General features: G+C 35.4%; 191 protein-coding genes (1 of these 191 cut by a window edge). 120 read left to right on the top strand and 71 right to left on the bottom strand.

Going from position 1 to position 230686, the window contains the following annotated elements; translation table 11 throughout:
- On the top strand, positions 1-1839 hold the 3' portion of the coding sequence (priA, locus tag ACHRV3_RS12975) for a primosomal protein N' (protein ID WP_395434970.1). 612 nt of this gene lie to the left of the window's left edge; the window shows 1839 of its 2451 coding nt (coding positions 613-2451); its start codon lies off the left edge, out of view; the stop codon is at positions 1837-1839.
- Positions 1840-1841: 2 nt separating this feature from the next.
- Here the strand turns inward: priA and ACHRV3_RS12970 are convergent, their stop codons facing one another.
- A complete protein-coding gene (locus ACHRV3_RS12970; RefSeq protein ID WP_026729423.1) occupies positions 1842-2540 on the bottom strand; it encodes a LytTR family DNA-binding domain-containing protein in 699 nt (232 codons plus the stop codon).
- Between the two features lie 177 nt (positions 2541-2717).
- Here ACHRV3_RS12970 and rpsF point away from each other — a divergent pair, with 177 nt between their 5' ends.
- The 10 genes from rpsF to ACHRV3_RS12920 all read left to right on the top strand — a co-directional run bounded on the left by rpsF (position 2718) and on the right by ACHRV3_RS12920 (position 28895).
- Complete coding sequence (gene rpsF / locus ACHRV3_RS12965) at positions 2718-3059, top strand: 30S ribosomal protein S6 (RefSeq protein ID WP_047775818.1); 342 nt, start codon at positions 2718-2720, stop codon at positions 3057-3059.
- A gap of 5 nt (positions 3060-3064) precedes the next feature.
- A complete protein-coding gene (rpsR, locus tag ACHRV3_RS12960) occupies positions 3065-3361 on the top strand; it encodes a 30S ribosomal protein S18 (RefSeq protein ID WP_002987043.1) in 297 nt (98 codons plus the stop codon).
- Between the two features lie 67 nt (positions 3362-3428).
- Positions 3429-3869, top strand: coding sequence for a 50S ribosomal protein L9 (gene rplI, locus ACHRV3_RS12955; protein ID WP_047775815.1), 441 nt, complete (start codon positions 3429-3431; stop codon positions 3867-3869).
- A gap of 99 nt (positions 3870-3968) precedes the next feature.
- Positions 3969-7166 (top strand): TonB-dependent receptor, encoded by a 3198-nt coding sequence (locus tag ACHRV3_RS12950; protein ID WP_047775813.1) that lies wholly within the window; start codon positions 3969-3971, stop codon positions 7164-7166.
- A 109-nt stretch (positions 7167-7275) separates the two neighbouring features.
- The gene (locus ACHRV3_RS12945) at positions 7276-7749 is read left to right on the top strand and encodes a DUF6495 family protein (RefSeq protein WP_047775811.1); all 474 of its coding nucleotides are present in this window, start codon (positions 7276-7278) and stop codon (positions 7747-7749) included.
- Between the two features lie 1264 nt (positions 7750-9013).
- On the top strand, positions 9014-23047 hold the full coding sequence (locus ACHRV3_RS12940) for a gliding motility-associated C-terminal domain-containing protein (protein ID WP_395434969.1): 14034 nt from the start codon (positions 9014-9016) through the stop codon (positions 23045-23047).
- Positions 23048-23090: 43 nt separating this feature from the next.
- Positions 23091-24023 (top strand): type IX secretion system membrane protein PorP/SprF, encoded by a 933-nt coding sequence (locus tag ACHRV3_RS12935; RefSeq protein WP_047779272.1) that lies wholly within the window; start codon positions 23091-23093, stop codon positions 24021-24023.
- Positions 24024-24034: 11 nt separating this feature from the next.
- Complete coding sequence (locus ACHRV3_RS12930; RefSeq protein ID WP_395434968.1) at positions 24035-25969, top strand: OmpA family protein; 1935 nt, start codon at positions 24035-24037, stop codon at positions 25967-25969.
- A 246-nt stretch (positions 25970-26215) separates the two neighbouring features.
- Positions 26216-28222 carry an NAD-dependent DNA ligase LigA gene (ligA, locus tag ACHRV3_RS12925; RefSeq protein WP_395434967.1) on the top strand — a complete coding sequence of 669 codons (2007 nt, stop codon included), beginning with the start codon at positions 26216-26218 and terminating at the stop codon, positions 28220-28222.
- Positions 28209-28895 carry a lysoplasmalogenase family protein gene (locus ACHRV3_RS12920; RefSeq protein WP_047779274.1) on the top strand — a complete coding sequence of 229 codons (687 nt, stop codon included), beginning with the start codon at positions 28209-28211 and terminating at the stop codon, positions 28893-28895. The genes ligA and ACHRV3_RS12920 overlap by 14 nt, the downstream gene beginning before the upstream one ends.
- Positions 28896-28926: 31 nt before the next feature.
- On the opposite strand, the gene ACHRV3_RS12915 is transcribed toward ACHRV3_RS12920, so the two are convergent.
- Genes ACHRV3_RS12915 through ACHRV3_RS12905 form a run of 3 tightly spaced genes read right to left on the bottom strand, consistent with a single transcriptional unit; the run spans position 28927 to position 31612 of the window.
- A complete protein-coding gene (locus tag ACHRV3_RS12915) occupies positions 28927-29835 on the bottom strand; it encodes a hypothetical protein (RefSeq protein ID WP_395434966.1) in 909 nt (302 codons plus the stop codon).
- 39 nt (positions 29836-29874) lie between these two features.
- Entirely contained in the window at positions 29875-30786 is a 912-nt protein-coding gene (locus ACHRV3_RS12910) for a bifunctional UDP-sugar hydrolase/5'-nucleotidase (RefSeq protein WP_047779276.1), read from the bottom strand.
- A gap of 49 nt (positions 30787-30835) precedes the next feature.
- On the bottom strand, positions 30836-31612 hold the full coding sequence (locus tag ACHRV3_RS12905; protein WP_395434965.1) for a 5'-nucleotidase C-terminal domain-containing protein: 777 nt from the start codon (positions 31610-31612) through the stop codon (positions 30836-30838).
- A gap of 47 nt (positions 31613-31659) precedes the next feature.
- On the opposite strand from ACHRV3_RS12905, the gene ACHRV3_RS12900 reads away from it, so the two are divergent.
- The 13 genes from ACHRV3_RS12900 to ACHRV3_RS12840 all read left to right on the top strand — a co-directional run bounded on the left by ACHRV3_RS12900 (position 31660) and on the right by ACHRV3_RS12840 (position 44298).
- The gene (locus ACHRV3_RS12900; RefSeq protein WP_395434964.1) at positions 31660-32172 is read left to right on the top strand and encodes a DUF6913 domain-containing protein; all 513 of its coding nucleotides are present in this window, start codon (positions 31660-31662) and stop codon (positions 32170-32172) included.
- A gap of 15 nt (positions 32173-32187) precedes the next feature.
- Positions 32188-33081, top strand: coding sequence for a 4-hydroxy-tetrahydrodipicolinate synthase (gene dapA / locus ACHRV3_RS12895; protein WP_047779279.1), 894 nt, complete (start codon positions 32188-32190; stop codon positions 33079-33081).
- A 125-nt stretch (positions 33082-33206) separates the two neighbouring features.
- On the top strand, positions 33207-34001 hold the full coding sequence (locus ACHRV3_RS12890) for an outer membrane protein assembly factor BamD (protein ID WP_047779280.1): 795 nt from the start codon (positions 33207-33209) through the stop codon (positions 33999-34001).
- Between the two features lie 9 nt (positions 34002-34010).
- Positions 34011-34328, top strand: a complete 318-nt coding sequence (locus ACHRV3_RS12885; RefSeq protein WP_047779281.1) for a DNA-directed RNA polymerase subunit omega — start codon at positions 34011-34013, stop codon at positions 34326-34328.
- A gap of 7 nt (positions 34329-34335) precedes the next feature.
- A complete protein-coding gene (gene coaBC, locus ACHRV3_RS12880) occupies positions 34336-35544 on the top strand; it encodes a bifunctional phosphopantothenoylcysteine decarboxylase/phosphopantothenate--cysteine ligase CoaBC (protein WP_395434963.1) in 1209 nt (402 codons plus the stop codon).
- 81 nt (positions 35545-35625) lie between these two features.
- Positions 35626-36513, top strand: coding sequence for a DUF4835 family protein (locus ACHRV3_RS12875; RefSeq protein WP_395426097.1), 888 nt, complete (start codon positions 35626-35628; stop codon positions 36511-36513).
- Positions 36514-36571: 58 nt separating this feature from the next.
- The gene (recN, locus tag ACHRV3_RS12870; RefSeq protein ID WP_395434962.1) at positions 36572-38224 is read left to right on the top strand and encodes a DNA repair protein RecN; all 1653 of its coding nucleotides are present in this window, start codon (positions 36572-36574) and stop codon (positions 38222-38224) included.
- A gap of 41 nt (positions 38225-38265) precedes the next feature.
- Positions 38266-38964: a hypothetical protein gene (locus ACHRV3_RS12865; RefSeq protein ID WP_395434961.1), complete on the top strand. Its 699-nt coding sequence runs from the start codon at positions 38266-38268 to the stop codon at positions 38962-38964.
- 61 nt (positions 38965-39025) lie between these two features.
- Entirely contained in the window at positions 39026-40216 is a 1191-nt protein-coding gene (gene fabV, locus ACHRV3_RS12860) for an enoyl-ACP reductase FabV (protein ID WP_395434960.1), read from the top strand.
- A 122-nt stretch (positions 40217-40338) separates the two neighbouring features.
- Positions 40339-41337, top strand: a complete 999-nt coding sequence (locus tag ACHRV3_RS12855; RefSeq protein WP_230001707.1) for a glycosyltransferase family 2 protein — start codon at positions 40339-40341, stop codon at positions 41335-41337.
- Between the two features lies 1 nt (position 41338).
- On the top strand, positions 41339-41935 hold the full coding sequence (gene coaE, locus ACHRV3_RS12850) for a dephospho-CoA kinase (protein ID WP_395434959.1): 597 nt from the start codon (positions 41339-41341) through the stop codon (positions 41933-41935).
- 59 nt (positions 41936-41994) lie between these two features.
- The gene (locus ACHRV3_RS12845; protein ID WP_047779289.1) at positions 41995-43578 is read left to right on the top strand and encodes a sensor histidine kinase KdpD; all 1584 of its coding nucleotides are present in this window, start codon (positions 41995-41997) and stop codon (positions 43576-43578) included.
- Positions 43579-43581: 3 nt separating this feature from the next.
- Positions 43582-44298, top strand: a complete 717-nt coding sequence (locus ACHRV3_RS12840; RefSeq protein ID WP_047779290.1) for a response regulator transcription factor — start codon at positions 43582-43584, stop codon at positions 44296-44298.
- A gap of 419 nt (positions 44299-44717) precedes the next feature.
- Here the strand turns inward: ACHRV3_RS12840 and ACHRV3_RS12835 are convergent, their stop codons facing one another.
- The 8 genes from ACHRV3_RS12835 to ACHRV3_RS12800 form a co-directional block, all read right to left on the bottom strand.
- Entirely contained in the window at positions 44718-45458 is a 741-nt protein-coding gene (locus ACHRV3_RS12835; protein WP_395434958.1) for an acyl-[acyl-carrier-protein] thioesterase, read from the bottom strand.
- A 23-nt stretch (positions 45459-45481) separates the two neighbouring features.
- Positions 45482-46399 carry a tRNA (adenosine(37)-N6)-dimethylallyltransferase MiaA gene (miaA, locus tag ACHRV3_RS12830; RefSeq protein WP_395434957.1) on the bottom strand — a complete coding sequence of 306 codons (918 nt, stop codon included), beginning with the start codon at positions 46397-46399 and terminating at the stop codon, positions 45482-45484.
- A 137-nt stretch (positions 46400-46536) separates the two neighbouring features.
- Entirely contained in the window at positions 46537-47376 is an 840-nt protein-coding gene (locus tag ACHRV3_RS12825) for an ion transporter (RefSeq protein WP_395434956.1), read from the bottom strand.
- 30 nt (positions 47377-47406) lie between these two features.
- Positions 47407-48768 (bottom strand): exonuclease domain-containing protein, encoded by a 1362-nt coding sequence (locus ACHRV3_RS12820; RefSeq protein WP_047776329.1) that lies wholly within the window; start codon positions 48766-48768, stop codon positions 47407-47409.
- Between the two features lie 43 nt (positions 48769-48811).
- On the bottom strand, positions 48812-49492 hold the full coding sequence (locus tag ACHRV3_RS12815) for a YggS family pyridoxal phosphate-dependent enzyme (RefSeq protein ID WP_395434955.1): 681 nt from the start codon (positions 49490-49492) through the stop codon (positions 48812-48814).
- Positions 49493-49523: 31 nt separating this feature from the next.
- Positions 49524-50411 carry a 3-hydroxyacyl-CoA dehydrogenase family protein gene (locus ACHRV3_RS12810; protein ID WP_395434954.1) on the bottom strand — a complete coding sequence of 296 codons (888 nt, stop codon included), beginning with the start codon at positions 50409-50411 and terminating at the stop codon, positions 49524-49526.
- Positions 50412-50504: 93 nt separating this feature from the next.
- Positions 50505-51470, bottom strand: a complete 966-nt coding sequence (locus ACHRV3_RS12805) for a Gfo/Idh/MocA family protein (RefSeq protein ID WP_047776338.1) — start codon at positions 51468-51470, stop codon at positions 50505-50507.
- Between the two features lie 143 nt (positions 51471-51613).
- Complete coding sequence (locus tag ACHRV3_RS12800) at positions 51614-52051, bottom strand: RDD family protein (protein WP_395434953.1); 438 nt, start codon at positions 52049-52051, stop codon at positions 51614-51616.
- 171 nt (positions 52052-52222) lie between these two features.
- Here ACHRV3_RS12800 and ACHRV3_RS12795 point away from each other — a divergent pair, with 171 nt between their 5' ends.
- Entirely contained in the window at positions 52223-52864 is a 642-nt protein-coding gene (locus tag ACHRV3_RS12795; RefSeq protein ID WP_047776342.1) for a protein-L-isoaspartate(D-aspartate) O-methyltransferase, read from the top strand.
- A gap of 25 nt (positions 52865-52889) precedes the next feature.
- On the opposite strand, the gene ACHRV3_RS12790 is transcribed toward ACHRV3_RS12795, so the two are convergent.
- The 3 genes from ACHRV3_RS12790 to smpB form a co-directional block, all read right to left on the bottom strand.
- Complete coding sequence (locus ACHRV3_RS12790) at positions 52890-53897, bottom strand: Fic family protein (RefSeq protein ID WP_395434952.1); 1008 nt, start codon at positions 53895-53897, stop codon at positions 52890-52892.
- Between the two features lie 100 nt (positions 53898-53997).
- Positions 53998-54636 (bottom strand): hypothetical protein, encoded by a 639-nt coding sequence (locus ACHRV3_RS12785; RefSeq protein WP_047776345.1) that lies wholly within the window; start codon positions 54634-54636, stop codon positions 53998-54000.
- A gap of 78 nt (positions 54637-54714) precedes the next feature.
- A complete protein-coding gene (smpB, locus tag ACHRV3_RS12780) occupies positions 54715-55170 on the bottom strand; it encodes an SsrA-binding protein SmpB (protein ID WP_047776350.1) in 456 nt (151 codons plus the stop codon).
- Between the two features lie 762 nt (positions 55171-55932).
- Between smpB and ACHRV3_RS12775 the strand changes: the two genes are divergently transcribed.
- Complete coding sequence (locus ACHRV3_RS12775) at positions 55933-56163, top strand: VF530 family DNA-binding protein (protein ID WP_395434951.1); 231 nt, start codon at positions 55933-55935, stop codon at positions 56161-56163.
- On the opposite strand, the gene ACHRV3_RS12770 is transcribed toward ACHRV3_RS12775, so the two are convergent.
- From ACHRV3_RS12770 to ACHRV3_RS12760, 3 genes are all read right to left on the bottom strand, one after another.
- Positions 56160-56717 carry a DUF3575 domain-containing protein gene (locus ACHRV3_RS12770; RefSeq protein ID WP_395434950.1) on the bottom strand — a complete coding sequence of 186 codons (558 nt, stop codon included), beginning with the start codon at positions 56715-56717 and terminating at the stop codon, positions 56160-56162. The genes ACHRV3_RS12775 and ACHRV3_RS12770 overlap by 4 nt on opposite strands.
- Before the next feature lie 134 nt (positions 56718-56851).
- Positions 56852-57400, bottom strand: a complete 549-nt coding sequence (locus ACHRV3_RS12765) for a GNAT family N-acetyltransferase (RefSeq protein WP_047776354.1) — start codon at positions 57398-57400, stop codon at positions 56852-56854.
- 10 nt (positions 57401-57410) lie between these two features.
- Positions 57411-58262 carry an aldose 1-epimerase family protein gene (locus ACHRV3_RS12760; RefSeq protein WP_395434949.1) on the bottom strand — a complete coding sequence of 284 codons (852 nt, stop codon included), beginning with the start codon at positions 58260-58262 and terminating at the stop codon, positions 57411-57413.
- Between the two features lie 185 nt (positions 58263-58447).
- Between ACHRV3_RS12760 and ACHRV3_RS12755 the strand changes: the two genes are divergently transcribed.
- From ACHRV3_RS12755 to ACHRV3_RS12680, 16 genes are all read left to right on the top strand, one after another.
- Positions 58448-60718, top strand: a complete 2271-nt coding sequence (locus ACHRV3_RS12755) for a M1 family metallopeptidase (RefSeq protein WP_395434948.1) — start codon at positions 58448-58450, stop codon at positions 60716-60718.
- A gap of 467 nt (positions 60719-61185) precedes the next feature.
- Positions 61186-61803 carry a GNAT family N-acetyltransferase gene (locus tag ACHRV3_RS12750; protein ID WP_047776360.1) on the top strand — a complete coding sequence of 206 codons (618 nt, stop codon included), beginning with the start codon at positions 61186-61188 and terminating at the stop codon, positions 61801-61803.
- A 4-nt stretch (positions 61804-61807) separates the two neighbouring features.
- Positions 61808-63001 (top strand): argininosuccinate synthase, encoded by a 1194-nt coding sequence (locus ACHRV3_RS12745; RefSeq protein ID WP_047776362.1) that lies wholly within the window; start codon positions 61808-61810, stop codon positions 62999-63001.
- Positions 62994-63971 (top strand): N-acetyl-gamma-glutamyl-phosphate reductase, encoded by a 978-nt coding sequence (gene argC, locus ACHRV3_RS12740; RefSeq protein WP_395434947.1) that lies wholly within the window; start codon positions 62994-62996, stop codon positions 63969-63971. The genes ACHRV3_RS12745 and argC overlap by 8 nt, the downstream gene beginning before the upstream one ends.
- A gap of 89 nt (positions 63972-64060) precedes the next feature.
- Positions 64061-65200: an aspartate aminotransferase family protein gene (locus ACHRV3_RS12735; RefSeq protein ID WP_395434946.1), complete on the top strand. Its 1140-nt coding sequence runs from the start codon at positions 64061-64063 to the stop codon at positions 65198-65200.
- Between the two features lie 92 nt (positions 65201-65292).
- Complete coding sequence (locus ACHRV3_RS12730) at positions 65293-66489, top strand: glutamate-5-semialdehyde dehydrogenase (protein WP_395434945.1); 1197 nt, start codon at positions 65293-65295, stop codon at positions 66487-66489.
- Between the two features lie 168 nt (positions 66490-66657).
- Complete coding sequence (proB, locus tag ACHRV3_RS12725; RefSeq protein WP_047776369.1) at positions 66658-67419, top strand: glutamate 5-kinase; 762 nt, start codon at positions 66658-66660, stop codon at positions 67417-67419.
- 149 nt (positions 67420-67568) lie between these two features.
- Positions 67569-67958: a GxxExxY protein gene (locus tag ACHRV3_RS12720; RefSeq protein WP_395434944.1), complete on the top strand. Its 390-nt coding sequence runs from the start codon at positions 67569-67571 to the stop codon at positions 67956-67958.
- Positions 67959-68043: 85 nt separating this feature from the next.
- Positions 68044-68991, top strand: a complete 948-nt coding sequence (locus tag ACHRV3_RS12715; protein WP_395434943.1) for an N-acetylornithine carbamoyltransferase — start codon at positions 68044-68046, stop codon at positions 68989-68991.
- A gap of 80 nt (positions 68992-69071) precedes the next feature.
- Positions 69072-69848 carry an acetylglutamate kinase gene (gene argB, locus ACHRV3_RS12710; RefSeq protein WP_395434942.1) on the top strand — a complete coding sequence of 259 codons (777 nt, stop codon included), beginning with the start codon at positions 69072-69074 and terminating at the stop codon, positions 69846-69848.
- 84 nt (positions 69849-69932) lie between these two features.
- Positions 69933-71003: a M20 family metallo-hydrolase gene (locus ACHRV3_RS12705; protein ID WP_047776378.1), complete on the top strand. Its 1071-nt coding sequence runs from the start codon at positions 69933-69935 to the stop codon at positions 71001-71003.
- 128 nt (positions 71004-71131) lie between these two features.
- Positions 71132-72130, top strand: coding sequence for a virulence RhuM family protein (locus tag ACHRV3_RS12700; RefSeq protein WP_395434941.1), 999 nt, complete (start codon positions 71132-71134; stop codon positions 72128-72130).
- Between the two features lie 60 nt (positions 72131-72190).
- Positions 72191-73471: an argininosuccinate lyase gene (gene argH, locus ACHRV3_RS12695; protein ID WP_395434940.1), complete on the top strand. Its 1281-nt coding sequence runs from the start codon at positions 72191-72193 to the stop codon at positions 73469-73471.
- A gap of 440 nt (positions 73472-73911) precedes the next feature.
- Positions 73912-74481, top strand: coding sequence for a hypothetical protein (locus ACHRV3_RS12690; RefSeq protein ID WP_395434939.1), 570 nt, complete (start codon positions 73912-73914; stop codon positions 74479-74481).
- A 131-nt stretch (positions 74482-74612) separates the two neighbouring features.
- Positions 74613-75608 (top strand): DUF2157 domain-containing protein, encoded by a 996-nt coding sequence (locus tag ACHRV3_RS12685; RefSeq protein WP_395434938.1) that lies wholly within the window; start codon positions 74613-74615, stop codon positions 75606-75608.
- Positions 75605-76774, top strand: coding sequence for a hypothetical protein (locus ACHRV3_RS12680; protein WP_395434937.1), 1170 nt, complete (start codon positions 75605-75607; stop codon positions 76772-76774). Before ACHRV3_RS12685 ends, ACHRV3_RS12680 begins: the two co-directional genes overlap by 4 nt.
- Positions 76775-77054: 280 nt before the next feature.
- Here ACHRV3_RS12680 and ytxJ read toward each other — a convergent pair whose 3' ends face one another.
- On the bottom strand, positions 77055-77444 hold the full coding sequence (gene ytxJ, locus ACHRV3_RS12675) for a bacillithiol system redox-active protein YtxJ (protein WP_047776578.1): 390 nt from the start codon (positions 77442-77444) through the stop codon (positions 77055-77057).
- Positions 77445-77599: 155 nt separating this feature from the next.
- Between ytxJ and clpB the strand changes: the two genes are divergently transcribed.
- From clpB to ACHRV3_RS12655, 4 genes are all read left to right on the top strand, one after another.
- Positions 77600-80203: an ATP-dependent chaperone ClpB gene (clpB, locus tag ACHRV3_RS12670; protein ID WP_395434936.1), complete on the top strand. Its 2604-nt coding sequence runs from the start codon at positions 77600-77602 to the stop codon at positions 80201-80203.
- A gap of 412 nt (positions 80204-80615) precedes the next feature.
- Positions 80616-81491 carry a DUF808 domain-containing protein gene (locus ACHRV3_RS12665; RefSeq protein WP_047776389.1) on the top strand — a complete coding sequence of 292 codons (876 nt, stop codon included), beginning with the start codon at positions 80616-80618 and terminating at the stop codon, positions 81489-81491.
- 193 nt (positions 81492-81684) lie between these two features.
- The gene (locus ACHRV3_RS12660; RefSeq protein ID WP_395426124.1) at positions 81685-82110 is read left to right on the top strand and encodes a hypothetical protein; all 426 of its coding nucleotides are present in this window, start codon (positions 81685-81687) and stop codon (positions 82108-82110) included.
- 699 nt (positions 82111-82809) lie between these two features.
- A complete protein-coding gene (locus ACHRV3_RS12655; RefSeq protein WP_230001732.1) occupies positions 82810-83697 on the top strand; it encodes a carbon-nitrogen hydrolase in 888 nt (295 codons plus the stop codon).
- 72 nt (positions 83698-83769) lie between these two features.
- Here the strand turns inward: ACHRV3_RS12655 and ACHRV3_RS12650 are convergent, their stop codons facing one another.
- Positions 83770-85293 (bottom strand): choice-of-anchor I family protein, encoded by a 1524-nt coding sequence (locus ACHRV3_RS12650; protein ID WP_395434935.1) that lies wholly within the window; start codon positions 85291-85293, stop codon positions 83770-83772.
- A 186-nt stretch (positions 85294-85479) separates the two neighbouring features.
- Here ACHRV3_RS12650 and ACHRV3_RS12645 point away from each other — a divergent pair, with 186 nt between their 5' ends.
- The 4 genes from ACHRV3_RS12645 to ACHRV3_RS12630 all read left to right on the top strand — a co-directional run bounded on the left by ACHRV3_RS12645 (position 85480) and on the right by ACHRV3_RS12630 (position 89574).
- Positions 85480-86520 carry an agmatine/peptidylarginine deiminase gene (locus ACHRV3_RS12645; RefSeq protein ID WP_395434934.1) on the top strand — a complete coding sequence of 347 codons (1041 nt, stop codon included), beginning with the start codon at positions 85480-85482 and terminating at the stop codon, positions 86518-86520.
- A gap of 285 nt (positions 86521-86805) precedes the next feature.
- Positions 86806-87501, top strand: a complete 696-nt coding sequence (locus ACHRV3_RS12640) for a hypothetical protein (RefSeq protein ID WP_395434933.1) — start codon at positions 86806-86808, stop codon at positions 87499-87501.
- A gap of 31 nt (positions 87502-87532) precedes the next feature.
- Positions 87533-88360, top strand: coding sequence for a GyrI-like domain-containing protein (locus tag ACHRV3_RS12635; protein WP_395434932.1), 828 nt, complete (start codon positions 87533-87535; stop codon positions 88358-88360).
- 56 nt (positions 88361-88416) lie between these two features.
- A complete protein-coding gene (locus ACHRV3_RS12630; protein ID WP_230001737.1) occupies positions 88417-89574 on the top strand; it encodes an agmatine/peptidylarginine deiminase in 1158 nt (385 codons plus the stop codon).
- A gap of 628 nt (positions 89575-90202) precedes the next feature.
- On the opposite strand, the gene fahA is transcribed toward ACHRV3_RS12630, so the two are convergent.
- A complete protein-coding gene (gene fahA / locus ACHRV3_RS12625) occupies positions 90203-91486 on the bottom strand; it encodes a fumarylacetoacetase (RefSeq protein ID WP_047776404.1) in 1284 nt (427 codons plus the stop codon).
- A 108-nt stretch (positions 91487-91594) separates the two neighbouring features.
- Here fahA and glyA point away from each other — a divergent pair, with 108 nt between their 5' ends.
- The 5 genes from glyA (at position 91595) to ACHRV3_RS12600 (ending at position 95984) form a co-directional block, all read left to right on the top strand.
- Entirely contained in the window at positions 91595-92869 is a 1275-nt protein-coding gene (glyA, locus tag ACHRV3_RS12620; protein WP_047776584.1) for a serine hydroxymethyltransferase, read from the top strand.
- A 183-nt stretch (positions 92870-93052) separates the two neighbouring features.
- Positions 93053-93646: a tRNA-(ms[2]io[6]A)-hydroxylase gene (locus ACHRV3_RS12615; RefSeq protein ID WP_007810758.1), complete on the top strand. Its 594-nt coding sequence runs from the start codon at positions 93053-93055 to the stop codon at positions 93644-93646.
- A gap of 177 nt (positions 93647-93823) precedes the next feature.
- Entirely contained in the window at positions 93824-94864 is a 1041-nt protein-coding gene (locus tag ACHRV3_RS12610) for a GMP reductase (protein WP_395426132.1), read from the top strand.
- Between the two features lie 22 nt (positions 94865-94886).
- The gene (locus tag ACHRV3_RS12605) at positions 94887-95384 is read left to right on the top strand and encodes a GNAT family N-acetyltransferase (RefSeq protein ID WP_395434931.1); all 498 of its coding nucleotides are present in this window, start codon (positions 94887-94889) and stop codon (positions 95382-95384) included.
- A 78-nt stretch (positions 95385-95462) separates the two neighbouring features.
- Positions 95463-95984 carry a hypothetical protein gene (locus tag ACHRV3_RS12600; RefSeq protein WP_395434930.1) on the top strand — a complete coding sequence of 174 codons (522 nt, stop codon included), beginning with the start codon at positions 95463-95465 and terminating at the stop codon, positions 95982-95984.
- A gap of 606 nt (positions 95985-96590) precedes the next feature.
- Here ACHRV3_RS12600 and ACHRV3_RS12595 read toward each other — a convergent pair.
- The gene (locus ACHRV3_RS12595) at positions 96591-97316 is read right to left on the bottom strand and encodes a DUF6090 family protein (RefSeq protein ID WP_395426133.1); all 726 of its coding nucleotides are present in this window, start codon (positions 97314-97316) and stop codon (positions 96591-96593) included.
- A 132-nt stretch (positions 97317-97448) separates the two neighbouring features.
- Entirely contained in the window at positions 97449-98027 is a 579-nt protein-coding gene (locus ACHRV3_RS12590) for a pentapeptide repeat-containing protein (RefSeq protein WP_395434929.1), read from the bottom strand.
- Between the two features lie 231 nt (positions 98028-98258).
- Between ACHRV3_RS12590 and ACHRV3_RS12585 the strand changes: the two genes are divergently transcribed.
- The 5 genes from ACHRV3_RS12585 (at position 98259) to ACHRV3_RS12565 (ending at position 103563) form a co-directional block, all read left to right on the top strand.
- Positions 98259-99488, top strand: coding sequence for a BamA/TamA family outer membrane protein (locus tag ACHRV3_RS12585; RefSeq protein WP_395434928.1), 1230 nt, complete (start codon positions 98259-98261; stop codon positions 99486-99488).
- Positions 99489-99686: 198 nt separating this feature from the next.
- Entirely contained in the window at positions 99687-100361 is a 675-nt protein-coding gene (locus tag ACHRV3_RS12580) for a response regulator transcription factor (protein WP_395434927.1), read from the top strand.
- Between the two features lies 1 nt (position 100362).
- Complete coding sequence (locus tag ACHRV3_RS12575) at positions 100363-101766, top strand: HAMP domain-containing sensor histidine kinase (protein ID WP_047776587.1); 1404 nt, start codon at positions 100363-100365, stop codon at positions 101764-101766.
- Positions 101767-101844: 78 nt separating this feature from the next.
- Positions 101845-102567, top strand: coding sequence for a hypothetical protein (locus ACHRV3_RS12570; RefSeq protein ID WP_230001743.1), 723 nt, complete (start codon positions 101845-101847; stop codon positions 102565-102567).
- A gap of 48 nt (positions 102568-102615) precedes the next feature.
- Complete coding sequence (locus tag ACHRV3_RS12565) at positions 102616-103563, top strand: bestrophin family protein (RefSeq protein WP_395434926.1); 948 nt, start codon at positions 102616-102618, stop codon at positions 103561-103563.
- A 665-nt stretch (positions 103564-104228) separates the two neighbouring features.
- On the opposite strand, the gene ACHRV3_RS12560 is transcribed toward ACHRV3_RS12565, so the two are convergent.
- Entirely contained in the window at positions 104229-105647 is a 1419-nt protein-coding gene (locus tag ACHRV3_RS12560; protein WP_395434925.1) for a PLP-dependent aminotransferase family protein, read from the bottom strand.
- A 102-nt stretch (positions 105648-105749) separates the two neighbouring features.
- Between ACHRV3_RS12560 and ACHRV3_RS12555 the strand changes: the two genes are divergently transcribed.
- The 6 genes from ACHRV3_RS12555 to ACHRV3_RS12530 all read left to right on the top strand — a co-directional run bounded on the left by ACHRV3_RS12555 (position 105750) and on the right by ACHRV3_RS12530 (position 116369).
- Complete coding sequence (locus ACHRV3_RS12555) at positions 105750-106664, top strand: EamA family transporter (protein ID WP_395434924.1); 915 nt, start codon at positions 105750-105752, stop codon at positions 106662-106664.
- Between the two features lie 299 nt (positions 106665-106963).
- A complete protein-coding gene (locus ACHRV3_RS12550) occupies positions 106964-109228 on the top strand; it encodes an acyl-CoA dehydrogenase (protein WP_395434923.1) in 2265 nt (754 codons plus the stop codon).
- Positions 109229-109875: 647 nt separating this feature from the next.
- Positions 109876-111519, top strand: coding sequence for a DUF6377 domain-containing protein (locus ACHRV3_RS12545; protein ID WP_395434922.1), 1644 nt, complete (start codon positions 109876-109878; stop codon positions 111517-111519).
- Between the two features lie 404 nt (positions 111520-111923).
- The gene (locus ACHRV3_RS12540; RefSeq protein ID WP_395434921.1) at positions 111924-114140 is read left to right on the top strand and encodes a glycoside hydrolase family 3 C-terminal domain-containing protein; all 2217 of its coding nucleotides are present in this window, start codon (positions 111924-111926) and stop codon (positions 114138-114140) included.
- A gap of 138 nt (positions 114141-114278) precedes the next feature.
- Positions 114279-114935: a DUF1349 domain-containing protein gene (locus ACHRV3_RS12535; RefSeq protein WP_395434920.1), complete on the top strand. Its 657-nt coding sequence runs from the start codon at positions 114279-114281 to the stop codon at positions 114933-114935.
- Between the two features lie 291 nt (positions 114936-115226).
- Positions 115227-116369, top strand: coding sequence for an acyltransferase family protein (locus ACHRV3_RS12530; RefSeq protein WP_395434919.1), 1143 nt, complete (start codon positions 115227-115229; stop codon positions 116367-116369).
- A gap of 539 nt (positions 116370-116908) precedes the next feature.
- On the opposite strand, the gene ACHRV3_RS12525 is transcribed toward ACHRV3_RS12530, so the two are convergent.
- On the bottom strand, positions 116909-118015 hold the full coding sequence (locus ACHRV3_RS12525; protein ID WP_395434918.1) for an NADH:flavin oxidoreductase: 1107 nt from the start codon (positions 118013-118015) through the stop codon (positions 116909-116911).
- 6 nt (positions 118016-118021) lie between these two features.
- Positions 118022-118321, bottom strand: a complete 300-nt coding sequence (locus ACHRV3_RS12520; protein ID WP_047776431.1) for a helix-turn-helix transcriptional regulator — start codon at positions 118319-118321, stop codon at positions 118022-118024.
- 472 nt (positions 118322-118793) lie between these two features.
- Between ACHRV3_RS12520 and ACHRV3_RS12515 the strand changes: the two genes are divergently transcribed.
- Positions 118794-119288: a TlpA family protein disulfide reductase gene (locus tag ACHRV3_RS12515; RefSeq protein ID WP_395434917.1), complete on the top strand. Its 495-nt coding sequence runs from the start codon at positions 118794-118796 to the stop codon at positions 119286-119288.
- Positions 119289-119372: 84 nt separating this feature from the next.
- Here ACHRV3_RS12515 and ACHRV3_RS12510 read toward each other — a convergent pair whose 3' ends face one another.
- Positions 119373-119750 (bottom strand): hypothetical protein, encoded by a 378-nt coding sequence (locus ACHRV3_RS12510; RefSeq protein ID WP_047776433.1) that lies wholly within the window; start codon positions 119748-119750, stop codon positions 119373-119375.
- Positions 119751-120113: 363 nt separating this feature from the next.
- Here ACHRV3_RS12510 and ACHRV3_RS12505 point away from each other — a divergent pair, with 363 nt between their 5' ends.
- The gene (locus ACHRV3_RS12505; protein WP_395434916.1) at positions 120114-120986 is read left to right on the top strand and encodes a helix-turn-helix domain-containing protein; all 873 of its coding nucleotides are present in this window, start codon (positions 120114-120116) and stop codon (positions 120984-120986) included.
- Positions 120987-121230: 244 nt separating this feature from the next.
- Entirely contained in the window at positions 121231-121632 is a 402-nt protein-coding gene (locus tag ACHRV3_RS12500; RefSeq protein WP_395426149.1) for a cupin domain-containing protein, read from the top strand.
- Between the two features lie 302 nt (positions 121633-121934).
- Here the strand turns inward: ACHRV3_RS12500 and ACHRV3_RS12495 are convergent, their stop codons facing one another.
- The 15 genes from ACHRV3_RS12495 to ACHRV3_RS12425 form a co-directional block, all read right to left on the bottom strand.
- Complete coding sequence (locus ACHRV3_RS12495) at positions 121935-122522, bottom strand: DUF4142 domain-containing protein (protein WP_395434915.1); 588 nt, start codon at positions 122520-122522, stop codon at positions 121935-121937.
- Between the two features lie 311 nt (positions 122523-122833).
- Entirely contained in the window at positions 122834-123598 is a 765-nt protein-coding gene (locus tag ACHRV3_RS12490) for a porin family protein (RefSeq protein WP_395434914.1), read from the bottom strand.
- Between the two features lie 10 nt (positions 123599-123608).
- Positions 123609-124730 carry a hypothetical protein gene (locus ACHRV3_RS12485; protein ID WP_395434913.1) on the bottom strand — a complete coding sequence of 374 codons (1122 nt, stop codon included), beginning with the start codon at positions 124728-124730 and terminating at the stop codon, positions 123609-123611.
- Between the two features lie 302 nt (positions 124731-125032).
- Complete coding sequence (locus ACHRV3_RS12480; RefSeq protein ID WP_047776442.1) at positions 125033-125242, bottom strand: hypothetical protein; 210 nt, start codon at positions 125240-125242, stop codon at positions 125033-125035.
- A 24-nt stretch (positions 125243-125266) separates the two neighbouring features.
- On the bottom strand, positions 125267-125668 hold the full coding sequence (locus tag ACHRV3_RS12475; RefSeq protein WP_395434911.1) for a hypothetical protein: 402 nt from the start codon (positions 125666-125668) through the stop codon (positions 125267-125269).
- Positions 125669-125682: 14 nt separating this feature from the next.
- Positions 125683-126741, bottom strand: coding sequence for a type I restriction endonuclease (locus ACHRV3_RS12470; RefSeq protein WP_395434910.1), 1059 nt, complete (start codon positions 126739-126741; stop codon positions 125683-125685).
- A gap of 195 nt (positions 126742-126936) precedes the next feature.
- On the bottom strand, positions 126937-127836 hold the full coding sequence (locus ACHRV3_RS12465; protein WP_395434909.1) for a hypothetical protein: 900 nt from the start codon (positions 127834-127836) through the stop codon (positions 126937-126939).
- Positions 127837-127840: 4 nt separating this feature from the next.
- Positions 127841-129109 carry an ABC transporter permease gene (locus ACHRV3_RS12460; RefSeq protein ID WP_395434908.1) on the bottom strand — a complete coding sequence of 423 codons (1269 nt, stop codon included), beginning with the start codon at positions 129107-129109 and terminating at the stop codon, positions 127841-127843.
- A 3-nt stretch (positions 129110-129112) separates the two neighbouring features.
- On the bottom strand, positions 129113-129508 hold the full coding sequence (locus ACHRV3_RS12455; protein WP_230001764.1) for a hypothetical protein: 396 nt from the start codon (positions 129506-129508) through the stop codon (positions 129113-129115).
- 12 nt (positions 129509-129520) lie between these two features.
- Positions 129521-129850 carry an excalibur calcium-binding domain-containing protein gene (locus tag ACHRV3_RS12450; RefSeq protein WP_117610309.1) on the bottom strand — a complete coding sequence of 110 codons (330 nt, stop codon included), beginning with the start codon at positions 129848-129850 and terminating at the stop codon, positions 129521-129523.
- A 2-nt stretch (positions 129851-129852) separates the two neighbouring features.
- Positions 129853-130083, bottom strand: a complete 231-nt coding sequence (locus ACHRV3_RS12445) for a DUF4236 domain-containing protein (protein ID WP_395434907.1) — start codon at positions 130081-130083, stop codon at positions 129853-129855.
- A 6-nt stretch (positions 130084-130089) separates the two neighbouring features.
- Positions 130090-130296: a hypothetical protein gene (locus ACHRV3_RS12440; RefSeq protein WP_395434905.1), complete on the bottom strand. Its 207-nt coding sequence runs from the start codon at positions 130294-130296 to the stop codon at positions 130090-130092.
- Positions 130297-130461: 165 nt separating this feature from the next.
- A complete protein-coding gene (locus tag ACHRV3_RS12435) occupies positions 130462-131127 on the bottom strand; it encodes a response regulator (RefSeq protein ID WP_230001766.1) in 666 nt (221 codons plus the stop codon).
- 7 nt (positions 131128-131134) lie between these two features.
- Positions 131135-132835, bottom strand: coding sequence for an ATP-binding protein (locus tag ACHRV3_RS12430; protein WP_395434904.1), 1701 nt, complete (start codon positions 132833-132835; stop codon positions 131135-131137).
- 55 nt (positions 132836-132890) lie between these two features.
- Positions 132891-133079, bottom strand: coding sequence for a hypothetical protein (locus ACHRV3_RS12425; protein ID WP_395434903.1), 189 nt, complete (start codon positions 133077-133079; stop codon positions 132891-132893).
- Between the two features lie 312 nt (positions 133080-133391).
- Here ACHRV3_RS12425 and ACHRV3_RS12420 point away from each other — a divergent pair, with 312 nt between their 5' ends.
- Positions 133392-134339: a hypothetical protein gene (locus tag ACHRV3_RS12420; RefSeq protein WP_395434902.1), complete on the top strand. Its 948-nt coding sequence runs from the start codon at positions 133392-133394 to the stop codon at positions 134337-134339.
- 80 nt (positions 134340-134419) lie between these two features.
- On the opposite strand, the gene ACHRV3_RS12415 is transcribed toward ACHRV3_RS12420, so the two are convergent.
- Positions 134420-134689, bottom strand: a complete 270-nt coding sequence (locus tag ACHRV3_RS12415; protein ID WP_047776456.1) for a hypothetical protein — start codon at positions 134687-134689, stop codon at positions 134420-134422.
- Between the two features lie 138 nt (positions 134690-134827).
- Complete coding sequence (locus tag ACHRV3_RS12410) at positions 134828-135022, bottom strand: hypothetical protein (RefSeq protein WP_230001771.1); 195 nt, start codon at positions 135020-135022, stop codon at positions 134828-134830.
- Positions 135023-135509: 487 nt separating this feature from the next.
- Here ACHRV3_RS12410 and ACHRV3_RS12405 point away from each other — a divergent pair, with 487 nt between their 5' ends.
- Complete coding sequence (locus ACHRV3_RS12405; protein WP_395434901.1) at positions 135510-136346, top strand: sulfite exporter TauE/SafE family protein; 837 nt, start codon at positions 135510-135512, stop codon at positions 136344-136346.
- A 4-nt stretch (positions 136347-136350) separates the two neighbouring features.
- Entirely contained in the window at positions 136351-136740 is a 390-nt protein-coding gene (locus ACHRV3_RS12400; protein ID WP_047776596.1) for a DUF1634 domain-containing protein, read from the top strand.
- A 215-nt stretch (positions 136741-136955) separates the two neighbouring features.
- Here ACHRV3_RS12400 and ACHRV3_RS12395 read toward each other — a convergent pair whose 3' ends face one another.
- Together ACHRV3_RS12395 and ACHRV3_RS12390 are read right to left on the bottom strand one after the other, a co-directional pair.
- A complete protein-coding gene (locus tag ACHRV3_RS12395; RefSeq protein WP_395434900.1) occupies positions 136956-138236 on the bottom strand; it encodes an acetyl-CoA C-acetyltransferase in 1281 nt (426 codons plus the stop codon).
- A 107-nt stretch (positions 138237-138343) separates the two neighbouring features.
- Positions 138344-138709: a helix-turn-helix domain-containing protein gene (locus ACHRV3_RS12390; RefSeq protein ID WP_305070177.1), complete on the bottom strand. Its 366-nt coding sequence runs from the start codon at positions 138707-138709 to the stop codon at positions 138344-138346.
- A gap of 81 nt (positions 138710-138790) precedes the next feature.
- Between ACHRV3_RS12390 and ACHRV3_RS12385 the strand changes: the two genes are divergently transcribed.
- On the top strand, positions 138791-139669 hold the full coding sequence (locus ACHRV3_RS12385) for an NAD(P)H-binding protein (RefSeq protein ID WP_395434899.1): 879 nt from the start codon (positions 138791-138793) through the stop codon (positions 139667-139669).
- 75 nt (positions 139670-139744) lie between these two features.
- Here the strand turns inward: ACHRV3_RS12385 and ACHRV3_RS12380 are convergent, their stop codons facing one another.
- The 4 genes from ACHRV3_RS12380 to ACHRV3_RS12365 form a co-directional block, all read right to left on the bottom strand.
- A complete protein-coding gene (locus ACHRV3_RS12380; protein WP_395434898.1) occupies positions 139745-142093 on the bottom strand; it encodes a mechanosensitive ion channel domain-containing protein in 2349 nt (782 codons plus the stop codon).
- 317 nt (positions 142094-142410) lie between these two features.
- Positions 142411-142824 (bottom strand): DUF5367 family protein, encoded by a 414-nt coding sequence (locus ACHRV3_RS12375; protein ID WP_395434897.1) that lies wholly within the window; start codon positions 142822-142824, stop codon positions 142411-142413.
- Positions 142817-143653 (bottom strand): NmrA family transcriptional regulator, encoded by an 837-nt coding sequence (locus ACHRV3_RS12370; RefSeq protein WP_395434896.1) that lies wholly within the window; start codon positions 143651-143653, stop codon positions 142817-142819. Before ACHRV3_RS12370 ends, ACHRV3_RS12375 begins: the two co-directional genes overlap by 8 nt.
- A 71-nt stretch (positions 143654-143724) precedes the next feature.
- Complete coding sequence (locus ACHRV3_RS12365; RefSeq protein ID WP_395434895.1) at positions 143725-144603, bottom strand: helix-turn-helix domain-containing protein; 879 nt, start codon at positions 144601-144603, stop codon at positions 143725-143727.
- Positions 144604-145254: 651 nt separating this feature from the next.
- Between ACHRV3_RS12365 and ACHRV3_RS12360 the strand changes: the two genes are divergently transcribed.
- On the top strand, positions 145255-145494 hold the full coding sequence (locus tag ACHRV3_RS12360; RefSeq protein WP_047776469.1) for a hypothetical protein: 240 nt from the start codon (positions 145255-145257) through the stop codon (positions 145492-145494).
- A gap of 82 nt (positions 145495-145576) precedes the next feature.
- Here ACHRV3_RS12360 and ACHRV3_RS12355 read toward each other — a convergent pair whose 3' ends face one another.
- Entirely contained in the window at positions 145577-146299 is a 723-nt protein-coding gene (locus ACHRV3_RS12355; RefSeq protein ID WP_395434893.1) for an AAA family ATPase, read from the bottom strand.
- Positions 146300-146954: 655 nt separating this feature from the next.
- Between ACHRV3_RS12355 and ACHRV3_RS12350 the strand changes: the two genes are divergently transcribed.
- Positions 146955-147434 carry a TlpA family protein disulfide reductase gene (locus ACHRV3_RS12350; protein WP_395434892.1) on the top strand — a complete coding sequence of 160 codons (480 nt, stop codon included), beginning with the start codon at positions 146955-146957 and terminating at the stop codon, positions 147432-147434.
- Positions 147435-147437: 3 nt separating this feature from the next.
- Positions 147438-148046 carry a thioredoxin family protein gene (locus ACHRV3_RS12345; RefSeq protein WP_047776475.1) on the top strand — a complete coding sequence of 203 codons (609 nt, stop codon included), beginning with the start codon at positions 147438-147440 and terminating at the stop codon, positions 148044-148046.
- Positions 148047-148144: 98 nt separating this feature from the next.
- On the opposite strand, the gene ACHRV3_RS12340 is transcribed toward ACHRV3_RS12345, so the two are convergent.
- A complete protein-coding gene (locus ACHRV3_RS12340) occupies positions 148145-148387 on the bottom strand; it encodes a hypothetical protein (RefSeq protein WP_395434891.1) in 243 nt (80 codons plus the stop codon).
- A gap of 345 nt (positions 148388-148732) precedes the next feature.
- On the opposite strand from ACHRV3_RS12340, the gene ACHRV3_RS12335 reads away from it, so the two are divergent.
- Positions 148733-149077 carry a hypothetical protein gene (locus tag ACHRV3_RS12335; RefSeq protein ID WP_047776477.1) on the top strand — a complete coding sequence of 115 codons (345 nt, stop codon included), beginning with the start codon at positions 148733-148735 and terminating at the stop codon, positions 149075-149077.
- Positions 149078-149125: 48 nt separating this feature from the next.
- On the opposite strand, the gene ACHRV3_RS12330 is transcribed toward ACHRV3_RS12335, so the two are convergent.
- The 3 genes from ACHRV3_RS12330 to ACHRV3_RS12320 all read right to left on the bottom strand — a co-directional run bounded on the left by ACHRV3_RS12330 (position 149126) and on the right by ACHRV3_RS12320 (position 151342).
- Positions 149126-150373 (bottom strand): RNA polymerase sigma factor, encoded by a 1248-nt coding sequence (locus tag ACHRV3_RS12330; RefSeq protein WP_395434890.1) that lies wholly within the window; start codon positions 150371-150373, stop codon positions 149126-149128.
- Positions 150374-150437: 64 nt separating this feature from the next.
- A complete protein-coding gene (locus ACHRV3_RS12325) occupies positions 150438-150776 on the bottom strand; it encodes a YciI family protein (protein ID WP_047776481.1) in 339 nt (112 codons plus the stop codon).
- A 113-nt stretch (positions 150777-150889) separates the two neighbouring features.
- Positions 150890-151342 carry a carboxymuconolactone decarboxylase family protein gene (locus ACHRV3_RS12320; protein ID WP_230001783.1) on the bottom strand — a complete coding sequence of 151 codons (453 nt, stop codon included), beginning with the start codon at positions 151340-151342 and terminating at the stop codon, positions 150890-150892.
- A 360-nt stretch (positions 151343-151702) separates the two neighbouring features.
- On the opposite strand from ACHRV3_RS12320, the gene ACHRV3_RS12315 reads away from it, so the two are divergent.
- Together ACHRV3_RS12315 and ACHRV3_RS12310 are read left to right on the top strand one after the other, a co-directional pair.
- Positions 151703-152137, top strand: a complete 435-nt coding sequence (locus ACHRV3_RS12315) for a PepSY-like domain-containing protein (RefSeq protein WP_230001784.1) — start codon at positions 151703-151705, stop codon at positions 152135-152137.
- A gap of 451 nt (positions 152138-152588) precedes the next feature.
- On the top strand, positions 152589-154049 hold the full coding sequence (locus tag ACHRV3_RS12310; RefSeq protein WP_395434889.1) for a glycosyltransferase: 1461 nt from the start codon (positions 152589-152591) through the stop codon (positions 154047-154049).
- Between the two features lie 362 nt (positions 154050-154411).
- On the opposite strand, the gene ACHRV3_RS12305 is transcribed toward ACHRV3_RS12310, so the two are convergent.
- Positions 154412-156502, bottom strand: coding sequence for a M43 family zinc metalloprotease (locus tag ACHRV3_RS12305; protein ID WP_395434888.1), 2091 nt, complete (start codon positions 156500-156502; stop codon positions 154412-154414).
- A gap of 618 nt (positions 156503-157120) precedes the next feature.
- Between ACHRV3_RS12305 and ACHRV3_RS12300 the strand changes: the two genes are divergently transcribed.
- From ACHRV3_RS12300 to ACHRV3_RS12275, 6 genes are all read left to right on the top strand, one after another.
- Positions 157121-159505 (top strand): TonB-dependent receptor, encoded by a 2385-nt coding sequence (locus ACHRV3_RS12300; RefSeq protein WP_395434887.1) that lies wholly within the window; start codon positions 157121-157123, stop codon positions 159503-159505.
- Positions 159506-159530: 25 nt separating this feature from the next.
- Positions 159531-160862 carry a hypothetical protein gene (locus ACHRV3_RS12295; RefSeq protein ID WP_395434886.1) on the top strand — a complete coding sequence of 444 codons (1332 nt, stop codon included), beginning with the start codon at positions 159531-159533 and terminating at the stop codon, positions 160860-160862.
- A gap of 135 nt (positions 160863-160997) precedes the next feature.
- On the top strand, positions 160998-162479 hold the full coding sequence (locus ACHRV3_RS12290) for an ankyrin repeat domain-containing protein (protein WP_395434885.1): 1482 nt from the start codon (positions 160998-161000) through the stop codon (positions 162477-162479).
- A 13-nt stretch (positions 162480-162492) separates the two neighbouring features.
- Entirely contained in the window at positions 162493-162972 is a 480-nt protein-coding gene (locus ACHRV3_RS12285) for a DUF2271 domain-containing protein (RefSeq protein ID WP_047776494.1), read from the top strand.
- Between the two features lie 5 nt (positions 162973-162977).
- Positions 162978-165179 carry a PepSY domain-containing protein gene (locus tag ACHRV3_RS12280; protein ID WP_395434884.1) on the top strand — a complete coding sequence of 734 codons (2202 nt, stop codon included), beginning with the start codon at positions 162978-162980 and terminating at the stop codon, positions 165177-165179.
- 253 nt (positions 165180-165432) lie between these two features.
- On the top strand, positions 165433-166419 hold the full coding sequence (locus ACHRV3_RS12275; RefSeq protein WP_395434883.1) for an FAD:protein FMN transferase: 987 nt from the start codon (positions 165433-165435) through the stop codon (positions 166417-166419).
- 435 nt (positions 166420-166854) lie between these two features.
- Here the strand turns inward: ACHRV3_RS12275 and ACHRV3_RS12270 are convergent, their stop codons facing one another.
- From ACHRV3_RS12270 to ACHRV3_RS12250, 5 genes are all read right to left on the bottom strand, one after another.
- A complete protein-coding gene (locus tag ACHRV3_RS12270; RefSeq protein ID WP_395434881.1) occupies positions 166855-167328 on the bottom strand; it encodes a hypothetical protein in 474 nt (157 codons plus the stop codon).
- A gap of 321 nt (positions 167329-167649) precedes the next feature.
- The gene (locus ACHRV3_RS12265; RefSeq protein ID WP_395434880.1) at positions 167650-168108 is read right to left on the bottom strand and encodes a hypothetical protein; all 459 of its coding nucleotides are present in this window, start codon (positions 168106-168108) and stop codon (positions 167650-167652) included.
- A gap of 125 nt (positions 168109-168233) precedes the next feature.
- The gene (locus ACHRV3_RS12260; RefSeq protein WP_230001800.1) at positions 168234-168695 is read right to left on the bottom strand and encodes a hypothetical protein; all 462 of its coding nucleotides are present in this window, start codon (positions 168693-168695) and stop codon (positions 168234-168236) included.
- Positions 168696-168928: 233 nt separating this feature from the next.
- A complete protein-coding gene (locus tag ACHRV3_RS12255; RefSeq protein ID WP_395434879.1) occupies positions 168929-169387 on the bottom strand; it encodes a hypothetical protein in 459 nt (152 codons plus the stop codon).
- A gap of 188 nt (positions 169388-169575) precedes the next feature.
- Positions 169576-170607 (bottom strand): LacI family DNA-binding transcriptional regulator, encoded by a 1032-nt coding sequence (locus ACHRV3_RS12250; RefSeq protein WP_395434878.1) that lies wholly within the window; start codon positions 170605-170607, stop codon positions 169576-169578.
- A 481-nt stretch (positions 170608-171088) separates the two neighbouring features.
- On the opposite strand from ACHRV3_RS12250, the gene ACHRV3_RS12245 reads away from it, so the two are divergent.
- The 5 genes from ACHRV3_RS12245 (at position 171089) to ACHRV3_RS12225 (ending at position 178406) form a co-directional block, all read left to right on the top strand.
- On the top strand, positions 171089-173728 hold the full coding sequence (locus tag ACHRV3_RS12245) for a TonB-dependent receptor (protein ID WP_395434877.1): 2640 nt from the start codon (positions 171089-171091) through the stop codon (positions 173726-173728).
- A 423-nt stretch (positions 173729-174151) separates the two neighbouring features.
- Positions 174152-175372: an MFS transporter gene (locus ACHRV3_RS12240; RefSeq protein WP_395434876.1), complete on the top strand. Its 1221-nt coding sequence runs from the start codon at positions 174152-174154 to the stop codon at positions 175370-175372.
- Positions 175362-177227, top strand: a complete 1866-nt coding sequence (locus ACHRV3_RS12235; RefSeq protein ID WP_395434875.1) for a trehalase family glycosidase — start codon at positions 175362-175364, stop codon at positions 177225-177227. The genes ACHRV3_RS12240 and ACHRV3_RS12235 overlap by 11 nt, the downstream gene beginning before the upstream one ends.
- Before the next feature lie 219 nt (positions 177228-177446).
- Positions 177447-178007, top strand: a complete 561-nt coding sequence (locus ACHRV3_RS12230; RefSeq protein ID WP_395434874.1) for a Crp/Fnr family transcriptional regulator — start codon at positions 177447-177449, stop codon at positions 178005-178007.
- Between the two features lie 69 nt (positions 178008-178076).
- Positions 178077-178406 (top strand): multidrug efflux SMR transporter, encoded by a 330-nt coding sequence (locus ACHRV3_RS12225; RefSeq protein WP_047776512.1) that lies wholly within the window; start codon positions 178077-178079, stop codon positions 178404-178406.
- 80 nt (positions 178407-178486) lie between these two features.
- Here the strand turns inward: ACHRV3_RS12225 and ACHRV3_RS12220 are convergent, their stop codons facing one another.
- Together ACHRV3_RS12220 and ACHRV3_RS12215 are read right to left on the bottom strand one after the other, a co-directional pair.
- Positions 178487-179512 (bottom strand): hypothetical protein, encoded by a 1026-nt coding sequence (locus ACHRV3_RS12220; protein WP_395434873.1) that lies wholly within the window; start codon positions 179510-179512, stop codon positions 178487-178489.
- A complete protein-coding gene (locus ACHRV3_RS12215) occupies positions 179503-180735 on the bottom strand; it encodes a hypothetical protein (protein WP_395434872.1) in 1233 nt (410 codons plus the stop codon). The genes ACHRV3_RS12220 and ACHRV3_RS12215 overlap by 10 nt, the downstream gene beginning before the upstream one ends.
- 348 nt (positions 180736-181083) lie before the next feature.
- Between ACHRV3_RS12215 and ACHRV3_RS12210 the strand changes: the two genes are divergently transcribed.
- The 11 genes from ACHRV3_RS12210 (at position 181084) to ACHRV3_RS12160 (ending at position 199292) form a co-directional block, all read left to right on the top strand.
- Complete coding sequence (locus ACHRV3_RS12210; protein ID WP_395434871.1) at positions 181084-181680, top strand: TetR/AcrR family transcriptional regulator; 597 nt, start codon at positions 181084-181086, stop codon at positions 181678-181680.
- Positions 181681-181686: 6 nt separating this feature from the next.
- A complete protein-coding gene (locus ACHRV3_RS12205) occupies positions 181687-181914 on the top strand; it encodes a hypothetical protein (protein WP_395434870.1) in 228 nt (75 codons plus the stop codon).
- A 21-nt stretch (positions 181915-181935) separates the two neighbouring features.
- Positions 181936-183174 (top strand): MFS transporter, encoded by a 1239-nt coding sequence (locus ACHRV3_RS12200; protein ID WP_395434869.1) that lies wholly within the window; start codon positions 181936-181938, stop codon positions 183172-183174.
- Positions 183175-183651: 477 nt separating this feature from the next.
- The gene (locus ACHRV3_RS12195; protein ID WP_047776518.1) at positions 183652-184662 is read left to right on the top strand and encodes a LacI family DNA-binding transcriptional regulator; all 1011 of its coding nucleotides are present in this window, start codon (positions 183652-183654) and stop codon (positions 184660-184662) included.
- Positions 184663-184967: 305 nt separating this feature from the next.
- Entirely contained in the window at positions 184968-188057 is a 3090-nt protein-coding gene (locus ACHRV3_RS12190; protein WP_395434868.1) for a SusC/RagA family TonB-linked outer membrane protein, read from the top strand.
- A 16-nt stretch (positions 188058-188073) separates the two neighbouring features.
- Entirely contained in the window at positions 188074-189588 is a 1515-nt protein-coding gene (locus ACHRV3_RS12185; RefSeq protein WP_230001811.1) for a SusD/RagB family nutrient-binding outer membrane lipoprotein, read from the top strand.
- Between the two features lie 461 nt (positions 189589-190049).
- Positions 190050-192041, top strand: coding sequence for a glycosyl hydrolase 2 galactose-binding domain-containing protein (locus tag ACHRV3_RS12180; RefSeq protein ID WP_395434867.1), 1992 nt, complete (start codon positions 190050-190052; stop codon positions 192039-192041).
- Between the two features lie 94 nt (positions 192042-192135).
- Entirely contained in the window at positions 192136-194406 is a 2271-nt protein-coding gene (locus ACHRV3_RS12175; RefSeq protein ID WP_395434866.1) for a GH92 family glycosyl hydrolase, read from the top strand.
- 196 nt (positions 194407-194602) lie between these two features.
- Entirely contained in the window at positions 194603-196888 is a 2286-nt protein-coding gene (locus tag ACHRV3_RS12170; RefSeq protein ID WP_395434865.1) for a GH92 family glycosyl hydrolase, read from the top strand.
- A 5-nt stretch (positions 196889-196893) separates the two neighbouring features.
- Positions 196894-198357, top strand: a complete 1464-nt coding sequence (locus ACHRV3_RS12165) for a glycoside hydrolase family 125 protein (protein WP_395434863.1) — start codon at positions 196894-196896, stop codon at positions 198355-198357.
- A gap of 23 nt (positions 198358-198380) precedes the next feature.
- Complete coding sequence (locus tag ACHRV3_RS12160) at positions 198381-199292, top strand: ROK family protein (protein ID WP_395434862.1); 912 nt, start codon at positions 198381-198383, stop codon at positions 199290-199292.
- Between the two features lie 543 nt (positions 199293-199835).
- Here ACHRV3_RS12160 and ACHRV3_RS12155 read toward each other — a convergent pair.
- Complete coding sequence (locus ACHRV3_RS12155) at positions 199836-200738, bottom strand: DUF6268 family outer membrane beta-barrel protein (protein WP_047776528.1); 903 nt, start codon at positions 200736-200738, stop codon at positions 199836-199838.
- Between the two features lie 144 nt (positions 200739-200882).
- Between ACHRV3_RS12155 and ACHRV3_RS12150 the strand changes: the two genes are divergently transcribed.
- From ACHRV3_RS12150 to ACHRV3_RS12135, 4 genes are all read left to right on the top strand, one after another.
- Positions 200883-201911 carry a sensor histidine kinase gene (locus tag ACHRV3_RS12150; RefSeq protein ID WP_395434861.1) on the top strand — a complete coding sequence of 343 codons (1029 nt, stop codon included), beginning with the start codon at positions 200883-200885 and terminating at the stop codon, positions 201909-201911.
- Positions 201908-202597 (top strand): LytR/AlgR family response regulator transcription factor, encoded by a 690-nt coding sequence (locus ACHRV3_RS12145; protein WP_395434860.1) that lies wholly within the window; start codon positions 201908-201910, stop codon positions 202595-202597. Before ACHRV3_RS12150 ends, ACHRV3_RS12145 begins: the two co-directional genes overlap by 4 nt.
- Before the next feature lie 231 nt (positions 202598-202828).
- Positions 202829-203656, top strand: a complete 828-nt coding sequence (locus ACHRV3_RS12140) for a polysaccharide deacetylase family protein (RefSeq protein ID WP_395434859.1) — start codon at positions 202829-202831, stop codon at positions 203654-203656.
- Positions 203657-203744: 88 nt separating this feature from the next.
- On the top strand, positions 203745-204068 hold the full coding sequence (locus ACHRV3_RS12135; protein WP_395426199.1) for a hypothetical protein: 324 nt from the start codon (positions 203745-203747) through the stop codon (positions 204066-204068).
- Positions 204069-204445: 377 nt separating this feature from the next.
- Here ACHRV3_RS12135 and ACHRV3_RS12130 read toward each other — a convergent pair whose 3' ends face one another.
- The gene (locus tag ACHRV3_RS12130) at positions 204446-205291 is read right to left on the bottom strand and encodes an AraC family transcriptional regulator (RefSeq protein ID WP_047776535.1); all 846 of its coding nucleotides are present in this window, start codon (positions 205289-205291) and stop codon (positions 204446-204448) included.
- A 180-nt stretch (positions 205292-205471) separates the two neighbouring features.
- Between ACHRV3_RS12130 and ACHRV3_RS12125 the strand changes: the two genes are divergently transcribed.
- From ACHRV3_RS12125 to ACHRV3_RS12100, 6 genes are all read left to right on the top strand, one after another.
- A complete protein-coding gene (locus ACHRV3_RS12125; RefSeq protein WP_047776536.1) occupies positions 205472-206386 on the top strand; it encodes a dihydrodipicolinate synthase family protein in 915 nt (304 codons plus the stop codon).
- A 268-nt stretch (positions 206387-206654) separates the two neighbouring features.
- Positions 206655-208241 carry an aldehyde dehydrogenase (NADP(+)) gene (locus ACHRV3_RS12120; protein ID WP_395434858.1) on the top strand — a complete coding sequence of 529 codons (1587 nt, stop codon included), beginning with the start codon at positions 206655-206657 and terminating at the stop codon, positions 208239-208241.
- Positions 208242-208425: 184 nt separating this feature from the next.
- Positions 208426-209436, top strand: a complete 1011-nt coding sequence (locus tag ACHRV3_RS12115) for a 4-hydroxyproline epimerase (protein ID WP_395434857.1) — start codon at positions 208426-208428, stop codon at positions 209434-209436.
- A 73-nt stretch (positions 209437-209509) separates the two neighbouring features.
- Positions 209510-210745, top strand: a complete 1236-nt coding sequence (locus tag ACHRV3_RS12110; protein ID WP_395434855.1) for an NAD(P)/FAD-dependent oxidoreductase — start codon at positions 209510-209512, stop codon at positions 210743-210745.
- Positions 210746-210748: 3 nt separating this feature from the next.
- Positions 210749-212047 (top strand): aminopeptidase P N-terminal domain-containing protein, encoded by a 1299-nt coding sequence (locus ACHRV3_RS12105; RefSeq protein WP_395434854.1) that lies wholly within the window; start codon positions 210749-210751, stop codon positions 212045-212047.
- 4 nt (positions 212048-212051) lie between these two features.
- On the top strand, positions 212052-214211 hold the full coding sequence (locus ACHRV3_RS12100) for a DPP IV N-terminal domain-containing protein (RefSeq protein ID WP_395434853.1): 2160 nt from the start codon (positions 212052-212054) through the stop codon (positions 214209-214211).
- A gap of 732 nt (positions 214212-214943) precedes the next feature.
- On the opposite strand, the gene dnaN is transcribed toward ACHRV3_RS12100, so the two are convergent.
- From dnaN to ACHRV3_RS12075, 5 genes are all read right to left on the bottom strand, one after another.
- On the bottom strand, positions 214944-216062 hold the full coding sequence (gene dnaN, locus ACHRV3_RS12095; RefSeq protein ID WP_047776545.1) for a DNA polymerase III subunit beta: 1119 nt from the start codon (positions 216060-216062) through the stop codon (positions 214944-214946).
- 107 nt (positions 216063-216169) lie between these two features.
- Positions 216170-217855 (bottom strand): gliding motility-associated ABC transporter substrate-binding protein GldG, encoded by a 1686-nt coding sequence (gldG, locus tag ACHRV3_RS12090; protein ID WP_047776547.1) that lies wholly within the window; start codon positions 217853-217855, stop codon positions 216170-216172.
- Positions 217855-218580, bottom strand: a complete 726-nt coding sequence (gene gldF / locus ACHRV3_RS12085) for a gliding motility-associated ABC transporter permease subunit GldF (protein ID WP_047776548.1) — start codon at positions 218578-218580, stop codon at positions 217855-217857. Before gldF ends, gldG begins: the two co-directional genes overlap by 1 nt.
- Positions 218581-218705: 125 nt before the next feature.
- Entirely contained in the window at positions 218706-219002 is a 297-nt protein-coding gene (locus ACHRV3_RS12080; RefSeq protein WP_230001827.1) for a putative quinol monooxygenase, read from the bottom strand.
- Between the two features lie 310 nt (positions 219003-219312).
- Complete coding sequence (locus ACHRV3_RS12075) at positions 219313-220140, bottom strand: S-adenosyl-l-methionine hydroxide adenosyltransferase family protein (RefSeq protein ID WP_230005163.1); 828 nt, start codon at positions 220138-220140, stop codon at positions 219313-219315.
- 337 nt (positions 220141-220477) lie between these two features.
- On the opposite strand from ACHRV3_RS12075, the gene ACHRV3_RS12070 reads away from it, so the two are divergent.
- From ACHRV3_RS12070 to ACHRV3_RS12035, 8 genes are all read left to right on the top strand, one after another.
- Positions 220478-221428 carry a PhoH family protein gene (locus ACHRV3_RS12070; RefSeq protein ID WP_047776553.1) on the top strand — a complete coding sequence of 317 codons (951 nt, stop codon included), beginning with the start codon at positions 220478-220480 and terminating at the stop codon, positions 221426-221428.
- A 145-nt stretch (positions 221429-221573) separates the two neighbouring features.
- The gene (locus ACHRV3_RS12065) at positions 221574-222065 is read left to right on the top strand and encodes a hypothetical protein (protein ID WP_395434852.1); all 492 of its coding nucleotides are present in this window, start codon (positions 221574-221576) and stop codon (positions 222063-222065) included.
- A gap of 3 nt (positions 222066-222068) precedes the next feature.
- Positions 222069-222440, top strand: coding sequence for a DUF1801 domain-containing protein (locus ACHRV3_RS12060; RefSeq protein ID WP_395434851.1), 372 nt, complete (start codon positions 222069-222071; stop codon positions 222438-222440).
- A gap of 132 nt (positions 222441-222572) precedes the next feature.
- Entirely contained in the window at positions 222573-223406 is an 834-nt protein-coding gene (locus ACHRV3_RS12055) for a Cof-type HAD-IIB family hydrolase (RefSeq protein ID WP_395434850.1), read from the top strand.
- Between the two features lie 118 nt (positions 223407-223524).
- Positions 223525-224112: a hypothetical protein gene (locus tag ACHRV3_RS12050; protein ID WP_047776557.1), complete on the top strand. Its 588-nt coding sequence runs from the start codon at positions 223525-223527 to the stop codon at positions 224110-224112.
- Between the two features lie 452 nt (positions 224113-224564).
- Positions 224565-226913, top strand: a complete 2349-nt coding sequence (locus ACHRV3_RS12045; RefSeq protein ID WP_395434849.1) for a prolyl oligopeptidase family serine peptidase — start codon at positions 224565-224567, stop codon at positions 226911-226913.
- Between the two features lie 384 nt (positions 226914-227297).
- Positions 227298-228254: a phosphoribosylaminoimidazolesuccinocarboxamide synthase gene (locus ACHRV3_RS12040; RefSeq protein WP_047776560.1), complete on the top strand. Its 957-nt coding sequence runs from the start codon at positions 227298-227300 to the stop codon at positions 228252-228254.
- 232 nt (positions 228255-228486) lie between these two features.
- On the top strand, positions 228487-228864 hold the full coding sequence (locus tag ACHRV3_RS12035) for an ankyrin repeat domain-containing protein (RefSeq protein WP_047776562.1): 378 nt from the start codon (positions 228487-228489) through the stop codon (positions 228862-228864).
- A gap of 169 nt (positions 228865-229033) precedes the next feature.
- Here ACHRV3_RS12035 and ACHRV3_RS12030 read toward each other — a convergent pair whose 3' ends face one another.
- Positions 229034-229573 (bottom strand): SRPBCC family protein, encoded by a 540-nt coding sequence (locus tag ACHRV3_RS12030; protein ID WP_395434847.1) that lies wholly within the window; start codon positions 229571-229573, stop codon positions 229034-229036.
- 523 nt (positions 229574-230096) lie between these two features.
- On the opposite strand from ACHRV3_RS12030, the gene ACHRV3_RS12025 reads away from it, so the two are divergent.
- Positions 230097-230480, top strand: a complete 384-nt coding sequence (locus tag ACHRV3_RS12025; protein WP_047776564.1) for an ankyrin repeat domain-containing protein — start codon at positions 230097-230099, stop codon at positions 230478-230480.
- Positions 230481-230686 lie beyond the last annotated feature (206 nt).

The raw sequence follows: 230686 nt of genomic DNA, 5'->3' as shown, positions 1-230686 counted from the left end.
GAAGTGTTGAAGAGTGCAAATAAACAAAAAGAAGTAGTACTGGCTTATTTCCAGTTAACCGCATCAGAAAAGAAGCCGGTTACCGTAAAAAAAATGATTGAAGTTTCACAGTCTACATCGGCGATGGTGAAAACACTCATTGAAAAAGAGATTTTTGAAGAATATTTTCTACAACAAGATCGTGTTACGTATCAGGGAAAAGCTTCAGAGAGTCAATTGCAGTTGAGTGAAGTTCAAAACAAGGCATTTACTGAGATTAAAGAAATTTTTGCCGAGAAAGACGTTTGTCTGCTTCATGGTGTGACATCCAGCGGTAAAACTGAAATTTATATAAAATTAATTGAAGAGTATTTAGAACTCGGGAAACAGGTTTTGTATTTGTTACCTGAAATTGCGCTTACAACACAATTGGTTTCGCGGTTGAGATTTCATTTTGGCGATAAAATTGCTGTTTTTCATTCAAAATACAGTAATAATGAAAGGGTAGAAGTCTGGAAGCAAACATTAGAAAATGCAGCTAAAGCACAGATTGTGATAGGAGCAAGGTCGGCTTTGTTTCTGCCGTTTGTCAATTTAGGTTTTCTAATTGTAGACGAAGAACATGAGCAGACATTCAAACAAACAGACCCTGCGCCACGATATCATGCCAGAGATTCGGCTGTAGTGCTGGCTAATTTTCATAAAGCCAAAGTGTTGTTGGGATCGGCAACACCAAGTATAGAAACCTATTTTAATACACAAGCCCAAAAATACGGTTTGGTATCCCTTACGGAGCGTTACAATAATGTTCGAATGCCGGATATTGTTTTGGTTGACTTGAAAGACAAGCATTTCAGAAAAAGAATGACAGGGCATTTTAGTGATGTGCTGCTCGAAGAAATATCCGAAGCATTAATGTTGGGGGAACAGGTGATTTTGTTTCAGAACAGACGTGGTTATTCACCCGTAATAGAATGTCTTACTTGTGGGCATGTTCCGCATTGCCAGCAGTGCGATGTAAGTCTGACGTATCATAAACATAAAAACCAGTTGCGCTGTCATTATTGTGGTTATGCAATTGCTAAACCTACACATTGTCATAGTTGTTCGAGTATTGATTTGACTACAAAAGGTTTTGGTACCGAACAAATTGAACAAGAATTAGGATCTCTTTTTCCGAAAGCTAAAACCGGAAGAATGGACCAGGATACCACCCGTGGTAAATTTGGTTTTGAAAAAATTATTGACTCTTTCAAGAATCGGGAAATTGATATTTTGGTAGGAACTCAAATGCTGGCCAAAGGTTTGGATTTTGATAATGTGAGTCTGGTTGGGATTATGAATGCGGATAATATGTTGCATCATCCGGATTTCAGAGCTTTCGAGCGCAGTTTTCAAATGATGACGCAGGTTGCCGGAAGAGCCGGAAGAGCCGAAAAACAAGGGAAAGTGGTGATTCAAACCTATAATCCAAATCACAATACCATTCAACAGGTAACGACTAATAATTATATAGGTATGTATAAGGAACAATTATACGATCGTCAGATCTATAAATATCCGCCTTACTTTAGAATTATTAAGCTGACTTTGAAGCATCGCGATTTTGATAAATTAAAGGAAGGTTCAATGTGGTTGTATCAGGTGTTGAGTCAAAACCTCAATATGCCTGTGCTGGGTCCTGAAGAACCTGCAATAAACAGAATAAGGAACGAATACATCAGAACGATCTTAATTAAAATTCCGCAAAATCTGCCTTTGGGAAGTACAAAAAAAACTATTCAGAAAATGCTGAATAGTTTTGAAGCGGTTGGACAATACCGACCTATTAAGGTGGTAATAAACGTCGATTTTTATTAAAATTAAGACGAAGTAGAAAGAGCTTTCACTAAGTCTTCTTTTTTGTTTCTGCTTAAAGGTATTTTTGTGATTCCTATTTCTGCAAATTTGCTGTTAAATCGTTCTACTTTATCGATATTGATGATGTAGGACTTGTGTACACGAATAAACTTGTCTTTTGATAAATCATTTTCAAAAGATTTCATTGTAGAAAGAACCAAATTGCTGTCGTCTTCGGTTACTACTCTTACGTAGTCTCCAAAAGCTTCAATCCATTTGATTTTCGCAGTAAAAATTTTAAGTTTCTTAAGATTACTTTTGATGAAAATATGTTCACCTTCTTCTTCTTTTACTTCTTTTTTAAGCAGATGCATGTCAATGGCTCTTTTTACGGAGGCATTAAAACGGTCTACGGCAATAGGTTTTTGAAGATAATCGGTAGCATCATAATCAAAAGCTTTCAAAGCATATTCAGCTTTGGAAGTAATGAATATAATCTGCGGCTTGGACTTTAGTCCGTCAAGGAAGTCAAAACCGTTAATAACAGGCATTTCAATATCAAGGAATATTAAATCTATATTATTTAAAGAGATACAACTTTTGGCTTCAATCGCATTCGAGAAGTCACCGATTAAATGCAAACCTGGGTGATTATTGACTAGTTTGGCGATAATGGTTCTTTGTATAGAACTATCATCTACAACAACACAGTTTAGTTTCATAACATTCAAATTTAGAATAAATTCAGGATAGCAGTAGTAAATATATTATTATTTTAGTAAAAAAACTAAATTTAGATTTTATTTTTTGCTTTACAACGAATAAACGTAAAAAAGTGTTGGATATATAAATAAAATGTCTACTTTTGCACCCAATTTTAACAAATAAATATTGTATTTATGAATCATTATGAAACTGTTTTCATTTTAAATCCCGTTTTATCTGAGGTTCAGGTGAAGGAAACAGTAACGAAATTTGAAGAATTTCTTACTAGTAGAGGAGCTGAAATGGTATCTAAAGAGGATTGGGGTCTTAAAAAAATGGCTTACGAAATCCAAAACAAAAAAAGTGGTTTTTATCACTTATTTGAGTACAAAGTAGCTGGAGAAGTCCTAATTGCTTTTGAAACTGAATTTAGACGTGATGAGAGAATTATGCGTTTCTTAACTGTAAGTTTAGATAAACATGCGATCTCTTGGGCTGAAAGAAGAAGAACTAAATTAAAATCTACTAAAGCTTAATTATTATGTCTACAATAGAGCAATCTGCAAAAGGAAAAAAAGACGGAGATATCAGATATTTAACGCCTTTAAACATTGAAACTAACAAAACTAAAAAGTACTGTCGTTTCAAAAAATCAGGAATCAAATACATCGATTATAAAGATGCTGATTTCTTATTGAAATTCGTTAACGAACAAGGAAAAATTCTTCCTCGTCGTTTAACTGGAACTTCTTTAAAATACCAAAGAAAAGTGTCTGTAGCTGTGAAAAGAGCACGTCACTTAGCTTTAATGCCATACGTGGCCGATTTATTAAAATAATTTAAAAACTCAGTTGTTGGTTTCCCGTTAAAACGGAACCTAACTTCTAAAATATAAGGACAACAACATGGAACTTATTTTAAAACAAGACGTACAAAACTTAGGTTTTAAAGATGATGTAGTATCAGTAAAACCAGGTTACGGACGTAACTTTTTAATTCCTCAGGGATTCGGTATTTTAGCTACTCCTTCTGCAAAGAAAGTATTAGCTGAAAACCTAAAACAAAGAGCTCACAAAGAAGCTAAAGTTGTTGCTGATGCAAGAGCGTTAGCTGAAACTTTAAAAGCTCTAGAGATTAAACTTACTGCTAAAGCTGGTGGAGAGAAACTTTTTGGTTCTATCACAAACATCGATATTGCTGACGCATTAGCTAAATCTGGTAACGCTATTGATAGAAAATTCATCACTAGTGGTATCGTAAAACGTACAGGAAAATATGCAGCTAGCATCCGTTTACACAGAGATGTTATTGTTGAATTAGCGTACGAAATTATTGCAGAGAAATAACAGACCGTTAACTTTTTGTTAATAAAATATAAGAATCACTCCTCGGAGTGATTTTTTTTTGGTTAATTTTGAGATTATAACTCACACAAAACCAAGAAAATGAAAAAATTATTTGCACTATTGTTATGTGTTTTCAGCCTTACTGTTGGTTTAGGGCAGACTACAACATCGAGTATCAAGGGTATTGTAAAAAGTTCAACCAACGAACTGTTGCCCGGAGCTACGATCCTGGCGATTCATACTCCGACGGGTTCAAAGTACTCTTCTTTGTCTAATGAAGATGGAAGATTTAATATTTTGAACATGAGAATTGGCGGCCCCTATAAGATTATTGTCACTTTTGTTGGTTATCAGAATCAAGAGTACAATGATGTTTATCTTGATTTAGGGAAAGTTTTTAATTTAGATGTTCTTTTGGCCAGCGAAAGCCAAGCTTTGGAAGAAGTTAAAGTAGTGTCTAAAAATAAAGTTTTTCAAAGTGGAAGAACAGGCGCTGAAACCACAATTGGCAGAAGAGAGTTAACCGCCTTGCCTACCATTTCGAGATCAGCAGAAGACTTTACTCGATTGGAACCAACTGCCAGCGGAGGATCCTTTGGAGGTAGAAACGATCAGTATAACAATTACTCTTTAAACGGAGCGATTTTTAATAATCCTTTTGGACTTGACGCCGCAACTCCGGGTGGGCAAACCAATGCTCAGCCTATTTCATTAGATGCAATCGATCAGATTCAGGTGGCGACTGCTCCTTACGATGTTACCTTATCCGGTTTTACAGGGGCTTCTGTAAATGCTGTTACCAAATCCGGAAGTAATGAGTATCATGGTACTGCTTATGTATTTTATAGAAATCAGGATTTAACGGGAAGTAAAATAAAAGGAGAAAAAATATTTGTACCCTCTTTAGAACAAACTCAGGCCGGGTTTAGTTTAGGTGCTCCGATTATTAAGGATAAATTATTCATTTTCGGGAATTTCGAAATTGATAAAAGAAACGATTTAGGCTCTAACTTTATCGCTAACAATAATGATGGAGTTACCGGAATCAATGAATCCAGAGTTTTAGAGTCCGATTTAATTGCAGTATCAAATGCGCTGATGAATTTAAAAGACGCCAATGGTAATAATTTTAATTACAATCCGGGTGCTTATCAGGGATTTATTCATGAATCAAATTCAACAAAAGGAATTATCAAGTTGGATTGGAATATTACGGATAATCATAAACTGGCGCTTATTTACAATTTTCTTGATGCTTCAAAAGATAAACCGGCACACCCAACTGCTTTAGGATTCAGAGGTCCAAATGCTTCTATTCTTCAATTTCAGAATGCAGGTTATCAGATCAACAATAAGCTGAGCTCTTTTTTATTGGAACTAAATTCAAAATTCAGTGAATCTGTTTCTAATAAACTTCAGGCAGGATATACTTATTTTAACGACTTTAGAGATCCGTTTTCATCTCCTGCTCCGGTTATTAATATCCAGGACGGATCGGGATCAAATTATATTATAGCAGGTCATGAACCTTTTTCTATCAACAATACACTTAAACAAAGAGTAATTCAGATTACAGATAACCTGACCTATATTAATGGAAGTCATGTGTTTACTTTTGGGACTTCTTTTGAGAAATTCAACTTCGAGAATTCTTTCAATTTAGCCGGTTATGATAATTTTGGAAATCCAAATGGGTATGCAGGGACTTTCTTTACGCCTTATTTTACAACGCAGGCTTTTTTGGATGATGCAGCTAAACCCTATGCGACAAGTATCATAGCTCAGAACATGCAATATGCAATAGATACGTATAATTCTAAAGGGAATTTTAAAGCCGGTGAAGATCATGGTTGGAAATTAGCAGAATTAAACGTTGGACAATGGGCTTTTTATGCACAGGATGATTGGAGTATCACGGATAATTTTAAATTGTCAATAGGATTAAGAGCTGATAAACCTTTGTATTTTAATACCGCAGATCTGATTCAGAAATATATAGATACGGATAATGGCGGAGCAGGAAGAGATTATAGTATTAAATATTATGACCCGTCAAACGGACAAGTGACGCCGTTAATTTCTACCAATTTGCCTAGTGATAAAATTTTGTGGTCGCCAAGACTTGGTTTTAACTGGGATGTAAGTGGTAATGCAACATCACAGCTTCGTGGAGGATCGGGGATTTTTACAGGTAGAATTCCTTTTGTTTGGCTAGGGAATCAGGTAAGTGGTGCTGATGATAGCTTTTTGCAGATTATGGATCCGGATTATAAATGGCCGCAAGTTTGGAGAACCAGTGTAGGTTATGATCATAAATTTGAAGGGAATTATATTTTAACTCTTGATATGTCTTATAACAAAGATATTAATGGTGTTCACGTACAAAACTGGGGTTTAAAAGATCCGACCGGAACTTTAGGTGGTGTTGACAGCAGACTAATTTATACAGCAGCTGATAAGGGAACAAACAATGCCTACGTAATGGGAAATTCCAATAAAGGATTTGCGTTTAATAGTTCGATTAAACTTCAGAAAACTTTTGAGAATGGATTTTATGCCAGTGTAGCATACAATTATTTAGTATCTAAAGATGTGAACTCTATTGAAGCAGAGATTACGGGAGATGCATTTGCTTTTAATCCTGCATTAGGAAATGTAAATAAGGATGTGCTTTCTAATTCTAAATATGGAGATAACAACCGTTTTATTGGTGTAGCATCAAAAAAATGGAAATACGGACGCGATAAATGGGCTACGACAGTTTCTACTTTCTTTGAATATGCCAGAGGGGGACGTTTTAGTTATACCTATGGAGGAGACATTAATAACGACGGATCGGGAGTGAATGATTTGATTTATATCCCAACGACTGCTGAAATAGGACTAATGACATTTACGGGAGGAGCTGCACAAGGAGCTGCTTTTGATAAATTTATTGAGCAGGATGATTATTTAAGAGACAGGAGAGGAGAATATGCAGAACGTTACGGCGCAATTTCTCCGTGGAGAGGGAAATGGGATATGAAAATTTTACAAGATTTTAATTTCAAAGTCTCATCTGCCTCAGAAAAAAAGAATACCATCCAGTTTAGTATTGATATTTTGAATGTTGGAAATTTGCTTAATTCGGATTGGGGAGTTGTTCAGGTGCCTACAAGTGTTCAGCCTATCGGTGTTTCTGTTGTTGGAAATACGCCAACTTATACCTTTACCAATACACAAACAAAAACATTTAGCTACGATGCCAGTCTGAACTCCAGATGGCAAATGCAATTTGGTGTTAGATATATTTTCTAATCGAATAAAGATATTGTAAATTTGCCCCCTCAATTGAGGGGGCTTTTTTTGTTTAAAAATTTAGACGTTTATAAAGCTATTTAGAGGGGTTTAATTTGAAAAAATAATAATGAAATACGCAAGATTAACAAAAGAGCAATTTGACGAGCTACACGCAGAATTTTCAAACTTTTTGGCCACGCAAACTATTGATAAAGCAGAGTGGGATTCTATTAAAGAAAACAAACCTGAAGTTGCAGAACAGGAGTTGGATGTTTTTTCAGATTTAATCTGGGAAGGTGTTTTATCCAGAGCTGAATTCTTGGAGCATTTTTCCCGAAACCATATCTTTTTGTTTCAATGTTTCGAAACGCATGTGCAATCAATAGTTTTAAAAGCATTGGTTCCTGAAACTGATTTTCTGACCAAAGAGGGTTTACAATGGTTGAGTGACAATATGTTTACGGATAATATTGAAATGAAAGTTGGAAAAAAGGTGTTTACAGAAGACAGAAATGCTTCTATTTTTGAATTGATTCAGCAAGGTGCTTTTTTAAGTGACGGGCAATTATTTAAACAAATCAATACGATTATAGAATCATAACCATTTAGAAAGTACTGAAAGTATAGAGGAGGTAAACGATTGATGTTAAATTGTTTACCTTTTTTTGGTTTTTTAACTTTTGTTTAAACTTTTTTTCTTTTTTTACCCCGTATTTCTACCTGCTTTTTTGTGAAATATGCAATACAACCTGTTTTTAGAGCTAAATTGTAAGTTTTACTTTTCAAATTTGCACTTTAGCTGTTATTCTGATCAATCGTCGAGTTTTATTTGTAATACTTTACTTTCTTTTTGTGTTTTAGTAAAACTATTTTTATTTTTTTTAACGTTAAACGAAGTCGCTTTTGGTATAAAAACTATTGATTTATATGCCATTTAGAGCATTTCTTTGTTCATTAGTATGAATTTAGTATAGTATACTCAAAAAAACATACTTGTTTTATATTTTCCTTTTTTATAATTTTAAGTAGTGAAAGTTAAACAAAATGCTTTTTTGTACTTTTTCAAAAATACCTATTAAATAGTAAGTAATCTGATTACTTCATTAAAGAAGAGACAGGTTACAATTTTATGTTTTTTTTGCAGGATTTTAAATTTGAAGATTTTAGTAATAACTTAAATTAATCTGCTTATGGAATTGACATTTACTTTCTTTATCGAGTTTACATTTGGTGTTTTTATTATTCTAGCTTTACTCTTTATTTACAGAATTAAAAGTAAGACGTCTTCGATTCTTAATTTTGATTGGATTGTAAACTTTTTCCAAAGATTTTCCCGTTACGTCAATTTTGTATTTTCAAACCCCAGTCAGCGGTTTGTTAATTAGCAGTTTTATGCTAATGATATTTCTTTAATTAAGAAATAGTATTTATTAAAATTAATGTATTCAATTTTTTAGAGTCAACTCTAAATAAAGAAGTTTATAGAAGGCCTAATCATCTTTCTATAGTGATTGAAACATACCAAATATTTTAAAGAATTCCCCAATTCTTCACAAGCTTATAATTTTCATCGCTGAAAATTAATACTACAACAAATCACTTCATAGGGAAGATTGATCCAGGTCAGTATTCCAAAAAATTTTGAGTCCGTTTTTTATTCACATTGAATAAGAAATGCTCGGCAGCATATTTAATTTAACCAAATTACAATATTATTTTTTTTAAGAAATAGATTTTAAGTCCTTAATTTTTAAGGCTTTAGGTTTTGTTTTAATCAATTGATTATTAGTGCTTTTTTGAATTGCCTAAGTATACGTACTTATCGCAAGAGGTATTTTATTGTCCATTTTCTAATCTTCCAAATTATGAAAAAAAATTTTACTTTTTATGATCTCCATTTTATGAAGAGATTGTTAGGACTATTATTTTTATTGTTTTTATGCAATAAAACATTTGCGCAAACATTCTGTAGACCAGTATCACAAACGAATGGTATTTCTGGTATATGTGTTGGCTCAAGTATAACTAATCCTACGGCGGCTTTCGACAATGATCCCGGTTTGACCACCTTTACGACTATGAATACGGTCGTCGGGGTTTTGTGTTCGGTCCAGGAAACAATGGTCTTGAACCAAACAGCTAAAGCTGGTGATGAAATTGTCTTTTACATTGGTAACGGCAGTGGCTTACTTAGTTTAGGATTGTTATCTACGGGTACCATTCAGGCTAAGTTAAATGGCACTAATGCAGGACCAAGTGTTGCAATGGATAGTCCTTTGCTTAATTTAAGTTTGCTTCCGGGTAATACAACCGGAATATTAAAGTTTAAGCTGACAAGTGATGCCAATCAGGTTCAAATTCAGCTGGGAGGTGTTTTAAGTGCCTTAGTCAATTTAAGAATTTATGATGTTCGTTTAGAGTTTGCAGACCCAACAGTGACAGGCGGTTTAAGCCAGACTGTTTGTTCTGGAAATTCTATTACATTAACGGCAGCTCCTTCAGTGGGAACTACTTTGGCATGGTACGATTCGGCAACTTCTACAACGGCTTTAATAGGAGGGAACTCTTTTTCAAGTCCAGCTTTAACGGCCAATACAACCTATTATATTGGAGTTACAAGGGCAGCAGGTTGCGAAAGTAATGAGAGGATACCGGTTGTTGTAAATGTCTCGAATCCTGTTGCACCGGTAATTAGTACAACCGGAACTGCAATTTGTTCGAGTGGCAGTACACAGCAAACCACCTTATCGGTCATAAATCCAATTTTAGGAACTACTTATAATTGGTATACTGCAGCAAGTGCTGGAACACTTTTAGCTTCAGGAAGCAGCTATAGCCCAACCGTTTCGGTGGGCACTACTAGTTTTTATGTAGAAGCAGTTATAGGCTCTTGTTTAAGTTCAACCCGAACTCAAGTTGATGTGGTGTCAACAGCAGTCCCTGCGCTTCCTACAGTTTTAACACAAAGTGTAACAATACAATCAGGACAAAACGCAATATTAAGCGCAACAAGTTCAGAACCGGGAGTAACTATAAATTGGTATGATGTAGCCACCGGAGGAACCGTTCTGGCTAGTAATTCTCCAACTTTTACTACTCCGGTACTAACAGCCACTAAAACGTATTACGCAGAGGCACAAAGTGCTACAGGTAGTTGTGTGAGCAGTACCAGAGTACCTGTGCTAGTAACCGTTATAAGTACGCCAGCGGGAAGTTGTCTGCAGGCAAATAGTCAGGTCACTACTTTAAATGGACTTTGTTTATTATGTACTTCAACAAATCCTAACAATTCGGTAGATGGTAGTGCTACAACAGCAGCACAGCTAACGGTTCCTGTTGGTTTAGTAAACGGATGGGTTCAACAAACGCTTCAATTTAATAATCCGGGTAAAACAGGAGATATTGTAGATGTTGATTTAGAATTACCTTCTGGTCTTCTTGATTTGTCTTTATTGAATTATATTAGTTTGGCTACTTATAATGGAGCGACTTTTAATAACGATAGAGTTTCAATTAATAATATAGTAAGTATACAATTATTAGGAGGAAATAAATTTAGAGCCAGTGTAACTGCAGGAGCCAATTTTGACCGTGTCGAAGTTCGATTAGGTGGTTTGGCTACTCTTTTAACCAGTGTGAATATTTATCAGGCTGCTTACCGATATAAAGTACCTACTGTTACCGGAAATACAACAATTTGTAGTGGACAAACCACAACATTAACGGCAGGTCTTGCTGTTGGTGAAACAATTGCTTGGTTTGATGCTTTAACAGGAGGAAATTTATTAGCCAGTACAGCATCCTATACTACTCCGGCTTTGACTTCGGCGGTAACTAATTATATACAGATCACCAGAAATGGTTGTGTAAATAGTGAGCGCTCGCCGGTGCAAGTATTGATTGATAATCCGCTGGCACCAATAGTGGCTGCTGTTCCTGCAAGTATTTGTAGCGGACAGACTTCAACTATAACCATTCAATCTCCAGTGCTTGGTACAATTTATAAATGGTATGATGCGGCGGCGGCTGGAACTTTGTTGTTTACGGGAACTTCTTTCGTAACACCAAATTTAACAGCAAACACCAGTTATTATATAGAAGCGGGAATTAACAGTTGTATAAGCGCTTTAAGAACGCAAGTCGACGTTACTGTTAATCCGTTACCGGCTGCTCCAATTGCGGCATCGTCTAATGTGATCATTCAGTCCGGACAAAGTGTTAGTTTGCAGGTATCAAGTCCTGAACCGAATGTTGAATTTGATTGGTATGACGCAGCTGTTGGCGGGACATTATTAGCTACTGCCACAAGTACTTATGTAACACCAGTGCTAACAGCAAATACAACTTATTATGTTACAGCGAGAGGTCTTCTTTCCAGCTGTATAAGTAGTGTAAGAACACCTATTAATGTTGTAGTAAGTGCTTCAATTAGTTCTTGTCTGCAAGCCAATTCGGAGGTTGTTACTAAAGGAGGAACGACAATATGTTTATTATGTAGCTCAAATAATGATGGAAATGCTGCCGATGGGGATGTAACAACAGCTTCAACACTTAACATTCCTTTGGGATTATTAGGAGATCATATTGAGCAAACATTGACGTTCACTACTTCTGGTCAATCAGGTGATATTATAGATGTTGAATTGGGAATTCCTACCGGACTTCTTGATATCAGTCTTCTTTCCAATATCACTTTACAAAGTTTTAATTCAGGTGTTCCTAATAGTGATCAGATTTCTATTAGTTCACTTGTGGATATCCAACTATTAGGAGGAAATCGTTTTAAAGCTAGTTTTACAGCTGGTGGTGCCTTTACCAGTGTTCGAGTTCAATTAAACGGACTTGCTACTGTTCTGACCAGTCTGAATATTTATGATGCATCATTTAGATATAAAAATGCAACTGTTACAGGAGCTTCTTCACCTATATGCAGTGGACAAACGGCCACTTTGAACGCCAGTACAACTGCAATAGGAGAAACATTTAAATGGTTTGACTCCGCAACCGGAGGTATAGAGCTTTCTGCTTTGGCAAGTTATACTACACCTTCTTTAACAGCGTCAACAACGTATTATCTAGAAGCAACCCGTGGTGGTTGTATCAATACCGTTCGTGAACCAATTACGGTGACCGTATCTCCATTTGCAACAGCTGCAAATATTACAATTGCAAGTCCTGTTGAAGCTTCTTGTGCCGGAGTAGTTACACTTTCTCCGACATCAGCTTTGGTCGGAGCACAATTTAAATATTACGGAGATCAGGCTAAGACTATTCCAATCTTAGACGCGGGTACCGGTGGATCAGGTGAGACTTATGCAATAAATCCAACTACCTATGCTTTGACGGTTAGTGGTTTAACAGCTGGAGCGTCGCCTTACTCTTATTTTATTTCCGTTGTGAATGCAACCAATTGCGAAAATGAAGCAGGAAATTTAAAAGAGGTAACCGTTACCTATCCAACAACGACAGGTTTAACTTTAATAGCAGTTCCACTACAAGGATGTGGAAGCGTTAATTTGAAAGATGCAATAGTTGGTTTCGATACTTCAGGAAATACAACTTATACTTTTTATGATCCGTCAAATGCGATTATAACTGCAGACGCTGCAGCAAGTGTAAGCACAAGCGGTGTTTACTCTATTCAAGCGCAGGGCAATGGAATTACCTGTCCTTCGTCTAAACAAACGGTAACCGTAACGATCAATGCCTTACCAACTTTGGTGGTAACGCCTTCGATATCTGTGAATACTGGAAGCAATGTAGCTTTAAACGCAGTATCTGATGGAACATTGGCATGGTTTGATCCACAAGGGAATGCTTTAGTAGGACCAGCCTTTGAAACTGGTGTATTAAACACGCCTGGAATTTATACTTATACAGTAGTAGCAAGTAATGCGAATTGTACAAGAACCGGAACTGTTTCTATTAATGTTATTGACCTGAATAGTTGTCAATCATTAACAGAACGAGTTTATGCTACTACACAAACCTTTGGGTTTAATATAACGGGAGGAGTTTCAAATCCGGGTAATGCCGTTGACGGAAGTACTCGAACGTACTCTACCATTACAACTGGAATTGGACTTTTAGGAGTTGGGACTACCTGGCAAGATTTGAAATGGCCGGCTAATATTGTAAAAGGAACTCCGGTAACGGTTAAGTTGGGAACTGAATTAAGTCTTTTGGCCTTAGGACAAAACCTATCTGTGATCGGAACTAAAAATGGAGTAAACATAGGAACTTTTCAAACGGTTTCAGGATCATTGTTGAACCTATTGTCAGGAGACAGTGCTTTCGAGTTTACTTTTGTTCCAAGTGATGGTACCGGACCACAAGATTATGATGGAATAAAAATTCAAATGGCATCACTTGTAAGTGTCGCACAAAGCACAAAAGTATATGATGCTTATTATACAAGATCAGTTTCTACTGTAGCATGTACTCCTGGAGATATTCAGGATATTTATTATGGAGCAGTAGATTTAGGAGTAGGAGCTTTGACTGCTACAGTGGGTGTTAGCGATGCATGGAATGTAGCAGATAACGATATCAGTACTTTTGCTACTATGTACAGCGGTGTTGGGGCACTTGCTGCGGCTGATTTAACTGTAGCATTTAAAACTCCCTCAATAGTAAGTGATACTTTAAGAATAGTAATCTCAAAACCGGGAACTATTTTAGCAATTAATTTACTTACCGGATTTACTATTCAACGTTATTTAGGTGATGTTGCGGTTGGAACTCCGATAGACAATACAAGCACCTTGTTAAGTTTGAAATTGTTAGCAGGTGATTCAATGGCTATCGTTTTAGTGAATTCGCAACCTGAACCTTATGACAGAGTTAGAATTCGTTTTGGTGGTGTTGCGGGAGTACTGGATAATTTAAGAGTTCATACCGTTGACCGAGTAGCCAATACGAAAGTAGTAGGGGGTGACATAAATAATAAGGTCACGGTCTGTCCGGGAACGGCGGTCACGCTCCAGATACCCGAAGTAGCTTGTTCAACTTATAAATGGTATGACGCACCAACAGGAGGTAATGTTGTGGCAACCGGTATTTCTTATACTATTCCGACTACCTTGGCGGCAGGAATTTATAAATATTATATACAACCGGTAAGATACAACTGTGAAGCTTTTACAAGAGGAGAAGTAACCGTTGAGGTTAGAGCTTCAAGCCCGGTAAATGCTTTAACAAATATTACTTTAAACGGAGGAGCAGTTACTTCTATTTGTTCTCCATCTGGAACCGTAACTTTAGCAACTGGCTTAAGTGGTACTCCGGTACTAACAAATCCGATATATTATTGGTATAGTTTTGATGGAACAACAAGTCAGTTAATTGCGGGAGAAACAACTGCTCAATTAATTGTAAACGGTTTAACACCGGGAACCTATACTTATTATGTAGGGGTTAGTTCAGATGAATTATGCGAAACCGCAGCGATAGACAGAAAACAGATTACATTTACAATACTGCCTCCTTCTATCAAGACCGATATTCTGGTTGATGGTACATCTATATGTCATAACGTACCGGCATCCTTGACACCAACCGCACCTACTTTAACAAATGCAGTATTTACGTGGTATTTGGATGCGAATAAAACGCAGCCTATAACAAATGGAGCTGTTATTGGAGGAGTTACTTATGCAATAAGCGGCACAGGTGTTTTAACAGCAACTGGCTTAACAAAAGCCTTGAGCCCAATTATATATTATGTGGCCGTTTCCAGTGATGGAACCTGCGAAAATATTGCCGGTACACTTCAGGAAGCGACAATAGTTATAATTGATCCTAATACACCAACTACAACTGATACTACTCAGGATTTCTGTTTGATAAATGCTCCAACTTTTGCGAGTATTCAGGTAAATGAAAGTAATGTAGTTTGGTATAATGTAGCAACGGGAGGAACTGCTTTTGCACCAACAGCGGCATTGACGAGCGGAGTTTATTATGGTGCTGTTTTAGACCTTTTAAACAGTTGTGAGAGTTCTGTTCGTTTGCAGGTAACTATCAGTGTAACCGATCCGGGCACACCAACAACTACAGATACCACACAAGATTTCTGTTTGGTAAATGCACCAACCTTTGCAAGTATTCAAACGAATCAAGCTAATGTCGTTTGGTACAGCGTTGCAACAGGAGGAGTAGCGATTGCACCAACAACAGCTTTAACGAGCGGTACTTATTATGCTGCCTTGTTAGACGCTACAACAGGTTGTCAAAGTAATGTGAGATTATTAGTTACGATCAGTGTAACCGATCCGGGTACGCCAACTACAACGGATACTACACAAGATTTCTGTTTGGTAAATGCGCCAACCTTTGCGAGTATACAAACCAATCAGCCTAATGTGGTTTGGTACAGCGTTGCAACTGGAGGAACTGCTATAGCACCAACAACAGCTTTAACTAGTGGTACCTATTATGCTGCTTTGTTAGACGCTACAACAGGTTGTCAAAGTAATGTGAGATTATTAGTTACGATCAGTGTAACCGATCCGGGTACACCAACTACAACCGATACTACACAAGATTTCTGTTTGGTAAATGCGCCAACGTTCGCCAGTATTCAAACGAATCAGGCTAATGTAGTTTGGTACAGTGTTGTAACAGGAGGAACAGCTATTGCGCCTACAACGGCTTTAACCACTGGTGTTTATTACGCTGCTTTGTTAGACGCTACCACAGGTTGTCAAAGCAACGAAAGATTGCGAGTTACTATTAGCGTAACCGATCCGGGCACACCAACTACAACAGATACTACACAAGATTTTTGTTTAGTTAATGCACCAACGTTTGCGAGCATTCAAACGAATCAGCCTAATATAGTTTGGTATAGTGTAGTAACAGGTGGAACTGCCATAGCACCAACAACAGCTTTAACCAGCGGTGTTTATTATGCTGCCTTGTTAGACGCTACCACAGGTTGCCAAAGCAACGAAAGATTGCGAGTTACTATTAGTGTAACCGATCCTGGTACACCGACTACTACAGATACTACACAAGATTTCTGTTTGGTAAATGCACCGACCTTTGCAAGTATACAAACCAATCAGCCTAATGTCGTTTGGTATAGTGTAGCAACTGGAGGAGTAGCGATTGCACCAACAACAGCTTTAACGAGTGGTACCTATTATGCTGCTTTGCTAGACGCTACAACAGGTTGTCAAAGTAATGTGAGATTATTAGTTACGATCAGTGTAACCGATCCGGGTACACCAACCACTACAGATACTACACAAGATTTTTGTTTAATAAATGCGCCAACGTTTGCAAGTATACAAACGAATCAGGCTAATGTCGTTTGGTACAGTGTTGTAACAGGCGGAACAGCCATTGCACCAACAACAGCTTTAACCAGTGGGGTTTATTATGCTGCTTTGTTGGATGCTACCACAGGTTGTCAAAGCAACGAAAGATTGCGAGTTACTATTAGCGTAACCGATCCGGGTACACCAACTACAACAGATACTACACAAGATTTCTGTTTGGTAAATGCGCCAACCTTTGCGAGTATACAAACGAATCAGCCTAATGTCGTTTGGTATAGTGTAGTAACAGGTGGAACTGCCATAGCACCAACAACAGCTTTAACCAGTGGTGTTTATTATGCCGCTTTGTTAGATGCTACCACAGGTTGCCAAAGTAACGAAAGATTGCGAGTTACTATTAGTGTAACCGATCCGGGCACACCGACTACTACAGATACTACACAAGATTTCTGTTTGGTAAATGCACCAACCTTTGCAAGTATACAAACCAATCAGCCTAATGTAGTTTGGTACAGTGTTGTAACAGGAGGAACCGCTATTGCACCAACAACAGCTTTAACCAGTGGTGTTTATTACGCTGCTTTGTTAGACGCAACAACAGGTTGTCAAAGTAACGAAAGATTGAGAGTTACTATTAGTGTAACCGATCCGGGAACACCAACTACAACCGATACAACACAGGATTTCTGTTTGGTAAACGCACCAACATTTGCGAGCATACAAACCAATCAGGCCAATGTGGTCTGGTACAGTGTGGCAACAGGCGGAACAGCAATAGCTCCGACTACAGCTTTAACCAGCGGTACTTATTATGCTGCTTTGTTAGACGCTACAACAGGATGTCAAAGTGCTGTGAGATTACAAGTTGCCATTAGTGTAACCGATCCGGGCACTCCGACATTAGTAACTGCAGGAACTCAAAACTTCTGTTTAGTTAATGCACCAACGTTTGCAAGCATTCAAACCACTCAGGCTAATGTGGTTTGGTATAGTGTTGCAACGGGTGGTATAGCTATAGCTCCGGCTACAGCCTTAACGAGTGGTACTTATTATGCTGCTTTATTAGATGCTACAACGGGTTGTCAAAGTGCTGTGAGATTACAAGTTACCATTAGCGTAACTGATCCGGGTACACCGACTACTACAGATACAACACAAGATTTCTGTTTGGCAAATGCACCAACGTTTGCGAGTATACAAACGAATCAGGCTAATGTCGTTTGGTATAGTGTTGTAACAGGTGGAACCGCTATTGCACCAACAACAGCTTTAACTAGCGGAGTTTATTATGCTGCTTTGTTAGACGCTACCACAGGTTGTCAAAGTAACGAAAGATTGCGAGTTACTATAGGTGTAACCGATCCGGGCACACCAACTACAACAGATGTCACACAAGATTTCTGTTTGGTAAATGCACCAACATTCGCAAGTATTCAGGTAAACGAGCCAAATGTGGTTTGGTACAATGCGACAAGTGGAGGAACTGCTTTTGCTCCAACAGCGGCATTGACCAGTGGAATTTTCTATGGAGGTATTGTAGATCCGGTTACAGGTTGTCAAAGTGCTGTAAGATTACAGGTTACCATCAGTGTAACTGATCCTGGCACACCGACGACTACAGATACTACACAAGATTTCTGTTTGGTAAATGCACCAACATTCGCAAGTATTCAAACGAATCAGGCTAATGTTATCTGGTATAGCGTTGCAACAGGAGGAACAGCCATTGCGCCAACAACAGCTTTAACAAGCGGCGTTTACTACGCAGCTTTACTAAATGCTACTACAGGATGTCAAAGTGCTGTGAGATTACAAGTTACTATTAGTGTAACCGATCCGGGCACACCAACATTAGTAACTGCAGGAACTCAAAACTTCTGTTTGATAAATGCGCCAACATTTGCAAGCATTCAAACCACTCAGGCTAATGTCGTTTGGTACAGCGTTGCAACAGGCGGAACAGCCATTGCTCCGGCAACAGCTTTAACGAGCGGTACTTATTATGCTGCTTTGTTAGATGCTACAACAGGTTGTCAAAGTGCCGTGAGATTACAAGTAACTATAAGTGTAACCGATCCGGGTACACCGACTACAACAGATACTACACAAGATTTCTGTTTGATAAATGCACCAACTTTTGCCAGTATTCAAACGAATGAGACTAATGTCGTTTGGTACAGTGTTGCAACAGGAGGAACAGCCATTGCACCAACTACAGCTTTAACAAGCGGAGTTTATTATGCAGCTTTGTTAGACGCTACAACAGGTTGTCAAAGTAAAGTAAGGTTGCAGGTTATCATTAGTGTAACAAATCCGGGCACACCAACTACAACAGATACCACACAAGATTTCTGTTTGGTAAATGCACCTACATTTGCGAATATTCAAACGAATCAGGCTAATGTAGTGTGGTACAGTGTTGCAACAGGAGGAACTGCCATTGCACCAACAACAGCTTTAACCAGCGGTACTTATTATGCTGCTCTGCTAAATGCGATAACAGGTTGTCAAAGTACCGTAAGATTACAAGTTGCTATTAGTGTAACTGATCCGGGTACACCAACAACAACAGATGCAACACAAGACTTCTGTTTGGTAAATGCGCCAACTTTTGCCAGCATTCAAACGAATGAAACGAATGTCATTTGGTACAGTGTGGCAACGGGAGGTACAGCTATCGCTCCGGCAACAGCTTTAACAAGCGGTACTTATTACGCTGCTTTGTTAGATGCAACTACAGGTTGTCAAAGCGCCGTGAGATTACAAGTTGCTATTAGTGTAACTGATCCGGGCACACCGACATTAGTAACTGCAGGAACTCAAAACTTCTGTTTGATAAATGCACCAACGTTTGCAAGCATTCAAACCACTCAGACTAATGTCGTTTGGTACAGTGCTGCAACAGGCGGAACAGCAATTGCTCCGACAACAGCTCTAACAAGTGGTGTTTATTATGCTGCTTTATTAGATGCCACAACGGGTTGTCAAAGTGCGGTGAGATTACAAGTTACGATCAGCGTGACCGATCCGGGCACACCGACATTAGTAAATGCGGGCACTCAAAACTTCTGTTTGATAAATGCACCAACATTTGCGAGTATTCAAACCACTCAGGCTAATGTAGTTTGGTACAGTGTTGCAACAGGTGGAACAGCAATAGCTCCTGCAACAGCTTTAACCAGCGGTGTTTATTATGCTGCTTTGGTAAATACTACTACAGGTTGTCAAAGTGCGGTGAGATTGCAAGTTACTATTAGTGTAACCGATCCGGGCACACCGACAACGACAGATACAACACAAGATTTCTGTTTGATAAATGCGCCAACTTTTGCGAGTATTCAAACGAATCAGGCTAATGTAGTTTGGTATAGTACTGCAACTGGAGGAACAGCGATTGCTCCGGCAACAGCTTTAACGAGCGGTACTTATTACGCTGCTTTGTTAGATGCAACTACTGGTTGTCAAAGTGCGGTAAGATTACAAGTTACCATTAGTGTAACCGATCCGGGCACACCGACATTAGTAAATGCGGGCACTCAAAACTTCTGTTTAGTAAATGCACCGACATTTGCGAGTATTCAAACCACTCAGACTAATGTCGTTTGGTACAGTACCGCAACAGGAGGAACAGCAATTGCTCCAACTACAGCTTTAACGAGTGGTGTTTATTACGCTGCTTTGGTAAATACTACTACAGGTTGTCAAAGTGGGGTGAGATTACAAGTTACTATTAGTGTAACTGATCCGGGCACACCGACATTAGTAAATGCAGGAACTCAAAACTTCTGTTTGGTAAATGCACCAACGTTTGCGAGTATTCAGACTACTCAGGCTAATGTGGTTTGGTACAATGCTGCAACAGGAGGTACAGCTATCGCTCCGGCAACAGCTTTAACCAGCGGTGTTTATTATGCTGCTTTGGTAAATACTACTACAGGTTGTCAAAGTGCAGTGAGATTGCAAGTTACCATTAGTGTAACCGATCCGGGCACACCAACAACGACAGACGCAACACAAGACTTCTGTTTGATAAATGCGCCAACTTTTGCGAGTATTCAAACGAATCAGACTAATGTAGTTTGGTATAGTACTGCAACTGGTGGAACAGCGATTGCTCCGGCAACAGCTTTAACCAGCGGTACTTATTATGCTGCTTTATTAGACGCAACAACAGGATGTCAAAGTGCGGTGAGATTGCAAGTTACGATCAGTGTAACCGATCCGGGTACACCATCACTAGTAAATGCAGGAACTCAAAACTTCTGTTTGATAAATGCACCAACGTTTGCAAGTATTCAAACAAATCAGGCTAATGTAGTTTGGTATAGTACTGCAACTGGTGGAACAGCGATTGCTCCGGCAACAGCTTTAACCAGCGGTGTTTATTATGCTGCTTTGGTAAATACTACTACAGGATGTCAAAGTGCTGTGAGATTACAAGTTACTATTAGTGTAACCGATCCGGGTACACCGACACTAGTAACAGCAGGAACTCAAAACTTCTGTCTGATAAATGCACCAACGTTTGCGAGTATTCAAACCACTCAGACTAATGTCGTTTGGTACAGTACTGCAACAGGTGGAACAGCGATTGCTTTGGCAACAGCTTTAACCAGTGGTGTTTATTATGCTACTTTGTTAGATGCAACAACAGGTTGTCAAAGTGCGGTAAGATTACAGGTTACCATCAGCGTAACCGATCCGGGCACGCCAACATTGGTAACTGCAGGAGTTCAGAACTTCTGTTTGTTAAGTTTACCGACATTTGCGAGTATCAAAACCAATCAGGCTAATGTAGTTTGGTATAGTACTGCTGTTGGTGGAACAGTAATTCCGCTAACAACACTCTTGACGACAGGTACTTACTATGGAGCTATTCTGGATCCGGTAACGGGTTGTGCAAGTGCTAACAGATTACAAGTTCAAGTTACTGTTGGAGCTCCGAATAACCCGACCACACCAAACTCTCAACAGGTATTTTGTTCTACAGCTGCCGCTACAGTGGCAAACATAGTAGTCAATGAAACAAATGTTGCTTGGTTCTATACCGCTTCGGGTGGTACACCAATTCCAGCAAATACGCTCTTAACAACACAATCGTATTATGGAGCTATTTATGATGCCACAAACGGCTGCGAAAGCTTAGTGAGATTACAGGTTAGAGTTACAGTAGCACAACCAAGTCCTAAGCCAACTACAAGCTCAGTTACTCAAAATTTCTGTATTGTTGATGCTCCGACTGTTGCCAGTATTCAGGTAAATGAACCGAATGTGGTTTGGTATAGCACTCCTGCTGGTGGAACTATAATTCCATCGACAACAGCTTTGACCAGCGGTTCTTATTACGGTGCTGTTTTAAGTGCTGTTAATTGTGAAAACCCGGATAGATTAGAAGTGATCGTAGATGTAAATTCACAAGGAATTATTACAACTTCAAAACCAGTACAAACGTTCTGTTTATCTGCAAATCCAACGATAGAAGATATCGAGGTTAATGAAACAGGCGCTATCTGGTATACTTCAGCTACTGGAGGAACTGTATTACCGGCAGGAACACTTCTTGTTGCAGGAACTTACTATGCTACAGCACAGGATAATATGACTAATGGCTGTAATAATGCTGTACGATTAGCAGTTGTAGTTAATTTCTCTAATGATGATTTGGTTCTGATCACAGCTAGTGACGATACACCATGTGTTTTTGACGGGGTAACCTACTCAATTGCCAATGGAAAATCAAATTACGTATGGTCTATTACTAATGGAACGATTCTTTCAGGTGGAGGAGCATCAGACGGCTCAGTAACAGTTTCTTGGTCCGATATCGGTCCTGGTAAAGTTGAGGTTGCCTATTTAAATACCTGTAATGATAATACTTATAAATCATTAGATGTAATAGTAGCTACCTGCTCAGACTTAACCATATCGAATGTGGTTAGTAATCCTACAGCAAATTTTGGAGATACTGTAATGTTCACTATTGTAATAGGAAACGTAGGAATGGGGAATTTTATTAATGTAGAGATTAATAATTTTTTACCGGCCGGCTATCGTTTTATCGGAGCATTTGTGACTTCAGGTGTATATACGGCTTCTACCGGAATGTGGAGTATACCGACTTTAAATTCAGGTCAGAACGTAAAACTGGAAATCACAGCTGAGGTATTACCACCTTTAAGTGTTAACACTAATAAAATGGGTAGTTCTCCACAAGGCAAAATGGCAGCAGCAATACCTGCGGATTATTATTTAGATGTCGCAAAAATTGTGGTTTCAATGCCTCTGGATGTTAATTTACTCAATAACACCGCTACAGCAACAATTACTCCGACCTGTTTAACAGTGTACAACGAGTTTACGCCAAATAGCGATGGACTAAATGATTTTTTCAGAATTGATTGTATCCAAACCTATCCGGACAATGAACTAAAAGTCTTCAATAGATATGGTGCATTAGTATACAGTAAAAGAAATTATGAAAATACTTGGGATGGAACTGCGAACGTTTCCGGAGTTGTGAATAGAGGAGATATGTTACCAACAGGTACTTATTTCTATGTGATAGACACTGGAGACGGAACGATTAAAAAAGGCTGGTTATCTATAATGAGATAAGCTTCTATTAATCATCTAATTAATTAACTAAATAAGTATCGTTATGAAACTATATATAAAATTATTAGAAACGTATTTCATTCTAATATGTTCTTTTATTACATTTTGTGCCAGCGCACAACAGGATCCACAGTACACGCAATACATGTACAACACTATGGCGATAAATCCGGCTTATGCCGGATCTACCGGAACTTTAGAAGCAACACTTTTACATCGTTCTCAATGGGTTGGAATTTCCGGTGCTCCGGAAACACAATCGTTTTCTGCTCACACACCACTCCGAAATGAGAAAATTGGTCTGGGACTAAGTGTCGTAAACGACAAAATTGGTCCTTCAAGCGAATTGTATCTGGATGGAAACTTCTCTTATTCATTGCCACTTGGTTATGAAAAAAGATTAGCATTTGGTTTAAAAGCAGGTTTTAGAATGTTGGATATAGATTGGTCTAAAGGGAGATTTTATGATGAGAATGATGTTTTGCTAAATCAAAACATTAGTAACCAGATGAAACTGGCAGTTGGAGCGGGAATTTATTATTACACCGACAAATGGTATGTTGGGTTTTCAGTTCCAAGCTTCATTCAGAATGATTATTATGATGATGTACAAGAATCAATAGATTATGATCGCTTGCATTATTATTTAATGGGAGGATATGTATTTGACTTAAGTCCAAATTTAAAATTTAAACCGGCATTTTTAGTAAAAGCAGTAAATGGAGCTCCACTTACTGCTGATGTGTCGGCGAATTTTATGATTGCGGAAAAATTTGTAATTGGAGGTGCCTACAGAACGGATGATTCCGTTAGTATCTTGGCAGGTTTTCAAATAACAAAAAGTTTTTACCTCGGATATGCTTTCGATTATACGGTCAGCCAGTTAAATAAGTACAACGATGGTACACATGAATTCATTCTGCGTTACCAGTTTACTAAAAATCAAAGTAAAATCAAATCCCCAAGATTCTTCTAAATATGAGGCTTATGAAAAAATTGTATATCCTAGGTTTATTCGTGAGTTTTACGGTTAGTTTTGCTCAAACGAATTTAAAGAAAGCGGACGCATTGTTTAAAAACTTTTCCTATTTAGATGCTTCAAAAGCCTATGAGGAGTGTTTACAAAACATAAAAAGTCCTTCAGCACAAACGTTAAAGAATGCTGCTGATTCGTATTACTTCAATTCCGATTCAAGGAATGCACTCAAATGGTACAGGAAGTTATACGAAGTGCAAGGCAATAATTTAACAGATATCTATTACCTGCGTTACATTCAATCTATGAAAGCAGTTATGGATTATGACGAGGCAGATAGGGTCACAAAAGAATATTTAAATAAAAAAGGAGATCAAAAAGAGATCAATCGCTATGTCGCTCAGAAAACCCAAATGGATAGTTTAGCTAAAACGAAATCTCTTTATCAAATTAGAAATTTAGATATTAACACCAGTAAATCTGATTTTGGAGCTACCTATTTTGTAGATAAAATTGTATTCTCTTCTGCCCGAGACACAACAAAATTCGGAGATAAGTTATACACCTGGAACAATCAGCCTTTCCTGAATTTGTATTTGGCCGACAGAAATCCTGCCGATGGTAGTTTGTTTAACGAAACAGTGTTTCTGGCAAACGTAATGACTAAATACCATGAGGCGACAGCTACCTTTGACAGTAGCGGGAAAACCATTTACTATTCGACAAATATTGTAAAGAAAAACAAACTGGTTGTAGATGAAAACAAAATCAACAATTTTCAAATTGTCGAAGGAAAAATAGTAGATAATAAACTCGAAAATCCGCAAAAAGTGTTTTTTGACAGTGAAGAGTATTCCGTTGGACACCCTTCTTTAAGTGATGACGGACAGTTGCTCTTCTTTGCGTCAGACATGCCGAACGGATTTGGTGAAACAGATTTGTATTATGTGAAAATTGCAGCCGACGGAACCATGAGTTCTCCTGTGAATTTAGGACCAAAAATCAATACAATTGGGAATGAAGTTTTTCCTTTTTTCAGAAACGGAGTCCTTTATTTTTCTTCAGACGGGCATTATGGTTGGGGAGATTTAGATATTTATGAAAGCAAAATGTTGTCTGATGGAAGTTTTACGACACCCCGAAATTTAGGAGCGCCAATAAACAGTAACAAAGATGATTTTTCTTTTATAATTGATAAGGCCGGCGAATTGGGCTATATTTCTTCCAATAGAGACGGCGGTAAAGGAGACGACGATATTTACGCTTTTGAAAAAGGAAAACCAATTTGCAATCAATCGATATCCGGTATGGCAGTCGACAGAAAAACCAAATTGCCACTGGAAGACGTTGTAATTATGGCTTACAATTCCTATAGCGAAGTTCTGGGCGAAACAAAAACCAACTATGAGGGCAAATATGCAATAGAAGTTCCTTGTGGGAAAGTGATTAAAATGATTGCGGCAAAGATGAACTACAGTAGTGATGAAAAAACAGTAGAAACTACCAAGGTAAACGGAGGCGAAATCAAAGATGTCAATTTTGAACTTAGTAATTACGATGACTTAGTGGTAAAGAAAAAAGGAGTTGAAAAAGTGGACGTAAAACCAATTTATTTTGATTATGATAAGTACGATATTACACCTCTGGCTATCGAAGAGCTAACTAAGGTTGTTTTTATCATGCAAAAATTTCCAAACATCCGAATCAAGATAGAATCTCATACCGATTCTCGCGGAAAGGATGCTTATAATATGGTGCTTTCAGATAAAAGAGCCAAATCAACCCGTGATTATATTGTTTCTCAAGGGATTGATGCTTCCAGAATAGAAAGTGCGATAGGGTATGGGGAAAGCAGACTAATTAACAGATGTAAAAATGGGGTAAAATGTTCAGAAGCAGAGCATTTATTAAACAGACGTTCTGACTTTATCATTATCCAGAAATAGTTTTGTATTCCGGCTCTGGTGGTTTGATCAGAAGCTTAAAAGTGCAACACGAAGATACCATTGGAAGTTGGTTTTTATTAATTCTTTTTTTAAGAATGATGGACATGAAGGAAATCAGGTTGTATGAATTTACAACCTGATTTTTGGTTTTTTAAAACTTTCATTTTTTGATGTTTTTCAATAAAAATAATCCTAATTTTGAGGTACAGTTAAACAACATTCCAATCTGTATCATTTTAGTATTTTATGAGTATTCAAGAGACCATTCAAACGTTACGAAACGAACTTAATCAGCACAATTACAATTATTATGTACTTGATAATGCTACAATTTCGGATTATGAATTTGACATCAAATTAAAAGAGCTTCAGGACTTAGAAAATAAGAATCCGGAGTTTTTTGACGAAAATTCACCAACGCAGCGAGTAGGAGGTACGGTTACCAAGAATTTTAAAACAATTGCACATCAATACCGAATGTATTCTCTGGACAATTCCTACTCCAAAGACGATTTGGAAGATTGGCAAAACCGAATCCAGAAAGTACTGGGCAATGTTGATTTGCAATATACCTGCGAACTAAAGTACGATGGTGCTTCGATAAGCATTACGTACGAAAACGGAAAACTGACTCAGGCTTTAACACGTGGTGATGGTTTTCAGGGAGATGATGTAACGAACAATATTAAAACCATAAAATCAATTCCGTTACAGCTAAAAGGAAATTACCCGGATCGATTTGATATCCGCGGAGAAATTATACTTCCTTATGCCGGTTTTGAAAAAATGAACCAGGAATTAATCGAAATAGGTGAAACACCTTATTCCAACCCGAGAAATACAGCTTCGGGAAGCTTAAAATTGCAGGACAGTGCTGAGGTCGCCAAACGTCCGTTAGAATGCCTATTGTATTTTGTAACCGGTAATAATCTGCCTTTTTCCTCTCAGTATGATGGATTGGAATCAGCCCGAAAATGGGGCTTTAAAGTACCAAATGAAGCCAAATTAGTTCATAATCTGCAAGAAGTTTTTGATTTTATTGATTATTGGGACGTTCATCGTCACGAACTGCCTTATGAAACAGATGGTGTAGTAATAAAAGTAAACAGTATTCAGCATCAGGAAGAATTAGGTTATACAGCAAAATCACCACGCTGGGCTATTGCCTATAAATTCAAATCAGAACAAGTTTCAACGAAATTAAATTCAATCTCCTATCAGGTAGGGCGTACAGGAGCAATTACACCCGTGGCAAACTTAGAACCTGTTCAATTGGCAGGAACCGTTGTAAAAAGAGCTTCTTTGCATAATGCAGATCAGATTGAGAAATTAGATATTAGAATTAACGATACCGTTTTTGTTGAAAAAGGGGGTGAAATTATTCCTAAAATCATTGCTGTAGATTTAGAAAAACGTCCTGAAAACTCAGCAATTACACACTATATAACACACTGTCCGGAGTGTCAGACCGAGTTGGTCAGAAACGAAGGAGAAGCCAATCACTATTGCCCTAATTTTTATGGATGTCCGCCGCAGATTATCGGACGTATTCAGCATTATATTTCAAGAAAAGCGATGGATATTGAAGGTCTTGGAGGTGAAACGGTTGCTTTGCTTTTTAATAACGGATTGGTACATAATTATGCCGATTTGTATGAATTGACCGTAGCGCAAATTTTGCCTTTGGAAAGAATGGCACAAAAATCGGCTGAAAATCTGGTAAATGGAGTTCAAAAATCAAAAGAGATTCCGTTCGAGAGTGTCTTGTTTGCTTTAGGAATTCGTTTTGTTGGAGAGACAGTAGCAAAAAAACTAGCCAAACATTACAAGAATATTGATGCATTAGCCCAAGCTTCTTTAATGGATTTGATTTTGGTGGATGAAATTGGCGAAAGAATTGCAAAAAGTGTTATTGAGTTTTTTGAGAATGAGGAAAACCAAAGTATAATTGATCGTTTGAAAAATAAAGGCGTTCAATTTGAAATTGTCGAAAAAGTAAATCCGAATGCTACTGATAAATTCGCAGGAAAAACATTTGTAGTATCAGGTGTTTTTACTCAATTTTCGCGCGATGAATTAAAGAAAGCGATCGAGGATAACGGAGGAAAAGTAGGAAGTTCGATCTCTGCCAAAACAGATTTTGTGGTGGCAGGAGATAATATGGGACCAGCCAAATTAGAAAAAGCGAATAAGTTAAATATTCCAATATTGTCCGAAGAAGATTTTATAAACAAATTAAATGAAAGCGAATAAACCGTCTTTGATTTTGTTTTTTCTTGCCTTACTCTTTACGATCATTTTTGATTGTATGGAACAGGATTTCTTGGTAATCTATACGAAATCAATCGTTCTGCCGGCTATTTTTATTTATTTTCTGATTAGTAGTGATTTTAGAATCGGTAAGATAGAAAGTTTAATTTTTCTATTCTGTTTTATAGGCCAGGTCTTCGAAATCATGGCGATTGAAGCTTCTGAAATTGGCGGCGTACTGAGCTTTTTGATTGTTTATATCTTGCTTTTAATGATTTTTGTACGGGAACACGAAAAATTGAAACTAACCAGAAAAGATGTTTTGCCAATCGGTATAATTGTTATATTTCTGGTTTATCTGTTGGTTTCTATACTAAACCTACAGTTTTATAACATGAAGAAGTTTATTATTCTGTATACTATTTATGGCGTTGTTTTGGGGTTTGTGAGCTATTTTTCGTTTGCAAGTTATATCACAAAAGGAACCCATATCGCCTTGCTAATGTCATTAATGACGATTAGTTTTATGTTCTCCGATGTGTTTTACGTATTCAATCAAAGTTTTTCGCATTCCATTGTTTTAGTGATAATCCGGGATGCCACGCAAATTATGGCGTACTACTTTATGGTAGAATATTTTCTGGAAAAGATTAAAATTCAAAAGAAAATCAGATAAACTTTTTAGGTAGACAAAATTTCGTTTAACTTTAGATCACAGGATTTTCAGATACTTTACCGGTAATTAAATCAATTGTGTTGTGGGTGTAAAGCAACACCTTATTTTCGAAAAAATCACTTGAGAACCCTCCACGAAATTGATACGCTTCAATTTGGTTTACAATTTCTCCATTGGTAGCATCCACCACATATTCTGCTCCCCAACTATTGGATTCAGTAGAAGAAGCGTAAACGGCTAAAAGTTGTCCATTTTCTGTTTGAAATATATCAGAAGAGTTTATTCTTCCTCCATCTTTTCCTAAGTAGTTAAAATCTTTGTACCACTTTATTTTGTAATCGCGATCAAAGCAGTACAAAACGTTTGTTTCGGTGATCAGATAAATAAAAGTGAAATCGACCGAAAATTTTATTCGGCTTATCATTGCTTTGGTACCAAATTTAATCGATTCAGTCTTACCGGTAGCAAAATCGAATAAATAACAAGTATCTTTAGTATTCTCACAAGGCGCAAGAAAAGTATCATTTTCAGGATCTAGATCTCCTTTATAGGTTCTTATTTGTTTGGGTAATTCGGCGGTAATTTGCTGGAGTGACAAATCATAACAAAAGGGTTTCTTTTTGCTTGCGACGATTATAATTTTATTTCCTTTAGCATTAAACTCAACGTCATAAATACAATAATTGTCGGTATTTAGTAATACAGTTTCATTTTCATGATCTGTAATTACTAAATCCGTTCTGTAAGCTCTGGTGTTTGACGAAGTTCTGGTAATGGCAATCCTTTTTCCGTCAATTGAGATGTTTTGGGGCTCCCATTCCGGAAAATCAGCTAAGTATTTTTTTTCCTGAGTATTAAAATCAAATAAAAAAAGTCCTTTTGTATTATTTGGTTTTCTATTTCCAAACAATCCAATTTTAGAATGCCTGTTTACGATCATGTCTTAGTCTTTGTATTTTAGGAATCAAATAAAAGGTAATTACACAATAATAGACCTTCCTTGATTGCTGTGTGCTTTGTCTTTGTCAAAGTAGAAATCAATTCGGCCTAAGTTAATTCCGTAGCAACCAACTTGATTTACCAATACTTCTGTTCCGATTTTGTTTTTTACAACAGTCGGTTTGTCCAGAAAAGTATGCGTATGTCCGCCAATAATTAAATCAATATCCTGAGTTAATTGCGCCAGCTTTAAATCGCAGATTCTTGAGGGATCATTTTTATATTCGTAACCCAAATGAGAAAGGCAGATGACTAAATCACATTTCTCTTCTTTTTTTAATAATTGGGTCATGTCCTGAGCAATTTCAACAGGATTGTTGTAGATGGTCTCTTGGTACATTTGTTTGTCAACTAAGCCGGCAAGCTCAATTCCAACACCAAAAACGCCTACTTTAATTCCGTTTTTGTGAAAAATTTTATACGGTTTTATAAGCCCGTTCATTACGGTGTTTTTAAAATCGTAATTAGAACAAATAAAATCAAAACTGGCATGAGGCATTTGAGCATGTAAACCATCAAGTCCGTTGTCGAAATCATGATTTCCGATCGTTGAAGCATCGTATTTCATCATACTCATGAGCTTAAATTCAAGTTCACCTCCATAATAGTTAAAATACGGGGTTCCTTGAAAAATATCGCCGGCATCCAATAAAAGCACATTTGGATTTTCTTTGCGAATGGTTTCTATAAGAGCCGCTCTGCGAGATACACCACCTTTATTTGCATTACGCGGATCATCAGCCGGAAAAGGGTCGATGTGACTGTGCACATCGTTGGTGTGTAAAACAGTTAAGTGTTTAATATCGTTGGATTCAAAACTGCTTAATGATAAACCTAAGCTTAATAAAGCAGTACTGGCAGCCGTTTTTTCGATAAATTCTCTTCTTTTCATTGGTATATTTTTTAGCTGGACGCTGAGTGTAATTGTAATTTAAATGGAGTTATTCTTCTGTTATTCTAATGTCTTTCGCCACCGGAATCGTGTCTACTTCCTTAAAGTAATCAATCAGTACATTTCGAAGTTTGTAATTCAAATCAAATTTCTGAGTAGTTTTTAAGAAAAAGTTCATGTTATCTCCGCCATTTGCAAGGTAATCATTGGTAGCAACATAATACGTTTTGTTGGTATCAAGCGGTTTTCCCTGAACAAGTATGTTTTTTGGTGTATTGTCTTTAGAGATTGTAAAAGTCATTCCTGCCAAAGGATGCGGTTTTTTCTCCTTAATAATATAAGAGGTCATTGCTACGAGTTGTTCTCCTTTTAGAGCCAGAACCACCAGATTGTTTTCAAAAGGCATAATTTCAAAAGCTGTTCTTTTGGTAACATTCCCTTTTGGTAATATAGCACGGATTCCACCATGATTTAAAAAACACAAATCGATATCTTTTTTCTCACGAGCATTAAAAACGGTATTCCCTCTTTTTAAGCAGACATCAGCAATTAGATTACCAATGCTGGTTTGCCATTTTCCGGTACTTTTTTCCAGTGTTTCAGGGCAATAAGCTAAAATGCTGTCCAAATCTTTATTGATATTATTGCGATAGGGAGTAATAAAAGTTTCGATTTCCGGAGTTTGTGGAGCTTTCTCGGTTATAGGAAGTTGTTTCCCTTCTATCTTCGTTAAATTGTAGTTCTTGCTACAAGAAGTTATAAAAAAAAGTGTTAAGAATATAACAAAAAGTTTTAAAAACCCGTTATACTTTTTTAGTTTTACCATCTTAAATGCGACTTAAATAATTAATTTTGTAATCTCGTAAATGTACTATGTTTTTAAATTACATAAAGGAATTTTTTATAAAAAAATCGTTAAAAAATAACTTGCGTAGCGTAAAAAATGAAGTCTTTACAAGTGCTATACAAACAATTGGTTTACTGGTTGATGAGACTAAGTTTAAGCATTCAAAAGAGCTGATAAAAGAGCTTGTCTTGAATGGAATCAACCCCGATAACATAAAAATTGTAGTGTATAGAGATAAATTTAAGGAGAAAAAAACGTACTCAAGACCCACATTTGGTAGAAAACACATCAATTGGAAAGGGGAGATTGAAACAGATTTTTTAACTGAATTTATCGAGACAGAATTTGATCTTTTGATTAGTTATTACGACATCGAGAAAACGATTTTGATGTTGATAACGGCGAAGTCAAAAGCAAAATTTAAAGTTGGTTTTACATCCGTCGATAAAGAATTAAACCGATGGATGATAGATACCACCCTGGAAAATTATAAACTTTTCGTTTTCGAATTGTTTAGGTATTTAAAGAACATTAAATAAATTATAAAGTAGAATATGCAATCATTAATAGGAACCGGTGTTGCTCTGGTAACTCCATTTAAAAAAGACTTTTCAATTGATTTTGAAGCATTACAACGAATCGTAAATTTTTCGATCGATGGAGGAGTTGAGTATCTTGTTGTTATGGGGACTACAGCAGAAAATGCTACCTTGACGCAAGCAGAAAAAGAATTGGTTATAGATGCAGTTGTAGAATATAATAAAGGAAGATTGCCTCTTGTACTGGGTGTTGGAGGTAATAATACCATGCAACTGGTTGAGGAATTAAAGACCAGAGATTTTTCTGCATTTGAAGCTATTCTTTCTGTTTCTCCTTATTATAATAAACCGACACAAGAAGGTATTTACCAGCATTTTAAAGCAATAGCCGAAGCTTCTCCTATACCTGTGATATTGTATAATGTACCGGGAAGAACGTCAAGTAATATGTTGCCGGCAACAGTAGTGCGTCTGGCAAATGATTTTGAAAATATAGTAGCCATAAAAGAAGCAGCAGGAGATGTAGTGCAAGCCATGCAGCTGATAAAAAATGCACCGAAAGATTTTCTTGTAATTTCAGGAGATGATATGATTGCTTTGCCAATCGTTTTGGCCGGTGGAGCAGGAGTAATTTCTGTAATTGGGCAAGGTTTTCCAAAAGAATTTTCAGAAATGATCCGTTTAGGATTGAATAAAAAAGTAAATGAAGCTTTTAAGACGCAGTACTTTTTATCCGATTGTATTGATATGATTTTCGAACAGGGAAATCCTGCCGGAATCAAACAAGTATTCAAAGCCCTTGGTATTGCTGAGAACACAGTGCGTTTGCCATTGGTAACGGTAGACGATGAACTGGCAAACAGGTTGAATGAATTTGTTAAAAAAAGCATTAAAGTAGAGCAGGATTAACGGTATTTTATTATACCAAAAAAATATTTTGTAGTAGCTAAATTAATAACTAAATTTGCCACCGGAACTTCGGTGTGATTTTGCTTTGGCACAATTGTCTGAGTAATCATAATAAAAGTAATAAAATGAAAAAAATAGTATCTCTATTAATTGTTGTTGCCCTTTTTTGTTCTTGTAGTGATTACCAAAAAGCATTAAAAAATGAAGATGTTGCAGCAAAGTTTGAAGTAGCAACAAAAATGTATGATGCTGGCAAATATTCAAAGGCAATTCGTCTTTTTGAACAATTGGCACCTACGTATAGAGGTAAACCTCAGGCTGAAAAACTGTTTTACATGTTTTCTCAGTCGTATTATAAGACCAAACAATATTATTTGGCAGGTTACCAGTTTGAAAGTTTTGTTTCGGGTTACCCACGAAGCGAGAAAGTGCAGGAAGCTGCTTTTCTTGGGGCTTACAGTTATTCAAAATTATCACCTGTTTACAGTTTAGATCAGACTGATACAGCAAAAGGATTAGAGAAATTACAAGCTTTTATTGATAATTACCCGAATTCAGAATACATTGGTCAGGCAAATGATGCAGTGAAAGTTTTAAATGGAAAACTAGAGAAAAAAGCATACGAAAATGCCAAAGGATATAATTTGATTTCAGATTATAAATCAGCTTTAATCGCTTTTGATAATTTTATTGCTGATTTTCCGGGAACACCTTTTAAAGAAGATGCATTGTTCTATAAATATGATTCTGCATACAAATTGGCAATAAACAGTATTCCGGCAAAAATGCAGGAACGTTTAAATGTGGCAAAGGTGGCGTATGGTAACTTAATTAAGTTTAAGAGCGATACCAAATACAAAGTGAAGGCTGAAGAAATGAATGCCAGAGTTGAAACAGATTTACAAAAATTTACTAAATAAAATAAAGTCATGGATTTAAAAAAGACGAATGCTCCTGTAAATACAATAACTTACAATAAAACAGTTATTGAAGAGCCAACAGGAAATGTGTATGAGGCAATTACCATTATGGCTAAAAGAGCAAATCAGATTAATTCTGAAATCAAAAAAGAATTAACTGAGAAGTTAGAAGAGTTTGCTACTTACAATGACAGTCTTGAGGAAGTTTTTGAAAATAAAGAGCAAATTGAAGTATCTAAATTTTACGAAAAATTACCTAAACCACACGCTTTAGCTGTTCAAGAATGGTTAGACGGTAAAACATACCACAGAGGTACAAACAAATAATAGTATAATGTCAGTTTTAAACGGAAAGAAAATTTTACTGGGAGTTTCCGGTGGAATTGCAGCGTATAAAACAGCATCATTAGTACGACTTTTTATAAAAGCAGGTGCACATGTCCAAGTGATAATGACACCTGCTTCTAAGGATTTTGTAACACCACTTACGTTATCTACACTATCCAAAAATCCTGTACATTCCAATTTTTTTAATCAGGATGATGAAGATGCTGTTTGGAACAATCATGTCGAATTAGCACTTTGGGCTGATTTAATGCTTATTGCTCCGGCAACCGCCAATACATTATCTAAAATGACAACCGGTAACTGTGACAATCTTTTGATTGCGGCTTATTTATCGGCTAAATGCCCTGTTTACTTTGCTCCGGCAATGGATTTGGACATGTACAAACACCCTTCTACAATTGCGAGTTTTACCGCTTTAAAGCAATTTGGGAATACTATGATTCCTGCAGAAAACGGAGAATTGGCCAGTGGTCTTTCCGGTGAAGGAAGAATGGCTGAACCTGAGAACATAATCGCATTTCTTGAAGCTGATTTAGAGAGCAAATTGCCTTTAAAAGGAAAAAAAATACTAATTACTGCAGGACCAACATACGAAGCAATAGATCCTGTGCGTTTTATAGGAAATCATTCTTCAGGAAAAATGGGGTTTGATATTGCAAATGCAGCGGCAGATTTAGGAGCTAGTGTTGTTTTAGTTTCGGGACCAACCCATTTTAAAGCAAAAAACACTTCGATCAAAGTTGTAAGTGTCGTATCAGCACAAGAAATGTACGATGCTTGTCATCTATATTTTGACGATGTTGATGTGGCTGTTGCAGCAGCAGCAGTTGCCGATTACAAGCCAAAAGTAGTAGCCTCACAGAAAATAAAAAAAGCAGCGGATGAATTTTCGATTGAACTCGAGAAAACAAAAGATATTTTATTATCACTTGGCAATACTAAGAAAAATCAATATTTGATTGGATTTGCATTAGAAACTGAAAATGAAATTGAGAATGCTAAGTTGAAAATTCAGAAAAAAAACTTAGATTTGATTGTTTTAAATTCCTTACAAGACGAAGGTGCCGGTTTTAAGAAAGAAACCAATAAAATTACTTTTATTGATAGAAATTTTAAAATTGAGCCGATGGAATTAAAATCAAAAGAATTAGTGGCTGCTGATATTTTGAATAAAGTGATTTCACATTTTTCATAAACAGCACTATTGATTTTAAATCGAAAACGGAATTAAAAATTAGCGCTAGTCTATTTCGCTAAAAGCAAATATTATGTTCGTATGTGTAAAAAAATAGTTACTATTCTGGTATTTTTGATTTTTGGCTTTTCGCAGGCGCAGCAGTTAAATTGTACTGTAACTATAAATACGGAAAGACTTGCAACTCCAAATCAACAGGTTTTCAAAACGCTTGAGACCGCTTTGTCTGAATTCGTAAATAAAACCGATTGGGCCGGATCTGTTTTGAAACAAAACGAACGCATCAATTGTTCGATGTATATTACGCTGTCATCGTATAATTCCAATCAGTATTCAGGAACAATTCAAATTCAGGCTTCAAGAATGGTCTATAATTCGACTTATTCCTCTCCGATTTTTAATTATAACGATAAAGATTTTAGTTTCAGTTATACTGAATACGAGCCTTTATTATTTAATCCGACTAATTTTGAATCTAATTTAGTTTCTTTAGTTTCCTTTTACAGTTTTATGATTTTAGGAATAGATGCCGATACGTTTCAGATGGGTGCAGGAAGTTCTTATCTGGAAACAGCTCAGAATATAGCAAACGTTGCGCAACAAGGCGGTTATAAAGGATGGAGTCAGTCAGACGGTGTGCAAAACCGTTATTTTTTGATAAATGACATGCTTTCTCCTACTTACAGTGATTTAAGACAAACTTGGGCTTTATACCACTCAGGTCTGGATACTATGAACCAGGATTTAAAAGCAGCAAAAGAGAAGATAAAGTCTTCTATACTGCTTATTGCAAAAGTAAATTCGGTTAAACCGAACGCTTTTTTAACCCGGATATTTTTTGATGCCAAATCAGATGAGATTGTTTCAATCTTTTCGGGCGGTCCCAGTATTCCTATCACCGATTTAACGGATGTTTTAAGCAGGGTTTCGCCATTGAATGCTACGAAATGGTCGCAAATAAAATTTTAATTGCCCGCTGTTATTTTAGTTCCCTCATTACTATTTTTTATACTTATCAATTTTTCCTATGATTACTTCACTGTCAATTAAAAACTATGCTCTGATTGAAAAACTCGCTATTGATTTTTCAAAAGGATTTTCGATAATTACAGGAGAAACGGGTGCCGGAAAATCGATTATTCTGGGAGCAATAGGTTTGGTTCTTGGAAAAAGAGCCGATTTAACTTCACTAAAAAATAAAGAAGAGAAATGTGTTATCGAAGCACAATTTGAAATCTCAAAATACAATCTGAAAGAGTTTTTTGAAGCAAATGATCTCGATTATGAAGAAGAAACAATTATTAGACGTGAAATTCTGCCTTCAGGAAAATCGCGTGCTTTTATTAATGACAGTCCGGTAAATCTTCAGGAATTACAGGATTTGAGTTTGTTTTTGATTGATATTCATTCGCAACAGCAAACTCAGGAGCTTTCTGATGAAAGTGTTCAGTTTAAAATAATTGACGCAATTGCCAATAATACAGAGGTAATAGGTTCCTATCAAAAACTGCTCAAGACTTATAAATCTGATAAGTCAAAACTAAATGCGTTGCTGAAAAAGCAAAGTGATTCAGGGAAAGAGCAGGAGTACAATACTTTTTTATTGAATGAATTGGTTTCGGCTAAATTAAAATCAGGGGAACAGGAAGAACTGGAAGCTGAGTTTGAAAAACTGAATAACGTTGAAATTATAAAAGAATCAATCGATAAATCGTTGTCGATTTCTAATGAAGAACAATTTGGAGTTTTTCATAATCTGAACGAAATCAAAACTTCTTTGCAAAAAATAGCTCTTTTTTCTGCGGAATATCAGAGTTTGTTTGAAAGAATTACTAGTGTTGCAATTGAATTTGACGATGTTTCGAGAGAATTGCAAAATGCTTCTGAAAAATTAATAAATGACCCTGAGAAGTTAGAACTAACCAATCAGAAATTGCAATTGATTTACAATCTTCAAAAGAAACATCAGGTCACTACCGTTGACGAATTACTTCAGATTCAGGCTAATTTGGAAAGTGCGGTTATTGAATTAGGGAATATCGAGGAAGAAATTGCGGTTTTATCACAGTCACTAGAGCAGAAAACATTGGAATTAGATGCTTTCTCAGTGATAATTCACCAAAATAGGGAGAATGCCATTCCGGTTTTATCGAATCAGTTAATTACGATTCTTGAAACTTTAGGAATGCCAAATGTTCGTTTTAATATGGAACTTTTGCCTTCTGAAACCTATTTTCAAAACGGAAAAGACGAATTGCAATTTTTGTTCTCTGCCAATAAAGGTACCGATTTCGGATTGCTTAAAAAAGTAGCTTCGGGAGGGGAAATGTCCCGTATTATGTTAGCTGTTAAAGCGATTTTAGCAAAGTATTCTAAATTACCTACTTTAATTTTTGATGAAATCGACACCGGAGTTTCGGGAGAAATTGCCATCAGAATGGGGGAGATTATGAAAGAAATGAGTGCTACAATGCAGATATTTGCCATTACCCATTTGCCACAGATTGCGGCAAAAGGAGATTCTCATTTCAAAGTCTTCAAATCTACGGTTGATGAAGATACACAGTCAGAATTAAAGTTACTCTCTCAGGAAGAAAGAGTTACGGAAATTGCTCAGATGCTTTCGGGCGCCAACATTTCAGATTCGGCGTTAAATCATGCAAAAGAATTATTAAATTAAATATTTAATTTATATTTGCTCAACAAATTTATATATAATCGATGTTAAAAAAAATAACTTTTTTTTTCTTTTTTATTATCCAACTCAATGCTCAGGATGGTAATCAGAATGTTGTAAGTTCTGAATTAAATACGAGTGGAACTTCTTACTTGGTAAAAGATTATCCGCAAGGTGTTTATCCTACATTCGATGATCTTCTTCAAAAGAAGGGGATAAATATGGGGGACGCTATAGAAAGAAGACCTATTGTTGGTTATCAAAAAAATTCTCTTGCTAAAGATGTTGTTGCTGATCAGGTTTACTTTTATTTTAAAAGAGACAGTGTTAGAGTAAGTAATTATGCTGCAATATCTTATAACGGTAGTTTGTATATTCAACAAAGATTAATTAAAAAGCTTGCCTCTAAAAAAGATAAGAATCAAGAAGGTAATGATTTGAATTCTTATCATAGAGTTATAAGTGATGGTAAGTTCTGGTATTTTGAAGGACCTTATGCAAACATGTGGTCTAAAGCCTTTGCGTATGGAACAGGAGGAGCGGTTGGAATGGTTGTTGGTTCTAATTTGAACAAATTGAAAGGAATTGTATTTAACGTTGAAAAAAAAGAGTTTAATTTCATAAGAGATTGTGAAGGTTTGAATCTTCTTATTGAAGAATATAAAGGATCCAAGATAGAGTGTAGTGATAAAGAGGTGGGTATTTTGGTTGTCCGTGAGAATATCGATAAAATTATTAAGTAATACTGTATTCAATAGTATTTCGGTATAAAAAGAATAAAGCTAAAATTGAAATAAAAAAAATATGATTATAGAGCCTAGAATGAGAGGATTTATTTGTTTGACATCACACCCAAAAGGATGCGAGCAAAATGTTAAGAATCAAATAGAATATATCAAATCAAAAGGACCAATTGCCGGAGCTAAAAAAGTATTGGTTATTGGTGCGTCAACAGGTTTTGGATTAGCTTCCAGAATTACAAGTGCTTTCGGATCTGATGCGGCTACAATTGGAGTGTTTTTTGAAAAACCACCAGTTGAAGGAAAAACAGCTTCTCCGGGCTGGTACAATTCTGCGGCTTTTGAAACTGAAGCACATAAAGCAGGTTTATATGCAAAAAGTATCAACGGTGATGCTTTTTCAAATGAAATTAAAAGACAAACTTTAGATTTGATAAAAGCTGATTTAGGACAAGTAGATCTTGTAATTTACAGTTTGGCTTCGCCAGTACGTTTGCACCCTGTAACAGGAGTTTTGCACCGTTCAGTTTTAAAGCCAATCGGACAAACATTCACAAACAAAACAGTTGATTTTCATACCGGAAATGTAACAGAAGTTTCGATTGCACCGGCTAATGACGATGATATCGAAAATACCGTTGCTGTAATGGGAGGTGAAGACTGGACCATGTGGATGGATGCTTTAAAAGAAGAAAATTTATTAGCTGAAGGAGCTACAACAGTTGCTTATTCATATATCGGGCCATCATTAACAGAGGCGGTTTATCGTAAAGGAACGATAGGTCGTGCAAAAGATCATTTAGAAGCTACAGCATTTTCGATCACTGAAAGTTTGAAATCAGTAGGAGGGAAAGCGTATGTATCTGTAAATAAAGCTTTGGTTACTCAGGCAAGTTCTGCAATTCCGGTTATTCCATTGTATATTTCTTTGTTGTATAAAATCATGAAAGAAGAAGGAATTCACGAAGGTTGTATCGAGCAAATTCAACGTTTGTTTCAGGATAGATTGTATTCCGGATCAGCAGTTCCAACAGATGATAAAGGAAGAATCAGAATCGACGATTGGGAAATGCGTGAAGATGTTCAGGCAAAAGTGGCTAAACTTTGGTTAGAGGCAACTACAGAATCTTTACCTGGAATTGGAGATTTAGCAGGATACAAAAATGACTTCTTAAATTTATTTGGATTTGAATTTGCAGGAGTTGACTACAAAGCAGATGCAAATGAAGTTGTAAATATTGAAAGTATTAAATAAGTACCGCTTATGATATATAAAACCATCAACCAAAAGTTGATGGTTTTTTTGTGAATATACCATATCTTTGTTGAAATTTTTAAGCTTAAAACAGTTACTACTCTAATACCCCCTATTCCATTATGATTTTTTCTTTAATTATACCCGTGTATAATCGACCAGACGAAGTTGATGAACTTTTAGAAAGTTTATCTAAATCTGATTATAATGAAGCTTTTGAAATTGTTCTTGTTGAAGATGGTTCTTCAATACCATGTAAAGAGGTGGTGATGACGTATCAGGGAAAACTTAATATTTCCTATTATTTCAAAGAGAATTCAGGACCGGGAGATTCAAGGAACTTTGGGATGCAAAAGGCGAGAGGAGATTACTTTATCATTTTTGATTCTGATTGTATTATTCCGCCTCACTATCTGACTGAAGTTCGAAAAGAACTTAATGCTAATTATGTAGACTGTTTTGGAGGACCTGATAAGGCCCTGGATAGCTTTTCTGATATTCAGAAGGCGATCAACTTTGCGATGACTTCTTTTCTTACTACAGGAGGTATTCGTGGGGGATCTGAGAAAATCACCAAATTTCAGCCAAGAAGTTTTAATATGGGAATTTCGAAGAAAGCTTTTGAAGTTTCAAACGGTTTTGGAAATATTCATCCCGGAGAAGATCCGGATCTATCGATTCGTTTATGGAATTTAGGTTTTGAAACCAGATTGTTTCCTGATGCATTTGTGTATCACAAACGTAGAATAGACTGGGAAAAGTTCTCGATTCAAGTACATAAGTTTGGAATCGCAAGACCTATTTTGAACAGTTGGTATCCGGAGCACAATAAAATTACTTTTTTCTTTCCGACAGCTTTTATAATCGGCTTGTTAGTAGCTTTTTTATTGTTAATTTTCAATATTGACCTTTTCTTACAAATATATTTTGTATATTTCGTTATTATTTTTCTTACTGCCAGCATTCAGAATAAAAGCATTAAAATAGGGTATTTGTCAGTAATAGCAGTTTGGAAACAGTTCTACGGTTATGGAACCGGGTTCTTGAAATCATTTGTTAAGATTATTCTATTAAAGAAAAAACCGCAAGAGGCGTTTCCTCGTATGTTTTTTAAATTGTAGTATGACAAAAGTTATTGGTTTAACAGGCGGCATTGGAAGTGGTAAAACTACAATCGCGAACTATTTTAAGGAGTTGGGGGTTCCGGTTTATATCGCAGATGACGGAGCCAGAAAAATAATGCAGTCAGAAGTCATTCTAGAACAGATAAAAACGATTTTCGGAAATGCTGTTTTCGAGAATAATGTTTTAAGCAGACCCAAACTGGCTGAGATCGTATTTAAAGATAAGGAGAAGTTAGACCAGTTAAATGCAATTGTACATCCTGCCGTTAAAGCGGATTTCGAGGCATGGTTATTGCAACATGAAAAGTACGAATATATAATTTACGAAGCCGCAATTTTATTTGAAAGCGGTCGTTATAAAGAATGTGATTTTATAATAACAGTTACTGCCCCGGAAGAAATAAGAATTAAACGGGTTTTAGAACGTGACAATACCACAAGAGAGCATGTTTTAAGCCGCATGAAAATGCAATGGAATGATGAAAAACGCATTTCTGGAAGCAATTTTGTAATTAATAACGAGAATCTTAAAAAAGCTAGAGAAGAAGTTGTTAAAATTCTTAAAATTTTAAATATAAAACAAAATCAGTCTTAAATGTTAATATTTGGTTAATGTATTATTTAGTATATTGTTAAAATATTAATTTTGTTTCGATGAATAAATTATTTTTTAGAATACTTGTTTTACTGATGAGCTTGTCCTTAATTGGGATAATTCTGGTTCAAGTATATTGGTTTAACTCTTCGTTTAAGAACAATGACGAACAGTTTAAGTATCATGTTACTCAGGTAATTGGAAATGTTGCAGACAAGCTTGAGCAGCAGGAAGAGTACAGTTTTTATGACAAATACAACAGAATAAAAGACAGTACCGGTAAAACTCCGAAAAAAGAAGATTTGCTTCAGGTTTATTACGTTCAAAGAAATACAAAAACAAATAAGACCATTATTTATTCTAACACGCTGACCTCTGAGGATTATGATATAAATGGTTCGCTTTTTAATAAAAAATTCAGCAGCGAGCGATTTAAAAATTTCAGTGCAAAACGCGTTACAGAAGTTTACAATAATAATGGTATTGACAATAATTCGTTGAATCAAACCGTTATACCGGATCTTAAAATAGAGAAATCAGGTAGTTTAGACATTTTAAATAAAGTACAACAACAAATTCAGTACAAAGATATTGCTTCTTTAACCCCAATAGAAGGAAGAATTACCGGAGATAAGCTTCAAAAACTATTAAAAAAGGAATTGGAAGAATATGGTGTTAAAACCAAATTTGAATATGGTGTTTTAAATAGTGGCCTGGCAACAAAAGTGAAATCGGAAGGTTTTCATTATGACAAAGACGCAAGTTATCATGTACCTATATATACGGACAATGAAGGAAACAGTAAATATGAATTGTTTATCACCTTCCCGCATAAAAAGAAGTTTTTATTATCTGAGTTATTAAGTATTACGATACTATCAATAATTTTTACATTAATTATAATAGTTGCCTATACAAGTGCGTTAAATCAATTAATACGACAAAAGCATATTTCTGAAATCAAAACCGATTTTATAAATAATATGACGCATGAGTTTAAAACTCCGATTGCAACAATAAATTTAGCGCTTGACGCCATTCGGAATCCGAAAATTATTGAAGATAAAGAAAAGGTTTTCCGATATCTTCAGATGATTAGAGATGAAAACAAGAGGATGCACGCACAAGTAGAGAATGTTCTTAGAATCTCTAAATTAGAAAAAAGAGAATTGGATATTTCAAAAGAGCCAACTGCCGTTCACGATATTATTGATGATGCAATTGAGCACGTAAATTTAATTTTAGAAGACAGACAAGGAACTGTTGTGAAGCATTTGAATGCTGCAAGAACAACCTGTCTGATCAATGAAGTTCATTTTACAAACGTTTTGGTAAATATTTTAGAAAACGCAATAAAATATTCGCCAGATATACCTGAAATTGAAATTTTTACAGAAAATGTCAAAGACATGATCCTGATAAAAGTAAAAGATAATGGTTTAGGTATGAGTAAGATAGCTCAGAAAAGAGTTTTTGAGAAATTTTACAGAGAACATACCGGAGACTTACATAATGTAAAAGGACATGGTTTAGGTCTTGCTTATGTAAAAAGAATAGTAGAGGATCACAATGGTCAAGTATATGTTGAAAGCGAAAAAGGAAAAGGTAGCACCTTTATAATAAAAATACCATTAATAAATTAAAATATGGAAAATAATAACAAAAGAATACTTTTAGTAGAAGATGACCTTAATTTTGGGGCAGTTCTTAAAGATTATCTAATGTTAAATGACTTTGAAGTTACTTTAGCTAAAAACGGTATGGAAGGTTTCGAAAAATTCAAGAAAGATGTATATGATTTATGTATTCTTGATGTAATGATGCCGTATAAAGATGGTTATACCTTAGCAAAAGAAATTAGAGAGAAAAACAGCGAAGTGCCAATTATCTTCTTAACAGCAAAATCTATGAAAGAGGATGTGTTAAAAGGATACAAAGCAGGTGCTGATGATTACTTAAATAAACCTTTTGATTCAGAAGTTTTATTGATGAAAATCAAAGCCATTATCCAGAGAAAATCTGCGGATACAAAAGCAGAACAAGTGCAATTTGAGTTTAATATTGGTAAATTCCACTTAAACTCTAAACTTAGATTCTTAACTTTTGAAAATGATGAAGCAATTAAATTATCTCCAAAAGAGAACGAATTGCTTAAGATGCTTATTCTTCATGAAAATGATTTGATGCCAAGAGAATTAGCGTTAACTAAAATCTGGAGAGACGATAACTATTTTACTTCAAGAAGTATGGATGTTTATATCGCTAAACTTAGAAAATATCTAAAAGCAGATGAAGATGTTGAGATCTTAAACATTCACGGAGAAGGTTTCAGATTAGTTGTTAAAAGTAAAATCGCTGAATAAGTAGATTCACCTTATCGAAAATAAATTGAAGCTCTGAGAAATCAGAGCTTTTTTTATGATGTATCGGTAAAACCTTTGGAGAGATCTGGGATTTGGCACAAGTTAGAGAAAGAACTTTTGATCTGTTCGGCGCTGGCGAGGGCGTTCCGCGCGAGGACTTAAGTCAATTAAATCAGCAAACGCTACTACTGTTCCCGTTTTGTGTTCTTTCAACGAAGGTGAGGTCTTCGTTTACTAAGCTCGTATTTATGGAGTTTCTTGCGGAGATTTCTCCTTCGTCGAAAGGACAAATGGGGCGTGTTATTTTAAATTAAGTGGGTTTTCGTAAACCCACTTTCTTGAAATCTGCGGCAAAAAAAACGCACACAGATTAAATAGATTAAAAGAATTTGATTTCAGATTCGTGATTTAGTTGTATTTTATTTCCAGTTAACTTGTAAGGCAAAACAGATTTTATCTTTTTTGGTAATGCTAAAAGTGGAATCGATTTCCGTTTCACTTTCATGAATAACAACAGCATCATTTAGCGATAACTCTTTCATGAAATTCATTTCAAAACTGGCGATTTCCTGCTTTAAAATTTTGTTTGGATCAACGTGGTCTAAACACCATTCCAAGTATTTTACATTGTTGGCGTGATTTACAATATCTAAATCCGATAAGTAAACGGTTTTTTCAAATACGGATTCTTTTTCCGGATTGACATTTATTTTAGAGAAACCTTCTACAGTTGCTCTATTTTCAGGGAACAATTCAAAATGTTGGTAGGGTAAAGCTAAGGCTTCGGGACGACGGGCTTTGGTGTTAAATACCGCCCAGAATGTCTCACTTCCAACAATCTTTTTTCCGTTAACATACATTTCCAGTGCACGAACAGAACGTGAATTCTCAAGACTGTTTATCCATGTTTTTACCGTAACGGTATCCTGCCATTTTGGTAAAGCGGTTACTTCAACACGCATTCGGCTTAATACCCAGGCTTGATCAAATTCCTGCATATCAGCAAAACTAATGCCTCCAACTTCTGAGTGTGCAGCAGCGGTTAGTTGCAGAAGGTTGCACAAATCAGTATATTTTAAATAACCGTTTGGGGTACATTGTGTAAAATTAATTTCCCATTCTTTGCTTAAAACGGAAGTGAAATTTGGAGATATAGGCATTTTTTAATTTTAGATTTATGACTTTAGATTTTAGATTGAATGTACTTGATGATTTCGCTTTTTGGAGTAGCATAATCAAACCATTTCGTACTTTCATTTCGTTTGAACCAGGTCAATTGACGTTTGGAAAAACGACGCGTGTTTTTCTTGATTTCTTCAATCGCAAAGGCAAGCGTGAATTCTTTGTCAAAATAACTAAATAATTCTCTGTAACCGACCGTTTGAAGCGCATTTAACGCTTTATTAGGATAAAGTCTTTCGGCTTCTGTAAGTAAACCTTCCTGTATCATTATATTGACACGTTGATTGATACGATCGTAAATAACAGTTCTGTGGGCTTCTAAACCAATTAAGATCGGAGTGAAGTTTCGGTTGCCTTTTTTCTGATTCAGGAAAGAAGAATAGGGTTTTCCGGTTCCTAGGCAAACCTCTGTAAAACGCATCATTCGCTGTGGGTTTTGTAGTGTTTGCGGGTTTTCGAGGTTTATTTTTTGATAATAATCAGGGTCTAACTTTTTTAGCTGTTCTTGAAGGTAGTTAATTCCGAGTTTTTCATAATTTGAATTTACTTCGGATCTGATTTCGGGATCAATTTCCGGAAATTCATCAAAACCTTTTAAAACGGCATCGACATATAAACCTGAACCACCAATTAAAATGGCGAAATCATTTTCCTGAAACAACTGCTCCAGTTTAATCAATGCTTCTTTTTCGTAATCGCCAACTGTGTAATTTTCGAAAATAGATTTATTTTGAATGAAATGATGTGTTGCAGCTTGTAGTTCTTCTTCGTTCGGTACCGCAGTACCAATAGTCATTTCTTTAAAAAACTGACGACTGTCGCAAGATAGAATCTCACATTTGAAATGTTGCGCCAAAGCAATGCTTAAGGCAGTTTTTCCTATAGCAGTTGGTCCGACGATGGTAATTAAATATTTCATATTTTTTGGCCCGGTGAAGAATCAAAATCCGGAGTTATAATTTATTTAGTATAAAAGAACAGCAGTTGAGATCTTCTTTTTCTTCGGCAAAGATACTAATAGAGTCGTTAACTGTTGTGTTGGGATAGTGGTATTGATTAAGTCTTTTGTAATTCGGTTCCACATTCATGACAATATTTTGCGCTGTCAAAGTGTACTTGTGCATTGCATTTTTTACAAGTGTTTTTTGTACTGACAGCGTTGCCTCTCAGGCTGCTTTTTGCAAATTCAGCAGTAACAATTCCTGTGGGAACAGCAATAATTCCGTAACCCATAATCATAACCAGAGACGCTAAAAACTGTCCTAAAGGTGTTGCCGGTGATATGTCGCCATATCCAACCGTAGTCAAAGTTACTATTGCCCAATAGATGCCAACAGGGATACTTGTAAAGCCGCTTTCACGTCCTTCTACGACATACATTAAAGCACCGATAATTACAGCGCTAATGATGACAAAATAGATAAAAACAAGGATTTTTTCTTTACTCGCCTGCAAAGCTTCTTTTAACTGAAAAGACTGATGTGAAATTTGGGGTATATGCAGAATTTTGAATAATCTGAGAAATCTCAATATTCTTACGATCGTCAGTATATTGGTAGCAGGAAAAAAAATCGACATATACATGGGTAAAATAGCGAGTAAGTCGATTATGCCATAAAAACTAAAAACATATCGCAATGGTTTTTGAATGGCTATGATGCGTAAAATGTATTCAATGGAAAAGAACACGGTAATAATCCATTCGCAGATAAGCAGTTGTGAGTGGTATTTATTATTGATTCCTTCTACGGTATCCAACATAACCAAAATAACACTTAGAAGAATCAAACCGAGCAGTACCAGATCAAACATGCGTCCCCAAAAGGTGTTTGTTCCGTAGAGAATGATTTTTGTTTGCTCTCTAAAAACCTCGTATTTTGATTTAGGTGTTGTCATTTCTACGAAGATACGTAAAGTTTGTAAGTATTAGAAATATAGGATTTTTAACGTCTTGCTTCTACGAATGTCGTTTTGAATTATATTCTTTACATCACGGTTATTTTGCATCGGAATAAGAATATTCTTCAGGATTTCGATGTTTGTAATTTGATAATTCAGATCATAATAGGCATATCCCTTGTAAATTCCGTTTTCGATCAGGACAGCGCTTCGTTCGTTTACGTTTCGGCCTTTGTCAATCAAGATCATGCTTTTGTTTTCGAAGCTGTTTTCAGATATGAACTGTTGCACCCTGGCATTGTATACTTCGGGAGTTACTTCACCAAGACAAGCGCCATCGCATTCTTTTATTTTGTATTGAAAACACTCTTTTTTACTTTGATACAATCCGGTCAGTTTCTGACATAAATGGTATTTTGTCGTAAATCTGAAAAGAGCATTTTTACCTTCTTGCAAAGAGGCAAAGGAGGTGATTTCTTTTTTGCGGCCGTCCGCTTTTTCAAGTCTGAGATTGATATAACCGTTTGCATCTTTTTCGGCATATAAAGCGTACTGAAAAAGCGTTTTTCGTTGTGAGCGGTTGTATCTTGGTCGGTTTATTTTTATTTCTTCGCTTTCTTTTAAAAGTGCGATTAATTCACTTCCGGTCTCGTCGTAAGTTATGGTAAAAGCTTCCGCTTGTATTTTTTTACTTTTGGTCGTAATTCCGGTAAAATGCTGGTTGATTCGTTTTTTTATGTTTTGACTTTTGCCAATATAAATCAGGGTACCACTTTCGTTATGAATGTAATACACACCGGTTTTGCTTGGCATTTGTCTTAGAAGATCCAATAATTTTGGCGCAATTCCTTTTTCGACTTCGAGTTTTATGAAATCTTTGACAATTGTTTTTTCTAAATCTTTTTCCAAGAGCATTTTGAACAACTTTACAGTTGCCATGGCATCTCCGCTGGCACGATGTCTGTCTGCCATTGGTATTCCAAGTGCCCGAACTAACTTTCCTAGACTATAAGAAGTTTGTTCCGGTATTAGTTTTTTGGAAAGCTCAACGGTACAAAGTGTTCTGGCTTCGAAATCATATCCTAAGCGACGGAATTCTGTTCGCAGTATTCGGTAATCAAAAGAAGCGTTGTGGGCTACAATGATGCAGTCCGAAGTGATTTCGATGATTCTTTTGGCAATTTCAAAAAATTTGGGAGCTGAACGCAGCATAGCATTGTTAATTCCGGTTAATTTAACCACAAAAGGCTGAATCGGAATTTCAGGATTAACGAGGCTAATGAATTGGTCAATTACCTCATGGCCATCAAATTTATAAATGGCGATTTCGGTAATTCCTTCTTCGTTAAACTGGCCTCCAGTTGTTTCTATGTCTAGTATTGCGTACAAATTTTAGTTTTCAGTGTCAGTATTCAGTTTTCAAATCGGGTTATTAACGCCCTCCAAAAATGCTGCTGCCAATACGGACCATTGTACTGCCGCATTCGATAGCAAGTTGGTAATCGCCCGACATTCCCATTGAAATGGTTGAAATGGAGGTAGAGATGCACTGCTGTGCATCTCTACTATGTGCACCTCTGCGTAACGAATCAAAAATATATTTTAAATATATAAATTCTTTTCTTATTTGGTTTTGATTTTCTGTAAAAGTTGCCATTCCCATTAATCCAAGAATTCTAATGTGCTGCATCTCTTTGAATTCGGTTGAAGAGAGGAGTGCATTTAATTCGTTTTCATCAAGACCAAATTTGGTTTCTTCTTCGGCAATATGCATTTGTAACAGGCAATCAATGACTCTGTTGTTCTTTGCTGCCTGTTTGTTGATTTCCTGTAATAGTTTTAAGCTGTCAACTCCATGAATTAAACTCACAAACGGCGCCATAAATTTAACTTTATTCGTCTGCACATGTCCGATCATATGCCATTGGATGTCTTTTGGCATTTGTTCCCATTTGTCTGCCATTTCCTGGATTTTGTTTTCTCCAAAAATGCGCTGACCGGCTTCGTAAGCTTCCATTAAGTCTGAAACGGGCTTAGTTTTAGAAACGGCAACCAGTGTTACGTTTTCCGGCAATGTAGCTTTTATCGAATTTAAGTTTGATGCTATTGACATTTATTAGTTTAATTTTTTAGAAAGTTGAATTTTACAAAAATTGCTTCGAAATTTTCTCTGCTTTTTTACTTTCACTATAATCATAAAAACCTTCACCGGATTTCACACCCAATTTTCCGGCACGTACCATATTTACTAATAGCGGACAAGGAGCGTATTTTGGATTTTTGAAACCTTCGTACATTACGTTTAAAATGGCAAGACAAACATCAAGGCCAATAAAATCAGCTAGTTGAAGAGGTCCCATTGGGTGTCCCATTCCTAATTTCATTACCGTGTCAATTTCATAAACTCCTGCAACTTTGTTGTATAAGGTTTCGATGGCTTCGTTTAACATGGGCATTAAAATTCTATTTGCTACAAAACCCGGATAATCGTTTACTTCAACAGGCGTTTTACCTAATTTCTCAGATAAATCCATGATGGTTTTTGTTACTTCATCGCTGGTGTTGTATCCGCGAATGATTTCTACCAACTTCATGATAGGCACCGGATTCATAAAGTGCATTCCGATAACACGTTCCGGGTGCGATACCACAGCTCCGATTTGTGTAATTGAAATAGACGAAGTATTGGTGGCTAAGATGGTGTTGTGTGAACAGACTTCATTTAATTGTTTGAAAATATTCAATTTTAATTCAACATTTTCGGTAGCAGCTTCCACTACTAAATCAACGCCGACAACACCGTCTTTGATGTCTGTATAGGTAATAATATTGGTAATCGTTTTGGCAACCTCTTCAGGAGTAATAGTCCCTTTTGCTTGCATTCTATCAAGATTGGCAGCAATAGTTGCCATTCCTTTGTCTAATGATTTTTCTGAAACATCAATTAGTTTTACAACAAAACCACTTTGTGCAAAAGTATGAGCAATTCCGTTGCCCATTGTTCCTGCACCAATTACAGCTATAGTTTTCATTTAATTTCGTATTTAAATTTTAAAAAGTTAAGGTTTAAAGCGGCCTTTTTTCCAACTTTAAACCTTAAATGATTAGGTTAGTTATATTTTGTACTATTTGTCAAAGCATTCAATAATCTGATAGGCTACACGTAATGCATCGGTAGCTTGTTCCAGTGTTACTACGGGCGTGGTATCTGTACTGATCGCATTGGCGAAAGATTCCAGTTCGTCTAAAATGGCGTTGTTTTGCTCGACATCTGGATTTGTGAAATAAATTTGCTTTTTTACACCTTCGGCATTTTGCAGAATCATATCAAAATCCCCCGGAACTTCTGGAGCGTCTTTCATGCGGACTACTTCACATTTTTTCTCCAAGAAATCAACAGAAATGTAGGCATCTCTTTGAAAAAAACGTGTTTTACGCATGTTTTTCATCGAAATTCGGCTTGCTGTTAAGTTGGCAACACAGCCATTTTCAAATTCAATTCGCGCATTGGCAATATCCGGAGTTTCACTAATTACAGAAACGCCACTTGCATTGATGTTTTTTACTTTTGAATTTACAACGCTTAAAATAGCATCAATATCGTGAATCATCAAATCCAGAACCACCGGAACATCTGTACCACGCGGATTAAATTCGGCTAAACGATGTGTTTCTATAAACATCGGATTTTCGATCATATTTTTGGTTGCAATAAACGCCGGATTAAAGCGCTCCACATGACCTACTTGCCCTTTTACATTGTATTCTTTTGCTAAAGCGATAATTTCTTCCGCTTCTTCAACTGTATTGGCAATAGGTTTTTCTATAAAGATATGTTTTCCTGATTTGATAGCAACTTTGGCACATTTGTAATGCGATAATGTCGGTGTTACAATATCGATTACATCAACAGCATGGATTAATTTTGCAATAGTACTGAAGTTAGTGTAGCCAAATTCTTTTGAAATTCGTTCGGCATTCTCTTGATTTTCGTCGTAAAATCCAACTAATTCGTACTTGTCAGATTGTTGTAATAAACGTAAATGTATTTTACCCAGATGACCAGCACCTAAAACTCCCACTTTTAACATGATAATGTATTTTAAACAAAAATATAATTTATTTCGTTAAAAGTAAAAGTTAATGTATTAAAGATTTAGCGATTTATTCATTAAATGTACATTTTAGTTTTTTCTATACTTTTATAAGTTTTAAACGGTTAACAGTAAGGTCTTTAGTGTTCGCTAAAGAAATAGATTACTAAAACGAGTAAGAAGGCAGTTCCTAAAAATTGTAAGTAACGTTTTTCTACTTTAGGATTTCTTTTTTTATTGAGGACACGGGTGGCTGAATAGGTATCATGCAGATTTTTCCTGACTAAAAAAGAAAGACTTTCAAGGGGAATTAATTGATATAAACTTCGTTTTATAAGCATCGGGAAAGTAGGGGTGTTTCCTTCGTTGTCAGTTACATAACAATCGGTTAAGAATTTTTCCGGTGTAGCTTTGAAGATGGATTCAAAAATAAAGTAGTAAATGAATTTAATACCATAGGCATAGATCAGAAAGCTCGATACATCTCCAAAGGTTGCTCTTAACGTTCTGAGAAAAAATGTTAAGGAGCTGTTTTTTCGGCTTGGTAAAGCGTGCTGTAGGCTATATAAAGGAACCAATTATACCTAATACAGACAAAAACAAAGAAAGAGCGAGTATAATTTTTTTCATAAAATATTAGTATTCATAAGGATTAGGTCTTTAATCAAAAATAGAGATTAATTGGTTGAAAAGTAGTTGATAATTGATGATTTGTTTTCTTATTTTTGCCAAAAATAAACAGACCCATTTTGAAAGACACTGCCAAACATCAAGGACTTCGTAATCAGTTAGTAAGCACTTTAGAACAGAAAGGAATAACCGATAAAGCAGTTTTGGAAGCGATTAAAAAAATTCCAAGACACCTTTTTCTTAATTCCAGTTTTGAAGATTATGCTTATCAGGACAAAGCATTTCCTATAGGGGCAGGGCAAACTATTTCACAGCCCTATACTGTTGCTTTTCAATCACAGTTATTAGAAGTTAAAAAGGAACATAAAATTCTGGAAATCGGTACAGGATCAGGATATCAAACCGCTGTTTTGTGTATGTTGGGAGCCAAAGTTTTTAGTGTAGAAAGACAAAATGAGTTGTTTAAAACGACTTCAAATTTATTTCCAAAATTGAACATTCGCCCTAAACATTTATCTTTTGGAGATGGTTATAAAGGATTGCCAAATTTTGCTCCGTTTGATAGCATTATTGTAACGGCGGGTGCTCCGTTTATTCCACAACCACTTATGGCACAGTTAAAAATAGGAGGAAGACTGGTTATTCCTCTTGGAGAAGATGTTCAGATTATGACTTTATTGATTCGTAAAAATGAAACACAATTTGAAAAACATGAGTTTGGAGAATTTAGATTTGTACCTTTATTAGAAGATAAAAATTAAAAGAGAAGCCCGTTTAAGCGGGCTTTTATTTTGAAACCAATTCAATAGCGCGAACGAGGTTTTCTTTTTCAATTCGGAGGATATAATTAGTGAAAATTGAAGTGTCTTTTGTCTGTTGACTTTGCTCTAAAACGGACACATATTCAGCAATGCTTTCTTCATTACTATCAGTACCGGCATAAACGTAATTGTGCTGCAATAAGATCCAATTAAGTGTTAAACTGGCCATTTGCAGGTTTCCGTGTTCAAAAGGACTGATGCTTGCTATTTTTAAATGCGTTTCGGCAGCCAGAACTAGTGGATGCAGCGTGTTTTTATGAGTATCAAGCCAATTAAAAAGTAAATTTATTTCACGTGCCGTAATTGCATCGTTTTTATATTTTCCGGAATTTTCGGGTTTGATTCCTTTGAAGAGTAGGCTGTGTATTGCAAGAAATTCTTTTTCGTTTAAAGGTGTTTTTTTCTGAATCAAAGCTTTAATGTAGGATATGGTTTCCTGTAAATTAATGGCTTCAAGTTGTTCCTGCATGCTTTTACCCGCAATTGTCAATCCTTCGTTAATGATAGACTTTGTTTCTTCTAATGTTAGTGAGTTTCCGTTAAAACGAATGCTTTTAAAAATAAAATCTAACTCCAGGGCCCTCGAAATTTGTCGTGTTTCGAAAGGATTAAAGGATTGAATTTGATTTTTCAGGATTTCAATTTCATCTAAAGAGACTTGAAGGGAAGATAAAATAAAAGAGTTAATTTCTTTCCTGTTGTTCTGAATTTCCTGCTCGGCAAGTAATAAAGCTTTGAGGGCGAATTCTTCGTTCTCAATTTCGTAAAGTATTTTTTCTTTTAACCACGCCACCATTATGGTTTCGTAATCAATCTCCAGTAGTTGGGATAGTTTAGAAACCTGTTCTTTGGTTGGTCTTCGTGTTCCACTTTCAAATTTGCATATCAAAGCCTGATCAATGCTTAGAATTTGAGCTACTTCACGTGTTTTTAGTCCTTTTTGTTCTCGGGCATTTTTAAGAAGTGTTTTCATTAGCAAGGTTGGTAAGTGTCTTGACAAATTTAGTCATTCGTTTAAAAGCAAAAAAGGCAATATCAGAAATATTGCCTTTTTAAGTATTGTTTTGTGTCTTTTATTTTGGAGGCAGAGAGCCGTCTTTTCTCATTTCTTTTACAGCAGCCTGCATGATTGCGTCTACAGTTTGTCCTAAGTCGGTAACATATTCCGATTTTGTAGTTCCGGTCCAGATCAGTTTGTTGTCTTTTAGGGAGAAAATATTGGTTTCAACCATATAAGAAGTAGTTTCCTGATAGTAACCCGGATCGTAGAAATTTGGAGAGTACATGCCGTACCAATTTCCAAAACCATACCCGTACATGCCGGTGTACATACCGTCAAAACCTCCGTAATACATTCCGGTATAAGTTCCCGGAACATAACTGGTTTCTTTTTCTTTGCTTACTAAACGCATTGTTATAACACCATCAAAATTTTCGTCTTGTAAAATTTTTAGTTGCTGTTCTTTGGTTAAATGTAAGTTGGTACCATTCATGTATTGGTACGAAGTTTTAAAGACGGGATTGCTGGCTGCAATTCTGTTTTCTGTAGTTCTTCTCGAAGCCTCATCTTTTACTAAAGCAACAACCAGAACTTTTTTAAAGTGCTCCTGAGCAACGGTAATTTTTGGGTCTCTCCAGCTGCTCACAATTACAGTATTACTGCTGCAACTTGCAAGAAATAAAATAACTAATAAAGATAAGTATTTTCTCATATTTTATAATTAAAGTTAGTGTTATCGTAAATCTAAGTATAAAATATTAAAAAACAATTCTTTATGAAGAAGTTATTTTTAGTTGTAAGCTTTTTTGATTCGGTCCAGATCGCGTTTCGTGTCTTGTTCTTTAAGAGACTCTCGCTTGTCGTAGTTTTTCTTTCCTTTACAAAGACCGATTTGTAGTTTGGCAAGTCCTTTTTCGTTAGTGAATAATTTTAAAGGAACAATCGTCAGACCTTTTGCCTGTACATTTTTATGAAGTGTTTTTAACTCTTTTTTATTTAAAAGTAATTTTCTCTCGCTTCTTGATTTATGATTGAATTGATTTCCAAACGTATATTCTTCAATGTAAGTATTAATCGCAAAAAGCTCTATACCACTGAATTCGCAAAAACTTTCGGTAATATTGGCCTTTCCTAAACGAATAGATTTGATCTCAGTGCCCGATAAAACAATTCCGGCAGTGTAAGTGTCGATTATTTCGTAATCAAACCGAGCTCTTTTATTAAGTATATTGACTGATTTTAACATAGGTTGCAAATGTAAATAAAAATGAAATACTTTAATAAAATTAAAGATAATTAATGTGTTTTTTTGATTGGTGATTTTGGTGTTTTTTAAAGAGAAATTCTGTTATAAGCTTAAATTCTGGAAAAAAAGCAACATTGTCTGGTATTGTGCTTATTGGTTCGACAATGAAAGCCGATCGGGTGTAAGAGTTGGGGATTAAGTAAAGGTGTATTTAAACCATATAAGTGATGTAAGTTCATTTTAGGGTTGCTTTGCGCTACTTGCCGAAATAAGGATCAAGTTCAAAAAGTTGTGGGGAAATAAAAACTTAGCTAAGTCTCTGTTTAAATTTTTATAGAAAGAATTTTAAATCCGTTTAAATCTGGTCTTCGTGATAACGAATCTGTTTAATCTGTGTATGAAATTAGGTGGTAACATCTTTATATTATGCAGAAATGGACGCGGATTATGCGGATTTGTAATGGCAAAAACGCTGATAAAAACGGATTTTTTATATTGAAAAGCAATATGGATCGATTAAGGGGGAGTGTTTCTATTTTTTGCATTTTTTTCTAATCCCTAACTTTTGCAGCTGATTCATGAAAGCTTATGTATCGAATCTGGTATTAAAAAAATGGCTTGCAGAATCAGAGACAGATTTTCGGGAAACTAAAATAAAAGTAAAAACCGTTACAAAACATATTGTAACGGTTTTTAATTATTTATTTTTGTCGAAATAATCGAATATTGATTATTGAGAAAATTATTCTTTAAAACTACCAAATGCAAAATCAATCTAAAGATCCTTTACACGGAATTACACTTAAAGCAATAGTCGAAAAATTGGTTGACTATTACGGTTTTGATACTTTAGGAGAGTTGATTCCCATTAAAAGTTTTACTTCCAATCCCAGTATAAAATCTAGCCTTAGTTTTTTGAGAAAAACAGATTGGGCTCGAAAAAAGGTAGAAGAGTTGTATGTTAAATCACTCTCTAAATTTCCTGAGAATTAATTTAGTTTATAAGAAAGCATAACACCTCCGCGATACGGAAGCCATTCTCCACTTTTGTTCCAGTTAGGAGCTTTTTCGTATCTGCCAGGTGTTCCGTCGTTGTAATAGCCGCGATAAAATCCTTGGTGCCAGCCAGCTCCGGCAAAGACATCCAGCAAGAATTTGTCGTTTATTTTGATATTGTATCCTACGGTAACCCCCATGCGATAGCCAAATCCTTTTTCGTATTTATTGGTATCCCAATAATTCCATTTTTGAATTTCGTACATATCCGGTCCGATATGGCCACCTACATAGAAACCATTGTATTTTTCTTTAAAATGATAACGAACTTCCGGTGTTAAAGTTACAAATTTCATCGGATGGTTTCCGTTGAAAGATTCCCAAAAAGAAGCCATCACATCGACACTAAAGGTGACTTTTTCGCCTATGCTGGTCTCTATTCCAACATTTGGAACCCCAATAAGTGCTGTTGCACCGTTAAATTTTAGATAAGTCTGACTTTGTAATTGTACAGAAAAGAAAAGAACAAAGAGAATTAAAATGTTTTTCATAAAATAGTTTTTCGCGGTATAAATAAGCTCCAATTACTTATTTTGAATGCAAATATAACGCAACATTACGCCTGGTGTTGTGTGAAAAATACTTTTAACAAGTTTTATTTTGTATTATAAAACGGGATAAAAATTTAATTATCTAGTAGTGAGTAGATTACTTTGTCTAAAAAACGACCATCATAAAACTCGGCTTCTTTTAAATGAGCCTCTTTAACAAAACCACATTTGTGCAATACTTTTTCTGAAGCAAAATTTTCAGGATCAATAATCGCTTCAATAGAATGTAGCTTTAAATCATCAAAACCATATCTAATGAGTCTGTTTACTGCTTCGGGAATAATCCCTTTTCCATGATATTCCGGAGCCAGCATATAACCGATTTCAGCACGGTAATTCTCAGGTTGTAATCTGTAGTAACCAATAATGCCAAGCAATTTTGAACTATCTTTTAAGGTAATCCCCCAGTTTATGCCAACATTTGTTACAATTTTGTCTTCCATCATAGCGATATGTTCAAGCGCATCTTCGGTATCTTTTACCAGTGGTCTTGGAATAAACTTCATTGTTTCGGGATTCGATCGTAGTTCAAAAACTTCGTTCGCATCATCATTATTGATTCTTCTTAAAAGCAAACGTTCCGTTTCTATGACCGGGAACGGTGTAAAATTAAATTCTAACATAGTGTTATTGTTATAATATTTGAATACTAAATTTCGACTGGAATGTTTGGTGGGCATCTAAGATTAAAATGCCTTCTTTTTCGAATAGGTCTCCCGAGTTTTCTATGGTGTCAGAGTAACCAAACCAAGGTTCAATGCAAATAAACGGAGCTTTTTCTTTTGTCCAGATGCCTAAACTGGGGAAATCTTTGAAATTGACTTTGATATAAGGTTTAGAATTTTCAAGAATGGTCAGAGAATTAGATTCGAGGGTTTTAAAAACCAAAGCATCGTTTTCGAATAGTTTGTAACTTAAAGGAGCTAAATTAGAAACAGTTTCCAATGTTTTGGTTGTATTCGAAATCAAATCATTTTCAAGTAAATTGTATTTTAAAGCCTCTTCTTTTTCAAATTCAAAAGAATACGTTTCAAAATCATTCGGTAATGCAATGGCCGGATGTGCGCCTATTGAAAAAGGAATTCGGGTGTCTCCGGTATTAATTACTTTATAGGATAGCGTTAGTTCTTTTTCTTGTAGGGTATAAATAAGTTGTAATTCGAAATTAAAAGGAAACTTTTGCAACGTTTCTGCATTTGAACTTAATGAAAAAGTAGCACTGTCTTCTGTGTGATCAACTAACTGAAATTCCATATCACGAGCAAAACCATGTCTCGGTAAGTGATATTCTTTTCCATCAATCGTGTAAGTGTTGTTCTTTAAAGTTCCTACAATAGGAAAAAGAACCGGTGAGTGCTTGCCCCAAAACGAAGGATTACCTTCCCAGATATATTCTTTATTTTGATGGTCTTGGATAGAGAATAATTCAGCTCCGGCATGTTTGATAGAAGCTTTTAAGTAGGAATTTGAGATTGTTGTAGTCAAAATCTAAGAATTGAAATAAGTTAGTTTTAATAGAATGTAAATATATTTTATAAATTTTATTTTTTCGGATTATAGACTTAAAATATTTTTTTGCTAAAATTTTGCTAAAAATGAATTATAGCCTTATTTTTTCTCTTTAAATAGCTTTTTTTTTCATTAATTTGCTAGATAAACAGCTAAAAAATATGAAAAAGCATTCCTCAAAAGCCTTGTTAACCGCGGCTTTGTTTGTTGGGATTTCTTCTGCTTGGGCGCAAACAACGCCACCTGCAACGGCAGCAAATCCAGTTAATAATTATAACTACCATGATGCGTTTGCACCGCATTTCTACACTAAAAATGGTACACCAACCCGCTCTGCAAGTGGTCAGCCAGGGGTTGAATACTGGCAAAACAGGGCAGATTATCAGTTAACGGTAAAATTAAACGGAACAACAAATGAACTTGTTGGGACAGATGAAATTACATATACGAATAATAGTCCGGATAAATTGTCATTTGTTTGGTTGAACCTGGATCAGAATTTATTCAACGAAAGTTCAAGAGGAAATGCCGTAGTGCCTTTAACAGGAAGCCGTAATGGTGCTCAGGGACAGGTTTTTGATGGTGGAAATAAAATTAAATCAGTAAAAATTATTTCAGGAGGAAAGAATAAAACGGAAACGGTTGCAAAATATATTGTAACAGACACCAGAATGCAAATTTTTCTTCCGGAAGCTTTGGCTTCAAAGGGAGGTTCTATAAAGATTAAAATTGACTTCTCGTTTATTGCTCCTTTTGAAGGATCTGACAGAATGGGGGTTTTAGAAACTAAAAACGGTAAAATTTTTACCATCGCGCAATGGTACCCACGTATGTGCGTATATGATGACGTAAGAGGTTGGAATACGGCGCCTTATTTAGGAGCTTCAGAGTTTTATTTAGAGTATGGTAATTTTGATGTGAAAATTACAGCTCCTGCCAACCATTATGTTGTTGGTTCGGGTGAGTTGTTAAATGGTGCTGAAGTACTTCCTGCAGCACAATTTAAACGTTATAAAGAGGCATCTCAAAGTGATAAAACGGTTATGATTCGTTCAGCAGAAGAAGTGGCTGCAACAGCAAACACAAATGCAACAGGAGAAAAAACGTGGCATTATCAAATCAAAAATTCACGTGATTTTTCATGGGCATCTTCAGCGGCTTTTATCTTAGACGGTGCAAAAATAAACTTGCCAAGTGGTAAAAAATCATTGGCACTATCTGCTTATCCGGTTGAAAGTAACGGTAATGATGCTTGGGGACGTTCTACTGAATACGTAAAAGCATCGATAGAAAATTATTCTAAAAGATGGTTTGAATATCCTTATCCGGCAGCAACAAATGTTGCAGGAAATGAGGGTGGAATGGAATATCCCGGAATTGTTTTCTGCGGATGGAAATCTAAAGGAGATGATTTATGGGGAGTTACAGATCACGAATTCGGACACATTTGGTTTCCTATGATTGTAGGTTCTAATGAGCGTTTATTTGCCTGGATGGATGAAGGTTTTAATACTTTTATAAACTCGGTTAGTTCTTTTGATTTTAATAACGGAGAATACAAGCAAAAAGCGATTGACATGCACGAAGGTGCAGAAGATTTAACCAGTCCTGATTTAGAAACTATTATGAGTTCTCCTGACAATATGAAGGAGGGTAATATTGGTACACTATGTTACTTTAAACCAGCTGCAGGTCTGTCAATTTTGAGAGAGCAAGTTTTAGGTGAAGAGCGTTTTGACAAAGCATTGCGTACTTATGTAGAGCGTTGGGCTTTTAAACACCCGACTCCGGATGACTTTTTCAGAACAATTGAAAATGTTGCGGGTGAAGATTTAAGTTGGTTCTGGAGAAGCTGGTTCGTAAATAACTGGCGTTTTGACCAAGGTATCAACAGTATTAAATATGTGAAAAACGATCCTGCAAAAGGAGTGATTATTTCAGTAGAGAATTTTGATAAAATGCCAATGCCAATTGTTTTAGATGTGAAAACAAAAAGCGGAAAAGTAACAAGAGTTAAATTGCCGGTTGAAATTTGGCAACGTAATAAGGATTGGTCATTCAAGCACAATTCTACTGAAGAAATTGAAAGCATTACATTAGATCCGGATCACGTTTTTCCTGATCATACAGAAAGTAATAATGTTTGGACAGCCGGAAAAGGTGTAATAGAGAAAGACATTGTGTTAGACGGATATTTAGGTACTTATACCACTAAAAATGCTCCGTTAACAATTGATTTTACAGAGAAAAACGGTACTTTAAGCGCTGAAATTACAAACTTTCCTAAGTTTTCTGTTAAAGCTGTAGCCGATGAAAAAGATACATTTGAATCAAAAAGAGCAGGATTAAAATTCAAATTTAACGAAGCTAAAACCGGATTAGATATGACTGTTTTAGGAAATGGACAAGTAATACCGTTTACTAAAAAATAGAATAGAAAACAGTAAAATGTTTATTACCCGATAGTTATTAAATGCTATCGGGTTTTTTTATGTCCAAAAATAACAAAGCATTAAAAAAATGTTAGAATTTAAATTTTTTGTTTTGTGAATAAAAAAATAGTGTACTTTTGCATCGATGAATAAAATAAGTTTAAATACAACTTCTTTGTCACGGACAAACTCACCTAGTACTTCTCCCGAAGTGCGGACACTATCTGTATAGTAGCCACTGAGTTTTTCGTCGCGTATTTATTTCTATTCATTTTTCATTTTGAAATCACATACTTTGTCCATTGGACAAACCTATCCTAAAAGCACCTATTGTTTAAAATTGCCTCATAATCAACTTTTTGATTTAGAAGGGGTTATCTTTATTTTGCTTACTTTTATTGGATTGATTTCTGGATTTCAAACTAAACAATACGTTTTAATTTTTAACTCTAACTTCAATTATTGAAATGAAGATCTCTATTGTTGTAACTCAGGAAGAACATTTTAAGTATGCGCAGGAAATTTGCGATACGATAGAATCATCAGCCTTGCTAAGAGGTACAGGGATTGCTAAAAGAACTCCTGAGTACATTCAGAAAAAAATGTCAAATGCAGATGCAATGATTGCTCTGGCGGATGGAAAGTTTGCAGGTTTTTGTTATATCGAAAGCTGGCAACACGGGAAATTCGTGGCACATTCCGGTTTAATTGTGCACCCCGATTACAGAAGTTTAGGTTTAGCCAAAAAGATAAAATCAAAGGTTTTTGATTACTCACTGGAAAGATACCCGGATGCTAAAATTTTCGGTATTACCACAGGATTGGCTGTAATGAAAATCAACTCAGATTTGGGTTATAAACCGGTTCCTTTCTCGGAACTTACAACAGATCCAAGTTTTTGGGCGGGTTGTAAAACCTGTACGAATTACGAAATTTTACAAAGTAAAGAAAACAAAATGTGTCTTTGTACCGGTATGTTGTACGATCCAAAAGAGAAACAAAAAACACCACCAAGACACCCTTTTAACGAAAAAGTTCTTAATAGACTGAGAACCATTAAACAAGCCTTATTTTTAAAAAAGTAACATTATGAAAAAAGTTGTATTAGCTTATAGCGGAGGATTAGATACCTCGTATTGTTTAAAATATTTAAAAAACGAAAAAGGATACGAAGTTCATACCGTGCTTGTAGATACAGGAGGATTTGATGCAGAAGAATTGTCAGCTATTGAAAAAAGAGCCTACGAATTAGGAAGTGCACAACACGCCAACCTAACCATTGTAGATAAATATTATGATAAAGCTATAAAATATTTGATTTTTGGAAACGTATTAAAAAACAATACCTATCCATTATCAGTGAGTGCAGAGCGTGTTTTTCAGGCTATTGAAGCTATAAAATATGCTAAAAAAGTAGGAGCAAGTGCTATTGCACATGGAAGTACGGGTGCAGGAAATGATCAAATTCGTTTTGATTTGATTTTCCAAACCATTGCTCCGGAAATTGAAATTATAACTCCAATTAGAGATTTAAAACTTTCGAGACAAGAAGAAGTGGATTATTTATCCAAAAATGGCGTTCATTATTCTTGGGAAAAAGCGCAATATTCGATCAATAAAGGACTTTGGGGAACAAGTGTTGGAGGAAAAGAAACACTAACTTCAAGTCAGCCATTGCCTGGTGATGCTTATCCTTCGCAATTGCAAAAAGAAGGCGAAGAAAAAGTAACGTTACATTTTGAACAAGGCGAATTAGTTGCGGTTAATGGTAAGACAGACAAACCGTCAAATAATATTGTTGCGCTGGAAAAACTGGCAAATGCCTATGCCATCGGAAGAGACATTCACGTAGGTGATACCATTATCGGAATTAAAGGAAGAGTTGGTTTTGAAGCAGCAGCACCGTTAATTATTATCAAAGCACATCATTTATTAGAGAAACATACGCTGGGGAAATGGCAGCAATATTGGAAAGAGCAATTAGGAAACTGGTACGGAATGTTGTTTCATGAAGGTCAATTTCTGGATCCTGTGATGAGAAATATCGAAACTTTTTTGCAAGACACCCAAAAGACGGTCAACGGAGTAGTAACCGTTTCTTTAAAACCGTATCATTTTTCGCTTGACGGAATTGAATCTGAAAATGATTTAATGAACACCGGTTTTGGCCAGTATGGCGAAATGAATAATGCTTGGACGTCTGATGATGCAAAAGGATTTATTAAGATTTTAGGAAACGCTCAAAACATATTTTCATCTGTAAACCATTTAGATCATGATTAATGTTGGAATAATTGGTGGTTCGGGCTACACAGCCGGCGAACTCATTAGAATAGCAATGTATCACCCCAATGTAAACTTAGATTTTGTTTACAGTACAACCAATGCTGGGAAACCGCTTTCTGTGGCACACCACGATTTGATGGGCGATATCGAAATGAATTTTACAGATCAAATTAATCCGGATGTAAACGTTGTTTTTTTATGCCTTGGACACGGGAAATCTATTTCGTTTCTAAAAGAAAATAAATTCGCAAGTCACACTAAAATCATTGATTTAGGAAATGATTTTAGATTAACCAAAGAGGCTGATTTTGAAGGAAAACAATTCGTGTACGGATTGCCTGAATTGAATAAAGCAGCCATTAAAAAAGCAAATTATATTGCAAATCCGGGTTGTTTTGCAACTGCTATTCAGTTAGCCTTATTGCCTTTAGCGAAAAATAAACTATTAAAAGAAGACGTTCATATTAATGCCACAACCGGAAGCACTGGTGCCGGAGTTGGATTAGCAGATACTTCGCATTTTAGTTGGAGAAACAATAATATGTCGCATTATAAAGCTTTTGAACACCAGCATTTGGGAGAAATCAATCAAAGTGTGACGCAATTGCAGTCTGATTTTTCAGATGAGTTGATTTTTGTTCCGAACAGAGGGGATTTTACAAGAGGAATTTTTGCTACTCTATATACAAGTTCACAAGAAAGTTTAGAAGATTTGGTTGCTAAATATGAAGATTTCTATAAAAATGAGCCATTTGTAACGGTTACAACAACCAATATCAATATGAAACAGGTAGTACAAACCAATAAATGCATCATTAGTATATTGAAAAAAGGAAATCGGGTTTTAATTACCTCTATTATTGATAACTTAACCAAAGGTGCTTCCGGACAAGCGATTCAAAACATGAATTTGATGTTTGGACTAGAGGAAACCACCGGTTTACATTTGAAACCAAGCGGATTTTAGAAAAAATTTGTTTCAGGTTTTAAGTTTCAAGTTTCACGTCCAGCACGTAACTTGAAACCTGAAACCTGAAACGTTAAACAAAAAAAGAGATGAACTTATTTAACGTTTACCCCCTATATAATATTACTCCTGTAAAAGCAATAGATTGTACCATTACAGATGAAAACGGGATAGAATACTTAGATTTATATAGTGGTCATGGTGTGATTTCTATTGGACACACACAACCTGATTATGTTGCTAAATTGAAAAATCAATTGGATCACTTGGGGTTTTACTCCAATGCCATTCAGAATCCTTTGCAAGTTGAACTGGCTCAAAAACTCGGAAAACTTTCAGGATTAGAAGATTATGAGTTATTTTTATGCAGTTCGGGAGCCGAGGCGAATGAAAATGCTTTGAAATTAGCTTCGTTCCACAATGGAAAATCCAGAGTTGTAGCTTTTCATAATTCATTTCATGGAAGAACCTCTGCAGCCGTTGCGGTTACTGACAATAAAAAAATTGTAGCGCCAATAAATGCGCAGCAGGAAGTTACTTTTCTTCCTTTAAATCAAATTGAATTAGTAGAAGCAGAACTTCAAAAAGGAGATGTTTCGAGTGTAATTATCGAAGGAATTCAAGGGGTTGGAGGTTTAGACGAAGGAACAACAGCCTTTTTTCAAGCCTTAGAAAAAGCGTGTAAAAAACACGATGTTGTTTTGATTTTAGACGAAGTACAATCCGGATATGGAAGAAGTGGAAAGTTTTTTGCTTTTCAACATCACGGAATTAATGCCGATATTATTTCAGTAGCAAAAGGAATGGGGAATGGTTTTCCGGTTGGAGCTATTTTAATTTCGCCAAAATTTGAAGCAAGTTTTGGTCTGTTAGGAACTACTTTCGGGGGAAGTCACTTGTCTTGTGCGGCTGGAATTGCCGTTTTGGATGTAATTGAAAAATTGGATTTACAGAAGAATGTAAACGAAGTTTCGGCTTATTTTTCAGAACAAATCAAACAAGTTCCGGGTATCAAACAAATAAAAGGAAAAGGATTAATGCTTGGAATTGAATTTGATTTTGACGTTGCCGCCTTAAGAAAGAAATTAATTATCGAAAAACATATTTTTACCGGAAGTGCAAACAATAAGAATTTGTTGAGAATTCTTCCTCCGTTAACCGTTAAAAGAGCAGATATAGATACTTTTATTGTAGCTTTAAAAGAAAGTTTAGAAGAACTTAAAAATTAATTTTTTTAAATATATAAAACAAATCTGACGGGTTTCCAAAACCCGTCAGGTTAAAATAAGTCCCTATTAACGAACGAACCAACTATAAAATTATGAACCATCAATTAGCAATCGAAAAGCGGAATTTGGTTTTACTGTCAATGGCAAAGCTTGTTGAACAGGAAAGAAACCGGCTTATTCTAACCAATCAGGCTGATTTACTGGCGTATGACGGATCCGATCTTGCCATGGAAGAGCGTCTGAAAGTAGATGATAAAAAGATTGATGAAATGATTTTATCGTTGAACCAATTAGCCGCACAAGAGGATCCGGTTGGAGTAGAACGATTTCATTTTGAGCATGAAAACGGAATCAAGGTGATTAATAAAACGGCAGCTTTTGGTACGATATTAATTATTTACGAATCTCGTCCGGACGTAACTATTGAAGCGGGTGGAATCGCTTTCAAATCCGGAAATAAAATTTTATTAAAAGGCGGAAAAGAAGCATTGCAGTCTAATTTGAAAATTGTGAGCTTATGGCATCAGGCTTTAGAGGAAAATCAAGTTTCGAAAGATTGGGTAGAATATTTGAATTTTAATAGAACTGAAACACAAGCTTTTTTAGAAAAACCGACACAGAAAGTAGATTTAATTGTCCCTCGTGGTGGAGAAAAGTTAATTGAGTTTGTAAAAGCACATGCGACTTGCCCTGTAATTGTAAGCGGACGTGGTAACAACTTCGTTTACGTTCACAAAGAAGCGGATACCGATATGGCGCTGAAGGTAATTATGAATGCGAAAACGTCTAAAATTTCGGCTTGTAATGCGCTCGATAAGGTACTGATAGATTCCAGATTGCCGAATTTTGAAGGTTTTGTTGCTTTGTTAATCGAGGATTTGATAGAATCTAATGTGGAAATTATTGCAGATAAAACGTTAGCTACGTTTAAAAATACAACCCTTCTAAAAGAGGAGAATATTTGGCACGAAGAGTTTTTAGATTATAAAATTGTACTCGGAACGATCGATTCAGAAGACCATGCCATCGAAAAAATAAATAAATATTGTGGAGGACATTCCGCTTCAATTATCACGAGAAATGCTGCTGTCGCTCAGGAATTCATGGAGAATGTAGATGCAGCAGCCGTTTATCAAAATGCCTCAACTCGTTTTACAGACGGTGGACAGCTTGGTTTAGGTGGGGAATTAGCCATAAGCACAGATAAATTGCACCAAAGAGGACCAATTGGCTTACAGCATCTTGTGACCAATAAATGGTATATTTATGGTGAAGGACAGGTTAGGTAATTTTAGATTTTAGATTGTTGATTTTGAATTGCCGACGTTAGAATTGGAATTTGGAATTTAAAAATTTGGAATTTTATTTTAAAATTTTGTGCCCTTTATGATTAAAAGATTTTTGATTTTTCAAAACTCAGCATCTTAGCAACTCAGCATCTTAGAGACTTTAAAAAAATGAAGAAAAAAAGAATTTTATTGAAAATTGGAAGCAATACGCTGACAAAAGAAACCAATCATATTTCGAGAGGAAAAATTGAAGATATCGGAATGCAGATTGCGGCTTTAAACAAAGAGTATGAGTTTGTAATTGTAAGCTCCGGAGCTATTGCAGCAGCGAAACAGTTTGTAAAACTCGAAAGTAAAGGCAAAGAAATTATTGTAAAACAAGCTTTGGCTTCGATTGGACAGCCTCATTTGATGCGGATTTTTCATGAGAATTTCAGCGATTTGGGTTTGTTGACTTCGCAATGTCTGCTTTCGTATTCTGATTTTGAGAAGGAACAGTCCAAAGTCAATATTGTCAATACAATAAATGTGTTAGTCGAGAACAATTATATTCCGATTATCAATGAGAATGATACTGTTGCGACAGACGAGATTCAGTTTGGAGATAATGATAAACTGGCTGCTTTGACAGCAGTACTTCTAAATGTTGATATTCTGATTATTGCAACCAATACAAGCGGAATTTACACGAAGGATTCTATTCATAATGAAATTCCGGAAACAATAAAATTAGTAGAAGATTTAAAGCTTTTAGAAAAAGAAATTGGAGAATCAAAGTCCTCACATGGAACGGGAGGGATGCAATCTAAAATTGAAGCAGCCGGAATTGCAAAGGCGGCCAATATCGAAACCTGGATCATTAACGGATTAGAAGATAATTTTATTTTGAAAGCCTTAAAAAATGAAATTCCGTTTACTAAGATAGTGTAGAATTTGGGACGCTGATGAAACGGATTCGCTATTGCGAAGACGCGGAATGAAAGCGGATTTTTTTGTCTCTATGTTTTTTAGAAAGTTTATAAGATTTAAATTTTTCGAAATGAATAATATGTAGTATATTTCATTCAAATAATTGGATTATGAAATTATTGCATCACGCATTAACAGATTGCATTATTAAAACTTTTTATGAGGTTTATAATGAATTTGGTTATGGTTTTTTAGAGAAGGTTTATCAAAATTCTTTGTATTTAGAATTGAAAAGTAAAGGTTTTAAAGTTGAAGCTCAAAAGAAGATTAATGTCTATTATAAAGGAATTAAAGTAGGTGAATATTATGCAGATTTAATAGTGGAAGATTTAATAATATTAGAATTAAAAACGGCCGATTGTATAGTAAAAGATTTTGAAAATCAAATTCTAAACTATTTACGGGGTACAGATTGTGAAATAGGTTTACTTTTAAATTTTGGACGGAAACCAGAATTTAAACGGAAGATTTTCGAAAATAGTAGAAAAGTAAAAATTTGAAAAATCAGTTTTTATCCGCGTTTTCACGATAGTGAATCCGTAAAATCAGCGTCAAAAATTCAGGTATCATAAAAAAACAAAAATTATGAATTATATTTCAATTCAAGATAGTAGCTCATTATCAAAATGGGTAAGAAGTGCTTTAAAAATTAAAAAAAGCCCGCTTAAAAATCAAAGCTTAGGGAAGAATAAAACGTTAGGAATGTTATTCTTTAATCCGAGTTTAAGAACGCGTTTGAGCACCCAAAAAGCAGCTTTAAATTTGGGAATGAATGTGATGGTAATGAACTTTACCAACGAAGGCTGGACTTTAGAATTTGAAGATGGAGCCGTAATGAATTCAGGTGCTTCAGAACATATCAAAGAAGCAGCAGAAGTTGTTTCTCAATATTGTGATATTATTGCGATTCGTGCTTTTGCTGGATTAGAGAGCAAAGAAAAAGACTATTCGGAAACCGTTATTTCAGGTTTTATAAAACATGCAACGGTGCCAATAGTAAATATGGAAAGTGCCGTTCGTCATCCCTTGCAATCTTTGGCAGATGCGATTACGATGGAAGAGTACAAAACCGAGCATAAACCTAAAGTAGTACTATCCTGGGCACCACACCCTAAAGCTTTACCACAAGCAGTTGCCAATTCATTTGTAGAAATGATGCAATTGCAAAAGGAAATGGATTTTGTAATTACACATCCGGAAGGTTATGAATTAAGCCCCGAAATTACAAAAGACTGCAAAATAGAATACGACCAAAATAAGGCTTTAGAGAATGCTGATTTTGTCTACGTAAAAAACTGGAGTAATTTTAACGACTACGGAAAAGTGACCAACATAGATCCATCCTGGACTGTTACAACTGAAAAAATGGCATTGACCAACAACGGAAAATTCATGCATTGTCTTCCGGTACGTCGTAATGTAATTGTAAGCGATGAAGTTATAGATAGTGAAAATTCAATCGTAATTCAACAAGCTAATAACAGAACGTACGCAGCACAGTTGGTGTTACAGAAGATTTTGAAGAAATTGTAATTTTAAAGTTGCTAAGGTTCTAAGTGTCTAAGATACTAAGAGCTTAGTGACTCAGAACCTTAGCTCCTTAGAAACTAAAAATGAAAAAAGTTACCGTAATAAAAATAGGTGGAAACATAATTGATAACCCAACCGAGTTAGAACAATTTTTGACTGATTTTTCTAAAATTGAAGGATACAAGGTAGTTGTTCACGGAGGTGGAAAATCAGCTACAAAAATGGCACAAAGTATCGGTTTAGTCCCTCAAATGATTGAAGGGCGTCGCATCACTGATGCTCCGATGCTCGATGTTGCAGTGATGATTTATGCCGGACAGATTAATAAATATATTGTAGCACAATTACAGGCAAAAGACAACAATGCAATCGGTTTTTCAGGCGCTGACGGAAATTTAATTCAGTCCGAAAAACGAAATCATCCAACAATTGATTATGGTTTTGTGGGCGATGTGAAACAGGTAAATACAACATTGTTGGCTACACTATTGCAAAGTGGAATCGTACCGGTTTTTTGTGCTATTACGCACGATAAAAAGGGTCAATTACTAAATACAAATGCCGATACAATTGCAAGTGAATTAGCTATTGCCTTAGCTGAAGTTTTCGATGTAACACTTACGTATTGTTTCGAAAAACAAGGAGTATTGTCAGATTCTGAAGATGATACGTCTGTAATTACAGAAATAAATGAAGCTTTATATGCAAAGCTAAAAGCAGAAGAAGTAATCCATTCGGGAATGATTCCTAAATTGGATAATTGTTTTAATAGTTTATCAAGAGGTGTTCAAAAAATTAAAATTGGACATCACAGTATGTTGCAGAGCCCGGATGTTCTGCACACCATGATTATATTGTAAAGAAAAAGTTGCGAAGTTTCTTAGAAACTAAGATTTTTGCATCTTATAACTTCAGAACCATAGTACCTCAGTACCTAAACAAAAATGAAAAATATAGAAACGCTGACCCAAGAAGCCATTGTTTTATTGAAAAACCTGATTGAAACCCCTTCCTTTTCAAGTGAAGAAGATCAAACCGCTCTTTTAATTGAAAATTGGTTCAATCAAAATGAAATCCCTTTTAAGAGAGAAAACAACAATGTGTGGGCTTTCAATAAAAATTTTGATAAAAATAAACCGACACTTTTATTAAACTCTCATCACGATACCGTAAAACCAAATCAAGCGTATACCAACGATCCGTTTAAAGCGATTGAAAAAGACGGTAAATTATTCGGATTAGGAAGCAATGATGCCGGAGGTTGTCTGGTTTCTTTACTGGCGACTTTTGTGCATTTTTATGCTGTCGAAAATTTATCACACAATATTGTAATTGTCGCTTCTGCAGAAGAAGAGAGTAGCGGTAAAAATGGCTTAAACAGTGTTTTAAAACATTTGCCGGAATTGGACTGTGCGATTGTTGGTGAACCTACTTTAATGCAGTTGGCCGTTGCTGAAAAAGGCTTATTGGTTCTGGATGTTAAAGTAAAAGGTACCGCAAGTCACGCTGCACATCAGAATGATGATAATGCGATCTATAAATCAATTCCGGTAATGGAGTGGTTTAAAAACTATAAATTCGACAAGATATCTGAGGTTTTAGGTCCTGTAAAGATGACTGTAACTCAGATTAGTGCCGGAAAACAGCATAATGTGGTGCCATCAGAATGTGATTTGGTGGTAGATATTCGTGTAACCGACTGTTATTCGAATACCGAAATCCTTGATGTTGTTAAAGCAAATGTAAACGCTGAAGTTACACCAAGATCCATGCATTTAAACGCTTCGTCTATTCCGGTAACACATGGTTTAGTTCAGGCAGGAATTGCTTTAGGAAGAACGACCTACGGTTCGCCAACCCTTTCAGACCAGTCGGTTTTAAGTTGTCAATCTTTAAAATTAGGTCCTGGCGAAACCCTGCGGTCACATTCAGCCGATGAATTTATTTTTATCAATGAAATTGTAGAAGGAGTCGATTTGTATATTAAAATACTAAGTGATTTTTTTAGATTGTAAAAATACTAAGTAAGACAAGAGACTATCCTGAACAAAATCGGAAGATAATTTTGATCTAGTTTAGAAAAATAACGTGGAGACATTGAGTGTTTTATCATCAAGGAACTTTTAGTAAATAAAGAATAATTATGCAAAAGCCTATTTTATTATATCAAACAGCAGACACCAATATAAATGTTGAAGTGACTTATATTGATGAAAGTTTTTGGTTGACGCAAAAAGCTATTGCTGAATTGTTTGATGTGGAAAAAGCCGCCATTAGTAAGCATTTAAAAAATCTTTTTGAATCAAATGAAATTGATAAAAATTCAACTGTTTCCATTTTGGAAACAGTTCAAAAGGAAGGTAATCGAAATGTAAAAAGAAACTTGGAATTCTACAATCTAGACGCTATAATTGCTGTCGGTTACCGTGTCAATTCAAAACAAGCAACTCAGTTCCGAATTTGGGCAACCAAAACTTTAAAAGAGTTTATTATAAAAGGTTTTGTATTGAATGATGAAATGTTGAAAAACGGTTCATCATTTGGTAAAGACTATTTTGAAGAGTTACTTGGGAAAATAAGAGAAATAAGATCTTCCGAAAGAAGATTTTATCAAAAGATAACAGACATTTATGCGCTTTCTGCTGATTATGAAAAAGGTGCATCAGAAACCAGAGCTTTTTTCGCATCCGTACAGAATAAATTGCATTGGGCAATCTCAGGAAAAACAGCTGCTGAGATTATTTATACAGAAGCAGATGCAGCAAAATTGCATATGGGGTTGTCTACGTGGAAAGATGCCCCCGATGGGAAAATTCAAAAAGCAGATGTTGTAATTGCTAAAAATTATTTAAGTGAAAATCACATTCAGGAATTGAACAGAATAGTGTCGGCTTATTTAGATTTAGCAGAAAATAACGCTAAAAGGCAATTAGTAATGAAAATGGAAGATTGGAGTACTTTTTTAAATAATTTTCTTCAGCTTTCTAATTATCCGATTTTGTTAGACAATGGTAAAATCTCGTTATTGGAAGCAAAAATAAAAGCAGAATCTGAGTTTGATAAATTTAGAATAATTCAGGATCGGGATTATATTTCTGATTTTGACAGAGAAGTTTTAAAAATCAAGAAGTCAAATAAGTAAGCAAACATAAGCCTAACAGGTTTTTAAAACCGGTTAGGTTTTCTTAAAAATATATAGTCTATGAAACTTTGGGAAAAAGGAATACCGACCGACAAACAAATTGAGCAATTTACGGTTGGAAATGATAGAGAATTAGATTTGGTTCTTGCCAAATATGATGCGTTAGGTTCTATCGCGCATGCCAAAATGCTTGGACAAATCGGATTGTTAACTTCAGAAGAAACAACTTCTTTGATGGATGCCTTAAATGAAATTATAGCTGATATCGCAAAAGGGAACTTCGTGATTGAAGATAGTTTTGAAGACGTTCACTCTAAAATTGAATACCTGCTAACCGTAAAATTAGGCGATGCAGGAAAAAAAATTCACACCGCACGTTCTCGTAACGATCAGGTTTTGGTTGATGTGCATTTGTATTTAAAGGACGAAGTAAAAGCCTTAAAAGAGCAGGTAAAAACACTTTTCGACTTGTTGATGGAATCTGCAGAAAAACATCAAAATGTATTACTGCCCGGTTATACACACTTGCAAATTGCAATGCCTTCTTCTTTTGGAATGTGGTTTTCCGCCTACGCGGAAAGCTTGATCGACGATATAACGATGTTGAATGCTGCCGGAAAAATTGTTGATCAAAACCCATTAGGCTCTGCGGCAGGTTACGGAAGTTCATTTCCAATTAACCGAACCTTTACAACACAGGAATTGGGTTTTGAAACGTTAAAATTCAATGCCGTTGCAGCACAAATGAGCCGTGGAAAAGCAGAGAAAACAGTAGCTTTTGCAATGAGCAGTGTAGCGGCAACATTATCGAAGTTTGCGATGGATGTTTGTTTGTACATGAGTCAGAATTTTGACTTTATTGGTCTGCCGTCCCATCTTACAACAGGCTCGAGTATTATGCCGCACAAGAAAAATCCAGATGTATTTGAATTAATAAGAGGGAAATGCAATAAAATTCAAGCGTTGCCTTATGAAATTACTTTGATCACAAACAATCTTCCGAGCGGTTATCATAGAGATTTGCAATTACTAAAAGAAGGTTTGTTTCCTGCACTTCAAAACTTAAAAGCCTGTCTGGATATCGCGATTTTCTCTATAAAAGATATTACCGTAAAAGACCATATTTTAGAAGATAAAAAATACGATTATTTGTTTACGGTTGATACTTTAAACGAAATGGTTGTAGCCGGAATGCCTTTCAGAGATGCTTACAAAGCTGTTGCAGAACAATTGGAGGCCGGAACCTACAAATTTCCAAAAGAAACCAAACATACACACGAAGGAAGTATCAATAATTTGTGCTTAGACGCGATAAAAGCGAAAATGAAAGCCGCTTATTAAGGTCCCGGTTTGATACTGTTCAGAAAATAGGAAAGGCTATTGATTTATTTCGATAGCCTTTTTTTTATTGGTTTTTGTCCAGATTAATAAAATAATGGAAGATGAATTAATTAAATACTGATGTAGAAGAACAGGTTTTACAGGATAAATATAGATTTAGATTTTGCGATTTTGAATTGAATCACGTTGTGTAAACATCTTACGAAAATGAGATATAGTGTTAGAATTTAAAATTGCTATTATTACAAATAAATCTATCATTTCTATAGAGGAAATGTTAATAATTTATTTTTTATGTTTTATAAATGTAAAATACTCGTTTTCTATTAGTTGAGTTGATGGTTGAAAAAGTCAAAAAGATTTTGTTAAAATAACTTTATAATTGGGGTGCTTTACCTGTATATTCGTGCAAAATTTTAAAAATTATTACAATGTTAAACATGACCAAAAAGATTGCTTTTGTACTATTATTTATTTCCGGAGCTGTTTTCACCGGATGCTCAAGTGACGAGAAAGAAAACGAAAATTTAGTTGTTGATACTGCTACATTAAAAACGTTTAAGGATGTAACTTTTTCTTTAGATGCTGAAGAAGGTTTTGATGCAGGACGTTTCTTTTCAACTGAAACAGGGAAATCATACAAAAAAGCACAGATTGATGCGGCTACGTTACCGAAAATTGATATTGCTTTTTACGGAGGAAGTTTTTCTTTAAATTTCTTTACAACTCCTAACGATGCAGAATATGGTATTGCTAAAGGAACTACTACTGATTTTATTAATGATGTAAAAGATCAATTCACAATTGATAAATTTAATAAATTAGAAAAAGGAGAAGACTTAAATGGTTTAACTATTACTAATGATGGTAATTCATTTCCAGATAGTAAATTGCCTCTTGTTGTTTTATTTAAAAATGCAGCAGGTAAAAAAGGAGTTATCTATGTGAAATCAGTTCACAGAGTTGGTTCTAACCCTAGAATTGTTGCGGATATTAAAATCCAAAAATAATTTAGTGTAAAAACTAAATTGAAGAAAAGCGCTATGGTTTCATAGCGCTTTTTTTGTAAAACCTTTTCTCTGCGACAGAAAGTTCGTCATAAATACATACATTTGGTAATCAGTTATTTTAAATTATACGTATGACGCAATTAGAAGAACAAGCAACTCAGCAACTTTTCGAGAAAAACTTTATTACGGAAGAACAACACAACCAGATAAAAGAGTACCGTAGTTTGGGTATTTTTTCGTTGCATGCTGAATTAAAAGTATTTTTATATATATCAGTTTTGCTTTTTACATCCGGAATCGGAATCCTGATTTATAAAAATATTGATACTATTGGCCATATTGCGATTTTGACACTATTGTTGATTGCCATTGGTGTTTGTTTCTATTTTTGTTTTAAAAATTCAAAAGGATTCCAAAAATCCGAAACAAGTTTTGAAAACCCTGTTTTGGAATATTTGGTGCTCGCAGCCAATATACTGACGTGTATTTTTATTGGTTATTTGCAATTTCAATATAAACCTTTCGGTACCTATTATGGTTTGGCGACCCTGGTTCCCACAATTGTGAGTTTCTTTTGTGCTTATTATTTTGATAATAGAAGTGTTCTGACTATTGCCATTACAGGTTTGGCAGCTTATGTAGGGTTTTCTGTAACGCCGCAGGATTTGCTTACAAGCGATTTTTATTCCCACCAAGGATTAAGTTATTCTGCCATAGTATTAGGAGGTTTATTGATTTTATGGACGATTTATAGCTCCAGAATTCAATTAAAAACACATTTTAATTTGATCTATCTAACTTTTGCTTTGCATATGATTAGTATCGCTTTAATCAGTAATCTATTGGATGTTTTTGATTGGATTTGGTTCGTATTTGCCTTTGTACTTGGCGCATCTTGTTTTTATTTTTATAAAGTAAGTCATGAGGTTAAAGCGATTTCATTGTTTGTTTTTACGATTATCTATGCTTATATCGGAATCAATATAGTACTGTTCCGTTTTTTAGAACATATTGATTTTTCGGAGATTTGGGAAATATTTGTTTTAGCTATCCCTGCCTATTTCATTGGATCAATAGTTTTGTTCATTAAATTAATTAAAAACTTCAATAAAGAAATTGCGCTATGATTGTACTGGACAAAAATAAATTAGACAATTCGGCTTTAACGGAAGAGGCAGAGGCATTAAAAAATGCAGGTTTTATTGGTAAAGAACAGCTCAATTTTATAGAAAAAGAACTTCCTGTACTCAATAGTCACAAAAATATTCTGGTGCGCATTGGTTTCTTTTTATTGGGATCCTTTTTATATGCGTCGTTATGCGGAGCAGTTTCGCTTTTTGGACTTTCAGGTATAGACAGCTATTGGAAAGTTCTTCCGTTTGTTTTTGCTGCAATAGGTTTTGTAGGATCGGAACTTTTAGCCAAACAAGGCTATCATAATCACGGACTCGATGATGCCTTTATTTTAGGAACTCTTTTAAATACAGGTTTCGCAATTGGGGTTTTAAGTGAAGGTGAAAATGTACTATCGATTATGATTGCTGTTACAGTAGTTTCATTTATACTGTATTTACGTTATTTACATCTATTGTCGGCATTGGTTTTTTACTTCGCATTAACAGTAACATTGGGATATGCAATATTTGAATTTCTGGAATTCGGACAGGCTATTTTACCCTTTTTTATGCTATTGTATGGTGTAGGAACATATTATTTTTGCAGAAAATTGCTTAAAGATTTAAGCGAACCCTTTTATTACTCAGGACTTGTTTTAATAAAGAGTATCAGTTTGATTCTTTTTTATCTTTCCGGAAATTATATGGTGGTAAGGGAGCTATCTGGAATGCTCTCAGGAATTTATTATGATGTAAGCCCCGAAATACCGTTAGCATTTTTCTTTTGGATTTTTACATTCGCTGTTCCTGTTCTTTATTTGTTTTTCGCTTTAAAGAATAAAGACAGAATTATGCTTTGGATCAGTTTTATCGCCATTGCTTTTTCTTTTTACAGCTTTCGATTTTATCACTCGGTTTTGCCAGTAGAGGTGGCGCTGACACTTGGCGGATTGCTTTTATTCGCAATAGCATTTTTCTCCATAAAGAAACTAAAAACTAAAGAAACAGGATTGACTTTTAAACCCGACAGGATTTCCAATTCAAACGATTTTTTAAATGCAGAAGCCTTGATTATTGCTTCAACATTCGGAATGAAACCGGAAGTAAAACCAGCTGATTCTCCAATGGAGTTTGGAGGAGGTGGCTTTAGTGGCGGGGGATCTGAAGGGAGTTTTTGATTTGGGTGCAATGTTTTTTGTGAAACATGAAACATGAAACATGAAACGTGAAACATGAAACATGAAACATGAAATGTTTTCCAATAGATGATATAAAAAACAAAACCCTGAATTAGAGAAATTCAGGGTTTTGTTTTTGTCATTTCGAAGAATGAGAAATCACACTAGAAATTCACGCACAGTTTGCGGAATATTGGGTGTGATTTCTCATTCTTCGAAATGACAATCCATAAGGTCTTTTTCGTGTTTTACGTTTCACAAAAAGCATTTCACAAGAAAATTACACTTTCGTTTTCAAAGCCTCAGCATCAATATCGCTGTGAGAAACATTGTAAACCGCTTTTCCGTTTTTAATCAATAGCAATTGAGGAGATTCATGGTGTACATTAAATTTGTTGGCAATTTCATTAGATACATCACGATGTTCGATTAAATCCAGGAAAAAGGCATCAACCGTTTCGTTTAAATCGTATTCTTTTTCAAATTGTTTTAAAGCCATTCTACTAATACTGCATCTCGTACTGTGCTTAAAAATTACGATAGGCTTAACATTTGAAATGTTAGCAATATCATCCAACTGTGTTAAATTTGTAAGAGGAATCCAGTTTATATTGCTTTTTTGTGAATCCGAATGGTCAGAATTTCCGAAGATAGAATTTAAAAAACCCATGTTTTGACTGTTTTTATGACTTTTTGACATTTAATTCAAGTAAAACCTTGATTTTTAATGACTTTTTGTCGGTGTTTTTATTGTGGAATATAATTTGAATATTGAATTGCAAAGTTACTTATTACAAATATAAATCAATCATAAATCATACAAATATGAACATAAATAAGTTTACGACTAAATCTCAGGAAGCCATTCAGTTGTCGCAGCAGCTGGCTCAAAGATATGGTCAACAACAAATAGAAAACGAACACATCTTTAAGGCTATTTTTGAAGTAGATGAAAATGTGGCGCCTTTTATATTGAAAAAACTCAATGTAAATGTGCCTTTGTTTTTACAAATTTTAGATTCAAAATTACAAAGTTTTCCAAAAGTTTCGGGAGGCGATATTATGCTTTCGCGAGACGCAAACAAAGCATTGAATGAAGCAGAAATTATTGCACAAAAAATGGACGATGAATATGTTTCAATCGAGCATTTAATTTTGGCAATTTTTGATTCAAAAAGCAAAGTAGCACAGATTTTAAAAGATCAAGGTGTTACCGGAAAAGCTTTGAAAGCTACAATAGCGGAGCTTAGAAAAGGAGAACGAGTAACTTCGGCCTCTGCTGAAGAGACCTATAATTCATTAAATAAATACGCTAAAAACCTGAATGAGTTAGCGCGTACCGGAAAATTGGATCCTGTTATCGGTCGTGACGAAGAAATCCGACGTGTGTTACAGATTTTAACCCGCAGAACTAAAAATAACCCTATGTTGGTGGGAGAGCCGGGCGTTGGTAAAACAGCTATTGCCGAAGGCTTGGCGCATCGAATTGTGGATGGTGATGTGCCTGAAAATCTAAAAGATAAAGTTGTTTTCTCTTTAGATATGGGAGCATTGATTGCCGGAGCCAAGTACAAAGGAGAATTTGAGGAAAGACTAAAATCGGTAGTAAAAGAAGTGACAGCCGCAGAAGGTGATATCGTTTTATTTATCGATGAAATTCACACACTTGTAGGTGCAGGTGGAGGTGAAGGGGCTATGGATGCGGCTAATATCTTAAAACCGGCTTTGGCCCGTGGAGAGTTAAGAGCGATCGGAGCCACAACTTTAGATGAATATCAGAAATATTTTGAAAAAGACAAAGCATTGGAACGTCGCTTCCAAAAGATTTTAATTGACGAGCCGGATACAGAAAGTGCTATTTCGATTTTGCGTGGAATTAAAGAAAAATACGAAACGCATCATAAAGTTCAGATTAAAGATGAAGCTATTATTGCAGCGGTAGAACTATCACAACGTTATATCACAAATCGATTTTTACCGGACAAAGCCATTGATTTAATGGATGAGGCTGCGTCGAAGTTACGTATGGAAATCAATTCAAAGCCAGAAGAATTAGATGTTTTGGATCGCAAAATCATGCAACTGGAAATTGAAATCGAAGCCATTAAGCGTGAAAAAGAAGAAAGTAAGCTAAAAATTTTAGGAATGGATCTGGCCAACCTAAAAGAAGAGCGAAATGAAATCTATACCAAATGGAAGTCTGAAAAAGATGTCGTTGACGGTGTTCAGGCTGTGAAATTAGAAATAGAAGATTTTAAACATGAAGCGGAACGTGCAGAACGTGAAGGGGATTATGGAAAAGTAGCTGAAATTCGTTACGGAAAAATCAAAGAAGCCCAGGAACGTCTGGATGTTTTATTGAAACAATTACAAGAATACCAATCCGGTAATTCCTTAATAAAAGAAGAGGTTACCCGTGAAGATATTGCTGAAGTTGTAGCAAAATGGACAGGTATTCCGGTGATGAAAATGCTTCAGACAGAAAGAGAAAAACTGTTGCATTTGGAGGATGAATTGCACAAACGCGTTGTAGGTCAGGAAGAAGCGATTGAAGCGGTAAGTGATGCTGTTCGCAGAAGCCGTGCCAGATTGCAGGATATGAAAAAACCGGTTGGTACATTTTTGTTCTTAGGGACAACGGGTGTTGGTAAGACGGAGTTGGCAAAAGCTTTGGCAGAATACCTTTTTGATGATGAAAATGCCATGACCCGTATTGATATGAGTGAATATCAGGAACGTCATAGCGTGAGTCGATTGGTTGGTGCGCCTCCAGGTTATGTTGGTTACGATGAAGGGGGACAATTAACAGAAGCTGTTCGTAGAAAACCTTATTCTGTAATTTTACTGGATGAGATCGAAAAAGCCCATCCGGATACGTTTAATATTTTATTACAGGTTTTAGATGAAGGCCGTTTGACGGATAATAAAGGTCGTCTGGCTGATTTTAAAAATACAATTATCATCATGACCTCCAATATGGGAAGTCAGATTATTCAGGAGAAATTTGATAATTTGAAAGGGGGCATTGAAGCTGCAACTGAAGCTGCAAAAGTGGAAGTTTTGGCTTTATTGAAACAAACCGTTCGTCCTGAATTTATAAATCGTATTGATGAAATCGTGTTGTTTACGCCTTTAACTATCGAAAATATTTCGAGAATTGTAAGCTTGCAACTTAAGAGTGTTACCAAAATGCTGGCGTTACAAGGTATCACTATGGATGCTACGCCGGAAGCGATTGCTTATCTGTCAGACAAAGGGTATGATACACAATTTGGAGCAAGACCGGTAAAACGAGTTATTCAGAGAGAAGTGTTAAATCAATTGTCGAAAGAAATTCTGGCAAACAATATAACAACCGATAGTATCATTTTGATTGATGCTTTCGATGGAAAATTAGTTTTTAGAAACCAAACACATAAAGTCGATTAATTCTTTTAGTTAATTATTAATTGGGAAGACACCAGTCGCAAGACTGGTGTTTTTTTTGTTTAAATAAATTGGAGAAACCGTAAATAATGAAACTTTATTGTAGGGTAGTATAACAGAATGTATTGTTTAATTTCTGAAATTTACTAAGAACATAAAACAATAAGATCATGAACAATATATTCAGAGGGTTAATTGCGGGTTATGGAGCTAAAAAATTAGGATGCGGGTGTTTTAGCACGGTATTTATTTTCATCATTCTATGGTTGCTTTTGGGACAGTGCAGTTAATTTTTTAGCAAAAGATTCGATAAAAAAGTAGTAGATTCGCAGAGGTAAAAAAATAAATAACGTAGCTTATATGAGGTTTTGTAAACCAATGAATTACGTAATTCTTAAAATAAATAAATTAATAAATGGCATCAGGTTTTTTCGTACTATTAGATGATATCGCAGCAATCATGGATGATGTTGCAGTAATGAGCAAGGTTGCAGCAAAAAAAACAGCAGGTATTTTAGGGGATGATTTAGCAGTTAATGCTGAAAAAGCTTCAGGGTTTGCCTCTTCAAGAGAACTTCCTGTTTTATGGGCAATCAGTAAAGGATCACTACTTAATAAAATTATTATTCTGCCAATTGCATTCTTGTTGAGTGCTTTTTTTCCTATTGCCATTATTGTGATTTTAGTACTGGGAGGACTTTTCCTGGCGTACGAAGGTGCTGAGAAAATATACGAGTTCTTTTTTCCTCACCAACACGCTTCGGAAGGAATCACAGAAGAAACCTTTACAGAAGAGGAAATTTTAGCACTTGAAAAAGACAAAATAAAGTCCGCTATTGTAACCGATTTTATTCTTTCGGTAGAGATTGTAATCATTGCATTGGGAACTGTAATTGGTCAGCCGATTTCATCTCAGATTGCAGTAGTTTCAATAATTGCATTGATTGCTACTATCGGTGTTTATGGTATCGTTGCTATAATTGTCAGAATGGATGAAGTAGGTTTTAAAATGATCCAACACAGTAAAAAAGAAAAAAGTATATTAAAAACGATCGGTAATTTATTGGTTCAGGCACTTCCAAAAGTGATTAAGGCTTTAACTGTGATCGGAACAATTGCTTTGATTCTGGTAGCTGGAGGTTTGTTTGTTCACAATATTGAGTTTTTCCATCATTTACTACCTCAATTTCCTTCGATTTTGAAAGAGTTTATCGTAGGACTTGTCGTTGGATTTATAGTTTTAGCGATTGTGAATCTTCTGAAAAAACTTTTTGGAAAGAAAGCGCATTAATTGAAACATTGTATTTTTTCAAATAAATAGAACATCAGTTGCAAAGCTGGTGTTTTTTTTATGTTTTTATTTTGAGGTTAATCCCTTTGTTTATAGGTGTTTGGTGTTTTGTTTTAATATTTTAACATTTAATCTAAGCAACCTTATTATTTATTCGCCCTCTTCATATTAAAATAACAAATAAATATTTTATATGAAAAATTTTAGATTTAAATCAGGTTTAGTAGCTTTGTTCTTGTTAATTGGATTGTCTTCATGTAGTAGTGATGATGATAAGAAAGAAGCAACACCAGATCCGGTAGTTGTTGTAACTAAAAATGCTTTTGCAACTAAATTGGAAGGTCCGGCAACTGGAAAAGTGAATGCAGAACTTAGCTATGACGTAACATTTATGCCAGAGACTGCTTGTGGAGAATTTAATAAATTTACAGAAGCTACAATTGGTACCGACAAAGGGTTACAGGTTGAAGTAAAATATGCATCTCCTGTGTGTGTACAAATAGTTCCGGATGCTAAGAAGGCAGTGTATAAATTTAAATCTGCTGCAAAAGGAACTTTTAAAATTAAATTCAAAAAATCAGAAACTGAATTTATTGTACATGAAGTGGTAATTGATTAATGCGCTTTTGGTAATTAGTAAAAATAGCTTGCCCTTAAATTTCATTCATTTAAACATCAATCTTAGGATTGGTGTTTTTTTTTGTTTTAGAAGTAATGAAGTACGAAAAAGAGAATCAAATCCAAAAGTTGTAGAATAGTAGAAAATTAGATGTAAAAATTTAGTCTGTTAAAAAAAATATACGCCACGTTTGTCCTTTCGACGAAGGAGAAATCTCCGCAAGAAACTCCGTAAAAATGAGCTCAGCAAACAAAGATTTCTATTTCGTCGAAATTTTAATTTTACAGATCAATTTCAATCAGATGAAATTCAGCCTGAATTTAGGAGGATTATAGTTCGTGACTATAAGATTCTCTATAAAGAAGAGGAGGGGATTGTTTATATTGTCAAAATTTTTTCAACAAAACAAAATCCAAGTAAACAATTGTAAAAGGAGTTTCTATGGGCGTACTGTGTGGACACAAGTATAAAAATAACACGAATTTTACAAATTTGCTCAAATTTTAATAAGATAACCTAGGTTTGTGAAATTAATTTCGCAAACAAATTCGTGGCAATTCGTGAAATTCGTGTTCAAGTTTATTATATAGTTGTGTCCAAACGGTAGTCCTATGAGCTCTTTTTTTATAGTAGTTACTAATTGAGATCTGTTTGCCATTCCTTCAAAAATTACTATTTTTGCACTCTAAATTTTATGTCATGCCGAAAAGAAAATATAAAATAGCCGTTATTCAGTTAAACCTGAACGATGTTGCCGAGAATAATCTTAAAAAATGCATCAGCTGGGTAAAAGACGCAGCTACTAAAGGTGCTGAAGTTATATTACTGCCTGAATTATATAGCAGTCATTATTTTTGCCAAAGCGAAGATGTTGATAATTTTGCATTAGCAGAACCGCTTTATAGTACTTCATTTATTGCTTTTAGCGCATTAGCGAAAGAGTTGGGAGTTGTTATTATTGTTCCTTTCTTCGAAAAAAGAATGGCTGGAATCTATCATAACAGTGCTTATATTATTGATACTGATGGGACAGAAGCTGGTTTGTATCGTAAAATGCACATTCCGGATGATCCTCATTTTTATGAGAAATTCTATTTTACTCCGGGAGATTTAGGTTTTCAGGCTATTCAAACTAAAAAAGGAAAAGTTGGAACACTAATTTGTTGGGATCAATGGTATCCGGAAGCAGCTCGTATTACAGCTTTGAAAGGGGCAGAAGTATTGTTTTACCCAACAGCAATCGGTTGGCATCCAAAAGAAAAAGAGCAATACGGAGAGAATCAATATGGGGCGTGGATGAACGTAATGAAAGGTCATGCTGTTGCAAACGGCGTTTTCGTTGCTGCCGCAAACAGAATTGGTTTAGAACAATATATCGATGGTACTGACGGAATCCAATTTTGGGGAGCTTCTTTTATAGCGGGACCTCAGGGAGAAATTTTGGCACAGGCATCACACGATCAGGAAGAAATTCTAATTGCCGAAGTTGATTTGGATTTACAGGAAAATGTACGTCAGAACTGGCCATTTTTCAGAGACAGAAGAATTGATGCTTTTGGAGATATTACAAAAAGAGCAATTGATTAATTCAATCTTTTAGATAAAAAGAAGCCGTTTCAAATACTTGAAACGGCTTTCTTTTTTATTGAATTATTGTGTTTACTTCAAACTTGGCTGGAAAATTTTAATAGTTCCATCACCTTCGCTGCTTACTACAACTAAACTTCTTTTTGTTGGACTTTTTGACGCCGGAATAAAAAGAATTCCTTCAGGAGCATCACCCGTTTTTACAGTCTGCAAATATTGTGGTGAAGCAGGATTGGTTACATCATAAGTCATAAAAGCATCTGATCTTTCCAAACCTACAAACAGTATGTTTTGAGTACCTATTTTGGCCACTACTACAGCTTCCGGTTCTGAACCTTTATCATCGCTACGTTTGTCATCATAAGTACCTACTTCGTTGGTTTTTTTGTCCACATCATTTTTACTGTCGTAAACAATTTTTCCGGTATTTCCGTTCCAGATCGAGAAAGAACGCGCACCAAAACTAATCATTTCGTCCAGATCACCATCGCCGTCCGTATCGCCCATGTCAGCTACCAGATTTAATCTTCCCAGATTGGTTTCCAGTTTTAAAGTAGCAGCATCAGGAAAAACGGTTGCGTCCAGTTTCATGTCTTTCATTCTTTTGATATCGCTATACGCTGTATATTCTCTGGCATCACCTTCATTAGCAGTAACAAAATAAGGTACATTGTTTGAAGAGAAATGGCTAATAGCATCCGGCATAAACATTCCCTTTACTTTCCAAGGGTTAAAAGCAATTTTATCATCTTTATCACTTACGTCAATTGCATTTTCGGCTGTATTGTAATTTTTCAAACCTAAAGGATAAATAGCAGTAATGGTTTTAGAGACTAAATCCACTTTTGCAACACCGTTGTTTTCTTGAAGCGTTACCCAAGCCGTTTTAGAATCATCAGAAATGGTTACATATTCAGGTTCGATATCTTGTGCAAAAGATTTAGCGAAGGTTGAAATTCTGAAACCGTCTTTTTTCAAGGCTGCGGCCTGACTGCTAAACGAACTGAAATCTAAAGTAGTAACCGCATAATTGTTTGTTACTTCGATAATCGAAATCGTTCCGTTTGGATCTTGAGAATAATCTGTATTGGGTTCCCCTTCATTAGCAGTCATTATATATTTTCCATCTGGAGAAAACGTAATCATATCCGGTAAAGCACCAACGGTAATTTGTTTAATCAGGCTGTAGTCGGCTGTATTAAAGATAACCACTTTTCCATTTCCTTGTTTGTTGATTGTAGATTCTAAAGCAACAGCTAATTTTCCGTCAAAAACAGCAACACTGTTGGAGGCACCTTGATAAGGAGTTAAGTCAATTTTGCCAATTTTGGTTGGTTTTGTAGGGTCTGATATGTCAATTACATCGATTTGATTCGTTCCGCTATTGTTAACTGTAAAAAGTCTTTTTGTTTTTTCATCATAAGCCGAAATTTCTGCTGCACCTTCACCACCTATAGTAATGCTTCCGATTTCTTTGAAGGTTCCGGGATCTTCGTTTACAACAGCTTCGGGTTTTTCATTGTTTGAGTTTTCGTCATTATTACAGCTTGCCATTAGAAACAAAGCGGTTAATAAAGAGATACTTAGTTTTTTCATTGTGTTTGTTTTTAGTTTTTTCAAATGTAAATAGCAGAAGCTGGCTTTGTATTAAGGCTGTATTATTTAATCTTTAACTTAATTTTAGGAATTGTTTTGGACTGATTTTGATTTGATTTTCACTCAGTTGTTTTATAATCCTTATGAATCATTATCTTTGTACTCTTTCAAATTTAGAAATGCTTTATGTCAACAAATAATAGAAGATTCCCAGCAGAATGGGAAAAACAACAGGGAATTGTATTGTGTTTTCCGCATAATGGCAATGACTGGCCAGGGAAATACGAAGCCATTCAATGGGCTTTTGTAGAATTTATAAAAAAAGTAGCCACTTTTGAAACTGTTTTTTTGGTTGTAGCCGATGAAAAGTTAAAAGAGAAAGTAGCCGGAATGTTAGAAGACGCAAGAGTAAATATGGGTAATATTTCTTTTATCATTCATAAAACCAACAGAAGCTGGATGCGCGATTCAGGGCCGATTATTGTAAAAAATGGTTCAAAAAGAGAAGCGCTGAATTTTAATTTTAATGGTTGGGCAAAATATAAAAACCATCAGTTAGATAAACATGTTCCTTCTAAAATAGCTGATTTTATTGAGGTGCCGGTAACGCAGGTCGTTTATAAAGGTAAACCGGTAATTGTAGAGGGTGGTGCTATTGATGTAAATGGAAGAGGAACTTTATTGACTTCTGAGGAATGTCTGATGCACCAGTCAATTCAGGTTAGAAATCCCGGATTTACAAAAGAAGATTACGAAGCTGTTTTTAAAGAATACCTGGGTGTTACCAACGTAATCTGGCTAGGAGACGGAATAGAAGGGGATGATACGCACGGACACATTGATGATTTATGTCGATTTGTAAATGAAGATACAATTGTTACTATTGTTGAAACCGACAAAACCGATTCTAATTACAAGGCTTTGCAGGATAATTTAAAACGTTTGCAAAATGCGAAGTTAGAAAACGGAAAATCTCCAGTAATTGTAGCTTTGCCAATGCCAAAACGTGTTGATTTTGGGGATTTAAGATTACCGGCGAGTTATGCTAATTTCTTGATTTTGAATAATTGTGTCCTGGTTCCAACTTTTAATGACAGTAACGATCGTGTGGCTTTGAATATTCTATCGGAGTGTTTCCCTGATCGTGAAGTGATCGGAATTAGCTGTATCGATTTTATTTGGGGATTTGGAACGTTGCACTGTCTAAGTCAGCAGATTCCGGCTTAAATAAGTCTTTTAAAATAGAGTGCCGTAAGTTGGCATTTGATAAAAAGTATCCGTACACAGCTGTACGGATATTTTTTTTGCTTTTATTTATTCAAATGGATAAGTAATTACCAGGTATGATGTAGTTTGATTTGTAAAACATTGAGGTTTAGTGTTGTATTGATTTGTAAAAAATGTTTTTGGTAGTAGATTTGTTTTAACTTTGAAGTTAAATTCTAAAGACAATTATTGCATTGCTATTGTTTTTAGAACAAAAAAAAGTCCCTAATCTAAATATACTTAAAGATGAAAAAAATAGTATTTTTCTTTTTTGCTCTTATTTCTTGTGGCGTTTTTTCGCAGCAACACGATCATGGTGCGCAAGACGAGCCTTCAACACACGGCATGGCTATCTTTGGAAGAAATAAAATTTATGCGTACCATTTACCAATGTTTCGATCTCCGCATGATTATCAGATTGTTCTGGAATTGGTTTTTGATGAAAGAACTAGACAGCAATTTATAAGGGATCAACAGCAATATCCTGAACATGCTACTTACACAATTGAACCGGAAAAGTTTATTCTACCGGACATGATTGCAAATCCCCGTCCGTTTAAAGCAAGTATTTACAGAGGGCATTTTGAACGCGGAGGCATTAAAATTGCCGAATCGGTTGCGGTAAGAATTCAGGAGGTTATTTATTTTAAGAAGTTGAGTCCAAATACGATTAAGCCAAAAACTACAGATTTTATTTTGTTTGGTAATAATAGGGAGCAGTTTGCCGTTCATAGTATTGCGAAAGCTCCGGATTTCGATCAAATTCTGCAAATAAAAACAGGAGAACGGTTAGATACGTATAAAATTTTCACCTTTGATGAAACGGTTAATGCACCCATTGGTGTTAGCGGAAACACGATTGAAGTTAATTTTGATGGTAGAAAACTTAAAGTTGATTTGTTAAGGCAGCTTTATTTGGAGTTTGAGGATTTAAAAAACTGATAATGTTTATTTACAGCTCACATTAAAATCGATGAAAATAGAGAATATACAAAAGGTACTTACTTTTTTAGAAGACAATTATCATCGGCAAATCGAACCGGAAGAATTAGAAGCAGTTTCGAATTATTCTTATAGAAACATACAGCGTATTTTTAGTGCGATACTATTGGAAACAATAGGTAATTTTTGTACCCGGTTAAAGCTGGAAAACGCTTATAAACAGTTGATTTATACCAATAATGCCATTGTAGCTATTGCGTATGATGTTGGGTATAGCAACAATCAGTCTTTTGCGAAAGCATTTAAAAATAAATTTGAAATTACGCCTTTGCAAGCCCGCCAAAACAGGAAACCTCTTTTTGAGGAATATATAAAAGGGAAAGAAAATGACCTTTCGTTTATTGATTTTAAATACGAGTACAAAGAGAAAATACAAGTTTATTCTAAAACACTTATCAGTAATAATTACAATAATGTAGCGATAAATGAGCTGTGGGATGCGATTATTGAAGAGAATAAAACGATCCCACCTTACAATTGTTTTGGCGTGATTGTGGACCAGCCTATAATTTCAGATAAAGAGAAATCAAGGTATGAGGCCTGTATCGGCGCCTGTGTTAATCCGAAATTATATCTTTCGAAGGCTATTTTTGGAGGCTGGTATGCGAAGTATATTCATCTTGGTGATTTTGATAAAATTGAAGAAACCTACCGAAAAATATATTACCGATGGCTTTATGAGAGTGACTATGAATTAGGAACTTCTCCTATTATAGAACAATACATTGATGATGAAAAATCGCCAGATCAACTAACAACAGTAATATACGTTCCCGTAATACGAAAGTTGTCAAAATAAGACAATCTTGATACTCAGACATATTCTAGTTTTGCCTATCTAAAAAAATATACATCATGATTAAATTTCAATTCTTAATTTTATTTACTTCGATGGCTGCTCCAATTTTTAATTCTTGTGCCGGCGACGAAGGTACTGCAGAGGTAATCGGTAAACCTGATCCTACACAAATAGTGTATAAAATGCCGGAAGAATCAGAACCACATGAAGGGACGTGGTTACAATGGCCACATCAATACCAACACGGTGTTACCTACAGAAACGAACTGGACGAAACTTGGGTAGCAATGACAAAAGCGCTGCAATCTACCGAAAAAGTGCATATCATTGCTTACAATACCGCTGAACAAACGAGAATTACTAATTTATTAAAAGCAGCAAATGTTTCTTTAACTAATGTTGATTTTAAAATTCATCGCACAGACGATGTTTGGGTTAGAGATAACGGACCAATTTACGTACGTGACGCTCAGGGAAAACTAGTGATCGAAGACTGGGGATTTAATGGTTGGGGAGGCAAATACGATTCAGCGAATTGTGATGCAATACCAAGCGCGATCGGAGCTGACACCGGAGTAACCGTATTGAACTTAAATAATGTAATGGTAAACGAAGGTGGTTCGGTAGAATTAGACGGTCATGGAGTATTAATGGCAACTAAAAGTTCTATAATCAGTCAAAAAGCTAGAAATTCGGTTAGAAATAAAGGAATGAGCCAAGCTCAGGCGGAATCAAATTTCACAAAATACCTTGGAGCTACAAAATTCATTTGGCTTGAAGGAGGTTTTAGCGAAGAGGATGTTACAGATATGCATATCGATGGTATCATGAAATTTGCAGCTGGTAACAAAATGATCACAATGAGTAATTCTGACTTATCAGGTTGGGGACTTATAGATTCGGATATTGCGATTTTAAATGCAGCTTCAAACACCAAAAACGAAGTTTATACGAAAGTAATCTTGCCACTTACGCAGAAAAATGTAGTAACAAAAACTGGGAAAGCCCTTGGTTACAAAGGGAATTACATTAATTTCTATATTGCAAATGGTAAAGTTTTGGTTCCAAATTACAACGATCCAAATGATAGTGTTGCAAATAAAATTATTGCAGGTCTTTATCCGGGAAGAGAAGTTGTCGGTATAGATGTTAGAAACTTATATGCAAATGGCGGAATGGTACATTGTGTTACCCAACAGCAACCTAAACAATAGCATTATTAAATTTTAAAATGTAAAAAACTTGTTAGTGAAGACTAGCAAGTTTTTTTATGTCTTCAAATTAATATAATTCACTTTGCAGTGTGGTTGATTTCTCGCAAAGTAGCAAAGACGCAAAGTTTTTAAGGTTTTTTCACGCAGATTTTGCAGATTTTTATTCCTTGCTTTCCGCGAAAATCCGCTAAATCCGCAAAATCTGCGTGCTATTTTATTTAAGTATATCCAGAAGACTAACAAGTTTTTTTTATCGTCAAATTAATATAATTCATTTCGCAGCGTGATTGATTTCTCGCAAAGTCGCAGAATCGCAAAGTTTTAAGATTTTTTTTCACGCAGATTTCACAGATTTTTGATCATTGCTTTCCGCGAAAACCCGTTAAATCCGCAAAATCTGCGTGCTATTTTATTTAAGTATATCCAGTCCTTTCAACAAAACACAAATTAGCTTCGATTAAACCTTACTTACACGTTTTTCCCTATTTTGTAGGGTATAGAGCTTAACGTAATAAAGTAAAAACTTTGCGTCTTTGCGACTTTGCGAGAGAAACAACGTAAACAAAAAAAAACTTGTTAGTGAAGACTAACAAGTTTTTTTATATTATTTATGCAATTCATCTGCTCTTCATTGTCTCACAAAAGGAGGTAATAATTGGCTGGCAACTTCACCAAAACCAATACGAACTTCATTAGTCTCGCAGAAACCTCTGATGATTACAGTATCATTATCTTCGATAAATTTACGTTCGCTTCCGTCCTTTAATTTTAATGGATTTTTTCCTCCCCAGGTTAGTTCTAACATCGAACCAAAACTGTCCGGTGTTGGTCCTGAGATAGTTCCTGAACCCATCATATCGCCAGAATTTACACGACATCCATTAGAAGTATGGTGTGCTAATTGCTGACACATTGACCAGTATAAATATTTGAAATTTGATTTAGAAACAACCGTTTCTTCCTGATCTAAAGGCTGAATGGAAACTTCTAAATGAATATCAAAAGCTTTTTTTCCTTTGGTTTGTAAATAAGGAAGCGGAGCCGGATCTTGTTTTGGACCTTTTGTTCTAAAAGGTTCTAAAGCATCCATAGTTACAATCCAAGGCGATATAGAAGTCGCGAAGTTTTTTGCAAGGAAAGGCCCAAGTGGCACATATTCCCATTTCTGAATATCACGTGCACTCCAGTCGTTTAGTAAAACCATTCCGAAAATATAATCTTCGGCTTCGTAAGTTGGGATATTTTCGCCCATTACGTTTACGTCTGTGGTAATAAAAGCAGTTTCCAATTCAAAATCAACTAATCGGGAAGCACCAAAAACGGGTGTTTTTTCTCCATTAGGTAATGTTTGTCCCATTGGTCTGTGAACCGGAATTCCAGACGGAACAATCGTAGAACTTCTTCCATGATAGCCTACCGGAATGTGTAACCAGTTTGGTAACAAAGCATTTTCGGGATCACGGAACATTTTCCCTACGTTTGTAGCGTGTTCTTTACTAGAGTAAAAATCTGTATAATCACCAATTAAAACCGGTAATTGCATTTCAACATCGTCGATCTTGAAAATAACGATATCACGATCTTTTGTCGAATCTCTAAGTTGTGGGTTGGTTGCATCAAAAATATCTGCGATGCGGTTGCGGACCAGGCGCCATGTTTTTTTTCCGTCAGAAATAAAATCATTAAGCGTGTCCTGCATAAACATATCATCAGTTAAATCTATTCCGGAGAAATAGTTTAATTGTTGTAAAGCTCCTAGATCTATAGCGTAATCGCCAATTCTGGTTCCTACTGTAACGACATTTTCTTTGGTAAGAAATACACCGAAAGGAATATTCTGAATAGGGAAGTCGCTATTTTCAGGCACTTCTAACCATGATTTTCTTTTGGTATCGTTGGCGGTTATCGGCATGTGAATGTTAATTATTTGTTGAAAAATTACTTGTCAAATATATCATAATCTAACTGTATGACAAACGTTTTTTTGTATTTTTGCATCAAATTAACGAAAAACGAAAAAATGCAACGCGACGAACAAATTTTTGACCTTATACTAGAGGAACAGGACAGACAAATTCATGGATTAGAACTTATTGCTTCAGAGAACTTTGTAAGTGATGAAGTAATTGAAGCAGCCGGGTCTGTTTTAACGAATAAATACGCTGAGGGATACCCTGGCAAAAGATACTACGGAGGATGCGAAGTAGTAGACGTAATCGAGCAAATCGCTATTGACAGAGCCAAAGAATTATTTGGTGCTGAATATGCAAACGTACAACCTCACTCAGGTTCTCAGGCAAATACAGCAGTTTACCATGCTTGTTTGAATCCCGGAGACAAGATTTTAGGTTTCGATTTGTCACACGGTGGTCACTTGACTCACGGTTCACCGGTAAACTTTTCAGGACGTTTATACCGTCCGGTTTTTTATGGTGTAGATGCTGAAACAGGTCGTTTAGATTACGATAAAATTCAGGAAATTGCTACTAAAGAACAACCAAAATTAATCATTGCAGGAGCTTCGGCTTACTCTCGTGATATGGATTTTGCACGTTTCAGACAAATCGCAGATAGTGTAGGAGCAATCTTATTTGCTGATATTTCTCACCCTGCAGGTCTTATTGCAAAAGGATTATTAAACGATCCAATTCCACATTGTCATATTGTTTCTACAACAACACATAAAACATTACGCGGACCTCGTGGAGGTTTGATCTTAATGGGGAAAGATTTTGAAAACCCACAAGGTTTAAAAACTCCAAAAGGAGAAATCAGAATGATGTCTTCTTTAATAGATTTAGCTGTTTTCCCAGGAAATCAAGGTGGTCCATTAATGCATATTATTGCTGCTAAAGCTGTTGCTTTTGGTGAAGCTTTAAAAGATGAATTCTTTACTTACGCTATGCAATTGCAAAAAAATGCAAACGCTATGGCGGATGCTTTTGTGAAAAGAGGGTATAACATTATTTCTGGAGGAACTGACAACCATATGATGTTAATTGACTTAAGAAACAAAAACATTTCAGGAAAAGAAGCTGAAAACGCATTAGTAAAAGCAGAAATTACAGTAAATAAAAACATGGTTCCTTTTGATGACAAATCACCATTTGTAACTTCAGGAATTCGTGTTGGAACAGCTGCAATCACAACTCGTGGTTTAGTTGAAGCAGATATGGAAACTATCGTAGCTTTAATTGACAGAGTACTTGTAGACCACACTAATGAAGCTGTGATCGAAGAAGTAGCAAATGAAGTAAATGAAATGATGAGCGAAAGACCGATTTTCGTTTACTAAGAAATAAGTTTCAAGTTTAAAATTTCAAGTTTAAAGTTTTGTGTTGGTTTAAAACAGCACAAAGCTTTAAACTTTTTTTAGTTTTTATTTCAATTAAAACAGTAAACAAAGAAACCTGAAACAAAAGAAAACCTGAAACAAAAGAAAACCTGAAACAAAAAAAACCTGAAACAAAAAAAATATATGGGTGTATTAAGATTACAACTGCCAACCGACCCTAGATGGGTTAATATAGTAGAGAAAAACATCGAGGAAATCCTGACAGATCACGCTTGGTGCGAACAAAAAGCGGCTACAAATGCCATAACGATTATCACTAATAATTCTGAGCATCAGGATTTAGTGAAAGATTTATTGGCTTTAGCGAAAGAAGAAATCGATCACTTTGAGCAGGTGCATAATATCATCATCAAAAGAGGTCTTAAATTAGGACGTGAGCGCAAAGACGATTATGTAAATGAATTGTATTTGTACATGAAGAAAAGCGGTGATGGCAGCAGAGTTTCCGGTTTAGTGGAAAGATTATTGTTTTCAGCAATGATTGAAGCCAGAAGTTGCGAGCGTTTTAAAGTTTTATCTGAAAACATTCAAGACGAAGAGCTGGCTGTTTTTTACAGAGAATTAATGGAAAGTGAAGCCGGTCATTACACAACATTCATCACCTATGCCCGAAAATACGGAGTAGGAATCGATGTTGAAAAACGTTGGAGAGAATGGTTGGCCTACGAAGAGTCAATTATCTCAAATTACGGAAAAGGAGAGACTATTCACGGGTAGTTTTTTTTAGTTTTCAGTCTCAGTCTCAGTTTACAGTCTCAGTTTGTAGTTACAGTTTGCCGTTCCAATTTTCCGTTCCAACAAAAATCTAAAATCTAAAATCTAAAATCTAAAATCTAAAATCTAAAATCTAAAATCTAAAATCCTTACATTTGAGAGTAACAGAAATTTAGCACCATGAGAATAGAAACTGATTTAAAATTGGGGTTTAAAGATGTGATGATCAGACCCAAAAGATCAACGTTAAAGAGCAGATCGGAAGTCTCTTTAGAACGAAATTTTAAATTTTTACACAGTAGCAGTACTTGGACAGGAATTCCGATTATGGCTGCCAATATGGATACGGTCGGAACTTTTGAAATGGCTGAGGTTTTGGCTAAAGAAAAAATGTTTACGGCGATTCATAAACATTATTCGCTTCAGGAATGGACTGATTTTTTAGAGAAAGTTACGCCCGATTTTTACAATTATATCGCTATAAGTACGGGAACGGGAAAAGAAGATTCTTTAAAAATCAGAGAGATTATAACGGCCAATCCACTGTTGCGGTTTATTTGTATTGATGTTGCCAACGGGTATTCGGAACACTTTGTTCAGTTTTTAAAACAAACCCGAAAGGAATATCCTGATAAAGTTATTATCGCCGGTAATGTGGTAACCGGTGAGATGGTGGAAGAACTGTTATTAGCCGGCGCAGATATTGTAAAAGTAGGCATAGGGGCAGGATCCGTTTGTACAACGCGTGTAAAAACCGGTGTTGGGTATCCGCAACTTTCGGCTATTATAGAATGTGCTGATGCTGCTCATGGTTTAGGCGGGCACATTATTAGCGATGGAGGCTGTAAAATACCGGGAGATGTTGCCAAAGCTTTTGGCGCAGGTTCCGATTTTGTAATGTTAGGCGGTATGCTTGCCGGACATACAGAGAGTGGTGGAGAGCTTATCGAAATTAATGGTAAGGAATTCAGACAATTTTACGGAATGAGTTCGAAGACCGCCATGGATAAATACGTAGGCGGTGTTGCTGAATACAGAGCAAGTGAAGGAAAAACAGTTCAGGTTCCTTTTAAAGGAAAAGTTATAAATACAATTTTAGATATTTTAGGAGGAATACGAAGCACTTGTACTTATGTAGGCGCTTCAAGATTAAAAGAGCTTACCAAACGAACTACTTTTATTAGGGTAAGCGAACAGGAAAATCAAGTTTTTACGAATTAATTAAAAGCAGTATACTTAAATTATGATTACAATTTCAGAAGCAGGCAGAAATGATATTAAAATAATTCAGGATATAACCTATAAAACATGGCCTATAACTTATGGTGAAATTTTGACTGAAGAACAACTAAAATATATGCTGGATTTGTTTTACTCGGACGAAGCTTTAATCGCTCAGTTGGATAAAAAAGAACAGTTGTTTTATTTGATTTCTGACGAAAATTCGGTTTTAGGATTTATCGGAATTGAGCACAATTATAAAAAAGAAGCTATTACAAAAATTCACAAAATATATCTTTTGCCGGAAACACAGGGTAAAGGAATTGGAAAATCAGTAATGAAAAGTATTGGAAATTTTGCTTTAGAGCATAATTCCGCTTCATTGTATTTAAATGTAAACCGATTTAATAAAGCTTTACATTTTTATGAGAAAACAGGTTTTAAAATTATCGATGAAGTTAATATCGAAATTGGAAACGGTTATTTAATGGAGGATTATGTGATGGAGAAACGATTGTAAATCGAAATCAAAGCAATGTGAGATAATCTTTTAATGGTTTGAATTTTGAGTTTAACTTTCTGTCAAAGTATTCATTTAATGACAGATCTAATTTTAGGAATCACTATCAGTATCGTTGCAGGCGTAATTTCATCTTACCTGTTTTTAATGTATTTTTTAAAAAGAAAAAGAGTAAAGATTGAAATATCACCTCATGTAAGTAAGGTAACATTTGAGGGAGAAGTAAATTATTTTTTCAAATTTGTCAATAAAACAAACTCAGAAATATTTGATATTAGAATTGAACCAACATTTTATAAACAAGTAGGAGGTGTTGGCGGGATGAATATTCAAGGAAAAGATATCGTTTTAAAGGATAATTTCATCTCCTATATTCCCTGTAAAAAGAAATCTGATACAAATAGTTTACATGCCATGCGAGTCAGAACCAGTGAAGATATCGAATCAAATTGGAGTGATACGTCTTCTTATATTAGACTTACTGTAATTGCTAAACATTCACTGTCAGGTTTTACAAATATTTTTGTTCAGGACTTCTATTGTAAAGATGTTATTACAACGAAAAGGTTTAAATCGGGAGATGATTTAGGGGTTGCTTAATTATTTAACACTAATTGTTTGTCTACAAGGTAATTATTGCGTAAAATTGTATATCCAATTAACTTAAAAATTGTATGTCATGAAAAGAGATGTTATAGTAGGGTAATCCTAAAGAAAATATAGAAATCACGAGCCAGTTTATACTGGCTTTTTTTTATGGTAATAACTCAAAGTAAGAGATCAAGTCCAAAAGCTGCGGAGAAGTAAAAATCTCGCAAAATCGCAAAATCGCAAAATCGCAAAGTTTTAATAAAAAAATTAGAAAAAAAACTTTGAGACTCCATGATATTTCGAGAAGCCCAAAGTGAGAAAGTGAAAAATAGAAAAGTAAAGCTTAAAAATAAGAAGAAGAAACTTTGCGGCTTTGCGAGATCGTCAAAGCGAGAAGTTGGGAAATTTAAAAAGCTGTGATCAAAAAGTATAAAATTTGCTAATTCTAACAAGAGGAAAGTTCTAAAAATTACCCTATAACTTTTGGATTTGATTCAAAATAAGATTGTCTTTAAGTAATAAATTATTGACCATAGCGACCGCTTTAAAAACAAAACAGGATCTAATCACTTGTTTGTTAACGTTGATTAGATCCTGTTTAATTAAGGAAAAAATCTATTCTTTTAGATCGTATTCTTTATCAATCTGTTTAACGATTGTTTCTCCTAAAAGAATTAAATTATTGTATCGCTCATAAATTTGATCCCACGGAACAAGATTTTTTGTTAACTGTTTACCCTTAGGAGTATTAAGTAGTTTCCAATTGTCGGCAGTGTTTTCCGGATTGGTTAAATTATCCTCTAAATAAGATTGTAATTTTTTTTGTCGCGCTAGCCATCCTGATTCAGAAGAATTAACTTCAGAGAGGTTTTTCTGATAGAATCTCAGAATGTTTAGGGAAAGAGAATCATTTTCGATATTTCCGATTCTGCCCGATGACACAAAACCGTTAAACCTGTAAATGTTAGGTCTTAAATAGGCATTTAAATTGATAAATGATAATTCTTTTTTAAATTGATTTTCGTCGTAAGATTTATTTTGATCTAATTGGTTAAGGTGCTGGTATATTTGACCAAATTCCTGATACTGTTTGATTAAAGATTTAGTACTATTAATATCATTTTGGATATCTGATTTAAGTCCAATCAGGAATTTTTTAACGTCTTGCTGGTCGTGTTGGTGTTCGCTCCATCCGTGTAGCCAGATCGATAGCGAAACGGCAAAAACAATGATAAAAATCTCTAAACTAATTTCTTTTATTTTTTCTGCAAGATTGTGCTTCTTGTTTGTTACAATTCGATGTACTTTTTTAGTGTGTTTAATGATTTCCTGGTCTGCCATTTTTTGTATTAGTTAGTTACGTTTTTACAAAAATATAGTAATTGACTAAAATATCTTAAAATATTTGAGTTTTATCGGTTAAAATTTAAATAATTAGGATGAAATAGAGCGTAATAAGTTTGAAGTTAATATCTAACTTACAATAACGTCATGTTTAAATAATAAGCCTTTTACTTCATTCAAAGAAAAAACTGCCTTTTTGAGTTTTGTTTTGGATGGATCAATGGTATAATTGAAACTGGTTTTAAAATCGGCCTTGTTGGCGATGGCTTTGTCAAACTCAGAGCGGTAGAGATCACAATGATCAAAAAGAACACTTGTCAGATCTGTAGCCATAAAATCTACGGCGATTAGACTGCAATTGTTGAAGGTTGTTCCTTTTATTTTTAAGGTATAAAATTTAGAGAAATCTAAAATGCAATTGTAAAAATGAACCTCGAAAATCAATTTGTCGCACATCGCAAAATTGACTTCTTTTATTTCACAATGATTGAAAGTAACTGTCCGGAATGCCACATAATTGATTTTTGTGTTCGTAAAAATACAATCATTAAAAACACAATCAATAAAGGTAACGGCTAGAAAAGTACAGGCAGAAAAATTACAATTCGAAAAAACACAGCATTCAAAATCCTTAAAATTAAGATCCTCTTTACCATAAACGATGGTATTGTATTCTTTATCAAGGAAATATTCAGATTCTTTTTTCAATGTTTTTCAATCGTTGTTTCAGAGCGAAAAGATACTAATTTAAGCAAGATGCCGTGTATTTTTGGACTGATTTTTTATCACAATGGCTTTTTGAAACCAATTTTATTATTAAGAATAGTTGTGTAAAATATTGAAAATAAGGGTTATATTTACAAGAGAGTTTGTTATTATCCAAAAACACTGAACTTAGAAATGGTAAAGTTTTTAAAAAATAATTATTCTAAATGTTTAATGACAATCTTAGTACTATTGTTTTTTCTTCCATTTACGCTTCATGCTCAAAATGATTCCGACAATCCGGAATTATGCTCACCTAAAACCGTATTTGAACTTTTTAAGAAGAAAGATTCTCTTTTGGTTCTAAAGCCCATAAAAAACAGTTTTTTTCTGGTAATCCCTGTTATCGGAGCGCAGCCTGCCACGGGTTTTGTTTTTGGTGGAGTGGCACAATATACTTTTAAAGGAAAAGAGGCCACAGACAAATACTCTATAGCTAATTTGGGAGTAACCTATACCACCAAAAAACAATGGCTTATAAATGTCAAGAACAATATTTTACTAAAAAACAATAAGATATTTTTGAGTGGCGATTATCGAATGTATATTTTTTCGCAGCCCAATTATGGTCTCGGAACCAATATTATTCCGCATCACAGCAGGCGAGATAATTTCAGTATCGATTCTATTGCACAACCTATGGATTATAATTATTTTAAATTCCATCAAACCGCATCCTGGGAGGTAAAAAAGAATTTTTATGTGGGCGGCGGGATCAATATCGATTGGTATTCGTCTATAAAAGACGAAGATCTAGATGTGGCGAATCAGGTTTTTACCTACCATTATAACTACAGTCAGAAATACGGATTTAATGATCTCGAGTATTATTTAACCGGAATGAGCCTTAATCTGGTCTACGATTCCCGGGACAATCAGGTTAATACAGCTCGCGGCTGGTTTGCCAATATCAACTATAGATTTAATCCGGTATTCTTCAAAAATCAGCGATACAGCAATGTTCTTTATACCGAATACAGACATTTTATTCCTCTTTCCAGTAAAAATGAGCGTTATATTCTGGCATTTTGGACGTATGGACAATTTGTAACAAGAGGAAAAGTACCGTATCTAAATCTGCCTGCTATTGGCTGGGATCAGCGAAGCAGGAGTGGAGAGGGGTATACACAGGGATTGTTCAGAGGTAGTAATTTAGTCTATCTTTCAGCAGAATTCAGATTTCCGATAAGTTGCAATCAAATGTTTAGCGGAACGGTGTTTACCAATTTTACTACTGCCAGTAATTCAGAAACCAATACACCTCTTTTTAGTTATGTTCAGCCCGCAATTGGCGCTGGTTTGCGTATTTTAATAGATAAAAAAACACGTACCAATTTAGTTGTGGATTATGCGGTTGGAAATAATTCAAATGCGTTTTATCTCAATGCCGGTGAGACTTTTTAAGAGTTTGTTTTTCTAATGATTTAAGGCATATTGCTATTTCTGTTTTGCGGTACAATGCTGCCGGAACAAGAATTAGAAAAGAGGTTGTTTCGCTACATTTGGGAGACAGCCTCTTTTTTATTCCTCATATTTTCTTGTTGATGTACTACTTTTATAAAATTCAATGCTTATTTTTGTTCGATATACTACTTTCTAAAGATGAAATTACTAATAGTCGAAGATGAACCAAACCTTTTATCCATTTTACGAAAAGGATTTGCTGAGAACAATAATGAAGTAAGTGTAGCACTCGATGGCAAAACTGCCTTAGAGATGCTTCATAATTATACTTTTGATGTAGTTGTATTAGATGTAATGTTGCCGGATATTAACGGAATTGAGATCTGCAGAAGATTGCGAGCCAGTAAAAATTTCGTACCTATTCTGCTTCTTACGGCACTTGGAACTTCTGAGAATATTGTAACCGGTCTTAATGCCGGAGCTGATGATTATCTGGTAAAACCTTTTAAGTTTGGTGAACTTGATGCAAGAGTAAATGCTTTAAACAGAAGAGCCAATCAGGAAACAGATAAAATAGATACCATTACTATTAGTGATTTAGAAATAAACGGACGAGCCAAAACAGTAAAAAGAGATGGTGAGCCTATCCTTTTGACAGCCAAAGAATTTAAATTATTGTACTATTTGGCAAAAAATACAGGCAGAATTGTATCCCGCGATCAAATTTTAGACAATGTATGGGACATTAATTTTGATATGAACACCAATGTTGTGGATGTTTATATCAATTATTTAAGAAAAAAAATAGATAAACCTTTTGCAACCAAACTGATTCATACCATGAAAGGTTTAGGTTATGTCATACAGCCTTAAAATGGATATAAGAAAAAAAATTACGGTTACCTATGTGGCTCTTTCTTCTTTTAGTACGTTGCTATTATGTATCGTTGTTTTTGTTTTATTTCGTGAAAACAACCGCTATCATTTTTTAAAACGACTGGAAGACAGAGCTAAAATTGTAGCGTCAATTCATTTTCAGAAAGATCCTGAAAAAATAAAATACTACAGTAATCTTAAAAAAAATGGACTGGAAGAACTTATCGAAGAAGAAGAGTTTGTCCTTAAAATAAACAGCGCCAATAGTTTTGATTACAATACCAATCTTAATTTGCCCAATAACTTTTATACCAATATATTAAAAACGGGAAAAGACTATTTTGAAATTAATAGCAAGTATTATTTAGGACAGGTTTTCACAGAACACAACCAAAAGTATATTGTAATTGTCGGCGCAAGAGACAGAAAAGGAAGAACAACTGCCATTTATATTGTCAAAATTATGCTTTTTGGTGGTATTGGTTTTATATTTCTGGCTTTCTTTTTAGGACGGTTTCTGGCAAAACGTGTTATAAATCCGGTAGCAAGAATTACCAAAGAAGTAAACCGAATAAGTGCTTCTAATCTGCACAACCGATTGCCCGAAGTAAAAAACTCGGATGAAATTTCAGATCTGACGGAGACTTTTAATGATATGCTGGATCGTTTGGAAACCTCGTTTGAAATACAGGCCAACTTTATTAATAATGCCTCTCATGAGTTAAAAACACCCATTACCACGATCATCGCAGAGTCTGAGATCATGCTTCTTAAGGAAAGAGAAGTATCCGAATACATTCAGTCTTTAGAAAATATTTACAGTCAGGCATCAAGATTAGGAAATCTGACGGAGAGTTTGCTAAAGTTAACTCAAACTGGTTATGACGGAAAAAAACAAGTTCTGGACATTGCCCGAATTGATGAATTATTGATGGATGTAAAATCGGATTTGGATAAAATTTATCCGGATAACCGTGTAAGTATCAAGCTTAATTTTGCGCCTAAAGATTCTAATTTATTGTTGATTCCTTGCAATAAGCCACTTTTGGAGCTGGCGATCAATAATATTATTACCAACGGTGTAAAATATTCAGACAATAATGAGGTCTTTGTATCGCTTTCCGCGAATAAGGAATGGATTAAAATTGCGATAAATGATATCGGAATCGGAATCCCTCCCGAGGATATTCCGCATTTGTATGAACCTTTCTTCAGAGGTAAAATCGCCGCTAAATATATAGGATATGGCTTGGGGCTTCCTTTAGCTTCTAAGATTATCCGAATGCATGATGGTGAAATACAAGTACAATCAGAGCAGGACAAAGGTACCATTGTGACAATCGTCTTTAGGAAAGATAATAATAAAAAAGCCAATATTAAAAAATCTAATATTGAATCTTAGAGAAATCTAATTTTATATTAAGACCCTTCTAATTCTCAGGCAGTTATTTTGTACGTATAAAACTAAACAATTATACTTATGAAAAATTTCCTTATACCCACTACATTAAAAGAAGATACCATAAGCGCTGTTAAATCGGCTGTTAATCAGGCAAAGAACACGAGTTGTGAGATTGTTTTAATGATGGTTGCAGATGCTCCCGACTCTTTTTCTTCGTCGCATTTCTTGCGTGAGATGAGAACTGGTCTTACTTTAAGCCAGGAAGAAGTTCTGGAAACCTGCCGCTATATTGTAGAGCATACTGCTAATTGCAAAATAAAAATACACAACCAATTCGGACTTTCGTCACCAATATTTAAAGGTATTATTGATGCTTTTGATGTGAAGTTGGTTATCCTGACTCCTTCTTACAAGCAGGAAACAAAGCGTATTCACCAATACTCCGTAAAATTAGCCGGAAATCAAAGATGCCCTATACTGCATTTAGGTACAGAAGCAATCAAAGAAGACTTCAATAAAGCACTTTATATCGAAAACAGCAATGTTAACATGCACGTAAAAGATGTTCAGCAGTTTTTGAGTCAAAATTTCTCTTATGAAATTGTAAGCCAAACGGCGAATTTTGATGACAACCTAGAGCAATTTGAACCTTATTTGTCTGAAGCGATTTCAAAATACGGTATTGATTTACTGGTTGAAACCCGTAAAGGCGAGAAAATCAAATTCAAAAAGACCAAAAAAGAGACGGTGAATGATAAATTGGGACTTCCGGTATTATCACTTTACGAAGAATTGGCTTAAAACTTAAATGTTTAAAAAATACAAGTTTAAACTTTAAAGCGAAAAAATATGCTGTTAAAAAAGAAAATCCCAATGAAGTACGTTCTTGGGAAAATAAAAGTAGAATTGGCTCTATTGATGGCTTATACGATATTGTTTGAGATTTTTCATCACTATTTTATTAATGTTTCCGTAGATATTCCGATTGCGATACCAACAATGATTGGTACGATTATATCTTTGTTATTGGCTTTCAAGTCCAATCAGGCGTATGACAGATGGTGGGAAGCCAGAATTATCTGGGGATCTATCGTAAACGAATCCAGAACGCTGATCAGACAATTGTTGACATTCTATAAAGACCCTGATTTTTCTGTTGAAGCAAACGAATTCAAAGAGAATTTCACTAAAAGACAAATTGCATGGTGTTTTAGTTTGGGACAGGCTTTACGAAATAAAGACGCTATAAAACCGATTAAGGACCTTTTAAGTGAGGAAGAGTTGCGTTTTGTAAAGAATCATCAGAACATTCCAAATGCGATCTTGTTATTGCATGCGAGAGATTTGAGAATTGCCAGAAAAAATAAACGTTTCAACACCTATCAACAAGTTGAAATTGATAATACATTAACGAGATTGTGTGATGCAATGGGGAAATGTGAGCGTATTAAAAATACGATTTTCCCAACGACCTACAGTATGTATATCAGAATGACATTGTGTTTGTTTATTATCTTATTGCCTTTTGGATTGATCAGCTTATTAAGTTGGTTTGCAATTCCTTTGATTACAATCATTGGAGGTACTTTTTTCTTAATTGAAAAAATGGCGATTCATTTGCAGGACCCGTTTGAAAACAGGCCTACAGATACGCCGGTTACCGCTATTGCAAATACAATCGAAAAGAATCTAATGCAAATGTTAGATGAGTATCAAAGTGAATTTGATATCATCAAAGAATTTGATCTTAAACCCGAGCCTAGAAAAGCGGAAAACGACGCTTATTTCGTTTTATAATTAATTTTTTGGTCCTTTAATTGTTATTGTTAGCCAGGCAGCGTGTTTATTGTTCACACTGCCTGGTATTTTTTTTGTTTAAAAAGCGACGAAGCTACAAAGGGTAAAAAAAGCTTTGTGATTACTTTAGCTTCTAAAAATTTTTTTGCCGTGAATTCCACCAACTGGCGCGAATTTTTTTTGCCACTGATTAATATGATTCACACAGATTATCTGGTCATTTTAATTTTTTTGCCACGAATTTCACTAATTGGCGCGAATTTTTTTTGCCATTGATTAAAATGATTCACACAGATTATGGATCAACACGAAAACCTTTGGAGTAGCAAAAATTAAGCTTATATATTCGTTAGCCTAAAAAGGAAAAGTAGATGTGAGAATTTAGTTTATCTAACACACACACACACACACACGGTTTGTCCTTTCGACGAAGGAGAAATCTCCGCAAGAAACTCCGTAAAAACAAGCTCAGCAAATGCAGATTTATTTGGTTTATTCGTTTTCGTTCGAGTCACCTTCGTAAAAAAAGACAAAGTGAGTTAATTAGTGCAATTCGTGTTTATTTTTTTTTACATCACAGTTTATGAATCATTTTAATCCTTTAATCTGTGGCTTTTTTTTTGCTCACAGACCATTAAAGAATTTTCAATACGGGGGATGTTTGGTTATAAATCAACCAGTTTGCCCAAAGTTTGTATAGATTGTCTCAACTCGTTGGTCCAAGGCAAGCCAAAACTCAAACGCATACAATTTGAAAATTGATCCTGAAAAGAGAAGATTCTTCCGGGAGAAATACTAATCTGATGTTTCATTGCTAAATGATAAAGATCAGCCGTATCTATTCTTTTATCAAGTTCAACCCAAAGGAAAAAACCACCTTGTGGCTGACTCACTTTTGTCCCCGTTGGAAAAGATTCTAAGACCGTATTAATATAATTGTTACAATTCTGATTTAATATCTTGCGAATCTTGCGAAGATGGTTTTCATATCTTCCGTTTTTCAGAAAATCCCCCACAACCTCATGTGTGATGGTAGGAGAGGAGATGGTATGATAGAGTTTAGAGCGCAGGACTTCTTTTTTAAATTTCCCCGGTAATACCCAACCCACACGATATCCGGGAGCCAATGTCTTGGAAACAGAACTGCAGCAAAGTACAATTCCACTTTCATCGTAAGTTTTACAATTTGTTGGACGACCGGAACCAAAATACAAATCCCCGTGGATATCATCTTCAATAAGTGGAATGTTATAAAACTCCATTAAGCGAACGACTTCTTTTTTGTGTTCATTTGGCATCATACTTCCTGACGGATTACTGAAATTACTCATCAGTACACAGGCTTTTATTTTTTTGGTTGCAATGGCTTTTTTTACGGCATCTAATTCAATTCCTGTGGTAATATTGGTCGGTAGTTCCATCACGTATAACCCCAAAGATTTGGCCAATTGTAAAACACCAAAATAAACAGGACTTTCTGTGATTATAGTATCTCCGGGTTTGGTTAAAGACATTAGGCAATGTGATATGGCATTGACACAACCGGGAGTGGTTATAATATCATCTTCGGTCGGAGATCCTCCCCAAGTGAATGCCCAACGCGCGATTTCTTTTCTTAGGTTTAGATTTCCCTGTAGTTCTTCATAACTGGTTCCACTATTGGGTAAAGACCGCATGGCTTGAATCATGCCTTTGTTCAGTTTGGCAATAGGAAGAAGTTCATTTGATGGAAAACCTAATGAAAACATCGTAACTCCTTTTGCTTTCATATCATTATAAACCAAATCGATTAAATCTTCACGTTCTACATTTTTTACGCTTAAAATAGGAGAACTGGCTGAAGGCTCAGGAACCGTTCGGGCAGAAATATTACTTACATAATAACCCGATTGCGGCCTTGATTCGATCAAAGAGCGACTTTCAACTTCATAGTAGGCCTTGCTCACCGTACTCATGCTGTAGCCCGTTTCTGAGCATACTTCACGAATAGAAGGTAATTTGTCTCCAACACTCAAAACGCCCGATTTTATTTGCTTTTCAATTCGATCAGCAAACTGTAGATATAAGTAATTTGAATTTTTCATAAAAGAAACTGTTATGGTGCAATTTACAAAAACTGTATCTGTATTGCTGTATTATTTTTAAGAAATTTGCTTCATCAGAAATCAAGCAAAAAAGAAGATTCCGTGAAAACAACAAAATATTACTTAGCAGCCATTACAGCTTATACGATTTGGGGATTTTTTAGCTTAGCGCTAAAGCCAATTCATGACTATCCTTCTTTAGATATTTTATTCAATCGCGTTTTTAGTTGTAGCATTCTAATGTTATTGATTGTCTTTATTTTTAAAAGAAAAAGAGTAAAAGAGACGATAGAAATTTTTAAAGCATTATCAAAAGCAGAAAAAAGAAAGACTATTTTGTTAAACTTCGGCGGTAGTACTTTTCTAATGGCCAACTGGTTTACGTTTATCTATGTAATGAATCATGTTAGTGTAAAAGCAACTTCGCTGGCGTATTTGGTGTGTCCGATTCTAACCACGTTGTTGGCTTATTTTCTTTTGCATGAAAAACTTTCTAAAATACAATGGATTTCTGTTGGACTAAGCGTTTCAGGCTGTTTGTTATTGTCTTATGCCGACATAATGGATATGTTTTTTAGTATTATAATTGGTTTGACCTATGCGGGTTATTTAGTAAGCCAACGAGTAAATAAAGGTTTTGATAAATTTATTACACTTACATTTCACATTACTTTTGCAGCAATTGTTTTACTGCCTTTTTATCCGTTTTACAGTGGACCGGTTCCAACAGAGTTTAAATTTTATTTGTGTATAGAGACAATAGCAGTTCTGTTTACTATTTTTCCGTTATTCTTAAATCTGTATGCGCTTTCCGGGATTAATTCCTCTACAGTTGGAATGCTTTTAAATATCAATCCAATGATTGCTTTTGGTTTGGCAAATTTTGTGTACCACGAAAAAATAAGCAGTTTACAGATTGGTGCGTACGGGATTATTTTTATGGCAGTATTGGTATTTAATTCGCATCACCTTTTTGCAATGAGACAAAAATGGATTCTTACATCGAAAAACACATAAGAAACAGTAGTTCAATAAAATTACCAGAATCTTAACAGGATTTATAAACAGGAATGAGTATTTTTCATTTCTGTTTTTTTGTTTACGGACAATTCAAAATCAGAAAAAATTATGCCACGAATTTACACAAATTAAGGATTGAAATTTTTTGTCACGAAATAATGCCACAGATTAAAGGATTAAAATGATTTAGTGCTGCACCATCAACAAATAATTCTGTAATTCGCGGCAAAAAAAATCAGTGCAAATCCTTTGAATCTGTGGCAAAAAAATAAATACACTAACTGATTTAAGATGTTATGAAAAATACCAAGCTCCAAGCCTTTATACCGTTATTTTATCTAGTATGGTCCGATGATCTTTTGACCCAAAAAGAGTTTGCCACTTTAAAAGAATTTATCGTTGCAAAAACAGGAATTTCGCCCGAAGACCAAGAGTATCTTTTGTCTAAAATTGATATTTCAAATCCGCCTTCGCGAAATGAATTGGAACAATGGAAATCAGATATAGCGAAAACCATTCAAAACAAACCTGCAATTAAAACTATTTTTGAACTTGCCGGAGCGCTTTCAGAAAAGGATTCTGCGATCTATGTAGCAGAGGCTGATTTTTTAAAATTAGAAAATGATCTTGGAATTTTAGGAGAAGAAGTAATTCAGAACTTTAAAACCAGAACAGGTTCTTTTACCGCCAGTTCTCAAACCACTTCTAATTTTGATATCCAAAAAATAACAACACTTCTGGATGGTAAAGAAGCGGCAATCATTAAAAAGGTAAAATCGATTATTTCAAAACCCGAATTTGCTTATGAAACTTCAACTGATATCAATGTATATCGCGAAACCGTGTACAATTGGTGTAAAATTTTAGCCGGCGAAAATCTCGGAAACATGGCCTATCCAAAACAATATGGAGGAGGAGAAAACATAGCCGACTATTTTGCCATAATGGAAACACTCAGTTATCACGATTTGAGTCTCGTAATTAAGTTTGGAGTCCAATTTGGACTTTGGGGGATGAGTGTTCAGTCGTTGGGAACAGAGAAACATTACGAAAAATATTTAAAAGATATCGGTTCCTTAAAGCTTCCGGGCTGTTTTGCCATGACCGAAACACATCACGGTTCCAATGTAAAAGGACTTGAAACTACGGCAACTTACCAGCATAACAATCAAACTTTTATCATTCATACGCCAAACAAAAATGCTCAAAAAGAATATATTGGTAACGCTGCAGTTCACGGTCAAATGGCAACCGTTTTCGCTAAACTGATTATTGACGATCATGATTATGGTGTAAATGCTTTTATAGTTCCTTTACGCGACACAAACGGAAATACCTTAAAAGGAGTTACCATCGGAGATTGCGGGCACAAAATGGGACTGAATGGTGTCGATAACGGAACAATTAGTTTTGATCAGGTTGAAATTCCAAAAGAAAATATGCTCGATCGTTTTGCCTCTGTAAATGACAAAGGCGAATTTGAAAGTCCTATTCCAAGTGATAATAGACGTTTTTTTACGATGTTGGGAACTTTGGTCGGAGGACGAATTGGTATTCCACGTTCGGCTTTGGCTGCTGCTAAATCGGGGCTTACGATCGCAATTCGGTATAGCGATCAACGCCGACAATTTGGTCCGGAAGGCGGTTCTGAAGTGCCGATTCTGAATTACCGTATGCACCAACGCAGATTATTGCCTCATTTAGCCAAAACATACGCCGTACATTTTGCTTTGCAATACCTGACCAGTCGTTTTCTGAACCGAACCGAATCGGAAATGCAGGAAATAGAAGCTTTGGCTGCGGGAATGAAGTCCTATTCGACTTGGAGCACCAGAGATATTTTGCAGGAATGCCGCGAAGCTTGCGGTGGAAAAGGTTATTTATCTGAAAACAGAATCAACGCCTTAAAAAACGATACCGAAATTTACACCACTTTTGAAGGAGATAACACGGTCTTAATGCAATTGGTAGCTAAAAACCGTTTGTCTGAATTCAGAAAGGCATTTGGCGAAATGGGTTCTTTAGGAATCATCAATTATGTGTATGAAAATGCAAAATCGGCCATTGCCGAGAAAAATCCGATCGCAACGCGTAAAACAGATGAGGAGCATTTACTGGATGGAGCCTTTCATTTGCTGGCCTTTCAGCACAGAGAAAAAACAATTCTGGCATCGGCAGCAAAAAGGATCAAAAAACTGGTAGAAGAAGGCTTAGAAGCTTATGATGCTTTTAATGTCGTACAACATCAAATGATAGATGTAGCGCAAGCCTATTTGGAACGAGTAGTTTTAGAGCAATTTCAAACAGCGATTCAAACGGTAGAAGATGAAAATTCTAAGGCTATCCTGATAAAACTAAATCAATTGTATGCACTTTCGCAAATTGAAAAAAATAAAGCCTGGTATCTTGAAGACGGTTATATGGAAGCAGTAAAAACGAAAGCAATCCGTAAAATGGTCAATCAGCTTTGTTGGGATATTCGTCCCGATGCTGTTGCTCTGGTAAATGCTTTTGATATTCCCGAGAGCTGTCTGGCTGCGCCAATTGCAGTAAAAAAGTAATTAACTAGCAGTACATTTTGATGCTATTTTTTTGAATTTCCAATAGATGTTTTTTGAATAGCCGTTGGTCTAACCAACGAATTAAAAAAAAAGCTAATGATTTGAATTTTAGTCCAATATCAGAAAGTTAAGAATTGTCAAAAAAAGCCTCACGCAGATTTTAGCGGATTGAAATTAAAAAAATCCGCAAAATCCGCAAAATCTGCGTGAAAAAATCTCTTAACTTAATAACATTGAGCTTTAGCCAAAACGCTAGACTTACGTTTTTTTGGCTAAAGCCTATCAACCCAAAGATGCACGACCGTTGGTTAAAACCAACGGCAATTCAAATCCGGATAGGCTATTTATAATGCAGAAGATTAATTTTTGCAAGATTAAAAAGGTATTGATTCGGGCTCAAACCTAATGTCATTAAGTTAAGAATTGTCAAAAAAAGCCTCACGCAGATTTTAGCGGATTGAAATAAAAAAAATCCGCAGAATCCGCAAAATCTGCGTGAAAAAATCTCATAGGTCAAATTACAAATGGAATGTAGTGAAAAACAGATTCCAATATAACGGTTTTCTTTAGGTTTGTCACTCTTTTAATTTATCCTTTTATACTATCACTTTACTTATATTTGTAATTCTGTTTTATCTTTTATTAGTTTGAAAAAATATTTTCTGTTTGTTTTCACCCTTCTCATTTGTTTTCCGGTTTACTCATCGGATAGTACAGCTACTATTTTGAATAAACTGAATGATGCTCTGAAAAAGAAGCAGTATTACGTTAAACTTAAGGAAGAACGAATTCTGAACTTCAAAAAAATTAAGTCAGCTGATTTAACTAAAGAACAGGAGTACAATTATAATAAAGCCTTGTATGCAGAGTACCAGAAATTCAATTCAGATTCGGCTATTTTTTATGTGAAAAAGAACCTGCGAATAGCGGCTGAACTTCAAAATAAAGAACTTTCCGATTTGGCCAACCTGCAATTGGTATCGCTCTATTCCTCTTCCGGAAAATACCGTGAATCGGAAGGAATTTTAAAAAGTATCGACAAAATAAAATTGTCGGTGACGTTGCTTCCGACTTATTACATTGCATATCGCGAGTTTTTTGAACATTATGCAGCCAACAGTTACAACAAAAAATACATAGAACAAATACAGCAGTACCGGGACTCTTTGCTGACTGTTTTAGATCCCAACTCCTTAAATTATAAGATTAACAAAATTCAACAGGAGATTTACCAAAAAAAATATGCTGTTGCCCAAAAGAAATTAGTTGATCTATTGCAACATCAAAAAGAAGATAATCCTCAGTATGCTATGATTGCGTATCTTCTGGGGAGTATTTATGAAGGGACACATCAATTAGAATTAAGAAAAAAATACTACGCTCTTTCGGCTACCTCAGACATAAAAAATGCAAATAAAGACAATGCGTCCCTTCAGGAATTGGCATTGGTTTTTTATGAGGCAGGTGATGTAGATATGGCGTACAAACTGACGCAATCAGCTATTGAAGATGCCTTGTATTGCAATGTCCAGTTTCGTACCCTTTTGATGTCAGAAGTATATTCGATAATCAATACAGTTTATTTGGAAAAAGAAGCCAAGAGAAAAACAGAATTGCAACTTTATCTTTTATGTATCAGTTTACTCTCGGTATTTTTGATTGTCGCGGTGATTTACGTGTACAAACAAATGAAAAAAGTATCCAAGATCCGTGGAGAACTTTATGAAAGCGGTCAGAAATTAGCCGAATTAAACAAAGATATTACCGAAACCAACAATCAGTTGCAGGAACGTAATGCACAATTATCAGAATCAAATCATATTAAAGAAGAATATATTGCGCACTTTTTTAGTCTTTGTTCTACTTACATCAACAAATTAGAGAATTATCGAATCATCTTGAATAAAAAAGCTACGGCCAAACAATTTGATGAGATCTACAAAATGCTAAAATCAACTACATTGGTTGATACAGAATTGGAGGAGTTATACAAAAATTTCGATAGTATTTTCTTAAACCTCTATCCAACCTTCGTAAAAGATTTTAATGAACTGCTTATTAAAGAGGAGCAGATCGTTTTAAAACAAGGAGAATTACTAAATACAGAACTTAGAATTTTTGCCTTAATCCGTCTTGGGATTACCGACAGTGTAAAAATTGCTGCTTTCCTGCGTTACTCTTTAAGTACGATTTATAATTACCGCACCAGAGCCCGAAATAAAGCCGCTGTTTCGCGAAATGATTTCGAAGAAATGGTCATGAAAATCGGTTTAATTTCCTTGAAAGCCTAAGGATTTATTTTAAAAGCACTACTTTTTTTTGGTTTATTAATTTGTTAACTTGTTGTCTGTTAATGTTTTAATTTTTTAAATCGCTACTTTTTTTCGTTTAGAAATGTAACGTGTACTATAACGTTTTAGCTTTACAATAGTATTAAAAGACACTTTTTAAAAGAATGCGTTGGGTGTAATGGTGTCGCATACTATCTTATCACATAGAAAGATAAATTTAGAATTGACCATCTAAGACGCTTCAAGAAAATCACAATTTTTCCAAACAGCCTTATGCGATTTATTCGGAATGAAATGTCTTTTTTAAGCTTAGTAAGTCTATGCCTTGATGTGTTAAAACAACAATAACCGGCAGACCAAATGAGCCTCCTGACCAAAGTAAATGCTTTAATAAATTAATAATTATGTTTAAAAACGTTAAGACAATTGTTGTTTTAGTTTTATGGAGTTCGTTAGGACTTCAAGCGCAAAATAAAGGTCCGGTTTATCTGGATGATAAGAAGCCAATTCAGGAACGCGTAGAAGATGCGCTTCTGCGAATGACTACCGACGAGAAAATTGCCATGATTCATGCACAGTCTAAGTTTAGTTCGCCCGGCGTTCCTCGTTTGGGAATTCCTGAAAACTGGATGACAGACGGACCACACGGAATCCGCACAGAGGTTTTATGGGACGAGTGGGATCAGGCCGGCTGGACAAATGATTCCTGTATTGCTTTTCCTGCACTTACCGCTCTCTCAGCTACCTGGAATAAGGAATTAGCAGCATTATACGGGAAATCAATAGGAGAAGAAGCCCGTTTCCGCAATAAAAATGTATTGTTAGGACCGGGTGTAAACATCTACAGAACGCCATTAAACGGTCGTAACTTCGAATACATGGGAGAAGATCCTTTTTTGACTTCAAAAATGGTAGTTCCTTATATCAAAGGAGTTCAGTCTAATGGAGTTGCTGCTTGTGTCAAACATTTCGCCCTAAACAATCAGGAGACCAACCGTAATGCGGTAAACGTAATTGTCGATGATCGTGCTTTATATGAAATTTATTTGCCCGCTTTTAAAGCTGCCGTTCAAGAGGGCGATGCCTGGGCAATAATGGGCTCTTACAATAAATACAAAGGACAACATTGCTGTCATAATGAGTTTTTATTGAATGATATTCTTCGTGGTGAATGGGGTTTCAAAGGCGTTGTAATTTCCGATTGGGGAGGAGTTCATGATACCAAACAAGCCATTCACAATGGTTTGGATATGGAGTTTGGCTCCTGGACAAACGGACTTTCGTGGGGAACGAGTAATGCTTACGACAACTATTATTTAGGAAAACCCTATTCGAACATGATTAAAAATGGTAAAGTAGGAACTAAAGAACTGGACGATAAAGTCCGTCGTATTTTACGTTTATCTTTCTTAACTACTATGAATAAAGAAAGACCTTTCGGCTCTTTCGGAACAAAAGAACATGCAGATGCCGGATTAAAAATTGCCGAAGAAGGAATTGTATTACTTCAAAACAAAAATAATGTTTTGCCAATCGATCTTTCTAAAACCAAAAAAATTGTGGTAATCGGAGAAAATGCGATCAAAATGATGACCGTTGGCGGGGGAAGTTCTTCGCTTAAAGCGAAATACGAAGTTTTACCTTTAGACGGTTTGAAGAAAAGAGTAGGTACACAAGCCGAAATTGTATACGCCCGTGGTTATGTGGGAGACCCAACCAGTAAGTACAACGGCGTAGTTGCAAAAGTTAGCTTAGAGGACAAACGTTCCCAGGAAGAGTTGACTGCCGAAGCTTTGAAGGTGGCAAAAGACGCCGATATTGTATTGTTTTTTGGAGGTTTGAACAAAAGTGATCATCAGGATGCAGAAGGACATGATCGAACAGAGCTAGGACTTCCGTACCATCAGGATCAATTGATTTCTGAATTGCTTAAAGTGAATAAAAAAATCGTTTTTATAAATATTTCAGGTAATGCTGTAGCGATGCCGTGGGTAAAAGAAGTTCCCGGAATTGTTCAGGGATGGTTTTTAGGTACCGAGGCCGGAAATGCTTTGGCAGCTGTTTTAGTAGGAGATGTAAATCCTTCGGGAAAACTGACTTTTACTTTTCCTGTAAAATTATCGGATAACGGTGCTCATGCTTTAGGAGAATTTCCGGGTGGCGATGAGGTAACCTATAAAGAAAGCATTTTTGTCGGATACCGTTGGGCAGACAAGCAAAAAGCAAAACCCTTATTTGCTTTCGGACATGGTTTAAGCTACACTACTTTTGAATATGGGAAAGTTACAGCCGACAAAAAACAAATGACAGCCGGAGATCAGATCACGTTTTCTGTAAAAGTAAAAAATACAGGTAGCAGAGAAGGATCTGAAGTCGTTCAGCTGTATATCAGTGATTTGAAATCGTCTTTGCCTCGTCCGATTAAGGAATTGAAAGGTTTCGAGAAAATTTCGCTTAAAGCGGGAGAAGAGAAAACAGTAACGTTTACAGTAGATAAAACGGCTTTAAGTTTTTTTGATGATAAAAAACACGACTGGGTGGCTGAACCTGGAGCTTTCGAAGCTATAATTGGAGCTTCGGCAGTGGATATAAAATCTAAAGTGAGTTTCTCGCTTCAATAATTTCTATTAATTTCTAAACTTTGGTTGGTTTGTAAAGCTGCAATGGTAAAAAGTTGCAGCTTTTTTTTAATCGACTACTTATGGAATGTGAAATAGGAGAGGTTTTATTTAAAATAATAATAATTTAAAAAGTATAGCATGAAACGAATAGTATTACTGACAGGAGTTTTTCTTGTGTTGCAAAATCTTTCTGCGCAAAGTCTTAACAAAATGCAATGGTTTAATGAACCCGAAAAATGGGAAATTAAGAATAATGCTTTGCTAATGAATGTTACGGCCAATAGTGATTACTGGCGTATTTCGCATTACGGATTTACGGTAGACGATGCCCCGTTTTATTATGCGAATTATGGTGGGGAATTTGAGGCAAAAGTAAAACTTACCGGAGATTATAAAGCCCGTTTTGACCAAATGGGATTAATGATTCGCGTTGATGAAAAAAACTACATCAAAACCGGAGTTGAATTTGTGGATGGAAAATTTAATATCAGCACCGTTGTAACGCATGATAAAAGCGATTGGAGTGTTACAACTTTAGACAAAGCACCACCCTTTGTTTGGATAAAAGTAGTACGTCGTTTAGACGCGATTGAAGTGTTTTTCTCTTACGATGATAAAACCTATACCATGACCCGAAATGCACCGCTACAGGACAATACACCCGTGATGGTAGGTTTGATGGCAGCATCTCCTGACGGAAAAGGTTTTGAAGCTAAATTTGAAAATTTTACGGTAAAACAGCTGCCGGATCAGCGCAGGACGGAATGGCTTAACAGACAAAATTCTAATAAATAAGAGGTTAAAATTCAAATTCCAAATTCCAAATTCCAAATCCAAAACCCAAAATCCAAATTCAAATTCAAATTCCAAATTTCAAAACCTAAATTTCAAATGGGTTTTGTTTTACTTTTTGGATGTGGAATCTTAACGCGAAACTCTGTTTAGCTCTGATTGTTTAAATTATTGAGATGTTTTTTGGGTTGCAAAACAATGTCTTGATGTGTTAAAAAGATAAAATCGCTCTACTTGAAATTTTTAGTATTTTAGATTAAACCAAAACTAACCTTTTAACCACCAAAATATTTTATGAGTTCAGATTCATCAGTTATCAAACCTAAAAAGCATTACGAGATTCTTGACGGATTGCGCGGTGTTGCGGCAATTTTAGTAGTTGCTTTTCACATTTTTGAAACTTTCTCAGGCGGGAATCGTTTTATACAAATGATCAATCACGGTTATCTGGCTGTGGATTTCTTTTTTCTTTTATCAGGATTTGTCGTTGCTTATGCGTACGACGATCGCTGGGAAAAGATGACCCAATGGGAGTTTTACAAACGACGTTTAATTCGTTTGCAACCTATGGTCATTATGGGAATGATCATTGGAGCCGCATTGTATTATTTTCAGGCTTCAGACGTTTTATTTCCGCAAATTGCAACTATGCCGGTTTGGAAACTGATTCTCGTGATGTTTGTTGGATTTACTTTAATTCCGTTGACACCATCAGCAGAGATTAGAGGTTGGGGCGAAATGCATCCACTCAACGGACCGGCCTGGTCTTTGTTTTTTGAATATATTGCCAATATACTCTACGCGGTACTCTTTCGCAGATTTTCAAATAAAGTGATGACCCTATTTGTTGTGATATTTGCCGGAATGTTTATCAATTATACTGTTTTTGGACCAAAAGGGGATGTGATTGGTGGCTGGTCTTTAAACCTGGAGCAAATGAATATTGGTTTTACCCGCTTATTGTATCCGTTTTTTGCCGGAGTTTTACTTTCCCGTTTAGGAAAATTAATTCACATAAAAGGAGCATTCTGGATCTGTAGTTTGTTGATCACGATAGTATTAGCCATCCCAAGAATTGGAGACGAAAATACTTTATGGATGAATGGGATCTATGAATCCGTTTGTGTTATTTTATTATTTCCTTTAATTGTCTCCATTGGAGCCGGAGGAGAATTAAAAAATCCGTTTTCATTGAAAATCTGTAAACTTTTGGGAGCTATTTCATACCCGATTTACATTACACATTATCCGCTTATTTATTGGTATACAGCTTGGGTTGTAGATAATAAAGTTGCTTTAAAAGACGGTTATATGTTGGGAATCGGAGTTTTGATTGCCAGTATCGTATTGGCTTATGCCTGTTTGAAACTATATGACGAACCGGTTAGGAATTGGTTGCAGAAGAAATTTCAAAAAAGGAGTGTGCCTGTTTTATAAAAGATAAAAATTTCATTTGTTAGTTACAGATAAGTAAAAGGATATAATCTAAGTTTTACCCATTTCCTGCAAGGTCTTTTTTGACCTTGTAGGTATAATTAGAGTTATTAAATTATTAAAAACCTACAAGGTCAAAAAAGACCTTGCAGGAGTATATAAGATGTTGTAATTAACTGTAAAAGAGATGTGTTTTTTAGATAGTAGAAAGAAAAATTATTCTAAAATTAAATTGTCATAGAGAAGGTAGTAAGCTACAACTAAACCTTGCTACCCTTGTACAAATCCTTGAAGACCTTGTCTTTACTTTGTGATTAAATAAAGTAAAAGTTCGCAAAAATTTTCTTTTACACGCAGATTTAGCAGATTAGGCTGATCTATTTACCTCTTAAAAAATCTGTTCAATCTGCTAAATCTGCGTGAAAAAAAATAGGTATAAAATTAAAAAGGAGTCATACTGCAATAATTAAACTTTGCGCTCGTTGCGTAAACCCTTTGCGTTCGTTGCGGTTAAAATTGCCGCCATAAATCCGGAAAATAAATTACTCCAAAACCAATTCCCCTAAAGCTTCTTTACTAAATCCTTTCAATTGATCTGTTTTTCCTGCTTTGATTTTCGCCACCCAATTCGGGTCAGACAAAAGAGGTCTTCCAACCGCAACCAAATCAAAATCGCCTCTATCGAAACGTCTGTTTAATTCTTCCAATGAAGTGGGTTGAGAACTTTCGCCGGCAAAAGCACCAAAGAAATCGCTCGAAAGTCCAACAGAACCTACCGTAATGGTTGGTTTACCTGTAATTTTCTTAGCCCAACCCGCAAAGTTCAAATCAGAATTTTCAAACTCAGGTTCCCAGAAGCGGCGTTGTGAACAGTGTAAGATATCTACACCGGCATCCACAAGAGGAGTAAGCCAGGCTTCCATTTCTTGTGGATTTTTAGCCAGTTTATAATTGTAATCAGAAGGTTTAAATTGAGAAAATCTCATTATAACTGCGAAATCTTCTCCAACTTGCTTTCTGATTTCTTTAATTACTTCTATAGCAAAACGGTTGCGTTCCGGCAATGTTTTTCCGCCATAAGCATCCGTACGCAAATTGGTTTCGGCTCTAAAGAATTGATCGATTAAATAACCGTGAGCGCCGTGAATTTCGATAGTATCAAAACCTAATCTTTTGGCATCTGCAGCGGCTTTTCCAAAAGCGATGATCGTATCCTCAATATCTTTTTCAGACATTGCATTTCCGTTACTAAAATCAGGTCGGTTTAATCCGGATGGCCCTTCAAAAGGAGTAGGAGGAACCCATCCCGAATGGTGGTTGTCCATAATTCCCATATGCCAGATTTGTGGCCCCATTTGTCCTCCGGCTGCATGAACTTCATCGATAACCTTTTTCCATCCTTGCAGCGCTGCATCTCCGTGAAAACGAGGTACATTGGCATCATTTGAGGAAGAAGCTCTGTTGATTACAGTTCCTTCAGACAATATTAATCCAACTTCGCCTTCCGCTCTTTTTTGGTAGTAGGAAGCTACGTCGTTAGTCGGGATTCCGTTAGGCGAAAAAGAGCGCGTCATTGGCGCCATTACGATTCTATTTTTAAGACTTAAAGTTTTTAAGTGAAAGGGAGTAAATAAACTATTTGTACTCATAGTAATTTATAAATTAGATTTAATTATTTTACTGAGTGCTTCAAAGGCACCTTCGTTGCGTTTGTAGTATGTCCATTGTCCAACGCGTTTGGATTCGATAAAACCGGCACGTTGCAAAATCGACAAATATTCAGAAACTGTTGATTGTGTCAGGCCTGCCTTGGCTTGTATCTGCCCAACACAAACGCCATGTTCAAATCCTGCAGTGATTTGGCCCGGGAAGTTTATTTCAGGTTCTTTTAACCATTCCAGCATTTGTAATCTGGATTTATTAGACAATGCCTTGAATATTTCGATATGTTCCATGTGGCAAAGATATCGACTTTTCCCGATATATCTGTTTAACGAAAAATATTTAGCATAACTTTAAGATGGAGCAGGGGGATATCAGAAGCTTAAAATTTGAAGGAAGTTTTGAAATATTTCAGGAAGTCATTATATTTGTTTTGATTTAGGTCTTTTATTGCTATTCCCGGAAAGCCGCCGGAATACAGGTTTTTTTGACTTACTTTGATGTGAATTTATCACGCAGATTTAGCAGATTTATTTGGATTATTTTGACAATAGAATAAGAGAACAGATAGATAAGTGAGCGTTCCAATTATAAAGTTTAGTTTAAATGAACTTGCATAACTTATAGGGTTAAAAATTTCACACCGAGAAATGCAAAATAGCTAATTCTTTTACTAAGCCAATTAGCTTAGAATGCGAAAGATTTTGAATTAAAAATGATACAAAAGAAGATAGTCCCAAATTTATCTGATAAACACAATTACCTATGAAAAAAAGCTACTTTATTTTAGCCTTCGTATTCTTTGCTCTAATCCATGTCAATGCACAAGTTGTTGGAACTGATGTAGGAGATATTGCACCCGAAATAGACCTTCCGGACACCAAAGGAACGACAATTGCGCTTTCGTCTTTAAGAGGCGGATTGGTTTTAGTTGACTTTTGGGCAACCTGGTGTGGACCATGTCTAAAAGAACAACCGGAATTACTAAAGCTTTATAATACGTATCCGGATAAACTTTCTATTTATGGTGTTTCTTTAGACAATAAAAAAGCGAATTGGGTGGCAATGGTTGCGAAATTAAAACAACCTTGGTCTCAGGTTAGCGACATAAGGTACTGGAGCTCTCCTGTTGTGGGGGATTATATGATTCAAGCTTTGCCATTTAATGTTTTACTTGATAAAAACGGAGTCGTATTAGCGAAGAACATTCACGGAAATGCATTGAATGAAATGGTCAAAAGCCTGGTAACAACACAATAAGTGGTGAAAATTCCAAATCTCAAATTCCAAATTCCAATTTTAACGTATAAGATTGGAATTTGGAATTTGAGATTTGGAATTTAATTAATCGTTCGGCGTTTTTTTAACCCCTCCAAAATTGGTTTTCAGCATTTCTCTGATCTGAAACTGTGTTTTACTTCGGGTACTGTTTTTCCATTCCTGAAAATCAAGAATATGAATCTGGCTGGCATACGGGTTGGTAACGAAAGCAAGCCTTGAAATCGAGTACTTATAGGATTTTAATTCATTAGACACATGGCGGTCGGGTACAATGATAAGTATGGTTTCCCATTGGAGGAAATCTTTAGGGATATCTTCTCTTTCATTTAGACCAAGCGACTCAAAAAAAGCAACTATTTTTTCATCATTCAGCGTATTAATCTTCTGATCGATGCTTTTCAGGGTGCTATGAAACGTGTCTACATCTTTTATAACACTCATAATTCATACAATTTATCTATTTGTAAGTAAAATTAAGTTAATTGAATAAGATTTGACAAATAAGAGCAGATAGAATGATTCTAAATTTTTTAAAGCCCAACAATTGTAGATGTAACTTGAAGAATACTAGTGATTTAAGGGGGTTAAATCCCAATTCTCAAATTCCAAATTCCAAATTCCAAATCAAAAAAACAAATCCCAAAATCTACAATCTACAATCTAAAATCAACAATCTAAAATCAACAATCTAAAATCTGCAATCTAAAATCTGCAATCTACAATCTGCAATCTACAATCTAAAATCTAAAATCTTTTCACCTTTCCAAGAAGCAAATATCTGTTTGAATTTCATAACTTTGACGCATGAAGGAAACCCTTATTTCTGAACCTGTTGATTTTGCTGCTTCCGACTTGAAACTGAAGGGGTTTAAAGTGTATGAGGTAGGGAGTGATTGTAGTACTATACCCATTTACAATCGAAGAGATTTTTATAAGATCTGTATTACTACCGGTCAGAATATCATACAATACGCCGACAGAGGGATTGAAACCGACGGAACTATTTTGTTTTTCGGGAATCCGCATATTCCTTATTCTTGGGAAGTATTGTCACCTTCTTATCATGGTTTTGCCTGTGTTTTTACAGAGGAGTTTCTAAAGGTAAACGATCGTTCTGAAAGTCTTCATGAATGTCCGTTGTTTAAAATCAGCGGAACTCCGATTTTTTATTTATCGGCTGAACAAAAGGTATTTGTAACGTCTCTTTTTCAGAAAATGATTGAAGAACAGGATACGGATTATGTTTTTAAAGACGACTTAATCCGAAATTATATCAATCTGATTATTCATGAATCCATGAAAATGCAGCCTTCGGAAAATTTTTATAAGCATAAAAATGCCTCTTCCAGAATAACGGCCTTATTTTTAGAGCTTTTAGAAAGGCAATTTCCGATTGAGACTAAAAACCAGCCACTTATCTTAAAGACACCACAAGATTATGCGCAAAATTTGGCTGTTCACGTAAATCATTTAAATCGTTCGGTAAAGGAAATCACGGGAAAACCTACCACAGCCCATATTACAGAACGAATTATCAGTGAGGCAAAAGCATTACTGCAACACACCGATTGGAGTATTGCAGATATCGGATATTCGTTAGGATTTGAATACCCGAGTTACTTCAATAATTATTTTAAAAGACTTACAGGAACGATTCCGAAATCACTTAGGGGGTAAATTGTTTGATATTCTTAATTTTTTGTTTGATTTTTATTATTCGGGAGTGACTTTACTAAAGTAAATTTGTGTTCGATTAATCGTAATACTCATTTACAAGTCTTTAGTGGTCGGTTAAAGCGCAGTTTTCAATAACGGATTGCTTTTTAATAATAACACCACGGATAAATCGGGACTGAAGAGTGACAGACCAACATCCAATAGTTTTTGAATACTTTAAAAGAAACCCTTTAATACCTAATTTATGTCAACAAAATATAGTACCGTCACGGAAGAAGGAAAAGTTTCCAATATTTATATGACTGGTGATGTTTCTTATAAAAAACAAACCAGCGCTATTCACCCAAGAAATACAATGATAAAAGATGTTGCTTTTGAACCGGGTTCAAGATCCAACTGGCATATCAATTCAAGTTTGCAGTTGTTTATAGCTACAGCCGGAGTTGGTTATTATCAGGAAAGGGGTAAAGGAATACAAACGATTCAGAAAGGTCAGGTCATTACTGTATTGCCGGGGGTAGAGCATTGGTACGGAGCAACACCGAATAGCCGATATTCTCATATCACAATTATCACAGAAATTGATAAAGGCAAAGGAGTCTGGTTAGCAAGTGTAACCGATGAAGAATACAATAGTTTTGAATAAAGTTTCTAAGGCACTAAGTTTCTAAGAAAAACAAACGTTAAACTTAGAAACTTAGCATCTTAGTACCTTAGAAACTTACCTTATTTTTTATCTAAACCTTGTTTAAGCATTTTGGCATGCTCCAAATGTACCGTTAAACCGGCAATACTTTTAGAAGCCCAAAGTTTTGAGTCTGGTTAGCAAGTGTAACCGACGAAGAATACAATAGTTTTGAACAAAGTTTCTAAGGCACTAAGTTTCTAAGAAAAAACAGCAAACGTTAAACTTAGAAACTTAGCATCTCAGTACCTTAGAAACTCATCTTATTTTTTATCTAAACCTTGTTTAAGCATTTTGGCATGCTCCAAATGTACCGTTAAACCGGCAATACTTTTAGAAGCCCAAAGTTTTATGTCTTGATCTTTTGCACTCTCAGAGGCTTTTCGTAGTTCATTAATTGCTTTTTCATGACCATCGATCATCATATCTGCGAATTTTTTATCAAAATCAACACCAGATTTTTCGTTTAATTTATTGTATGCTTCCTGACCCTCTTCGGTTAAAGAAGTTGGGATAGTGAAGTTTTTGGTTTTCGCCAAAGCACTTACTTCAGAAGCAGATTTGGTATGTTGGTCAACAAGCATTTTTCCCAGTTTTTTTACTTCTGTATTGGTGCTTTTGGTTTGAGCCAGTTTTCCGATTTCAATTTCAGCCAAATTTACCTCCGTAATATCTACTAAAAATTCAGAGTCATCTTGTTTGTCTTCAATGGAGTCAAATTTGGCTTCATTTGTATCTTCAGCGGCCTCTTTAGGGTCTTCTTGTTTTGGTTCGTTTTTGCAGGAATTTAGAAATATCAGGATTAATCCTGCGCCAAAAATTACTTTTACTGCCAGTGCTAACTTTTTCATAATGGTATGTTTTAAATGTTATAGTGTAAAACTATTCAGAATCTTAAAAAATATCTTACAGCATTTATAGATAATGTTACAGGATTTCTCTTTTTAGTAGTTTTATGGATCAATCGTATAAAAGCAAGAGTTATGCTTTCAATGTTAATTATGAAAAAAGAGGGGTGAAATGTTTAATCGATTAATTTTGGCCTTTCAATATAAAAATCCGTTTTTGCCAGCGTTTTTGCTATTGTAAATCCGCATAATCCGCGTCCAATGCTACATGATATTTATAGATGGATGGTTGGCCTGAATTTAATTTGGAAAGATTAAGGTTTTACTTCTTCCGGAAGCGGAATTTTGTTTAATTCTTCCTCTTTTTGAGCTCTTTTTTGAGCCGCTTTTCCTTTCCCGATAGGTATTCCGACTGTTACATAAAGCGATCTGTTGTATGAATTTGGGTTGATATCATTTTTCATAACCGGAACCAATCCGTAGTAATATTGAACGGTTAGGTTTAAACCATTTCCAACCTTCATATGATAACCGGTGCCAATAGCGATGCCGGCGTCAATGACATGAATCTGGTCGCGGATGTTTTTTTTGTAGACAACATCCTCTTTGTCGTATTCCTGATGGAATTTATCAAAGGCTTTTGCTAATAAACCCAACTGTGGTCCGGCTTTGAAATAGATGCCGTTTTTAAGTTGGTACTTGATTAAAATAGGAACATTAAAATACCGAATTTCCCGATCAACACTTCCATTAGCAAAAGTTTTATCCAGGTTTTCATCGTTTAAGGAATAGACCGGCAATCCGTGTGCGCCCATGGGAGATTTTACAATTACTCCAGTGTTGATCATCCAGGCCGGATTTTTTTTGGATCGGATATCAAAATAAAAGCCTAGATTAAAACCAGGCTCTGTTCCTGAAGTATCTAGGTTAGAGATTGTCGAAAAATTGACACCTCCTTCTAAACCGAACTCCAGAAAAGGGGAGTTGAGTTTGTCTCCAAAGATCAGAGAGATTAAAACCTGAGAATGTACCGGAGCCATACTAAATAATAAAACGAGTAGTACTAATCCTTTTTTCATACAGTTGAAGTTAAAGTCCAAAACGATATTGCAGACCGCATAAAACCTGGGTGCGGCTGCCTAAAAAGCCAGTCTCTAATCGGAGCATAAAGTGTTTATTATATTGAAATTGAGTTCCAACAATAAAGTTCCACATATCTTTTGGGGCTTTCTGAAGCGAGTATTGCACAGTTGAAGAACCAGCGGTACTTAAAGCGCCGTCCAGGGTTGTCAAAATGTTTCCGGCAGATTCTAAGGCTCTGTTTGCGGTATTGTGTTTGGCAATATTGGCCGGATTTTTTTGTTGCGCAGGCGTTAATGCCCCCCACCAATTATCTACTTTTGTTTGATTTTCGGACACTTTTGCCAAACCGTTATCTACTTTTTCCTGAGCACCTTCCAGAGGGATTACATCAGATAAAGCTAGGTTTCCGTTGGTATCACCGGAAATATGTACTCTAAATCCACCAACCCATACCGCAATGTTTTGATCTTCTTTGTGAAATTTGAAAGTTTTACCCAACCGCGGTCCAAAAATATAGGAGAAGGCAGGTTTATCTAAAGCACTAATATCGGTCCAGGCCATATTCATATCAAGAGCCAGCCAGCCACCACCAATTCCTATTGTGGGAGTCATACCGATTCCAAATGTAGTGGCGTTAAAATGCTGTTGGGTTTTAAAACTGACAACTTCAGACCAGTTATTATCGGCATCTGGAATCCAGACACCGGCATTTATTTTGGTCGCGGTATTGGCTTTCCCAAAGATACCATATACATTCAGAAAGGGAAGCAGCCATATATCTGGTCGAATCGTAACAGAACTGGCCACAACAGAAGATTTATCAAAACGTATAATCTCGTCCAGATTGTATAAGGGACCATTATTAAATCCCACTTCTAAGCTATTGATGATAATATCAGATTCCTGCCAGAAATAATTTACGGAAAGCCCCGCAGAATAAGGTAGTTTATATCCTTTTTGGGCTACTTTTTCTCCCCATATAGGTAGGGCGTAAGGGTATTTTTCGACTTTGAGACTGTCTTTAAGTTCCTGGTTTTTTTCTCCAACAATTTTATCAGTATATACCTGTCCGAAAATTTGAATGCTAAAGAATAATAAAAAAGCGGATAGTAGTGTATTGCATTTCATTGGCTTAGTGTTTTTAAAATTAATTAATCAAACTGCGTAAAATAAATAGGTACTAATATTCTTTGTGGTTCTTTTTTAGAATTGTGGTAGTATAAATGGATTATTTTAAAGGATTGAATGGGGCTAATATGTTAATTAGTGTTAAAGTTAAATAATTTTTCTTACCAATTTTATATTATTTTCAATAAGATGAGTTTTTATAATAGGAATAATGTGTTGAAAATGAATAGAATGTGGGTTTAAAGCAAAAAAGACAAAAGAGAAAGCTTCTTTTGTCCTTATGGGGTAATAACGTTGAAAAATTAATCTTCCCAACCGCAAAGTGTTAATCCGTAGCCCTGAGCTTTAGAAACAGGTACTTTTGTAATTTCATGCCGACAGGCGGTTAATCCACGGCAATTTTCGGTGTAATGGTATTTTTTTGCTCCTACAGGCCCACAGATATATACTTTGGTTTCCAGCGGACGAAAAGAAGCAAAAATGACAAAGAGCAGGATAATGGCATGTTTCATTTGATGAGATTTGGGGTTAGGGTTTTAATCGACTATTAATAGGTATTCATTTTTTTGATTGTCAGTTGCTTTTAGTTTTCCACGGGAAATCCACTCTGTTTTAATTTCAATATCTGCGATGGTATCAAAAAGGAGTATTCCGGCTCCGTATTTTCCTTGAACATTAATATTCCCATGTACGGAATCTCCTTTCGAATTTACCCCATTTACATCATAGTTATACTCGTAATGAGTCGGCGTACCCGTTCGGTATTTGTACTGATGTCTGGTATTTACCTGATAGGTTTTTGCTTCTTCGGGCGTAATAGTTTTTCGATCATCGGCTGTAACGACTTCTTGGTAGAAGGAATTTATTTTTTGTGGGGGAGTGGCTTTTTTGCAACTGACTAGTGTTGATAGCAATACTAAGAGTATATTTTTAATCATAGTTATACCTGAATTTAAGCCAGTTCGTAACTCTCAATAGTTTCTAACAGTTCTTTTTCAAATAAATATACATCATCTATAGTTTGTATGGGTTGACGAATTTCGCTTTTATTGTCATTAAAAAGACTGATGTATTTTTTACCTCCGTTAAGATGCAATCTGCAAATCGGTTTACGGTTATTATCATCAAGCAGTACTCCAAAATAGGATTGCGTATCACGATAGACAATGCGGTTTGTGGGAAGTTTTCGTCTCAATATGGCCACAACAATTCTGTAACCTTCCAGTTCTTCCTCGCTGGTAATAATTTTGGTATCTTCGGGAATGACAATCTCTTCGGATTCTTCTTTTTGCTTTTGGTTTTCTTTATTAATTGCTGCGTTTAGACGGTCGTTTATCTTTTCGCTGATAAATTGATTAAAACCTTTTTGAACAAGATCTTTAAATTCATCCACTACTTTTTCGGTTAATCTTCCGGCATATACTTTATTAGCAAATAGTTTTACAAATTCATTGGAAGGGTTTTGTAATTCATTGTCGATTTGTTTTTTGATTTCGGTGGTGTATTTAAGTAAACTGGCATTGTTTACGATTTTATTCACATCAAAATTGGACTTGTGAAATTTAATGATCTCGTTTATTACATTTTCTTTTAAACTTGTGATATCAAATTCCAGAAATGGTTTTTCATCCATTTTATTTTTTTCATCCAAATCGGTAAAAAACTGATAGGTAATTCCATTCGTTAAAAGGGCAAATCGTGTTTTAGTAACATGAAAATAACGGAATAACTGAGAATTATGAATCGTTAGTTTTTCTTTCCAGCTCTTGCATTCGATGATAAGAATGGGAGCACCATCCTGAAAAATCGCATAATCTACTTTTTCTCCCTTTTTCAAGCCCAGATCGGCAGTAAATTCAGGAACAACTTCTGTCGGATTAAAAGTGTCATAACCCAATATGTTTATAAAAGGTAAAACAAAAGCATGTTTGGTTGACTCTTCTGTTTCAATTTTATCTTTTAGCAGTATAATTTTATCTGCCAATGCTTTAAGTTGAATGTTAATTTCCATAATTGTGTAGTTTAGTAATACTTTGATTGTTTATTCAAATGTAAACCCAATAAAAATCAGTAGTTTATGGAAAACCGTAAACTGAAATTTTTTATGTTTTTATCTGAAGGGAAGTGTTATAAAACAAAAAGAGGATCGATAAAATCCTCTTTGCGAAACGAATTAATAATTTTCTTTTAGTTGGAAGTAAAAAGATTACTGCTTTTCAAGTATGAAATCTTTGATGATTTTTTCCATGTTAGATGGTAAATCGGCATTTTTAATTTCAAAACGTTTTACTTTCATTTCAGTAAACCATTTGGTCCAATAGGCTTTTATGACTTTTTCTTCGTAAGGATTCGCGCGACTGGGATTAATTCCTAAAACCAAAACTTCCAAATTTGACAGGTCATCATTGGCTTTGATAAAACCAAAATCGCCATTTTGTACTTTTTCCTCCCAGTCTTTTGTGTTCAGACTATTTTTTTTGATTAGTTCCGGTGTAATAAAAGAAGTTCGATTGCCTTCTTTCATTTTAGTACTTTCATAATACATATAACCATCGGTTAATATCACCAGTATATTACGGTCTCCATTTTCAATACACTGATCTTTCACTTTGGAATCAAAAAAACTCCATATATCCGAGCCAATAAAATTGTTGTCTTTTATGGCCGAATTATAAATTTTTGAGGTTTGTAAAGCGTAATTTGAGTTTATTGAATTCAATAACTCCTTTGAAGCATTATTTTTATCAATCGTAATTCTCAACTTTTGAGAAATTGAATTAATGCCCGGATCTTGAGGCTCGGGATTAAAAAACAATTGCATTTTGTCCTTAATCTGTCTTATTCTTTTGGATTTTAAATGTTGGGTAAAAGCTTCTGAAACCCATTTTATATATCCCAAATCTCTTTGATAGTATTCCATTGTTGGATTTGGATTCTTCTGAAGACTAATTCTGTCAGACAAGTCCAAAAGTATACTAATGTTATAATTTTCTGCGACTGTGTTTTTAGATAGTATTTCTTCATGAGTTGTATCAGAATCCTGTTTGCACGAAAATGCAGAAACCAATACTAGTAACAGGACGAATGTTTTTATAAGGTTGTTCATAGAATTAGTTTTTAGAATAGACCAAATGTTGAAAGTCAGGATCTACTAGGTTTAATTTACTAAGATGTTCTTCGGAATGAAGTTCACAGTTTTCCAGCAGTTCTGTTTTTTCTTTATGAGCCAAAGCGATTTCGGTATTTATTGCTTGAAACCACCCTTCTTTGTACTGATGATGGTAGTGCAGGTATTCTTTGACAGGGAATACAAATCCATCGATTTTAGACTGTAGTTCTGAGATTTTCCCGGTTATGGCAATTAGTTGTTGTTTGAAATCATTTGTTTTATTGATGTAGTCTGTTTTTAGTTTTTCTAAATCAATAAGTTTTTCCTTTTTACCTCTTACGAAAGCTCTGATTTTATCGATGTTTTCAAACTCCTTCATGACAAAATCAAAAACAAGTCCCCAGATAATGTACACTACAAATCCGGCGAATATGATCATCCAGAATTCGGCTTCTCCCAATGCAATATTTAGATTGTAAGGAGCAGAATCGGTTGTTTTATTAAATTCGTAAATCTTTTTCTCGATTTGGTAAGCCAATAAGGCATCAAATAAAAAGGTGGTAAGGAATAAAGCAATCATCCTGAAGGTATTTTTAATGCCTTTTCCTTTTTGTACCATATGAATTACATAACCTAACCCCATAAAAACAAATGGGATGGTAACAACCAAAACGCCTTCTAACCAGCTTGCTTTAAAGGAATTGGTCAAGGCATCGGCATCAAAAATGGCGGCAGTTAAACTATCATTTGAAAATTCTTTAAAAAAGGCAGAATAAGAAGCAGAAATGTAAAAAACCAGTACATAAAGTGTAATAGGCATGAGCAAAAATAATCCGATGTAAAACTGGGCTTTCAAGCCCTTTCCATCCTCAATACCGTATTTATCAGGATTGCGTTTTACTTCGATAATTTCATTTTTTATTTGATCAACAGTAGCATCGATATCTAATTCTTTTTTTTCATAAATGCCAATTGCCGCCTCGCATTTTTTAAGTTCCGTTCTGTTTTTCTCCTGTTCTTCGCGATAAGGCTGTTTTAGTTTATCCTGTTCGAGTTTTTGTTTCCGGCATTGATCTTCAAAACTCATATAAAGATTTTGTAAACATGCTTTTAGAACGATTGGTTTGCCAGTCGCTTTTATAGATGCTGCAAACCCGCTTTGATAATACGTAATTCTGATTTGTTCTCTGTCTTCTTCGTTTTCATCAATAGTTTCGACTGAAGAATCTTCCGTTTTTTTTATGCTGAACAGTTGGGTAAGTGATTTCATGATCTAAGTGTTTAATTGACTAATGATTTCTTCTTTTTGAATGTTTTTCTGAACGCAATCAATAAGGTAACTAGAGAGTTCCTCAATGTTTTCGTCCAGAAAATGAAATTTCCTGCAATACTTTTTCAGCATATTTAGTTCGTCATCGGTAACTTTTCCGTCAGCCCATATGATTCGTGCAAGATCATATAAGTACTCTATGCGTGTGTTTAGTGCCTCCGGTATAATTAGTTCGGAATTTATCGGGTTCAGGAAAAGTTTATCTAATTCCTCTCGTGGAATTCCTCGTTCATCAGCAAAATGATATAGCATTTGAAGTTCTAATACGTCAAATTGATCATCGGATAATGCCATTTGATACAATCTCAAAAAATGGCTTTTTAGTTCTAGTGTCATCATGTTTTGTACTGTTTATTTAGATAAGTTTTCGCAGGCAATTCCGTCTCCGTCCGCATCGAGATTCTTGTAACAGCTTTTATTACTATTAAAAGTTGCTTGTGCTTGTGCCTGAGTTGTAAAATCACCACAAGTTTTAGTTGGACAGTTGTTTTTTGCTGTTGTATCTGTTTTTTCTGATGAGGACGAATCTGAACATGCCATTGGCAATCCTAATAGCAATAGTGCTAAAAATAATATCAGACATCCGTTATTTTTATTCGAAAAAGATTTGGATCTGTTATTAGTATAATGTCCTTGAACATAAGTTCCATCTTTTTTAAAATATGCTTTTCTATATCCCATAGTTATAAATGTTTTAGTGTGTAAATTAAAAGTGTTGTAAATCCTGTAAAAGCAATAAGTACCATACAACCGCTATTTTGATATCTTAGCCCAGGTATTCCCGTCTTAACCGAATAGCTATTCTTGCTAAACGTCCCAATTTTTGTTCTTAAACTTGGAGAAATACCGGATTGACTTAGGTTTATGCCGAGCCCACCTCCGAGTTTTATTCTCTTTTGAAATCGAAATCCCATGGCAGTTTAATTGGTATGACAATCAGGACAGCAGGTTTTGCAGCCATTGGATTGAGGATAGGTTTTCTTTGCTTCGATAATGGCAGGTTTACAGGAAGCATATTCACCTAAGTATTTTCTATTGGCAGAAATTGGTAAATGGCTGCAATCGCTTGTATGGACTTCATGATCTTTACTTTCTTGTGCATTTTTGTTTACGTAATAAATTTTCATAATTTTTCAGGTTTAATTAATAGTTTGATTTTTTAATTATTCAAATGTAAACCCAATAGAAACCAGTATTTTATGGAAAACCGTAAACCATAAGAATTTAAAATCGAACCATAAAAAAAGCCCCCGAAGGAGCTTGATAAATGATGGTGCGGACTATTAAAAGACTTAAATAATCCCCATATCTTTGGCAATAGAAACCAGATGAATCGTATTATTAGCCTTAAAAAAGTCCTTTAGTTTTGAGATTCTTTTTTCGATGGTGCTTTTGCTGTTTGGCTTTATCCCCAATTCTTTAAAAGTTTCAGTAAAATCATCTTGTGGGGTTCCCAAAGACAAATGTTTTATGATTAACACATCAAAATCATCTATTTCGTAATTGTTATTTTCCTTAATTGCAGAAGCAATATCCGGCGAAATGTACTGTTGGTTGGACAGCACTAAATGAATTGCTTTCTTTAACTCTTCAATGCTATTTCTGCCTTTTAATACAAAACCATCGATTCCGGATTTATCAAAAAGTGATTTTATGCGATAGCCTTTGTCTTCGACAGAGTAGGCAATGATCTTAATGTGAGGTTGTAAATTGCGAACCTCCTGTATGAGTTCATCACCATTGGCAATTTTTACTTCGCGATGATCGGTTTTGAAAGACAAATCGCTAATTAGTAAATCATAAGGTTCGTTGTCCTGAACCGCTTTTCGTACTTTTAGAAAAGCATCATCACAATATTTAGCATGTTGATAATTGATAATGCCTAAATCATCAAGGGCTTGCTCTATTCCTAAATTGATGCTATCCAAATCCTCAGCAATTATTACTTTTTTAAACATATAAAGTTTATTTTGGCGTTGATATTTTAACTCTGAATCCATTGTCAGGTTCAGTGTCAAAAATAATAGTTCCTTTTATAGTCATAATACGGTTTTCCATATTCTGCAAACCATTTTTGATGATTTTTTCTTTTGTGCATCCTTTTCCCTTATCCACATAATCAATAAGCAGTGCTTTTGCGGTACTGTCAAATTTTACCATTACCACAGGGGCCTGACTGTGTTTTTTCATATTGACCATCAATTCCTGTAAAACGCGATAAATAGTAACTTTTTTAATTTCGTCAACCGCTTCCCAGTTTATTTTTTCGATATTGTTTACGATGACGTTTGTGGTACTGCTGTTATAAGTAGAGAGCATCTCTTTTAAGGTTACCGAATAATTTGCACCTGTGTCGATATCATTATTTTCTCTCGAAATCCCTCTCACACGGGCATAAATATCGTCTAATTTTTGAAGTAGATTTTCTTTGGTGTTTGCTGTAGCTAAAGGTTGTGTTTCTGCAAAAGTGATGGCATGAAAGACATCATTCGCTAATTCGTCATGGATTTTTTTCGAAATTCGTTTCTCTGTATCATAAGAAGTCTGAATTTTTTCTATTCTGTGTTTGTTCAGATAGTACCTTCTGTATACGATCACAAGTGGTATGAGAAGAGCAAAAATGATCAGGAGTACAAATTTTTGATATTCTGCTTTTTGTAAGGACACTAAATCCTCTGCTTTTTCTAAACGAAGTTTCTGGTTTTCGTCTTTTTCTTTTTTGGAATCGTATTTGATTTTGGCAAACTTATTTTTAAAGTTGTTTCGGATCTTGATGATACTATCGTTTAATGTAATATACTTTTGAGCATATTTTGTATCGGAGTCATTTGTTATTAGTAAGGATAAAGCTTTGAGACGCTCATCAATACTATTAAATTTTGTCGCTATCGCATAAGCACTTTGGGCATATTGATTAGATTTTTGACGATCAGTTTCAGCAAAATATTCCGCTAAATGAAGGTAACTTTCAATACTCCCATAAGAATCATCGATTTGTTTTCGGAGTTCCAGACTTTTATTCATTAGTTGAAGCCCTTTGTCATTGACTCCTTTTTTAAAATAGGCGTATCCCAGATTGTCAAGAACTCTGGCTTTTCCTTTTATAAATTTAGAATCTTCCAGGACTTTTGTGTCTAAGATGGATTCCAGTACAGTTATTGCGCGGTCGTATTTTTTCTGTTTAATGTAAACAACTGCAATATTGTTTAACGGGGCTTGCTGTATTACTTTTCCCGAAGCATTTTTTAAAGCTTCCTTATAATAATAAACAGCATCATCGTATAAAGAAAGTTCCTTATCAGCAATTCCGAAATAATTATTAATTGAAGCCGAATAATTATAGTCTTTTCTAATAAACGGTAAAGCCTCTGTCAATGTCTCTTTACTACCATAATAATCGCCGTTTATTTGTTGAATAGACGCCATCATAACAAGATTATAAGTAATATTAGAGCTGTCTTTTATGGACTCAAAAAGTATTTTTGATTTATTGAAGTAGTAAAATGCACTATTGAATTTTTTGTTATCAAGGTAATTCAGTGCTTTTTCCCGCAAAGAATGAGCTTCTTTTTTACGAGAGTCCGGTTGTATTGAAACGGTTGTTTTTTCTTTACAGGAAAGGAAAAGTATAAAAATAAATAAACAAAAAAACGGGGATCGTAGCATGAAAGTTACTTTCCCCGAATTTAGTAATTAATAGTAAACGAACTACTTTAACTTATTATTTTTTTGGTGGCTTGATTGGAATCGGCTCATCTCCGGGACCTTCATCAGTTGCTTGTGTTTCATATTTCAGACTTTCTTTTTTTAGATCTGTTTTTTTGTCGGCTGTTTCATAGTCGTCAGCTGTGCAAGAAAATAATGTAGTAGTCAATAGTGCAAATGTTCCCAAGTATATTAATTTTTTCATGATATTAAATTTTAAAAAATGACATGGGTATGGCCGTCCGGATTCTGTCCGGATCTTGTTAAAGCAATACCAATTGAGGTTGGGAAGTGGAGTGCGTAGAACAGTATGATTTTATTTATACTTCCCGGATAAAGTCCGTCTTACGGTTTTCCGCACTCTTTAATTGAACTAGTTTTGTACATTTGTTTTTGACCTGCAGATCAAATCGATAACTAATCTGAGGACAAAGGAATGGCAGTTTTACTTTTGAATTTATAGAAGATTCTTATATTTCCGATCATTCCAGTTTTTCTAATAATTCCGCAGAAACTTATGAGCAACATTACTATTGAAGATTATAAAAGAGCAATTAGAGCTAAGTATAAAATTGCTACTGCAGAGGATGTGTCCGGTATTTTGTCTAATCCAAAACCAGCTGAGATTAGAAATTTTTATTTTCGAATTTTTGAAAAAGGTGTGGGGAAAATTGATACGGAAATTATGGAAATATTTTTCGAAACCAGGGAAAGTTTTCCATTGAAAAGAGCCATTGAAAACTGTAACACTGGAAAGTTAAAGCCTATTATCTCTTTCTTGCAAGGTGGAAATACAGAGAATGGACCTAGAATAGAAATGGCAGCTATTTTAGTTGATTTTAAACCGCGTCCTTTCAGAAATTTTGAAGATAATAAAGGGATAAGTGAAGAAAATAAAACAATTGAAGATCTGAATGGATCAGAGCAATTTATTTTAGAAGTAGAAAAAGCGGAAGAAGTAGAAAAAGCGGAAGAAGCTGAAGATCAAAATGGAAAGCAAGTTTTATCCAAAGATAATTCAGTTAATACTGTACCATCTGGAAAAAGTATTAGAGAACGATTTAACAACAAAGTAAAATTGACGATAGCAGGAATTTTAATAGTTTTCTGTTTAGGGTTTTTAATAAGTTATTATTTATATCCTAAGAAGCAGTGCATGCAATGGACAGGAGATCATTATGAAAAAGTAGATTGCGTTCAGGAAGTAAAAAGTTTAGTAGGGTTTAATAGTATCAAATCTTTTGAAGAGCAGCAGTTTGAGCTAAAGAAAATTGAAGTTTGCGATACAACAACGTATCTTAAGAATGGCCAGCCGATTATCTGGTACGGAAAAATTAATAGTAAAGTTGATTTCTTTAATATAGACGGGTGGAACCCCATAAATGGTAAACAATTAAGACCAGTAACAGATCATATATTTAATAAATACAAAGAAGATTGTCAGTCCAAAAACAGAAAAAAATAGTTTGATGGACTTTGGTGAAACAAGGGCATAAAAAAAGCACTTCTTATTACGGAAGTGCTTTCTTTATTGGGGATGGCGGATTAATAATAATTTCCGGTAATGTCGGTACTCTTATTAAAATTCTCTGATTTTTTTTCCTTGATTTTTTTATAACAAGCAGATGTCAGCATTGGTATAGCCAGACCTGCAATAAAAGCCCCTGCTTTGTCATGTCCGGTTTTCTTTAAAGCTGCACCAACTAAAAGCGAACCTACTCCGGCACAAATCAATTGTTTGACAGAGATTTTCGATGTGTTATCTTCTAATAAAGGGGTATTTCCTGCTAGTAATGGATTAATGAAATTTGCCATATTCTGTTTTGTTTTTTTAATTAGACATTTTTAAAATCTGAAAATCAATTCAGATTCGGTTTTAAGCTATAAACCTGTAATTATAAAGGGGTATAGCTTTTTTATTAGTTCTTTTTAGTAAATCTTCTTTTTAGGATATTAATCTCTTGTGCGATCCGTATCCTTTTTTTGCCCGGATTCTTTCTCTTTGTCTTTAGAAAAATTTGGATGATCATTTATAAATTCTTCTACAGTCTGAGTATTACCATTATTTAGCTTCGATTTATGAAGATTTTCTACGGTGTCTTTTTCCGGACAATGATCGTTGTCAGGATCATAATTCTTTTCTACCATAACGCTTTTGATTTAAAAATTAACCTCAATAGGTTGTATGTATCAAAATTAAGGCCATAAACCGTTTTTACTTTATAGAATTTAGATTTCTAATTACATAATTTTCAGCGAAAAACGGTTACTGTTTTGGATATAACAGCTAAACCGGAAATTAGCGTAATACAATGACTGTAATAAGATGTTTTTGAAAAGGAATTGATAAAACGTAGACCCTTCTTTAGAGCAGCTGTAGTTGGATTGTTTTAAAACAGGATACAAATAATGCAATTTGAGATTTACGGTTATGACCTAAAAATACTCAGTGGTGTGTAAAAAGTAAACCATTTTTAAGGAATAGAATTTTTAAGGTCTTTTTAAGTTTAGTGTTAATTTATTGGTACTTAATGTTTTATGGTCTTAAAAGTGGTTTCTGTCTGTTTGTCATAAAATATAATATTCCAATAGCAGAATTGTATTTGTAAATTAGCTGTCAAATAAATAAATCCAAATGACAGTACTTACATTTACCCTGATTATGATTCTGGGTGCATTTTTAGCTGGTTTTATAGGTTCTTTATCGGGATTAGGCGGTGGGATCATTATCATACCCCTTTTGACGATTGTTCTTGGAGTCGATATTCATTATGCCATCGGTGCTGCTTTGGTTTCTGTAATTGCCACTTCATCGGGTTCGGCTGCTGCTTATGTAAAAGAAGGGATCACCAACATGCGTTTAGGGATTTTTCTTGAAATCGCAACCACAATCGGAGCGGTTTGTGGAGCATTACTCTCTACAATTGCGCCAACTTCTTTTATTGCAGTCTTATTTGGACTGACCTTAATTTTCTCTGCCATAAATTCATTAAGAAAAAAGACAGAACATATTGTTTTGGAATCAAGTCCATTAGCCAAAAAGTTAAAATTAGAAGGAAGCTATCCTACGCACAATGGAGAGTTGGTGACTTACGGAACAAAAAATGTATTGGGAGGATTCAGCATGATGGGAATCGCCGGAATGATGTCAGGGCTATTAGGAATTGGTTCAGGCGCCTTTAAAGTAATTGCAATGGACAATATCATGAGGGTTCCATTTAAAGTATCTACCACAACTAGCAATTTTATGATGGGCGTAACCGCAATGGCAAGTTCTGTTATTTACATTCAAAAAGGATATATCGAACCTGGAATCTGTATGCCAGTTGTTATAGGAGTACTGTTCGGAGCCATGGCGGGAGCTAAAATTCTGGTGAAAACAGATCCTAAAAAACTACGTATCTTTTTTGCTTGTCTTATTTTTGTACTGGCCTTAAACATGATCTACAGTGGACTTAATGGAAAAATCTAAGACTATGACACAGGAAAAATTTGGAGAAAAAGATTTTCAGACTATTATAGGTAATTTATTGCGTTATGGGGTTTGGACTTCGTTATCCGTAGCATTTATTGGAGGTATTGTATATCTGTTGCATCACGGCAACGAGCTTGAAGACTATTCTGTTTTTAAAGAAAATGACCGAAATATTTTCGAAGTAATTACCGCAGTATACCAAGGTGTAATTCAGGGAAGGGGAGAATCGATAATATTTCTGGGGATTGTATTGCTTTTCCTGACGCCGGTATTCAGGGTGTTATTGTCATTGTTTTCATTCTTTTTAGAGAAAGATTATTTATATGTTGTCATTACCACAATCGTTATTGGAATAATTGTACTGAGTATTTCATTTGGTTTCTCGCATTAAAGAGCTTCAGAGTTGCTGAGGTACTAAGGTAATGAGATAATGAGGTAATGAGATAATGAGATAATGAGGTAATGAGGTAATGAGGTAATGAGGCGTCAATAGCCTCCAGCTTCAGCTGGAGGTATAAAAGAAGGATATAAAAGGCTTTAGCCAAATCTCAGTACCTTAGTACCTTAGTACCTCAGAACCTTTTCAACTTTGAGCTAGAGCTAGAACTACTTCTCTAAAATCATTGTAATTCCTTGTCCGCCTGCGGCACAAATAGAAATGAACCCTCTTCCGGAGCCTTTTTCGTTTAGTAATTTGGTCATTACACCAATTATTCTTCCTCCCGTAGCTGCAAACGGGTGAGCGGCGGCCAGACTGCTTCCTTTTACATTAAGTTTGCTTCGGTCTATGGCACCTAGATGTTTTTTAAGACCAATTTCCTTGCTAAGTTCGGGGCTCTCCCAAATTTTGAGTGTGGCTAAAACCTGAGCAGCAAAAGCTTCGTGAATTTCATAATAATCAAAATCCTGCAAAGAAAGATTGGCTTTCTCCAACATTCGCGATGCAGCAAATAAAGGGGCTAACAATAAATTTTGTTGGTTTTTGACATATTCAATAGCAGCTACTTCTGCGTGGGTGATGTAAGCCAAAATCGGTAAGCCGTGTTCTTTTGCCCATTCTTCACTGGCCAAGAGTATACTCGAAGCACCATCAGTAAGCGGAGTAGAGTTACCTGCCGTAAGTGTTCCATTGATTTTATCAAAAGCAGGAGCTAATTTGGAGAGTTTTTCCAGTGTGCTGTCTTTTCTTAAATTATTGTCTCTGTCAAGTCCGTTAAAAGGACTAATCATATCAGCAAAAAAGCCTTCGTCATAAGCTTTTGCCATATTCAGATGACTTTGTAAGGCCAGTTTGTCCTGATCTTCTCTTGTGATTTGGTAATATTTAGCCGTAATTTCTGTGTGTCCACCCATAGAAAGTCCGGTTTGTGATTCTTCGTTTTTTGGTACTAAAGGCGTCAGATCCTTTGGTCGGATTTTCAGAAACAACTTGATTTTTTCCCCTAATGATTTTGCTTTTCTTGCCTGGAGCAATATTTTTCTGAGCTTTTCGCTCACCGCAATTGGCATGTCGCTGATCGAATCGACACCACAAGCAATTCCGGATTCTATTTGTCCAAGGGCAATTTTGTTGGCGATGTAGATGGCGCTTTCAATTCCTGTATCGCAAGCTTGTTGCAAATCACAGGCAGGTGTTGCAGGATCAAGAGCAGTCTTCATCACACACTCTCGTATTAGATTATTATCTGCTGTATGTTTGATTACAGCACCACCAACCACTTCTCCAAGCAATTGACCTTGCAGTTTGTATTTCTCGATAAGACCATCAAGTGTAGCCGTCATCATTTGTAAATTACTTACATCCGAATAGAAAGTATTGGCCCTGGCAAACGGAATTCTGTTATATCCAACAATGGCTACTTTTCTAATTTTATCCTGATTTTCCATAGTGATTGTATTAAGTTCTTATTGGGTAATAAAAGTACGACGATCTTGTTGTAAATCATAGGTAAGGTTTTGCAATTTAGTATTGAGATTTTTTTCAACGAATCTTATTACTTTTTATAAACCCCATCCTTTTCTTTAAAAGCCCATTCTGCCATGGCATGAATTACAGGAATCAAACCATTTCCGGCATTGCTTAATTTATAGGTTACAAACGGAGGTACAACCGGTTTGGCTTCTCTGATTACCAAACCATCGGCTTCCAGTTGTTTCAGGTGCTGAATAAGCATCTTTTCGGTTATGGCCGGGATGGCTCTTTTTAATTCGCTGTAGCGCTTATTACTGGTTGATAAATGGTAAAGGATTATGGGTTTCCAGTATCCGCCAATTTTTTCCATTACATAAGTCACAGGACAGGTGTCTAATGCGTATTGTTTGTTTTCCTGTATTGTTGAGGCTTCTTTGATTGCTGTCATGATACATACTTTAGGGTAAGTACTTGTATAAAAGTAAGTACAAATATACCTTTGTTTTTATAAATTTAAAACAAATTAAAGATGAAAATTATACTTTCAGGTTCTTTAGGAAACATAGGAAAGCCATTGGCAAACAAACTGGTAGCTGCCGGACATGATGTAACGGTTATCAGCAGTAATGCCGATAAAAAAGAAGCAATTGAAAAAATAGGGGCAAAAGCGGCTATTGGTTCGGTTAGTGATGCTACTTTTTTGGCTGATACTTTTATCGGAGCGGACGCTATTTTTGCAATGACACCACCCAATTTAGGAGGGAAAAATGTGATTTCTAATACCGTTGAGGCCGGAGAAGCTTTCGCGAAAGCAATACAAACCGCAAATATTAAGCGTGTAGTAATGCTTAGCAGTATCGGTGCAGATTTAGCAGGTGGAACAGGGCCAATTGCAGGACTTCATCATATAGAGGCAGTTTACAATAAATTAGAAAGTGCAGCAGTTACTTTTCTGCGTGCCGGATTTTTCTATACCAATTTGTACAATGATGTCCCGATGATTAAAGGTGCCGGAATTATGGGCGCTAATTATCCTGTTGGTATTAAAATGCCGTTAGTACATCCCGAAGACATTGCAACCGCAGTGGCGGAAGAGTTGTTAAAAGAAGTTACAGGTAAAAATATCCGTTATATCATTAGCGATGTACGAACTCCAGGTGAAATCGCAAAAGCAATAGGATTAGCCATTGACAAAACCGATTTACCTTGGGTTGAGTTTACGGATAAACAATCTTTGCAGGGGATGATACAGGCGGGATTGCCCGAAGAAATTGCCGGTTTGTATACCGAAATGGGTTCAGGTTTGCGAAGCGGTAAAATTACAGAAGATTTTATAAAAGGAAATTTCTCTGTGGATGGAAAAATCAAATTGGAGGATTTTGCAAAAGAATTTGCTGAGAAATTTTAAGTCCAATAGAATATAAATTAAAAGCCGTCAAATGGATACTTGACGGCTTTTGGTTTTTTTGAATCAGAACTGATTTTAGGCTGAAAAAGTCAGACCTTTTGCTTTAAAGTTACTAAACAATACCTGACGGGCATTGCTGACAGTTTCCTCGGTTTTGTAAATGCTGCACCAGAATTTAATCTGGATTTTAAATTTCCCTTCAGAAATGGCGGTGTAATAAATTTGCGAAGGTTTTGTGTCGTTAACCAAAGGAATCGTTTGCAGGGATTCGTTTATGATGCTATTAATGGCTTCTGGTGAACTATCTCCTGTAATTTCAATAGAAACCTCGACCAACTTAAAATTGTCCGTGTACGTCCAGTTGGTGATGTTTTGAGACAATAAGTTTCCGTTTGGAATAATGATCTCGGCTCCATTTGAGGCATTAATTTTTGTGGTACGCAATCCCATAGATTTTACGCGGCCTGATTCAGAGCTGATATCAACTACATCTCCAATCTGTATCGGTTTATCGAAGATCAGAATAATACCCGAAACGAAGTTACTAACGATGTTTTGCAATCCAAGTCCGACTCCTACACCTAAAGCACCTAAAAGAATGCTTAACTTGTCTAAAGGCATTCCTGAAGCTGCTACCGCCAGTAGATATCCCACAATTAAAACAACAAGTCGGGTGATCAGTAATCTGGAATGTTGCCTTTTGTTGATGTTTTCTTCGTTTTCATCATCAATCTCTCCAAAAAAGTAAGCGACGTATTTTTGCAGCAAATGTGCAACCCAGATAATGATAAAAAACAATAAAATGTTGCCTAAGGTAAAGGTAATGCTACCAATGGCATTAGGATGACTAAGCAGCGATCCGAACGAAGCCCGAAGTGATTCCCAGATATTCAAATTAGAAGCAATCACAACCAACCACATATAACTGATAATTATAATAAAGGGCTTTTTTAAAGTATCTGATAAACTTTCGTGATCGAAAATCTTCTCAATTCCACGCTTAACCCTGGTCGTGTAGATTTGTAGAATAATAACTTCTAAGATTATTTTCAAAAGAACACTTAGTGCGATAATTTGAGTAAGGGAAATAAAAGCCGTTAAACTTAGCATATTTGAAAGCGAAACACGTCCGAAAATATTGTAAAGTATCGATAAACCATTAAATCCAACAAAAAGAATACTGGCCCATTTAAAGAACCCTTTAATGTACAATTCGTCTTTCACACTTTTGATCTGAACCAGTCCATAGCGTATTCCACATAGGTTTATGATAATAAAGCAACAACGTTGCAATAACCCGACGCTGATAAATAAATCGAGGAAACAGAGGGCAAAAAACAGTCCCAAAAGAAAGGTCCAGTTTCTCATCGCATTTGTAGACCACTTATTTTTAAAGAGGATCGTAAGAATTCCGAGCAGAATAAGCTGAAGTATTTCAATAAATAAAGCCGGAGCATACAGATTGCTCACCACGGCAATGTTAAGGCCTATTACGGCTATAGGAATCAGAATGCCTCTGTTGAGGTATTTAAAATTAAAAAGAGACAAGTTCTCGGCATGACCGTTGCTTTTCAGGTATTTTATATTGCGAGAGATGTACCAACCCAATAAACCTATGAAAAAAGCTAAGGTAAATAAGCCACCGGCACAATAACCCAGATAGTAGATTGCGACATGTTCTTCGACAATTATTTTTGATTTGATGGTCTGGGCTACTTTCTTTTTGGGTACAGAATCGGTTACATTCCATAAAAAAGGATATTCTTTTTTAAGGATACTGATTCCGGTTTTTTCAAGTTTGCTTTCTACGGCGATAAGCGCATTAGAAACGGCAATTTTTCTTTGTACCGTCAGCCTTTTGTATTTGTTTAATACGCCTTGGTTTTTAGTCATCAGACTGTCGGTATTCTTGTATTTTTTTCTAAGATTGGCAAATTCATTCTTAAAATTTTTACGACGGATCGTATCTTTTAAAAGCCCTATTAATGTTTTGTCTTTACGCAATTCGATAAATCGGTCTTTGATTTTTTCAAGATTTTTATTGCGCAAGTTGATGGCGTCATTCTGTTCGTCCAATTGTTGTTGGATTTCTTTTAAAACAACCCGATACATTTGTTGGTTGCGTACATTTGGATTGGCGTCTTTGAGACTTTCTAAAATTAAATCCAGTTTGCTTTGGGTTCCTTTAATCTCTCCAAAAAGGTGATGACTGGCTCCGTCAAAATCGGCATCGTTGTATGCTGTTTCCATCACCGTGCTGGCTTTTTCAATTGCCATTAGATAATCGCTGTCGGTTGCGGTTTCTTCAAATAATTTAGAACGGCCTTCTGTTTTTTTAGCCGGAGTTTGCGAGTAGGTAAGTGTGGTAAAAAACAACAACGTCAATAAACTCAGAAAACGCGTAAAACTTCTTTTTTGCATCATAAAATTTGGGAATGAATTAAGGGCTCAAATTTAATTTTTTTTGAGGAACTTTCGTTAAAATCAGTTGCGATTTAAGAGAAAGTTTTGGTTAGAAAATTAAAATTTAAACGCCATAGCGGTTTTGAAATAAAAAGAGGCTTTTTTAGAGGTGTAAGACTTGCTTTTTTACTGAAATTATATTTTGTAGGAATTGAGTTAATTATATTGTAATTCAGTTTATTATGTTTCTTTATTTGAATTAATTGTTTGTACTTTTATACAGAAAACTCCAATTGTGATAAATTGGAGTTTTTGCCATTTTGTCATTAAATTTTGTGTTAAAAAGAGTGTTTTTTAGCTTTAATTTTTACCTTCCAATAACCATAAACGGTTATCGAATTTATGCAAGCCAATAGCCAAAGAATCGGACTTGTGAAAAAACTTTGATAGGTTCTTCCGTTTGGAATTTCGACCAAAGGAACCGTAATTAAAACATCCAATGATAATGCTGTGACGGACATAATTAAACCAAGAGTTAAACCGTGTATTTTTGAACTGTTTTTATAGTGAAAAGAAGCTCCGATTATAGCATATAAAACAATCAGCATCATTACTATTAGGGCTTGCAGGTTAAAGTAATCTTTCACTATCGGAATTAGGCCTAAAAGTGAAAAGGACAGACTAACACAAATCCACACAAAAATACCGGGCAGCAGAATTTTTGAATAAGCCATCATCGTGATTTTAGACATTTACAGCATTCCAAATTCCGGTTTTTGCGATCTCTTTTGCATAAGCACTGAAATCGGTGGCTTTGCGGTTCAGTACTTTTTCGATGTCGTTGGTGATGCTTGAATTTCTGCCGTCCAATACGTGTTCAAAAAGGTAGTTGATCAGCCAGATGTGGTCTTCCGGAACTTGATATTCCCGTAGTTGCTGCGTGTATTCTTCCAGAGTTAAAGATTGAAATTGAATGTCTCGGTCTGTTGCTTTGGCAATTTCTTTAACGGCTTCGGGGAAGGTTAACAATCTTGGTCCGGTAAGTTCATAGGTTTGACTGTTGTGTTTGTTATTTAAAAGACATGCTGTAACGACATCGGCAATATCATCAGCGTCGGTAAAAGGTTCGAGAGCCTCTGCTCGGGGTAAGGCGACAAAACCGGCTAAAATGGGCTCTAAAAAGAAGCTTTCGCTAAAGTTTTGATTGAACCAGCTCGCTCTTATAATAGTCCAGTTTTTTGCAGTAGATTGTACTATTTCTTCGCATACCTGTGCTTCTTTTTCGCCTCTTCCGGATAAGAGAACCATTTTTTCAACGCCAAATTTATTCGCAAGACGTGTAAATTCGGTGATAATTTCCGGAGCGGAGGGAACAGCCAGATCGGGTTGAAAAGTGATGTAAACCGAATGAACCCCTTCAACAACTGCTGGCCAGGTTTCAGGATTCTCCCAATCAAAAGGATGCTCCGCAGTACGCGATCCTATGATGATTTCTATATCGTTTAGGTGTTGTAAACGTTCTACAACTCTTCGTCCGGTTTTTCCGTTAGCACCAAGTACTAAAATTTTCTTTTTGCTCATATCAATATTTTTTAAGTGAATACTGATACAAAGGTGCCCGGTTTAAGGCTAAATCATTTGTTGCAAAAGAATTATAATTTGTTTGAAAAGTACTTTTGCTTTACATCATTCGGGCGGGTTGCAAATTTTTTATAAAAGGCATTCGAGAAAGAACTGATGCTTTCGTAACCCACTTCCCAAGCGGCTTCCTGAACCGTTTTGTCCTTGTTTTGTAACAGCTCATAAGCTTTGTTTAGTCGTTCTTCCTGAACAAATTTGAATACCGGAATGCCGAATATTTCCTTAAAGTTCTTTTTTAACTTGTTACTGTTAAGTCCAACCATTTTAGATAGTTGTGTTATAGAAGGAGGTTGAGAGTAATTGTGTGTAACGATTTCTTTTGCCTGAAAAATTTTGTCTTTGTCCTTATCCGAAAAGGCTTGTTTTTGATCACTTGCTAATAGTCCGAAAAAGTGCGCTAATAGTTCGTTGATCTGACTTTTCAGGAATAACAATCGGGTATTGTCGGTATAATTGGTATTGAAAATTTTCTGAACGGCCAGTTGCATGTCCAAGGTCATATAAAAAGACGGGCCTTTTACAAAATGCTCCTGAGGGTTGAGCAATTGAGGCAGGTATTTTTCAAAAACTTCTTTTTCTGCTTGTGGTAAAGAGGGCAGATTTTTTAGTTTAGTAAAGATGCTGATCGACTGTAAAGGTTTATCGGGTTCAATTTTATGCGCAAATTCTACTTTCTGATTTCCAAAAAAGCAAATGGCCAAACCCGTGGTGTTGGTTAAGTATTTCGTTTGATTGTTGTGTTTTATTTCCAGTTCAACATTGCCTGAACCATAAAAGGCAAATCCTACAGCGTCACCATCAATTTCACATTTCTGAACAAATGTTTTTGTTGCGTTGGATTGTTCAATCAAAACAATAAAGTCGTTTAATTCGATGATATCTGTTGTCATTGGTTTTTGCTTTAGAATTGGTTGGGGCAGGATGTCTTTTTCTGTTTTTTAATGAGTCAGTGTTATGAAATTTTGTTACGTCAAGATAGAAAAAGTTTTAGAATAAAGTGAATCAAGTTCAAAAGTTGTAGAATTTCTCTTTTGTTAGAAGTAGCAGATCTTATACTTTTTTTGCCATCGATTTTCAAAGGGGCATTTTCCAAATTTTCGCGTTGAGGGTCTCGCAAAGACACAAAGACGCCAAATTTTTCTTCTTATTTTTTAAGCTTTACTATTTTGTTTTCTAATTTCTCATTTTAGTTTTCTCGAAATGATAAGGGCTTTAAAGGTTTTTTTACTTCTTTATTAAAACTTTGCGATTTTGCGACTTTGCGAGATTTTACTTCCTCACAACTCTTAGAATTGATTCAATAAAAGCTCAAAATTAGTTCAAAGAGAAAGACTTTTTTAATTTTTATGTGTTTCAAAACCGTATTATCTAGGATGTTCATGTTTCATTTTATAGAATGAAACCTCTTTGCAAGTTATTGTTTAATACTTCTTGTTAATTTAGTAGGTATCAAAACAATAGTAACAATTGATTATTAAAAAGCGATTTCATTAAACAGCTGCTTATTTTTTTAATTTATTGTTTTATTTAAAAAGAGAAATATGTCCCTTCCCAACGAATTGTACAATACAAAATTTGCTGAATACATTGAATCGCTTAAGATTTTGTATTTGGTAGATGATAAATTTAAAACAATCTGTGATGAGTATTCGAAGAGCAGAATCAAAACAGAGAAGTACAGAAAGAAATTTGAAAAGGATTTTCGCAACCAGTTGGAGTTTGAAAACTTATCAAAAGAACTGGAAGAAGAGATATTGATTTATCTGATCCGGAAGGAATAAATAGCCCCTTGGACGCATTTTTTTAACACATAGACTCAGAGATAACAAAGTCTAAAACAGGGCTGGGTTTAGCTTAATGGTTCTAAACCCTGTCTTTTTTGTGAGCAAGCTCTAATGCTGCAATAATTTGCTTTTTCATCAGCGTATGAATGTAGTCTTTGGCCTCAGCATAAGAAATCTGATATTTTCGTGGAATATCCCGGAATTGAACGGGGAAAGTTTCTAAGATCGTATCGTAATAACGATCAAGTTCGTTTTCGTGAGGCATTTCAAATTTCAATTGCAACTGAAATCTTCTCAATAAAGCAGTGTCAATACTGTGGTAATGATTGGTGGCACAAATCAGTAAACTGTCTGCAGGAAAGTAATCAATTAACTGAATGATGGTATTTACGAGACGTCTCATTTCTCCGACGTCTTTGTCTTCGCTATCGCGACTTTTCCCGATTTGATCAAATTCGTCCAAAAACAGCACTGCTTTTTCGCGAATCGCCTTGTCAAATAAGGCTTTTACATTTTTGGATGTCTCGCCAATACGGGCATTTATTAGAGTACTAAGATTTAAAATAACAATGTTTTTTCCCAAAGCCGTCGCAATTGCTTTTGCAGTCGTGGTTTTACCGCAGCCCGAATGACCGTAAAGCAGTATTTTATGATCCACTTTAAGATTGTATTTTTTTAATTCCTCCAGATAGTGATGCTCTTTGATCGTCTGCGCTAAGGCAGCTTTATTCTCGGGGCTAAAAAAGAGATCTTTCAACGCAATTTTTTCAGTATCATTTACGATAAGCTCGGACAAATTCATTTGCAGTTTTTATTTGGTGCAAAAATAAAGCTTATTCTGTAATATAACAGCTTAAAATTTACTTGAGGTATATTTTGATGTCAAGATCGTAATAAGGCTTCTGTTGGGCTTAAAACACGGCATTTAAGAGTGATTAAGTAGTAGGGGTGATCTGTCGGGTGCGATTTTTTAACACATAGAGACATAGCTAACAAAGCCCAAAAAAAGACGTTTCACTTAACATAAATCACATAAGACTATGTGAAAAAAATTGTAATTTTCTTAAAACTCTGGAAAAAGAATAACTCTAAATCTATGTTTCTATGTGTTAAAAAAAAATATGATCAACGGGTTATTTCAAGATTATAATAAGGCTTCTGGCGGGCTCAAAATATTGCGTTTAGGAGTGATTTAGGTAGTGGGGATGATCTGTTGGGTGCGATTTTTTAACACATAGAGACATAGCTAACAAAGCCGCAAAAAAGACGTTTCACTTAAAATAAATTACATTAAGACTATGTGAAAAAAATGTAATTTTCTTAAAAACTCTGGGAAAAGAACAACTCTAAATCTATGTTTCTATGTGTTAAAAATTATGCTCAACAGGTTAGATATAATATTTATATTTGTTACAGAGAATCCAAATAGTATAAAAGAAACCCAATTAGGTATTTAGATGAAGAAAATAAGCATTTTTATAATTTTCGCTTTTTTACTGACGTATTCAGCAACGTTTTACGGTCAGCAAGTCAAACTCATTACGGTTGATCAGCTTCAGGAAAGAATCAAAAAAGGAAATGACAGTACCTATGTGGTGAATTTCTGGGCGACCTGGTGTGCACCCTGTATTAAAGAATTGCCGCATTTTGAAAAACTAAGTCAGGAGTATCAATCAGAAAAACTGGTTGTATTGTTGATTAGTGTGGATTTTAAATCGAAATTGAGTTCGGCAGTCATTCCTTTTGTAAAAAGAAAAAAGATGAAAAATGAGGTTTTTCTTCTCAACGAAAGCAATCCACAGGAATATATCGATCGTATAGAACCATCGTGGTCGGGGAGTATTCCGGCAACACTATTTATTAAGAAGGAGAAACGAAAATTCACTGAAAGTGAACTTACCTACGAACAATTATTAACCGAGTATAAAAAACTATAAATCATGAAAAAGTACATCACTATTATGTTGTTTTTGACTGCCTTTCTTTCTCAGGCGCAAAGCAAAACTTTAAAGGCCGGAGAGACGGCACCGGATTTTAAACTTAAAAATGTAGATAATAAAGACGTTTCTTTTGAAAGTTTTCCAAAAGCAAAAGGCTTTATTGTGGTTTTTACCTGCAATACCTGTCCGTACGCCAAAGCATATGAACAACGAATAATTGACCTGGACAAAAAATTTAAACCCGAAGGATATCCTGTAATTGCCATTAATCCAAATGATCCGGAAGCATCAAAAGCTGATACGTTTGATAAAATGCAGGATTTGGCTAAAGATAAAAAATACGCTTTCCCTTATTTATTTGATAAAGGACAGTTGGTAACCGATCAATATGGTGCCAAACATACACCACATCTTTTTGTAGTGTCTAAAAGCGCAAAGGGGACTTTCGTAGAATATACCGGTGCGATTGACAATGACCCTGAAGGGGACAAAGCAGAAAAAACAAAGTATGTCGAAGACGTAATTTCGGCCTTACAAAAGAATCAAAAGCCAACTATAACAGAAACGAAAGAAATTGGTTGTACCGTGAAAAGAAAAGCGAAAGCATAATTTGACTAATGCCTTTAAAATACCTTAAAAACGCCTCAATTTTTGAGGCGTTTTTTTATTTCACATTTTGTGTTTTTGGTCAGATCTTAAACACCCCCCTAGGAGTTGGTCTCTATAATGTTTTTTACGATACTGATGAAAGTGTCCGTATTTTCGATTTCCTGTTTGATGTAAGAGTCAAAATCCAATAAGTTGAACCGCTCTATCATATCCTTTTTAGTATATTTTATTATTGATTCGAGACTTCGGGTATCTGTTTCGTGCAGTCGGTTTAATTGACGCTGTTTGCTTTCCAGATATTTTAAAGATTCTTTTAATGTTTGAATGTTTATTTTTTCCACCTGTTACCTTGTTTAATGGCGAATAATCAGGAATGAGGTAAAGTTCAATAGCTCCAAAAAACGTATTATTCATTTGAATTCACCTCATTCAAGAGTATCCTTTCTTACAAATACGCTCAAATAGGTAATTTGGTTTTAGTAGAATTCTATTTTTTTTTCGAATAGGGTTCAAGTCCAAAAGTTTTGTGGAAGTAAAAATCTTGCCAATTCGCAAAACCGAAAAGTATTTTTCAAATATAAGATGAAAACACTCAAATATCGATTTAAATCTATTTTACTGAGGGTTTGGTTGTTATTTTAATCGCGTGTAGTTTTTATGGAGTACAAAAAATAAGGACAGTATATATGGAAGTATTTGAAATCATTTCGTTTGCACCATCAGAAGGCCCGATTGGGACAATAATTAGATTGGTGTCTTCCGATAATAAGAATGTTGAACCGGAGTCTTTAGTGTTGGAAGGTGTTGAGTTTGCCTGTAGTAACAATAGAAGATTAAATTCTGCTTTTACTACTTCCGGTGTAGTAAATGAATCCTATACTCATTTTTCAGTTAAAGTTCCCCCTGATGTTTCTGAGGGAGAATCGTATGTCATCATTTTCAGGTTTAAGAAAAAATCAGAATATGGAAGTAAAGTTTATTTTATTACCTATCCTTTTAACGATCTTTTCGTTGTTAAAGAAAAAGATTAAGGTATTCGTGCGATGCAATTTAATATTTTAGGAATAAGCATCGGGCCATTAGGGATTGTTTTTTAAGTTCAATTTCTCGATATTTTTACTAATAACGTTTTGATCCGCTGTCGTTCTGGCTAACTCCAAAGCTGTTTCAAATTGTTTTAAGGCTTTTTTTGTGTCAAAATCCGCATATAGATTTCCAAGCAAAGAATAATAAAAATGATTGTCGGTCAAATTGAGTTTCTCGGCTTCTGCAATGGCTTCTTTTTTGCTTTTTACTTTTGATAAAGCATAGGTTCTGTTAAGTGCGACAATAGGAGAATATTCTAAAATAATCAGATTGTTGTATAATTCCAGAATATGTTGCCATTTTTCGGTGGTATCTTCTTTAATTGTATGCCAATAGGCAATTCCGGCTTCAAGATGGTATTTTGAAAGGGTATTCCCGGTAGAAGATTGGCTCAGAAAATACATTCCGCGCTCTATTAATTCCTGATTCCAAAGCGATTGATCCTGATCGATGTATAAGATAATTTCTCCGCTTTCAGTTGTTCTGGCCTTAAATCGGGAAGAATGGAAACACATTAGAGCCATTAAAGCATTCGTTTCCGGTAAATTAGTGTTTTTGTTACTAATTAATAAATAGGTAAGACGCATGGCTTCGGCACACAGATCTTCGCGTAACATCGTATTTTGTGAAGTAGAGTAGTAGCCTTCGGAGTAAAGAAGGTAAATGGTTTTCAAAACGGTACTTATTCGTTCCTTTATTTCCGAAATACTTGGGTTTTGAATTTTAATATCTTCTTCTTTAAGCTTTTCTTTGGCGCGGTTGATTCTTTTGTAAATGACTTCTTTATTGGAAAGGAAAGCATCAGAGATTTCATTGATTCCAAAACCACACAGTAGATTTAGTGCCAGTGCAATCTGTGCTTCGTTGGAATTACAAGGATTGCAAACTGTAAAAATCATTGCCAATTGACTGTCGGCAATATTCTGATCCGATAAATCAATGTCGACTTCGGGATTGTTTAGCGGGGTGTTGTATTTTATTTCAGCGGCTACTTTAGTTTCAAAAAGGGTATTTCTCTTCAAGTAGTTCTTGGTTTTGTTTTTGGCAACGGTATAGAGCCAGGCAGCCGGGTTTTCAGGTGTTCCTTTTATAGCCCAGGTTTCTGAAGCAGACAAAAAGGTATCACTCACGATATCTTCGGCAATTTCGATATGATGAATACCAAACAGGTTACAAAGAACAGAAACAATTTTTTGATATTCGGTTCTGAATAAATGAGGTATAAGTTCTTTGTTCTCCATAGTGTAAAGTAAAAATGCCCAAGTAAAGATACAAAGGCATTTTTAATAGTTGTCATTTGAAAGTTTAAACGCCCATACGAATTTCAACGTTTCCACCGAAATTTAAAACCGGACATCCCTGTGCGATTTCGGCTGCTTCCTCATAATCTTTGGCTTTGATTATAATTAACCCTCCAATTGATTCTTTGATTTCTACAAAGGGACCATCGGTGATTCCTTTATTAGAAGAAACCAATTTACCTTGTCCGTCCCAACGTTGTAAGGGTCTTGCTAATTTGTCTTGTGCTGCAAGGCTGCCAAACCAGTTTTGCCATTGTTGTAAATGTTGTTGCAATTCTTCGGGTGAAGGCTGTGTCTCTTTGGTTATAAAATCTCTTCTGAAAATCAATAAAAATTCATTCATTTTTGTACGTTTTATAAGTTGTCAATTTGCGTTTGTAAAATAGTTTGGGCTACACACTGCTTTTATTCCAATGATGAAAATAGTGTTTTGCGGGATTAAAAAATCCAATTTAATTATCCAAATTGCCCTACTCTGTAAGTTCCCGGGGTATTAGCAAAAGCAATATTAATGCGGTTCCAGGTATTTATTGTCGTGATGGCAAGTGTAAGATCTATTAATTCTTCTTCCGTAAATTCCTCTTGTGCAATATTGTAAATTTCATCGGGAACATCACAGGCATTTACGGCTTCTGCGTAGGCAAGAGCAATTCTTTCACGTTTTGTAAAGTAAGGAGTTTCTTTCCAGGCGCTTAATCCAAATAAACGTTGTGTAGTTTCGCCATTGGCCAATGCTTCTTTGGAGTGCATGTCTAAACAATAAGCACAATTGTTAATTTGAGATATTCTAAAATCGATTAATTCCATAAGAGATCTATCGAGGCTTGATTTTTTCAAATAACCGGTAATTGCAAATAAAGTTCCGATTGCTTTTTGACCTTTTTCAAATACGTTAATTCTAGTTTCCATGTAGTGTGATTTTTAAATGTTTATACTCTAATAACAATTGAACTTTCAAAATTGGACAAAAAAAATAAAAAAAATGTAAAAAAAATGAACGTGAGCGTAAAAGTGAATGTTTACGGGACTTACGAACTGAAATAAAAAGAATTATTTGCTGTGTATTTTTATTTGAAAGTATTCAGGAAGGCGAAATCGTGTTGGAAATGGAGTTAGTAATGAGCTGTAAATACATTTAGAAAAGTAAAAAATACAAGATTAGCATTTTTAAAGAAGCATTTTATAAGTGATAAAGGTTTCTTAAATTGATTTGGAAACATTTTTGCTTGTAGTAAATTAGTAAGGCAATAACCTTAAAACAGTTGAATCATGAAAATAAAAATCATTTTTGCCACAGTATTGCTGGGTTTTGCAATATCGGCTAACGCGCAAAAGAGAATCAAAATTACCGAGCTTCCCGAAGCATCACAAGATTTTCTAAAAAAACATTTTAGTTATACCACTGTTGAAGTAGTCAAAAAAGACGCGGAACACGGTGAAAAAGGATATGAAGTCATACTGAAAGACGGAACCGAAGTAGAGTTCTGGAAAGACGGTTCCTATCGAGAGGTTGACGGAGGTAAGAAGCCAATTCCGACTGCATTTATTCCGGCAGCTGTTAAAGACTATGTCGCAAAAAACTATCCGAACGAAAAAATAACCCACATTGATTACGGTCACAAAGACCTCGATGTAGATTTAACGAACAAAATTGATCTTGAATTTACTAAAGAGGGCAAACTTCTAAAAGGAAAAAAAGAGTAAATTAAACCGTGGAGTGTGATTCAGGGAAATTGAATTTTTTTCAGATGGTTTGATGGGACTTGTTTGTTGTGAAAGGTGGAACATGAAACATGAAACATGAAGCATGAAAAGAGGAGTAGGTAAATACTATTCCTCTTTTTTTTGCGTTAGTACAGGAGCATTTTAAAATTCATTTTGAAGTACTTTTCAAAATTGATAGAATTGACGGTTGCAACACTTCAAAGCAATTGTATTTACTCGTAATCTTAGCTTCCGGATACACAAAACCTGTATAAACATTGTACAAGTGTATAAACTTTATACACACTAAATCGTATTGAATTATCGTAAATCCCTCAGAATCCATTTTATAGGATAATGGCACATGCATTGCTAAATGTGTTACTGTGAATTCCTGTTTTCGGGAAAATTTATTTAAAAGCCATAGGATAGAAATCAATAGAAGTACAATATGAAGAGTGAAACAATTATTTCAGAACAATTTTATACTACAAGCGACAATACAAACAATAACGAACATTCTGTAAGCAGTTCCATTTTTCGTTTTAAGAGTAAAACAGCAACCAAGAACAGTGAAGAAAAGGCAAGTCCATTAGGTTTAATAGTCCTTGCAAGTACTTTTATACTGATGTTAACGGGCGCTTTTATGGTGCACCAATTTCAAACCGATTTTGATCAGTTTCAAATTGACCGAATAAATTCCAGTTGGGGATTTCCTTTTTTAATTTTAGCGATTGCTTTATTTGTCTTTCAAAGCGGTGTTTTTGCTTATAATTTATTTCTTTACCTGCGCTACAAACCAATCGAGTCCGTTTCGGATGATTTATTGCCAACCTGTACCGTTATCGTTCCTGCGTATAATGAGGGAAAATTGGTTTGGGATACTTTATTAAGTTTGGCTGATAGCGATTTTCCGGAGCAAAAACTACAAATACTTGCTATTGATGATGGGAGTAAAGATGATACCTGGTACTGGATGCAACAAGCAAAAATAAAGTTAGGAGATCGTTTGACTATTTTTCAGCAACCTGAAAATGCCGGAAAACGACATGCACTTCACCGTGGATTTGAACTTGGTACGGGAGAAATTTTTGTAACCGTAGATAGCGATTCGATTGTAAAAAAGGATACTTTGAGAAATTTAGTGAGTCCTTTTATAGTTGACGAAAAATGTGGTGCAGTTGCCGGGAATGTTCTTGTTTTGAACAATAAAAAAGCATTGCTTCCTAAAATGTTAAACGTAAGTTTTGTAATGAGTTTTGAATTTATGCGTTCTGCTGAAAGTAGTCTGGGATCGGTGCTTTGTACTCCGGGTGCAGCAGCGGCATACCGCAGAGATGCTGTTTTGGAATGTCTTCCGGAATGGATCAATCAAACCTTTATGGGGCAACCTTCTGATATTGGAGAAGATCGTGCAATGACCAATATGATTCTAAAACAAGGACTTCATGTCTTGTTTCAGCGAAATGCTTTAGTGTTAACAAATGTACCGGAAGAATATACCGGTTTATATAAAATGTTTATCAGATGGAGCAGAAGTAATGTGCGTGAGAATCTTATGATGGCACAATATGTTTTTAAAGATTTTAGAAAAGGATCTAAGTTTGGTACAAGACTTTTATTTGTGAACCAATCTTTGCAAATCATTTTAGCATATCCGTTTCTGATTTTTATGCTGTTTTTTATACTGACACATCCATTGTTATTTTTAAGCTCGACTTTGTTGAGTATCTTGATAGTGTCTACTTTTCCGGTTTTATTTTACGCCAAAAGATACAATTTTGCTGATTCACTATGGGCATATTCCTATAGTATATTCTACACCTTTAGTTTGTTCTGGATAACGCCTTATGCAATTGTTACAGCAAATAAAAGAGGATGGTTAACCCGTGGACTGTCGGATAAAAATTAAAAGTGAAAATTGAAGAGTAAAAAGTGAAAATTGTAATTTTGAATTGATTGAGATTAATTTGTTTGAAAAGCTCCTGTTCGACTGAACAGGAGCTTTCTTGTTTTATAACTTATTTAAATGATAAACCTCTAAAAAGCTAAATTCTAATTAATTCAAGTTGCCGGCTAATTGTTTTTTTCAATCTGAATAGCCTCGAGCTTTAGCTCAATGTCATTAAGTTAAGAGCTTTTTCACGCATATTTTGCAGATTTTGCGGATTTTTTTTATTACATCCTGCTAAAATCTGCAGAATCTGCGTGAGACTTTTTTAGACAATCTTATAACTTGTTTCATTTTAGTTATAAGAGAACTGGTAACTTGAATTAATTAATGACCTTTTTAGAATAAACAGTACCATTTGTATCTTTTAGTTTAATAATATACATCTGGTGATTGTTTAATACGGGTAAATCATAGTGGGCTGAATTGATTTTATCGAAATGAAATAAAACTTTACCGGTAATATCGTAAACATAGATTTCCTGTAATAGTATCTTATTGGCTTCAACCCTGAAAGAACCGTTGTTTTTATAGATAACATAAGATGGTAGCTCGCTTTCGAAATTTTCAACACCCAATGTTCCACTTTTGATTATTATACCATAGTCTTCAACATCAAAAACATTTGATGAACTTGGATAACAGCCGGAGTCTGATATAGCTGCATCAGAGTAAGGATCTAAATCAGCAGAAGAAGATCTGTAAACGATACGCATCGTTAAAATTTTATTACTTACAACTTGATTAGGAATTACAATATTGTGCGATAAAACAGTACGTAGCGTTTGGGTTTGGTCTCTCATTTGTTTACCGGCAAAGATGACTTCACTTTTATTAAAAGCCCCGTCATTATTATAGTCAATCCAAGCTTTAACATAACTATTACGACTTGTTATAGTAGAGATAGAGGCTTGTAATTGGTAACTTTTAGAGGTTTGAACTTCGGTAATTTTTGAACATTTAAAATCAGAGTATTGTTCATTTAGACTTACAGGAGTTGTGTTTTGTATGGTGTTAAATTCTACTTTACTTAATGCGGCTCCAAAGTTCCCGCTTTGGTACGTTCCAAATTTACAAGACGGAGCAGTTCCGGTCTCGCCTATAGTAATAAGCTTTGATTTTGTTTTTGTAACAGTTCCTGCTGAAGTGGTAATGGCTAATGTTACATCATAAGTTCCGCCTTGTGTCAAAGCAAAACTTGGATTCTGCACCGTAGAGTTTAATGTTGTAGTGCCATTTGTAACAGTCCAAAGAAAACTAATACCCGGATATTGGCTGTTTGGTAAAAGGCTGTTAGGGATACACGTTGAGGCATCTCTTAGTGTAACGCTATTATTAGAAGGGCAGATTATAGTTTTATCTGCAACAAAATCAACTTCTGCTTGTTGTACCGGTACTAAAGATAAATTTCCGTTTTGAGCCAATAAACCTTTTCGGGTTGTTTCTAATGTAGCGATCATTCTGTCGATTTGGTCTTGTGTAAACATGAATTTACAAGAGTTCGGAGAATACGACATTATATTATTCATAAAGTATTTATTACTTTTTAGCGATAATCCAGTTCTCGAATCAACATAATTTAGAGCACATGCATTAATGTCTTCGTCTTTGTTTTTATCACAATCCTGATTTGTTTCGAGATGTGGCGGGGTGTCTTCACAAAGATCCCCTGAAGCAGGGGCTAATGACGGACATGTAGTATCGGAACTTCCCTCAAAAGTATGACGTAGGCCTAATCCATGTCCTATTTCGTGTGCAATTGTTTTGTTATTGAGATCATAGGCAAGCGTTGCGTTAATAAAAGCCCCGTCTGTGCTTGTTCCGGGATAATAAGCATAACCGTTAACTCCTGGAACTTTTGCTAAATAAACATTGTAATATTTTTTTGGATCCCACTGCATGGCCGCTCTAATTTGGGAATCAGGTACTCCGGTCTTATCATTTATTCCGCCGCTAACGTAAGTAGCGTTGTTTGAATAATCATATCTTTCAATACCGTTAGTACAATTTCCTTTTGGATCACGTACTGCCAAAACAAATTCGATTTTAGAATCTAAACCATAACGCTTATCAAAATTCACATCACCATTTAAATAGCGATAGTATAGATTTAATCTTTTTACATAGTTTAGGACCACCTCTTCAGATAAATTTAATCCTGTTCCTAAAGCTTCACCTGTATGTATAATATGTATCACAATTGGAATTTGATAAAGAACAGTCGCGTTGTTTTTTGAGGTTTTTGAAAACTCGTCGCGTTCTTTTATCTTTTGCTGTAATTGCATTTCCTGCATTTTAAGAACAGCAGGGTCAATTTTATTTAATTCAATCTTAAAGCCGCATTTGTTATCAATATCCTGCGCCAGAATTTTTAAAGAAAACAGTAAAAAGAGAATAAAGTAGTTTTTTTTCATAATAAAAGTGGGGTTAGTCGAATAGAGAATTATTTGGAAAAATAAGTCAAGTATTCATTAAAGTCAGCAAAAATGTAAAATATTTTGATATAAAGCATCATAAATAAGTAATAATTCTTATAATACTAAGATAGTTGTCAAAAAAAAGCATAACAGAAGTTATGCTTAAAACTAATAAAAAACTAAAAATTCATGAAACCTCTTTCTTTGTATTGGCACAAATATAAGATGAGCAGTTTGAAAGAGTTTGTACTGATTCATATATGATTTATATGAGTTTATATTTGTAAATAATATTTATATTAACGTTACTAAAAGTATGAATATTCTTGTTTTTATTTAAGAGGTAATTCTAAGATTATTGGATATATGAACATAAGTTGTCTTTAAGATTTCGTAATTCTCGATGCGCATAATTATTAAGCATGAGATAAATAGTGCTACGCGCTCCCTTTCTGAGTATTTGTTTTGAAGGGTAAATTGAATGAATGTAACGACTCTTTTACCTTTAAGATTAGAATCTCTAATGTAATTCTAATGATTTTCTAATCTGCTTATTTAGATTAAGTAAAAATAGATTGCTAGTTTTGCCTTCCTATTTTAAGAAATTCAAAAAAAATGCGTTTACTATTGCTCATGTTCTTGCTGGTTAATTTTTCGGCCTGGTCTCAAAACGGAAATGTTGGTGGAAAAGTTACTTTTAATGACAAGGAACATGCTTTTGGTGCAACAGTAATGGTCATGGGGACTCAAAAATACGTGGTGGTAGATAATGAGGGCCGATTTGAAATTAAGGGACTTCCTTATGGAGCCTATACTTTAGAGGTTTCTTCTGCGGAAGCTCAAACAAAAACAATGAATATCGTTTTAGACCGTCCATCTTTGACGGTTGCCATAACAATAGAAAAGAAAGGACCACAAGGTTTAAAAGAGGTTGTTGTTCAAAAAACATCGGTTAAAAAAGAGATTATCAACAAAGGGTTTTCTGTAAACGTAATTGAGACGGAAGAAGCAGCCAAAAGAAATCTTCAAACAAACGATTTATTAGACCGATCCGTAGGGGTTAGAATTCGACAAAACGGGGGACTGGGCTCCAGAGTGGATTACAACCTAAATGGAATGTCAGGAAATGCAGTACGCGTATTTATTGACGGAATTTCGATTTCTACTTACGGCCCATCCTTCAGTTTAAATAGTATTCCACCGGCGCTAATAGAGCGTATCGAAGTGTACAAAGGTGTTATTCCCGCACACCTGGCTGATGATGCATTAGGTGGAGCCATCAACGTTATTCTTAAAAACGGAGCTAAAAATACTTTAAACGCCTCTGTTTCCTATGGTTCATTCAATACTTTTCAAGCCAATCTAAATGCAAGTTATCGTGCTAAGTCCGGTTTTACGGTAAAAGCATCGGGATTTTCAAATTACTCCGACAACGATTATGAAGTATGGGGAAGATTTGTGTACAACATAAAGCCCAATGGAGAACAGATTCCGACCAGAGTCAAACGTTTTGAAAGTATGTACCGCTCTTATGGCGGACGAGTTGAGGCCGGTTTTACAAAAGTTAATTGGGCCGATGCTTTTCTGATCGGTTACAATGGTTCAGCAGATTACAATCAAATCCAACACGGACAATATATGACAAAACCGTATAAAGGTCGTTTTACAGAATCTGAGGCTCATGTGTTAAGTCTAAATTATGCCAAAAAAGACTTTTTGATAAAAGGGCTTGAATTTACAATGAATGCGGTTTACAGCCAAAGAAATGATATCGTAAATGATACCGTGAAATGGGTTTATAATTGGGACGGAAAGAAGTCGGTTAATCTAGATGGAAACCCATTTTTATCAAATACTGGAGCGCAACAAGGCCCGGCAACACTGCTTACGATAAAAAATAATATTCTCAATACAAGAGCCGGATTAAATTACAGTCTGAACGAAAATCATAAAATAATACTTGGTAGCATGTTTTATAATTTGGATCGAAGTGATTTAGATATAATGAAGCCTGAATTGCAAAGAACCTTTGAGCCTAGAAACGATTATCAAAAAAGCATCACTTCGTTGGGTTATGAAATGAGTGCTTTTGACAATCGTTTGAAAACAAATATTTTCGGTAAATTCTATGAGCAAAAATTTGCACACAGAAACTGGAGTGTGGTACAAAATGTTATAACGGAAAAGGTAATCAAAAACACCACCTCGGTTTATGGTTATGGATTCGCAGGATCTTATTACGTGACACCAAAAGTGATGGTTTCGGCCTCTGCAGAGAAAGCATACCGATTACCGGCTGATGATGAGATATTTGGAAGACCTGGATCTAATATTTTAGCGAACCTTGATTTAAGACCGGAGCTGAGTAATAACCTGAATGTAGGGTTGAGATTCGGACCTTATAAATACAATGAACATAAAATTTCTTGGGGTGGATCTTATTTCTGGAGAAATTCTGAAGATAAAATTGTTCAAAGAATTAGCGAAAAATTAAATGAAGCAATCGAGGCATCGCCTTTTGTAAATATAGGAAGAGCACAGTCAGTAGGTTTTGAAGCCTCAGCAGAGTATGTTTACGATAACAGATTGTTTGTATCGCTGAACATGTCAAAATTTAACTCCCTATTTAAAATGAAGTACGATAGTAATGGTACTGTCCTGGAGCGATACAATCAACAGTTGCCAAACGAGCCCTTTTTTACAGTGAATGGAAGTGTTCAATACAATTTTAAAGATTTTATACAACATAAATCAGAACTAAATCTGTATTACAATTGTGGTTATGTAGCTCCATTTTACACTGGATGGCTTGAAATAGATTATGCGCCGGCACAGTTTCCACAAGATTTAGGAGCTAGTTACACCTTACCTAATAAGAACTTTGTAATAAGTTTTGATGCCAGAAACATTTTTGACGAACAGATATACGACAATTTCGGTGCCCAAAAACCAGGAAGAGCCTTTTATGTGAAGTTGAACTATACAATCAGTAAATTTTAATAATTAAATTTTTAATACAATAGATATGAAAAAGAGTACCTTTAAATTACTTGCATGTGGTTTGGTTCTAACCACATTTGGACTAGTAACTAGCTGCAGTAGTGACGATAAAAAAGAAGAGGTTGTTGTTGCTCCACCAGCAGCAGATAGTCGTTGGATTACCCTTGCTGGAGCTTTAATGCAAACATTACCAGGTGATGGTGATGGTGGGACCAGAGTATTTTCGATAAGTAAAGAAAATGCAAAAGATCCAGGTTTCTCTGTTAATGTTTTTGACGATGGTGCTCCTGTACAATCAAATAGAACAGCACGTTTACAATCGTCTGTAGATGGTAATACACTTTTTAATATTACCTATACAGGAGCAAATGGAGGTGAATTTATGACTTATGCCGTAGGTGGGGGAAAAAACTTTTTGCAATCAGGAAACACGGTAAACATTTCGCAATATGCGGGAACAGCACCAAGATGGAACAAACTTTTTGACGGAGATAAAACAGGTGTAGCGGTAAATATAACAGCTCCGGTTGTGGTTACTAATGAAGACAAGACTTATAAGCACACCAGAGGTAGTGCTACCGTATTGTCTTTAGATTTAAAGGGGATTGCAATCTCTGCAGCTAAACAATACCAAATTCCATTGTCTGATGCAGAGGAAGTTTTAGGACATCATATTTTTCGTTTAGATGCTCCAACACTTAACAAAGCAGGAGATAAATTGATCATCGGTACCTGGATGCGTAAGACAAATCCGGCTACAGCGCAAAACGAAACTACATTTGAACGTTTAGGCTCTAAATCTGTAGTAGTAGATTATCCTTCATTAACAAACCCTCAGATTATTACTTCTACAGTAGCTTTTGGAGACACAAGTGGTTTTAGAAGTTTTAACAGCTTTCTTGCTACTGACGGAAACATTTATCAGGCAACTCAGAGAGATTTAATTAAAGGTTCTTATATCTTAAAAATCAATCAAAACAATCAATACGATAACACTTATGACTTTAGTTTAGATACTGCTTTAGGAGTAAAAGGATCTTATGTGGAAGCTTGGAGATATGTTGGTAATGCTATTGCGTATGCAGTATACAGAGTTGGAGCTAGCAAGCAAAGTTTTGTGGCCAGAATTGATCTTACTGCAAAAACAGCTAAGTTAGTAGAAGGTATTGCATATGATGCTGATTTAAGTTTTGAGCAGTATCAAGGTTTCGTAGTAGATAAGAATGAACTTTTTATTGCAGTTACTCCTGTTGGTAAAGATGGTAATATCTATATTATTGACGGTAAAACCGGAGCCGTTACAAAAGGTGCTAAATTAATCAATAAAGCTGGAAATCGCTATATTGGAGTGTTCTAGGATTTTTGTTGAAAAATTAGAACAGATTCATTAATTCTTATTTTGAAATATTCTAAATAAGAACTAACTTTCCGCCTCGAAATCACGGGGCGGATTGTTTCGTTTCATACACTACCATTTGTTATTATTTAAATTATGAAAAAAATACTTTTTACTGCCATAATCGCAGCGACATTGCAGGTTAACGCTCAGGAAAATAAACTTTTAGATGCAAATTTCTGGAAAGCTGCTCCAAATTTAGCGACTTTGAAAGCTGAAATAGAAAAAGGAAATAATCCTGCAGAATTAAATGCAAATGCTTTCGATCCGGTTGTTTTGGCCATTAATAATAGTGCACCTCTTGAGGATATAAAATATTTGTTAGAGCTCCCAGGTAATGCAACTAATAAAATGACACACGATAATCGTATTTATTTGCATTGGGCGGCTTACAAAGGAAACACAGAACTGGTACAACATCTTATTGCCAAAGGTTCTGACATTAATCTGGAAGACAGCCATGGCACGACACCAATTGCATTTGCTGCTTCGGCAGGGGTAAATAATCCAACGACATATGATGCTTTTTTTAAGGCAGGAATTGATCCTAAGAAAAAATACAGTGAAGGAGCAACCCTTTTATTACTTGCGATTCCCGGCGATAAAGATTTAACCATTACAGATTATTTAGTATCAAAAGGGCTGTCTCTTAAAGAGGTTGATGGTCATGGAAATACTGCTTTTGACTATGCAGCAAGATCAGGGAATATTGATTTATTGAAAAAATTAGCTGCCAAAGGAGTAAAATATACAGATAATGCTTTAGTAACAGCAGCTCAAGGAATGAGAAGAAGTGCAAATTCTATCGAGGTGTTTAAATACTTGGTAGATGATTTAAAGTTAAAACCAACTGCAACTGCTTCAAATGGGCAAACAGTACTTCATATCATTGCTTATAAAGAAAAGCAAGCTGAGATTGTAAAATATTTTATAGACAAAGGAGTAGACGTCAACAAAGCCGATAAAGAAGGAAATACAGCTTTAATTATTGCAGCAGCAGGAAAAGATGTTGAGCTAATACAAACATTGTTGCCAAAAGTAAAAAACATCAATGCAGTAAATACTAAAGGAGAGTCTGCATTAACTGCTGCCGTAAAAGGAAGTTCTACAGAAGTGATCTCGTTGCTTTTAAGCAAAGGAGCTGACATCAATGTTAAGGACACTGCAGGAAACAATTTGGCATTCTATCTGATTGAATCTTACAAAGGTTCAAGAGGCGGAGCACAAAAAGACGATTTTGACGATAAATTGAATTTATTAAAGAGTAAAGGAATTAACTTTGCAGCGCAACAAAAAGACGGAAGCACCCTGTATTATACTGCTGCAGCCAAAAACAATATCGCTTTGTTGAAAAAACTGGACGGATTAAACATTGATGTCAATGCTAAAAACAAAGAAGGTTTAACAGCATTACACAAAGCAGCAATGATTGCAAAAGACGATAGTGTTTTGAAGTATTTGTTGTCGATCGGGGCTAAAAAAGAGATTAAGACTGAATTTGACGAAACAGCTTATAATCTGGCACAAGAGAATGAATTGTTAACAAAGAATAATATAGCAATTGACTTTTTAAAATAGTAAATAAATATAAATGAAATCAGTATCTAAAATCTGCCTGATGGCAGTACTTGTATCCCTATTTTCTTTTCAGGCTTCGGCACAAACCACCAAATACAAATGTCTTTTGCAAATGTCAAACTATGTAGGTGAAGGAGCTTATGTAGCTGTATCGCTTATTAATGCTAAAGGAGAATATGAAAAAACCCTGTATGTAATGGGTGATGATAAAAAATGGTATACAAGTTTAAAAGAATGGCATAAATTCAGTTCTAAAAAGGCAGATGTAAGCGCAAAAACAGGTGCTTCTGTTACCGGAGGAGACCGCAGTGTGACGATGTTTGAAATCGAAACCGCTAAAATAGACAAAGGGTATAAAATACGTTTTGAATCAGCAGTTGAAGATCAAAAATATCACGTGACTGACGCAGAAATACCTTTAACAACAGCTGGTATTACTGAAAAAGTGGAAGGTAAAGGCTACATTAGATATGTAAAACTTAGCAATATATAAGGCATATGACATTATCCGTTTGGAGATATGCTCATTTAACTTTGGCGGTATTTTCTTCACTCTTTCTTGTTTTGGCATCGCTTACCGGAGTGGTACTTGCTGTCGACGCAATGGGGGAGAAAATACCACCTTATCGTGTAGCTAATTTTGAGAATTTGTCTGTAGCGGAGGTTCTTCCTGAGTTGACTAAAAATTATCTGGAAGTTAGTGAAATCAGCGTAGATCACAATCAATTTACAACATTAAAAGGTCTTGATGAAGACGGCAACGATGTTGATGCATACATTAATCCTGTTACCGGCAAAGTGGTAGGGAAAAACCAAAAGAAAAGCGATTTTATACAATGGGTTACTTCACTTCACCGTTCTCTTTTTTTACATGAAGCCGGAAGACTTTTTGTGGGCGTTAATTCTTTTTTACTTTTTCTGATTGCTATTTCGGGTTCCGTATTAGTGGTACAGAGACAAAAAGGAGTACGACGTTTTTTCTCTAAAATTATTAAAGACAGTTTTGTACAATATTACCATGTTATCTTAGGAAGACTGATGTTAATTCCTATTTTGATCATGGCACTTTCGGGTACGTATCTTTCGATGCAAAGATTTAAACTTTTCCCTGAAAACAAAAACGATCAGAAAGAAGTACAAGTTGAAAATAAGGCTCTTAAACTGCAGAGCATTGCCGATTTTGAAATTTTCAAAAAGACTAAACTTTCTGAAGTTCAAAAAATAGAATTTCCTTTTGATACAGAAGATCCCGAAGAAGTTTATGTACTGAAATTAACAGACCGTGAAATACAGGTAAACCAGTCTACAGGGCAAATTAGTAGTGAAGTACACTATCCAACTACAGTTTTGCTCGAAAACTTGAGCCTTGATCTGCATACCGGAAGAGCAAGTGCCATTTGGGCAATCATTTTGGCAATAGCAGCACTAAACATCTTATTTTTTATTTATTCCGGATTTGCAATGACTTTACGTCGCAGGGAAACCCGAATTAAAAACAAACACAAAGCAAAAGACAGTCAATTTATTTTACTGGCAGGCTCAGAAAACGGAAGTACATTACGTTTTGCCAACGCGGTTCATATGCAATTAATGACCAATGGTTTCTCTTCTTATTTGGGAGGTTTAAATGAATATGCTCTCTTTTCAAAAGCAGAACATATTATTATTTTTACTTCTACACACGGATTAGGCGATGCACCATCAAATGGGACCAAATTTTTGTCCTTGATTGAACAATACCCGCAAGAACAAAAAGTTAATGTTTCTGTAATCGGATTTGGTTCAAAATCATATCCTGATTTCTGCGGTTTTGCTAGAAAAACAGATGAAATTTTGAGCGCTCAAACCTGGAGCAATCGCTTTTTGGATTTGCATACGATAGATGATAAATCCCCCGTACAATTTGCGGACTGGGTTAAAAAATGGAATGCAAAATCTGAAATTGCTTTAGCTACAACGCCGGCAACGTATGCTCAAAAGCCAAAAGGAGTAGAAAAAATGATTGTGTTGGAAAAAACGACAATTTCAGAAACCGATCATACCTTTATGTTGACCTTGCGTGCCGGAATGAGAACAAAGTTCACTTCAGGAGATTTGCTCGCTGTTTACCCTGCAGGAGATGGCAGAGATCGTTTGTATTCGATTGGAAAAAGTAATGGCAATATAAGTCTCGTGGTAAAATTACATCCACATGGACTAGGATCAGGATATTTGTACAATCTTCAGCCGGGTTCCGTTATGAAAGCTCGCGTGATGAAAAACGAAGCCTTCCATTTTCCAAAGAAAGCTACTGCTGTGGCTATGATTTCAAACGGAACCGGAATTGCCCCATTTCTGGGAATGATAGAACAAAATAAGAGCAAGGTAGCCTGTCATTTGTATACAGGTTTTAGGAATGAAACTGAAACCGTTACCAAACACAAACAATTTGCAGAAAACCAGATTGAGAAGCAACATTTAAAAGATTTTCATATTGCATTTTCACGCGAACAAAATCAATGTTATGTGATGGATTTAATACAAAAAGAGGCTGAGTTCTTTGCTACTTTATTGCAACAAGGTGGAGTTGTTATGATCTGCGGTTCACTGGTAATGCAACAAGATGTTGAAAAAGTACTGGACGGCATTTGCATAGAGAAAAACGGAAATAATCTCGCCTATTATAAAGCAAATAAGCAGGTGCTGGCAGATTGTTATTAACCGGAACTCGTTTAATATTTAAATTATTGTTTGTTAGTATTTAATATCCGTTGGGTGCAATTAATTGTAACACATAGAGACATAATTAACAAAGCTTAGAAAGACGCTTTACTTTAAATAAATCGCATGACACTATGTGAAAAAGTGTGATTTTCTTAAAATTTCTCGAATTATAATTTCCAAATCTATGTTTCTATGTGTTAAAAAAAATCAGTAACTTAATAATTCAACTCAGGTTATAAGGTTATAAAATATGATAATGAAATTTAAAAATACAATTCTAATTTTCTTGTTTCTGTACAGTTTCTGCTGTACAGGACAAGAGGTAATGCGAAAAAGAACCACCTTATTAATGGGAAGTCGTTTTGATATTACCATCGTAGCGCAGGATTCTTTGACCGTCGAAACCCGAATAAACGAAACCATCGCAGAAATTACACGCATAGAAAATCTTATCTCAGATTGGAAATCAGATTCTCAAGTTTCCGAAGTCAATCAAAATGCCGGTATTCGTGCTGTAAAAGTAGACAAGGAAGTGTTTGATCTTACCAAACGTGCCATCGCAATTTCAAAAATGACAAACGGTGCTTTTGACATTAGTTTTGCCGCAATGGAAAAGGTGTGGAAATTTGACGGTTCAATGACCGAAATCCCAACTCCTGAACAAATTAAAAAGTCGGTAGAGAAGGTGGGGTATAAAAACATAGTTTTGGACAGTATTCAATCGACTATTTTCCTCCAATTGCCCGGAATGAAAATCGGTTTTGGATCAATTGGAAAAGGATACGCAGCCGACAAAGCCCGAGAAGTTATGGAAGCCAAAGGCATAAAAGCCGGAATTGTAAACGCATCCGGTGATTTGACAACATGGGGAAAACAACCCAACAGAAAAGCATGGACGATTGGGATTACAAACCCTTTTGATACCGAGAAGTTTGTTAAAATAGTTCCGTTAAAAAGAGAAGCCGTTACCACATCCGGCGACTATGAAAAGTTTGTAGAATTAAACGGTAAACGTTATTCACACATTATAAATCCGATTACAGGTTATCCCGCGACCGGATTGGTAAGTGTTACTGTTTTCGGTCCCAGTGCAGAAATGGCAAATGGATTTAGTACTTCCTTAATTGTTCTAGGAAAAGAAGCAGGTCTTCAATTAATCAATCAGTACCCGGAGTATAGTTGTATGATGATTACAGACAAAGGGAAGATTTTTAAATCAAAGAAGTTTAGGCGTTAAAAGGCTTTTGAGCTGAGAGAACAATGCTGGTTTATCAATATAATAAGCTAGTTTTGTCATTGTGGTACAAGAAATCAGGCATAATACTCACGTCCAGTTTGTCCATTCTGAGGAACGAAGAATCTTCGTTCGCTGAATTGATACTGTTGAACTTCACTTTACGGATTATCTGATGAAGATTCTTCGTTCCTCAGAATGACAAAATTGCGGAAAATAGAAACGGAGTTTCTTGTGTGATTTCTCGTACCTCGAAATGAACAATAAAAGAGACAACAAAATAGGTAGGCTTTCATAATAAATTTAGAGACAGTCGATTTTGTTTTTATATGTTTTGTTTGCTCATTGTTGAAGGTTCGAAGTCGGAGATATTCGTCAGCACTTCTATGTTTTAAGGAAGACTTTGGAAATTAGAAGACTTTGACTTGCATAATAGTTTTATTCTTTTGTAATATCTATAATTGAATTAATTTTATATATTTTTCCGTTTTTTATTAAGTTAATTTGAAGTTGTATATCCTTTTTAACAATTTTTTGGGGTGATACAGGGTTCGAATCAACTATAAATGAAACATTATAACTATTTTGAGTCTTTAAATTTTTAATTATTCTCATTGTATTTAATGACTTCGTATCGACCTCCCAATCATTTGTAAATAAGTCATGACCATCTTCATACCATTGTTTGTATTCTAGAATCACTTTTTTAGTGCAATATTTTTTTTGAAGTAAGCTTAATTCTACTAATTGCTCTTTTTTAAAAGGAAAATAACTTTTACTTATTATTTTGGTATAGCTTGAATAGAACTCTTTTAATGTGTTTGAAATTTGTTGGTCTTTAGTAATCTCTTGGGCATCACATCTATTTGAAACATGGAAACTAATTAAGATTAATAATAAATATTTTTTCACGAGATTTTTTTAAAATTTGTATAATAATTTAATGATTGGTTATCTCTTTTGTATTCGATAAATTTTGAAAAAAGGTTTATTCTTTTTATAATCCCAGCTCTCCTAAAAGTCCAGTACACGCTGGACAAATATGTCTCTGACTTTGCGTTTTTTACAAATATATCTTATAATCATTAATCTTTCCAAAATCTTTGATTTTAGATGGCTTTTCATGAGGAACTCTTAGAGGAGCGAAGAGGGGGCGAAGTCGGAGACGTTCGCACGGCATTACGTTTTTTAACGAACACTTGACAGAACTTGGGTGCAGATCATTAAATTTCTTTAATTCTCCAAAACTATTGTCTCCGTTTTTTCTTCATACGAATTCAACATTGTGTGAAAGGTTTCCTCATTTACTAGCATAATTTCGTCCCAACCAAAACAAAATCCAAACAGAAATTCATGATTTGCATTTAGAAATTTTGAACCAAAATGGTATGTTGATTGCGAATAATTATAAATAGCTGTTATCTTTTGATTGTCATTTATTTTGCTTATTTCTACTAAAGAAATTTGCGAGTTTTGAAGGTCATAATCACCTAATAGAATAACTTTTTCTAAGGAGGATAATGGATAAACTTTTATGTCGTAATCCATTACGATCTGAACAAGTGAATCATCGTCCAATGTTAATACTAATGTATCAGAAAGAACATAGACAGTATCGTTTTCATTGATAGAGATAGCGTGGATGCTATTTATTTTTTTATTTAGAAGAAAATCTAAGTTGTAGTTTTTCATGAAATTTTACTAATTAGTTGAGGAGATGGAACTGTAGTCCGGTTTTTATTAGATTTCTTTTACTGCTCGCAAATAGTTTACGGTACTACTCTCTATTGGAACTCTGTGCAGAACAGAATAGGTTATCAAAATTCTGTAATTATCTTCCCCGCTATCAGTTTAATATAAAAAGATGTTTGATACCCAAGGTTTGAATAAATTTTATTTCTTTCTTCTTCTTTTTCAATAGACATATTATAATTTTTTAAAATGTAAAACAACTCATTGTTTTCTTTTAAGTAAAACAAAATATAACCAACTTTAGGAGCATATAAACGAATAATATAAATAATTGATTCTTTATTGGCTGATTCCGATAATTTAGAAATTAAATTTTCATAACCCGGTACGGACACACTGCCTGTAATTGATTTTGTCTCTAATCTTTCTTCATAAAATGTAATCAAATTGGAAATATTATTATTACCTATATATGTAATTATTATTTCACTATTTTCAAGATGATTAATACACTCGTCAGAGTAGATAACTTTTTCATTAAACCTGAATGAATTTAAAAAACGAAGTACTATTTTTTTTTCGTCCATTGTGTTAATTAGTGTTTTTTTTAAATTCAGGATAAGGAAAATTTTGATCTTGAATCGCCTTGTTCTCCTTCATTTTTAGTTTTTTAAAAAGATAAGGTTATCTTATTTATTGTTGTGTATTGAAGAATTAGTAAAAGAAGGAGAGAATTTTGAGAGATTTATGTTTTTACAAGAACTTTCTTTTTTGAAACTTGGGCAATTGACCTTTTAGCGCGATTCTTTCGGTAAATAATTTAGCAACCACCTTTCCCCTTAATTTTATATTTTTTGGTGAAATTTTGTTTAGTTGATATTTCTAATGTTCCCTTGTAAAGTGCTGCTTCATTAGCCGAATTGTATTCTTCAATATTTAGAATTAATTTATAATCGTTGTTAAAATAAACCTCTCGATAGGACGAATTAGATAATTGTTTCGTATTTATCGTGTCTTTATTTAAGTATATTTCTCTCCCCTTTATTTTAATTATGGTAATGTCAGAACCATTAGACAATAAAATATTTTTTTGGGGTGAGAGGATAGAATCATAGTTAAAAGTATATAAACACCCATCTAATGTATCTGGAATAGATTTAAAAAAATCTAATTTCATTTCTTTTTTTACTCTTATTTCTGAATTGATTTTGTTTTTTGAATCTTCATTTTTACAGGAAAGTACAAAAAAGAATACTAAACTTAAGAATATTTTTTTCATGTTTTTTAAAGTCTCTAGCTTTTATGTTTTGGCCGCTTTATTTTGAGAATATAGATTGCAAATCTACTTCAATATTGTATTAGTATATTCGTTCGATCGGGATTGTTTTATGTTGGTGTGAAAATCTTTTCAATTACAATTTTGTAAATGTTGCGTAAATCTTCGCGTCCCTTGCGGTTAAGAAAAAATTACAAAGTTCTCTGCGTAGACTCCCTTTCAATAATGTAAGTAGGCAATACAACTGTCTGATGCACTACCGGAAGATGTTCTTTGAGTTGTGTGATTTCATCAATTAATATTGCGGCGGCACGATAACCAATATCATAGCCGGGTTGGTCGATAGTAGTTAGTTTAGGCGAAATTACCGTACTCATGAACCAATTGCTGAATCCAAAAACAGCGACTTGCTCTGGGGTTTTTATTTTGTTGTCGTTGAAATATTTAATAATTCCAATAGCAACCAAATCTGTGATGGCAAAAACGGCATCTACATCATCGTGGTCTTCTATTAATTTTTTGGCATTCTCATAACCGTCTTCAAAATCTGTATTGTGATCGCAAACGTAGACCAAAGAAGGATCGTATACTATATTGTGATCTTCCAGCGCCTTTTTATATCCTAGAAAGCGATCGATGGAATTCTGAGGAACATAAGAACCGCGAAAATGAGCGATCTTTTTATATCCTTTTTCTATTAAATAGGTTACAGCATCATATGCGGCCTTCATGTCATTAATCACAACTTTTGAACAATCGACCCTTTTGGCAATTTTATCAAATAAAACCACAGGAGTCTTTTTTCGAATGGCCTCATTAATATGAAAAAAGTCATCTGTTTCATTGGAAAGCGACATCAGAATGCCATCTACTCTTTTTTGTAGCAATAAGGCGACTTGCTTTTTCTCTAATTCATATTTTTCACTTGACTGCAGAATAATAACCATGTAGCCTCTTTCTTCGGCTTCTTCTAAAATTCCGTTTAGAACGCTCGAAAAAAAGTGATGCACGGTTGCAGGAACGATGACTCCGATAGTTTTGGTTTCATTAGTCCTGAGGTTTACGGCAACAGAGTTAGGCATATAGTTCATCTTATCTGCCATCTCAATTACTTTTGCGCGAGTACTTTGGCTAATATCTGTATAACCTTTCAGAGCTTTCGAAACGGTGGTGACAGAAATTCCTAATGCCGAAGCGATATCAATTAATTTTGTATCATTCATGAAATAAATATACTAAAAAATCTTAACCGCAAGATCAGGAGTGATTTTTTAATTCTTTATAATAGTGTAAGTCAGTAAAGACAGGGAGATATAAAGGTACTAAGTTTTTTGTGCACGCAGATTTTGCAGATTGGGTTGATTTTCTCCACTCTCCAAAATAATTGCGATCGTTTGATTTGTACGTTTTGATAAGAGAACAATCCAAATAAAACCAATACACCCCAAGTAAATCCGCTCAATCTGCAAAATCTGCGTGAAAATTTTTCCGCAAAGACATAAAAACATAAAATAACAGACACTAGCATTGCCCCTTGTGAACTTAGCGGTTAAAAAAACTAACTTTATACTTAAATAAAATAAAATCGAAAACGTTTTAGGTGTTTTCGAAAACGTTTTCGATTTTATTTTCATAGTCAGGGTATAATTAGTTGTATAAGTTTACAGTAACAATCATAAGATTTACTAACCAAACCAATACCAAATGAAACCAATTAATACGTATCTAGGCAGACTATTTTTAATGTTGTGCCTAATTTCTGTTCCCAACCATTTGTTGGCACAGGAGAAGAATACTGTTTCCGGAAAAGTATTCGACGAAACCGGACAAACTATTCCGGGAGCAAATGTATCTTTAAAAGGAAGTGATCAAAATGTGATTACAGATGTAAACGGAAGTTATTTATTCTCGAATGTGGCTGCCGGAAGTTATACCATTTCAGCAACAAATGTGGGGTATAAAAGCTTCGAGAAAAAAATTACTGTAAAAGAAGGAGAGTCAGTAAAGGAAGACCTGTTTTTAGAAACGGAATCACAGAGCCTGAAAGAAGTAGTGGTTACGGGATCATCTAGTCCACGATCTAAATTAGAATCGAGTGTCGCAATTACAACGATGGGAGCAAAGGCTATTGAAGACCGAGCGCCAATAAGTACCGCAGCTTTACTTCAGACCATTCCGGGATTCGTAGTAGAAGCCTCGGGAGGAGAAATTGGAAACAACCTTTTTGCAAGAGGAATTCCATCAGCAGGTGCTTACGAATATGTGCAAATTCAGGAAGACGGATTACCGGTTTTTGAAGATGGAGCTTTGCAGTTTGCCAATGCCGATACTTTTTACAGATTGGATGAAACCGTCAGTAAAATGGAGGCAGTACGTGGAGGATCAGCTTCGATATTTGCGAACAATGCTCCGGGTGGAATTATCAATTTTATCTCCAAAACAGGACAAAATGAGTTTCAGGGAAGAGCAAAATTTTCGACCTCAGATTACGGGATGTTCAGAACGGATCTTAATTTATCAGGTGCTTTAATTCAGGATAAATTATTCTTTAATGTCGGCGGTTTTTACAGAGCTGATAATGGAGTAAGAAACACAGGTTTCACTGCTAATAAAGGAGGTCAGATCAAAGGAAATTTGACTTATAAATTTGATGATGGAGATTATTTAAGAGTTAATTTCAAACATCTTAATGACAGAAATACGTTTTATCTGCCAATACCCTTAAAAAGTAATAACGGAAAAATTGAAGGCATAGACGGTTTCAATCCAAATTATGGAACGCTGACTTCTGCAAATTTCAGTCATTTGAATGTTCCTCAATACGGTGGTGGCACTTTTACTGCCGATTTAGAAGATGGTTCACATCCTGTTATCAATTCAATTGGAGCGGAGTTTAAAAAGAAAATATCGGATAAAGTAACATTCAAAAATGCATTCAAACAAACGGCAATCGATTTGAATTACAATGCAATTTTTCCTAACGGAGGTCCGTGGACGCAAGATTTTTATGCGACCGATATTCAAAAAACCACTGCCGGTAATTTAGCTTATACTTATGTAGATAATGGGGCTGCTGTAGATCCAAATGCACTAATTATGAGAGCAGATCATTGGTACATTCAGAAAAAAATGAACAATTTTGCGAATAATTTCTCTTTCTCATTTGATTTAGAGCCTGTGAAATTGACCGCAGGATACTATTATTCAAATTGGAAATCGAATCAATATTGGAACTGGAATTCTTATCTGGTAAATGTTTCTGACAATCCAAGACTTTTAAATGTAAAGGATAATACAACCGGAGTAGACCACACCTGGAATGGAGTTGAAAGAATCACTTGGTTAGAAAGAGACGCGCAAACCAAAGGTGTTTTAAATGACATATATGCCGACGCAGAAATTAAAGCCACTGATAATCTTACTTTTAATGCCGGTTTGCGCTACAATAAAGACAAATATTCAGGTTATAGAGACAATGCCCGATTCTTTGCCGAAAACTTAGGAGTTTTAGACAACAATACCGCCGATGATGCCGTGACAACCGTAAAAGGAAATCCGTACACCTATTGGAGATATGATGTGAGTGAATGGTCCTATACCGCCGCCGGAAATTATAAATTTAATGATAATATGGCTTCTTATGTTCGTTATAGCCACGGTTTCAGATCTCCAATTGAAGAATCATTTTATGACAACGCCGCCAATTTAAGCAAATTGGAAAATACAAAAGTGAATCAGTTAGAACTAGGTTACAAATATTCCGGTTCGTTTTTTACTGTGAATGCCAATGTATTCCATATGAATTTGAAAAATGTCGCTTTTACCGATATTTTATCGGACGGTAGTTCTGAAAATAAATTTGCTGACGTGAACAACATTGGACTTGAAGTAGAAACCAATGCCAGATACGAGATGGTAAAACTGAATTTTACATTCACCGTTCAAAAACCGGAATATGATAAGTTTATCGGTACAAATGCAGACGGTTCTACCTTTGATTTTAATGGAAATACAGCCCGAAGAATCCCTAAATTCTTTTGTAATCTAAGACCGGAAGTAGATATCACAAAAGATTTTACAGCTTATGTACAATTCTCTTATTACGATAAAAAATTCACCAACCAGGATAATAAGCAGGTTTTACCAGCCTATAAAGAGGTTGGGGCAGGTTTAAATTATACGTACAACAACCTTCGTTTTGCGGTTGATGCATCGAATTTATTCAATGAAATCGGTTTGACAGAAGGCGATCCGAGACAAACTACATCAGCAGCAAGCGATGTGTTTATGGCAAGACCAATTTTGGGGCGCGCTTTTAGATTCTCAGTAGCCGTTAATTTTTAATTAGTTGTTAGTTTAGATGGATGGTGACCAAATGCTGTTGTGAAAAACGGCATTTGGTATTTTTGTAACTTTAGAGAAAGAACCGTAATGAGATATCTTTCGTTAGATTATAAAACTCTGTTGCGGTAAAATAAAATAGTTTTTTGCCACTGATTACACTGATTAACACAGATTAATTTATACACAGAAAAAAATCCTTTTAATCTGTGTAATCAGTGGCAAGAAAAAAATTTTCATGGCAATTGGTGAAATTGCTTCGCCTGTTCGCTATCGCTCGAGTCATGGCAAAATATGCATGATCATAAAAGAACAAGAAATACTTAGTTACAAGTGCTCTATTTAAACGAAAATATACAACTATAGAAGCCAAAAACAAGCATATTCAAATTAACGTACTGGTTTAAAATAAAAAGAAATCCACGAATGAAAAACCTGGGAATTAAAATATCACTTTATCTGAACTATTTTGTCTTTGCTATTTTATTGAATAGTGTAGGGATTGTAATTCTCAAATCACAAAAAAATTACGGAGTAGACGAAGTACAGGCCAGTATTCTGGAAGCCTTTAAGGATATGCCTATTGCTATTGTCTCTTTTTTTATAGCCTCATTTTTGCCTCGGATCGGTTACAAAAAAGCAATGCTGACAGGTTTGGCATTGGTAACTCTGGCCTGTATTTCAATGTATTTCGGAAATTCGTTTGATAACGCCAAAATACTATTTGCAACGGTAGGTGTCTCTTTTGCGTTGATAAAAGTATCGGTGTATTCGTTAATTGGTACCGTTACCGAAAGTCAGAAGGAACATAACGCTTTAATGAGCAGTATTGAAGGCGTTTTTATGATCGGAATTGCATTGGCTTACTTTTTGTTTCCGGCTTTTAATGACGAAAGTAATCCGGATTCCTGGTTAAATGTCTATTGGTTTCTGGCCGGATTATCATTGCTTTCTTTTTTGTTTCTGTTTTTTACCAAATTTGAAGAAACTAAGGTAACTGCGGGAGCAAATTTTACAGATGATTTTCTACAAATGTTTAAATTGATCGCAAAAACACTTACAGTCATTTTTGTAATCAGCGTTTTTCTATTTGTAATGATCGAGCAGGGAATACTTTCCTGGCTGCCAACCTTTAATACCAAAGTACTTCATTTACCGGAAAACATCAGCATAATGATGGCTAGTATTCTGGCGATATCATTGGCGATCGGGAGACTTGTTGCCGGAATCGTTACCAAAAAGATTAATTGGATTTGGGTACTAAGTTTTTGCGTAATAGCGGCCATGCTGATCGTCTATTTTGTGCTGCCAAATGTGGTTGGACTTGAAGTAAAAAACATTAATTCGCTTTCAGATATTCCGCTTATTGGATTTGCTTTTCCACTTATCGGGTTGTTTATAGCACCAATTTATCCTTTACTGAATTCAATTGTACTCAGTTCATTACCCAAAAATCTGCAAAGTTCAATGACAGGATTAATTGTTATTTTTTCTGCTCTTGGAGGTACATTAGGTTCGCGTATAACAGGTTGGTTATTTAAAAATGAAGGCCCGGAGAAAGCCTTTTATTTCACGTTGATCCCGATGTTTTTATTATTGATCTCCTTTTTTATTCTCAAAAAAATTACTTCGAAAAATGAAATTTAAAATACATATCAATCAGACCCTTAGTCAATTATTGGCTCAGGAAGACACTGATGGCGACAAGAAGATAACCATTGATGATAAGGGACCAAAAAGCTTTTCATTACAAGATGATAAAGGAAATTCGATTGCTATTAAAGGAACGTATCAGCTTTCGAATTTGTTACAGGAATTGGCATTGTCTAAAAAGACGAATGTTGAATTTGCCGAAATCAACTTAGCCGATATTACAGAAGATCCGGTAAAAAGAATCTCCCGAAAAATTAAGGATTTATATTGGAACGGGCTTACCAGAACGATTGATGCTGCCGGAGTAAAAAAGATTTTGGAGGACGATAAAATAGAAAATGCGATTTCGTATTTATATGTACCGGCCGGAGACACAACAGCTTTTACTTATTTCAAAAATTTAGAAGCAGCAAATCCTACTTTAAAAGTGGTTCAGTTACCTGAGGTTATTTCACCGGAATATGTTTTATCATTGAATAAAAAACCCGGTATTTTAGCCTTAGCGCTGCAAACTAAGAACGATACAACCGATGGAGTCCCTTTTGTAGTTCCCGGTGGCAGGTTTAATGAAATGTACGGTTGGGACAGTTATTTTATTGCCATGGGGCTTCTGATTGATGACAAAATTGATTTGGCACTTGGCATGGCCGAAAACTTCAAATACCAGATTGATCATTATGGAAAAATCTTAAATGCCAATCGCAGTTATTATTTAACCCGAACTCAGCCGCCTTTATATACCTCATTGATTGTTGACATTATCCAAAAGTCCAATCCCGAGATTTTATGGGTTGAGAGGCACTTAAAAACAGCCATAAAAGAATACCAAACAGTTTGGATGGAGCAGGGGAAAAGGCTTACTCCAAATGGATTAAATCGTTACAAAGCTGAAGGAATTGGACTTCCGTTTGAGGTCGAGGAAGGACATTTTGATGATATATTAGAAAAGTACGCTCCAAAATACAATCTTTCGACCAGAGAATTTGAGAAAAAATACCTGGAAAGAGAAATTTTAGATGCCGATCTGGACCATTATTTCACCCATGACAGAAGCATGCGCGAAAGCGGTCACGACACCACAAATCGATTGGTTGGGATTTGCGCCGATTTAAATACGGTAGCTATAAACAGTCTTCTCTATAAATATGAAACTGATATTGCCTTTTTGATTGAAGCTGCTTTTAAAGATGATTTCCAGTACAACGAAAACACCCGTTATTCCAGTGATTATTGGAGAAAAAAAGCAGCACAAAGAAAAGAAAAGATCAACGAATTGTGTTGGAATGAAGCTAATGGCCTTTATCTCGACTATAATTTCGAGTTAAAAGAGCAACATTATTTTGAAGCTGCAACAACTTTTTATCCTTTGTGGGCCAAAATCTGTACGCAGGAACAAGCCGCCACGTTGGTTCAAAAGACATTGCCTAAATTTAAAATGAAGGGTGGAATTGCCGGAAGTACAAAATCATCTATTGCTACAGTAACCGAAAATGATCCTACAAGGCAATGGGATTATCCTTTTGGCTGGGCTCCGCATCAAATATTATTATGGAAAGGGTTATTGAATTACAATTTTCAGGAAGAAACACAAGAGATGGTCTATCGCTGGTTGTGGCTGATCACGCGAAATGCGGTTGATTACAATGGAACAATTCCCGAAAAATTTGATTTGTCTATAAGTTCCCATAAAATTTTTGCAGAGTACGGAAATGTGGGAACAGAATTTAATTACATCACCGAAGAAGGATTTGGCTGGATGAATGCCTCTTACCAATTTGGACTGACACTTTTAAAACCACATTTAAAAGAAAAATTATCCGATTTAGTGGATCCTGATATTCTATTCTAAAAAAAGTAATTCTGTCTTGTTTTAAAAAGGAGACAGAATTGTTTTAATTGGCAAAAACGGGTGACTTTGTTTAAAATGTCATTTTACTTTGTTGTGAATGTCAATTTGTAACTAACGAAGGTTATTGAATAACTTTAGATTTTCAGAAAACAAGATTTCTTTGTCGATTATTTCGTAGCTTACACATTCTATAACGTATAAGAATCTCTTTTTGAAAATATGAATCCATTAATAGAAAAACTAAAGACCTATGGCGATTTAACCGTCGAAGCAGAACGAGAGCTTTCCGGGAAAATCAATTATTTCAGCAAAAAGAAAAATGATTTTCTATTAAAACAAGGACAAATAATGGCCAGTCTTTTTATGCTTGAAAAAGGTCTGGTAAGAGCCTATTTTATTAAGAAGGATAAAGAAGTCAATTCCTGGTTTGGTGTTGAGAATGTAATAATAGGTTCAATTCTTCCTTTGTATGCTGGGAAACCGTCTTTCGAAAATATCGAATTTTTAGAAGACTCTGTGGTATATTCTATTGCAATCAATGACTTGAATGAACTTTATAAAACCTATCCGGAACTCAACACTATTGGAAGAAAACTGGCAGAAGAACTTTGTATTATTCTGGAGGAAAGAATCAATTCATTGCATACAGAAGCTGCAGAAGAACGCTACCTGTCCTTAATTACGGAGTTTCCCGACCTTTTGCAAAGAATAAATTTGGGACACATTGCTTCTTATGTTGGAGTCACTCAGGAAACGTTAAGCAGAATCAGAAAGAGATAGATGATTTTGATGTACATCAAAAAAGCGTTTTGAATTGTTCGCTTTCTTTGTACTTTAAAATCAAAAAAAATGAAATACGTATTCTTGGGCTTAGCCATTATATTAGAAATTGTGGGTTCCAGCTTTCTGAAAAAATCGGAAGGATTTACAAAACTGGTACCAAGTATTGTAACAGTTGTGGCTTTTGTAACTTGTTTTTACTTTTTTTCGCACGCTTTAAAATCGATTCCACTTGGGTTTGCCTATGCGATCTGGGCAGGTTTTGGGATCGTGTTGACGGCGATTATTTCGGTAATTCTTTTTAAACAAAGTCTGGATCTACCAGCAATTATAGGTATACTACTTATTGTTTCTGGAGTGGTTATAATGAATGTATTTTCGAAATCGGCCACGCATTAATTGAAAAACTTGTGAAAAAGATATAGCCTTTGTTTGAATAAAAAAAAGCTGCTTCAATTTTTTGAAGCAGCTTTTTACTATTATTTTTGTTCGCTAATGTTAGATTTCTTTAGCTTAAGTATTCTAATTTGTTTGTTGGTCTTATCCGATATGAAGATGCGATCCTCCAATTGTGTAATTCCCATGATCGTACCGAAAGAATTTTTACCCATAATATCAGTAGCATTTATTCTGGCCGTATAGGTTTGATTTAAAAACTCCTCTTTTGGGTAAAATCTTAGATAATCAACCGAATCAACATTCTCAGAAGTTATGGCCCAATCAGCACCTACAGAGACTGTTGTTGGTTCGCTCTTTGAAATTGGTTTTGCTGAAGGCTGTAACGGTGTAACAAGAGAAGCTGCTGCATTGGCACGAATAGCTGCAATATTGTAAAGCAAATAGGCTTTGGAATCTCTTCCGGCAACAACCAGATTTCCACCTGCTACATCCATAGAATACATTTCATCAAAACCGCTTAGGGTGTTTAGTTTTGCAATAGGAGTAAGGTTCCAATTACTGCTTTCTGTAATTTGAGAGGTCTCAAAAACTTTTATAGAGGCATGTTTTTCTTTTACAAAAACCAATCCGTCTTTTACTGTAACTCCAAAAACGTGAACAAAAGTGTTCCACCATTGACCGTTACCAACCGTATTGATTCCCAGATTAGTGTTTTCGTCTAATACAAAAAGACGTGAATCAACACTTCCTAAATAAATTCTGTTATTGTCAACAGAAACAGAAGAAAGGTTGGTAAAAGGAATCGTCGTAGTCCCTTTGGTATAAGCCGTTAGAGATTTGATGTATTTCAGGCTTTTTGCATCAAAAATTTCAAGAACATCACCGTTGCAAACATATAATTTTCCGTTGGCAATAGTTATTCCTCTTGGATCTAAAGCTCCGGTTCCGTCTCCAATTTGTTTGGCCGTTATCGTTGCTTCTTCTGTCGGATAATAATAGGCGTAGTCTGTAGGGGCATTATTTTCATCCTTATCGCTACAACTTGTTAATGCTAAAAGCAGTACGAAAACCAGTTTAGGTATATTGAATAGTCTTGTTAGTTCCATTTTCCTTCTCCTTTATATTTTAATAAAAATGTATTTTTTGGATCGATTTTAAAAACCGGTTTTTTATAAGTTCCTTTCAGATACTGTGTTTTAGTATAGGTTTTTAATATATCAGGATCCGTAAATGGAAGATCGTCTAAGTAAATCAGGTATTTGTAAAACTGAGTCAGCATTTCCTGTTGTCCGCCACCTTCGCCACTATTGGCAAAATTACTGTCATGATTGTAACCGGTGTGGTGCGAATATTCATGAGACCAAAGCGACATTTCTCCGTTCCAGTGTCCTGTTACGTATCCGCCTTCGTATTGTGAAGCCAGTGCTCCGCCGCCCCATGCAGCATCACCACCAACCATTGCCATGTAGAGCGTTCTTCCGTCAACATAGTCCCAGTAACGCTTCTCAATTTCGGCTTTTGTAAAATAGTCGTACTGGCCATTTGCATCCGCAGTATTGCCATGCCAGTCTGTAGCGCCCACTACGGCTGTTCCGGCAAGTGCAGCTTGTTCTTTTTTATAAACATCAAAGTTATTATGTGTTTTATAATAAATAGGATGACTCAACGCATAAGAGTAGTTAATGATCATGGTAATAGCTTCTTTGGCTAATACCGGATTCATTGGTAAAAACTTCCCAAGTTCTTCGATATGGTACCCGTCGTGAAACTGAACCAATTGTGAAGATTTAATTTTCTTGAATTTGGCTAATAAAGGATCAGAGGATTCGACTGAAAATTCAATGCCTCCGGATGAGAATCCATCTATTTTGTCGATAGTAACGGTTTTTCCGTCTTCTAATTGATAATCATTTTTGGCCGCTACCAGTGGAATTTGGTGAACAGAACGATGAAAAGCAGGAATTTGTGTAAAATGATACAATGCAAAACGTTTGCTGTAATTCGGTAATTTGGCATAGACCACCACATCTTTAAGACCAACTGGTGAATATAGAGATAGTTGTATAGAGTCTTTTCCTTTTTGTATGATCTGTAAAGGTTGATTCACTCTAAACCATCGGTCTTTTTTGTCGTACATTCTTGCCGGATCTTCATTATCTGCAAACATAATCATCGGATGATTCGCAGCAGGTAGTTTCTCTGCATCAATTTGGGCTAAATAATGCGGTTCATAAGCATCTGGCTCACTGTCGCTACAACTTGTCTGTAGCGTCATAGCTAAAAATAAGGAGCCTATTGTGAATAGACTTCTGGAAAAAGTAGGTTTCATTGTCGTTAAAATTTTGGGGTTAAATGTGGGGTTTTGTAGTATGTTGCTTAAATAATTTCTATAGGCTTGTAATTAAATAATTAAGAATAATAGGTTTAATTTATTTGCCGGCAAAATAACGGAATTATAATAGCTCTACTGCAATTTTGAAGCAATAAATTAAAAATTATTTCGCAAGGCTTGCTTTTATTAGGGTTGAGGATTTAAGAGTGCCCACATGAGTTTTAGGCAGCACTATTTTTTTTGTTAAAAGAGCTTTTAAAATTGATAGTTAAGGTTTTGCAAAAAAAATGTTTAAATAAAAGAACGTTCATTCACTTATTATTTTATCTTTGCTAAAAAAATGGCATGAGAATAAGAGATATTGATAAAGAAAAACTGGTTGTTGCAAGAGCAATAGATCAAATCGTGCAGGATGGATTTCAGGGTTTCAGTATGAACAAGCTTGCAAAAGCCTGCAATATTTCGGTAGCGACATTATATATTTACTACAAGGACAAAGATGATTTAATTCAGAAAATAGGGGCAACCGTTGCGATTGATTTTTTTTCAAGTACAATTAAAGACTTCTCACCTGAAATGTCTTTTGAAGAAGGATTGTGGATACAATGGGTAAACAGGGCTGATTTTACCATGAAATATCCCAAGCAAGTTGCTTTTTTTGAGATCATTAAACACTCACCGCATGGGGAAATAATATTGAACTCTACCACCAAATTCTCAGATTTCAGAATGATAATGAAACAGTTTATTGATAATAGTTTGCGTAATAATGAACTTATTCCAATGTCGTTTGAAGTTTTTTGGGCTATTGCCTATGGACCATTATATACTTTGTTGAACTTCCATACTGAGGGTAAGAGTTTGGGAGGGAAGCCGTTTGTTCTTACCGATACAATGATGAAAGAAGCTTTTACCGCAACCATAAAAGCTTTAAAACCATGAAAAATTATGGAAACAGATTTAAACACAGTACATGTTTTTAAAACAAATATTGATAAAATTAGCTCAGCAGCTACTTTATCTGAAACACTAGATAATCATGTAGGGATACAGCAGTGGAGTATCGATTACGAAGATATTGATTGCGTGCTTCGCATCGTGTCAGAAACCCTTAATCCGGATACAATAAAGAGTATCATTAAAAGACTTGGCTATGAGTGCCAGGACTTGCCTTAACCTAAAGAACAACCTGTTAAAATGGAAAAAAATACTATAGAAGCTCCTGCTTTTACCTCACATCAAAAAATTATTATTGCCATATTGGCGCTTTTACAATTTACTGTTATACTTGATTTTATGGTGATCTCTCCGTTAGGGGATATCCTGATGAAAACACTTGATATGACACCCTCAAAGTTCGGTTTTGCAGTTTCCGGATATGCTTTTAGTGCCGGAATTTCGGGATTACTTGCCGCTGGTTTTGCAGATAAATTTGACCGAAAAAAATTGCTGATTTTCTTTTATACGGGATTCATTATAGGTACCGTTTTCTGTGCGCTGGCCTCAACTTACGAGATGTTACTTTTGGCGAGAATCGTGACAGGACTTTTTGGCGGTGTAATCGGTTCTGTTTCACTAGCAATTGTGACGGATTTGTTTGTAATTCATCAAAGAGGCAGGGTGATGGGCTTTATACAAATGGCCTTTGCAACCAGTCAGATTTTAGGAATACCGGTAGGACTCTATTTTGCCAATAACTGGGGATGGCATTCCGCCTTTATTATGATTGCAGTTTTGGGATTATTGATTCTTGCAGCGATTATAACACAAATGCAACCTATAACGAAACATTTGGAATTACAATCAGACAAAAGTCCTTTTCTGCATCTTTGGCATACCTTAAGTAACAAACATTATCAGGTTGGTTTTACTGCTATTGCATTCCTTTCTGTGGGAGGTTTTATGTTACAGCCTTTTGGGACGGCCTTTTTGGTTAATAACATTCATATCAGCCATCTGGAGTTACCACTGGTCTTTTTCTTTACGGGACTTTCTGTACTTTTTATCATGCCTTTAGTTGGGAAATTAAGCGATAAAGTCAGCAAATTTAAGTTGTTTGCAGTTGGATCAGTCATCTCGGTAATTATGATTTTAATTTATACCAATCTTAACCCGATCCCTATGTGGGAAGTAGTAGTGATTAATATGGTATTGTTTATGGGAATCATGAGCCGTATGATTCCGGCAACCACGTTAAACACTGCTATTCCGGAGATGAAAGACCGTGGCGCTTATATGTCTATAACGTCATCGCTGCAACAGATTGCCGGTGGTATCGCAGCTGTTTGTGCGGGTTTTATTGTGCATCAGGAAACCAAAACGTCTCCTTTAGAAAACTACGATATATTGGGCTATGTAATTGCGGTTATTACCCTATGTACCGTGTTTTTAATGTGGAGAGTAAATCAATTGGCAAAAGCAAAAGATAAAGTTTAACTGTAAAAAGAAGATTTTCTGGATCGTTTACGTAAGAAGATTTTCGAACAGATTTTATAAAGAACCAAACTAAAAAAAGACAATCCTTTGATTGTCTTTTTTTGTTTTTAGCATTAAAAAAAACAGAAGACAAAAACATTTAAGTAGGAAGATATGTGCAAAATCTATTCTGATTAAACAGTAATAAGACTACTATAAAAATAAATTTTTCAGCGATAAAGTAAGAACTTAACTCCTATTTAACTTTTCTTTATTTTATGGGGAACAGAGGTAAAAACAAAGTTAAAAAACGATGAATATTCTGTAAAATTAAAAATGAGAATTATAGGTAAAAACTTTATAATTACTGATTATTATACTTTAATTTGGCTTTAAAATAACGATTTGTTTAAAAAATATTTTACTAAAACGATTTTGTAAACCCTATTTATATATATTTGTCCAAAGCATTATAAAGCCATTTAATAAAAAACGTTAATGAGAAGAATCACTATTAAAGATATTGCCACCGAGGCCCAAGTGTCTATATCTACTGTATCTTTTGTTATTAACGGAAAAGGCGAGAAGATGGCAATTAGTCCGGCTGTTATAAAAAAGGTTCAAGAGGTTGCCGAAAAGCTTCAGTACCGACCAAGTATGATTGCCAGTAGTCTGAGAACGGGAAAAACGAGATCAATTGGTCTTATTGTAGAAGATATTTCCAATCAGTTTTTTGCTGATTTAGCGAGGGTAATAGAAGACGAAGCGAAAAATATTGATTACAGAGTTTTTTATTGCAGTACCGGAGATGATGATCAACGTTGTGAGGAATTAGTGCAAAGTCTTTTGCAGGCCAATGTAGAGGGGTTTATTATCACACCGACAAAAAATTTAGAAAAAAGTATTGATTTGCTTTTAAAATTGCAAAAGCCAGTAGTTTTAATCGATAGGTATTTTGCCAATCAGGAAGTAAGTCACGTCGTGATGGATAACTATGAAGGTTCTTACTCAGCTACGAAATTTCTAATAAATAAAGGACGCAAAAATATTGCCGTTGTCAATACTAAATCTGAAATGATTCAGATGAAATTAAGGGAAAAGGGTTATACAGATGCCCTGAAAGAAGAAGGGATTTATGATGAAGCCCTTACGCTTCACTTAGATTACCATACTGATGAACAAAGCAGAATCGATTCGATTGCGCATTTTTTTCAGCAAAATCCCAAGATTGACGGTGTTTTATTTTTGGCCAATTATATGGGACTTGCCGGTCTTCAGGCCTTTAGAGGAATGGGGTACAGAATCCCGGATGATCTTTCGGTGATCAGTTTTGATGATCATGATAGTTTCAAATTGCATACGCCAACCATTTCTGTCGTAGCGCAGCCCATAAATGATATTGGGATTAAATCGATTGAGCTCTTAATGAGTCAGATGACAGATTTTGATTCCTTTACCGTAGAGAAAGTACTTAAAAAAGGTACATTGATTGTTAGAGAATCGGTTTAGATAACCTATAATTTTTGAAGTTAAAAATAAAAGAAAAAGATAAATTATTGCAGTAGTTTTTTTTTAGTCATTTTACTAAATCGTTTTAGTAAAATCAGTAAACAAAAAGAATCGCTTTTAGTTGCTTCTTTTGAGAAAGAGATACGTAGAAAAAACAGCCGTAAAGCTTTATTTTTCGGACTATTCCGAGAGTTAAACTTGCTGCTTTTTTTCTTGAAATGGAGTTCAAAATTTTTATTAATATTTAAAAACAAACGCGTTAGAAACAAACAATAATCAAAACAATTAAACCAAAAAAAATGCTTATGAAACGAATTTTAGCAGTGTTAGGAATGATATTGTTCAGCAGCTTAGGTGTTGTTGCGCAAAATCGATTAATAACAGGCATAGTGGTAGATGCAGAGAACAAGGGAGTTGTTGGTGCATCGGTTGAAGTACAAGGAAAACAGTTTAATGCCATTACTGACTTTGACGGTCAGTTTAAATTAAATGTTCCTGAAGGTAAAGTTACTTTAAAAATAACTTCTTTAGGTTTTGTATCAAAATCAGTGGTACTTCAAGAAAATGAAAGCAAAATTTCTGTTGTATTGTCAGAGAGCAATCAGGAATTAAATGAGGTGGTAATTACTTCTTTCGGTGTTAAAAAACAAAAGAAAAGTATAGGATATGCCGTTGGAGAATTAAAAGGAGATGAACTGACGAAAAACAAAGAAATTAACTTAGGTAATGCCCTTCAGGGGAAAATTGCAGGGGTTAACGTTTCTGCACCGGTTACGGGACCTTCAGGTTCCAGTCGTGTGGTGATTCGTGGTGCTACTTCGGCTTCAGGGTTTAACCAGCCTTTGTATGTGGTAGATGGTATTCCGATAGACAATACACAGCAAGGAAACGCAGGAATGTGGGGAGGTGCCGATAAAGGTGATGGTATGTCTTCTTTCAATCCGGATGATATTGCTTCGATGTCGGTTTTAAAAGGAAGTGCCGCTTCTGCTCTTTACGGGTACAGAGGATCAAATGGTGTTATCTTAATTACGACAAAAAAAGGAAAAAACGGAACAGGTTTAGGAGTAGATTTTAGCTCAAGTGCAACGTTTAATACCCCTGCAAGTCTTTTGAACTGGCAGGATCAATACGGTGCAGGAGCTCCTGTAAATGGTGTTTATACCAGATTTAGCGATTTGCAGGAACTAAGAGATTCGTACTATTTTGCCTGGGGTGATAAATACGACGGAACAAATTCACTTTCCATAGATGGTGCAACAAGACCTTACAAAGCCTATGGAAAAAACAATGTGGAAAATTTCTACAGAACCGGATTTTCTTTCAGTAATACTTTAGCTATTTCGGGTGGAAATGAAACTACTAATTTCAGATTATCTTTCGGAAACACAAAAGACGAATCTATCTTACCGGGAACAGATTTTGGTAGAAATAACTTGTCTTTGAGTTTAAACTCGTCTCCAAATAAGAAGATCAATGTAGAGGCAAATGCACAGTATATTTCAGAGAAGAGTGATAACAGACCTTACTTGAACGATTCTCCAAGAAATCCTTCTTTCCCGACTGTTTTCCTGACTCCGGGAACAGACATCAGATGGCTTAAAAATGCTTACGATCAAAATGGAGGTGAAGCAGATTATTTTGGTGCGAATGTGTACCATACCAATCCATATTATACTACAGAACAGCCTTTAAACGAGGATCTTAGAAAACGTTTTATCGGTTCAACAAAAGTAACGTATAATATTACAGACAAATTTTATGCAAAAGCGGTTATCGGTGTTGATGATATTAATTATGAATATACTGAAATTGAGCCAACAGGAATCAATTACAATCCTGGAGGATCTTATGAAAACAGAATTGAAAATCGTTCAGAAGTTAATGCCTCCGGTTTTTTAGGTTATAGAGGAGACATCGTTAAAAATCTGTCACTAGATGCTTTTGTTGGTGCTAACCGTCAACATAACAGATACAGTGGTATTAAAATGAAGGGAAATAACTTTATTGTACCATTTGAATATTTCTATGGAAATACACAACCGGACAAAACAGAAAAATTGTTTTCAGAACGTGAAGTAAACTCTCTTTTTTACTCAGCAGATTTGGGATACAAAGATTTTTTATATGTTAGTTTAACAGGTCGTCGAGATTGGTTTTCTACTTTAGATCCAAAAGACAATAGTATTTTTTACCCATCAGTAAGTACGAGTTTTATTTATTCTGAAGTGATAAAATTACCGGAGTGGATGTCTTATGGTAAGCTTAGAGCAGGTTGGGGTAATGTAGGAGGTGGATTGCAGGATGCCTATGCCTTAGACTTAACGTATACAACACCGGACGGACAAACTGATTCGCAAGGACAACCGATTTTAGGTGTTAACGGAGAAACCGTTCCAAATAGAAACTTAAAGCCTTATAATGTAAGTACAATTGAATTTGGTTTTGAAAATACATTTTTCAATAACAGAGTAAGTACAGATTTGACTTTCTACAGCAAAAAAACTACTAAAGATATTGCTGACGCAGACATTTCTCAGGCAGCAGGATACAGAACAACCAAAATTAATGTGGGACAAATCCTGAACAAAGGGGTGGAGTTTGCAATCAACGTAAAAGCGATTAAAACGCCAAATTTTTCTTGGAGTGTTGGATATAATTTTGCTTATAATGACAGTGAGGTTATTAGTCTTTCTGATAAGATTAACACCAAATCATTGGAAGGAAACAGAGACTCAAGAGCTTCTGTAGTTTTAGAAAAAGGACAGCCTTTCGGAGTAATCAAAGCATATGATTATTTAAGAGACAAAAACGGAAATATTGTATTAGGAACTGATGGTAAATTTTTAAGAGGTGATTTAATTATTGCTGGACAGGGAGTAGCACCAACTTCAATGGGACTTTCAAATGATTTTACCTATAAAAACTTCACATTGTCTGTTTTTGTAGATGCTAAATTTGGAGGAGAAATTTATTCGGCGACTAACCAATTGGGAACACGTTACGGATTAGCTCAAAGCACACTTGAAGGTCGTGAAGGAGGAGTTGCCGTATCGGGTACAGATGTAAATGGTAATCCGGTTAACAAACAAGTATCTGCATACGATTACTGGAGAAGTTATAGTGATGTAACCTCAAACTTTGTATACGATGCTGATTTTGTAAAGCTTAGAGCAATTTCTTTTAGTTATAATTTTCCAAGCTCTTTTATCAAGAAATCACCATTTCAATCCATTAGTTTAGCTTTCTCTGCTCATAATTTATGGACGATCTATGATAAAGTTCCGAACATTGATCCGGAATCTAACTATTCTAACAGTAATGCACAAGGACTTGAAAGAGCATCTATGCCTTTGACAAGAAATTACGGTGTAACGCTTAATGTTAAATTCTAATACTAAAAAGTAAAAAATGAAAAATAAATATATAAAAATATTTTGCGTTGCAATAGTTAGTACACTGGCATTAACATCATGCGACAAAGGATTTGAGGAAATGAATACCAACCCAAATGCCTTGACGAAACCTGCGGTAAAATCAATGTTTACCCTGGCTGAAATTTATGTAGACGGACAAGATTTTTCTAATACAAGAGGGAACAATGCTTATGCAGCACAAATTGTACAGCATTTTTCTTCATTGGGTGGACCGGGATCAAAATATACCTATTCTCCCGAATATTCAGGTTCTCTTTTTGGAGAATCGTATGGAAAAGGATTGAATCAGATCATGCAATTGTTATCGGTATTGGAAAATACGCCTGAAAACTCTAATATGATTCAGGCTTGCAGAATCATGAAAGTATTGATGTTTCAGAAATTGACCGATACTTATGGTGAGATTCCTTATTTCGAAGCAGGAAAAGGATATAACGGAAATATCTTTTCGCCAAAATACGATACACAAGAAGCAATTTACAATGATCTTTTAAAAGAATTAGACGAAGCAGGAACAGCTTTAGATGCGAATAAACCGTTTGTTGGTAATGCCGATTTGTATTATCAAAGTGATGTGGCAAGATGGAAAAAATTAGCCAATTCATTAATGTTGAGAGTCGCCATGCGTTTGTCTAAAGTGAACCCTGCGAAAGCCAGAGAATTTGTTGAAAAAGCAGCTGCAAAAGGTGTTTTTACTTCAAATAATGACAGTGTTGTACTAAAACATGATGCAGGTCCTCCGGGTGTTAAAACGAATCCAATTACTTCTTCATGGGTTAGAAATGACTTAAACGGAGGAGAAGCCAACATTAAATACAGCAAAACCTTTATAGATGCGTTGAAAAATACAAATGATCCGCGTTTAAGAATTTATGCTAAATTGGAAGCAACCGGAGATAATTCTCCTGCAAGTCAGCAAGGTCTTGCTAATGATGCTAAAGAATTTCCAGGTGGGGATAAAAAGCTTTTTTCAGACCCGAACACTTCAACAGTATTGCGTTTAGATGCACCAACTTTAATTTTGTCGTATGCCGAAGTAGAATTTATATTGGCAGAAGCAGCAGTTAAAGGCTGGAGTGTTGGCGGAACAGCTCAAAAACACTATGAAGATGGAGTAAAAGCTGCCATGGAGATTCTAACTATTTTTGGTGATAAAGTACCGGCAGTTTCAACTACAGAATACAATGCATATATCGCTGCATTTCCTTTTAAATCTGCTGGGACAGAAGCGCAAAAAATAGAGCAAATTATTGGTCAAAAATGGATTGTTCTATTGTTTAATGGTTTTGAAGCTTTTTCTGAGTACAGAAGAACAGGTTATCCGGCACTGGTTCCTGTTAATGATGTAAACGGAGAAACTCAAGGTACTATTCCAAGAAGGTTAGTTTACGACCAGTCGGAGTTGATAACAAATGCTGACAATTACAAAGCAGCAATTCAACGTCAGGGGCTTGATGTTATGACAACCAGAATCTGGTGGGACAAATAGTTTAAAATATATATTGGTTGGTTTGTTAGAATAAGTCGGGTAATTTCCTTTTACCCGGCTTATCTTTAAATCGTTTATTGATAAGTTCCAAATAGAATTCTTATGGTATGGATTGGATGTATTGCTCTAATGTCTTTTTTTTCGCAGCCGCTAAAATTGCTTTTGCTGAAAAAAAGGGGATTCTTTTTTAATACACTTATAGCAATCACAGCACCAAAAAGAATAGCTTTTAGAACTGTTAATAAGTTGATTTAATATACTGTTACTACAGTTAAATTGATTAAATTGTAGTACAAATTCCCGTTAAATTATGCGCAGTATAGGAAAATGATTTCTGAATATTTTGTTAGTTATTCGTTGACATGTACCCCTAATGAGGAGGGATAATGGTGTAGCGCTTTATTCCTTCTCCTACTGCCAATAATTAAAATTCATATACTATTAATTTATTCCGAAATAAAATGAATTTAAAAAAGCACTTTTACAGCGTAATCTGCCTTGGTCTTATCCACTTTTCATCGGTAGTTACGGCTCAGAATATTGATTTAAAAAAGGATTGGAAATATCGTGAAGAAAAAACACAAAATTGGTATCCCGCGACTGTTCCCGGAGAGATACATACCGATTTGTTGAATAATAAAACAATCCCCGACCCATTTTACAGGGACAATGAAAAGAAAGTGGTTTGGGTAGAACGCAAAAACTGGGAGTATAAAACGACTTTTCAGGTAGCTGCAGCAACGCTAAAAAAGAAAAACACCGAACTGGTTTTTGACGGACTGGATACTTATGCCACCGTTTATCTTAACAATCAGTTGGTCTTAAAAGCCGATAACATGTTCCGTCAATGGCGTGTAGACGTCAAAAAGGTGTTAAAGTCAGGAAACAATGATTTGGTGATTGTATTTCAGTCCGCACAAAATGTGGTTGATTCTCTTGCTAAAAAAGACCTGCCTTTTGTAATTCCCGATAATCCTCGTGCCTATGTTCGTAAAGCACAATATCATTTTGGATGGGATTGGGGACCAAAATTCACAACCTGCGGAATATGGAAAACCCCACGATTAGAAGCCTACGATAAAAAAGAGGAGGAGAAATCGTATGTACTAAACCGTAAAATCGAATTGGTACAACAGCCCGATAGTCTTGGTAAATCATTTTACTTCAAAATTGATGGTAAACCGGTATACATGAAAGGAGCCAATTATATTCCTTCGGATGCTTTTCTTTCCAGAGTAACCAAAAAAGAGTACGAAAAGGTAATTGCGATGGCAAAAGACGCCAATATGAATATGCTTCGTGTTTGGGGTGGCGGAATTTATGAAGACGACTATTTTTATGATTTATGCGATAAGAACGGAATTTATGTCTGGCAAGATTTTATGTTTGCCGGTACAATGGTTCCGGGCGACAAAGCCTTTTTTGACAATGTAAAAGAAGAAGTGAAATACCAGGTGAAACGTTTGCGCCACCATCCAAGTATCGTTTTGTGGTGCGGTAATAACGAAGCCGATGAAGCCTTTAAAAATTGGGGATGGCAAAAAAGTATGAACATGTCCAAACAGGATTCCACCCGTTTGTGGCACGATTATGTTCGGTTGTTTCAGGACAGTATTCCAAAATGGGTAAAAGAAGTAGACAATAAGCGCCCTTATATTAGTTCTTCACCTTTATTTCATTGGTCTAAAGAAAAAAGTATTACCGAAGGAGACAGTCATTACTGGGGAACTTGGTGGGGACTGGAAGATGTTGAAGTCGTAAAGAATAAAACGGGTCGTTTTGTGAGTGAATATGGCATGCAGGCCATGCCCAACTATTCGTCTATAGAAGCCTTTACGTTACCGGAAGACCGATATTTGTATTCAGACATTTTACAAGCCCATCAAAAAGCAGGGAAAGGTTTTATAAAATTAGATTCCTATTTAAACCGGTATTTTATAGACTCCACTAAAATTAAAAAAATGAATGTGGAAGATTATACCTATCTGACCCAATGTTTACAGTATTATTCTCTTAAAAATATTATAGGTATTCATCGTTCTAAAGCCCCTTACAATATGGGAACTTTAGTTTGGCAGCTCAACGATTGCTGGCCGGTAGCAAGTTGGAGCGTGACCGATTATTACAACCGCCAACCCAAAGCAGCCTGGTATGCCATGCGTGAAGCTTACAGGGATGATATCACGCCTCAAATAGATCTGACTCGTCCGATTGATTTGCAGTTGGAGGACCCCAAAATAAGTTGGCAGATCAAAGGAAATAAAGTGGTTTTAAAAGCGACAAAGGCCGCAAAATATGTATACATTTCTGTAAAAGGATACACCGGAAAATGGAGTGATAATTATATCGATATGACCGCCGGAGAAGAGAAAACACTTTCATTTGAAGGTAAAATTGCAAACCCCGATATTAAGGTTGTTTCTCTATACGATGTTTTGAAAAAATACAAATAATGTAGAGACGCACTGCTGTGCGTCTCCACACACACGGTAGAGACGCACTGCTGTGCGTCTCTACGGGAACGTGTCACCCAAAATAAAAATAAAAATGAATAAAAGATACCAACACATTGTTTTCTCAATAATGATGCTGATTAATTTATCGGCATTCGCACAAGAAATTAAAAATAAAACCACCAATCACCCGACTGATTATACCGGTTATGTAAATCCTCTTATAGGATCCGCCGGTCATGGGCACGTATTTGTTGGAGCCAATGTTCCTTTTGGGGCGGTACAGTTAGGACCGGTAAACGTTTTTGAAGGCTGGGATTGGTGCAGTGGTTACAACTATGCGAGTAATACGATTTTAGGTTTTACACATACCCATTTGAGCGGAACAGGAATTGGAGATTTAAACGATATTCTTTTGCTACCCGTATCCGGTAAAGTTGCCCTTACCAAAGGAACAAAAGAAGATATGGTAAACGGTTACGGTTCGTACTTCTCACACAAAAACGAAGTAAGCAAACCCGGATATTACAGTGTTTTATTAGACAAATACAAAATCAAAGCAGAACTAACCGCCAGCGAAAGAGTAGGTTTTCATAAATATACTTTTGATTCCGCTACCGATTCACACGTTTTACTGGACCTTGCGGACGGAATCGGATGGGACAAACCGGTTAAAACATTCATAAAGAAAATAAACGAAACAACACTTGCAGGATATCGTTATTCTAAAGGCTGGGCCAATGATCAGCGCATTTATTTTACAATCGAATTTTCAGAGCCAATGGCGGCTGTTACTTTATATGACAGCATTTCTCCTGTAAAAGGAAATGAAGGCGAAGGCTTGAAAATGAAAGCCATACTAGATTTTAATACCTTAAAAAACAAACAGGTTTTGGTAAAAGTGGGGATTTCTCCTGTAAGTTATGAAAATGCTGCAGCTAATATAAAAGCAGAGATACCAAATTGGGATTTTGATCAAGTAGTAAAAGAAGCAAATGACAAATGGAATAAGGAACTGCATAAGATTCAGATAAAAGCAGACGATAAAACCATGAAAGTTTTTTATACAGCATTGTATCACACCATGTTTGCACCGTCTATTTTTAATGATGTCAACGGAGATTACCGCGGAACCGATAAAAAAGTATACGAAAAAGCCAATTTTACCAATTACACGACTTTCTCACTTTGGGATACCTACCGTGCTTTGCACCCTTTGTATACCATTACACAACCGGATAAGATCAATGACATTGTTAAATCGTTCTTAGCCATTTATAAACAACAAGGCAGACTACCGGTTTGGCATTTAATGGGGAATGAAACCAATACAATGAATGGGAATCATTCCATAGCAGTAATTGCAGACGCTTATCTCAAAGGATACAGAGACTACGATACAGCATTGGCTTACGAAGCCATTAGAAAAACCGCCATGCAAACACGCGATGGGATGGATTACGTTCAGAAATTGGAATATATTCCCGCAGATAAAATGTTAGAATCCGTTGGAAATGCTTTAGAATACGCCATCGACGATTACTGTGTGGCGCAAATGGCAAAAGCACTAAACAAAACAGAAGACTATGTTTATTTTACCAAAAGAGCCAATTTGTACCAACTTTATTTCGATAAAGAAACCACATTTATGAGAGGTAAATTAACAGATGGAAATTGGAGAACGCCTTTTAATCCGCTTTCTTCTGCACATCGCAAGGATGATTATGTAGAAGGAAATGCCTGGCAATATACCTGGTTAGTTCCTCAGGATCCTTATGGGTTGATTGCTTTATTTGGCAGTGAAAAACAGTTTTTAGATAAGTTAGATTCCTTGTTTTTAATTACAGATAAAGTAGAAGGCGAAGAAATTTCTCCCGACATCAGTGGTCTAATCGGACAATATGCACAAGGAAATGAGCCTAATCACCATATTCCGTATTTGTACGCCTATGCCGGACAACCTTGGAAAACTGCAAAATTAATTCGTGAAATCGATGATAAATTTTATTCAACCAAACCCGATGGTTTATGTGGTAATGAAGATTTAGGTCAGATGTCCGCTTGGTATGTTTTCTCAGCGATGGGATTCTATTCTGTTAATCCTGCCAACGGAATTTATGTTTTGGGAAGTCCATTAGTAAATAATGCCGTAATCCATCACAAAGAAGGAGTTTCCTTTACTTTAAATGCCGTAAACAACAGCAATATCAATATGTACATCCAAAAAGCGGAATACAACGGAAAGCCTTACACCAAATCGTACATCACACACGATATGATCGTAAAAGGAGGAGAACTGAAATTGTACATGGGCAACAAGCCTTCACCAACTTTTGGAGTAAATAAAGAAGACAGACCTATGTAACTAAACATTCCTAACAGGTTTTTAAAACCTGTTAGGTATAACGGTTAATAGTCGCAGTCACAGTCGCAGTCACAGTCACAGTTTGCAGTTTCAGTTCAAACTAATCCTGCAAAGTTATTAAAACCTTGCAATTATATAAAAATAGAGCCCACAGCTTACATTTTAGAAACCACATTTCACATTTAACAATACTACCATGAAAATAAAGAGTTTAATTTTTTTAGGATTAGTGCAATGCAGCCTTTTTGTAAGCGCACAGGTGAAGACCTTAGATCCTGTAGAATATGTAAATCCTTTAATGGGAACACAATCTTTACCCAATCTTTCTAACGGAAATACCTATCCGGCGGTTTGCAGACCGTGGGGAATGAATTTCTGGACACCACAAACGGGAAAAATGGGTGACGGATGGGCTTATACCTATACAGCAGAAAAAATCAGAGGATTTAAACAAACCCACCAGCCATCGCCTTGGATGAACGATTACGGACAATTCTCGATTATGCCGGTTACCGGTAAATTAGCTTTTACCGAAGACGAACGTGCCAGTTGGTTCAGTCATAAAGCAGAGGTTTCAAAACCGTATTATTACAGTGTTTATCTCGCTGATTATGATGTTACAACAGAAATAACTACCACAGAAAGAGCGGCTCATTTTCAGATTACATTTCCGGATAACGAAAATTCGTCTATTGTAGTGGATGCTTTTGATAAAGGCTCTTATATTAAAATTATTCCATCCGAGAATAAAATTGTTGGTTACACAACCCGCAACAGTGGGGGTGTTCCGGAGAATTTCAAGAACTATTTTGTTTTACAGTTCGACAAACCTTTTTTGACTAATGCCACTTGGAATGAAAAAAAACTGGAAAAAGGGAAGTTAGAATTTTCGGGAACTCACGTAGGTGCAGTAGTTGGTTTTAAAACTAAAAAAGGAGAAAAAGTAAATGTAAAAGTAGCTTCTTCCTTTATCAGTTTAGCTCAGGCTGAATTGAATTTAAAAAACGAATTAGGCACCGCTTCTTTTGATGAAACCGTAGCAGAATCTAAAAAAGAGTGGAATAAAATTCTAGGAAAAATAGCAGTAGAAGACAACAACGAAGACCAATTAAGAACTTTCTACTCTTGTTTGTATCGTACAGTTTGTTTCCCTCAAAAACAATATGAAATTGACGCAGAAGGAAAAACAGTGCATTACAGTCCCTACAACGGAAAAGTTGTACCGGGTTATATGTTTGCAGGAACTGGATTTTGGGACACTTTTCGCGCCTTATACCCTTTGTTAAATTTAGTATATCCTTCTATAAACAAAGAAATGCAGGAAGGTTTGCTAAACGATTACAAAGAAGGCGGTTTTTTGCCGGAATGGTCCAGTCCAGGTTTTAGAAATGTGATGGTAGGGAACAATTCAGCTTCTGTAGTTTCGGATGCTTATATGAAAGGATTGCGAGGTTATGACATCAATACACTGTACGAAGCTTTACTGCATGGTGCCAATAATGAAGGTCCAATGGATGCAGTAGGAAGAAAAGGGGTGAACTATTACAATACTTTAGGTTATGTTCCTTACGATGTGAAAATTAATGAAAATGCCGCCAGAACACTGGAATATGCCTATGATGATTTTGCGATCTGGAAATTAGCGCAAGCATTAAATCGTCCGAAGAAAGAGATTAAGTTACTCGAAAAACGAATGATGAATTATAAGAACCTGTACAATCCTGCTATTGGACTAATGAGCGGAAGAAACAAAGACGGAAGTTTCCCGGCGAATTTCAATCCGTTTAAATGGGGAGATGCTTTTACTGAAGGCAACAGTTGGCACTACAGCTGGAGTGTATTTCATGATGTTCAAGGTTTAATTGATCTCATGGGTGGAGCCAAATCTTTTACAGCCAAGCTGGATGCAGTATTCACTACACCTCCGGTTTTTGATGATAGTTACTACGGATCGGTAATCCATGAAATTCGTGAAATGCAAATTATGAATATGGGACAATATGCACACGGAAATCAACCGATTCAACACATGATTTACCTGTACAATTATGCCGGAGAACCTTGGAAAACCCAATATTGGTCCAGAGAAGTCATGAATCGTTTGTACAAACCAACTCCGGATGGTTATTGTGGTGATGAAGACAACGGACAAACTTCGGCCTGGTACATTTTCTCGGCAATGGGATTTTATCCGGTATGCCCCGGTACAGAAGAATATGTTCTTGGCGCACCCTTATTCAAGAAAACAACCTTACAATTAGAAAACGGAAAACAGCTTATAATAGAAGCTCCAGGTAATTCGGCAAACAATAAATATGTAAACGAATTAAAGTGGGACAATACAACCTATACAAAAAATTACATCAATCACTTTGATGTATTGAAAGGTGGAGAATTAAACTTTGAGATGAGCAGTTCTCCTAATTTGCAAAGAGGCACAACCGCCGGAGCGTATCCTTATTCTTATTCAACTTCAAAATAAAATTTATGCAATCACGTAGAAAATTTATAAAAAATACAGGAATTTTTTCAGCTGGACTATTGGCCATTCAAGCAAATGCTTTTGGACTAAATTCGGATGATTTTCAGTTTACGGTTAAAGATTTTGTGAGTAAAAGACCTCCGTTAGCAGAAAGAAAATTTACCAGTGAAGCAGTCGAAGCGGCAATTGTCAGAATTAAAAAACAAATCGCAAATCCCGAATTGGCTTGGTTGTTTGAAAACTGCTTTCCCAATACATTAGATACCACAGTAGATTTTGAAATCATTGACGGAAAACCCGATACCTATGTAATTACAGGTGACATTGACGCCATGTGGTTGCGAGACAGTACAGCGCAAATCTGGCCTTATATTCCGTTTGTAAAAGAAGACCCTAAATTGGCCGAATTGGTCAAAGGAGTAATCAACCGTCAGGCAAAATGTATCCTATTAGATCCGTACGCCAATGCTTTTTATAAAGATTTTACTAAGGAAAGCGAATGGAAAAATGACCTGACTAAAATGCAGCCCGGTATTCACGAAAGAAAGTGGGAGATTGACAGTTTGTGTTATCCCGTTCGATTGGCGCATGGTTATTGGAAAGAAACCGGAGACATCAGTTTGTTCGACGACCAATGGAAAAAAGCGATGTTATTGATACTGCAAACTTTCAAAGAACAACAGCGTTTAGACGGAAAAGGAGGCCCATACAGTTTTCAGCGTCAAACGGCCTGGGCCACAGATGGGGTTCCATTAGCGGGCTACGGTTATCCGGTAAAACCTTGTGGCTTGATTGTGTCAACGTTCAGACCAAGTGACGATTGTACTTTGTTGCCTTATTTAATTCCAAGCAATATGTTTGCGATTGAAATATTGGGTTATCTGATTGAAATATTCTCTTTGCCGGCACTAAAAGACACTGATTTAGTGGCCAAAGCAAAAGAATTAAGAGAGCAGGTAAAAAAAGGATTAAAGGAAAACGGAATTATAGACCATCCGAAATTCGGAAAAATTATTGCTTTTGAAGTGAACGGATACGGTAGTTTTCACATGATGGACGATGCCAACGTTCCTTCTTTACTGTCATTGCCTTATTTGGGAGCAATCGCACCAAACGATCCTTTATATCTTAATACCCGAAAAGTGGTGCTTTCAGAAAACAACCCTTTTTTCTACAAAGGAAAAGCAGGAGAGGGGATTGGGGGTCCGCATACAGGAGTAGATACAATTTGGCCGATGAGTATTGTGCTGAGAGCAATTACAAGTGTTGACGAGAAAGAAATACAAGCCTGCATTAGCAATCTGATCAAAACAAATGCAGATACCGGATTTATGCATGAATCTTTTCATAAAGATGATGTTGCAAAATTTACCCGAAAATGGTTTGCTTGGGCAAATACCTTATTTGGCGAGATGATTGTTCACACCAGTAACAAATATCCACAAATTTTAAAGAATAAAAATATTTAAAGAAGCAAGTTAAACGAGGAAAAATGAATACACCACACGCCATTGGGCTAGATATAGGGGGGACACATATTACAGCAGCAGTTATCGATATAACAGAGATGAAAGTTATCGACTACTCTCTGCAAAAAGAATCTTTTGACTCTAATTTACCGGTTGATCAGGTTATGACCATTTGGGAAAAAGCAATTTCTGCCGCCATAGAAAATTCTAAAATTGAAAGTATGGCTGGTTTAGCAGTGTGTATGCCCGGTCCGTTTGATTATCAGGAAGGGGTTTGCTGGATAAAAGGACAATCCAAATACGAACATTTTTATGGATTGAATGTTAGAAATCTGCTTTTGGACAGTCTTAGTCTCTCAGCCGATTTTCCGGTACTTTTTGAAAATGATGCCGTTTGTTTTGGAAAAGGAGAGGTTTTCAAACAGAAAGAAAACTTGTCCAAAAAAGTAATTGCAATTACGCTGGGTACGGGCTTAGGTGCTTGTTTTATTGACAAAGGAGTTTCGGTAACCACAGGAGATTTGGTACCCTTAGACGGAGAAATATACAATCTGCCATATAAAAATGGAATAGCCGAAGACTATGTTTCGGTACGTGGGCTTATATCCCATTATCATGCTTTAAGTGGTACAACACTCAATAACGGGTTGGAATTGTATAATTTGGCTATTAAAGGAGATCAATTAGCAATCAGCGTATTCGAAAAAATGGGTACTGATTTAGCAGCAATTGTTATTCCGTGGATACAAAATTTCAGTGCGGATCACATTATTATCGGAGGTAAAATAGCCAATGCCGGTGCTTTATTTTTGCCATCCTTTATGAAAAGCGTAAAAGAAGCCGGTATCGAAGTTCAGGTTTCTGTTTCGAATGACAATGAAGCCGCTGCATTGTTAGGAGCGGTAAGTTTGCTTTGTACATCGCATTCTAAATAATAACAAGAGGACTAAAAAGAAATCAATAGAGTACAATAACGAAACGCATTTATAGGCAATTGTGACTAATGAATAAGTGATTTAATTCTTATTTGACGTTTGTGTCTGAAAATTAATCGATTCAGGAAAATGAATTGAATTGTTTAAAGGATTACTCGGAATAACCGAAAGCGACGTAAGTAAATAAGTAAAAAGTGCTGTTAGAAAGGAAATCATAATACTACTGATAATTTAAGGTGATGGGCAGTAAGACTATACTGCCCTTATTTTTTTTAAGTTTAAAACAGTTGCGGAATAATTTTTAGAAATTCTCTTTTGTTAGAAGTCGCAGATCTTATACTTTTCATCAGAGCTTTTTGAGTTCCTGTTTTCCGACTTCTCACTTTGATGATTTCGCCAAGCCGCCAAGCCGCTAAGTTTTTTCTACTTATTTTTAAGCTTTACCCTTTCTCATTAAAACTTTGCGATTCTGCGACTCTGCGAAATTTTTACTCCCTACAACTTTTGAATTTGATCTATAGATTTGAACGCTTTATAAAGCCATTAAAAATTATAATTGACTTGTACAGCAGCATAGGGAGCAGACTTAAACTGAAACTTATCTTTAGTACTAAACATACTTTTTAAAGATTTCTCTGCATAATAGGCAGGACGTGCACCACTAATTCCCACTGTAATAGGGATCGTAATGTGTTTGTTAATCTTAAACTCCGGTCTTAATCCTCCGACCATATATTGATGGGTAAAGATGACCTCTTTTCCTGCTCTTTGAGTAAGTGCCATTTGCCCATTCATCAATCCAACAATACTTAGTGTAAAGTAGTCTGTCAGTTGATATCCTGCTGACGCTCGTACACCATCTAAAAGTGAAACGTTAAAGACGTATCTCCCGGGAGAATTATAGCTAAGATATAAAGCCGGGAATACCATAGGGAATCCAAATGAGTTGTTGAAAGCAAGTCCACCACCCAGATCTAATTTAGAATTGATTTTTTTGATAAAAATGACACCCGCGTTTCCAAGAATATTTCTGGCGCCCATTTTAGAGATTTGAGTTTGATCTGTAAATACGCCCGCTCCAACTGCTGTCAGAAGGCTCCATTTTTTGCTAATCGGACGCATATTATACAACGAAAAGGATGCATTCACAATATCAGATACAACAAGTTCTTCGGTGAAATTTTTATTGTCCAAAGAAGCGTAAGCACCCGCTAGGGATACGCCCCAAACAACAGGAAGATTGTCTTTGTTCGTTTTCATTGAAATCGGAATATTGGCAGTGGCCTGATAAACGATTGCGGATCCTTTACCGTTTCCAATATTGTTATTCTCTTCATCGCCGTAGCGTGATTCCCCAATATATTCGGTTTGAATAGATATTTGTGCTTTAGCCTGCGTGATTCCCATTAGTAAAACTAACAAAGTAAGTAAGGAAGATGTTCTCATGATTTAATTTTTTTATTTGACAGGGCAAAACTATTCCAAGAGTTAAAAGTTTTTTTTTGGTTTTGACCAATGGCTAGCATTTGTTGACCAGTGGTTCTTGATATGATAGAAAATGCATTAAATTTACAATCAAACTTTATCAGTATGTTTACAATCAAAAGAATCAGCCTTCTTTTTTGGATCTTTTTATTCCTTGTTATTTTTTTGCAGTTAATGCTTTCCGGTATTCCAAAATTTAGTTTTCCGTGTGCTTTTTTAACGGCAGGTTTTAATGTGCTGACCCTGCGTTTGCATGTATGTTTTCTGAATGTATTTATAAGAAAATATATGGAAACACATGATACGGGAAAATTCGTGTTTTCGGTACTTTTTATTAGTTCCATCACGGCCTTTTTTATTACAATAGAATGTTATTTAATAATTCGCTTTATGATGCCTGAAGCTGTTTATACGAAAAACGATATGATCTCTATGTTTTGCGGAACGTTTATGGCCAGTATCTTAGTTTCGGGTATGTGTTATTCTATCGAAATGTTTCGAAAGAATGTCGTCGCAGAGAAAAGACATCAGGAACTAAGAAATAGTGTGCTGGAAATGGAGATCGATCATTTAAGAACCCAACTTAGCCCGCATTTTACCTTTAACATACTCAATAACCTTCAGTTTTTGATTCGTAAGGACCAAGATGAAGCCTTAGAATTGTTGTCGGCCTACAGTAAAATATTACGCTATTACGTCTATGAATCTCAAAATAAATGGATCAGATTAGACAGCGAGATTACTTTTCTAAAACATTATTTTGAGTTAGAAAAAGGCCGTTCAGGAGAAGATCTTGAGATTTCCTGTCAATGGGACATACCCGAAAATACACTTTTGGTAATTCCTTTTCTCTTATCGACATTTGTAGAAAATGCGTTCAAACACGTTTCTTCTTTCAGCGAAAAAAAGAACTACATAGAACTGCATGTTTTTCTAAAAGAGGAAAATCAATTGTTTTTGAAGATAAAAAATTCATTCGATTCAGAAGTGTTAAATCGCAAGAAGGCGGGAGTAGGGTTGACTTATGCTAAGAAAAGATTAGAACTTTCCTATAAAGATAATTATGATTTAGAGTTTGTTTCTGAAGCAGACTCTTATAGTGTAAGCCTTAAATTAAACTTGACCAACGCATGAAATGTATCGTAATTGACGACGAAAGAATTGCCAGAGAAGGTCTGGATTCTTTTATAAAAGAGATTGATTTTCTAAGTAATGAAGGGGTATTTTCTAATGCGCATCTGGCTCTCGAAAAACTAAAAACAGATACCATTGACCTGATCTTTCTGGATATAGAAATGCCATTGCTTAATGGACTGGAATTTGCAAAACGAATTGCAGACAAACCTTCGATGATTGTTTTCACAACGGCCTATTCGGAGTATGCCCTCAAAGGCTATAAGGTAAATGCTGTAGACTATTTGTTAAAGCCGATCTTTTTTGAAGACTTTAAAGCCGCGGTTTTTAAAGCCAAAAAACTGTACGATTTAATGTATCAGCAGGAGTTGATTTCGAAACCTTTGTTTTTTAAAGAAAACGGGACGACTGTAAAAGTGCATCCAAGGCAAATAATGTATATCAAAAGTATGCAGAATTATATTGAAATATATACAGAGAACAGTAAAAAAATCATCATTCATCAAACCTTAAAAGGCATTATGGATGAGCTTTCCAATGCTGACTTTTTACAGATTCATCGCTGTTATATTGTGAATGCAAAATACATAACACATATTGATGGTTTCAAACTCTCCGTAAAGGACACTATTTTGCCGATTGCAAGAAACCGGAAAATTAGTGTTATGGAGCGATTCAAAAATTAGAGAGGCTTGGTAGTGGCTTTAATTAATTTTAGCAAGTGATTATATTGCTTCCCATACAGCCTTCTGATGTTGGCACAGTTTCGATTTCACAGAAAAAAATGATTCCTATAAGAATGCTATAATACAAAATGTCCATGAGTTTAATACAACACTGATTTTGGAATGATGTATTTATCATTTGGCGACAAGATTTTCATACAAATGGATTAACAAGGTTATTCTTTTAAATTAATGAGTATATTTGAGAGTATAACTGTAGCCAAAATGAAACGATCCCAACTAGTAGTACTGTTGTTATTTATCGCTCTTGTAGTAATCCTCTTTGTGGATTTTGATGTCAAAGGTGACATTCCCGCTGCACCAAAAAAGAAACTGCCTAACCAACCCGGGATTGTATTAACTTTTGATGACGATTATGTAGATACCTGGTACAATGCCGAAAAAGAACTGCGTCCCTACAATTGGAAAGCTACTTTTTTTATCTGTAAGTACAGTGCCTTTACACCGGAACAAAAAGAAAAGCTGCATTATCTTCAGAATATGGGACATGATATAGCCGGACATGGTTACAATCATGAGAATGCCGTTAAATATGCCGCTCAATACGGACTCGACGCTTATATAAAAAACGAAATCCTTCCGCTAAAAGAAATCATGCGCAAAGATGGATTTGATATAAAGTCCTTTGCCTATCCCGACGGAGCCAGAAACGGTCAGCTGGATAAAAGGCTACTCAAATATTTTGATTTTATAAGAGGTACAACTTACGGCGAACTTAGACCGGAAGCTCAGTACTGTTATTATGAAAACAAACGTGTGATCTACGGTTTAGGAATAGACGAAGACTACGAACAGTTTAATCTGGAATATTACAAGAGTCTTTTACTTTACGCAAAAAAGCACAATAAGATTGTCATTTTCTACGGACATAAAACAGTAGACAAAGTAAACGACAGGTTAGAAACTCCGATCGGATTACTGAAACAGCTTTGTGCGTTTGCCATAGAAAATAACCTTAAGTTTTATTCGGTTGATGATTTAAAGAACTTAGAAAAGTGATTGATTTCATAGGCCTGCAAGGAACTTTGCTTTTAAGTTTAAAAACCTAATTCAGATCTATAAGTAGTATAACATAAAACCCACCATTATGAAATCAGATTTTTACACCAAGTTTATTTTGACCGTTATCGCAATTTGTCTAAGCATTCTTACGCTTAAAAGTATTGACTTTATTCCAAAAGCTTATGGAGGAAGTTTAAAATCTGAAGATAAGAAACCGTTTTTAAATACGAATTACGCTTTAGTGCCTGTAAATTCTAATGGCACCATAGATGTCAACATAAAAAGTAGTTCAATGCTTGATGTCAATGTTAGTAAGGTCACTACATCAGATGAATTAGAAGTTAATATTACTGAAGTAGCAGGTTCTTCTCTACTATATGGAGCAGTGCCGGTAAAAATAAAACAATAGCGTTTGAGCCAATGGCAAGTAATACCATATCGTACTAAAATAATTAAAGAAAATCTAATTAATTCTAGTTGTTATTTAATAATTAGTTGATCCTATTTGACGAAAACAAAAAAGATTGATTTGTCTCCTGCTTCAGCTCAATGTCATTCAGTTAAGGATTGCTTAAAAAAAAGTCTCACGCAGATTTTAGCAGAATCAAATAAAAAAAATCCGCAAAATCTGCAAAATCTGCGTAAAAAAACTCTTAACTTAATGACATTGTACTTCAGCTGGAGGTTATTTATACTTTGGCGAGGTATAGATTTTATACTAAAGTCTCTCAGTTTCATTTGAAGTGAAACGGAGAAACTATTATAGAAAGCGTAAAATTTATCCTTTTACAAATTAAGTTTTCGGTATTGCAAGGGCGAAAGTTGCTTTAATTCTTTGAATTTTCGGTTAAAATTAGAGATGTTATTAAACCCGCATAACTCTGCAATTTCTAATACAGAGAGCTCTCCGCTGCTCGATAATAGTTTTGCCGCCCGCTCAATCCGGACTTCTATGAGAAACTGAAAAAAAGATTTGTTGGTCCGGACTTTAAAATACCGGCAAAACGCATTTTTAGTCATACTCGCTATCGAGGCAATTTCGTCAAGAGTAATGTTTTTTTGAAAATTGGTCATTACATATTCAAAAACGGTTTGCATTCTCTTGCCTTCATTATCCGTTATTTTTTTATGATACAAGTAATTAGAGAGCGAGTTGTTCTCTGAGACCGAAAGCCATTTTACAATATCCAGAAACAGTATAAAACGAGAATAGCTGTCCGCTTTTTTGAGCTTCTTAAAATATTTAGTGACTTTTTTGGGAGCATTGTGAATGATGAATCCATTTTTGCTGCTTTCTAAGATCGGATGAATGTTTTTGAAGGTAGGCAATTCAAAAAAATCCTTTCCAAAAGAATTAAAAGTAAAAAATAAGGTTCGCATAATAGAAGTTTCGTTTTCCTGAACGTCGCTTCTAAAAACGTGGGGTAAATTACTGCCAATCACTAATACATCGCCTTCGCGATATTGTGAAATGGTGTCTCCGGCAAAAATGGCTCCTTCTCCTTTTTCGATAAAGCTGATCTGAATTTCTTCGTGTTGGTGTAATTTGTCGTAAAAAGAGATTTCTATATCTTCTTGATAGATAAGGGGTTCTTCTCCAGATTTGGGGATCTTAAATGGAAAAACTTTCATGGTTTGGTTGGTTAGTTATAATCAAATATATTGCATTTTAACAAAAAAATGATGATATAGTGATCAGTTTTTTATGTTTATTGACTATACAGGGTAATATAGTATTGTTTTGAGGTAATTATTTGCCTGAATGCTCTGTTGTTTCTAGATAATTTTGGTCTATAATAAAAAATCAATAGTATGAGTATTCAATGGAACGGCGTTATGCCGGCAGTAACTACAAAATTTACTGCAGATGATAAGTTAGACTTCAATATGTTTGAAGTTAATATGAAGGCACAATTAGAGGCCGGTGTATCAGGAATTATTTTAGGTGGAACATTGGGGGAAGCCAGTACACTTTTGGAAGACGAGAAAAGAGAGTTGGTCAAACATACTGTTGCACTTACTAATGGTAAAGTACCTGTGATTATGAATATTGCAGAACAAACTACAAGAGGAGCAATTTTGGCCGCCAATAAAGCGGAGCAAGATGGAGCAAAAGGTTTGATGATGTTGCCTCCAATGCGCTACAAAGCTTCTGATCACGAAACGGTAGTTTACTTTTCTGAAGTAGCCAAAAATACTTCCCTTCCGATTATGGTCTATAACAATCCTGTCGATTATAAAATCGAAGTGACCTTAGACATGTTTGAAGAATTATTAAAATACGATAACATTCAGGCCGTAAAAGAATCTACAAGAGATATCTCAAATGTGACGCGACTGATTAATCGTTTTGGAGATCGTTTAAAAATCTTATCAGGTGTAGATACATTGGCATTAGAAAGTATATTGATGGGGTCTGACGGATGGGTATCAGGTTTGGTTTGTGCCTTTCCGGCAGAAACTGTCGCGATTTTTAACTTGGCAAAAGCAGGAAGAATTGATGAAGCTTTAAAAATTTACAGATGGTTTTTGCCTTTATTAGAGTTGGACATTAATTCTTTTTTAGTACAAAACATCAAACTGGCAGAAGTGGCTACAGGAATAGGCAGCGAGCACGTTCGCGCCCCAAGATTGCCGCTTCAGGGTTCAGAAAGAGAAAAAGTTTTAGGTATTATAGCCGAGGGATTGCGTACCAGACCAACATTACCGGATTATAAAAACTTATAGGAATGTTGCTCAATGAGTAATTATTTTTAACACATAGGAACATAGAAAAAAAGCAGGAAGAAGTATATGGCAAATCATAATTTGACGCGTAGCTTATGTGATTTTAAACAAAGTGAAACGCCTTTTCAGAGAAATGAAACTATGTCTCTATGTGTTAAAAAAAAAGATTTTCAGGAATATAGCCTAACAACAATACAATCATTAGAATCGATTTTATAGGTTATATTCTTTTAAGTAGGCATAATATTTATTTATAATACCAACAAACATGATTACAGGAAAAAATTATATAGGAAGTCAACTCAAAGCTGGGGGAACAAAAACCGTAAAAACGTTTAATCCGCAATTAAATATCGAAAATCCTTGGGTTTTTACAGAAGCAACTCCTGATGAAATTGAAGAGACGGTTGCTTTAGCCAATCAGGCATTTACCAGTTATAAAAAATGTTCCGGTTTAGAAAAAGCGCAGTTTTTAAATGCTATAGCAGATGAAATTTTAGAATTAGGGGACGAATTGTTGGTTCAATATTGTAGCGAATCCGGTTTTCCAAGGGGAAGAGCAGAAGGAGAACGAGGCAGGATGATCGGACAATTGCGTTCGTTTGCTGTTATGCTTACCGAGGGAAGCTGGGTTCAGGCTACAATAGACACTGCAATACCGGACCGACAACCGGCTCCAAAAGAAGATTTACGCAAGATGTTGGTACCATTAGGACCAATTGTTGTTTTTGGATCGAGTAACTTTCCTTTTGCATTTTCAACCGCAGGAGGAGATACAGCTTCGGCTTTAGCTTCGGGTTGTCCGGTGATTGTAAAAAGCCATTCCATGCATATTGGAACCGGAGAAATGGTTGCTTCGGCCATTATTAAAGCAGCACAAAAAACAAATATGCCCGAAGGTGTTTTTTCAAATCTGGTAGGAGGTGGAAGAACTTTAGGTACCAGTTTGGTAAAACATCCACTAGTAAAAGGAGTTGGGTTTACAGGCAGTATTAGCGGAGGTCGTGCTTTGTGCGATTTGGCAGCGCAACGTCCCGAACCAATTCCGGTTTTTGCCGAAATGGGAAGTGTTAATCCTGTTGTATTGTTGCCTGAAGCTTTGAAAGCAAACAGTCAGAAATGGGCAGCTGCTTATGCGGGTTCGATTACTTTAGGAGCTGGTCAGTTTTGTACCAATCCCGGTTTGTTACTGGCTGTTAAAGGGGCTGAATTAAATGATTTTGAGACCGAATTAACAACAGCCATCGAAAAAATAGAGCCTTTATGCATGTTACACTCCTCAATGCAGGCTGATTTTGAAAAAGGAATTGCAGAAAAGGAAAGCCAAAAAGGAGTTTCTAAAGTTGCTCAGTTTAAAGGAGAAGTATTACCCAATTACGGTCGTCAGACTATTTTGAAAGTAAGCGGAGAAGAGTTCTTAAAAAACGAATCATTAAGTCATGAGGTTTTTGGACCTTTTTCGATTCTAGTGGAATGTGAGGATGAGGTACAGTTGATCCAAATAATTAATAAATTAGATGGACAGTTAACCGGAACAATTATCAGTGAGGAGAAGGAATTGCAAAAACACCAAGCCGTAATTTTTGCCTTGCAAAATCGGGTTGGACGTTTGATTTTTAACGGAGTTCCAACAGGAGTTGAAGTATGCGCGTCTATGTTACACGGAGGACCGTATCCAGCCTCTTCAGATTCGAGGTTTACGGCAGTAGGAACACATGCTGTTTACAGATGGGTGCGTCCTTTGAGTTATCAGAACTGGCCGGATCATTTGTTGCCAGCCGAGCTACAAAACGATAACCCGCTGCAAATTGCACGAACAGTAAATAATAAACTAACACTAGCCAGTTACGAGTAGTTTTTTAACATATAGAGACATAGTTTTAAAAGCTTAAAAAGAGACGTTTCACTTATTCATAGATCATATAGAAATCTATGTGAAGGATATGTGTTTCTTTTTTGTATTCTTCATTAATGTTAAAGAAAATCTATGTCTCTATGTGTTAAATAAAAACTAACCGGTTACTATTACCTTATAACTAATGTTAAAGAAAACTTTTTTTTGTGTAGATGCACATACCTGCGGGAATCCCGTGAGAGTGGTTGCCGGTGGAGGACCAAATTTAGTGGGACAATCCATGAGCGAAAAACGCCAACATTTCTTAAAAGAATTTGACTGGATTCGCAAAGGACTTATGTTTGAACCCCGTGGTCATGACATGATGAGCGGTAGTATTTTATACCCGCCAAGTGATCCCGCCAATGATTTCGGAATCTTATTTATAGAAACATCAGGTTGTTTGCCAATGTGTGGACACGGAACTATCGGAACCATCACCATTGCTATCGAAGAAGGTTTGGTGATCCCAAAAGTTCCAGGTAAGATCAGAATGGAAGCACCGGCCGGTTTAGTGCAAATCGAATACCAGCAAACAGGAGCTAAAGTAGACTGGGTACGCCTAACCAACGTCAAATCATATCTTGCTGCTGAGGGATTAACCATTAATTGTCCCGAACTGGGGGAGCTTGTTTTTGATGTGGCTTATGGTGGAAATTATTATGCAATTGTAGACCCACAGGAGAATTTTTCGGGTGTTCAGGATTTCACCGCCAGTAAAATTATTCAGTACAGTCAGGAATTGCGCAATAGGATAAACGAAGAATACCCGCATTATTTTATTCATCCCGAAAACAATACCATTAGAGACGTAACCCATATGTTGTGGACGGGACAGCCAATTGATTCCGGTTCATCAGGAAGGAATGCCGTTTTTTATGGAGACAAAGCCATAGATCGCTCTCCTTGTGGCACCGGAACTTCGGCAAGAATGGCGCAATTGCATGCAAAAGGAAAACTGAAAGTAGGCGAAGAGTTCATTCACGAAAGTTATATCGGAAGCAAATTTATTGGAAAAGTAGTTGAAGAAACAGCTATTGGAGACATTCCTGCGATTGTTCCAAGTATTCAGGGCTGGGCAAAAGTATACGGTTATAACAATATCATTATTGATGAAAGCGACGATCCTTACGCATTCGGATTTCAAGTGATTTAAGAATAAGATAAAATTAAGTGGCATTGCTAAAAGAATGAATTTGGTCAATGCACTTTTAATTAATATAAAATGTATGAAAAAAGTAGGTATTGTTGGTGGTGGAATTATCGGTCTGTGTTCCGCTTATTATCTTGCTAAAGAAGGTTACGAAGTAGCTGTTTTTGATGAATCAGCGATGGAAGACGGTTGCTCGTACGGAAACGCGGGAATGATTGTGCCTTCTCATATTATCCCTCTGGCGCAACCCGGTATGATCGCACAAGGTATGAAATGGATGTTTGACAGTCAGAGTCCATTTTATGTAAAACCACGTTTAAATACCGATTTATTGAAATGGGGTTTGCAGTTTTATAAACACGCGAATAAAAGTCATGTAGAAAAAGCCATGCCGGCTTTACGAGACCTGTCTCTGTTAAGTAAAGAGTTGTATCAGGATTTCGCAAAAGAAAACAATTCTTTTTTTTACGAAGAAAAAGGACTTTTGATGCTTTATAGAACTGATAAAGTAGAAGAAGAAATGTACCACGAAGGCAAAGAAGCCGAGCGTTTAGGGCTGGAAGTGAATTATCTTTCGAGAAGAGAGGTAGAAGCTTTAGAAACCGGAACAAAAACAGATGTAATTGGTGGCGTTCATTACAAAAGTGATGCACATTTGTATCCACAGAAATTCATGAAGTTTATTAAAGAGGAATTAGTTCGTTTAAAAGTAGAAGTACACCAGCATACGACCGTCAAAGATTTTGTTTTTGAAGGAAATAAAATTGCCAAAATAGGAACAAGTAAAGGTACTTTCGCAGTAGATGAAGTGGTATTGGCGGCAGGATCGTGGAGTCCTTTGTTGGCTAAAAAGTTAAATATTGGGATCTCAATTTTACCCGGAAAAGGATATAGTTTTACATTGAAAGACAGAAGTCAAAAACCAAGTATTCCGTCGATTTTATGTGAAGGAAAAGTGGCTGTAACTCCTATGAATAATGATATTCGTTTTGGTGGAACTATGGAAATTACACATACGGGAGATACTAAAATAAATGAAAACCGATTACGTGGAATTGTAACTAGTATCAACGATTTTTATCCCGAGATGGAGATCGAAATGCCAAAAGCAGAAGAGACCTGGTTTGGATTCCGTCCTTGCACACCATCCGGAATGCCGATCATTACAAAAGATAAAAAAATTGTAAATTTGACACTAGCTACCGGACATGCCATGATGGGATTAAGTCTGGCACCGGCAACCGGAAAAATTGTAACCGAAATTATAGCCGGCAAAACGACTTCGGTAGATACTAAGATGTTTCAAATTTAATATATGAGATACGACTCAATTCCAGTTTCCTTATTCGAAAAGAATCGAAAAAGGTTTACTGATAAAATGCAAAAGAATAGTTTGGCTATTCTGACTTCAAATGACGTGATGCCCAACAATGCAGACGATGTAATGGGTTTTGCACAAAACAACGATTTGTTTTATTTGTGCGGAATAGAACAGGATGAAACAATATTGGTTCTTTTTCCCGATGCTTTTAAAGAAGAGAATCGGGCTATTTTGTTTGTAAAAGAAAGCAACGAAAACACCGTGCTTTGGGATGGTAATTTTTTAACAAAAGCAGAGGCCACCACTATTTCAGGCATCAAAAATGTAAAATGGATTGCAGAATTTGAAAAGACCTTACAGCTTTTTGCTTTTGAAGCTGATACCTTTTATTTAGGGCACAACGAGCATATCAAAAGAATTACTGCCGGGATGCAAACCAGACAAGATCGAATGATTCAATGGTGCAAAGAAAAATATCCATTGCATCATTACGAACGTGCTGCAAAAATTACCCGTGATTTGCGACCAATAAAATCCGATGAAGAAATTGATTTGATTAAAAAAGCAATTGCCATAAGTGTCAAAGGATTTCATGGAATTTTAAATGCCATTCAACCTAATATAAAAGAATACGAATTAGAAGCTGAATTGGCCTATGCCTCTGTAAAAAACGGAGGAACACGACCGGCATTTAAACCTATTGTTGCTTCCGGTAAAAATGCCTGTTCGCTTCATTACAATACAAACGATCAGGTTTGTGGTGAAGGTGAAATGGTTTTGGTTGATTTTGGAGTTTGTTATGCCAATTACAATTCAGATACCACGCGCTGTGTTCCTGTAAATGGCGTTTTTAGTCCAAGGCAAAAAGCAGTTTATGAAGCTGTCTTGCATTGTTTGAAAGAAGGATCGAAACTTTTGAAACCCGGAATATTGTCTAAGGATTATGAGCTCGAAATGGCAAAATTGATCGAGGCAGAATTGCTTAAACTGGGTTTGATAACACAGGATGAAATTGCAAATCAGAATCCCGACAACCCCGCTTATAAAAAATATTTCATGCACGGTACTGCACACCACCTTGGTTTAGATGTGCATGATGTAGGCTTGTACTCGAGACCTTTTGAAAAAGGAATGGTACTGACTTGTGAGCCCGGAATTTACATACCGGAAGAAGGAATTGGCTGTCGTTTAGAAAATGACTATCTGTTAACTGAAAACGGAAATATTAATTTGAGCGAAGCATTACCAATTGAAATCGCAGACATCGAAGGTTTAATAAAAAATAATAAATAGTAATATGAAAAAGTACTTGATTCTTGTATTCTTTATCTGCACATCTGCTTTTGCTCAGAGCGATATTGATATAAATGATCTGAATTGGTTGCCCGATTCCCATTCGTTTTGGGTAAACGAAAACAATAATCTGAAAATTTATGATGTTGATCAATTAGACAAACACACTACTATCTTAACTCAGAAACAGTTGTCTGAATCGGGTTTTAGCGGAGAAATTGAAGGTATAGTGTGGAATGCTGCAAAAACGAAAGTATTGCTGTATACCAATTCAAAAAAGGTATGGAGAGCCAATACAAGAGGTGATTATTGGTTTTTTGATCTGGCCACAGGAAAAGGAAGAAAGCTAGGTAAAAATCTGGAGGAGTCGTCTTTGATGTTTGCTAAATTTTCACCTGATAATGAAAATGTAGCCTATGTTTCAAAACACAATATTTATCTTGAAAATCTACAAACTGAAAAAGTAACAGCATTGACAACCGACGGAACAGATAAAATTATCAACGGAACATTTGATTGGGTATATGAAGAAGAATTATCGGCAAGAGACGGTTTCAGATGGAGTCCTGATGGTAAAAGTATTGCTTTTTGGCGCGTGGATGCATCGGCGACCAAATTTCATTTGATGATTAATAATACCGATTCGTTGTATCCGGTGGTAGTTCCTGTAGAATATCCAAAAGCAGGAGAGCGACCTTCTTCTGTTAAAATCGGAACTATTGATATTACCTCATTACAAACCAATTGGTTAAATATTCCCGGTGAACCGGATAACAATTATTTAGCTCGCATGCAATGGCTTACCAACCAATCGGTAATGGTAGTGCAGTTAAACCGCAATCAAAATCAGGCCACTATTTACAACTGTGATATAAAATCAGGTACAGCAAAAGTGGTTTACCAAGAAGCAGCAGCAGGATGGATTGATGTTTTTGATGTTTCTTCGGGTGTATACGATGGTTTTCCTTGTCATTTTGTTGATAATGGGAAAGCCTTTTTATGGAGTTCTGACGCAGACGGCTGGATGCATATCTATAAAATTAGTATGGATGGCAAGAAAAAAGAGCTTATCACAACGGCTAATTTTGATGCCTATTTTATGGCTTATAATGATAAAACAAAAACGATCTATTATGAGTCAAGCCCGACAGATGCCACACAGCGTTATTTGTATGAAACGAATCTAAATTCAAAAATGACAAAAAGAGTTACTCCGGATGCATTTGACGGAACAAATAAGTACCGTTTCTCTACAGATGCGATGTATGCAAGACATCTCAATTCAAGCATAAACCGAGACTATAATATACGATTAGTAGCCTTGTCGGGACATAAAAAAATACTGCCAAAAGAAGCCGACACTTTTCAAGCTCCAAGAAGGAACTATTCGTTAGAAAAATTCAAAGTAACCACCGTTGATGGAATAGAAATGGATGGTATAATGGCAAAACCACTGGATTTTGACCCTTCAAAAAAATACCCTGTGTTTTTCTATGTGTATGGAGAGCCAATGGGAGCGGTTGCCAACGATACACCGTATTTTTATTCGCTTATAGCGCCATTAATTCCAAAAGGATATATCGGTATAGCAATGGACAATAGAGGAACACCTGTCATGAAAGGGACGCAATGGAGAAAGTCTATTTATAAAAACATCGGAATCATCAATACCCACGATCAGGCAATGGCTGCAAAAGAAGTCATAAAGTGGAATTTTATTGATGCCGACAGAGTAGCGATTCACGGTTGGAGTGGTGGCGGGGCTGTAACCTTAAATCTGATGTTTCAATATCCGGAAATTTACAAAACAGGTATTGCAATTTCGGCAGTTGTAGATCAGCGCTTTTATGATAATATTTATACAGAGCGCTACATGGGACTTCCTGAGGGTAATGAAGCAACCTATAAAAAAGCATCTCCTGTAACGTACGCTAAGAACCTAAAAGGAAATTTATTGTACATTCACGGAACAGGTGATGACAATGTGCATTACAAAAATGCTGAGGTTTTAATAAACGAATTGATCAAATACGATAAAATGTTTGATTTAATGATTTACCCGAACCGCTCTCATGACATCGATGAAGGTGAAGGAACTACTAAACACTTAATGGATACTTTTGTGAGGTATATAGAAAAAAACTGCCCTCCCGGAGCAAAGTAAGCTCAGATAGAAAAAAAGACTCTCTTATAATTGGTAAGAGGGTCTTTTTTTTTGCTTGAACGTATTAAGGTTTCAAGTTTCAAGTTTCAGGTTTCTGACCTAGATGTGAAGGGGTAATGAGTTGGATTAAGTCCAGAAGTTATGTAGCGGTAAATTTTGCCACGAATTGCACTAATTTCCACTAATTGTTTTTTTGCCACTGATTAAAAAGATTTGCACAGATTATCTAATTATTTTAATTCTACCTAACTCTTTTTTTTACCAATTGCCGCGAATTAATTTGTGATAATTTGTGTAATTCGTGTTTGTTTTTTTTGCCTGAACGTATTAAATGTTTCAAGTTACAGGTTTCAGGTTTTCTTTGGAGGTAATTACGAGAAGTGCAATGATGACCAATTGATGGTCTCGCAAAGACGCCAAGCCGCTAAGTTTTTTCTACTTTATCATTAAGACTTTGCGATTTTGCGTCTTTGCGAGATTTTAAAACATTGAAACCAAAAAAGTCTCAGTCATAGTTTAAACCTGAAACCTGAAACCTGAAACCTGAAACCTGAAACATGAAACAAAAGAACCCCCAAAAACACTCCCTCAAATAAAAAACCGCAACTCTTTATCGGAATTGCGGTTTCTAGGTATAAAAAATGGTTGGTTAATAGCGATATTTTTTTTTACAATGATATATCTTTAATTTGAAACTAAAAAACACCCCTGTAACAATATCAGGTTTTGATGTTAACTATTTAACATTACAGGCATTACCAACATGGTAACGGTTTCTCCTTCTTCTAAACCATCAACAGGAGTTAGAATACCGGCTCTGTTTGGTAATGACATCTCCAACATAATCATATCAGATTGTAAGTTGGTTAACATTTCTGTTAAGAAACGAGAGTTAAAGCCAATTTGTAAGTCATCACCTTGATAATCACAAGTTAATCGCTCTTCTGCTTTGTTTGAGTAATCAATATCCTCGGCAGAAACATTCAATTCAGCTCCTGCGATTTTTAAACGAATTTGGTGTGTAGTTTTGTTAGAGAAAATAGCCACACGACGAACAGAACTTAAAAATAAAGAACGATCGATCATCAATTTGTTTGGATTTTCTTTTGGAATTACCGCTTCGTAATTAGGGTATTTTCCATCAATCAAACGACACATTAAGATATAGTTGTCAAATGAGAAAGTCGCATTTGAATCGTTGTATTCGATTTTTACTTCTGCATCAGAAGAACCTAAGATACTCTTTAAGATGTTTAAAGGTTTCTTTGGCATAATAAAATCAGCCACCTGAGACGCTTTTACATCTGTACGGGCATATTTTACTAATTTGTGCGCATCAGTAGCTACAAAGATTAAACCTTCCGGTGAGAATTGAAAGAAAACCCCCGACATTACCGGACGTAAATCATCATTACCGGCTGCAAAAATAGTTTTACTTACCGCAGTTGCCAAAACTTCTGCAGGAACTAAAGTTACGGATGGTTCTTCCAGACTTACCGCTTTTGGAAATTCGTCTCCCGAAGCGTATGCTAAAGCATATTTTCCTGAATTTGAACTAATTTCTACTGTATTGTTATCTTCAACAGTAAAAGTTAAAGGTTGTTCTGGAAACGTTTTTAAAATTTCAAGCAAAAGCTTAGCAGGCACAGCCACACTACCTTTACTTGTAGAATCGATAGATAAAGTAGCCGACATTGTAGTTTCAAGATCCGAAGCTGAAACGGTCAATTCGTTATTGTCTAGTTCAAATAAAAAGTTGTCTAAAATAGGCAACGTATTGTTACTGTTGATTACACTACCTAAAACTTGTAATTGTTTTAATAAGTACGAACTCGATACTATAAATTTCATCTGTTATATTTTATTTTTTGAGGTGTATTTTAGCTAATAAAGGCTAAATATACGGATTACAAATATATCGTAAACTATCTAAAGTAGTACAATTTTTTTATTAACATCTATTTGCTGTATTTTCTTTTACGGATGTAAGTAAATGCAAGTCCGAAAATCAATAAAATAAGAATTGGAAGCCCGATAGTTATGAATTGTGTACGACTGTAATTGTCGCTAACTTTATCTTTATCGAGTAAAGGCAGATCAAGATCTTTACTTCTAATGTTAATAAGTCCGGTGTCATCCAACAAATAATTGATGCAATTCATCATAAAATCTTTGTTGTCGTAAAGTTTTCCCGTACGCTGATCGTATCCCAATTCTACAGGCATCCTGTTTTTATCTAATTGATTTTTGGCTAAATCGCCATCAGAAATCACAATCATTTTAGTTGGTTTTCCTTTGGCTAAAAAAGAACCTTCTTTAAAGGGTAAAACACGGTTTTCAAATGCCGAATGGAACGAGCCTTCCAATAAAACAGAAAGAGGTAAATCACCTTTATCAACATATTCCTGAGGAGTCGTTTTTTCGTTTACAATATCCAAGTTAATCTCAGCCGGAGTCCCGATTATTTTTGAATATTGAGAGGATTGTAATAAAACCGTTTTTTTGATTCCGTTTTTCAAAGTATCAATCGGACTGGCAAAATCAAATTTAATACCTCCTAAGTTTTTTACGATCGGATGGGAACTTGTCGGATAAACTTCAGGCGCATATTTCCATTTAAACTCCTGATATTGGGTCGCACTTCCTTGTTCACCCGTAGCTAATTTTATCGGAGTCCCGTATTCGTCCTTTACTAAATCAGGGTTGATTCTGAATCCGTATTTAAAGAACATATCGTTTAGATTTAAATCTCTCGGATAGGCTAGAGTGGCCCCCGACTGATTGTACAGACTGTCCATGTCTGCTGCAACCTGATCGATCAGCCAAAGCGTTTTTCCACCATTCATGATAAATTGATCCAAAACCTGTTTCTCTTCATCAGAAAAAGTTTCGGTTGGCTTCGATATAATGGCTAAATCGTATTTTTTTAAGGCTTCTAAAGTCCCTGTTGGACTTTTAGACACTGAATCTAATGTAAAAGGACCGATATAATAACTCTCGCGGATCTGCATGAGCATTTTCGCAATATGAATTTCATTGATCTCGCCATTTCCTTTAATAATAGCAACTTTCTTTTGTTTGTCTTTGGTGATTTTGTTGATAGCGTCCGCAATCGAATATTCTAAATGTTGAATAGATCCCATCACTTTTTGCTCCGTTGAAGCCCCCATTCTGTTTTTCAACAAAGGAATATTGACTTCTTTATTGTTGTAAACCGCAACTGCCCAAGGAAAAACCATTGCTTGAGATTGTTTTCCTTTGTCGTCAACGGTGATGTTTATTGGCGTAAGACCTTTTTGATAAAGAGATTTTATCAGATCCATGCTTTCGTCTTTGTTTTCCAACGGATCCACAAATTCAAAAACAATATGGTTGTTATAAGCTTGAAATTCTTCTAACAATTGTTTGGTTTCCTGCTGTAAGCGTCTGAAATCTGCAGGAAGATCGCCCTGCATATAAATCTTAATCGATAGCGGATTCTGAACCTGTTTTACAATGTTTAAGGAAGTTTCAGATAGCGTATATCGTTTGTCTTTGGTTAAATCAAATCGGTGGAAATACAGGCTACCAAGTACATTTAAAACAATTAAAATGAAAACAGTAATCCCTAATGTTTTGATATTTTGTTGAGTGAATGCTTTCATTAGGCTTTCAAAGATTTTAATTTATAAACGGTAAAAGACAGAAATAGAACCGTAACGCTCAGAAAATAAATAACGTCACGTGTATCGATTACACCACGGCTCATACTTTTAAAATGATCCTGCATACCCAATGCTGAAATAATAGGAAAAGAACCTGGAATCAATGTTGCTAAACCTTCAAAACCAAAGTAAAAGATAAAACACAGAAAAACCGAAAGGATAAAAGCAACAATCTGATTTTCGGACAGGGTAGAGGTGAAGATTCCGATGGCGGAATAAGAAGCTATTAAAAACAACAATCCGAAGTAAGAACCAATTGTGCTTCCCATATCGATATTTCCTTCCGGAGCACCCAAAGATGAAATGACTTCAACATAAATAAACGTGGGAATTATAGCCAAAACGATCAGGAGTAAGGAACCTAAAAACTTTCCGTTTACAATTTCCCAAATCGATAAAGGTTTGGTTAAAAGCAATTCTAAAGTGCCTTGTTTTTTCTCATCCGAAAAACTGCGCATGGTAACCGCCGGAATCAGGAAAATCAAAATCCACGGCGCTAAAGTAAAAAACGGAGTCAGATCGGCATAACCGGTATTGAGAATATTGTAATCTCCTTCAAAAACCCATAAAAAGAGCCCGTTGCTAATTAAGAAAATAGCAATGACCAAATAGCCAATAGGAGAACCAAAAAAGGATTTTATTTCTCGTAAAATGATTGATTTCATATATAACGTTGTATTCGTGTTTTTTTTAAATTTTGTTTGAAGTTTCAAGTTTCAGGTTTCACGTTCTGTGCGTCAACTTGAAACCTGAAACCTGAAACTTGAAACTTCAAACCTGAAACTTCAAACTAGTCCAGACTCACCAGCTTATCCACACTCCAGGCTTCGGGTTTTGCGTTGAATAGTTTTTTTGTGAAACTCCAAACGGAGTCAAAAAGCGCTGATTGTCGGTAGTTTTCTAAGTCTTCTTCGGTTTCCCAATAACTGTAGGTGAAAAAGATGCATTTATCGTTTTTATCCTGATACAATTCTAGAAAACGATTTCCGGGCGCATTTCGTATTTTGTCTTTTATGCTTTCAAAATTTTCCAGAAAATCAGGGATCTTGTCTTCATGAAAACTCATTTTTACTATTCGAACAAACATCTTTTTTTATTATTTTAGATTTTAGAGTGCTGATTTTAGATTTTACACCGAAAATCTGCAATACGCGCGCAAAAATACCAAAATTGATTGTTCTTTTTTAGTAAAAATTTAATTATTCTAAAAGTATCATTTTGAATAGCCTCCTGCTTTAGCTCAATGTCATTAAGTTAAGAAAATTTTTCACGCAGATTCTGCAGATTGTGCAGATTTTTTTTCTGCTAAAGTCAACAATCTAAAATCTACAATCTACAATCTGAAATCTACAATCTACAATCTGAAATCTACAATCTGAAATCTAAAGTCTAAAATCTTAATTAAACTTTATCGTGATCACGTCTCTGTAGTTCAGTCCCAAAAGACTATTTGCAGAGCCTACTTTGGAAGGATTACTTCTGAAAATTGCGATTTCCAGATAACCGGCTTCATTAAAAATGGCCAGTTTTTCGCCCTCATAGGTTTTAATGGGGTATTTGTCTGAGCTTGCTATGGCTGAATAGTTTGGCAGTATGGTTTTGATGCTTTTAGGTTTCATCACGATCTCATACGAGCGACCTTTTGCTACCTCTTTAAATTGCTGTTTGGAGATATTGGTTACCACGTTACCGAAATGATCAATATAAATGACATATCCTTTTATAGAATTACCATCGTTTGCTACTACAGCCTGAAGTTCTGTAACTTCTTTAACGGCTGCTATTTCTTTACCAATTACATTCAGTAAACCTCCTTTTGCAATATGGCAGGCAACTTTTATGAAGATATCCATATCGGTAGACTCAGGCGGAAAGCGGTCATGAATGTTGATTGCGACAATTTTTTGTGGCACAATTTTCTGCGTCAGCATACTTAAGATCCCGTTATCAGCGCAAATGAAGTAATGATCGTTCCATTGCATGGCGATATGCACGTTCTCTTTATTGCGTTCAATATCGACACCAATTAAGTGTACAGTTCCTTTTGGAAAACTTAAATAAGAAGCACCAACAACGTAACTGGCTTCGGCAGTGTTGAAGGGATCAATGTCATGTGAAATATCAATAATTGTAGTCTCCGGAGCCTCAGATAATATTTTACCCTTTATCGAACCAACAAAGTGGTCTTTTAAGCCGTAATCGGTAGTGAGGGTAATTATTGACATCATTTTGTTTATAACTATTGGTAGTTTTTGAATCTAATTTTCATTAAATTTGAGAAATGCAAAGCTAAGAATACTTAGATACAAATTGAAAGAAAGAAAAGACAATTTACAATTTTTAAAGTAAGTAAGCGTTACGATCGTCTCAGTCAATTAGTTTCAGTTTTGAGTCTGTAGAAAAAAAGTACATTAGGAGTAAACAGTAAATGATTCTTTGGAAGTATTTTTTTACACATTAAAAAGCGTGACTGTCATTGAAAGCCTGACTCGTAAAAAAAAAGAAACACCCGACAGCAACTGATATAAAAACAAATTTTATTTTAATTTAAAACTATCTCATTTGAACGAAAGAATAATCGAGCTAATAGACATTGCACCAAAAGAGTTTTGGGGCGCTCAGGACAGCCATCTGGAAATCATTAAAAAGTACTATCCAAAGCTTAAAATAGTAGCTAGAGGAACGACTTTGAAAGCATTTGGCGAAAAAGAAGTTTTAGATGAATTCGAAAAAAGATTTCAAAGATTAATGTTGCATTTTACCCGATACAACAACATTGATGATAATGTAATTGAACGTGTAATTATGAGTGATGGTCAGGATGAAAAAAGAGCCTACGATCATGATAAAATACTGGTTCATGGTGTGGGAGGTAAGATTATAAAAGCAATGACGCCTAACCAGCAATTACTGGTAGATACCATTAAAAAGAATGATATGGTATTTGCAGTAGGACCGGCCGGAACAGGAAAAACGTACACAGGTGTAGCTATGGCAGTAAAAGCACTTAAAGACAAGGAAGTAAAAAGGATCATCCTAACGCGACCGGCAGTAGAAGCAGGAGAAAATCTTGGTTTTTTACCCGGCGATATGAAAGAAAAACTGGATCCTTACATGCAACCGCTTTACGATGCATTACGTGATATGCTTCCGAACGAAAAGCTCGAGGATTATATTTTAAAAGGAATTATTCAGATTGCACCACTGGCATTTATGCGTGGGCGAACACTGGATAATGCCTTCGTAATTCTGGATGAAGCACAAAACACCACACACTCACAAATGAAAATGTTTCTGACCCGTATGGGAAAAAACGCTAAATTTATGATTACGGGTGATCCTGGACAAGTCGATTTGCCACGCCGAACTATTTCAGGTCTTAAAGAAGCCATTTTGGTTCTGAAAGACGTAGACGGAATCGGAATCATTTATCTTGACGATAAAGATATCGTACGCCACAGATTAGTCAAAAAGGTAATTGATGCTTATAAACAAATAGAAAATCACGATTAATTTTGTGAAATGTTTTTTGTGAAAGGTGAATTGTTTTCACGTTTTACAATTTTAGGGAATATTCGTTTTATACTGCTTCTTTTTTGAAATGTATAAAACGAATATTTTTTTTATAATAAAATGTCTAAATTGTAACATAGTTAAAATGAGGGTTGTAATAATCAGTTTCTTATTGTTTGCTTTTTTTATTTCATGTAATAAAAAGCAAAAACCGGTAAATAAATTTCTTGGAACTTGGTATGGGACAGAATATATTGTTCCTAGCGAATCCGTATTAAAAATAAATAAAGATAGTTCGTTTTCGTATAAAAGTGCCGGATGTCAATGGAGAGTAGTTTCTAAAGGCAATTGGAAAATAATTGGAGATTCCCTTGAATTAAATAGTACAAGTAGTGATACTTGTTACAAGGTGTTTCCATTTGTTTTTTGTATCCCTTTTGGGGCAGATGTAATAGAAGATAAATTTACAATACCCAATTGTGATGCTGATAATGATGTTTCTTTTGCCCAATTTACGAAGGAGGTATTTTATCTTAAAAATGATTCTTTAACGTATAAATTAAAAGCAGGTTCAAATTGTTCGGATACGCTCCGTATTGTGTACGCCCGAACCGGAAAAATAAGAAAAACGAATTGAGTAATGAAAGAAGTTGATAATTTTTACGAAAGACAAGAAGAACCTCTGAGAGAAGTTTTATTAGCGCTAAAAGAAATTATCTTAAAACAGGACGAAGACATTACAAATGTCCTTAAGTATGGCATGCCTTTTTTTTGTTATAAAGGAAAAATGTTCTGTTACCTTTGGATACACAAAAAAAACAAACAACCATATATCGGAATTGTGGAAGGTAAACACTTCGATGAATCGTTTCTAATTCAGGAAAGCCGCTCCCGAATGAAAATAATGATGTTAAGTTCAAATGAAGATCTGCCCATTGATAGAATTGAAAAAATCGTGCAAAAAGCAATAAACTTATATAAGACAGGAGTTATAAAGATTAAAAACAAATGAAGTGATTTATTTAATGAAATAGTTAAATAAATAATAAACTTGTTTGTTTTTAGGCTGTATAGCCGGTTTAACTTTGTACTTCTGAGCTTAAAGCTGTAAATTTGCCTATCAAAATTATACGCGATTTTTACTATGAACTCAGAACTTAAGAATATAAAAGTTATCGTTACCGACTTAGACGGAACTTTACTCAACCCTCAGCATAAAATTTCAGATTACACTAAAAGTATTTTTCAGGAACTTCACAATCAAAACTATCTTATTGTGGTTGCCACAGGGCGTCATCATCTCGATGCGATGGCCATAATTAGCACACTCGATGTTCCGGTTTATCTGGTAAGTTCAAATGGAGCCAGAATACATTCACCGGAAAAAGAAGAGCTTTTTGCCTTCGATTTAAATAGTGAAGTGGTAAAAGCGGCTTTAAATGTAGAAATTGATCCGGAAATTACAGTAGTGTTATTCAAAGAAAATGTTTGGCAGACCAACAAATTAAACGAGAAGTTAAACAGCTTTCAAACCGAATTGAAATACCTTCCCGAATTGGTAGATTTTAAAACACTTGAAGATTTTGGTGCGATAAAAATATTCTTTGCCCATGACAATCACGAAAAATTAGTAGCCTTAAAAGAAGCGATCCTGGCAAACGGTTCAAGTGAGTTGCATCACGCCTTTAGTCTTCCAACCTGTCTGGAATTTATGGATAAATCGGTAGACAAAGCGGTTGCAATAGCCAGAGTTTTAGAAAAAGAAGGATTTACAATGCAAGAAGCGGTTTCGTTTGGAGATGGTTTTAACGATGTTCAAATGTTGTCTGCAACCGGAAAAGGGTTGATTATGGGCAATGCTCCGGTATTGTTAAAAGAAACGTTACCCAACTTAGAAATAATCAAAACCAACGCAGAAGACGGAGTAGCACACTATATTGCTTCAAGAATTTTAGATGAAAAACTTGCTGAATGTTAATCAGCTGTAAATAACTTTGTCGGTTGATTAACAATGATTTAAAATTGTATTTTGTAATGAAGCATTAATAAAGTTTGAGATTTTTACTATATTTAATACATCTAAAATTGTATTAATTATGAAAAAATTTTTACGTCAGGTGGAAAGAAACTGTGTTTCCGGCGCTGTAGTTTTATTGCCACTGCTGGTATTTGGGGTTGTGCTTCAGAAAGTATGGGGCTTTTTTCAGAAATATGGAGAGAAGTTTGCAAAACTTTTACATCTCGATGAAGTTTTCGGAACGATTGCAACCGATATTCTGGGTGGAGTAATTTTATTGGTATTACTTTATTTTAGCGGTTACATGATGCGATTGACTTATTTGAAAAAATTCACAGAATGGATTGATGATAAGTTAATGATCTTCCTTCCGGGTTATGAAAAAAATAAAAAAGAAGCGGAAGAAAAATTGAGTACAAAAGTAAAAAAGCCAAGTACTGACGTTCCCGTTTTGCTTAAAAATGGAGATTATTGGCAGCCCGCCCGCCTTATAGAAGAAGATTCGTCCGGCAGTGCCGTTGTTTTTGTTCCGACCGCACCATTTAAAGATCAAGGACAAATTTTTGTAGTGGACAGTATCCACATAAAAAAAATGAACGAAACTACGCTGGGTAATTTAAATGCTTCCGTAAAATCATTAGGAAAAGGAATCCTGGATTTTAAATAAACTTTTTAGACTTAAAAACAATCCCTGATGAAAGCACATCAGGGATTGTTTTTTTATAGAACTATTTAGGATAAAATCTCAAAGTAGCCGAGTAACAAAGTAATTCAGTTAATAACCTGAGTTCAATTATTAAGTTACTGATTTTTATGTATTGTGTCTTTCCTACAAGGTCTTTTTTTGACCTTGTAGGTATTTTTACAAGGCAGAAAGAAAAGGACTCTTGATGTTTAGTTCCCTATTCTTGACTTTTTAAACCATATAAGTCATCTCAGTTCATATAAAATAGGTGTATTTTCGTCTCTTGTGAAATATTAGAAGACTTAACCGTTAGAATAAACTAAACAAGTTTTAGACGTAATTCCATATTAGAAATTGGATTTTAGAAGCAAAGAGGAAAAAGTTTTTTTAATAGCCCACAAAGTGTATTTTTGCTCTACTAAAAAACAACTATCATGACCAAAAACATCTTTATCCTTGCCTTTTTAATTTTTTCAATAACAGGTACCAGCCAGAATTTAAAGTTAGAAGAAATTATGAAAGGAGACTCTTTCATTGGCAATCAGCCAACAAACGGAAGATGGTCGCTGGATGGAAAAAAAGTTTATTTTGAATGGAATCCGAAAAACGAATTAGGCACAAGCACGTACTCCTGGCAAAAGGGAGCTTCTAATCCGGTACTTGTAGAGCCGAAGGAAGCCGTTTTTTCTAAATTCGATTTTAAAAGAAAACCGACATCAGATATTGTTTTTTATACCAATAAAGGAGGTTTGTACTCGTACACTATTAGTACAAAAGCAACAAAAAAATTATACCAGCAAAATACTCCGATTTCTAATCTTGCGTTAGGAAGTCAGCTTGGAGTTGTGTTCTTTGAGCAAAACGAAAACATTTTTAAATACAATAGCAAAGAGGGCACGCTACTGCAAATCACTAATTTCAGTAAAGGCAATAAGAAAGAGAAAACACCCGAAAAAGATACTTTCTTAAAAGAACAACAGAAAGAATTATTTCAATTTATCAATGATAAAGAGGCAAAAAAACAATGGAACATGGCTAAAAGCAAAGCCGTGAAGTCAGATTTTATCAAAGAGTATTTTTATGGAAAAGATAATTTGACAGACCTCAAAGCAAATCCAAATGGAAACTACGCTACTTTTAGTTTAGTAGAAAATGTTGAAATTAAAATGGAAAAAATGGAAGTTTTTATAACAGATGACGGTTATAATCAATCTCCTGATACCAAAGAAAAAGTATCGACGGCCAATTTGGTAAAAACACGTTTTGGTATTTACTCCGTTGCAAAAGACTCTGTTTATTTTGTCAATTTCTCAAAATTGAGCCATATTCAGGACGTTCCGAAATACTATGAGGCTTACGATAATTTAAAAAACAAAGAGAAAGAAGACAAACTAATTGTTGCGCTGGCACCAGTTTATAGCGAAGACGGTTCCTTTGCGATTACAGAAATCAGAAGTCAGGACAATAAAGACCGTTGGATTGTAAGTCTGAATCTCGAAAACGGAACTTTTACCGAAATAGAACACCAACACGATGAAGCGTGGATTGGCGGACCCGGAATACCTTCTTATGCTTTTGAAACCGGAAATCTTGGTTTTCTGGCAGACAATGAAACGGTTTATTTTCAATCGGAAGCTACCGGATACTCACACTTATACACGTACAACTTAAAATCGAATGTAAAAAAACAACTGACCAAAGGAAACTGGGAAGTTCGCGACTTGATTCTATCTAAAGACAAAAAGGCATTTTATTTAACAACGAATACAACACATCCGGGAAATAGAGATTTTTATAAGTTAAATGCTGCAGATGGAATTATGCAACCTATTTTAACAAAAGACGGAGCACACGAAGTAGTGGTATCTCCTGATGAATCGACACTTTTGGTACGTTACTCATTTAAAAATAAACCTTGGGATTTCTATATTGGCGAGAACAAAAAGAATACTGCTTTACAGCAAATTTCATCTTCAACTTCAGAAGAATTTAAAAAATACCAATGGAGAGAACCAGAGGTGATTACTTTCAAAGCACAAGACGGAACTCCGGTATATGCAAGATTGTATACGCCAAAAGCAGAGAACACCAATAAAGCAGCCGTAATTTTTGTACACGGTGCAGGATATCTGCAAAACGCACACAACCATTGGAGTGCGTATTACAGAGAATATATGTTTCATAACTTGTTAACCGATTTGGGTTATACAGTTTTGGATATTGATTACCGAGGAAGTGACGGTTACGGAAGGGATTTTAGAACCGGAATCTATCGTTTTATGGGAGGAAAAGATTTAACCGATCATCTTGATGGTAAAAAATACTTAGTAGATAATTTGGGTATTGATGCCAACAGAGTAGGTATCTACGGAGGTTCTTACGGTGGATTCATAACTTTAATGGGAATGTTGACAACTCCCGGAGAATTTGTTTCGGGTGCTGCTTTGCGTTCGGTTACAGATTGGGCACACTACAATCACGGATATACGGGTAACATCTTAAACTTTCCTGAAACAGATCCTGAGGCATTCAAAAAAAGCTCTCCTATTTATTATGCCGGTAACCTGAAAGGAAATTTACTAATGTTACACGGAATGGTTGATGATAATGTAGAATACAAAGACATTGTGCGTTTATCACAGCGTTTTATAGAATTAGAGAAAAAGAATTGGACACTTGCTTCTTTCCCGATCGAAGCGCATACTTTTAAAGAAACGTATTCCTTAATTGATGAATACAGCAGAATTTTGAATTTGTTTAATACGACTCTTTTGAAGAAATAGTTTTCAGTCTCGGTCTCAGTCTCAGTTGCAGTCTCAGTCTCAGTCCCAGTCTCGGTCTCGGTCTTTGTCTCAGTCTCAATCCCAGTCTCAGTCTCAGTCTCAGTCTCGGTCTCGGTCTTTGTCTCAGTTTTCAGTCTTTAATATTACGTTAAGACTAAGGTTGAGAAAAGATTTAGACAAAAGCACAGACTCTGACTGCAACTGATAATTGAGACTGCGACTGCGACTGAAAACTGAGACAAAGATAAAGACTGCAACTGATAACTGAGACTGGGACTGAGACTGAAAACCGAGACTGAAAGCTGAAAACTGAATACTTTTTTTGCTTCCTCTTTTAATTAGTTTTAAATTTGCATCCATAAAACAAAACACAACTAAAGGATAATGAGCAATACAATCACAACTACAGATTTTAATTTCCCGAATCAGAAATCAGTTTATCGCGGAAAAGTTAGAGAAGTTTACAATATCAATGAGGAACTTTTGGTAATGGTGGCGACCGACAGACTTTCGGCTTTTGATGTAGTTTTACCAAAGGGAATTCCATACAAAGGGCAAATCTTGAATCAGATTGCTACAAAGTTCATGGAATTAACGCAAGATATTGTACCTAATTGGTTGATTGCAACTCCGGATCCAAACGTGGCTGTGGGGCATTTGTGTGATCCTTTTAAAGTAGAAATGGTTATTCGTGGTTATGTTTCAGGACATGCTGCACGTGAGTATGCTGCAGGAAGAAGACAAATTTGCGGCGTAACAATGGCGGAAGGTTTAAAGGAAAATGATAAATTTCCGGAACCAATTATCACACCAACTACAAAAGCAGACAATGGTTCTCATGATGAAGACATTTCGCGTGAAGCTATTTTATCAAAAGGAATAGTTTCAGAAGAAGATTATATTGTTTTAGAAAAATATACCCGTGCTTTATTTCAAAGAGGGACTGAAATTGCCGCAAGTCGTGGTTTAATTTTAGTAGATACAAAATACGAATTCGGAAAAACAAAAGACGGTGTAATCGTTTTGATTGACGAAATTCATACTCCGGATTCTTCTCGCTATTTTTATGCAGACGGATATGAGGAAAGACAGGAAAAAGGAGAAGAGCAAAAACAATTATCAAAAGAGTTTGTACGTCGTTGGTTGATCGAAAATGGTTTTCAAGGTCAGGATGGGCAGCAGATTCCTGAAATGACAGAAGCTTACATCGAATCCGTTTCAGAAAGATATATTGAGTTATACGAGAATATCTTAGGAGAAAAATTTGTAAAAGCTGATATAGCTAATATTGATGCACGTATTGATAAAAATGTAAAGGAATATCTTGCTGATAAGGCCTAATTTTAGGTTTTAAGAGTTTATTTTAATAGAAAAAGCGCAATCCAATTTGTTTGGATTGCGCTTTTTTATTGAGGTTCTTTACTTTTTTTTGATTTTTTTTTGATTTAAATGTAACGTTTTAGGTTTTTTAAGCGTCTATATAGATAGTAAGTGTTATTCGGAAGAAAGCATTTTTGATGCAATCCTGCTAAATTACAGTTTACAATTAAATCAATCAATCAATCAATCAATCATGAAAAAATCAGTAATCATTCTAGGGACAGCTTTTGTTTTATTTGCAAATGTATCAGTAGCTTCAAATCACAAGCCGTTGGTAAAAGATCAAATCGAGTTTTCTGCTTATGAATCTTCACCATTGCATATTGCAGTATGCAACGGGGATCTTGAAAGCGTTAAAAAAAGTATCGAATACGGGGCAGATGTCAATAAATTATCAAGAGACATGTCTCCGCTGATGTTGGCAGCACGATTTAACAGAGTAGAGATTATTAAAGTTTTATTAGAAAATGGAGCTAAGCCTTCACTTGAAAATGATAAAGGCTTAAAAGCGTTAGATTATGCCAAATATTCGAAAGCTACAGAGTCTATTGCAATTCTGAAAGGTTTGTAATAAAGGAAACCATTAAAAAATAGAAAACCGTCATTAACAAACTAATGACGGTTTTCTTTTTTTTACAAAGATTCGTTTTTATTCTGTTGCTTTGAACCTGAAAATTATTTCTCGCAAAGACGCAGCGTTGCAAAGTTTTTATTTCCCTCGAGTTTTTGAACCTGATCTTTTATTCTTCCATCTTTGCTTTTAAATTATCCAGGCCTTTTTGTAAATCATTTCCAATCATCTGATCCATTTTCATAAAAGGCAACATGATATTCATAGGGTAGGGTATAACACCGTTTATGCCCCATTTTACTTTGGTCTGATCTGCTGCTAAACTTTCGGTCGACATAAATCCGACAGCAGTATCGTTCATCGGCTCCTTAAATCGGAGAGCGAAATCCAATCGTTTTCCTTCTATAATTTTGGTGATTTCCTGTTCACCCACACCAACCTCTTTTACTTTGCTCTCCCAGGCCGATAATGCACCAACACTACCGTCTGTTCCTTTGTAAGTCAATTTCATTTTGGGATCGATATTGGCCCAGACGCTAAATTCATTTTGATTTTTTAAATATCTGACATAAGTAAAAATGCTATCGACCGGTTTATGGATGATAATTTCTCTTTCAACGGCATAATTTCGAGGCATAAAGTAAGCCGTAATTAATACGATTGCTAGAACTAAGATTAAGGCGGCCAGAATTTTTTTGATTGCTCCCATTTTTTTTGGTTTAAAGGTTATTTAAATGATTTGGTAATGGTGAAAATGATTGGTCAATTATTTTATTAGCCGTTTTCTTTATAAAAAAACGACAAAACGTAAAGCTGTATACTTAAGTTTTATCCTACTTTTTTGTTTTTTTTGAAAATAAGTAATTTAGATCATTAATGTATGAATTATTGGCCGAAAATTTATTTTTCATTAAAAAAATAGGCCTTTTTTGAGTATTACTTCAAAGTAAAGTTAAAAAAGTAATGTTTTGGTTTTACATTTTTGGGAAAATTTGACAAATATTTTTTAGAAATATTCGTTTTTGTGTAACATTTCTACCTTTGCAGCGTCTTTTATACAGAATTAAATAACGATTGGGTGGTATTATTTAGGAATCATTAACAAAACGTTAAGAATTAGTTAAAACATAGTACCTTGTAATGCAAAATACCAAAATATTATTTACATTTGTATAGAATTTAAAAAGATCATCAATCATATTTTATCAATCAATTTAACAAACAAAACCATTATGAAAAATTCAGTTATTTATTTAGGATTAGCTTTAGTAACATTTGCAAATGTATCAATGGCTGCAAATCACAAAACAGTTGTGAAAGATCAAATTGTACTATCTATAGACGAAGATGCAACACCATTAAATGTTGCTATTAGTAAGGGTGATATTGACGGAGTTAAGAAATTTATTGAATACGGAGCTAATGTAAACGAACAGTCAGGTGATATGTCTCCTTTAATGACTGCAGCACGTTACAACAAAGTTGAAATTATTAAAGTTTTATTGGCTAGTGGAGCACGTCCATCTGATAAAAACGAAAGAGGATATACAGCTTTGAAATATGCACAATTATCAAACGCTACAGATGCTGTTGCCCTTTTGAAAGATTTAAAATAAGATTTTAGATTAGTTTAAAAGAGTTTAAGTTAGTTAAAAACGATCTTCATGAGCAGAGGGTCGTTTTTTTTGTTTAAAATGTCTTGTCCTGAAATAGCGATACACAAAAAGTGTCATTATGGAAAACCATCAGGAATTACGCTATGTAAAGCGTACCCAAAAAGACTACAGTATGTCTTTTAAATTACAAATTGTTCAAGAAATAG

It is taken from the genome of Flavobacterium sp. FlaQc-49, from assembly GCF_044005985.1.
Classification (GTDB): Bacteria; Bacteroidota; Bacteroidia; order Flavobacteriales; family Flavobacteriaceae; genus Flavobacterium; species Flavobacterium cupriresistens.
The sequence above is the reverse complement of the archived record's forward strand: the minus strand, read 5'-3'. Positions and strand labels throughout refer to the sequence as shown.

Bases quoted from the DNA above. Each gene is read 5' to 3' on its own strand.
- ACHRV3_RS12610 (WP_395426132.1), top strand. From the start codon at position 93,824: ATGAGAATAGAAACTGATTTAAAATTGGGGTTTAAAGATGTGATGATC.
- ACHRV3_RS12040 (WP_047776560.1), top strand. From the start codon at position 227,298: ATGAGCAATACAATCACAACTACAGATTTTAATTTCCCGAATCAGAAA.
- ACHRV3_RS12305 (WP_395434888.1), bottom strand. From the start codon at position 156,502: ATGAAAAAAAACTACTTTATTCTCTTTTTACTGTTTTCTTTAAAAATT.
- coaBC (WP_395434963.1), top strand. From the start codon at position 34,336: ATGTCAGTTTTAAACGGAAAGAAAATTTTACTGGGAGTTTCCGGTGGA.
- ACHRV3_RS12360 (WP_047776469.1), top strand. From the start codon at position 145,255: ATGTCCCTTCCCAACGAATTGTACAATACAAAATTTGCTGAATACATT.
- ACHRV3_RS12105 (WP_395434854.1), top strand. From the start codon at position 210,749: ATGAGATACGACTCAATTCCAGTTTCCTTATTCGAAAAGAATCGAAAA.
- ACHRV3_RS12520 (WP_047776431.1), bottom strand. From the start codon at position 118,321: ATGGAACATATCGAAATATTCAAGGCATTGTCTAATAAATCCAGATTA.
- ACHRV3_RS12380 (WP_395434898.1), bottom strand. From the start codon at position 142,093: ATGATGCAAAAAAGAAGTTTTACGCGTTTTCTGAGTTTATTGACGTTG.
- ACHRV3_RS12455 (WP_230001764.1), bottom strand. From the start codon at position 129,508: ATGATGACACTAGAACTAAAAAGCCATTTTTTGAGATTGTATCAAATG.
- ACHRV3_RS12680 (WP_395434937.1), top strand. From the start codon at position 75,605: ATGATTGTACTGGACAAAAATAAATTAGACAATTCGGCTTTAACGGAA.
- ACHRV3_RS12045 (WP_395434849.1), top strand. From the start codon at position 224,565: ATGACCAAAAACATCTTTATCCTTGCCTTTTTAATTTTTTCAATAACA.
- ACHRV3_RS12170 (WP_395434865.1), top strand. From the start codon at position 194,603: ATGAAAATAAAGAGTTTAATTTTTTTAGGATTAGTGCAATGCAGCCTT.
- ACHRV3_RS12810 (WP_395434954.1), bottom strand. From the start codon at position 50,411: ATGAAAACTATAGCTGTAATTGGTGCAGGAACAATGGGCAACGGAATT.
- ACHRV3_RS12875 (WP_395426097.1), top strand. From the start codon at position 35,626: ATGTGTAAAAAAATAGTTACTATTCTGGTATTTTTGATTTTTGGCTTT.
- rplI (WP_047775815.1), top strand. From the start codon at position 3,429: ATGGAACTTATTTTAAAACAAGACGTACAAAACTTAGGTTTTAAAGAT.
- ACHRV3_RS12685 (WP_395434938.1), top strand. From the start codon at position 74,613: ATGACGCAATTAGAAGAACAAGCAACTCAGCAACTTTTCGAGAAAAAC.
- ACHRV3_RS12280 (WP_395434884.1), top strand. From the start codon at position 162,978: ATGACATTATCCGTTTGGAGATATGCTCATTTAACTTTGGCGGTATTT.
- ACHRV3_RS12905 (WP_395434965.1), bottom strand. From the start codon at position 31,612: ATGGTAAAACTAAAAAAGTATAACGGGTTTTTAAAACTTTTTGTTATA.
- ACHRV3_RS12120 (WP_395434858.1), top strand. From the start codon at position 206,655: ATGATTACAGGAAAAAATTATATAGGAAGTCAACTCAAAGCTGGGGGA.
- ACHRV3_RS12145 (WP_395434860.1), top strand. From the start codon at position 201,908: ATGAAATGTATCGTAATTGACGACGAAAGAATTGCCAGAGAAGGTCTG.
- ACHRV3_RS12245 (WP_395434877.1), top strand. From the start codon at position 171,089: ATGAAACCAATTAATACGTATCTAGGCAGACTATTTTTAATGTTGTGC.
- ACHRV3_RS12530 (WP_395434919.1), top strand. From the start codon at position 115,227: ATGAGTTCAGATTCATCAGTTATCAAACCTAAAAAGCATTACGAGATT.
- ACHRV3_RS12345 (WP_047776475.1), top strand. From the start codon at position 147,438: ATGAAAAAGTACATCACTATTATGTTGTTTTTGACTGCCTTTCTTTCT.
- ACHRV3_RS12920 (WP_047779274.1), top strand. From the start codon at position 28,209: ATGAAAGCGAATAAACCGTCTTTGATTTTGTTTTTTCTTGCCTTACTC.
- ACHRV3_RS12470 (WP_395434910.1), bottom strand. From the start codon at position 126,741: ATGGAAATTAACATTCAACTTAAAGCATTGGCAGATAAAATTATACTG.
- ACHRV3_RS12330 (WP_395434890.1), bottom strand. From the start codon at position 150,373: ATGGAGAACAAAGAACTTATACCTCATTTATTCAGAACCGAATATCAA.
- ACHRV3_RS12775 (WP_395434951.1), top strand. From the start codon at position 55,933: ATGCAAAATCAATCTAAAGATCCTTTACACGGAATTACACTTAAAGCA.
- ACHRV3_RS12275 (WP_395434883.1), top strand. From the start codon at position 165,433: ATGATAATGAAATTTAAAAATACAATTCTAATTTTCTTGTTTCTGTAC.
- argB (WP_395434942.1), top strand. From the start codon at position 69,072: ATGAAAAAAGTTACCGTAATAAAAATAGGTGGAAACATAATTGATAAC.
- ACHRV3_RS12490 (WP_395434914.1), bottom strand. From the start codon at position 123,598: ATGAAAAAAGGATTAGTACTACTCGTTTTATTATTTAGTATGGCTCCG.
- rpsF (WP_047775818.1), top strand. From the start codon at position 2,718: ATGAATCATTATGAAACTGTTTTCATTTTAAATCCCGTTTTATCTGAG.
- ACHRV3_RS12100 (WP_395434853.1), top strand. From the start codon at position 212,052: ATGAAAAAGTACTTGATTCTTGTATTCTTTATCTGCACATCTGCTTTT.
- ACHRV3_RS12445 (WP_395434907.1), bottom strand. From the start codon at position 130,083: ATGGGATTTCGATTTCAAAAGAGAATAAAACTCGGAGGTGGGCTCGGC.
- ACHRV3_RS12450 (WP_117610309.1), bottom strand. From the start codon at position 129,850: ATGGGATATAGAAAAGCATATTTTAAAAAAGATGGAACTTATGTTCAA.
- ACHRV3_RS12315 (WP_230001784.1), top strand. From the start codon at position 151,703: ATGAAAATAAAAATCATTTTTGCCACAGTATTGCTGGGTTTTGCAATA.
- ACHRV3_RS12750 (WP_047776360.1), top strand. From the start codon at position 61,186: ATGAAGATCTCTATTGTTGTAACTCAGGAAGAACATTTTAAGTATGCG.
- fahA (WP_047776404.1), bottom strand. From the start codon at position 91,486: ATGCCGATAACCGCCAACGATACCAAAAGAAAATCATGGTTAGAAGTG.
- argH (WP_395434940.1), top strand. From the start codon at position 72,191: ATGAAACTTTGGGAAAAAGGAATACCGACCGACAAACAAATTGAGCAA.
- ACHRV3_RS12325 (WP_047776481.1), bottom strand. From the start codon at position 150,776: ATGAATGAATTTTTATTGATTTTCAGAAGAGATTTTATAACCAAAGAG.
- ACHRV3_RS12885 (WP_047779281.1), top strand. From the start codon at position 34,011: ATGGATTTAAAAAAGACGAATGCTCCTGTAAATACAATAACTTACAAT.
- ACHRV3_RS12190 (WP_395434868.1), top strand. From the start codon at position 184,968: ATGAAACGAATTTTAGCAGTGTTAGGAATGATATTGTTCAGCAGCTTA.
- recN (WP_395434962.1), top strand. From the start codon at position 36,572: ATGATTACTTCACTGTCAATTAAAAACTATGCTCTGATTGAAAAACTC.
- ACHRV3_RS12115 (WP_395434857.1), top strand. From the start codon at position 208,426: ATGTTAAAGAAAACTTTTTTTTGTGTAGATGCACATACCTGCGGGAAT.
- ACHRV3_RS12715 (WP_395434943.1), top strand. From the start codon at position 68,044: ATGAATTATATTTCAATTCAAGATAGTAGCTCATTATCAAAATGGGTA.
- ACHRV3_RS12855 (WP_230001707.1), top strand. From the start codon at position 40,339: ATGATTTTTTCTTTAATTATACCCGTGTATAATCGACCAGACGAAGTT.
- ACHRV3_RS12195 (WP_047776518.1), top strand. From the start codon at position 183,652: ATGAGAAGAATCACTATTAAAGATATTGCCACCGAGGCCCAAGTGTCT.
- gldG (WP_047776547.1), bottom strand. From the start codon at position 217,855: ATGAAAGCATTCACTCAACAAAATATCAAAACATTAGGGATTACTGTT.
- dapA (WP_047779279.1), top strand. From the start codon at position 32,188: ATGCAATCATTAATAGGAACCGGTGTTGCTCTGGTAACTCCATTTAAA.
- ACHRV3_RS12425 (WP_395434903.1), bottom strand. From the start codon at position 133,079: ATGAAAAAATTAATATACTTGGGAACATTTGCACTATTGACTACTACA.
- ACHRV3_RS12845 (WP_047779289.1), top strand. From the start codon at position 41,995: ATGAATAAATTATTTTTTAGAATACTTGTTTTACTGATGAGCTTGTCC.
- ACHRV3_RS12815 (WP_395434955.1), bottom strand. From the start codon at position 49,492: ATGTCAATAGCATCAAACTTAAATTCGATAAAAGCTACATTGCCGGAA.
- ACHRV3_RS12580 (WP_395434927.1), top strand. From the start codon at position 99,687: ATGAAATTACTAATAGTCGAAGATGAACCAAACCTTTTATCCATTTTA.
- ACHRV3_RS12550 (WP_395434923.1), top strand. From the start codon at position 106,964: ATGAAAAATACCAAGCTCCAAGCCTTTATACCGTTATTTTATCTAGTA.
- ACHRV3_RS12705 (WP_047776378.1), top strand. From the start codon at position 69,933: ATGAAAAATATAGAAACGCTGACCCAAGAAGCCATTGTTTTATTGAAA.
- ACHRV3_RS12165 (WP_395434863.1), top strand. From the start codon at position 196,894: ATGCAATCACGTAGAAAATTTATAAAAAATACAGGAATTTTTTCAGCT.
- ACHRV3_RS12055 (WP_395434850.1), top strand. From the start codon at position 222,573: ATGAACTCAGAACTTAAGAATATAAAAGTTATCGTTACCGACTTAGAC.
- ACHRV3_RS12300 (WP_395434887.1), top strand. From the start codon at position 157,121: ATGCGTTTACTATTGCTCATGTTCTTGCTGGTTAATTTTTCGGCCTGG.
- ACHRV3_RS12735 (WP_395434946.1), top strand. From the start codon at position 64,061: ATGAACTTATTTAACGTTTACCCCCTATATAATATTACTCCTGTAAAA.
- ACHRV3_RS12460 (WP_395434908.1), bottom strand. From the start codon at position 129,109: ATGAAATCACTTACCCAACTGTTCAGCATAAAAAAAACGGAAGATTCT.
- ACHRV3_RS12155 (WP_047776528.1), bottom strand. From the start codon at position 200,738: ATGAGAACATCTTCCTTACTTACTTTGTTAGTTTTACTAATGGGAATC.
- proB (WP_047776369.1), top strand. From the start codon at position 66,658: ATGAAGAAAAAAAGAATTTTATTGAAAATTGGAAGCAATACGCTGACA.
- ACHRV3_RS12130 (WP_047776535.1), bottom strand. From the start codon at position 205,291: ATGAAAGTTTTTCCATTTAAGATCCCCAAATCTGGAGAAGAACCCCTT.
- ACHRV3_RS12200 (WP_395434869.1), top strand. From the start codon at position 181,936: ATGGAAAAAAATACTATAGAAGCTCCTGCTTTTACCTCACATCAAAAA.
- ACHRV3_RS12835 (WP_395434958.1), bottom strand. From the start codon at position 45,458: ATGCCTATATCTCCAAATTTCACTTCCGTTTTAAGCAAAGAATGGGAA.
- ACHRV3_RS12250 (WP_395434878.1), bottom strand. From the start codon at position 170,607: ATGAATGATACAAAATTAATTGATATCGCTTCGGCATTAGGAATTTCT.
- ACHRV3_RS12355 (WP_395434893.1), bottom strand. From the start codon at position 146,299: ATGAATTTGTCCGAGCTTATCGTAAATGATACTGAAAAAATTGCGTTG.
- ACHRV3_RS12350 (WP_395434892.1), top strand. From the start codon at position 146,955: ATGAAGAAAATAAGCATTTTTATAATTTTCGCTTTTTTACTGACGTAT.
- ACHRV3_RS12525 (WP_395434918.1), bottom strand. From the start codon at position 118,015: ATGAGTACAAATAGTTTATTTACTCCCTTTCACTTAAAAACTTTAAGT.
- ACHRV3_RS12940 (WP_395434969.1), top strand. From the start codon at position 9,014: ATGAAAAAAAATTTTACTTTTTATGATCTCCATTTTATGAAGAGATTG.
- ACHRV3_RS12205 (WP_395434870.1), top strand. From the start codon at position 181,687: ATGGAAACAGATTTAAACACAGTACATGTTTTTAAAACAAATATTGAT.
- ACHRV3_RS12415 (WP_047776456.1), bottom strand. From the start codon at position 134,689: ATGGCAAATTTCATTAATCCATTACTAGCAGGAAATACCCCTTTATTA.
- ACHRV3_RS12615 (WP_007810758.1), top strand. From the start codon at position 93,053: ATGGGTGTATTAAGATTACAACTGCCAACCGACCCTAGATGGGTTAAT.
- dnaN (WP_047776545.1), bottom strand. From the start codon at position 216,062: ATGAAATTTATAGTATCGAGTTCGTACTTATTAAAACAATTACAAGTT.
- ACHRV3_RS12540 (WP_395434921.1), top strand. From the start codon at position 111,924: ATGTTTAAAAACGTTAAGACAATTGTTGTTTTAGTTTTATGGAGTTCG.
- ACHRV3_RS12110 (WP_395434855.1), top strand. From the start codon at position 209,510: ATGAAAAAAGTAGGTATTGTTGGTGGTGGAATTATCGGTCTGTGTTCC.
- ACHRV3_RS12575 (WP_047776587.1), top strand. From the start codon at position 100,363: ATGGATATAAGAAAAAAAATTACGGTTACCTATGTGGCTCTTTCTTCT.
- ACHRV3_RS12430 (WP_395434904.1), bottom strand. From the start codon at position 132,835: ATGCTACGATCCCCGTTTTTTTGTTTATTTATTTTTATACTTTTCCTT.
- ACHRV3_RS12075 (WP_230005163.1), bottom strand. From the start codon at position 220,140: ATGTCAATAATTACCCTCACTACCGATTACGGCTTAAAAGACCACTTT.
- ACHRV3_RS12560 (WP_395434925.1), bottom strand. From the start codon at position 105,647: ATGAAAAATTCAAATTACTTATATCTACAGTTTGCTGATCGAATTGAA.
- ACHRV3_RS12825 (WP_395434956.1), bottom strand. From the start codon at position 47,376: ATGACAACACCTAAATCAAAATACGAGGTTTTTAGAGAGCAAACAAAA.
- ACHRV3_RS12370 (WP_395434896.1), bottom strand. From the start codon at position 143,653: ATGAGCAAAAAGAAAATTTTAGTACTTGGTGCTAACGGAAAAACCGGA.
- ACHRV3_RS12435 (WP_230001766.1), bottom strand. From the start codon at position 131,127: ATGTTTAAAAAAGTAATAATTGCTGAGGATTTGGATAGCATCAATTTA.
- ACHRV3_RS12320 (WP_230001783.1), bottom strand. From the start codon at position 151,342: ATGGAAACTAGAATTAACGTATTTGAAAAAGGTCAAAAAGCAATCGGA.
- ACHRV3_RS12515 (WP_395434917.1), top strand. From the start codon at position 118,794: ATGAAAAAAAGCTACTTTATTTTAGCCTTCGTATTCTTTGCTCTAATC.
- ACHRV3_RS12500 (WP_395426149.1), top strand. From the start codon at position 121,231: ATGTCAACAAAATATAGTACCGTCACGGAAGAAGGAAAAGTTTCCAAT.
- ACHRV3_RS12220 (WP_395434873.1), bottom strand. From the start codon at position 179,512: ATGGAACTAACAAGACTATTCAATATACCTAAACTGGTTTTCGTACTG.
- ACHRV3_RS12050 (WP_047776557.1), top strand. From the start codon at position 223,525: ATGAAAAAATTTTTACGTCAGGTGGAAAGAAACTGTGTTTCCGGCGCT.
- argC (WP_395434947.1), top strand. From the start codon at position 62,994: ATGATTAATGTTGGAATAATTGGTGGTTCGGGCTACACAGCCGGCGAA.
- ACHRV3_RS12770 (WP_395434950.1), bottom strand. From the start codon at position 56,717: ATGAAAAACATTTTAATTCTCTTTGTTCTTTTCTTTTCTGTACAATTA.
- coaE (WP_395434959.1), top strand. From the start codon at position 41,339: ATGACAAAAGTTATTGGTTTAACAGGCGGCATTGGAAGTGGTAAAACT.
- ACHRV3_RS12790 (WP_395434952.1), bottom strand. From the start codon at position 53,897: ATGAAAACACTTCTTAAAAATGCCCGAGAACAAAAAGGACTAAAAACA.
- ACHRV3_RS12030 (WP_395434847.1), bottom strand. From the start codon at position 229,573: ATGGGAGCAATCAAAAAAATTCTGGCCGCCTTAATCTTAGTTCTAGCA.
- miaA (WP_395434957.1), bottom strand. From the start codon at position 46,399: ATGAAATATTTAATTACCATCGTCGGACCAACTGCTATAGGAAAAACT.
- ligA (WP_395434967.1), top strand. From the start codon at position 26,216: ATGAGTATTCAAGAGACCATTCAAACGTTACGAAACGAACTTAATCAG.
- ACHRV3_RS12945 (WP_047775811.1), top strand. From the start codon at position 7,276: ATGAAATACGCAAGATTAACAAAAGAGCAATTTGACGAGCTACACGCA.
- ACHRV3_RS12700 (WP_395434941.1), top strand. From the start codon at position 71,132: ATGCAAAAGCCTATTTTATTATATCAAACAGCAGACACCAATATAAAT.
- ACHRV3_RS12640 (WP_395434933.1), top strand. From the start codon at position 86,806: ATGAAAAAAATAGTATTTTTCTTTTTTGCTCTTATTTCTTGTGGCGTT.
- ACHRV3_RS12595 (WP_395426133.1), bottom strand. From the start codon at position 97,316: ATGGCAGACCAGGAAATCATTAAACACACTAAAAAAGTACATCGAATT.
- ACHRV3_RS12475 (WP_395434911.1), bottom strand. From the start codon at position 125,668: ATGATTAAAAATATACTCTTAGTATTGCTATCAACACTAGTCAGTTGC.
- ACHRV3_RS12635 (WP_395434932.1), top strand. From the start codon at position 87,533: ATGAAAATAGAGAATATACAAAAGGTACTTACTTTTTTAGAAGACAAT.
- ACHRV3_RS12390 (WP_305070177.1), bottom strand. From the start codon at position 138,709: ATGACAGCAATCAAAGAAGCCTCAACAATACAGGAAAACAAACAATAC.
- ACHRV3_RS12890 (WP_047779280.1), top strand. From the start codon at position 33,207: ATGAAAAAAATAGTATCTCTATTAATTGTTGTTGCCCTTTTTTGTTCT.
- ACHRV3_RS12125 (WP_047776536.1), top strand. From the start codon at position 205,472: ATGAGTATTCAATGGAACGGCGTTATGCCGGCAGTAACTACAAAATTT.
- ACHRV3_RS12180 (WP_395434867.1), top strand. From the start codon at position 190,050: ATGAATTTAAAAAAGCACTTTTACAGCGTAATCTGCCTTGGTCTTATC.
- ACHRV3_RS12025 (WP_047776564.1), top strand. From the start codon at position 230,097: ATGAAAAATTCAGTTATTTATTTAGGATTAGCTTTAGTAACATTTGCA.
- ACHRV3_RS12210 (WP_395434871.1), top strand. From the start codon at position 181,084: ATGAGAATAAGAGATATTGATAAAGAAAAACTGGTTGTTGCAAGAGCA.
- ACHRV3_RS12480 (WP_047776442.1), bottom strand. From the start codon at position 125,242: ATGAAACATGCCATTATCCTGCTCTTTGTCATTTTTGCTTCTTTTCGT.
- ACHRV3_RS12915 (WP_395434966.1), bottom strand. From the start codon at position 29,835: ATGATCGTAAACAGGCATTCTAAAATTGGATTGTTTGGAAATAGAAAA.
- fabV (WP_395434960.1), top strand. From the start codon at position 39,026: ATGATTATAGAGCCTAGAATGAGAGGATTTATTTGTTTGACATCACAC.
- ytxJ (WP_047776578.1), bottom strand. From the start codon at position 77,444: ATGGGTTTTTTAAATTCTATCTTCGGAAATTCTGACCATTCGGATTCA.
- ACHRV3_RS12930 (WP_395434968.1), top strand. From the start codon at position 24,035: ATGAAAAAATTGTATATCCTAGGTTTATTCGTGAGTTTTACGGTTAGT.
- ACHRV3_RS12605 (WP_395434931.1), top strand. From the start codon at position 94,887: ATGATTACAATTTCAGAAGCAGGCAGAAATGATATTAAAATAATTCAG.
- ACHRV3_RS12160 (WP_395434862.1), top strand. From the start codon at position 198,381: ATGAATACACCACACGCCATTGGGCTAGATATAGGGGGGACACATATT.
- ACHRV3_RS12175 (WP_395434866.1), top strand. From the start codon at position 192,136: ATGAATAAAAGATACCAACACATTGTTTTCTCAATAATGATGCTGATT.
- ACHRV3_RS12260 (WP_230001800.1), bottom strand. From the start codon at position 168,695: ATGGACGAAAAAAAAATAGTACTTCGTTTTTTAAATTCATTCAGGTTT.
- ACHRV3_RS12645 (WP_395434934.1), top strand. From the start codon at position 85,480: ATGTCAACAAATAATAGAAGATTCCCAGCAGAATGGGAAAAACAACAG.
- ACHRV3_RS12585 (WP_395434928.1), top strand. From the start codon at position 98,259: ATGACAATCTTAGTACTATTGTTTTTTCTTCCATTTACGCTTCATGCT.
- ACHRV3_RS12730 (WP_395434945.1), top strand. From the start codon at position 65,293: ATGAACCATCAATTAGCAATCGAAAAGCGGAATTTGGTTTTACTGTCA.
- ACHRV3_RS12950 (WP_047775813.1), top strand. From the start codon at position 3,969: ATGAAAAAATTATTTGCACTATTGTTATGTGTTTTCAGCCTTACTGTT.
- ACHRV3_RS12240 (WP_395434876.1), top strand. From the start codon at position 174,152: ATGAAAAACCTGGGAATTAAAATATCACTTTATCTGAACTATTTTGTC.
- ACHRV3_RS12140 (WP_395434859.1), top strand. From the start codon at position 202,829: ATGAGTATATTTGAGAGTATAACTGTAGCCAAAATGAAACGATCCCAA.
- glyA (WP_047776584.1), top strand. From the start codon at position 91,595: ATGCAACGCGACGAACAAATTTTTGACCTTATACTAGAGGAACAGGAC.
- ACHRV3_RS12935 (WP_047779272.1), top strand. From the start codon at position 23,091: ATGAAACTATATATAAAATTATTAGAAACGTATTTCATTCTAATATGT.
- ACHRV3_RS12150 (WP_395434861.1), top strand. From the start codon at position 200,883: ATGTTTACAATCAAAAGAATCAGCCTTCTTTTTTGGATCTTTTTATTC.
- ACHRV3_RS12035 (WP_047776562.1), top strand. From the start codon at position 228,487: ATGAAAAAATCAGTAATCATTCTAGGGACAGCTTTTGTTTTATTTGCA.
- ACHRV3_RS12655 (WP_230001732.1), top strand. From the start codon at position 82,810: ATGCCGAAAAGAAAATATAAAATAGCCGTTATTCAGTTAAACCTGAAC.
- ACHRV3_RS12310 (WP_395434889.1), top strand. From the start codon at position 152,589: ATGAAGAGTGAAACAATTATTTCAGAACAATTTTATACTACAAGCGAC.
- ACHRV3_RS12215 (WP_395434872.1), bottom strand. From the start codon at position 180,735: ATGAAACCTACTTTTTCCAGAAGTCTATTCACAATAGGCTCCTTATTT.
- ACHRV3_RS12135 (WP_395426199.1), top strand. From the start codon at position 203,745: ATGAAATCAGATTTTTACACCAAGTTTATTTTGACCGTTATCGCAATT.
- smpB (WP_047776350.1), bottom strand. From the start codon at position 55,170: ATGTTAAAATCAGTCAATATACTTAATAAAAGAGCTCGGTTTGATTAC.
- ACHRV3_RS12495 (WP_395434915.1), bottom strand. From the start codon at position 122,522: ATGAAAAAGTTAGCACTGGCAGTAAAAGTAATTTTTGGCGCAGGATTA.
- rpsR (WP_002987043.1), top strand. From the start codon at position 3,065: ATGTCTACAATAGAGCAATCTGCAAAAGGAAAAAAAGACGGAGATATC.
- ACHRV3_RS12900 (WP_395434964.1), top strand. From the start codon at position 31,660: ATGTTTTTAAATTACATAAAGGAATTTTTTATAAAAAAATCGTTAAAA.
- ACHRV3_RS12420 (WP_395434902.1), top strand. From the start codon at position 133,392: ATGAGCAACATTACTATTGAAGATTATAAAAGAGCAATTAGAGCTAAG.
- ACHRV3_RS12630 (WP_230001737.1), top strand. From the start codon at position 88,417: ATGATTAAATTTCAATTCTTAATTTTATTTACTTCGATGGCTGCTCCA.
- ACHRV3_RS12535 (WP_395434920.1), top strand. From the start codon at position 114,279: ATGAAACGAATAGTATTACTGACAGGAGTTTTTCTTGTGTTGCAAAAT.
- ACHRV3_RS12255 (WP_395434879.1), bottom strand. From the start codon at position 169,387: ATGAAAAAAATATTCTTAAGTTTAGTATTCTTTTTTGTACTTTCCTGT.
- ACHRV3_RS12385 (WP_395434899.1), top strand. From the start codon at position 138,791: ATGAAAATTATACTTTCAGGTTCTTTAGGAAACATAGGAAAGCCATTG.
- ACHRV3_RS12065 (WP_395434852.1), top strand. From the start codon at position 221,574: ATGAGGGTTGTAATAATCAGTTTCTTATTGTTTGCTTTTTTTATTTCA.
- ACHRV3_RS12285 (WP_047776494.1), top strand. From the start codon at position 162,493: ATGAAATCAGTATCTAAAATCTGCCTGATGGCAGTACTTGTATCCCTA.
- ACHRV3_RS12465 (WP_395434909.1), bottom strand. From the start codon at position 127,836: ATGAACAACCTTATAAAAACATTCGTCCTGTTACTAGTATTGGTTTCT.
- gldF (WP_047776548.1), bottom strand. From the start codon at position 218,580: ATGAAATCAATCATTTTACGAGAAATAAAATCCTTTTTTGGTTCTCCT.
- ACHRV3_RS12290 (WP_395434885.1), top strand. From the start codon at position 160,998: ATGAAAAAAATACTTTTTACTGCCATAATCGCAGCGACATTGCAGGTT.
- ACHRV3_RS12970 (WP_026729423.1), bottom strand. From the start codon at position 2,540: ATGAAACTAAACTGTGTTGTTGTAGATGATAGTTCTATACAAAGAACC.
- ACHRV3_RS12060 (WP_395434851.1), top strand. From the start codon at position 222,069: ATGAAAGAAGTTGATAATTTTTACGAAAGACAAGAAGAACCTCTGAGA.
- ACHRV3_RS12365 (WP_395434895.1), bottom strand. From the start codon at position 144,603: ATGACAACAGATATCATCGAATTAAACGACTTTATTGTTTTGATTGAA.
- ACHRV3_RS12865 (WP_395434961.1), top strand. From the start codon at position 38,266: ATGTTAAAAAAAATAACTTTTTTTTTCTTTTTTATTATCCAACTCAAT.
- clpB (WP_395434936.1), top strand. From the start codon at position 77,600: ATGAACATAAATAAGTTTACGACTAAATCTCAGGAAGCCATTCAGTTG.
- ACHRV3_RS12570 (WP_230001743.1), top strand. From the start codon at position 101,845: ATGAAAAATTTCCTTATACCCACTACATTAAAAGAAGATACCATAAGC.
- ACHRV3_RS12910 (WP_047779276.1), bottom strand. From the start codon at position 30,786: ATGAAAAGAAGAGAATTTATCGAAAAAACGGCTGCCAGTACTGCTTTA.
- ACHRV3_RS12410 (WP_230001771.1), bottom strand. From the start codon at position 135,022: ATGGTAGAAAAGAATTATGATCCTGACAACGATCATTGTCCGGAAAAA.
- ACHRV3_RS12840 (WP_047779290.1), top strand. From the start codon at position 43,582: ATGGAAAATAATAACAAAAGAATACTTTTAGTAGAAGATGACCTTAAT.
- ACHRV3_RS12080 (WP_230001827.1), bottom strand. From the start codon at position 219,002: ATGTTTGTTCGAATAGTAAAAATGAGTTTTCATGAAGACAAGATCCCT.
- ACHRV3_RS12485 (WP_395434913.1), bottom strand. From the start codon at position 124,730: ATGAAATGCAATACACTACTATCCGCTTTTTTATTATTCTTTAGCATT.
- ACHRV3_RS12765 (WP_047776354.1), bottom strand. From the start codon at position 57,400: ATGTTAGAATTTAATTTTACACCGTTCCCGGTCATAGAAACGGAACGT.
- ACHRV3_RS12265 (WP_395434880.1), bottom strand. From the start codon at position 168,108: ATGAAAAACTACAACTTAGATTTTCTTCTAAATAAAAAAATAAATAGC.
- ACHRV3_RS12225 (WP_047776512.1), top strand. From the start codon at position 178,077: ATGAAATACGTATTCTTGGGCTTAGCCATTATATTAGAAATTGTGGGT.
- ACHRV3_RS12650 (WP_395434935.1), bottom strand. From the start codon at position 85,293: ATGAAAAAACTAAGTATCTCTTTATTAACCGCTTTGTTTCTAATGGCA.
- ACHRV3_RS12690 (WP_395434939.1), top strand. From the start codon at position 73,912: ATGACCAAAAAGATTGCTTTTGTACTATTATTTATTTCCGGAGCTGTT.
- ACHRV3_RS12745 (WP_047776362.1), top strand. From the start codon at position 61,808: ATGAAAAAAGTTGTATTAGCTTATAGCGGAGGATTAGATACCTCGTAT.
- ACHRV3_RS12755 (WP_395434948.1), top strand. From the start codon at position 58,448: ATGAAAAAGCATTCCTCAAAAGCCTTGTTAACCGCGGCTTTGTTTGTT.
- ACHRV3_RS12600 (WP_395434930.1), top strand. From the start codon at position 95,463: ATGACAGATCTAATTTTAGGAATCACTATCAGTATCGTTGCAGGCGTA.
- ACHRV3_RS12720 (WP_395434944.1), top strand. From the start codon at position 67,569: ATGAAATTATTGCATCACGCATTAACAGATTGCATTATTAAAACTTTT.
- ACHRV3_RS12660 (WP_395426124.1), top strand. From the start codon at position 81,685: ATGAAAAATTTTAGATTTAAATCAGGTTTAGTAGCTTTGTTCTTGTTA.
- ACHRV3_RS12440 (WP_395434905.1), bottom strand. From the start codon at position 130,296: ATGAAAATTTATTACGTAAACAAAAATGCACAAGAAAGTAAAGATCAT.
- ACHRV3_RS12405 (WP_395434901.1), top strand. From the start codon at position 135,510: ATGACAGTACTTACATTTACCCTGATTATGATTCTGGGTGCATTTTTA.
- ACHRV3_RS12505 (WP_395434916.1), top strand. From the start codon at position 120,114: ATGAAGGAAACCCTTATTTCTGAACCTGTTGATTTTGCTGCTTCCGAC.
- ACHRV3_RS12230 (WP_395434874.1), top strand. From the start codon at position 177,447: ATGAATCCATTAATAGAAAAACTAAAGACCTATGGCGATTTAACCGTC.
- ACHRV3_RS12510 (WP_047776433.1), bottom strand. From the start codon at position 119,750: ATGAGTGTTATAAAAGATGTAGACACGTTTCATAGCACCCTGAAAAGC.
- ACHRV3_RS12335 (WP_047776477.1), top strand. From the start codon at position 148,733: ATGGAAGTATTTGAAATCATTTCGTTTGCACCATCAGAAGGCCCGATT.
- ACHRV3_RS12185 (WP_230001811.1), top strand. From the start codon at position 188,074: ATGAAAAATAAATATATAAAAATATTTTGCGTTGCAATAGTTAGTACA.
- ACHRV3_RS12785 (WP_047776345.1), bottom strand. From the start codon at position 54,636: ATGAGAAAATACTTATCTTTATTAGTTATTTTATTTCTTGCAAGTTGC.
- ACHRV3_RS12565 (WP_395434926.1), top strand. From the start codon at position 102,616: ATGCTGTTAAAAAAGAAAATCCCAATGAAGTACGTTCTTGGGAAAATA.
- ACHRV3_RS12395 (WP_395434900.1), bottom strand. From the start codon at position 138,236: ATGGAAAATCAGGATAAAATTAGAAAAGTAGCCATTGTTGGATATAAC.
- ACHRV3_RS12235 (WP_395434875.1), top strand. From the start codon at position 175,362: ATGAAATTTAAAATACATATCAATCAGACCCTTAGTCAATTATTGGCT.
- ACHRV3_RS12805 (WP_047776338.1), bottom strand. From the start codon at position 51,470: ATGTTAAAAGTGGGAGTTTTAGGTGCTGGTCATCTGGGTAAAATACAT.
- ACHRV3_RS12295 (WP_395434886.1), top strand. From the start codon at position 159,531: ATGAAAAAGAGTACCTTTAAATTACTTGCATGTGGTTTGGTTCTAACC.
- ACHRV3_RS12400 (WP_047776596.1), top strand. From the start codon at position 136,351: ATGACACAGGAAAAATTTGGAGAAAAAGATTTTCAGACTATTATAGGT.
- ACHRV3_RS12375 (WP_395434897.1), bottom strand. From the start codon at position 142,824: ATGTCTAAAATCACGATGATGGCTTATTCAAAAATTCTGCTGCCCGGT.
- ACHRV3_RS12665 (WP_047776389.1), top strand. From the start codon at position 80,616: ATGGCATCAGGTTTTTTCGTACTATTAGATGATATCGCAGCAATCATG.